Below are 228,242 nucleotides of genomic sequence, written 5' to 3'. Positions count from 1 at the left end.
TGGCCGTCGATTTCGGCGAGCTCGACGGCGAGGTGGCCTGGGCTGCCGGCCATGTCGACGAGGACTGGCAGGCCGAGCAATGGGGCCATGATGCCGAGGCCGTCGCCCGCCGCGCCGCCCGCAAGCGCGACATGATGGCGGCAGTCAGCCTGCTCGAAGCGCTCAAAGGCTGACGGCACCGGCCGCTATTTCGCACTGCACATTAGACCAAAGTCATAATCCCAAAGGCGGTCTGCCTCTGGGCACTGCTTTCTGTCATTTTTTGCACCGGTGGCTGCACTGAGTCTGCGTTCCGAGGAAACGCGGACGATGACGCGCAGCATCGAGGACCGACGGAATCACACGGGAGGATACACTCATGGCAATGGCATCGACCGCCGGCAAAACAAGCCGCGGCATGACGCGCGAGGAGAAGAAGGTCATCTTCGCCTCCTCGCTCGGCACCGTTTTCGAATGGTATGATTTTTATCTCTACGGCTCGTTGACGGCCGCGATCGGCGCGGCATTCTTCGCCTCTTATCCGGAAGCGACGCGCAACATTTTCACGTTGCTGGTTTTCGCCGCTGGCTTCCTCGTACGCCCGTTCGGCGCGCTGGTGTTCGGCCGTATCGGCGATCTCGTCGGCCGCAAATACACGTTCCTTGTCACCATCATGATCATGGGCCTGTCGACTTTCCTGGTCGGCCTGCTTCCGGGTTCGGCGAGCTGGGGCATTGCGGCGCCAGTCATCCTGATTGCGCTGCGCATGCTGCAGGGCCTGGCGCTCGGTGGTGAATATGGCGGCGCGGCGACCTATGTTGCCGAGCATGCTCCCGACGATCGCCGTGGCTTCTATACGTCGTGGATACAGACGACGGCGACGCTCGGTCTTTTCCTGTCACTGATCATCATCCTGATCGTGCAGAATTCGCTGAGCAAGGAGGATTTCGCGGCTTGGGGCTGGCGTATTCCATTCCTGCTTTCAGCCATCCTGCTCGGCATATCGGTCTGGATTCGCCTGTCGCTTGCCGAATCGCCGACCTTCCAGCGCATGAAGGACGAGGGCAAGGGCTCCAAGGCACCCCTGTCCGAAGCCTTCGGACAGTGGAAGAACGCCAAGATCGCACTGCTCGCGCTGCTCGGCCTTACCGCCGGCCAGGCCGTGGTCTGGTACAACGGCCAGTTCTACGCGCTGTTCTTCCTGCAGAACGTGCTCAAGGTCGATCCGCAGTCGGTCAACATCATGATCGCGATTGCGCTGGCGCTTGGCACCATCTTCTTCGTCGTATTCGGCTGGCTCTCCGACAAGATCGGCCGCAAGCCGATCATCATGGCCGGCCTTGCACTGGCGATCGTCACCACCTTCCCGCTTTTCAAGGCGCTGACCTGGGCCGCCAATCCGGCGCTCGCCACCGCGCAGCAGAACACGCGTGCCACGGTGACCGCTGCACCGGGGGACTGCAAGTTCCAGTTCAATCCGACCGGAACACGCAAGCCTCTCACCTCGTGCGATATTGCAACCGACTTCCTTGCCAAGAGCTCCGTGCCCTATGACATCGTCGCGACGGCGGCACCGGGCACCGCGGCCAATGTCAAGATTGGCACCGAAACTGTGACGTCCTATGATGCTGTGGCAGCTGCAGACAAGGCGACTTCAAACGAAGCTGCATTTAAGAAGGCGGTCAACCTCGCCCTTCAGGACGGCGGCTATCCGCTGAAGCGTGCTGCCGCCAAGGTTGCCGACCAAAAGCTCGACGCCTTTGTCACGGCCAATCCCGAACTGAAGCTCGACGCGGCAGCCATTCGTGCCGGTGAAAAGGCCACTGTCCCGCTCGCCCAGGCGGTCAAGGACAAGCTGCTGACGGCCGATGAAGCCGCCGGCGCCACGGATGTGACTGTCTACAGCGTACCGGCGGCCGGTGCGTTCTCGATGTTTGCCGATCCGGCAGGGGTCAACTGGGCAAAGGTCATCGGCATTCTGTTCATCTTGGTTCTCTACGTGACCATGGTTTACGGGCCGATCGCGGCCATCCTGGTCGAGATGTTCCCGACCCGCATCCGCTATACCGGCATGTCGCTGCCCTATCACATCGGCAATGGCTGGTTCGGCGGCTTGCTTCCGGCGATCGTGTTCGCGCTCAGCGCCTACAAGGGCGATATCTACTACGGCCTCTGGTACCCGGTGGCGATCGCGGCGATGTCGCTGATCATCGGCATGATCTTCGTAAGGGATACGCTCGGAACGGACCTGCATACCAAGCAATAGCCGGCCTCTCCCGGTTCAAAGCAAGGCCCGGCGCGAGCGATCGCGCCGGGCTTTGCAATTCATCGGAGGCGACGAGACGGGGAGGCTTAGCTCTTCCGATCCTGTTTCGCTTCCTCGATCGCTGCCTCATGATACCAGGCGCTTCCGAAATCCGTGCGGTTGCGCAAAGAAGCAAGTTCTGCTGCGAACTTAGCCTTTCCGCTTAAATTTGAGGCAGAAGCGCGCGCTGCCACCGGGAACATCAGGATTTTGGCCGACTGAGGAGTGGAAGTGATTTCCATTGTCGGTTTCCTTTCTTCGGCACAACCTTGCCGATTCAACCTTTCCCCAAGATAGGTTTCGCAATCGAATTAGGCAACATGATTATAAAAAGATCAGTAGCTGCACAATATTTATGCAAACTATGCTTGTGAGCGATCCGATCGCACAATTACGACGGCTCAGCAATTTTGCGCCGACACTACATCGCTTTTGCCGCACCCGTCGCCAGCCAAATGGCACACGAATTGCATTTTAACAGTCGGCAGGTCGGCTGCTGGATAGGCCGGCTCGCCCCGGCGCCATCCAGGGTTCGGTGATCAAGCAACGAGAGGCTAGAATGACGAAATACAAGCTCGAGTACATTTGGCTCGATGGATACACCCCGGTTCCCAATCTTCGCGGAAAGACGCAGGTCAAGGACTATGCCGAGTTTCCGACGCTCGACCAGCTTCCGCTGTGGGGCTTCGACGGTTCTTCGACCATGCAGGCCGAGGGCCACAGCTCTGACTGCGTTTTGAAGCCGGTCGCCGTCTATCCGGACCCCGCCCGCACCAATGGCGCGCTCGTCATGTGCGAGGTCATGATGCCGGACGGCGTGACGCCGCATGCATCCAACAAGCGCGCCACCATCCTCGACGACGAGGGTGCCTGGTTCGGCTTCGAGCAGGAGTATTTCTTCTACAAGGACGGCCGCCCGCTCGGCTTCCCCGAGAGTGGCTATCCGGCGCCGCAAGGGCCGTACTACACCGGCGTCGGCTACAGCAATGTCGGTTCTGTCGCCAGGCAGATCGTCGAGGAGCATCTCGACCTTTGCCTCGCCGCCGGCATCAACCATGAAGGCATCAACGCCGAAGTCGCGAAGGGCCAGTGGGAATTCCAGATCTTCGGCAAAGGCTCCAAGAAGGCCGCCGACCAGATGTGGATGGCACGCTATCTGATGCAGCGCCTGACCGAGAAATACGGCATCGACATCGAATACCACTGCAAGCCGCTCGGCGACACCGACTGGAACGGCTCCGGCATGCATGCCAACTTCTCGACCGCCTATATGCGCGAAGTCGGCGGCAAGGGTTATTTCGAGGCGCTGATGGCGGCCTTCGACAAAAACCTGATGGATCACATCGCCGTCTACGGTCCGGACAACGACAAGCGTTTGACCGGCAAGCACGAGACCGCGCCGTGGAACAGGTTCAGCTATGGCATCGCCGACCGCGGCGCCTCGATCCGCGTGCCGCACTCCTTCATCAACAACGGCTACAAGGGCTATCTCGAGGATCGCCGTCCGAACTCGCAGGGCGACCCCTACCAGATCGCCTCGCAGATATTGAAGACGATCGCCTCCGTCCCGACCAGCGCCGAGGTTTCGGCCGCGGCTTGAGCATTCGTCCCGGCGTAGACCTCAGGCCTGCGCCGAGACTTTCTCTCCGATCGCATCGCAATAAAAAAACCCCGGCGTCTCCGCCGGGGTTTTTTGTTGGCTGCAACGATCCGGATCAGACCGAATAGTACATATCGTATTCGACCGGATGCGGGGTCATTTCGAAGCGCATCACCTCGGCCATCTTGAGCTCGATATAGCTGTCGATCTGGTCGTCGTCGAAGACGCCGCCAGCCTTCAGGAAGCCGCGGTCCTTGTCGAGGCTCTGCAGGGCTTCGCGCAGCGAGCCGCAGACGGTCGGGATCTTCTTCAATTCCTTCGGCGGAAGGTCGTAGAGATCCTTGTCCATCGGCTGTCCCGGATGGATCTTGTTCTTGATGCCGTCGAGGCCGGCCATCAGCATGGCGGCAAAGGCAAGATAGGGGTTCGCGCCCGGATCGGGGAAGCGGACCTCGACGCGCTTGGCCTTCGGCGACGAGCCGAACGGAATGCGGCACGAGGCCGAGCGGTTGCGAGCCGAATAGGCGAGCAGCACCGGCGCTTCATAGCCGGGCACCAGGCGCTTGTAGGAGTTGGTCAGCGGGTTGGTGAAGGCGTTGATCGCCTTGGCATGCTTGATGATACCACCGATGTAGAACAGGCAGCTCTCGGACAGGCCGGCATATTCGTTGCCGGCGAAGGTCGGCTTGCCTTCCTTCCAGATCGACTGGTGGACGTGCATGCCAGAGCCATTGTCGCCGAATACCGGCTTCGGCATGAAAGTGGCCGTCTTGCCGTACGCATTGGCGACCTGGTGCACGACATATTTGTAGATCAGCATCTTGTCGGCGTTGCGGACCAGCGTGTCGAACTTGATGCCGAGCTCGTGCTGGGCGGCGGCCACTTCATGGTGGTGCTTTTCGACGCGCACGCCCATCTCGGCGAGCACGGTGAGCATTTCCGAGCGCATGTCCTGTGCCGAATCGATCGGCGGCACCGGGAAATAGCCGCCCTTGATGCGCGGCCGGTGGCCGAGGTTACCGGTCTCGTAATCGGTGTCGTCATTGGACGGCAATTCGGTCGAATCCAGCCGGAAGCCGGTATTGTAGGGGTCGGCCTTGTACTTGACGTCGTCGAACACGAAGAACTCGGCTTCAGGACCGACGAAGATCTGGTCGCCGATGCCTTCCGCCTTCATGTAGGCCTCGGCCTTCTTGGCGGTGCCGCGCGGGTCGCGGTTGTAGGATTCTCCCGAGATCGGATCGAGGATGTCGCACAGGATGACCATGGTCGACTGGGCGAAGAACGGGTCCATATGCACCGTATCGGGATCGGGCATCAGCACCATGTCGGACTCGTTGATCGCTTTCCAGCCGGCGATCGAGGAACCGTCGAACATGACACCATCGGCAAACATGTCTTCCTCGACCTCGACGACATCCATAGTAACGTGCTGCAGTTTGCCCTTCGGATCGGTGAAGCGCAGATCGACGAACTTCACGTCGTTGTCCTTGATCTGCTTCATGATGTCTTTGGCTGTCGTCATGTCCCTGCTTCCCTATGTGATGACGTTTTGAACATGGCCTTTTAACGGGAAAATTCAGACCGCGTCCATGCCGGTTTCGCCGGTGCGGATGCGCACGACTTCCTCGATGTTGGAGACGAAGATCTTGCCGTCGCCGATGCGGCCGGTCTGGGCCGCCTTGCGGATGGCTTCGATCGCGGCTTCGACGGCATCGTCGCCGAGCACGACCTCGATTTTCACCTTCGGCAGGAAGTCGACGACATATTCGGCACCGCGATAAAGCTCGGTATGGCCCTTCTGGCGGCCAAACCCTTTGGCCTCGGTAACGGTGATACCTTGCAGCCCGGCCTCCTGAAGCGCTTCTTTCACTTCGTCTAGCTTGAACGGCTTGATGATCGCTTCGATCTTTTTCATGTAAAAAGTGGCCTCCACTGCCAAAAAAGACGGGTTGTGAGCCCCGCTTGCGCCTCAATCAAGCACGAACTGTGCCAATTGATGGGGCGCCGAGCAGCCTCACATGATTTGGATACCATGCCGCGCAGGAATGTACATTCGCATCATTCGCTGCGTCGGATGCGCCATGAACACCGCGAGCCTACACACCGCCGGTCCTGCCGTCCGCACAAAAATTGGGCAGATCGGATATTTCATGAGCAGCTGCGCGCCGTCGTCCCGAACGAGGTACGCCGCCAACTTTGCTTAGGGACCTTCGTTGTTTGCGTCGGATCAAAAACTGGACAATGCTTGGGGAAATGATGTGCATGTCGCCTGATATTCCATGAGCAACGAACTTTTGTCTCCGTCTGAAATGGCCGAGGCCGATCGGCTGGCGATTGCGGCCGGGCCACTCGATGGCTTCGGCCTCATGCGGCGCGCCGGCGAAGCGGTCGCTGCCGTCGTCCTGGCGCGCTATCCCCAGGCGAGACGCGTCCATGTCCTGTGCGGCCCCGGCAACAATGGCGGCGACGGCTATGTCGTGGCGCGGTTGTTGGCAGAGGCCGGCATGAGCGTTGCCGTATGGGCCGAAGGCAAGCAGAAACCCGGAAGCGATGCCGCGTTGGCCTCTGATGCCTGCAACTTGCCCGTGGAACACATTGGCCATTGCTACCCGGAAGCGGGTGAAGTGGTCGTGGACGCACTCTACGGCGCGGGACTGTCCAAGGACATTTCGATGCATGCGTTGGCCGTCTCAGGCTTGAGCAGCGCTGAGCGCGTCCCGGTGGTCTCGATCGATTTGCCTTCGGGTGTGTCAGGCGAGACCGGCTTGACTAACGCTCACTTCCAGGCCGAGGTCACGGTGACTTTCGTGCGGAAAAAGCCAGGCCATCTGCTGATGCCGGGGCGCGAGCTGTGCGGCGAGATCATCGTCGCCGATATCGGCATTCCGGATGGGATCATCGATCAGCTCAAGGTCACGGCGTTCGAGAACACACCGGAACTTTGGCTGCGATGGTACTACCCGAGAACGGCTGTCGATTCGCATAAATACAAGCGTGGCCATGTTGCTGTCTTTTCCGGCGGACCGAGTGCGACGGGCGCAGCGAGGTTGTCGGCCATGGCCGCGGCTCGCAGTGGGGCAGGGGCAGTAACTGTGCTTTCACCTGGAAACGCCATGCAGGTGAACGCCGCGCATCTGACCTCGATCATGCTGCGCGAGGCCGGCTCGCTCGAAGAGGTGCAGGAATTCCTCGTGGCGCGGCATCCCGAGGCGCTGGTGTTCGGACCGGGGCTCGGGCCGAAACCCAAGGTCGGCGATTTCGCATTGCAGTTGATTGCGGCGATCGCGGATCTGACCCGCGCATCAGCGGCTACGCCTGAAATTCACGCCAGTGCCATCGTTCTGGATGCCGACGCCATCACCTCGTTGGCGCTTCAGCCTCAGGCACTGTTCGACGCAGCGCGTCAGACATGGTCGCCGGCACTGGTGCTGACGCCACATGAGGGTGAATTCGCCAGGCTTTTTCCAGATATCGCTGGGAACAAAAAACAGTCCAAAGTGACCAAGGCGCGCGAAGCAGCAAAGCGCGCCAATGCCATTGTCGTCTACAAGGGTGCCGACACGGTGATCGCGGCGCCCGACGGCAGGGCCGCGATCAATGCCAACGGTGCGCCGTGGCTGGCCACGGCTGGCTCTGGTGACGTTCTGTCGGGGATCGCGGCCGGATTGCTGGCGCAAGGCATGGCGGCCTTCCAGGCTGCCTGCGCGGCGGTCTGGATCCACGCCGAGGCCGGCCGTCGTTTCGGGCCCGGCTTGATCGCCGAGGATCTACCGTCGGCTCTGGTGCCAGTGCTGCGGGAATTGATCGAAAGCCAGCCGGACCTTCGATGAGACGCATTGCACTCCTTTTCACCACGCTCGTCATGGCCGCTTTGGCGACACTGTCGGCGAATGCCGCTGAGCAGCCGGTGACCATCGTCGATGATCCAGCGGTACTTGCTGCTCTCGATGCCAAGGGCTTTGGCTTCGCCGGCATTTTCGGCGTCGACGGCAAGGGCGATTTGAAGACGCTTTATGACAAGGCGCCGGCTTACCACGCGATCGTCGAAACGATTGCAAGCGACGTCGCAGCATTGCGGACCGAGATGAAGGCCGGCGGCCGGCCGCTGTACGAGGTGACCGACGGCAATGTTGGCCGTGTCATGGACATACGCTGGCTGAGGACCGACGCAGCGCGCTTCCGCCTCGTCGGCGTGGTCAACCGGCTCGACCGGCGCGACTTCGCCGCGCTGAAAGGCGACGGGAGTTGCGGCGAAGTGCGCTTCATCTATCGCCTCGCCTACAGCTTCAAGAAGAACGGCAAGGTTTTGGCCTCGCGCCTGCCGTTCAATTTCAGTGCCGTCTACAATGCCACGCCGGATGTCGATGGCGGCTGTGTCGGCGTCGCCGGACGCTGGGCACCACAGCTCGACGAGAGCGTCGATGCCGGCTGGCTGACCGGCGGGCCGCTGGAAAGAGCGGCGCTCACCTTCAAGCAGCTCGAGCTCAATGCGCAAGTGGTCCGCTTCCCCTCCGGCCAGGAGACCGAATTCGGCGGGCAGGCTGCCTATCTCATGCGAATTTTCGGCATCGACGGAACGGCTGTCAGCGAAAAGCCGCTGGAAAACACGCCCGACATGGCACGTCTTGCCGAAGACGCCGCGCTGAAAGCAAGACTTGCCGACTATGTCCGCACCAATGTTGCGGCGGTCGATCTCGGCGTCTACCAAATCCCCGATGAGTTTTTGGCAAGGAAGGTCATTTCGTGGTCGACCTTCGGCAGCGCAAGGCAGGCCAACCACCCGTTCACGCCGCTGTTCCAGCCCGCGGATTTCGAAGGGCTCGATTTCTCTGCGCTGAAGCTGGTGCGCACGCCAGAGGCATTGGTCGAGCGGCTGGACAACGGCGCCTGCCAAGGCTGCCATCAGGCGGGCTCGACCGCCGGTTTCCATTTCATCGGCCTCGATGACAAGACGACCTCGCCGCTCAACCGCATCGAGGTCGGCATCTCGCCGCATCTCCACGCCGACATCCCGCGTCGCGTCGCCTGGCTGCACGCGACTGCCGACGGCAAGGAACCGAACCGCTTCCGCCCGCTGTCCTTCGCGCCGCCGGCGACATGGAGCGATGCTGGACAGATCGCCTATTCGCCGGCCGAGATGGCGATGCCGTGCCTGATGCCGGCGGATGCGGCCCGCTTTGGCGCGACTCGGCAATGCGGCGGCGGCACCGTCTGCACGCCGCTGGCGACCGTGTCCGGCGTGCGCACCAAGCTGGCGCAATGCCTGCTGCCCAAGGACAGCGAAAACATGTTTTCCGGCCATCCATGCCTGACCGGCTCGATCGCCAGCAACCCGGAACAGCCTTTCAATGACCGCTATACCATCACCGGCCAGTTCGCGGCGTTCGCGCCAAGCATTTCGCGTGCCGGCTACACCTGCCGGCCGCCGAAGATCGGTGTGCCGGCGGGGATTGCCTATCGCGGCTGCGACGACCGGGATCGCAGCTTTGCCGCCTTCAAGACGGGCAAACCGATGCCGAACGAGATTTGCGGGTTGGTCGGCGGCAAAAAATTCGACACCTGCGTGGCGACCAATAATTTCGACCAGTGCCTGGGCGGTGCCGTCAATCGCGGCAATCGTCCTGCCTGCTCGGCCGACCATTTCTGCCGCGAGGATTACATGTGCCAGTCGCTGCCACCCGATACGCCCGGTATCGGCAAGGTGAAAGGCATCGGCTTCTGCTCGCCGACCTATTTTATCTTCCAGATGCGCATCGACAATCACGCCACGCCGTGGTCGGGCGCTGCCCGCGCGACGATGGGGGCCGGGTTCGGTGCTGCGGAAGAGGAATAGGCCACCGACTGAGGCATTCGCCGCAGTGGTTCCAGGTGGATAGCTATCGATCGAGGTCGTCGGCGATGTTCGATGTCCATTCGCCGTCGAAATGGCGGACGCGTTCGGCGACGAACGCATCGCTCAGCAGGCTCGACAAGGCAGAAACCAGAATTGGTTCTATCTCTGGAGCCGAGCTAAATCCAAGAGCAATCAGACGTTCGGACCAGGGCGGATGGTCCGCACTTTCGTTATCTCGCGCGTCCCACGCTTTTTGAGCATACTCCTGCAGAATGGGAAGTCTCGACAAGTGAGCGGCGGCCGCCAGGACCCTTTCGAGTGGTGGACGGGGCGGAGCCATGGCGCCAAGCAGTTCACGCTGGAGCGGGCTATAGACTTGATCATCGAAGAACGCACTGGCGGCACCGATCAGAAGCAGGGCGCGGGCCGCATCATGTGCGTCGCCGGACGTCGCTGCATGGCGATCTGCGTCAATTTCCGCTCGTCGCGACAACCGTATTTCTTCGCGCTCCAGAGTGCGCGACAGCGGACCAAGCATCCAGTAGAACAGGCTGCCTGAAACGGTTTTCCCCGGAGGAGCGAAGTCGAAGATTAGATCGAAGCTTTTCTCGAGTTCGGCCAGGTTGAGTCCGCCATTTGTATCTTTGTTTTTCAGATGGGCGTCCTCATGAGCCAAGATCGCCGCAAATGCCTTTTGGTCGGTCGCTGCGAGCAATGGCAGGCCGATGGTGAGAATCGCCCTGCGACCAAGCAAGCCTAGAAACGGCCGCTCTTCACCGACGCTGGCGTTGAGATCGTCGCTCAGGATGATCCTCGTTCGGCTGGCGCGGTGTTTGCCGGCAATACTCTCCCAGACAGCCCACAGCTTCGGGGCTGATTCCCGAGTAATCCCCTTGACCTTGCTGGGTCGAAAACCGGCGAACAATGTTCCGATCAACAGAACGATGGCCAGCATCGCGGCCGGGATTGCAACAGCACCAGTCGCGATGACGGCGAGCGGATGCCAATCGAGGAGCCAGAACCACAGGACTATTGGGCAGAACAGCGGGAGAGCGAAGAGCAGGATGGCAAATCTGCCGAAACGCGCTCCCATGTAGAGGACCAGGCGCGACATCAGCCCCTCACAGCGGGATGTTGTCGTGTTTCTTCCAAGGGTTTTGCATATCCTTGTTGCGCAGCATCCTGAGCGCGCGGGCGATGCGGCGGCGGGTCGAATGCGGCATGATCACCTCGTCGACATAGCCGCGCTCGGCGGCAACGAAGGGCGATAGAAAGCGATCCTCGTAAGCCTTTGTGTGTGCTGCAATTTTCTCCGCGTCGCCGATGTCCTTGCGATAGATGATCTCGACCGCGCCCCTGGCGCCCATCACCGCAATCTGCGCCGTTGGCCAGGCATAGTTCATATCGCCGCGCAGATGTTTTGACGCCATGACATCATAGGCGCCGCCATAGGCCTTTCTGGTGATGACGGTGATCTTTGGCACGGTCGCTTCGGCATAGGCGAACAGAAGCTTGGCGCCGTGCTTGATCAACCCGCCATATTCCTGCGGGGTGCGGGGCTGTAAGCCGGGCACGTCGACGAAGGTGACGATCGGGATCGAGAAGCAGTCGCAGAAGCGCACGAAACGCGCGGCCTTGCGGCTGGCATCCGAATCGAGCACGCCGGCCAGCACCATCGGCTGGTTGGCCACGAAGCCGACTGTGCGGCCTTCGACACGGCCGAAGCCGGTGACGATGTTTTTCGCAAAATTCTGCTGGATCTCGAAGAAGTCACCCTCGTCGGCAATTTTAAGGATCAACTCCTTGATGTCGTAAGGTTTGTTGGCATTGTCGGGAATCAGCCGGTCGAGCGACAGATCGTGATCGGTGACCGATTGGTAGCATTCGATCTCGGGAATTTCCGCCGTGTTGGAGGCGGGCAGCAGATCGACCAGCCGGCGCATCTGCAGCAGCGCCTCGACGTCATTGTCGTAGGCTCCGTCGGCGATCGAGGACTTCGTCGTGTGGACGGAAGCGCCGCCGAGGCTTTCGGCGGTGACCGTCTCGTTGGTGACGGTTTTCACCACATCCGGCCCGGTGACGAACATGTAGGAGGTGTCGCGGACCATGAAGATGAAGTCGGTCATCGCCGGCGAATAGACGTCGCCGCCGGCGCAAGGGCCCATGATCAGTGAAATCTGCGGGATGACGCCGGAGGCCAGAACATTGCGCTGGAAGATCTCGGCATAGCCGCCGAGGGCCGCCACGCCTTCCTGGATGCGGGCGCCGCCGGCGTCGTAGAGGCCGATGATCGGCGCGCGGTTGCGCAGTGCCATCTCCTGCACCTTGACCACCTTTTCGGCATGCGCCTCGGACAGCGAGCCGCCGAACACGGTGAAATCCTTGGCGAAAAGATAGACCGGGCGACCGTTGACGGTGCCCCAGCCGGTGACGACGCCATCTCCGGCGATCTTGGTTTTCTCCATGCCGAAATCGGTCGAGCGGTGCTCGACATACATGTCGAACTCCTCGAACGAACCCTCGTCGAGAAAGACGTCTATGCGTTCGCGGGCAGTCAGCTTGCCCTTCTTGTGCTGGGCGTCGATGCGGGCCTGGCCGCCGCCCATGCGGGCGATCTCGCGGCGGCGCTCGAGTTCCTTCAGCACGTCCTTCATGACCGGTCCCCGAAACGGAAAGCTGGATTGTGGTAATCATGCCCGGGGGAGAGCGCAAGCGCCGCTTCCTAATGGCTTTTGCTGCGCTGCAGCATCAGGCCCCTTGCATTTCGATGCGAACTGGGCCATATGCGGCGGCATAGGCGCTTGGGCCGGGATAATCCGGCCTTCTCGATGAATGAGACTGGTTGCGTCTGTTTTCCCTCTTCCCGACATATCGGCAAGGTGGCGAAAAAGCCCCGTGGCATGATGCCTGCGGGCACGACAGCGCTGCCGTGCGGACGATAACGTCCGCCCGCCTTGTCGTTTCATGACAATTTTCGACGGCAGGTTGCGCCCTGCCGCCATTGATGTTTGCGGCCAGGAGCCGCATGAAAGAAGAATATTTTGACCAATGAAAACACTTTGACCGGTAAGGACGCTGGGGAACTGAACGGTTTCGCCGCACTTGGAATTACCGGCGCACTGCTCAAGGCCACGAATGCCGCCGGCTTTACCGATCCGAAGCCGATCCAGGCCCAGGCGATCCCGCCGCAGCTCGAAGGCCGCGACATTTTTGGCATCGCCCAGACCGGCTCGGGCAAGACCGCGGCGTTCGCGCTGCCGATCCTGTCGAAGATCATCGCACTTGGCACCAAGCGCCGGCCGAAGACAGCCCGCGCACTGATCCTGGCGCCGACGCGCGAACTCGCCGTGCAGATCGAGGAGATGATCAAGCTGCTTGCCAAGGGCGCGCATGTCTCGACAGCGCTGGTGCTTGGCGGCGTCTCGCGCTTCAGCCAGGTGAAGAAGGTTGCGCCCGGCGTCGACATCCTGATCGCAACGCCAGGTCGGCTGACCGACCTGGTGCGTGAAGGCGACCTCGTGCTTGCCGACACCAAATGGCTGGTGCTCGATGAAGGCGACCGCATGCTCGACATGGGCTTCATCAACGACGTCAAGCGCATCGCTAGGGCGACGGCGCCGGACCGTCAGACGGTGCTGTTCTCGGCAACCATGCCGGCCGAAATCGCCGAACTGGCGAAAGGCCTGCTGAAGAACCCGATTCGCGTCGAAGTCGCTCCTCACAGCACCGCGGCCGCCGAGATCGTGCAGGGCGTCGTCTTTGCCCGCACCAAGCAGAAGCGTCAGGTGCTGGCCAACATGCTTGCCGACGAGGCGATGAAGTCCGTCATCATCTTTTCGCGCACCAAGCATGGCGCCGACAGGGTGACAAAGGATCTCGAGCGTGACGGCTTCAAGGCCGCCGTCATCCACGGCAACAAGTCGCAGAACGCTCGCCAGAAGGCACTCAACGATTTCCGCGAGGGTTCGGTGCGCATTCTCGTGGCGACCGACATTGCGGCGCGCGGCATCGACGTGCCGGGCATAAGCCATGTGGTGAATTTCGACCTGCCGGACGAGGCGGAGAGCTATGTCCACCGCATCGGCCGCACCGGCCGTAACGGCATGGACGGCATCGCCATCACGCTCTGCGACCCGTCCGAAAACAGCAAGCTGCGCCAGGTCGAGCGCATCATCCGCACCAAGCTGCCGATCGTTGCCGACCATCTCGGCAGCCCCGATCCACAGCGCAATCCCGCCGAGAAGAACGAGCGTAGTTTCGAACCGGCCAATGATCGCAACGACCACAATGGCCGTCGCGACGGCAGGCGGCCCGGCGGCGCAAACAACGGCTTCGGCAAGAAGCGGTTCGGCGACAAGCCAGCCTTTGCGGGCGAGCGCAAGCCGGAAGGCGCCAAGCCCTTCAAGGGCAACAACAAGCGCCGCTTCGGCGGTAAGCGGCCGGCAGCGCGGGCCGCATAGCCTGACCGTGTTGCGGTCGGCCAAGCTTGGCTTGGTCACTCACGATTGAAAAGGGCGTCCGGAGGGATGCTCCGGTCGCCCTTTTGCTTTGAGGCCTTTGGTTACTTCACCACCGCCTCGACCCACACGACAATCCGCTGCGCCAGGAAAGCCGTGGTCGATGGCGACAGCGCGTCACCCGCAATGACGTGGTTGTCGGGGTCGCCGGTATCGTCGACCGGCACCAATTCATGTGCGGCGCCCCAGCGAGCCGCGATTTCGCGGGTGCGATCTGGTCGTACCACCTTGTCCGAATCCGAAAAGATGAACAGGGCAGGGATGGACGTCTTCTCCACCGGCGCGCCGTAGGCAAGCTCTGTCAGCGCCGCCATCGGCAATGTCGCGGCGATCGGGTAGCGTTAGGTCCAGAACCTTTCATGCAGCGCGTTGCGTGGCACGAAGCTACGCTCCTTGCCGGCGACGAGCTCGACGATCTGTCTGCCCCACGGTAGGGTCAGCAATTCGGCGCCGGAAGCCTTGACGCCGAAATTCGGCGAGATGAATGCGATCGCCGCGACGCTGTTCGATGCGCTTGGCTGCGTCGCGGCCCACGCCGCCAGCGAGCCGCCGGTCGAGGTGGCTATGACGATCACCTTGTCGCCGATCGCTCGGCCGATAGCGAGCGCTTCCTCGTAGTCGTTGATCCAGGCACCGACGCTGCCTTGCGTCATCGCGGCGCCATCCTGTCCATGTCCCCTCAGGCGCGTGTAGAAAAGATTGGCGTCAAGCTGGTCGGCCACCTCGTCGGGCAATGGACGAATCTCGCCCTTCGACGCAGAAAAACCGTGGATGTAAACGATCGCGAATGGCGTCTTGGCATGGACCATCGGGTCGGCCCAGATGATTTCCTTGTCCAGCCCGTCGCGGATGCCGGGCACGGCCGCCTCCTGGCGCGCCAGATAGGCCTGCGGATCGTCGCCGATCACTGAGGGATCGAAACGGATTGTGGTTTCGACGAGGACGCGCGGACCAAGCGCCAAGGCCAGGACAAGGATGAGGACAAGCCCCAGCACCGCAAACATGATCCGTCGGCCCATCACGGATCCTATTCGACCGGTGGCTTGCGGTCGAAATTCAGCGGCCGCGCATTCCAGCGGGTGACCGTGCTGATCACCCATCGGCAGAACGGCCTCGGCAGTATCCTGAGCAGCTTCAGTGTCCAGCTCAGGCGGCGTGGGAAAGTGACTTCGAAGCCACCGCATTCGATGCCTCGCGCGATGCGGCGCGAGGCCAGATTGACCGGCATCAAGCCCGGCATCGGCAGGAAGTTCTTCTCGGTCAGCCGCGTGTCGACAAAGCCTGGATTCATCACCTGGATGCGGACGTTCATCTTGTCGAAATCATATTTCAGCGACTCGGCCAAGATATTGACTGCCGCCTTGGTGCCGCCATAGGCGGCGGTGGTGGGCCAGCCGAAATAGGCGGTGACCGAACCGATCAGCACGACATGGCCGCGCGAGCGCACGCGCATGCGTTCGATGACCGGCAGCAGGCCATTGATGATGCCGAAATAATTCACTTCGAAAGACCGACGGAAATTGCGCGCGACAAGATCCTCGCCCGGCGTTGCGATATAGCTTCCCGCGTTGAACACTGCCAACACGATCGGACCGAGATCTTTCTCGATCGCTGCAACCGTCTTTGCCATGCGTTTTTCGTCGGTCACGTCGCAGGGAAAGGCTACGACACGGCCCGCCATCTGCGCCGTTTCGACGATGAGCGTATCGATCGGATGGTCATCGGGCGCAGTCACTGCGACGACATAGCCCTGAGCGGCAAGATCCTTGGCCAGCGAACGGCCGATACCGCTGCTGCCGCCCGTAATCCAGGCGACGCCATGCTTCGGATTGGCCCGATAGAGTGTCATGCTGCGCCCCGCCGGCTCTTCTTAGCCTGTGCTCTAGCGGTGAAGAAATCGAATGAAAAGAGTGCTTTTCGGTACATGGTTGAAATGAATGCCGGCCGGGCGCTCCTGGCTGCAGCAATTGCAGTGTGCGAAATGCGACTGGACCAGGCAAATTCTTGCCTTGAAACCGAAGCGTCGGGTTTCTAGGGTTTCGCCGCACCCACAAAGGAATCTCCATGCCCCGTTCTGTGATCGACGTGATCGGCAACACGCCCCTGATCCGCCTCAACAAGGCCTCGGAAGCAACCGGCTGCGAGATTCTGGGCAAGGCCGAATTCATGAATCCCGGGCAGTCGGTCAAGGACCGCGCCGGCCTGTTCATAATCCGCGATGCGGAACAGCGCGGGCTGCTGCGGCCCGGCGGCGTCATCGTCGAAGGGACGGCCGGAAATACCGGCATCGGATTGACACTGGTTGCCAAGGCGCTCGGCTACCGCACGGTGATCGTCATTCCCGATACCCAGAGCCAGGAGAAGAAGGATACGATCAAACTGCTCGGCGCCGAGCTGATCGAAGTGCCAGCCGTGCCCTACAAGAACCCGAACAACTACGTGAAGCTGTCGGGCCGGCTGGCCGAGCAAATGGCGAAGACCGAGCCGAACGGCGCGATCTGGGCCAACCAGTTCGACAATGTCGCCAACCGCGACGGCCATATCCGCACCACAGCCGAAGAAATCTGGAACCAGACCGGCGGCAAGGTGGATGGTTTCGTGTCGGCGGTCGGTTCCGGCGGCACGCTGGCAGGCGTTGGCTTCGGGCTGAAGGCCAAGAACAGCCAGGTCAAGATCGCACTGGCCGATCCGCTGGGGGCTGCGCTCTATTCCTTCTACACCAGCGGCGAGTTGAAATCCGAGGGCAGTTCGATCACCGAAGGCATCGGGCAGGGGCGGATCACCGCCAACCTCCAAGGCTTTACACCCGATTTTGCCTTCCAGATCCCCGATGAGGACGCACTGCCGATCGTATTCGACTTGATCCAGGAGGAGGGACTTTGCGTTGGCGGCTCGACCGGCATTAACATTGCCGGCGCCATTCGCCTGGCGCGCGAGCTAGGCCCCGGCCAAACCATCGTGACCATGCTTTGCGACTACGGCACGCGCTATCAGTCGAAGCTGTTCAATCCTGAATTCCTGCGCGAAAAGAAGCTGCCGGTGCCGGGCTGGATGGAGCAACGGAGCACGATTTCGGTGCCGTTCGAAAGGGTCGCGTGATGGCGCACAAGACCGAAGCGCTGTTTCGTGACGACGCCTATCTGGGGACGGCCGACGCCACCGTCGTCGCAGTCAACGATCGCGGCGGCATCATTCTGGACCGGACCGTGTTTTACGCCACATCGGGCGGGCAGCCGGGCGACACTGGCAGCCTCGAACGCGCCGACGGCACCGGCATTGCGATTGCCGCTACGATCACCGGCGAAACCAAGGACGAGATCATCCATGTGCCGGCGCCGGAGCAGGCGGTTCCACGGTTGGGCGAGCGGATGAGGCTCGCCATCGACTGGCCGCGGCGGCAGCTGCTGATGCGGATGCACTCGGCCTGCCATCTGCTTACCGTCGTCTGTCCGTTCCCGATCACCGGTGCCGCGGTTTCCGAGGACGACAGCCGTATCGATTTCGACATCCCGGATGCCGGCTTCACCAAGGAAGACGTGACGGCCAGGCTGATGGAACTGGTGCGGGCCGACCACCCGATCTTCACCCGGCTGATCTCCGACGAGGAGCTGGCATCCAATCCAAGCCTGGTGAAATCCAAGAATGTGCGGCCGCCGGCCGGCACGGGAAAGATCAGGCTGGTCTGCATCGGCGAGAATGCTTCGGTCGACAGCCAGCCTTGCGGCGGTACCCATGTGAGGAGCACCGGCGAAATCGGCGAGATCCATATCGGCAAGATCGAGAAGAAGGGCCGCGAGAACCGGCGCTTCCGCATTCGCTTTGGCCCGATGCCGCCAGCCTGATATAGGACTGGGACAGGCGGGACAGGAGAGAAAAGATGGCCGACGACAGTCCTTTCACCATCGATGCCGATTGGTTGCAGAAGCGGCTCGGCGAGCCTGGGCTGACGATCGTCGACGCGTCCTGGTATCTGCCGGCGCAAAAGCGCGACGCGCGCGCCGAGTATGACGCAGCGCATATTCCAGGCGCCCGCTTCCTCGACCAGGATGCGGTTTCGGACCCCGACGCGGCTCTGCCTCACACGCTGCCGTCGCCGCAGCATTTTGCCCAATATGTCGGCGCGATGGGCATTTCGGCCGACGACACGATTGTTGTCTATGACGGGCCAGGGTTCTTTTCTGCACCGCGCGCCTGGTGGTTGTTTCGCGTTATGGGCGTGTTCCAGGTCTATATACTCGACGGCGGTTTCGATCGTTGGAAAGCCGCCGGACGGCCGGTGACGGCGGAGCCGACGAAGATCGCGCCTTGCGTGTTTTATGCCAACTTCGATGCCGCCCGCGTCGCCAGCCTTGCCGACATGCGCCGGATCGTCGAGACGGGGGAGAGCCAGATCGCCGACGCACGCTCGCCTGGCCGTTTTGCCGGCACCGAGCCGGAGCCGCGCCCCGGCATCCGCTCCGGCCACATGCCGGGCGCGCACAACGTGCCGTTTTCGGCGCTTTCGGAAAACGGCGAATTGCTGCCCAAGGACAGGCTGCGCAAAGTGATCGAGGAGGCCGGCATCGATCTGTCGAAGCCGGTCGTCACCTCCTGCGGTTCGGGGGTCACCGCGGCAGCCATCACGCTGGCCCTGGAGACGCTTGGCCATGCCGAAAACAGGCTTTACGACGGGTCATGGACGGAATGGGGTGGGCTTTCCGACACGCCCGTCGTCACGGGCAAGGACCGACGGTGATGAAAAACGGAGCGCTGGAAGACATCGACGTCACCGTGACGTTTCTCGAAATGCATGTGCCGCCTGCCTATTCGCCGCCGCTGCCGTACAACCGCCAGATCGCGCTGCTCAAGACCAAAGACATTCCGCTGCATTTCTACCGCTATTTGATGGATCGGGTCGGCCGCAAATGGCACTGGGTCAACGTGCTGAGACTGAATGACGAGGAGCTTGCGGCGGGCATCCACCGCGAGGACCGCGACATCAGGGTGCTTTATCTCGACGGCGCGCCGGCCGGCTTCTTCGACCTCAAGCCGCATCTGCCGGAGGAAGTGGAACTCGCTTATTTCGGCATGATGGAGCACGCGACCGGGCAAGGCATTGGCCGCTGGTTCCTCGGTGCGGCAATCGCCGCAGCCTGGGCGCACGGACCCAAGCGGGTGACGGTGCAGACCTGCACCCTTGATCACCCAGCAGCCTTGCCGCTTTATCAAAAACTCGGCTTCACGCCGGTGGCGCAAAAAAAGGAGGTCGTACATCCGATGCCTTTTGCCGAGCGCGCGGCCAGCGTCATGCGGCCCTGATTTTCAGGCTCGTTCATCCAAGCTTCAGCTAGTCTTTGCCATCTTGTCGGCACCAACAATGCGGCCGAGGGCCGAAGGAGAAAAGACATGCTGACCCGACGCACATATGCCGCCGTGCTGGTTGCGGCACTCGCCATGCCGACCCTTGCCGTTGCCCAGGCGACCACGCCTTCGGCCGCCACGATCGAGCGCCAGCTTGAAGCCGCGCCCCGGGTGAAGCTGCGCCCGAATCAGCGCGTCACCATCCGCGAATTCAAGAAGCGGCCGGACTTGCGGCGCATGGCCCGCTCTATCGATATCCAGTCGATCAATTTCGCCTTCGGCTCGGCTGCCATTTCCGAATCGCAATACGCCAAGATCGAAAACATCGCCGATGCACTTCAGCGCATTCTGCGGCGCGATCCGGGTGCCCGCGTGCTGATCGAAGGCCATACCGATGCTGTGGGCTCCTTCCAGTCGAATCAGATTTTGTCCGAACAACGTGCCGCCTCGCTGAAGCGCACCTTGCTGCGTGAATTCGGTGTGCCGGGCTATGCGCTCGAAACCGTCGGCTACGGCGAGGAGTTCCTGCTCGTGCAGACGCAGAATGAGAACTGGCGAAATCGCCGGGTGACGCTGCGCCGCTTCGACGACTTCATCCGTTAAAATGATCTAGCCGTTCAGGGTCTGGATCAATATTCAAAGGCGAGCCCGACTTGAATGAGCCGGGCTCTTTCCATATCGCTGTCGTCTAAAAACCGATGGTGATGGAGGATCGCACGATGGCAATTCGCGTGGTAATGGCCGGCGCGACCGGTTGGGTCGGCAAGGCGCTGGTTCCGGCGATCGGGGCGCAAGGTGACATGGCGCTGGCCGGGGCTGTGTCACGTAGCGGCGCGGGACAGGATTCCGGCCTGCTGGTTGGCATGCCGGCTAATGGTATCTCCGTTTCGGCCTCGCTGGCCGAGGCGCTGGAGGCGCCGTCGGACGTACTGGTCGACTTCACCAAGCCACATGTCGTGAAAGACCATGTGCTGCTCGCCATCGACAAGGGACGGCACGCTGTGATCGGCACATCGGGACTGGGTGCTGCCGACTGTGCCGACATCGACGCCGCGGCGCGCGCCCACGGCGTCGGCGTCGTTGCCGCCGGCAACTTTTCCATCACCGCTACGCTGATGAAGCGGTTTGCACTTATGGCGGCAAAATACGTGCCGGATGTCGAGGTCATCGATTATGCCAGTGCAAAGAAGCCCGACGCGCCCTCCGGTACCGCGCGGGAACTTGCTGAAGCGCTGGCCGACATCCGCAAGGCTTCGACGGCAAAGCCGGTCTCCGAGGTCTCCGGCGTGCCGGCTACACGCGGTGCTGCGGTCGGCGCGGGCGAGGGGGTGCAAGTGCACGCGCTTCGCCTGCCGTCCTACATCCTATCCTGCGAGGCGTTGTTCGGCCTGCCAGACGAGCGGCTGACCATCCGCCACGATGCCGGCTCGTCCGCGGCGCCTTACGTGGCGGGCACGCTGCTCGCCATCAGGCGGGTACAGCAGATCAAAGGCCTGGTGCGTGGTCTCGACGCGTTGATGGACTGATCCATTTGGCAGGAATCGGGTGGGAAGCTCTGTCTTGCGAGCATAATTTCCGGTCAACGACACCGGAGATTTAGCCATGACGCTAAAATTCAAAGCCTTGCCAACCGATGCGGTTCGCGCGCTTCAGCGCGGCGGACCTGATGCTTATGACCTGAAGCCAGAGCGGCAGATTTCGGACGGCGACGGCGTGCCTTGCCGCCACTGCCTGAAGAATGTTGCTGTGGGAGAAGCCTATCTTGTTCTGGCCTATCGGCCTTTTCCTGAGCTGCAGCCTTATGCCGAAACCGGGCCGATCTTTCTGCATGCGGAAGAATGCGAACGCGCCGCCGAGGGGGAAACGCTTCCCGATATACTCGAAAGCAGCGATTACATCGTGCGCGGCTACGGCAAGGACGACCGCATCGTCTATGGCAGCGGCGGCGTCATTCCGACCGATGCCATCGCGGCACGGGCGGAGACGTTGTTCGAGCGCGACGACATTGCTTACGTCCACATCCGCTCTGCACGCAACAATTGCTATCAGTGTCGGATCGACCGCGTGTAATCGGATCGGCTGCACCGGCTTGAGGCTGTCGTACTCCCGTCGCATACCTGCGGTAGAAAGCGACTGTCGATCGATTTGCCGACCGCGGATGAACCGGCGGGAATTCTCGACAACCGAGGAAGCGGGGCTTTGGCTCCGCTTTTTTGTGCCTGCATCGTCCGCAAAGAAAAAACCCGCCGGGATTAACCGGCGGGCTCGAACGATTTGCCTGGAGGGCCTTAGTTGAATTTATACTTCGCACCGATGCGGACGGTATGGAAAGAAGGAGTGGTGGTGAGGACATCGCCCGGCCCTCCAAACTCCTCCAGAATATCCTTCTCGGCAAACTGCGAATAGCGATATTCGAGACCGACAGTTACGTTGTTGGTCACGGCCGCTTCCAAACCACCACCGACCGAGAAGCCGCTAGAGCCCCAATCGATGATGTCGCCGATGGGTGAAGATGCGTTCAGATCGAAATGCTGCCAGCTGTAGCCGCCAAGCACATAGGCGAGGGTCGATTCGTTGACTTTCAAACCGACCCGGCCCAGCACATCGAAGCCATAGTCTGTGTCCAGATTGATGGATCCGCCGGGCACTTCCAGCTCCGTAGTCATGCCGGAGTAGCGAGCATCCACCATGACTCCCGCAACCCAGCTGCCGAAATCATGGTCGTAGCCCGCGTTCAATTCGCCAAATACGCCTTCGCCGCCGATACCGTTGAATTCCAGGTCGCCAAGCGGCGGCACATTGATCTGATGCACCGACGCACCCGCGCCGCCCGCACCACCGATATAGAAGCCGGTCCAGTTGTAGGCAGGCGCTTCAAAAGACGCAACGCCGCCATTCTGGGCGCCAAAGCGATAGTTGGCGGCAACCTGGAACGTATGCCGCGATGTGTCGAGGTTGAGTGCGCCATCTGGTGCGCCGAACTCGGAGAGGAGATCATCGTTGGTGCTGAATTGGGTATAACGATATTCGGTTTTGATGGTCCAGTTGCTGTTAATGGCCGTCTCAACGCCGGCTCCGACGAAATAGCCGTTCTGGTCCCAGTCGAAATCAAAGCCTGCGTTCGTGTCGAATTTGTATTTCTGCCAGGAATAGCCACCAAGCACGTAACCCAAAGTGTTTGGCGTGAAGAGGTAGCCTGCCCGCAAGCCAGCGTCGAAACCATAGGTTTCTTTGACCGACGCATCGAATCCAGCAACGTCGAGCGAGGTTTCGATGTTGCCGGCATGAGCGTCTAGAAGTCCTCCGATCAGGAAGCGCGGCGCCACCATATAGTCGTACCCAACGGTGAGTTCACCGTACACGCCTTCGCCACCAATGCCGTTGAACGACACCCCAGGAATGAAATCGCTGCTCAACTCGTGGACGTTCGCCCCGGCGCCAACGCCAAAGCCGACGTAGAGTCCACTCCAGTTAAAACCCGCCGTCTCAACCACCGGTTCGACCACGTCGGCGGCGTGAGCAACCGACCCAAGCGCCAGAATGGAAACTGCGCCAAGAAGAAGAGATTTAGCGGATTTTCTGCTGATCATTTGCCCTACCCCTAATAAACCCAGCATCTTCTTAGCATCGGGTCATTAGGGCGGCTGTAACAAAAAAGCCACAGAAAGAGCACATTGCATCAAACGGGCACCAGATGCGGGAAAAATCCGCTGTAGACCGTGAAAATTGCCTGTGAACAAGCAAGCCGCCGACGGCATCGGCGACTCATCCGGAAAAAACGGTTGGAAATCAGGCCGCGAGAACGGCCTTTGATTCGACCAGCTCGTAACCGAGTGCTTCGGCCACTGCGCGATTCGTGATCTTGCCCTTGTGGACGTTCAGCCCGTTGCGCAGATGGTGGTCGTCTACCAGCGCCTTGAGGCCCTTGTCGGCGAGTTGCAGGCCATAGTGCAGCGTCGCATTGTTGAGCGCGTGGGCCGATGTGACCGGCACCGCACCCGGCATGTTGGCGACGCAATAGTGGATGACGCCGTCGACCTCATAGGTCGGCTCGGCATGGGTGGTGGCGTGCGAGGTCTCGAAGCAGCCGCCCTGGTCGATGGCGACGTCGACCAGCACGGCGCCTTTCTTCATGCCCGAGAGCATTTCGCGCGTCACCAGCTTGGGCGCGGCTGCCCCCGGGATCAGCACGGCGCCGACGACGATGTCAGCCGAAAAACATTCTTCCTCCAGCGCCTCGACGGTCGAGTAGCGGGTGTGGACGCGGCCTCCAAAGATATCGTCGAGCTGACGCAGGCGCGGGATCGAGCGATCGATGATGGTGACGTCGGCGCCAAGCCCGGCAGCCATCCGTGCAGCATGCAGGCCGACGACGCCGCCACCGAGCACAGTGACCTTGCCGGGCAGCACGCCGGGCACGCCGCCAAGCAGCACACCGCGGCCGCCATTGGCCTTTTGCAGCGCCGTGGCCCCCGCCTGGATCGACAGGCGGCCGGCAACTTCCGACATCGGTGCCAAGAGCGGCAGGCCGCCGCGCTCGTCGGTGACGGTCTCGTAAGCTATTGCGGTGACGCCGGAGGCCAGCAGGCCCTTGGTCTGCTCCGGATCCGGGGCGAGATGCAGATAGGTGTAGAGGATCTGGCCGTCGCGGAGCTGAACCCATTCGTTGGGCTGCGGCTCCTTGACCTTCACGATCATGTCCGACTTGGCAAACACGTCGGCGGCCGTCTTGGCGATCGTGGCGCCGGCGGCGCGGTACGCGTTGTCGTCGGCTCCGATGCCGGCGCCGGCGCCGGTCTCGATCAGCACTTCATGGCCATGCGCGACATATTCGCGGACCGAGCCCGGTGTCAGGCCGATGCGGTATTCATGGTTCTTGATTTCCCGGGGGCAACCGACGCGCATCTTTTTTCTCCTGATCCGGCCCTTTTAGGGCCTGTTCCCTGTCTAGAGATAGTGAACCACGAATCGTTCGGTAAGTGTTTGCGAATGCGCTTGCCTAAGAGACTACTGTTCGATAATCGTTGCGCGAAACAGTAGAATTATCGCAGGAACCCGCAAAAATGCCGCTCGACAGGATTGATATCGCCATTCTCGAGACATTGCAGAAGGATGGGCGGATACCCAATGCAGCGCTCGCCGAAAAGGTCGGCCTGTCGCAGTCGGCCTGTTCGCGGCGGCTGGACAATCTGGAGAAATCCGGAACCATCCGCGGCTATCACGCCCGGCTGTCCAACGCTGCACTTGGGCACCAGATGACGGCGATCGTGCATATATCGCTGTCCGGGCAATTCGAGAAGACGTTGTCGGATTTCGAAGCAGCGATAAAGCGCTGCCCGAACGTCCTGTCCTGCCATCTGATGTCGGGCGAGTATGATTACATCCTGCGCATCGCGGCGAAGGATCTCGTCGACTACGAACGCATCCACAAGGAGTGGCTTTCGGCAATGCCGCATGTGACGAAGATCAATTCGTCCTTTGCCTTGCGCGAAATCGTCGATCGCACGGCCGTTGGAATGAAGCCTGAGCTAGCCTAGGCCCCAAACTCGCCTAAACGTTGAATGACTCGGTCACCACACGGTCCATCGGAATATCGTGCGGCTGCGGGTAGATGGTCACGATGCGCTGCAACTCGTAGCCGACGCCGACGACCAGCGGCTTGAACGGCATCGCGGCAAGCGTGCGATCGAAGAAGCCGCCGCCATAGCCCAGGCGAAAATGTCCGGGATCGATGCCGACGATCGGCGAAATGACGATGTCGGGCAGTACCGGATCGCCCTCGGCCGGTATCGGGATATTCCAGACGCCCTTCTCCAGCCGGTCTCCGTGGGTATAGGCGCGAAAGATAAGCGGCCGGTCTTTCTCCACGACAACGGGCAGCGCCGTGCGGCCACCTCGCGCGTTAACGGTTTCCATCCACGGGCGCAGGTCCGGCTCGCCGCGAAACGGCCAGTAGAGGCTGACCATGCGCCCGGCGATGTCGCCGATCACCGCATCGAGACCATCGGCAATGCGCTGCGACATGGCTGTGCGCATGTCGGCGGAAACGGCAAGGCGGGATGCGATCAACCGCTCGCGCTCGGCCCTGCGCCAGCGCCTGACATCGGTCCATTCGGACAGCGGCGCTTGGAACTCCGGATCGAGCTCGTGCATAAAACAAGGCGGCGAGGCGTACTGCCCCGAGCCTTCATCTTCATCCTTAGCCATGATTCACCTGCAATATACTGTTCCGACCAAGTCCTATCCGGGACGTAGGCTATATCCGGGAATGAGTCTGCAGCATGCGTATTCACGACATCAAGCGACGAGTCCCAGGCAGGTGCAGCGCAGGCATTGCTGCACTGCACAAGGATACTTACATCAGCCTTGGCGAGAGGGATGAGTGAGATGAACACAGCCAACCATCACGTCGTCGTCGTAGGCGCCGGATTCGGCGGCCTCGAATTCACCCGCGCACTTACCGGCGCGCCGGTGCGCATCACCATGATCGATAGGCGCAATCATCACCTCTTTCAGCCGCTACTCTACCAAGTGGCGACGACGGCGCTGGCAACCTCCGAAGTCGCCTGGCCGATCCGCCATCTCCTGCGCAAACGCAAGGACGTGACGACGCTGCTTGCGACCGTGACTGGCATCGACCGCACCGGCAAGCGCGTGCTGCTGCATGATGGCGGAGCGGTCGCCTACGACACGCTGCTGCTGGCCACCGGTGCGCGGCACGCCTATTTCGGCCATGACGAATGGGAGCCGTTCGCGCCGGGCCTGAAGACGCTGGAGGACGCCACCACCATCCGACGGCGTATTCTTTTGGCTTTCGAGCAGGCCGAGCGGGAAACCGATCCCGCCAAGCGCCAGGCACTGCTGACGCTGGCGATCGTCGGCGGCGGGCCGACCGGCGTGGAATTGGCCGGCACGATTGCCGAACTGGCGCATGACACGCTGCGCGGCGAGTTCCGCAACATCGACACGCGCGAGACGCGTGTGGTGCTGATTGAGGCCGGCGACCGCGTTCTTGCCAATTTCGCGCCGGAGCTCTCCGTTTATGCAATGAAGGCGCTCGAACGACTCGGCGTGACCGTCGAACTCGGCCGGGCGGTTACACGCTGCGATGCTGAGGGTGTCGTCTTCGGCGACAGGCATTTGCCGGCCAGGACAATTCTTTGGGCGGCGGGCGTCGCCGCTTCGCCGGCCGCCGAATGGCTCGGCACGGCAGCGGACCGCGCGGGCAGGGTGCTTGTCGAGCCCGACCTCACTGTGCCGGGAAACCCGGAGATTTTCGTCATCGGTGACGCAGCACACGTCCTGCGGCCGGATGGCCGGCTGGTGCCGGGCGTCGCGCCCGCCGCCAAGCAGCAGGGACGGCACGTCGCCGCGACGATCAAGGCCAGGCTCGCCGGCGAAACAACGGTACGTCCGTTCCGCTACAGGCATGACGGCGATTTGGCGACGATCGGCAAGCGCGCCGCGGCCATCGATTTCGGCTGGATCAAGCTCACCGGCCGGCTTGCCTGGTGGCTATGGGGCTTGGCGCATATCTACTTCCTGATCGGCTTCCGTAACCGGCTTGCGGTTTCCCTGAGCTGGCTATGGATCTACTTCACCGGTCAGCGCAGCGCGCGATTGATCACCCAGGGCGACGACGACAAGGGCTGATTGTTCGCTGCCGGACATTCATCAGCGCGTCACCTCCTCTTGATGGAATCGACTTCTGGACTCGGCTGGATTTCGGCGCGAAGCTTTGCTTCGGGCAGGACTTGTCACGTCGTGGAAGAAAGAGAAACGAATGTCCCAATTGCGCCACCTCGTCTCACGCCGCGATTTCCTCGCCGGCGTCGCCACCGGTGGAGCGCTGATCATGCTGCACCCGTTCTCCGCCCGGGCTCAAGCCAATCAGTCGCATCTGAGGATTATGGAGACGACCGACATCCACGTGAACGTGCTGCCTTACGATTACTACGCCGACAAAGCTAACGACACGATGGGGCTGTCGCGAACGGCATCATTGATTGAAGCCGTGCGCAAGGAAGCAACCAACGCGATGCTGATCGACAATGGCGACCTTTTGCAAGGCAACCCGATGGGCGACTACATCGCCTACGAGAGGGGCATGAAGGACGGCGATCTGCATCCGGTGATGAAGGGCATGAACCTGCTCGGCTACGAATGCTCGACGCTCGGCAACCACGAGTTCAACTACGGCCTGTCGTTCATGGACAAGGTGCTGGCCGGTGCCAATTTCCCGTTTGTCTGCGCGAATTTGATCCGCGGCACGGAGCTTGCCGCGAACCCGCGCGACGACAAGCTTTATCTCAAACCTTTCGTCATCCTCGACAGGAAGATCAAAGACGGGTCGGGCGCCGAGCAGCCGATCAGGATCGGCATCATCGGCTTCGTGCCGCCGCAGATCATGGTCTGGGATCTGAAAAATCTCGAGGGCAGCGTCAAGACGCGCGACATCGTCGAGGCGGCCAAGGCGTGGGTGCCGCAGATGAAGGAAGAAGGCGCCGACATCATCATTGCGCTCTCCCATTCTGGCATCGACGTGAAGCAAGGCGACATGATGGAGAATGCCTCCTTCTTCGTTGCCGGCGTCGAAGGTATCGATGCTGTGTTCACCGGCCACCAGCATCTGGTCTTCCCTGGCAAGAAGGACTTTCAGTCGCTGGAAGCCGTCGATACGGCGAAAGGCACGTTGCAAGGTAAGCCCGCCGTCATGGCCGGCTTCTGGGGCTCGCATATGGGGCTGATCGATCTGTTGCTGGAGCGCGACGGATCGACATGGAAAATCGTCTCGGCGACCTCTGAGGCCAGGCCTATCTTTGAGCGGGTCGACAAGACGAACAAGCCGATCGTCGCTGACTACCAGCGCATCGTCGACGCGCTCAAACAGGACCACGAGGCGACGCTTGCCTATGTGCGTCGGCCGGTCGGCAAAACCTCGGCGCCGCTCTATTCCTATTTTGCGCTGGTCGCCGACGATCCATCGGTGCAGATCGTGAGCCAGGCGCAGACCTGGTACTTGAAGGACATCCTGAAGAACACCGAATGGAAGGATATGCCGCTGCTGTCGGCGGCGGCACCATTCAAGGCGGGCGGGCGCAACGGCGCCGACTATTACACCGACGTGCCGGTAGGCGATATCGCCATAAAGAACGTCGCCGACCTCTATCTCTATCCAAACACGGTGCGCGCCGTCGAAATCACGGGGGCAGAGGTGAAGGAATGGCTGGAAATGTCGGCCGGCATCTTCAACCGGATCGAGCCGGGCAAAGCTGACCAGGCGCTCATCAACACCGACTTCCCGTCTTATAATTTCGACGTGATCGACGGCGTCACCTACCGGATCGACCTGTCGCAGCCACTGAAATATGATTCGAAGGGCGGGCTGGTGAACGCCGGCTCGAACCGCATCATTGACTTGATGTTCGACGGCAAACCAATTGATCCCATGCGGAAATTCGTCGTCGCAACCAACAACTACCGGGCCGGCGGCGGCGGCAATTTCCCGGAGATCAATGCCTCGAAGATCATCTACGAAGCGCCCGACACCAACCGCGACGTGATCGTGCGCTATATCGTCAGCAAAGGCACCATCAACCCGTCGGCGGATGCCAACTGGTCGTTTGCGCCGCTGCCGGAAACCAGCGTCGTGTTCGAGACCGGCGCCAAGGCGAGAGAATTTATTGCGCAAGTGAAGTCGCTGAAGATCGAGCCGGCGGGCGAGGGCGAAGCGGGGTTTTCCAAATACCGCATCACTCTTTGAGGCGAGGATTTGAGCGTCGGCTCGAAACTGTCTCAGCGTTAAGATACTGTCCCGATACGGCCGATCCGTTTGAGGCAGGCAGCTTCTTCAGGCAGGTGGTGCGAAACGCCGCTTGACGGCAGGCATGACCAGATCCAGCGCATCCGTCGAAATCCCACCGGAATAATCGTCCGGCAGTTGGTCGATCGAGGCGGGGTCGTCGAGGCCTTGTGAAAAGCCGCCGCCGGAATAGGGACCGAGCAGGTAGACGCGGCTGCCGACGCTGTCCATACGGTCGAGAAAACGGGCGGGCCAGCCCCACATCCACTTTGCGACATTGACGGGGATGAGCAAGGTGCCCTGGCGGCAGGCATCCGGAACGTAGCCACTCCAGCCGAGCGCAGCATAGCGAAGAATGCAGCGCGTCAGGGATGCGCGGCTCAGCGTATGCATGTCCGGCAACGCTGCCTTCACTGCTTCTATAGGCCTGTCGCCGCCATAGACCGTCAGATTGGCGCGCTCGGCCGGCGTCAATATGGCGAGCCAGGCGGCCAGCATCTCGCCTTCCTTGGGATCGTTGCTTTTGATGTTGATATTGAAACGCCGGTTCGGGAAGCGCTGCAAGACTTCATCCAGCGACGGCATGATGCCGACACCCTTGCCGCGAAACGGAAAGGTCTTGCCGCCATCGGCAGTGTAGCCATAACCGATATCGAGCGTCTTCAATTCGGACATCGCATGGCGGCGCGTTTCTCCCTTGCCGTTGGTACGACAATCCAGCGTCCAGTCGTGGAAGACGGCGAACGTGCCGTCCGTAGTGGGATGGACATCGAGTTCGAGCGCGTCCGCACCGAGCGCGAAGGCGGCTTCCATCGAGGGAATCGTGTTTTCGAGGAAGGAATGGCGCGGCGTCAGCATGCGATCGGCCGTGCATGTTTCCGATCCGAGGTTCGTACGGTCGAAATCCTGAGCCAGGCCGCGATGGGCAAGCACCGAAGGGGTGCCGGCCGGCCGGCTCGACAGCAGCGAGGTGTTGTTGAGCCAGATGCCGCCTGCAGCGACAAGAATTGCAACGAGGGAGATCGTCCGTTTGCGCATGGTATGATTCCTGAAGCGGTCGTCGAAGCCGAGCGGGGTTATCTTTCCAAGCCGCCGGCAGCGGTATCGCCAGTTTGGCCAGCAAGCATTGCGGCAGACAGACCAAAGGCCGTTAAAATTCGGGAAGGGTCCCAGCAGGGCCGGAATCACTATGGTTGCAACCACCCATATGCGCTAGTTTTAGCCATGCGTTATGTCATCGTCATCACGGCCGTCACCTTTTTCCTGATCTGGGACGGCATTTACAACCAAGGCCGCTACCTCGACAGGACCATCAGGGAGGTGACGCGCGTCGTGCACTATGTAACCAGTATGGTGTAGTTTCTCTTCTTCGCCACGGTTCGCCGACGCGACATCCTGCCGATTGACGGCACGCTCCCGCTGACACAAAAGAACGCCGGTCCAACGGTCGAGGAGGCTGGGTTGATCCGGCATATCGTTTTCTTCAGCGCGCGGCGTAAAGTGGACGTCGAGGCAGTGCGTACGGGTCTGCTGGCGCTTGGCAAGATACCTCACTCGCGCCGTTTCGAGGTGACGCTCAACACCAAGGTCGATCCGCTCTCGGACGAAATCGATGTGGTCGTCTACGCCGAGTTCGAAGACGAGGCAGCGCTCGCCGCCTACAAGGCGCATCCGCTCTATGCAGAGACCACCAGCCGGGTAAAACCGCTGCGCGAATTGCGTTATTCGGCCGATATCGTCGCAAGTTGACCGCCCCCAAGGCAGATTTCACGTCGCGGAGCGGGGCCGCGCCGCAGCCCGATTCATTCCGTCTGAGCCGCGGAGGTCTCGGTCGGATCGACGCCCGGCCGCTTTGGCGCGTTCCAGATCAGCACGGCGATAACTGCTATCGCAATAACGGCCAGGGCAATGAAAAGGTCTCTTCCCCTGGCAATGAGCTAGGATGATTTTTGACGGCGGCAAGTCGGCTCCTCGCGGCCGGGCACTGCGATCGCCGCCGAGGTGCCGGCTAAGCCCTTGAACCATTTTCAGGAATGAGGCACACCGCGCGGGACATGACCGAGAACACCCCCGCAAGCCCTCATCCGCTCGATCACCTGGTGTTGCCGACCGCGAGCCTCGATGTTGCGCGGGCGCGCTTGACCTTGCTCGGCTTTACCGTTGCGCCGACGGGTATCCATCCCTTCGGAACGGAAAACTGTTGTGTCTTCCTCACCGACGGTACCTATCTCGAGCCGCTCGCGGTCGCCGACCGACAGGCCGTGGCAACGGCGATCGCGAACCGCAATGTCTTTGTCGCGCGGGATCACACCTATCGCGAAAGAAACGGTGATGAAGGATTTTCTGCCGTGGTGCTGGGCACCGAAAGCGCCGTCGCGGACCACGCGCGCTTCATCGAAGCCGGACTGTCGGCGGGAGACATGCTCAGCTTTTCGCGCGCCTTCGCTGATGCGACAGGAAAGAGCGACACCGCATCATTCAAGCTTGCCTTCGCGGCTCTAGGCAAGGCAACGGACGCTTTTCTCTTCGCCTGCGAACGGATCAATGCGCCGAAGGTCGACCGCACCGCTTTGCAGGCCCACGCTAATGGCGCAACCGGCATTGTCGAAGTCGTGGCAGTCAGCCGCGAACCTTCCGAACAAGGCCATGTGATTTCGATCGCAGCCGGGATGGAGGCGCAGAGCGGCACTGTCTATAAGCGGCCGAATGCCGCTGTGACCGTTCTGGATCCTGCAGCCTTTGCGGCACGCTTCGGCATTCCCGCCGGCGCGCCGTCTGAACTCCGCTTTGCTGGGATCGTCTTTTCGATTAGGCACTGCGACACCGTCGCAAAGCTGCTTGCAGCCAATTCCGTCAAACACGACATACGCGGCGGTGATATCATCGTGCCGCCGGCGCCAGGGCAGGGCGCGGCCTTCATTTTCCGGGAGATCGCATGAACAAGCTCAATCCTCTGATGCCAAATTCTCCCGTTGCGATCGGAAAGGTCATTTTCGGCAACAGCGCGCCCCTATCGCTGATCGCCGGTCCATGCCAGCTGGAATCGCGGCAGCACGCTTTCGACATGGCCGGTGCGCTGAAGGAATTGACCGAACGGCTCGGCATCGGGCTCGTCTACAAGACCAGCTACGACAAGGCCAATCGCACCTCGCTTGGCGGCACGCGCGGTGCGGGACTTGAAGCGGCAATGCCGATCTTCGACGATTTGCGCAAGAATTTTTCGCTGCCGATCCTGACCGACGTCCACACTGAGGAACAATGCGCGATCGTCGCGCCGCATGTCGACATTCTGCAGATTCCTGCCTTCCTCAGCCGGCAGACCGATTTGCTGATTGCTGCGGCAAGAACCGGCAAGGTGGTCAATGTAAAGAAGGGCCAATTCCTCGCGCCATGGGACATGAAGAACGTCGTCGCCAAGATCACCGGCTCCGGCAACGCCAATGTCTTGGTGACCGAGCGCGGCGCATCCTTTGGTTACAACACCTTGGTGTCCGACATGAGGGCGCTGCCGATCATGGCCGAGATCGGCGCGCCGGTCATTTTCGATGCCACTCATTCGGTGCAGCAGCCGGGCGGGCAGGGCGGTTCGTCTGGGGGCGACCGGCGCTTTGTCGAGACGCTGGCGCGCGCGGCTGTCGCGGTTGGCGTCGCCGGCGTCTTCATCGAGACGCACCAGGACCCCGACAACGCGCCTTCCGACGGCCCCAACATGGTGCCGCTAAAGGATCTTCCCGCATTGCTTGAACGGCTGATGGCGTTCGATCGCATCGCCAAGAGCGTGGGTTGAACCAGCAGTTGCGCCACAGCAGCGTCGCCAAGAAAACTTTGAAGAATTTCGAACCTGTCTGGAACCTTAGCCCGCGGCCCTCATTGTCAAAATCTAATGTCAACGACGACGAGGAGCACACCATGACGACCCAGACGGGACACACCGAAGCCATTGCCGCTTCGCGGGTTATCGGCACATCGGTCTACAACACGGAAGGCACTCATATCGGCGACATTGAGGACGTCATGCTCGACAAATTGTCGAACGGAATCATGTTCGCCGTGATCGGTTTTGGCGGATTTCTCGGCATTGGCGAGAAATACCACGCCATTCCGTGGGCGAGCCTTGATTATGATGAGAACAGGGGTGGCTATGTCGTGCCGTTCACCAAAGACCAGCTGATGGCCGCTCCTTCCTACTCGATCAACGAGCTGACCGGCGCCGACGGCGAGGCTGCACGTGACGCCTCATACAACTACTACAAGGTCGAGCCTTACTGGCACTGACTAAGTCTCCTGGAATCAAAAAGGCCCCCGGGAAATCGGGGGCCTTTCGATGTGGCGGAATGCTACTGCGCAATTTGCAGGGCCGGCAAAGGCGACGATCCCTGCGGGGGTTGCTGATTGTCGCACGACGTCAGGAACGCAGCCGCAATCAGGAACAAACTCACAATACCGCTCAACTGGGACATGGCGAAACTCCTCCTGTTTCGCCCCGCGCGACAACAGCCATAAACCAGAAACCGGCATGCCGCGCATGACAAATGATGACAGCGCTTTGTGCTTCGTGAATCCCAAGAGCGGCAATGGGCGCACGGGCAATATTTGCAAGTGCCCCGATTGCGTTTTGCAGCGCTTTGGCTAAGAGGTGCGCGACGCTTCAATCGATCAATCGGGGACATCGCAATGACGGCCATCATCGACATTGTCGGGCGTGAAATCCTGGACAGCCGCGGAAATCCGACCGTCGAGGTCGACGTCGTGCTCGAAGACGGCTCAATGGGCCGCGCCGCGGTGCCGTCCGGCGCATCGACCGGCGCGCATGAGGCGGTCGAACTGCGCGACGGCGGCCCCCGCTATCTCGGCAAGGGCGTGCTCAGGGCGGTTGAGGCAGTGAACGGCGAGCTGTTCGAGGCGATCGGCGGCATGGAGGCCGAGAATCAGATCCACATCGACCAAACCATGATCGAGCTCGATGGTACGCCCAACAAGAGCCGGCTCGGCGCCAATGCCATTCTCGGTGTGTCGCTGGCCGTGGCCAAGGCCGCGGCCGAAGCGGCCGGCCTGCCGCTCTACCGTTATGTCGGCGGCACCAAGGCGCATGTGCTGCCGGTGCCGATGATGAACATCATCAACGGCGGTGCGCATGCCGACAACCCGATCGATTTCCAGGAATTCATGATTCTGCCGATCGGCGCGCCGACGCTGCGCGATGGCGTGCGCTGGGGCTCGGAGATATTCCACACGCTGCGGAAGAGGCTGAAGGATGCCGGCCATAACACCAATGTCGGCGACGAGGGCGGCTTTGCCCCCAACCTGAAAAGCGCGCCGGCCGCGCTCGACTTCATTATGGAATCGATCGAGAAGGCCGGCTTCAGGCCAGGCGAGGAGGTCGCACTCGGACTCGACTGCGCGGCGACCGAGTTCTTCAAGGACGGCAACTACGTCTATGAAGGCGAGAAGAAGACCCGCGACCCGAAGGCGCAAGCCAAATATCTGGCCAAGCTCGCTGCCGACTACCCGATCATCACCATCGAGGACGGCCTGGCCGAGGACGACTGGGACGGCTGGAAAATGCTGACCGACCTCATCGGCAAGCAAACGCAGCTGGTTGGCGACGATCTGTTCGTCACCAACACGGCGCGGTTGCGCGACGGCATCCGCATGGGTGTCGCCAATTCGATCCTGGTCAAGGTCAACCAGATCGGCTCGCTTACCGAAACGCTCGACGCCGTCGAGACCGCGCACAAGGCCGGCTATACCGCGGTGATGTCGCACCGCTCGGGCGAGACCGAGGATTCGACCATCGCCGACCTCGCCGTTGCCACCAATTGCGGGCAGATCAAGACTGGCTCGCTGTCACGCTCGGACCGCATGGCCAAGTACAACCAGCTCATCCGCATCGAAGAGGAACTCGGCAAGCAGGCGCGGTATGCCGGCAAGTCGATCGTTAAAAGCTGATTTTCGACAGAAAATCCGAGCGAGCGAGGGCGGGGACATTCCCGCCCTTTTGCTTTCAGGGCTCCGAATCCAGCAATCCGTAACCGTCCATTAAGCACAATCGGGCGACAAAGGCGGCGCAGAGGATTCGGACCATGTGGACACGCCAGCACAAGCAAAGAAACACCGGCCGGCTGATCATCCCCTCGCTCTGCGTGGTGTTCCTGACCTATTTCGGCTTCCATGCCTATCATGGCGAGTTCGGCATCTATTCCAAGTATCGGCTCGAAGCCGAGACTGTCGCATTGCAGGGCAGGCTTGATGCCGTCAAGGCACGTCGGATCGACCTGGAGCGCCGCGTCCAGCTGATGCATGAGGGCACGCTCGAGAAGGACATGCTGGACGAGCAGGCGCGCAAGGCGCTCAATCTGTCCCATGCCGACGAGATCACCATCATGCTGCCGGTCGCAAGATAACGCCATTTCAGTTAATCGGCGATATTTGCAATGATTTTAGGCGCTTAGATGCATGACAGCCATGCGTTTTCGGCATGGCGAAAGCCTTCCCTGCATGTTAGCCTGCCTCAAATCGGTGGGAGAACTGATCTCCCTCGCTGTCCGCCAAGAGACGCCAACAGGGAGTGATGCATGGCCACCGCCGCCAGAAAAGCGCCTGCCAAATCCAAATCCGACGGCAAAACGATGGGCCTTTCCACCCCAAAGCCTGTTGAATTCACCAAAGACCAGGAGCTTGCCGCCTACCGGCACATGCTGCTCATCCGCCGCTTCGAGGAAAAGGCCGGCCAGCTTTACGGCATGGGCTTCATCGGCGGTTTCTGCCATCTCTACATCGGCCAGGAGGCGGTCGTTACCGGCATGAAGATGGCGCTGATCGATGGCGACCAGATGATCACCGCCTATCGCGACCATGGCCATATGCTGGCCATGGAGTTGTCGCCGCGCGGCGTCATGGCCGAACTGACCGGGCGCCGTAGCGGCCTGTCGAGAGGCAAGGGCGGCTCCATGCACATGTTCTCCAAGGAGAAGCATTTTTACGGCGGCCACGGCATCGTCGGCGCGCAAGTGTCGCTCGGCACCGGCATTGCCTTCGCCAACCGCTATCGCGGCAACAACAATATGACGCTGACCTATTTCGGCGATGGCGCCGCGAATCAGGGCCAGGTCTACGAAAGCTTCAATATGGCCTCGCTATGGAAGCTTCCGGTGGTCTACATCATCGAGAACAACCGCTACGCCATGGGCACCTCGGTCTCGCGCTCGTCGGCCGAGACGGATTTTTCGCATCGCGGCGCCTCCTTCAAGATTCCAGGCATCCAGGTCGACGGCATGGATGTGCGCGCCGTCAAGGCCGCCGGCGACCTCGCCGCCGAATGGTGCCGCGCCGGCAACGGGCCGCTCATTCTCGAAATGCAGACCTACCGCTACCGCGGCCATTCGATGTCGGATCCAGCAAAATACCGCTCCAAGGAAGAAGTGCAGAAAATGCGCTCCGAACGTGACCCGATCGAACAGGTCAAGGCACGGTTGCTCGACAAGAAATGGGCAAGCGAGGACGAGCTCAAGGCCATCGACAAGGAAGTCCGCGACGTTGTCGCCGACGCTGCAGAATTTGCCCAGAACGACGCGGAGCCGGATCCGTCCGAGCTCTGGACCGATATCGTACTTTAACGAGAGGGCAAGGACATGCCGATCGAAATTCTCATGCCCGCCCTCTCGCCGACCATGGAAGAGGGTAATGTTTCCAAGTGGTTGAAGAAAGAAGGCGACAAAGTCGCAGCCGGTGACGCCATTGCCGAAATCGAAACCGACAAGGCAACGATGGAAGTCGAAGCCGTCGATGAAGGCACACTTGCCAAGATCGTGGTTCCTGCCGGCACCGAAGGCGTCAAGGTCAACACGCTGATCGCTGTGCTGGCCCTCGATGGCGAAGACATCGACGAGGCGGGCGAAGGCATTGGCGAGGAGGCTGTCGAGTCGCAAGCGGCAGCGCCCGCGGCTGCTCCGGCCCCCGCGGCTGCTCCGGCCCCCGCTGCTGCTCCGGCCAAGAGCGAAGCGGCAACACCTGTTGCCGCCGCGCCCAAGCTGGAAATTGCCGCCGATCCGGACATCCCGGCCGGCACCGAAATGGTCTCGACCACGGTGCGTGAAGCGTTGCGCGACGCAATGGCGGAGGAAATGCGCCGCGACGGCGACGTCTTCGTCATGGGCGAGGAAGTCGCCGAGTACCAGGGCGCCTACAAGATCACACAAGGCCTGTTGCAGGAATTCGGTCCGAGACGCGTGGTCGACACGCCGATCACCGAGCACGGCTTTGCCGGCGTTGGTGTTGGCGCGGCGATGGCCGGCCTGAAGCCGATCGTCGAATTCATGACCTTCAACTTCGCCATGCAGGCGATCGACCAGATCATCAATTCAGCCGCCAAGACGCTCTACATGTCCGGCGGCCAGATGGGCGCCCCGATCGTCTTTCGCGGCCCGAACGGCGCTGCTGCCCGCGTCGCCGCGCAGCATTCGCAGTGCTATGCCGCCTGGTACAGCCATATTCCTGGATTGAAGGTGGTGATGCCTTATACCGCCGCCGACGCCAAGGGTCTGCTCAAGGCGGCGATCCGCGATCCGAACCCGGTCATCTTCCTCGAAAACGAAATCCTTTACGGCCACTCCTTCGACGTGCCGAAGATGGACGATTTCGTGTTGCCGATCGGCAAGGCGCGCATTCACAAATCCGGCAAGGACGTGACCATCGTCTCGTTCGGCATCGGCATGACCTACGCGATCAAGGCGGAGGCGGAGTTGCGCGGCATGGGCATCGATGCCGAGATCATCGACTTGCGCACTATCCGCCCGCTCGACTTCGACACGATCATCGCCTCGGTCAAAAAGACCAATCGCCTGGTGGTGGTCGAGGAAGGCTTTCCGCAGAACTCGGTCGGCGACCATATCGCCAATCAGGTCTCACAGCGCGCCTTCGATTTCCTCGACGCACCGGTCATTACCATTGCCGGCAAGGACGTGCCGATGCCCTATGCGGCGAACCTCGAAAAGCTGGCGCTGCCCAATGTCGGCGAGGTCGTCGAGGCGGTCAAAGCCGTCACGTATCGCTGAGCAGGGCGGGAGGACAAAATGCCGATCAACATCACCATGCCGGCGCTGTCGCCCACGATGGAAGAGGGCAATCTTTCCAAGTGGTTGGTCAAGGAAGGCGACAAGGTTTCGCCGGGCGACGTGATTGCCGAAATCGAGACCGACAAGGCAACGATGGAAGTCGAAGCCGTCGACGAAGGCACGGTTGCCAAGCTGGTGGTTCCGGCCGGCACTGAAGGCGTCAAGGTCAATGCGCTGATCGCGGTGCTGGCGGCGGAGGGCGAGGATGCTGCTTCTGCCGCCAAAAGCGGTGATGGCGCTGCGCCGGCAAAGGCTGAGGCGAAGCAGGAAAAAGCGCCAATCTCCCCACCCGTGGGGGAGATGTCGACGAAGTCGACAGAGGGGGGCGCTGTCCCTCCTGCCGCAGGGAGCGAGGCGCCCCCCTCTGGCCTGCCGGCCATCTCCCCCACACGGGGGGAGATCAGCCAATCCGCGAACGGCCGCATCTTCGCCTCGCCGCTGGCCCGCCGCATCGCCAAGGAAGCCGGTGTCGATGTGTCGGCGGTGACGGGCTCCGGCCCGCATGGTCGCGTGGTCAGGGCCGATGTCGAGGCCGCAATTTCCAGTGGCGGCGCCAAGGCGGCACCAGCAGCAAAAGCAGCGGCCGCCGGTGCTCCGGCACCTGCGGCAGCAGCACCCAAGCCAATGTCCGACGAGCAGGTGCTCAAACTGTTTGCCGAAGGCTCCTACGAGCTGGTCCCCCACGACAATATGCGCAAGACAATTGCGCGGCGGCTGGTCGAGGCCAAGACCACCATCCCGCATTTCTATCTGACGCTCGACTGCGAGCTCGACGCACTTCTGGCCCTGCGCACGCAGATCAATGCGGCCGCCCCGGTGAAGAAGACCGAGAAGGGGGAAACGCCGGCCTATAAGCTTTCCGTCAATGACATGGTCATCAAGGCTCTGGCCATGGCGCTGATGGCGGTGCCGGATGCCAATGCGTCGTGGACAGAAAACGCCATGGTCAAGCACAAGCATGCCGATGTCGGTGTTGCAGTGTCGATCCCCGGCGGCTTGATCACGCCAATCATCCGGCGTGCCGACGAAAAGACGCTGTCCGTTATCTCCAACGAGATGAAGGATCTTGCCGGCCGCGCCCGCAGCCGCAAGCTGAAGCCGGAAGAATATCAGGGCGGCACCACGGCAGTGTCCAATCTCGGCATGTTCGGCATCAAGGATTTTTCTGCCGTCATCAACCCACCGCATGCGACGATCCTGGCGGTCGGCGCCGGAGAGCAACGCGCGGTGGTCAAGAACGGCGAGATCAAGATCGCCACGATCATGTCGGTGACGTTGTCGACCGATCACCGCGCCGTCGACGGTGCGCTCGGCGCCGAGCTGCTCGTCGCCTTCAAACGCATGGTCGAAAACCCGATGGGCATGCTGGTCTAAGAGAAGGGAACAGGGCGGTGCGGAAATTCTTCACCAGCCTTTTTGCCTTCTTTCTTTCCGGTTTGGCCGGCGGATTGGTGGCGCAGTGGCTCGCCGTCGCAACCAATGCCGACGTAGAGTACATCCTTGTGTTTATGATCTCGGCTCTCGTCACCGTCCTCGTGACGGTCGCGTTCTTCATCGCACAATTCATGTCGGACCCACGACGGGCAACAAAGCTGACGGCGACCATAGGGGTAGCGTTTTTTGTGCTCGTTGGAGTTTCCCTGATCGGCTGGACTTTCTCCCAGCCCCCAGGCAAGAGCCAATGGTCGGGCGATCTTCCCATAGTCGCGGGTCTCGTCCTGCCGGGCATCGCTACGGTGCTGGTCCAGTGGCTTTTCGTGCGCTGGCGATTGGCGCGCTCGCAACCAGGTTTCGGCGGGGCAGGCACATGAAGACGGTCCTCTGCTACGGCGATTCGCTTACTTGGGGCTATGACGCGGCAAACCTCGGCCGACATCCGCTGGAAGATCGCTGGCCGAGCGTGCTGCAGGCGGCATTGGGCAGCGGCGTCGAGGTCATCGCCGAAGGCCTGAATGGCCGAACCACCGCCTTCGACGATCACTTGGCCGGAGCGGACCGCAATGGCGCAAGGCTGTTGCCAACGATCCTGACGACTCATGCGCCGATCGATTTGATCGTCATCATGCTCGGCGCCAACGATATGAAGCCGTGGATTCACGGCAATCCGGTCGCGGCCAAACAAGGCGTGCAACGCCTGATCGATATTGTGCGCGGTCATGATTACCCGTTCGATTGGCCGGCGCCGCAGATCCTGATCGTCGCGCCGCCCGTAGTCAGCCGCACGGAAAACGCCGAGTTCAAAGAAATGTTCGCCGGCGGAGATGACGCGTCAAAGCGGCTGGCGCCGCAATATTCCGCCCTTGCCGACGAGGCCGGCTGCGGCTTCTTCAATGCGGGCACGGTGGCCGAAACGACGCCGCTGGACGGCGTCCACCTTGACGCGGAAAACACGCGGAGCATCGGGCAAGCGCTGACGCCGCTCGTGCGCGTCATGCTGGAATTGTGAAGGAGAAAAGCCGTGGCTGAGAACTACGACGTTATCATCATCGGCTCCGGCCCCGGCGGCTATGTCACTGCAGTGCGTTCGGCGCAGCTTGGCTTCAAGACGGCGATTGTCGAGCGCGAGCACTTGGGCGGCATCTGCCTCAACTGGGGCTGCATTCCGACCAAAGCGCTGCTGCGCTCGGCCGAGATCATGCACTATTCGGATCATCTGAAGGATTACGGCCTGAAGATCGACGGCAAGGTCAGCGTCGACACCGCCGCCGTCGTCGATCGCTCGCGAAAGGTCTCGCTGCGGCTCAACGGCGGCGTCGGCTTCCTGATGAAGAAGAACAAGGTCGACGTCATCTGGGGCGAAGCCAAACTGACGAAACCCGGCGAGATCGTCGTGTCGAAATCGTCGAAGAAGCCGATGGAGCCGCAGCCGCCGGCGCCCAAGGGCGTCAAAGGCGAGGGCACCTACACCGCCAAGCACATCATCCTGGCGACCGGAGCCAGGCCGCGCGCATTGCCCGGCATCGAGCCGGACGGCAAGTTGATCTGGACCTATTTCGTGGCGATGGTGCCGAAAGAGATGCCGAAGTCGCTGCTGGTGATGGGCTCGGGCGCCATCGGCATCGAGTTCGCCTCGTTTTACCGCACTATGGGCGCAGAGGTGACGGTGGTTGAACTGCTGCCGGCTGTGATGCCGGTCGAGGACGCCGAAGTGTCGAAGTTTGCGCAAAAGCAGTTCGAGAAGCAGGGCATGAAGATCATCCTCGAGGCCAAGGTGACCAAGGTCGAGAAGGGCGCCAATTCGGTCACCGCGCATGTCGAGATGAAGGACGGCAAGGTCGAGAAGATCACCGCCGACCGCATGATTTCAGCCGTCGGGGTACAGGGCAATATCGAAAATCTCGGCCTCGAGGCGCTCGGCGTGAAGACCGAACGCGGTTGCATCGTCGTCGACGGCTACGGCAAGACCAACGTGCCCGGCATCTATGCCATCGGCGATGTCGCCGGACCGCCGATGCTCGCCCACAAGGCCGAGCATGAGGGCGTGGTGTGTGTGGAAAAGATTGCCAATTTCGCCGGCGTGCATGCCATCGACAAGCTGAAGATCCCGGGCTGCACCTATTGCAATCCGCAAGTCGCCTCGGTCGGACTGACGGAAGCCAAAGCGAAAGCCGATGGCAAGGACATCCGCGTCGGCCGCTTCCAGTTCGCCGCAAACGGCAAGGCGATTGCGCTGGGCGAAGACCAAGGCTTCGTCAAGACCATTTTCGACAAGAAGACCGGCCAGTTGCTGGGTGCCCACATGGTTGGCGCAGAAGTAACCGAACTGATCCAGGGCTTCGTCGTGGCTATGAACCTGGAAACCACCGAGGAAGAGCTGATGCACACAATCTTCCCGCACCCGACGCTGTCGGAGATGATGAAGGAGAGTGTTCTCGACGCCTATGGCCGTGCGCTGAACGCATGATAAATTGGCTGCGCGAGACTCACACATGTATGTCAAGGAACTCGACGGCAAGGTAATTCGTTTCCGGATGCATTCATCACCACAGGAGAGGGCATATGGACGTGAACGGCGTGGGCTGGGTAGCAGCCATCATCATCGGCGGTTTGGCAGGCTGGTTTGCCGAGATGTTCATGAAGAGCAACACCGGCATCTTGATGAACATCATTCTTGGCATCGTCGGCGCGATCGTGCTGAATGCCATCCTGCAGGCACTCAACATCGGCGCCTTCGGCGCCGGCTGGATCGCCTATCTGATCACCGGTTTCATTGGTGCCTGCCTGCTGATCTGGGTAGGACGCATGGTGCGCCGTTAATTGCTGAACTCATGCCATGCGAAAACGGCTGTGGCGGCATGCGCCGCCGCGGCCTTTTTCTTTGCAGCGAAAAGTCCTAGATGACTTGGGAAAGCGAACGTCGGACAGGCGATCGCGAATGAACCGGATTTCATATGGTCACCGTCCTCGACACGATCGCCAATGCGCCGCGCCTGCGGCATCCCGAAAAGGCGCACAAGCCCGACCAGGATGTGCTGCGCAAGCCCGACTGGATCCGCGTCAAGGCGCCGATGTCGAAAGGCTATGCCGAGACGCGCGAGATCGTGAAGTCGCATAAGCTGGTGACGGTGTGCGAAGAGGCCGGTTGCCCCAACATCGGCGAGTGCTGGGAAAAGAAGCACGCCACCTTCATGATCATGGGCGAGATCTGCACGCGCGCCTGCGCGTTCTGCAACGTGGCTACCGGTATACCGACCGCACTCGATCCCGACGAGCCGGCGCGCGTCGCACACGCCGTCAAGCAAATGGGCCTAAGCCATGTCGTCATCACCTCAGTCGACCGCGACGATCTCGCCGATGGCGGAGCTCAGCACTTTGCCGAGGTCATCCGCGCCATCCGGGCGGCAACGCCTCTGACGACGATCGAAATCCTGACGCCCGACTTCCTGCGCAAGGACGGTGCACTGGAGATCGTCGTGGCGGCCAAGCCGGACGTTTTCAACCATAATCTCGAGACCGTGCCGTCGAACTATCTGACGGTTCGGCCGGGTGCGCGCTATTTCCACTCGATCAGGCTCTTGCAGCGAGTCAAGGAACTCGACCCCTCGATCTTCACCAAGTCCGGCATCATGGTTGGCCTTGGCGAGGAGCGGAACGAAATCCTGCAACTGATGGACGATCTGCGTTCGGCCAATGTCGACTTCATGACCATCGGCCAATATCTTCAGCCGTCGAAGAAGCACCATCCGGTGATCCGCTTTGTCACACCGGAGGAGTTCAAGTCTTTCGAGACGATCGGCCGGACCAAGGGCTTCCTGCTGGTGGCGTCGAGCCCGCTGACGCGCTCGTCGCATCATGCCGGCGACGATTTCGCCAGGTTGCGCGCGGCGCGCGAAGCGTTTCTCAGGAAGTCCGCCTAACAAACTGGTTTCATGCCACAATTCGAAGCCCATCGCCGCGTCGCGCATACGCCTGAACAGATGTTCGCTCTGGTCGCGGATATCGAATCCTATCCGCAATTCCTGCCGCTTTGCGAGGCACTTACGGTTCGTTCGCGCAAGGAACGCGACGGACGCACGCTGCTCATCGCCGACATGAGCATTGGCTACAAGGCGATCCGCGAGACTTTCACCACGCAGGTGCTGCTGAAGCCTGACGAGAACGCCATCGACGTCAAATATATCGACGGCCCGTTCAAATATCTGAGCAATGTCTGGCGCTTCGACCCGGCGGACGGCGGTGGTTGCAACGTCTGCTTCTTTATCGACTATGAGTTCAAGAGCCGCATTTTGGGTGCGCTCATGGGAACCATGTTCGACCGCGCCTTCCGCATGTTCTCCGAGGCGTTCGAGAAACGCGCCGAAATCATCTACGGCACGCCATCGGCGGCCTGATCCGCAGCGAGCGCGCGCAGACCCAGTTCAAGCGCATGCCGGACCGTCTCCCGGCGGATGAAATCACGGCCCTTGTCGCCGAACAGCTGGCATTCGCTGACCACCGGTCGGCCAGCCACGGCAACGCCGAACCAGACCAGGCCGACAGGTTTTTCCGCTGAGCCACCGCCCGGACCGGCGATGCCGGTCACCGCGAGCGCAAGACCGGCGCGCGAATGGGCCAAGGCGCCGGCCGCCATCTCCACCGCAGTCTCGCGCGAGACTGCGCCGTTCGCCTCGAGTGTAGCGGCCGAGACGCCGAGCATCTCGGTCTTGGCCTGGTTGGAATAGGTGATGAAGCCGCGATCGACCACAGTGGAAGAGCCGGCAATGTCGGTCAGCGTGGCGATGATCATGCCGCCGGTGCAGCTCTCGGCCGTCGCCAGCATGATGCCGCGCTGCTGGCAGGCCTGAAGCAGGGCATCTGCGAGATCGCTATTGCTCATTCGGGGACATCCCCTGGAAACACAACGCTGGCGGTCGCGATGGCCGCTATGCCTTCCTCACGGCCGACGAAGCCGAGCTTCTCATTGGTTGTCGCCTTGATCGAGATGCGGTCGCGCGAAATTCGCAACATTGCGGAAAGCGTTTCGGTCATGGCCTCGCGATGCGGGCCGACGCGCGGCGCCTCGCAAACCAATGTGATGTCGGCGTTGGCGATGCGCCCGCCGCGCTCGCGCACCAGCTTCGCTGCGTGTTCGACGAAGATGCGTGAAGCGGCCCCTTTCCACTGCGGGTCGGAGGGCGGGAAATGCGTGCCGATGTCACCGGCGCCGCAGGTGGCGAGCAGCGCGTCGGTCAACGCATGCAGGCCGACATCGGCATCCGAATGGCCGGACAATTTCCTGTCGTGCGGAATAGCGACACCGCACAGGGTGACATGGTCGCCGGGCTCGAAGGCATGGACGTCGTAGCCGTTGCCGGTTCGGATGTCCGGAAAACGTGAGGCGCTGGAAAGCCGCTGATCCGCCATCGCAATATCCCGTGCCCAGGTCAGTTTGACATTGTCCGGCGAGCCGGGAACGATCTTCACCGGAATATGCGCCCATTCGGCGATTGCCGCATCGTCGGTGAAATCCGCCTTGCCCAATTGATGAGCCTTTTCGTGCGCGGCCAGGATCGGCCAGAACGGAAAGCCTTGTGGTGTCTGTGCGGCATGGAGCCCGGCCCTGGACACTGTTTCGCCGCTCATGCCTTCGGCCGTTTCGCGCTTCAGCGTATCGGCAACGGGCAAAGCAGGCAGCGCTCCCTGGCGCTCTTCAATGGCGGCGATCGTGCGATCTATCAGTTCCGCATCGACAAACGGCCGAGCCGCATCATGGATCAGGACCCGGCCCGGCGCATGGCTTCTCAACGCCAGCAGTCCAAGCCGGACGGACTCCTGCCGTGACGTACCGCCGATCAGAGCGACGACACGGTCGGCGTTCGCGCCGGCGGCGCGGCGGAAAAGCGCGCCGTCTTCGGCATGGATAGCAACGACGACAGGTCCAATTTTCGGATGCGTCAGAAAGGCGTCGAGCGTGCGTGCGATAACGGCGCCGCCGCCAATCTGCTGGTACTGCTTCGGCCCATTGGCCTGCCCCGCGCGCGCGCCGCGCCCGGCAGCAACGATGACCACGGCGACCTTGTCGTCGGCAGCTGGCTTTTCGCTGACATGTCTCATGCCGAGACGCTTAGCGCATGATCCTGAAAAGTGGTATCGCTTTCACAAGACCTAGGATTGATGCCGTCCGGCGATCCATATTTTTCCCAAATGCGCCTTAATGTCACGACATTGCGCGTTGCACATTGCCGTCGTTCTGGCTAGAGAATGTGCAGCAATCGAAGGTGCTTGGTTTTTGTGCATGCCTGATGTGACCAAATTGGCTTCGCCGCTGGAGGTGGGTGGCGTGAGAATCCGCAACCGCGTGTTTCTCGCGCCGATGTCGGGCATTACCGACGAACCGTTCCGGCAGCGCGCCCATGCGCATGGCGCCGGGCTGGTTGTATCGGAAATGGTGGCGAGCGGCGAGCTTGCAAAGGGCAGGGCTGGCTCGGGCCTGCGCATCCGTCATTCCGGGCTGCCTGTCCACATGGTCCAGCTTGCCGGCCGCGACGCGGTGCACATGGCCGAGGGCGCACGAATCGCAGCCGGCGAAGGCGCCGACATCATCGACATCAACATGGGCTGTCCGGCCAAGAAGGTGACGGGCGGCTATGCCGGTTCGGCACTGATGCGAGACCTCGACCACGCGCTGTCGCTGATCGAAGCGGTAGTCGGCGCGGTCGACGTGCCGGTCACGGTCAAGATGCGGCTTGGCTGGGACGAGAGCGCGCTCAACGCGCCGATGCTGGCGCGACGCGCCGAGCAGGCCGGCGTCAGGATGGTGACGGTGCACGGCCGCACACGTTGCCAGTTCTATCAGGGCACGGCCGACTGGCGTGCCATCGCACGCGTCAAGCAGGCCGTCTCCATCCCTGTGGTTGCCAATGGCGATGTCGGCTCGCCGGCAGAGGCAGCCTTGATCCTCGACCAGTCCGGCGCCGACGCGGTGATGATCGGCCGTGCGCACTATGGCGCGCCGTGGACTGCCGGCAGCATTGTAGCGGCCGCGCTGGCCGAGCCAGTATCCGGCATGCCGGACAGCCCGCAAGCGCTGACCGACTACGTCATTGCCCATTACGAAGACATGCTGACGCTCTATGGCGCCGAAAGCGGATTGCGCCAGGCGCGCAAGCATCTCGGCTGGTATCTCGACCGCCATGCCGTCACAAGCGATGACTGGCGCAAGGCCATCCTCACGTCTTTCGAGCCTGGGCGGGTCATTGCCTTGCTGCGCGACATGTTTTCAAGCGCTCCCGAAGCGCCGAATCTGCGGAGTGCGGCATGAACGCCACCGTCACACAGAGCACGGACATGGCGGACGCCGCGCATATTGTGCTCAACACAATTCGTCGGCCGGTGATCATGGTCGATCCGCAAGGCTTCATCACCTTCGCCAATGCCGATGCCGAGGATTTTTTCCGCTCGAGCGCCACGATGCTCGCCCGCAACACGCTGCACAAGCTCATTCCTTTCGGCAGTCCGCTGCTGACGCTTGTCGACCAGGTGCGCGAGCGCCGTGCACCGGTGAACGAATACCGGGTGGACGTGTCGTCGCCGCGTCTCGGCATCGAGAAGGTGGTCGACCTCTACGTCGCGCCGGTGACGGAATTTCCAGGCTCCGTCGTGGTGATGTTCCAGGAACGCTCAATGGCCGACAAGATCGACCGGCAGATGACGCATCGCGGTGCGGCGCGCTCGGTCACCGGCCTTGCCGCCATGCTTGCCCATGAGATCAAGAACCCGCTGTCCGGCATTCGTGGCGCCGCGCAGCTGCTTGAGCTGTCGGCGTCCGACGAGGATCGCGCGCTGACGCGTTTGATCACCGACGAGACCGACCGCATTGTCTCGCTGGTCGACCGCATGGAGGTGTTTTCGGACGAGCGGCCGATCGACCGCTACCCCGTCAACATCCATGTCGTGCTCGACCATGTCAAAGCAATCGCCAAGAACGGTTTTGCCAAGCGGATCAAGATATTAGAGGACTATGATCCATCATTGCCTCCGGTTTTTGCCAATCGCGACCAGCTCATCCAGGTGTTCCTCAATCTGGTAAAAAATGCCGCCGAGGCGATCGGCAGCGATCCGCAGGGCGAGATCACGCTGTCGACTGCCTTCCGCCCGGGCATCCGTGTTTCCGTGCCCGGAACGCAGGACCGGGTGTCGCTGCCATTGGAATTCTGCGTGCGCGACAACGGTTCGGGTGTCTCCGAGGATATCCTGCCGATCCTGTTCGATCCCTTCATCACCACCAAGCCGAACGGCTCCGGTCTCGGTCTGGCGCTGGTCGCAAAGATCGTCGGCGAGCATGGCGGCATCATTGAATGCGAATCGACGCCGCGCGGGACCACCTTCCGCATCCTGATGCCGGCGTGGAAAGAAACCCAGTTTGGCACCGACGACGACGGTGAAGGAGACCGCAAATGACCATTCGCGGCAATATTCTCGTCGCCGACGACGATGCGGCCATCCGCACTGTCCTCAACCAAGCGCTTTCGCGCGTCGGTCACGACGTGCGCGTCACCTCCAATGCCTCGACGCTGTGGCGCTGGGTGGCCGCGGGCGAGGGGGATCTGGTCATCACCGACGTTGTCATGCCTGACGAGAACGCCTTCGACATGCTACCGCGCATCAAGAAGGCGCGACCGGAACTGCCGGTCATCGTCATGAGTGCGCAGAACACGTTCATGACGGCGATCCGGGCCTCCGAAACCGGAGCCTATGAATATCTGCCAAAACCGTTCGACCTAACGGAGCTGCTCAACATCGTCAATCGGGCGCTTTCCGAGCCGCGGCGGCCCAAGATCGATACGCGTGCCGACGAGCCGCCTGAAACGATGCCGCTGGTCGGCCGCTCGGCGGCCATGCAGGACATCTACCGCATGCTGGCGCGGATGATGCAGACCGACCTGACGGTGATGATCTCAGGCGAATCGGGTACTGGCAAGGAACTGGTGGCGCGCGCGCTGCATGAATATGGCCGTCGTCGTGGTGGCCCCTTCGTCGCGATCAACATGGCGGCGATCCCGCGCGACCTGATCGAATCGGAACTATTCGGGCACGAGAAGGGCGCCTTTACCGGCGCACAGAGCCGCTCCACTGGCCGTTTCGAGCAGGCCGAAGGCGGCACGCTGTTCCTCGACGAGATCGGCGATATGCCGATGGAAGCGCAGACGCGGCTTCTGCGTGTGTTGCAGCAGGGCGAATACACCACGGTCGGCGGCCGCACGCCGATCAAGACCGACGTGCGCATCGTCGCTGCCACCAACAAGGACCTGCGCACGCTGATCAATCAGGGGCTTTTCCGCGAGGACCTGTTCTACCGCTTGAACGTTGTGCCGCTCAGGCTGCCGGCGCTGCGCGAGCGATCGGAGGACATTCCGGACCTCGTCCGGCACTTCTTCAAGCTCGGCGCCAGTGAAGGCCTGCAGACCAAGCGCATTTCCACCGGCGGCATCGAGCTGATGAAGCGCTACCCATGGCCTGGCAACGTGCGCGAACTCGAAAACCTCATCCGCAGGCTGGCTGCACTGTATTCGCAGGACGAGATATCCGCCGAGATCATCGAGGCGGAGTTGAAGACTGGCGAAAGGCCTGTCGTTCCAGGTGGCGGCAACCTCATTCCCGACGACCTTTCCATCGGCCAGGCGGTGGAGCATTTCCTGCAACGCTATTTTGCCTCGTTTGCCGGCGACTTGCCGCCGGCCGGCCTCTATCAGCGAATCCTCTCCGAGGTCGAGTATCCACTGGTCCTCGCCTCTATGACTGCAACGCGCGGCAACCAGATCAAGGCCGCCGAACTGCTAGGACTCAACCGCAACACGCTGCGCAAGAAGATTCGCGAACTCGGCGTCAACGTCTACAAGTCCTCCAGGCAGGTCTAGACGAACCCCTTACGAGCGCTTTCCAGGGGATCGATCGCCGAAAGATTTCCGTCTCGGCCACACTTGTTGCATAATCGCCACAATGCGTTGCATACATCCGACGCAATCACTGGCTCTAGACGGCGACATGGCTCTGCACGCACCGACACTGAGCAAACCGCTTTTCAGCACTTCCGGCGCGCGAGACGGTCGCCGGCTGCTTGCGCTGCCCGGCGTGGTCGCCATTGCCGGTGCGCTGGTGACAGCGGCGATCTCCTTCGCCATTCTGGTTGGCGCCACGCCGATCACGCCCGACGCGCGGACGACGCTGGCGCTGATCGCGCTTAACGCCGCGTTCGTGCTGTTTCTGATCTTGCTGGTCGGCCGCGAAGTGCATCGCATCCTGATGGCACGCCGGCACGGCAAGGCTGCGTCGCGCCTGCATGTGCGCATCGTGGCGATGTTTGCGCTGGTCGCCGCCATCCCCGCGATCATGGTGGCGATCATCGCGTCGATCACGCTCGACATCGGCCTCGACCGCTGGTTCGAGATCCGCACCAAGACGATCGTCAATTCGTCGTTGTCGATCGCCGACGCCTATGTGCAGGAAAACGCACGAAATCTTCAGGGCACGACGTTGTCGATGGCTTACGACCTCGACGCTTCGCGCACGCTTTACGGCCTCGATCGGACCGGCTTCCTTGACCTCATGAACAAGGAGGCGGTTGGACGCTCCCTGGCACACGCAGCACTCATCAAGCCCGATGGTTCCTTCGTCATGAGCGCCAAGACCGACGCGGACTTTGCCATGCCGGAGCCGCCGGAGGGCGCTGTGGCAAGCGCTGCCAACGGCAAGCCGGTGCTGATCGAGCCGCGCACCCGTAACATCATGGGGGCCATCGTCAAGCTGCGCGAGATCGACGGGCTCTATCTCTACACCATTCGCCTCGTCGATCCCGAGGTGATCAAGGCACGGCAGATCGTCAAATCCAACACCGCAGAATATCGCGGTCTCGAAGACAATCGCCGCACCTCGCAAGTGGCTTTCGCGCTTCCCTATCTGTCGCTGACGCTGATCATTATCCTGTCCGCCATCTGGACCGGCATTGCGGTGGCCGACCGCCTGGTGCGGCCGATTCGTCAGCTCATCGGCGCGGCCGACGAGGTCGCTACCGGCAATCTCGATGTGGCCGTGCCAGTCCGCCCCTCCGACGGCGACGTCGCCTCGCTCGGCGACACCTTCAACAAGATGCTGATGGAGTTGAAATCGCAGCGCAACGAGATCCTGTCGGCCAAGGATCTGATCGACGAGCGGCGGCGCTTTTCGGAGGCTGTGCTTGCCGGCGTCACCGCCGGGGTCATCGGCGTCGATCCATATGGCATCGTCACCATCGTCAACCGTTCGGCCGAAACGATGCTGGCCATATCCGCCACCGCGGCGCTTGGGGAGAACCTTTCCGCCGTGCTACCGCATGTCGGCCGCGTCTTCGAGATCGGCCGCAAGTCGGGCAAGCCGGTCTATCGCGAACAGGTCACCTTCTATCGTGCCGGCACCGAACGGACCTTCAACGTGCAGATCACGATTGAAGCCGGCGACGACGGTTCGGAGGATAAATCCTATGTCGTGACAGTCGACGACATTACCGATCTGGTCCAGGCACAGCGTTCCTCTGCATGGGCCGACGTGGCGCGGCGCATCGCCCACGAGATCAAGAACCCGCTGACGCCGATCCAGCTTTCGGCCGAGCGTATCAAGCGCCGTTACGGCAAGGTCATCACCGAGGACCGTGAGGTTTTCGATCAATGCACCGACACCATCATCCGGCAAGTGGAGGACATCGGCCGCATGGTCGACGAGTTCTCAGCGTTCGCCCGCATGCCGAAACCAGAAATGAAGGCCATCGATCTGCGCGATTCGTTGCGCGAGGCCTCGTTCCTGGTCGAAGTGAGCCGGGCCGACATCACCTTCGAGCGCGTCTTCGGCAATGAGCCGCTCAAAGGCACGTTCGACAGCCGCCTGATGGCGCAGGCTTTCGGCAACGTCATCAAGAATGCTGCCGAAGCTATCGACGGACTTGATGCAGAGGATCGTCCGCACGGCATAATCCGGATTCAAGCCGGGCGTCAGAATGGCGCGATTCGAATCGACGTCATCGACAACGGCAGGGGCTTGCCGCGCGAAAACCGGCAGCGCTTGCTCGAGCCTTACATGACGACACGCGAGAAAGGCACCGGGCTTGGCCTCGCTATCGTCAAGAAGATCGTGGAGGACCATGGCGGGCGACTCGAATTGCACGATGCACCAGCGGAATTCCACGATGGGCGGGGTGCGATGATCAGCATCATCCTGCCGGTTGCCGCCACCGTTCCGATACGCGGCGAAAGCAAGACGGAACACGAAAAAGAAACTGAAAAGGTCGGTAATGGCGTCTGATATTCTCATCGTCGACGACGAGGAAGACATCCGCGAACTCGTCGCCGGTATCCTGAGCGACGAAGGTCACGAAACCCGCACGGCGTTTGACGCCGACAGCGCGCTGGCGGTGGTTGCCGACCGGGCACCCAGGCTGATCTTCCTCGACATCTGGCTGCAGGGTTCGCGGCTCGATGGCCTCGCTTTGCTGGACGAGATCAAGACGATGCACCCGAACCTGCCGGTGGTGATGATCTCGGGCCACGGCAATATCGAAACGGCAGTCTCGGCCATCCGCCGCGGCGCCTATGATTTTATCGAAAAGCCGTTCAAGGCCGACAGGCTGATCCTTATTGCCGAACGGGCGCTTGAAACGTCCAAATTGAGACGCGAGGTTTCGGATCTCAAGCTGCGCAGCGGCGAGACTTTCGACCTCATCGGCATGTCGTCGGCAATGAGCCAATTGCGCCAGACCATCGAGCGCGTCGCGCCGACCAACAGCCGCGTCATGATTATCGGCCCCTCCGGCTCGGGCAAGGAACTGGCGGCGCGCGCCATCCACGCACTGTCGGCGCGCAAGAGTGCACCGTTTGTGACGCTGAGTGCCGCCAACATCACGCCTGAGCGTATGGAGATCGAGTTGTTCGGCACCGAATCGAACGGCGTCGAACGCAAGGTCGGTGCGCTGGAGGAGGCCCATCGCGGCATTCTCTACATCGATGAAGTGGCCGACATGCCGCGTGAGACGCAAAACAAGATCCTGCGCGTGCTGGTCGAACAGCAGTTCGAGCGGGTAGGGGGCACCAAGCGGGTCAAGGTCGACGTACGCATCATCTCGTCGACCTCGCAGAACCTGGAAGCCATGATCGCCGACGGCCGTTTCCGTGAGGACCTTTATCATCGCCTGGCCGTGGTTCCGGTCATGGTGCCGGGACTGGCCGAGCGTCGCGAGGACATTCCTTATCTGGTCGACAATTTCATGAAGCAGATCGCTCGCCAGGCCGGCATCAAGCCGCGCCGCATCGGCGACGACGCGCTGGCGGTGCTGCAGGCGCACAACTGGCCGGGCAACGTTCGGCAGTTGCGCAACAATGTCGAGCGCCTGATGATCCTGGCGCGCGGCGACGATGTCGATGCGCCGATCACCGCCGACCTCCTGCCAGCCGAGATCGGCGACGTCATGCCGCGCACTCCAACCAAGTCCGATCAGCACATAATGGCACTGCCGCTGCGTGAAGCACGCGAACAATTCGAGAAGGACTATCTGATCGCCCAGATCAACCGTTTTGGCGGCAACATCTCGAAGACGGCAGAGTTTATCGGCATGGAACGCTCTGCACTGCACCGCAAGCTGAAGTCGCTGGGCGTCTGAGAGCCAAACCAGCCGTGGCCCACGCAATTACCGGTTACGGCGGTCGTGGAATCGCATAAGAGCACTGCAGCGCCGCGCGTCTTTGGGACGCACAAAGGAGGCTGTAGCATTTTGATTTTTGCGCATGATCCTTTCCGAAATCGATTCCGATTTTCGGGCTCATGCGCTGACTTCTCCAGGGGTTATCCATGCCGCGCATTGCCTATGTGAACGGACGCTATGTCGCTCACGCCGAAGCTTCCGTGCACATCGAGGACCGTGGCTATCAATTCGCCGACGGCGTCTACGAGGTCTGCGAGGTGGCGCGGGGCTTCATCGTCGACATGCCGCGCCATCTCGCCCGATTGAACCGCTCGCTCACCGAACTCTCGATCGACTGGCCGATCACGCGCGGCGTGCTGCCGCTCGTCATGGGCGAGGTGGTGCGCCGCAACCATGTCGTCGACGGCCTGGTCTATGTCCAGGTGACACGCGGTGTCGCCAGCCGTGAGTTTTTCTTCCCGCCGGCGGGCACGAAGCCGTCGCTGGTGGTGACCGCCAAAAAAGCCGATCCTGCAGCTGCCGCGAAGCGGGCCGAGAGCGGGATCCGGGTTATCACGGTGCCGGAGAACCGGTGGGATCGGGTCGATATCAAGTCGGTCGGCCTGTTGCCGAACGTGCTGGCCAAACAGAAAGCCAAGGAAGCAGGCGCCCAGGAGGCGTGGTTCGTCGATGTTGACGGCACCGTCAAGGAAGGTGGATCGTCGAACGCCTGGATCATCACCAGGGGCGGCGTGCTGGTGACGCGGCCGGCCGAGCATGGCATCCTGCGCGGTATCACCCGCACGACACTGTTCGATGTCGCCGCCAAGCTCGGCCTGAAGATCGAGGAGCGCGGCTTTTCGGTTGCCGAGGCCAAGGCCGCGCGCGAGGTTTTCATCAGCTCCGCGACCACGATCGCCATGCCGGTGGTGGCAATCGATGGCGCTCCCGTCGCCAACGGCCACCCGGGCTCGATAACAGTTTCACTACGGCGGGCCTTTTTTGACGTTGCGGAAAAAAGTCCAGCCTGATAACCGCACAGATGGAATGAACATCAATATATCTCGTTCTGCTTGTCGTTACTGACGGCAAGATGGTGTTTGCGTGCTTGACATGTGCCAGCTAATTTGGCGCATTGGCTTGCAAACCGAAGGGGATCGGCGAAAGACAAGAACAATGGCGGAACGATCGCAAAATCTTCAGGACCTGTTCCTGAATTCAGTTCGCAAGAGCAAAAACCCACTCACCATCTTTCTCATCAACGGCGTGAAGCTGACCGGCGTGGTCACTTCGTTCGACAATTTCTGCGTTCTGCTGCGTCGCGACGGCCATTCCCAGCTCGTCTACAAGCACGCCATTTCCACGATCATGCCGAGCCAGCCGGTTCAGATGTTCGATGGTGAGGAAAGCCAGGGCGCCTGATTGGCACGTGAGAAAGACGCGGACCGCAGCGTTCGCGGAAAACCAGCACATCAGACCGGGACAGAGGCCAACGGTCCGACCCGGGCGGTGGTCATCGTGCCGGTGCTTACCCGGCAGCCGCGTGGCAACGACGACACCAATCGCCCGCGCCTGACCCGTTCCGCCGAGGCCCGTCGCGACGAGGCGGTCGGCCTCGCCAGCGCCATCGACCTTGACCTGGTCCACACGGCAGTGGTGACCGTCAACGATCCACGCCCGGCGACGTTGCTCGGCAGCGGCAAGGTCGCGGAGTTCGCCGAGATCGTCAAAGAGGGGCACGCGGAAGTGGTCATTGTCGATCATCCGCTGACACCGGTACAGCAGCGCAATCTCGAAAAAGAGTTGAACGCCAAGGTGCTCGACCGCACCGGGCTGATCCTGGAGATTTTCGGCGAGCGCGCCCGCACCAAGGAAGGCACGCTGCAGGTCGACCTTGCCCATCTCAACTACCAGAAGGGCCGCCTTGTGCGGAGCTGGACCCACCTTGAGCGCCAGCGCGGCGGCGCCGGCTTTCTCGGCGGCCCTGGCGAGACGCAGATCGAGTCGGATCGGCGTGTGTTGCAGGACAAGATCACCAAGCTGAAGCATGAGCTCGAAACGGTGCGCCGCACCCGCGACCTGCACCGCGCCAAGCGCAAGAAGGTGCCGTTTCCGGTGGTGGCGATCGTCGGCTACACCAATGCCGGCAAGTCGACGCTGTTCAACCGGCTGACCGGAGCAGGGGTGCTGGCGGAAGACATGCTGTTTGCCACGCTCGACCCGACGCTGCGCCGCGTGCGCCTGCGGCACGGAACGCCGGTCATCCTTTCCGATACGGTCGGCTTCATTTCCGACCTGCCAACGCATCTGGTCGCGGCCTTCAGGGCGACACTGGAGGAAGTGGTCGAGGCAGACCTCGTCATTCATCTGCGCGATATCTCCGACCCCGATACGGCCGCACAGGCCGAAGATGTCGAGCGCATCCTTGCCGATCTCGGCGTTGATGCCCGCGATAGCAAGCGCGTCATCGAAGTGTGGAACAAGATCGACCGGCTCGACGAGGGCAACCGCGCGCGGCTGCTTGCCGATGGTGCTGACGGCAGGAAGGCGCCGCCTATCGCCATATCGGCGGTTACCGGCGAAGGCATCGATGCGCTGAAGGCGATCATCGAGACGATGATGTCGGGCGAACTGGAGACGTTCACGGTCACGCTCAAGGCCGACCAACTCGGCGTCGTCGACTGGCTTTACCGCAACGGCGACATCGTCTCGCGTGATGACAATGAGGATGGCAGCGTGACCATCGCGCTCAAGGCCACACACAGTGCTCGACAAGAGATAGAAAGCCGATTGCGACGTCAAAACAATGGGTAGGGCGTTTATTTCGCGCTTTTTGCCTGCTGCCAGAGCGCTTCCATCTCGTCCAGCGTCGCCTCTTCGAGGTTGTTTCCCGACGCTTGCAGCGCCTGCTCGACATGGTGGAAGCGCGACCGGAATTTTTCGTTGGTGCCGCTGAGTGCCGCTTCGGAATCGATTTTGAGGTGCCGGCCGAGATTGACGATCGCAAACAGCATGTCGCCGAACTCGTCCTTGATCGGTGCGCTGTCGCCTTTGGCCAGCGCTTCGCGTAATTCGCCGATCTCCTCCTCGATCTTTTCGAGGATCGGTGCCGCCTCGCTCCAGTCGAAGCCGACGCGGGCGGCCTTTTCCTGCAGTTTGAGGGCCCGGGTCAGCGCGGCCAGGGCGACCGGCACGCTGTCGAGAAAGCCCTTGCCATGGTCCTCGGGGTCGAGCCCTCGGACGAGGCGGGCGCTGCGCTTCTCCGCTTTTTCCTCCGCTTTGATCTTTTCCCACATGCCCTTCGCCATGCCGGCGCTGCGCGCCTTTTCGTCGCCGAAAACATGCGGGTGGCGGCGGATCATTTTTGTGGTGATGGCCTCGACCACATCGCCGAATGAGAATTCGCCGGCCTCCTCGGCCATTTGCGCGTGGTAGACCACTTGCAACAGGAGATCGCCGAGTTCATCGCGCAGATCGTCCAGGTCGCCCCGCGCGATGGCGTCCGCCACTTCGTAGGCTTCCTCTACCGTGTATGGCGCGATTGTCGAAAAGTCCTGCTCGATATCCCACGGGCAGCCGGTTTCCGGCGCCCGCAGCGCTGCCATGATCTCGATCAGCCGGGAAATGTCTTTCGAGGGTTTCATCTGGGAAACGCTATCCTGTACACGGCTGTGCGGCCAACGGCTTCAGCCGGTGAGGGCGCCTTGTCCACAGATCGGCGGCCAGACCATGATCGTGGAAGCCGGTTTTCGGAAAAGATCATGGTCAAGCAAAAAGTATCAGTCGAACACGGAGACAATCGCCTTGGCGAGCGCGTCCATGCCGTCCTCGGGCAGGCCGGCAACGTTGATGCGGCTGTCGCCGACCATGTAGATGCCATGCTCGGCGCGCAGCCGCTCGACTTGCGCTTCCGACAGGCCAAGCCGGGAAAACATGCCGCGATGGCTGGCGACGAAATCGAAACGGTCGGAGTTGGACTGCCGCCGCAGCGCTTCGGCGAACTGGACGCGCAGCCGCAGCATGCGCAGGCGCATCTCTTCAAGCTCTGCTTCCCAGTCGGCCCGCAACGTAGCGTCCTCGAGCACCATGCGCACCGCAGCCGCGCCATGGTCCGGCGGCATCGAATACATGGCGCGCGCCGCCGACAGCATCTGGCCCATCGCCATATCCGCCTGCGCACCGTCTTTCGCCATGATCAGCGCTGCACCAACGCGGTCGCGATAGACGGCAAAGTTCTTCGAGCAGCTCGAGGCAACGACCATTTCCGGAACTTTCGCCGCCAGCAGGCGCAAGCCGGCGGCATCCGCATCAAGCCCCTCGCCAAAGCCTTGATAGGCGATGTCGACAAAGGGCAGCAGACCACGCTCAACGACGAGATCGGCAACGGCAGCCCATTGCGAGATGTCTAGATTGGCGCCCGTCGGGTTATGGCAACAGCCATGCAACAGCACGACGTCGCCGGGATTCGCGGTTCTCAACGCATCCAGCATGTCGTCGAAGCGAACCGCACCAGAAGCAACGTCGAAATAGGGGTACTCGCGTATCTGCAGGCCAGCGGCGCGCATCACCGGCATGTGGTTCGGCCATGTCGGATCCGATAGCCAGACCGTCGCGTCGGCGCGGGTCCTTTTCAGCAGCTCTGCCACCAGCCGCAGCGCGCCGGAGCCGCCGGGCGCCTGTGCCGCACGAATGCGCGTCATGTCGGCGGTTGGGCCGAACACCAACCTAGCCATTGCCGCGTTGAAGGCGGTATCGCCGGCAAGGCCGAGATAGGTCTTGGTGTCCTGGCCTCGCAGCAGCCGCTTTTCGGCTTCGCGCACCGCGCGCATCACCGGCGTCTTGCCGTCGCGATCCTTATAGACGCCGACCCCAAGATCGACCTTGTCGGGACGCGGGTCGGCGCGATAGAGCCCGATCAAGGCAAGGATCTTGTCGGCGGGCGCGGGCTGGAGATTTTCGAACATCGATAAGGTTCCGTTGGCGGCGGAGTGATACGCAAACCGGCCGTGCTTTGCCAGCGGTTTCATATGCGCCAACTCGGCGCCGGTTTGCCTCGAGGGCGGCCGATACTATCTGCCGGGCGAGGGCAGGCCCGAGATCTCCCAGGACGAGAGCGCGGCGAGCCGAAAAAATTCGGGGAGAGCGGGATTAAAACCCCGACCTGCTCCGTAAACAGGACATGAAACGGCCGATGCCACGCTTCGATATTCTGGGACAGCTCGGTTCGCTGCGCCGCTACGCACGCTCGCTGACGCGCGACAGCGCCGATGCAGAGGATCTGGTGCATGATGCGCTGGTGCGTGCCTATGAGCGACGCGGCAGCTTCCGCTCAGGCGGAAATCTTCGCGTATGGCTGCTGTCAATCGTCCACAATGCGTTCATCGACGGCTTGCGATCCCGCAAATCCGAAGCGGTGCGCATCGAACAGGCCGGCCATCTCACCGAGGCCAGCGTCCAGGCTCCGCAGGAACATTCCGTCCGGCTGGCACAGGTGCGCGACGCTTTTTTCACATTGCCGGAAGAGCAACGTTGCGCGCTGCATCTCGTCGCCATCGAGGGGCTTAGCTACAGCGAGGCGGCCGAGGTTAGCGGCGTGCCGCTTGGCACACTGATGTCGCGCATCGGCAGGGCGCGTGCGGCACTCCGCGAGATGGAGGACGCGGCACCGGCACGCACGAAAAGCCATCTGAAGATCGTCGGAGGTGGATCATGAACCAACTGCGCGATCCCGTCACCGACACCGATCTCGACGCCTATGTCGACGATCAGCTGGACGTTGCTCGTCGCATCGAGGTCGAGGCGTTCCTTTCGGCTCGCCCGGAAGCGGCCGCGCGGGTGATGACTGATCTGAGGACGCGTGACGAGCTGCGCGTGGCGCTTGCCGGATCGAAAGGCATGGCGCGGCCGGCGACGGCTGATGCGGCACGGCGGCTGGAGGGGGGGTTAGCGCGCGGCCGTGTCCTTGGTGCTTTGCAGCGCGCGGCGGCTGTCGCTGTTTTCGTCGCCGCCGGCTGGCTTGCGAACGGGCTCATCGGACCGATATCGGTGACGGAAGTCGTCGCTTCGACCCATCCGCCCGCCTATGTGGAGGACGCAGTCCGGGCGCATCGGACGACGCTCGTGCGCGAGGCGATGTCGTCACAACTCGAGGCGCCCGGCTACAATGCCGACGAAATCCGCGCCGCCACGGCGATCGTCATGCCATCGCTGCCAACGGACTGGACGGTCCGTGACGTGCAGATCTACCCATCGCAGTTCGGCCCGAGCGTCGAGATGGCTGTCGAGACAAAAGAGATGGGGCTGCTCTCGCTGTTCGCCATCCGGCCCGGAACATTCGACGTCGTCAAGCCGACTGTCGTTCCGTCGGGCGAGGTTTCCTCGGCCTATTTCCAGATCGGCGAGGTCGCCTACGCAGTCGTCGCACGTAGCGATGTCCGCGGCCTCGATCGCACGGCCGAAGCGCTCGCCAAAACACTCTACTGATCGACTACCTCTAAGAAGGAGAACCAAATGAACAATCTGGGATACATTGGGACCAGAGCCCGAGCCGGAGCCGTCTACGACGAAGGCCTGCGCCGGCACATGCTGCGCGTCTATAACTACATGGGCCTTGGCCTCGTCGTTACGGGCGTGATCGCCCTCGTGGTGGCCTCCACGCCCGCCCTTTACGTGCCGATCTTCTCCACCCCGCTGAAATGGGTGGTGATGCTGGCGCCGCTGGCCTTTGTGCTGCTGTTCTCGTTCCGTATGCAGACGATGTCGGCGGCCGGGGCCCAGGCAATGTTCTGGGCGTTCTGCGCGGTCATGGGTCTGTCGCTGGCTTCCGTGTTCCTGGTCTTTACCGGCACCAGCATCGCCCGCACCTTCTTCATCGCCGCCACCATGTTCGGCGCCACCAGCCTTTATGGCTATACGACCAGTCGCGACCTGACGCAGTTCTCGTCCTTCCTGATCATGGGCCTGATCGGCGTGGTGATCGCCAGCATCGTCAATATCTTCCTGGGTTCGACAGCGCTGCAGTTTGCGATCTCGGTGATCGGCATCGCCGTCTTCGTCGGGCTCACGGCCTGGGACACGCAGACGATCAAGGAGCAGTACGCCGAAAACTTCGGCGCCGAAACACAGCAAAAGCTCGCCGTTTTTGGTGCATTCTCGCTCTATCTGAACTTCGTCAACATCTTCCAGCTGTTGCTGAACTTCACCGGCGAGCGCGAATAGCCGCGTCGGACCGAGACCGGAATAGTACATCATGGACAGAAACGACCAGCAGGCGATCGGACAGCTCTTCGAGAAGCTCGCAAATGTCGAGCGCCAGGCGCCGCCGCGCGATGCCGAAGCGGAACGCTTGATCCAGGACCAGATCACCCAGCAGCCTGGGGCGCCATACTACATGGCACAGACGATCGTGGTGCAGGAGCAGGCCCTGAACGCAGCGCAGGCGCGCATCGAAGAGCTGGAGGAGCAGGCGCGGCAGCCTGCCGGCGGTGGACCGCTCAGTGGCTTCTTCGGCCGCAGCGGCGGCAGGCGCTCAGGCTCGGTTCCGCGGGTAGGGCGCACCGCCTCTGCTGCCGCGGAGGAGCCACAAGACCAGTCACAGCGGGCCGGCGGCGGGTTCCTTGCCGGCGCCGCGCAGACCGCGATGGGGGTGGCAGGCGGCGTGCTGCTCGGCAATGCGATCGCCGGCATGTTTGGCGGCAGCGAAGCGCAGGCAGCCGAACGGCCGGCACCGCAGCCGGACGAAGCCGACCAGGCAGACGATGCCAGCTCCGATAATGGCGGTGACTTCGGGGATATGGAATTCTGACGAGCGACCCAGCCTGTGCCGGCGCTCGTGACGATTGCCGGTCACCGGGTAGGCGGGGCAGCATCCGGCAAGTGAGCCCTCGCCGGCGGCTAATAGCCCAAGCGCTTCAATTCAGCCTTGACCGCCCTGATCGTCTTGAAACGGAAACGCTTCGTCGTGCCGTCGCGCCATCCGCAGTCGCAGGTGGCGTCGAACTTTTGGCTCACTTTCAATTGCGTCAGCGCCTTCTGGCCCGGTTTGGGGGCGTCGAAGATGCGAACTTCGTAGAGCGTCCCCGAAACGTCGTAGTGCGAAACAGGCCAGGCAAGTATGACAGTCAGTTCCTTTGCCGGATCGTGATCGGCGTTGACGAAGCCGAGCGCTGTAATCTCTGGCGTGCCGCCTTCGTGTTCGCCAAGCGTGACCTGGATTGTACGGTACCCGTCGGGTTGCTGCTGTAGTGCGACGAGTGGGCGTTCCGGATATTCCTCAGTGGTCTGGTAATCGACGAACAGTGTCTGGAGGCCGTTCCAGGTCACGGCTGTGGTGTGCGGATCAGCGTTGTCCGCGAACCCAACCACACGTTTCGCGAAAGCCAGGTCATTCTCGCCTGGCGCACGATCAAAGTCCTGCGCTCGCGCGTCAGTGAATGCGCAGGCGAGGGTGAGGGCAAGACTTGCAAGCAGTGTGTTCATGATTCGCAACCCTAGCACGCCGTTGCCCCACAAATGCTGTCTCGCTGCCAACGGACGCTACAGGCTTCAGTGGACGCTACAGGCTTCAGTCGCATAAGATAGATTATGGAACTGACATGGCCGATAGGACGTGGCGAAGATAGCATAAGCGAGCCGCTGGGCGGTTTGGAGCGAACTCTGTAACCCAGCTATGAAAACCTTGGTCCTTTACGCTGATTTGTAAGGGATTTCGATCGTCATGCCGTCATAGGCAGGCTCGACGTTGGCCGGCGTCTCGGCCATTACCGTGGCGTAGTCGAGCGGCACATGCATATGCGTCAGCACCGCGTTCTTCGGCGCCAGTCTTTCGATCCAGCCGAGCGCCTGGCCAAGCGACAGATGGCTCGGATGGAAGGTGTATTGCAGCGCGTCGATGACCAGCATGTCCAGCCCGCGCATACGCTCGGCTGTCGCTCCCGGAAAGTCGCTGATGTCAGGGCAATAAGCGAGATTGCCGATACGAAAACCCAGCGAGATGATGTCGCCGTGGATTTGCGGCAGCGGTTCGAGGGTGAGGGCGCCGCCCTCGCCTTCGATCACCACCGGCCTGTTGTGGTCGATGATATGGGCGTTGACGATCGGCGGATACGAACTGCCTTTCGGTGTTTCGAAACAGTAGCGGAACGCTTCCCTCAGCCGCAGCATGGTAACCTGATCGGCATGGATGTCGATCAGGTGGCGCTGCTCGAGCACGAAGCCGCGCAAATCGTCGATGCCGTGGATGTGGTCGGCATGCGGATGCGTATAGACGACCGCATCGATGCGCCTGACCGATGCCAGCAGCATCTGCTCGCGAAAATCCGGGCCGGTGTCGATGACGACCGTGGTCCTGGCGCCATTCGCCGCGATCCGCTCGACGAGCGCTGCGGTGCGCATGCGCCGGTTCTTTGGGTTGGTCGGATCACAATTGCCCCAGTCGCCGGTGATGCGTGGCGTGCCCGGCGATGAGCCGCAGCCGAGGACGGTAAGCCGCAACCGATCGCTCATGCGTCAAGCGCCCGGCGCGCTCGGGCGCGGCATTTTCCTGAACAACCGGAAGAAATTGTCGGTGGTGATAGCAGCGATCTCGGCCTCGCTGACGCCGATCGTGTCGGCCAGCACCTTGGCTGTATGCGCGACATAGGCAGGCTCGTTGCGCTTGCCGCGAAACGGGATCGGCGCAAGGTATGGCGCGTCGGTTTCGACCAGCAGACGGTCGCGCGGCACATCGGCGGCGACGGCGCGCAGCTCGGCGGAGTTCTTGAAAGTCAGGATGCCGGAAAACGAAACGTAGCCGCCGAGCGCCACGCCGATCTCGGCCAGCCGGCGCCCCGATGAAAAACAGTGCAAGATGAAGGGGAAGGCGCCCTTCCCTGTTTCTTCTTCGAGGATATCAGCCATGTTGTCGTCGGCGTCGCGTGAATGGATAACCAGCGGCAGACCGGTCTCACGAGCCGCGGCGATGTGGGTGCGAAAGCCCTGCGCCTGTGCATCGCGCGGCGCATGATCGTAGAAATAATCGAGCCCGGCCTCGCCGATCGCCACCACCTTGTGCTGATCGGACAGCCGCACCAGATCCTCGACAGTCACATCAAGCTCTTCGGCCGCATTGTGCGGATGGGTACCGACCGAGCAATAGACCTCATCGAAAGTCTCCGCAATCTCAAGCACTTGTTGAAACCGCTTCACCCGCGTCGAGATCGTCACCATGCGGCCGACACCGGCCGCAAGGGCGCGGGCGACGATGGCCGCCCGCTCCTCGGCGAAATCCGGAAAGTCGAGATGGCAGTGACTGTCGACCAGCATCAGGCGCTTGTATCCGTTTGCTCGACATAGCGTGGAAATACCGGTTCCGGCGCCGGCAGTGCCGTGCCGGATACCAGCGCGTGAGCCTCGGCGACATTCGCGAAATCGCGGCTGTCCGCCGGCACCGCCAAAAGGTCGAGCAGCTTTGCCGCCGACTCCGGAATGAAGGGCTGGCACAGCAGCCCGACACGCCGGATTACTTCAGCCGTCGTCCAAAGCACCGTTTCCATGCGTGCCGGATCGGTCTTCTTCAGCGCCCATGGCTCCTGGCCGGCGAAATAGCGGTTGGCTTCCGCCACCACGCCAAAGATCGCCGCCAGCGCCAGATGGATGCCCTGGTCGGCCATCGTCCTGCGCGCCGTGACAAGGGCGGCATTGGCCTGATCGAGGATCGCCTTGTCGGCATTGCTCAATTCGCCGCGCTTAGGCACCACGCCGCCGCAGTTCTTGGCGATCATCGACAGCGAGCGCTGCGCCAGATTGCCGAGATCGTTGGCAAGATCGGCATTGGTGCGGTTGACGATGGCATCGTGACTGTAGCTGCCGTCCTGGCCAAACGGCACTTCGCGCATGAAGAAATAGCGCACCTGGTCAAGGCCGTAGTGCTCGATCATCGCGAACGGATCGACGACATTGCCGACCGACTTCGACATTTTCTCGCCACGGTTGAACAGAAAACCATGCGCGAACACGCGCTTCGGCAATTCGATGCCCGCCGACATCAGGAATGCCGGCCAGTAGACCGCGTGGAAGCGGATGATGTCCTTGCCGATGACGTGGGCGTTTGCCGGCCAGAAAGACCATCTCTCATTGGCCGGATCCGGATAGCCGGCGGCGGTGATGTAGTTGGTTAGTGCATCGACCCAGACATACATCACATGCTTCTCATCGCCGGGCACCGGCACGCCCCATTTGAATGTGGTGCGCGAGATCGACAGATCCTTCAGGCCGGATTTGACAAAGCTGATGATTTCGTTGCGCCGCTCCGCCGGTCCGACGAATTCGGGGCTGTTCTCGTAGAGCGCAAGCAGTCTGTCCTGATAGGCGGAAAGGCGGAAGAAATAGCTCTCTTCCTCGGTCCATTCGACGGGCGAGCCGAGTGGTTCGCGGCGCACGCCGTCGTCACCGACCTTGGTTTCGGCCTCGTCGAAATAGGCTTCCTGGCGCACCGAATACCAGCCGCTGTAGCGGTCGAGGTAGATGTCGCCATTCTCAGCCATGCGCGTCCAGATCGCCTGGCAGGCCTTGTAATGACGCTCCTCGGTGGTGCGGATGAAAACGTCGTTCGAGCAACCGGTCGCTTCGAGCATCGAGCGGAAGATCGCCGAGTTGCGATCGGCAAGCGCTTTCGGCGCTAAGCCTTCGGCGTCCGCCGTCTGCTGCATCTTCAAACCGTGCTCGTCGGTTCCCGAGACGAAGAAGACGTCCTTGCCGTCGAGCCGCTGGAAGCGGGCCAGCGTGTCGCTGGCGATGACATTGTAGGCATGGCCGATATGCGGCTTGCCGTTCGGATAGAAAATCGGCGTCGTGACGTAGTATTTTTCGCGTGCCATGGATGAGCCGTCATGAATGTCTGAATGAAAGATGTCGCGGTGAGATATCGCATCGAAACGGCAATTGCCATCCGACGCCAATGTGGTGGCTTCGAAGTTCCTGCGATTGATTGGGATCAAAACTCAGGGGCTTCAAAGCCACGCCAGCGGCCGTCACATTCGCATTGCAGAATTCAGGCGGTCGATCATGGTCAGGGCGTGCTGCTTCTTGTCGAGATTGTAGGTCTCGGTTTCAGATATAGCGTTCAAAGCCTCGTGCCAAGTATCCGACAGCGTTTTGGCCCGCGCCAGATCGCCGGCCAGCGCGGCCTGGCTGGCGCCGGCCGACAGAAGATCAAGTGCGCGGCGATTGAATATCTCGAACGGGATCGCCTGGTCGCGGCCGGCGACCGCCTCGGCAAGACGGTAGGCGCCGGCGACATCTGTCTTTTTGGCCATCACCAGGGCGTCGAGGGTGGCGGCGAGTTCCAGCCCGCCATATTGCGTCAGCAGGATCGCATTGCGGGCGCTGCCCCCTGCCCGTTCCGCCAGCGCCGCGCGCGCCGCAGGATCCTCCGGTGGCGGTGGCTCGATGCCCTCCAGAACCGTCATCAAGCTCTCGGCATCGAGCGGCGTCAACCGCACCATCTGGCAGCGCGACCGGATCGTCGGCAGCAGGCTGCCCGGCGCATGGACGATGAGGATGAACAAGGTGCGCGCCGGTGGTTCTTCAAGATTCTTCAGCAAGGCATTGGCAGCATTGGTGTTCATGTCGTCGGCGGGATCGACGATAACCACCCGGTAGCTGCCGTCATGCGAGGTCAGCGACAGAAAGCGGCTGACCTTGCGGATCTCGTCGACGGTGACCACGGTCTTGAAGCTCTTGGTCTTGTCGTTTGCGGGGCGCGTAAGATGCAGCACCGAAGGATGCGCGCCGGTGGCGATCTGACGAAACAGCGACGATGCCGGATCGGGAACGGCAAGGCTTTCCGGCGCCTGCCCGAAGGCCGGGTGCTTCAACAGGTGATGCGCCAGGTGAAAGGCCAGCGTCGCCTTGCCGATGCCGACCGGCCCGGCAAAGATCAGCGCGTGCGGCAGCTTTCCCGAGCGATAGGCGGCGGCAAGCATATCGGCGGCCTGAAGATGTCCGACGAGACGCGGCGTCTCGGATGGCTCCGGCACCCCGTCCAGCGTATCGTGCTGTTCGGGTGCGATGCGTTCGAAAATCATGCCGGCGCCGCCTGTCTGCTTTGCGCCGGCATCATCTTCTCGAGAGCCGCGAAGACGGTGGCGGTAACGACATCCTCCACCGTGTCCGGGTCGGCTGATGCATCGACGACGACGCAGCGTTCGGGTTCAGCCGCGGCGATCGTCAGAAACGCCTCGCGGCGGCGCTGGTGGATGGCCAATGTTTCCTTCTCGAAGCGGTCCGGGCCGTCACTGCTGCCCCGTCGGGCGGTAGCGCGCCTCAGTCCCTCGGCGGGGTCGATGTCGAAGATCAGCGTCATGTCCGGCACCATGCCGTTGATGGCGACCTTCTCCAACGCGTCCATGAATGCCGGGTCGAGGCCTCCGGTGACGCCCTGGTAGACGCGAGAGGAATCCATGAAGCGGTCGCAAAGCACGACCGAGCCGCGCTCGACTGCCGGCCGGATGACCTGTTCGACATGGTCGGAACGCGCGGCGGCGAAAAGCAGCGCTTCCATCTTGGGGCCGAACGGCTCGGCTGCGCCTGAAAGCAGGACATGCCTGACCGCCTCCGCGCCCGGCGAGCCACCCGGCTCACGCGTCACCAGTACATCGTATTTCTTGGCGCGCATCTTCTTTGCCAGCCGCCCGATCTGCGTCGACTTGCCTGCTCCTTCGCCGCCTTCAAAAGTGATGAAAAATCCGCGCGCCAAAGCCTTTGTCCATACTTCGGGGACCGTATAGTCCCGGCGGGAAAAAAGGTCCACCGCGACGGTGCTAACGCAGCCAGCCGACGGCCAGTTCCTTGGCGGCATCGAGCGCGCGTTGCGGCAACGAACCGACACCGATCGACTCGGCGGCAAAAAGCGGCGTCTCCTGGCTCAGCGTATCGCCGATCCAGACGCGCAGCGTACCCACCGGCTGCCCCTCCTCCACCGGCGCTGCCACCGGTCCGTCATAGACAATCCTGGCGGTGAGCTTGTCGCGGTTGGCGATCGGTAGGAAGATCTCCACGGGTCCATTAGCCTTTAACGCGACGCCGGATTTGGAGCCGCCAAAGACCTGGGCTTCGCCAACCACTTCGTCCTTGGCGAATATCTCCGTCTTCTCGAACGAGCGAACGCCCCAGTCGAGCAGCTTTCGCGCTTCCTCGGCGCGCTCGCGGTCGTTTGCCAGTCCGCTCATTGCCGCAATCATCCTTGTTCCATTGTGGCTGACCGAGCCGACTATGCCGAATCCGGATTGCTCGCTGGCGCCGACTGCAAGGCCGTCGGCGCCTATATCCATGGCCAGCAACGGGTTGCGGTTCCTCTGGGAAATCTTGTTCCAGCTAAAATCCTTCTGGCCATAATAGCGGTAGAGATCCGGGTAGTTGCGCCAGATATGCAGGGCCAGAAGCGCAAGCTCGCGAACGCTCGTTTGCTGCCCGTCGGCCGGCAGACCGGTGGAATTGACGAAGGTCGATTTCTGCAAGCCGATCTGGCGGGCGCGCTCGGTCATCTGCGCCGCGAAATTCGCTTCGGACCCGGCCATTCCTTCAGCGATGACGATACAGCCGTCATTGGCCGCCTGCACGGTCACGCCCTGGATCAGTTCCTCCAGCCGGATCGTCGACTTGAGTTTCGCGAACATGGTCGATGTCCCCGAAGGAGCGCCGCCCTTGCGCCAGGCGTTCTCGCTGACCACGAAAGTGTCGTCGAGCGTCATGCGCCCTGATTTGATGGCGTCGAAGACCACTTCCATCGTCATCAGCTTGGCCAGCGAGGCCGGCGGGATCAACCTGTCCGCATCCTTGGAAAACAGCACGGTGCCGGTTTCGGCGTCGATCATGAAGGCCTGCGCGGCCTTGGTCTCGAAAAGCTGTGCTGAGACCGGCACAAGCGAGAGCAGCAGCAGGCCGAGCGTCATGAGCCCGGTGGAAGGACGGAAAAATTTCATCGGGTTCGACCAGTCAGCCGGCGCTCTTTTGCAAGTTGGCCGAAGCTAGCAGGCTTTTCCACGGCGGATCAATCGCGCACGAGAAAGCCAGGCGACCCGCCATCAGTTGCGTACGGCAAGCGCATCCGGCGCACCATGCGACCACGCGGCCTGCAGCATCTCGTCCAGGCTGCCATGGCCGTCGGCATAGAGGTTGACCGAGTACCAGCCTTTGCCGTCGAGTTCGGAGCGCTGGATCTCGGTCTTGCCGAAGCTGGAAAGTTTGGCCGCCACCCGCTCGGCTTCGGCGGCATCCTCGAACGAACCCGCCGCGACATAGTCCGTGGGCGACCCGGCTGGAGGAGCTTGCCGTTTCCAGGATTGAAGAATCTCGGCGGGCGACATGCCGACGCCATCCAGCGCGGCGAAGGCGTTGGAGGCGCGCTGCACGCGCTCATTGGCATAGGACAGCGACGCCACAGTGAATGGCGATTGCGCCGGCAGGTTGATTTCCGGACGCTCCGGCACGATCGGTCCAAATTCGGGCAGCGTCACATCGCCGGAGGCCGGTGCCTGCGTCGCAACGACAGCTTCCGATGCCTGCCCGGAATTCGTCAGCTGACCGGGAAACGGCACCACCGCGGCGCTTACCGGCAGGCTCGGCGACGGCCCATTCATGGCGACCATGACACCGCTGGGCAGACCGTCCGATGGATCCGGTGCCCTGTTGCCGGGATGGTACGAGGCCATCAGATATTGACCGTCATTGCCTTCGAGCGGCGCACGGCCGACATATTCGACCTTCACCTCGGCCGTACCGATATTGGCATAATCGAGCATTTCAGCAGCGCGCTTAGACACATCGATGATGCGTCCATCATGATAGGGTCCGCGATCGTTGACGCGCACGATCACCGAGCTGCCGGTCTTCATGTTGGTGACACGCGCATAGCTCGGCAGCGGCATGGTCGGATGCGCCGCCGTCAGATCTGCCATGTCGTAGACTTCGCCGTTGGCGGTCAACCGGCCGTGGAAGGCCTCACCATACCAGGATGCGAGGCCAACCTTGGCGTAACGCTTGTCTTCCTTTGGATAGTACCACTTGCCGCGCACCTGATAGGGTCTGCCGAGCTGATCGCGTCCGCGAGACGTCTTGAACATCACGCGCGGGCTGGCTTTCACACCGTATTCGGCTTCGGAAAAATATTCCTTGGAGCGTGGTTTCTTGTTGACCATCGCCTTTTGCTGCGGCCCGGCACATGCCGCAAGAAAGGCTGCCGACAAGGCAAACAGCGCGAAAGCGGAAGCGCGACGAAGACGCGGGCGCGCCGTAGTCTGCATTTTCGATTGTCCCCTACAGTCTCGACGAAGGCACCGCAGCTTTAACGTTGGCGGTGCCAAAGCACCCACTCCAGAAACGCCGGCGACTCCCAACCCCAATCCTTTTGTGCGCAGGAATTGTTTATCACCGTATTAACCGATTGTGGTCGGAACCGGGCGAGATTGTGGCACGACCGTCTCGCCGATCGGCATGAAAATCATCGCGTATCGATCACCAGCGCCATTCGTGCCCGCACGCTTTGCTGCCCGGCGTTGGCATGTCTCCGAGCGCAGATTCAGGGACCGAATATCACAAGCTCGGTGAACGTCAGATCTCCAAGTGCGGGTGGTCTGGGGCCCTTGAAGTATTTCAGCCCCTTGTTGGCGCGGTACCACCCCAACAAACCTGGAATCGGCTCCTTGGCGTCGACAAAGCACACCAGGATTCCCCTTCGCAAGAGAAAGCGCCCCACGGCACCGGCGCACCGGCTTAAATCCGCGAGCGAGCGGCAATAGATGATCTGATGGCATCGGATAAGACCGTGCAACATTCGGCGCGGCATCAACACCAAGGGAAACGCTGCTCCGTCGCAAATGCAGATAAACGACAGGCAGCCCAGCGTGGAGTGTTCAGAGAGTATGTATCTCTCACTCTCGGACAGCATCGCCAATTCCGGAAGATCGGGACGCGCTTCGAGCACGCGACATGACCGCTGCGCCGAACTTAAAGCCGGCACGAAGGTAAATTGTCCGCTGGAGAAGAGCCGAAAGCCGAGCGCCCGGTTGGCTTTCAATGTCGCTTGTGCCGGCGAAATGTTCGTGTAGGTCACATCCCTTCGCTTGAGAACCGCCGCAACCAACATGGCGCCGTAGGGACGGAATTCTGCGTCGACTGACCAGCTTGAAAGATTGCAGCGGATTTCGTCGCCCTCCGACCCCTGGTAGCGAGCATAAAGGGTGAGCACAACGCCGACGATCCGACCGGCATGCTCCAAAACAAAGCCATATTGTGGGAACTCGGCAACTGCGGGCCGCTGCGACAAACGGGTCAGAGCCTGTATCCAGTAACTCCGGTTACGCGCCGGAAAGCCCCTGCACAGACAGTCGACCACTCCCTCCCAGTCGGTTTCTCGAATTGGTCTACAGCGAAGACCGGGCGGGAGAGCGCCAAGTACGGCCAAAATCAACTCCGGAATACGATTTACTTACATGTGTTTAATGCGCCCAACATATCGGCGCACAACGATTAATAGTCTGTACGGGTTTTAAAAACGATTTTCCACACTCAGCACAAAACACAGGTCGCCATGCCGGGCTGCTCACCGTCCTGAATCGCGCCCAAAGGTGCGGTCGCCATGGTTGACTTGGTGTTGAATGCGGCTTTACAGGAATGAAGCGCGAACCGGTCGGGGAACGTCCTGGTGCCAATCCGGTACCGACTGCTCGAACCCGCCCTCTCGCGATATCCTAAGTGATTGAAAAATCACCTTGGAGGGATGGCCGAGCGGTTTAAGGCACCGGTCTTGAAAACCGGCGTGGGTGCAAGCCCACCGTGGGTTCGAATCCCACTCCCTCCGCCATTTGAAGCCTTGTCCCGAAAGCAATCTCCTGGGCTTGCGTCGAGATGACCGGGAAGTGACCCCCGATCGGGTTGATTTCTCCGTCCGAATATGATGCTTCTCCCGCCTATGAATAAACTATTTTCTGCGGTTTTCGCATGGACGATAGTGGCTTGGCCGGCCACCGCGATGGACAGCGCATTGCGCGCCGGCCTGCTTAAACTCGACCCGCAAACCCGGCTGGAGCAGCGATGCGACGCCGAAATTCTCGACCGGATTACCCGCGACGACCACAAATACAGAGCCGATCGCGTCGTCGCTTACGCCTTTGCGACGCCCGAAATGGGCGCCGATGCGATCAGGAGCCCGGGCGCTGCGTTTCGCAGCAAGGGACAATGGTACCGGCTGAAATTTAAATGCGAGACAGCGCCGGACCATATGGAGGTCCTGCAGCTCCGCTACCGGATTGGCGACGAAATTCCCGAAAGCGACTGGCCCAAATACAATCTCTACAACTAGGCATTCGCGACCTCTGGCCGCATTTTCGCCGGTGTTTCGGGCCGATCGTCGCAAACTCTGTATGTTGCCGCCGTGACGAGCGGTTTGCCGACCTTGTTCCAACCAGTCCCTTGACGCGCGGGAACCATACACGTTAGGGCCTCCAGGCATTCGACGCGAACGGCCGGCCAACCAGCAAGGGAACTCCCAGTCGATGGAAATTTTCACCGCCGCGGGCTTCTCTGCCCTGCTCCAGGTCATCGCCATCGATCTCGTGCTTGCAGGCGATAACGCCATTGTCATCGGCCTTGCCGCTGCCGGCCTGCCGGTCGAGCAGCGCAAGAGAGCGATCCTTATCGGCGTGGTGGCGGCGACGGTGCTGCGCATCGGTTTTGCAGCTATCACTGTCACTCTGCTCCAGATTGTCGGCCTGCTGCTGGCCGGCGGCATCCTGCTGCTGTGGGTGTGCTGGAAGATGTATCGCGAACTGCGCACCTCCCATGCCGACGAAGTGGAGGCGACCGAGGCGTTGTCCAATTCCGATATCAACAGCGATAATATGGTGGCCGGGAAGGCGCGTAAGAAGACCCTGGGTCAGGCTGCATTGCAGATCGTCATCGCCGACGTCTCTATGTCGCTCGACAACGTGCTGGCAGTCGCCGGCGCAGCGCGCGATCACTTCCAGGTGCTGGTGATCGGCCTGGTCCTGTCGATCGCGCTGATGGGCCTTGCCGCGAGCTTCATCGCCAAGCTGCTGCACCGCCATCGCTGGATCGCCTATATCGGCCTTTTGATCATCTTCTATGTCGCACTCGATATGATCTATCGAGGCGCGGTGGAAGTCTTGCCGCATGTCAGCAGTGCGGTGAGCTGACGCATCGACTCGAATTCGCATCGGCCGGCACTTCGACTTCGGCCAGCCTTCGGGGGCGCTTGCGTTTCGCTGCAGCCGCTGCCCATACCAATGCGGCAACAACTGTGGTACTGCGCCGCCAATCCTGAAAATCCGGAAAAGCTTTGATGTCCGCCCCTCGTGTCAGCTTCGTCAGTCTTGGATGCCCGAAAGCCCTTGTGGATTCGGAACGCATCATCACGCGCCTGCGCGCCGAAGGCTACGAGATCGCCCGCAAGCACGACGGCGCCGACCTGGTCGTCGTCAACACCTGTGGCTTCCTCGATTCGGCCCGCGACGAATCGCTCAACGCCATCGGCTCGGCACTTTCGGAGAATGGCAAGGTCATCGTCACCGGCTGCCTCGGCGCCGAACCGGACGTCATCCGTGAAAGACATCCCAACGTCCTCGCCATCACCGGCCCGCAAGCTTATGAAAGCGTGATGGCGGCAGTGCATGAGGCCGCTCCCCCGAGCCACGATCCCTATATCGACCTTTTGCCGCCGCAGGGCGTCAAGCTCACGCCGCGCCACTATGCCTATCTCAAGATTTCGGAAGGCTGCAACAACCGCTGCACCTTCTGCATCATCCCGGCGCTGCGCGGCGATCTCGTATCGCGGCCGGCCGCCGACGTGTTGCGCGAAGCCGAGAAGCTGGCCAAGGCCGGGGTCAAGGAGATCCTCGTCATCTCGCAGGACACCAGCGCCTACGGCATCGACATCAAATACCAGACCAGCATGTTCGGCGATCGCGAAGTGCGGGCGAAATTCCTCGATCTGTCGGAAGAGCTGGGTAAGCTCGGTGTCTGGGTGCGCATGCACTATGTCTATCCCTATCCGCATGTCGCCGACGTCATCCCGCTGATGGCCGAAGGCACTATCCTTCCCTATCTCGACATCCCGTTCCAGCACGCCTCGCCGCAGGTGCTGAAGAACATGCGCCGGCCCGCCCATGGCGAAAAGACGCTCGAGCGCATTCGCGGCTGGCGCGAGGTTTGTCCGGATCTCGCCATCCGCTCCACCTTCATCGTCGGTTTCCCCGGCGAGACGGACGACGATTTCGAGATGCTGCTCGACTGGCTGGACGAGGCCAGGATCGATCGTGCCGGCTGCTTCAAATACGAGCCGGTCAGAGGCGCCCGTGCCAACGAGCTCGGCCTCGAGCAAGTGCCGCAGGAGGTCAAGGAAGCCCGCTGGCACCGCTTCATGCAGCGCCAGCAGAAGATCTCGGCAACGCAACTCACCAAGAAAATCGGCAAGCGCCTGCCGGTCCTGATCGACGAAGCACATGGCAATTCGGCCAAGGGCCGGACCAAATACGATGCGCCCGAAATCGACGGTTCGGTCCATATCCAGTCGCGGCGGCCGTTGCGCGCCGGCGACATCGTCACCGTCAAGATCGATCGTGCCGACGCTTACGACCTCTACGGCTCGGCGGTCTGATATCATTCAATCCAAAACAAAAAGGGCGCCGCGTGGCGCCCTTTCGTTCGATGTGTTTCCGGTTGCTTACTGTGGCAGCTTGTCGTCGACGCCCTTCACGTAGAAATTCATCCCAAGCAGCGTGCCGTCGTCAGCGACCTCGCCGTCCTTCAGCCATGGTGTGCCGTCCTGCTTGGCGATCGGCCCGGTGAAGGGATTCCAGCCGTCGGCTATCTTCTTGGTGGTGGCCTCGGCCATCGCCTTGACGTCGTCGGGCATATTGGTGAACGGCGCCAGCTTGACGGCGCCGTCCTTGATGCCGAGCCAGACATTGTCGGGCTTCCAGGTGCCGTCGAGCGCCGCCTGGACCCGGCTGATGTAGTACGGGCCCCACTCGTCGGTCAGCGAGGTCAGCTGCGCGTGCGGCGCGAACTTGATCATGTCGGAGGACTGGCCGAAGCCGTGCAGCTTGCGCTCCTCCGCCACCTGCAAAGCAGCGGTCGAGTCGGTGTGCTGGACGATGATGTCGGCGCCTTGGTCGAACAATGCCTTGGCTGCGTCGGCTTCCTTGCCCGGATCGAACCAGGAGTTCACCCAGACGATCTTCGCCTTGAAGTTCGGGTTGATCGACTGCGCGCCGAGCATGAAGGAATTTATGCCCATCACCACTTCCGGGATCGGGAAGGAAACGATGTAGCCGGCGACGCCCGACTTCGATTGCTTGGCGGCGATCTGGCCAAGCACGTAGCGGCCTTCATAGAAACGCGCATTGTAGATGCCGAGATTTTCGGCCGTCTTGTAGCCGGTGGCGTGCTCGAACATCACCTTGGGGAATTTCTTGGCGATCTTCACTTCCGGGTCCATGAAACCGAAGGACGTGCCGAAAATGATCTTGCAACCTTCGCGTGCCAGGCGTTCGAAGGCGCGATCGGCGTCGGGGCCTTCGGAGACGTTCTCGAGATAGGCGGTCTCGACCTTGTCGCCGAGTGCCTTTTCCACCTCGAGGCGGCCTTGGTCGTGCTGGTAGGAGTAACCGAAATCGCCTATCGGGCCGGTATAGACCCAGCAGGCCTTCAACTTGTCCGCCGCCTCGGCTGACGCCGCCAGTGACAATGCGGCCGTCGTCGCCATCAGGGCAATAAGCAGTTTTTTCATTGTGTTACCTCTCTGAGTTAAGCCTTGGAGCTTCCGTCTTTTTGTTGTCAACGATCCGGAACGAAGGGCTGGCCCAGGGAAGCCGGCGTGTTCATCATCGTCAGACGCTTGTTACGCGAGATTAGAACGAGAACCACGACGGTTGCCAGATAGGGCAGCGAAGAAAGCAGTTGCGAGGGGACCGGAATGCCAAATGCCTGTGCATGAAGCTGGCCGATCCAGACCGCGCCGAAAATATAGGCGCCGGCTAACACCCGCCATGGCCGCCAGGAGGCGAAGACGACCAGAGCCAGCGCGATCCACCCGCGGCCGGCGGTCATGTTCTCCACCCATTGCGGTGTATAGACCAGCGACAGGTGGCCGCCGGCAAGGCCTGCACAAGCGCCGCCGAAAATCACCGAAAGATAGCGGTAACGGATGACGTGGATGCCAAGCGCATGGGCGGATGCATGGCTGTCGCCGATCGAACGCAGAGTGAGCCCGGTGCGGGTCTTGAACAGGAACCACATGACGGCGGCGGTCAGCGCGATCGAGATGTAGAAGATCGGATCCTGACCGAACAGCAGCCTGCCGACGATGGGGATTGCGGTCAGGCCGGGAATATCGAGGTTGGGCAATCTCTCACCGGGCTGGCCGACAAAATTCGTCCCCATCATGCCGGAAAGGCCGAGGCCAAGCAGCGTCAGCGACAGGCCGGTGGCCACCTGATTGGTGGCCAGCGACAGGGTCATGAGGGCGAACAGAAGCGAGAACACTGCCCCCATGGCAATTGCCGCCAACAGCCCTATCCACGGCGAGCCGGTCAGATAGCCGGCGCCGAAGCCGCCGACCGCACCCATGATCATCATTCCTTCGACGCCGAGATTGAGCACGCCGGAACGTTCGACCACCAGTTCGCCGATCGCCGCTATCAGCAGCGGCGTCGCCGCCGTCGCGATGGTCAAGAGGATGTTGACGGTGATGTCCATCAGCGGGCTTCCTCCAGCTTCGGTGCTGCCTCGAGTTTCGGCGCGGAAAGGCCGGTCAGGCGGATGCGATAGTGAATGAGCGTGTCGCAGCCGAGCACGAAGAACAAAAGCATCCCCTGGAACACGCGCGCCACCTTGTCGGAGATGCCGAGCGCGCTTTGCACCGCCTCGCCGCCGAGATAGGTCAGCGCCAGCACAAGGCCGGCGGCAACGATGCCCAGCGGATTGAGCCGGCCGAGGAATGCCACGATGATGGCGGTAAATCCGTAGCCGGGCGAGATCACCGGCTGCAGCTGGCCGATGGCGCCAGAGACCTCCGAAATGCCGGCAAGTCCGGCCAGCGCGCCCGACAGCAGAAAGGCAAAGAAAACCATGCGGCTCAGGCCGAAACCGGCGAAGCGCCCTGCCCTCGGGCTCGAGCCGAGCACGCGGACCTCAAAGCCTTTCAGCATCCGGCTCATCAGGATCCAGATCAGTACTGCCGCGATCAGCGCGAAGACAAATCCCCAGTTCGCCCTGCCGGATTCCGGGAGGAGTTCCGGAAGGATAGCCGAGTCGTTGAACTGGATGGTCTGCGGGAAACCATGACCCTGCGGATCGCGCCACGGCCCGCGCACCAGCCAATCGAGGAAGAGCTGGGCGACATAGACCAGCATCAGGCTGGTCAGGATCTCGTTGGTGTTGAAGCGCGTCTTCAGCAGTGCCGGGATTGCGGCATAGGCGGCCCCACCGATCATGCCAAAAAGAAGCATCAACGGCAGCACCAATGGGCCTTCGAACTGCGGAAACAGCACGGGAATGATCGAGCCGACAATGCCGCCCAGGATGAACTGGCCTTCGGCGCCGATGTTCCAGATGTTTGCCTTGTAGCAGACCGACAGCCCGATCGCGATCAGGATCAGGGGGGCGGCCTTGATCGCCAGTTCATGCAACTGCCAGACTTGGCTGATCGGTTCAATGAAGTAGATGCGGAACGCCGTCAACGGGTTGACGCCGAGCAGCGCGAACATGATAGCACCAGCAATGATCGTCAAAACGAAAGCGATGAACGGCGAGAGTGCCGAAAACAGCATCGAGCGCTGCGGGCGTTTTACAAGTTCGAGGCGCATCAAGCCGTCTCCAACGTATGTTCGGCATGCCCGGGTTCTGAGCCGCCCATCAGCAGCCCGATCTTCTCGAATGTCGCTTCAGCTATCGGCAGCGGCCTCGACAGTTCGCCATTGTGCATGACCGTGATCGCATCGGAAATCTCGAACAGCTCGTCGAGGTCCTGGCTGATCACCAGCACCGCCGAGCCGCTGCGCGCTAGCTCGATCAGCGCCTGGCGGATGCGGGCCGCCGCACCCGCGTCGACCCCCCAGGTCGGCTGATTGACCACCAGGACGCTTGGCCGGCGGTCGAGTTCGCGGCCGACGATGAATTTCTGCAGATTGCCGCCCGAAAGAGCCGCAGCCTCCGGATCCGGCGCGCTCTTGCGCACGTCCATCGCCTTTATGATGCGCTGGGCAGCGGAATAGATTGCATCGCTCTTGACCGTTCCACCGGCGCCGACAAACATCTTGCCATCGGTGGCGTGGCGCGACAGAAGCAGGTTCTCCGAAAGCTTCATGCGCGGTGCTGCGCCATGGCCGAGCCGCTCTTCCGGGACGAAGGCAGCGCCCATCAGGCGCCTGCCGGTGATGGTGAGGCCTCCGGCATCCTTGCCACGGATGCGGACCGAGCCGGCATCCTGCTGCAGCACCTCGCCGGAAACGGATTCGAAGAATTCGCCCTGGCCGTTGCCGGCCACACCGGCAATGCCGATCACCTCGCCGGCGCGGACCTCGAGATTGATGTTCCTGAGCGGGATCGAGAACGGGGTCGCCGGCTTGCGGGTGAGTTCGCGGATTTGAAGCAGCACCGGCGCGGTCTCGATATCTTCGGCCGGCGCCCGCACCACAGCCTGAACCTCGTTGCCCACCATCATCCGCGCCAACGAAGACGCGGTTTCCTGGCGCGGATTGCAATGGCCGACCACCTTGCCGTGACGCAGCACGGTGGCGCGGTCGCAAATGCGTTTGACCTCTTCCAGCCGGTGCGAAATGTAGAGGATGGATTTTCCTTCCGAACGCAGCCGCTCGAGCGTCTCGAACAGCTTATCGGCTTCCTGCGGCGTCAGCACCGAAGTCGGCTCGTCCAGGATGATGAGTTGCGGCGTCTGCAGCAGGCAGCGGATGATTTCGATACGCTGACGCTCGCCGACCGACAGATCACCGACCAGCGATAGCGGATCGAGAGGCAGGCCATAACTGTAGGAGAGCGCCCTCGCCTTGGCCGCGATCGTGCTGATCGGCGAGCCGTCATCCAGCGACAGCGCGATGTTCTCCGCTGCCGTCAGCGCTTCAAACAGCGAAAAATGCTGGAAAACCATGCCGATGCCGAGCTTTTTTGCGGCGCCGGGGCTGGTGATCCTGACCGCCTGGCCATTCCAGAAAATCTCACCTGAATTCGGTTCCAGCGATCCGAACAGCATTTTCACCAGCGTCGACTTGCCGGCGCCGTTCTCGCCAAGCAACGCGTGGATCTCGCCCTTGGCGATGTTGAGATCGACATGGTCGCACGCCGTCAGCGTGCCGAATATCTTGGTGAGGCCGCGAACCTCCAGCAGGTTTGCGCCGTCTTGATCTGCACTCACAGTGCCTCCATCTGGTTTGCCAGATATGTTCTGTGTTCCCGCAAACATCGTATGCGCGCCCTGCTCTCGACGGTAAGCGCCTCACGACTTGAAAGAGCTTCAAGAATTTCAGCGGAAACTCAAGCGGTAAAGCGCAGTTCGCAAGAACCGCGGCGTCGGCGGGCCGAAACTGCGGGCGCTCAGGGGATAAGTATCGTTGTCCCGGTCGTCCTGCGCCCTTCGAGATCGGAATGCGCCTTGCCGGCATCGCTGAGCGCGTAACGCTGATTGATCTTGATCTTGACGGCACCGCTGAGCACGACATCGAACAAGGCGCCGGCGGAAGCCTCGAGGTCCTCGCGCTTGGCATTATAGACGAACAGCGTCGGCCGCGTTGCGAACAACGAGCCCTTCTGCGCCAGCAATGAGATGCTGAAGGGCGGGATCGGCCCAGACGATTGACCGAAGCTGACGAACGTGCCGAGCGGCCGCAGGCAATCGAGCGAGGCCGGGAACGTATCGTTGCCGACCGAATCGTAGACAACGTCGCATTTCTTGCCACCGGTGATGGCGGCAACACCGGCGACGAAATCCTGCTCGCGATAGTTGATCACGTGGTCGAAGCCGTGCGCCTTGGCGAGCTCGATCTTGTCGGTCGAACTTGCGGTGCCGATCACCGTCGCGCCGAGATGCTTGGCCCATTGGCCGAGGATCAGCCCGACACCGCCGGCCGCCGCGTGAAACAGGATCGTATCGCCCGCCTTCACTTTGAACGTACGGCGCAACAGGTACTCGGCGGTCATGCCCTTCAGCATCATAGCCGCAGCCTGTTCGTCGCTGATGCCGTCAGGCACCTTCACCACGCGGTCGGCGGCGATCACGCGCTGCCCGGCATAGGCGCCGGTGGTCACCGCATAGGCGACGCGATCCCCGGGCGTCAGCCAGTCGACATCTGTGCCGACCTCCAAAACCACGCCGGCCGCCTCACCGCCGGGGATCAGCGGAAATCCGCCCTGCGGCGGATAAAGGCCCGAGCGGTAATAGACGTCGATGAAATTGAGACCGATCGCGGTGTGCCTGACCAGAATCTGCCCCGAGCCCGGCCGCCCGGGATCGGTATCCTCATAGGTCAGGACCTCCGGACCGCCATTGGCGTGGATGCGGATCGCTTTGGACATTTTCCGGCTCTCTTGGGATCAGGCTTTCTTGTCCGGCTTGGCGCCGAGATTTGGAAAGAACTGCATGATAGCGCCGATGCAAGCGAGGTAAAGCCCGGTGACCGTAATTCCGATCTTGATGAAATCGCTGACCTGCTCGCCCAGCACGCCGATCTGGTCATAGAAGGAGGCAAGCGCGGCCTGCGCCAGCGCCAGCGCGCCGAAAGCACACCAAAGCAGCGTCATGCCGAGATTGACTGGCCGCAGCCGCTTCACCCGCACCGGATGGATGAAATGGATCGGCACGAAGGTGAGAATGCCGGCCACCACGACCACGGCGAAGGAAACCGATTGTCCGGGTTCGATGACGAACAGCGTGAACACCACCATGTTCCAGACGACTGGAAAGCCCTTGAAGAAATTCTCCTTCGTCTTCATGCCGGTATCGGCATAGTAGATTGCGCTCGACACCACGATGATCGCCGCCGACAGGAACGACAGGCGCTCGCCCATGAAGCCGCGCTGATAGAGCGCGAAGGCCGGAATCAGCACGTAGGTCACGTAGTCGATGATGTTGTCGAGGAGTTCGCCCGACCATGTCGGTAGGATTTCCTTGACGTCGAGCTTCCTGGCGATCGGCCCGTCGATGCCGTCGACGAACAGCGCCAGCCCTAGCCACCAGAACATCGCCGTCCAGCGCTGCTCGCTTGCTGCGACCAGCGACAGAAACGCCAGGAATGAGCCCGACGCGGTCAAGAGATGGACCGAGAACGCCCGCGCCTGCGGCCATGTGACTTTCTTCTTCGGCCGCGGAATCCGGTCGGCGATTTTCCTGGCCGTCGTCTTCTTGCTCACGGTCCCCGCCAGTCCAGCTTGCAGATTTCGGCCGAGCGGCCGGCAAAGTTCCAGTTGCGGCCAAAGGCCCGCATTTTGCTCCTGTCGGATTTGGCGACGATGATCTCCGGCGCGATCCAGTATTCCGAATTGGTGATGACCGTATCCTTGTCGCGATCCTTGCCGGTGATCGGCGTCACCGCGCCATCGATGATCTTCGGTATCTGAAAGATGCGCGTTTTCTCACGCGTCTCGTAGGTGATCGGCACCTGCTCGGCGCCGAGGAACTGTCCGACCAGGATCGAGAGCAGCGATGTGGTTCCGCCGGCCTTGCCGGTGAATATCTTCGTCAGTGCCTTCACAGCGTAGACCGAGGCGCGCTTGTCGATGAACAGGCCGGCAGTCCAGTTGCCGCGGCTCATATAGCCGGGGATTTCCATGATCAGCCCAAGATTGAGACCAGACAGGTCGACCTCGCCGAAATGGCCGGCATCGATGCGGAATCCGGCCCAGGTCTGGCAATAGCCTTCCGTCGGCGGATGATTGCCGAGCGACAGCACGCAAGGGCAAAAAACCGTGCAATTGCAGGAGAGGACGAGCTCTCCCTTCATTGCCCAGTTTTGGTCTGTCATCGAATTCTCCCCCTCATGTCGAGACTACTAGCAGCGTGGCTGCCCAGACAAGCAGTATCGCGCCGGCCAGCCGCGTCGGCAGATTGCCTGCCGCCTGTTTTTCGACCAGGCTAAACAGGCCGATGAGCGCCATCCAGAACACGTTCATCACGCCGACGGCAAACATTACCAGCATCAGCGCCCAGCAGCATCCAAGGCACCACAGGCCCTGCTCCATGCCGAGCCGGAAAATGCGAATGGGCCTGGCGCTCCAGTTGGCGAACAGGACCGAGAACGGATTTCTGCACTTCTCCAGACAGGCTTCCTTCAGCCAGCTGAACTGATAGAGACCAGCGATCGACAGCGCGGCTGCTCCGGCAATTCCAACCGCCGGATCGAGCATCTGCCCGGGTGACGCGAATGCATCGACTGCTAGCGTCAGGGCTGCGAACATTGCCGAGGCGGCAAGCCAGACGCTTAAATATCCAGCGACGAGGACCAACGGATGGGCGACCGGCTCCCTCTTGATCCTGGCGGTATCTGCGATCTCGCAAAAGGTCCGGATCATCGGCGCCGCGGAGGGCAGCATGGTCGCGATGGCCATCAACAGCCACATCGCGGTGAGTGCCCCGCCTTGCGCGCCTAGGCTTGCGTGAAGCGGCGCCGGCGCAAGGCAAAGGGCGAAGAAACGCGCAAGGAAATCCGGCAGCGGCAGTTGCGGCAGATATCTCAGCATAGTGTCACCGGGTGCATCGGTGCCCGGGAGCCGGCTTACGGCACCACGAACTGCAATTGCGCCGAGAAGGAGCCATGCAAGGGCGATGCCCATGCCAGCAACAACGCTCACCGTCAGTCGAGGGCTGCGCGCAACGCTCGCCATCGCACGGCCGATACCGTCCAGGTGGCTGAAATCGTCTTGTTGGCCGGTCATGGCAACCGAATGGGCCGAATCGCCGCGTTGATCAAGCGACATCACCTGACCTATATGGACCGGCAGGTCGGATAGGCCTCACCTCGCAATCGGGAAGCCGAATTTGGATCATCGGGAAACAGCACGGATACTCGTTGCCGGCAGCGGCCCCGCAGGGCTGATCGCGGCGCTTGGCTTTGCCGAGACCGGCTTTCCGGTGACGCTCGTCGGACCCGAGGCAGCCGGCCCCGATGCCCGGACGACAGCCTTGATGAACCCTGCCCTGAAGATGTTAGAACGGCTCGGGATCCTGGATAGAATCAGGCCGCACGCAGCGCCGCTCAAGGTGATGCGCATCGTCGATGCAACAAGCCGGCTGATCCGCGGCCCGACAGTGACCTTTCGCGCCAGCGAGATCGACGAAGAGCAATTCGGACTGAACGTGCCCAACAGCGTTCTCAACCGCGCGCTAGCCGAGGCTGTCGGCGCGCATGCGGGCATCGAGTGGCGAAAGTCGATGGTGGAGGCATGGCGCCTCGATGCCGACCATGCCCATGCCGTTCTCGCCGACGGCAGCGAGATTGAGGCGTCGTTGGCGGTTGCCGCCGATGGCCGTCAGTCGCCGGCCCGCGAGGCAGCCGGCATCCGGACATCGGTCCGATCCTATCCGCAGGCGGCGCTGGTGCTCAATTTCGGTCACCGCAGCGACCATGCCTTTACTTCGACCGAATTCCACACCGAGACCGGTCCGTTCACACAGGTTCCCCTGCCCGGCAACCGGTCCAGCCTTGTCTGGGTGCTCGAGCCCGATACCGCCAGGGACCTTGCAGCACTTGACGACGCCGAGCTTTCGACGCGGGTCGAACAGCGGATGCAATCGATGCTGGGCCGCGTGTCGGTTGAGCCCGGCCGACAGGTCTACCCCCTTTCAGCGGTGAGCCCGTGGCGGTTTGCGCAGCACCGCGTGGCGCTTGTCGGCGAAGCCGCCCATGTGTTTCCCCCAATCGGCGCGCAAGGCCTTAATCTCGGCATCAGGGACATCGACGACCTGATTGGTACCGCAAGCAGAAATCGCTCGGACCCGGGCGCCGCCAAGGCGCTTGCGACCTATGATTTTAAGCGGCGGCCGGACATCCTGGCGCGCAGCAGCGCGGTCAACCTGCTCAACATGTCGTTGCTTTCCGACATGCTGCCGGCCCAGTTGGCGCGCAGCGCTGGTCTTGGCGTGCTTGAAGGGTTTGCGCCGTTGCGGGCGTTTTTTATGCGCGAGGGTCTGCGACCCGGCAGCGGTTTTGCGGCATTTTTTGGTGGATTGCGAAAACGGCTGAGCGATAGCGATGTGGGCACCGCCCTTGCTCCGCATCTTGCGAACTCAACCCGGCATCACGCGCATCGGGATTGAATTGACGCAGAGTCTGCGCCAAATAACGAACATGTCGACGGCAAGGTCTGGGCCAATCTTTGCCGGACCGATGCGTAAGAGTCTAAAGTCTTGGAGCGTTCCTTGCGTGTTCCAGGATGCGTGGCGTCCAAGAAGTTCAAGTGGTGAGTGCGATGAAGACAGCCAAATTCTCGATCGGACAGGTGGTTCGCCACCGGCTGTTTCCGTTCCGCGGCGTCATTTTCGATGTCGACCCGCAATTCGCCAACACCGACGAATGGTACGAGGCGATCCCCGCTGACGTGCGGCCGCGCAAGGACCAGCCCTTTTATCATCTGCTCGCCGAGAATTCGGAAACGGAATACATCGCCTACGTGTCCGAGCAGAATTTGCTCGAGGACCGGTCGGGCGAACCGGTCCGGCATCCACAGATAGGTGAGATGTTCGAGAAGAGGCCGGACGGGCGCTACGAACCGAAGCACCAATCGAGACATTGATGACTTAGCTAGGACTTGGCCGGCTTGAGACATGGCTGGACCCGACAATCAGCCGGTTCAGCAAAAAAAGCGGGGCATGAACCCCGCTTTTTGTTTGTTCGAAAACCCGTCGATCAGTTGGCGGCAGTCGATCAGTTGGCGGCCTTCGCCTTTTCCTGCTCTTCCTTGAGCTTCTTGGCAAAATCCTGGTTGTTCTTGGCGACGAACTCCTGGAGCTTCTTCTGCCGGTCCTCGATGTCCGACTGCTGCAGCGGCGGGCCGTCGAAGGCGCCGCTGAAGCCGGTCAGCGCAATCTTGATCGGATTCGGCTGGTTCTGGAAATTGATCGAGGTCAGTGTCAGCGCCGATCCCTTCTTGAAGGATGCGACGAGCTGATCGGTCAGCGGCACTTCCGCCACGCAGCGGTCCGGGAAGCAGATCACATAGTCGAGCTTCTGCGCCTTGCCGCCGTCGATCTGGAGGCCGATGCCGGGAGGAACCAGCCGGCCGGTCGGAACCGTCACCTGGAACACCTTGCGGTTCACCTTGCCCTTCAATTCGATCAGGCTGACGCCGGTGATGAGCTGGCCGTTGCCGGCGGTGGTGATGTTCTGGACATTGCAGATGTCGACGTCTTCCTGCTTGGTGCAGGCCTTGAACCAGCCTTGCGGAATCTGCTGTTGCTGCTGCGCGGAAGCAGCGGGAATCCCGGCGCCGAGAATGCCGACCACGCCAGCGGCCATGACCGACAGGCGGTACGCGTTGCTGTTCAGGCTGGTCATGTCGTGCATTCCTCTCAAATGATCCCGGAACCGGCTTTTTCGCGCCGTGTGGTCCAGCTACCTGTTGCCGAAATGAGGCAACAGAATGACTTCGGACGGCGTGTTACACTGCAAGCGATGCCGAATCCAGCCCGAGCCTCGCGAATCTTGGCCGAAGGATTGGCTCAGGGGGTTGGCCGGTGCACGACCGGCTCATGTATGCTGCGCATCGAATCGGGAAGGAGACGGTCATGGGCCGCGTTGTCATTTGGCTGATCGCCACAATGTTGTTTGTCGGCCTTTCCCTGCAACCGGCCCTGTCGGAACCGAAGCACGCGCTTGCCATGCAGGGCGAGCCGGCGCTGCCGGCCGACTCCAAGCATTTCAACTACGTCAACCCCGACGCGCCGAAGGGCGGCAGCATTACCTATATCGTCGTCGGCAGCTTCGACAATCTGAATCCATTCATCCTGAAAAGCCTGCGCACGACGGCGCGCGGCATGATGGATCAAGCCTTTGGCAATCTCGTCTTCGAGCCGTTGATGCAGCGCAACTACGACGAGGCCTTCAGTCTCTACGGCCTGCTAGCCGATACCGCCGACATGGATCCCGAGCGCAAGGGCATCGAATTCCACCTCGATCCCAGGGCCAAATGGTCGGACGGCGAACCGGTGACGCCGGAAGACGTGTTGTTCACCTATGACGTCTTCACCGAGAAGGGCCGGCCACCTTACAGCCAGCGGATGAAAGCGATTGCCAAGCTCGAAAAGACCGGCGACCGCAGCGTGCGCTTCACCTTCAACGACAAGGCCGACCGCGAATTTCCGCTGATCATTGCGCTGACGCCGATCATCCCGAAACACGCTTTCAACAAGGACACATTCGACAGGACCACGCTGAAGCCGGTGGTCGGCAGCGGCCCTTACACGGTGGCGCAAGTCGTGCCCGGCCAGCGCATCGTGTTCAAGCGCAATCCGGACTATTGGGGCAAGGACGTTTCGTCCAAGCGCGGCTTCGACAATTACGACCAGATCACCATCGAATATTTCCTCAACGCCAACGCCAAGCAGGAAGCGTTCAAGAAAGGCATCTGCGCCATCGACGACGACAGCGACCCGGTCAAACGCGAGCGCGATCTCGACTTTCCGGCCTTCCACCGGGGCGAGGTCATCGCCGAAACTTTCGACACCGGCATTCCGCCGGTGGTCAACGGTTTTCTGTTCAACACGCGGCTGCCGAAATTTTCCAATCCGGTCGTGCGGCGTGCGCTCGGCATGCTCTACGATTTCGAATGGGCCAACAAGAATCTATTCGGCGGCAAATACACGCGAACGATGAGCTTTTGGCAGAATTCCGAACTCTCCGCGCTCGGCCACCCGGCCAGCGAAAAGGAAAAGGCCCTGCTGGCCCCCTACCCCGGCCGCGTGCCTGGAGATGTCATGGACGGCACCTACAGGCCGTCTGTCACCGACGGCTCTGGCCAGGACCGCAAGGTGCTGAAGGCCGCATTCGAGCTGCTGAAGAGCGCAGGCTATACGGTGCAGGACGGCGCGATGCTCGATCCCGAGGGAAAGCCGTTCGGTTTCGAGATCCTGACCGCCTCGCAGGACGAAGAGCGACTTGCCGCTATCTATCAGCGCACGCTTGAGAAGCTCGGCATCGATGTCGGTATCCGCAGCCTCGACGGTGATCAGATCCAGTCGCGCAAGCAGCGTTTCGATTTCGAGGTGCTGGTCGGCTCGACCGGTTTCAACAACTCGCTGTCGCCCGGTATCGAGCAAACCGGGCGCTGGGGATCCGCTGCCGCCAAGGCCGAAGGCTCGTTCAACCTCGCCGGCGTCGCCGATCCGGCGGTGGACGCGGCGATCGAGGCGATGTTGAGAGCTCGCTCGAAGGAGGACTATGTCGCCGCCGTCCGCGTCCTCGACCGGCTGTTGATCTCCGGTAACTACATGGTGCCGACGCAGCACAACAACCGGCAATGGCTCGCTTATTGGAACTATCTGGAACATCCGCAAAAGACGCCCATATACGGTTATCAGTTGCCGACCTGGTGGCGCAAACCGAAGTGACCTCTTCAGAACAGGAGATCAAGATGAACGACGAGAACTCGATTACCGTCGATGTGGTCTCCGACGTCGTCTGCCCCTGGTGCTTTATCGGCCAGAAACGGCTCGACAAGGCGATTGCCGCCGTCGATATCGACGTTCACATACGCTGGCGGCCCTTCCAGCTCGACCCGACGATTCCGCCCGAAGGCAAGAACCGCCGCGACTACATGGTGGCGAAATTCGGCAGCGAGCAACGCATCCGCGAAATCCATGCCCGGATCGAGCCGTTGGGCGAGGCTGAAGGGATTTCCTTTGCCTTCGACGCCATCAAGGTCGCGCCCAATACGCTGGATGCGCACCGGCTCATTCGCTGGGCCGGGACGGCCGGCGAGGCCATTCAGAACCGGCTGGTGCGCCGGCTGTTCCAACTGAATTTCGAGGAAGGCGCCAATCTCGGCGATCATGCCGTGCTGATCGAAGCGGCCCGCGAGGCCGGCATGGATGCCTCCGTGGTCGAAACGCTGCTGCCGACCGACGCTGATGTCGAGGCGGTGCGCACCGAAATCGCCACCGCTTCGCGCATGGGCATATCGGGCGTGCCGTGCTTTCTGCTTGAGGGCAAATATGCCGTAATGGGAGCCCAGGACGCCGATACGCTTGCCGATGCGATCCGCCAGGTTGCAGCGGCCAAGGCGCGCGGCGAGCTGGAAACGGCGAACTGAGCCGAACTATTTCACCGTCACCTTGGCCTTGCTGACGAAAAAGCCATGGCCATGCTTGCCGGTGCAGGTCAATCTCTTGGTGGATGACTGGCAGGAAAACGGCCCCTTGCTCCAGCTATTGCCGTAGGCCAGCTTGGTGACGTCGCCGCAGCAGCCTTGCTCGCCCGGATACTTGATCAGCGTCGCCGGGCCTTTCGGCCCGAGGATGATGGTGACGTAGCTGGGCTCGACACGCGAACAGCTCAGCTCCGGTCCGCCATCCTGCGGCTCGTAGGTGCTGGTGCCGCCCTTCGGCGTATAGATGCAGCCGATATTGCCGGACGGAGTGTTGAACTCGACCTGCCCCTCGGCGTTTGCAGGAACGGTCTGGCTGCCGGCATATGTTTGCGGCAGCCAGGCAAATGTTGCGAGCATCGCGGCAAAAAAAGTCCGTGCAAGCATGAAGAACTCCCCCCGGTTCAAACGTGGATGCGCCCCGGCAGGTTCGATCCGTAGCGCATCATTGTCAAACGCAGTTTTGTTCGCGCTCTAAAAAAGCATGGTCTAATGGATGTTGGTCCGCATCCTAGACTGTGCCGGAGAAGTCATTGCTTGGCTGATTACGGGTTCGTGACAAGGCGGCTTCAACCACGAATCATACGGTCACGTTCTGGCCACCGACGAGGTCGGACCTGACCGTAAAGGCGGGCTGAAGATCGGTTCAGCTTGTGAAAATCGACTGCTGGACGGCGCTTCTATGTTCACAAAGCTGTGTGAAGACCTTCCCTAGGGGAAGGTGTCTACCTGCTCTGGGGCGGGCAAGTAACTGTTTGAAATTGCGTTGATATTCCGCCCCTCGAAACGTGACAGCTTAGCGCCGTGAGCATTCATTCTGTTGCTCCACTGCAACGGCCGGCCAGCCAATCCACCTGCGGTTGGAGAAAAGCTAATGGAAAATGATCAATTGGTGTTACTGTCCGTAACAAAAGAAAAACCGTTTGGGCGGGATTAGTGATTCGGGTCGATAGACCAACGCGACATTCAATATCGGAAAAATGGCTCCGCGGTGCCGCAAGGCAGTCGCCCCTGACGCCCGTATCGTCGATGCGCAGCTTCTGGGGACTGATGCGGGCCTACTGGTTCTCAGACCGTTGGGTGGAAGCCTGGACGCTGACACTGGTGATCGCCCTGCTCACCGCGCTCTCCAGCAAGGCAGGCGTATGGTTTGCCGTAGCATCCGGAGAGCTGGTCAACTCGATCGCCTTTTTCCACGATGCCGCAAACACCACGCCGCTTCAGACATTGCTGACCAATGCCGGGATACTTGTCCTCCTGGTCGTGCTCAAAGATGCGGGTTTTACCGGTATCCGCAGCCTGGTATCCGCAACGTTGCATCGCAAATGGCGAGGCTGGCTCGACAGCCAGTTCAACGAAGCCCTGCTTGATTCCAATCACACGCATTTCCACGCTCAGCATGGTTCGTCAGGCGCCGCCGCTCCCGACAATATCGACCAGCGCATCCAGGAATCGATCAAGGATATGACGGGCGGAGCCATCGGCCTCGCCATGGGGGTCCTGGCCGTTGCTACTTCATTGTATTTCGTCGGCCAGCAACTGCTTGCACACTCGGCGGAGGTCAAAGGGTTGGAGTTCCTCGGCAGCTATGGCAGCGCCGTCCTCGCGTTTCTGGCAGTCGCCACCTACGTGCCGTTGAACACCTGGATCGCGGTCAAGCTGGGCAGGCTGCTGGAACGGCTCAATGTCAGAATGCAGCAGGCCGAAGGCAGCTATCGCGGCGAGCTGATCACGTTCCTACGCCGCAGTTTTCATGTCGCCGCATCGCAAGGCGAGAACGTGCAGAAGACGGTGCACAGCCAGCGCTATGTCGACATCGACCGCACCTGGGCGCGGCTGAACATCGTCAACACAGGCTACAATTCGTTCGAGCTGATCTACAATTTCATCGGCGCCCGCATTGTGGCCTACGGGCCTGGGCTAGTGCCGTTCATCCACAACGGGTTCGATCTCAAGGGTTACATAACTGGCTCTGAAATGGTCAATTCACTGATCAGCCAGTGTTCATGGTTCATCCACGTCATGCCTGCGATCGCCGCGGTGCGGGCCAACAGCCAGCGAGTCACCGAACTCGCAAATGCGATCGAAAACGTCCAGCACCCGCAGGAATTCTACGGGCTGACCGGCCGCTCCGATTTTCGTTACGACCGCCAGAACCCGGTGTTCGGCCTGACCATCCAGAAGCTCGAATTGGCGCATCAGGGCGAGGACGCCACCCCGTTCCTGAGCGCTGCAAACTTGCGCTTCCGGCGTGGCGAGTGGACGTTCCTGAAGGGCGAATCCGGATGCGGCAAAACCTCGCTGATCAAGGCGATCAACGGCCTGTGGCCTTATGGCCGCGGCACCATTGTCTTCCCTGAAGGGGTCAGGAGTTTCTACGCCGCCCAGGAGGTGAAGCTGCAGCAGGTCTCGCTGAAGCAGCTTGTCTGCCTGCCCGGTTCCGAGCACGATTACGCCGACCGGCAGGTCGCATCCGCCCTGCACAAGGCCGGCCTCGGCGACTTCATCGAGCATCTGGCCGATGAGAGCCGTGAAGGAAAGATCTGGGATCAGGTTCTTTCGGGTGGGCAGAAACAGAAGCTGATCGTCGCCCGCATCGTGCTGCAGCAGCCCGGACTGCTGTTCCTCGATGAAGCCACCGGCGCGCTCGATCCTGATGGAAAGATCGCCTTCCATCAGGCGATCAAGGACAATTGCCCCGACGCAACCGTGATCTCGATCATGCATGAGGCGACGCCGCCGAGATCGGTCGCGGGAACCGAATTCTACCACAGCGTGGTTGCGATCGCCGACGGCGTCGCGACCAAGAAGCCGCTGGTTCCGAGCTTGCCGGTCGAGCTCACCACCATCCTCACGCAGCCGACGCGGCCGGCCGAGGACAAATGGCTGCGCTTTCCCCGCCGGCTGAAGCAGAGATAGCCGCGGCACCACTGCCGGCATCCAGCCAGCCTGCCACGCAGCCCGATCACAGTCTCGCGATCCAGTCGGTTTGCCGCCGTTTTGACCCGCTCTCGCGATTGACTCGGCAAGGCGCGCTCCTATGTTGCGCCGGCTCGCAGAGATCCCAACCCGAACCCGCGAGCAGAAAGGTCACCGCGCCATGCCTGGCGACAGTCACAGTCGAACGCAACCGCCGTCCGCTTGACGTGACCTGACCGGCTCACGTCCTGCCGGACGGCAAGGAGTGAGCCATGAACGAGTTTTCCCCTGTCGCGGGCGGCGATGCTATCGCCATCGCCCGCGTGCTTGCCAACGAACACATCGCCGATATCGTCGAGGCCTTGAATCAGGAGCCCCGCGAGACAGCATCGGATCTGCTCTGCGAAGTGCCGTTCGAGCGGCTGGTCGAGATCTTCGACCAGCCTGAACTCGACGGCGCGTCCGAACTGGTCGAGGCGCTGCCCCGCAGCAGGGCAGGCAGGCTGCTTGCGGCCATGTCGGTCGACCGCGCCGCCGACATACTGCGCGATCTGAACGAACCGGCTCGTTCCGAACTGCTCGGCGGCCTGGCGCCGCCGCTGCGCGCGACGCTGCTTGCCATTCTAGGCTACCCCGAGGGCAGCGCCGCCTCGCTCATGACGACCGAATATGTCAGCGTGCCGCCGGACTGGAGCGTGGCCCGCACGCTGGATTACATCCGCAAGGTGGAGCGGACACGCGAAACCGTCTACGCGATCTACATCGTCGATCCGAAAACGCATGTCCTGTTGCGCTCGACCAGCTTGCGCCGGCTGATTGCCGGTGAGCCGGATGAGCTGATCATGGCGGTTGCGCCGGATCGCGCGCCTATTACCGTGTCGCCGCTGACCGATAGCGAGAAGGTCACACAGCTGATCTCGAAATACGATCTGCTCGCCGTCCCGGTCGTGGACAACGGCAAACTCCTCGGCATTGTCACCATCGACGACATCATCGACACGATGATCGAGGAAACGACCGAGGACGTGCATCGCTTCGGCGGCATGGAAGCTCTGGATGAGCCCTACATGAAGATGAGCTTTCTGGCGATGATCCAGAAGCGCGCCGGTTGGCTATGCGCGCTGTTCGTCAGTGAGATGCTGACAGCCAACGCGATGCAGAGCTACGAGGGCGAGCTGGAAAAGGCGATCGTGCTGACGCTATTCATTCCATTGATCATGAGCTCCGGCGGCAATTCCGGCTCGCAGGCGACCTCGCTGGTCATCCGGGCGCTGGCGCTGCGCGAAATCGGCCTTGGCGACTGGTGGCGGGTGGCCCTGCGCGAGCTGCCGACTGGTCTGGTGCTTGGCTCGATCCTTGGCGTAGTCGGCGTTTGCCGCATCGCGCTCTGGCAGTATCTCGGCTTCTACGACTACGGCCCCCACTGGCCGCTGATCGCAATGACGATCGGCGCCACGCTGGTTGGCATCGTCACCTTCGGCTCGCTGTCTGGATCGATGCTGCCGTTCGCCCTGAAGCGCATCGGCTTCGATCCGGCCAGCGCATCGGCTCCGTTCGTCGCCACGCTGGTCGACGTCACCGGGTTGGTGATTTATTTTTCTGTGGCGCTGGTGATCCTGCGCGGAACGCTGCTGTAAAAAAACTCACGCACTTCCATCGCGGCAATCCCGTTGCCGCGATGGGTTCTTGTCGCGTCAGACGCGCTCACCATCTCTCACCCGGTAAGTCGGCTTGTACATGGTGACGAGTTCTTCCGCCGCGGTCGGATGCACCGCCATGGTACGATCGAAATCATCCTTGGTCAGCCCGGCCTTCAGCGGTATGCCGAGAAGCTGCGCCATTTCGCCGGCATCCGGCCCGAGGATGTGGGCGCCGAGGACTCTTTTCGAGGCGCCGTCGACGACCAGCTTCATCAGCATCTTTTCATCGCGGCCGGAAAGCGTGTGCCGCATTGGCCGGAAGGTGGCGCGGTAGATTTCGAGATCCGAAAAGCGTTTTGCCGCCTCATCCTCCGACAGACCGACCGTGCCGATCTCGGGCTGGGAAAAGACCGCGGTCGCGATCGTGTCGTGGTCGGGCGCCGTCGGCTTGTCCTTGAAGGCGGTCTCGACGAAGCACATCGCCTCGTGGATTGCCACCGGCGTCAATTGCACGCGGTGGGTGACGTCACCGATCGCCCAGATGTTGTCGATATTGGTGCGGGAGTATCCGTCGACCTGGATTGCCCCGGTCTTGGTCATCTCGATGCCGACGCCTTCCAGGCCCATGTTCTCGGTATTGGGAATGCGGCCGATGGCGAGCATGACCTGATCGACCGTCAGCACCGTGCCGCCGGTGACAAGCGCGTCGAGCCGGCCGTCAGGCCGCTTCCTGACCCACTCTGACACGGCGTGGCAGAGGATTCTTATCCCCTTCTTTTCCATCGTCTCGTGCAGCATGCGTCGGAGGTCCATGTCGAAACGGCTGAGGATCTCCTTGCCGCGGTAGACCAGCGTCGTGTCGACGCCAAGCCCGTGAAAGATATTGGCGAATTCGACGGCGATATAGCCGCCGCCCTCGATCATGATTGCCTTCGGCAGCTCCTTGAGGTCGAAGGCCTCGTTGGAGAAGATGCAGTGCTCATGGCCGGGCAATGCCGGGTGCGGTGCCGGACGCCCGCCGGTAGCGATCAGGATCTGGTCGGCGGTAACGGTGCGATCCTCACCGAGAAGATGCACCACATGCGGATCGACCAGCACGGCGCGTGAGTGAAAGACTTCGCCGCCGGCACCCTGCACATTGTTCTGGTAGATGGCCTCCAGCCGGCTGATTTCGCGGTCCTTGTTGGCGACCAGCGTCGGCCAGTCGAAATGCGCCTCAGGCACCGTCCAGCCATAGCCGGCGGCGTCGGCGAAATGTTCGGGGAACTGCGAGGCATAGACATAGAGCTTTTTCGGCACACAGCCGCGGATCACGCAGGTGCCGCCATAGCGGTATTCCTCGGCGATGCCGACCCGCTTGCCGAGTGCTGCCGCGACGCGCGCCGCCCTCACCCCGCCGGAGCCGCCGCCGATGACGAAAAGATCGTAGTCGTAACCGGCCATGGCTGAACTCCTTGCCCCTCAAACACCGAGACAGGTAGGCTGCCGACCATCAAAAGAAAAGCCCGGACTTGCCGGGCTTTCTGGTCCAGTGGCGGTCAGGCCGCTCGGAAGTCCGCGATCAATTCGGTGTGGCGTCCGCGGGAGCAGCGCCATCGGCCGGGGCGGCACCGTCGGCAGGTGCGGCACCGTCGGCAGGTGCGGCCGGCGCCTTGGCATTCGCCGCTGCACCCAGGGTCTCGCCTACCTGCTGGGCGAGATCGCGAGCCAGGCCGTTCTGCCAGATGTCGGCAGCCTTCACCAGCTCGCGCGTCACGATCGAGCCGTTGTCGAGCAGCTTCTTGCCGGTATCGGAATTGTAGAAGGCGGCGATTTCAGTGAGTTCCTTTTCTGAGAACACTTTTGCATAGGCAAGCGCTGCTTCCTTTTCCAGGTCGGCGCGGCGCGATGCCAGGGCCATCGCCTTCTCGTTGATCGTCTTGGCGATCAGTTCCTGCATGTCCGGGTTCTTCTGGATCAGCTGCTGCTCGAGCGCCGCGGCAGCTTGCGGCAGGATGTTGTCGAACGTATCCGTCGCATGGATCGCCGCGACCGCGGCGCGCGCCGCCTTCAAATGCGCATCAGTGACATCCTGCGAAAACGCCGGCGACGAAAACGCGAAAACGGCCGAGGCCGCCAGAATGGCAAAAAAGCGGCCAACCCGGTTATGCAACATCATGATCGGTAAAACTCCCTGGTTTTCGGGCGGCATGGACGGTTTGGATGCCGTCGCCACCGGCTATGATGGCCGTTGATGCCAGCCCGATGAAAAGACCATGCTCGACCACGCCCGGAATGGCGTGGAGAGCATTCGAAAGCGCTCTTGTATCCGGAATGCGGCCAAAAGATGCATCGAGGATAAAATGGCCGCCGTCCGTAACAAATGGCTGGCTCCCCGTCATCCTCAGTGTAACAGGGCCGGAAAGGCCAAGGTTTGCAGCCACTGCGCCAACTGCAATTTCGGTGGCGCGCAGGCCAAATCGGTTGACTTCGATGGGCAGCGGAAAACGGCCGATCATCTCGACCATCTTGGAGCTGTCGGCGATGACGATCATGCGGGCGGAGGCCGCCGCGACGATCTTTTCGCGCAGCAGCGCGCCGCCGCCGCCCTTGACCAGTGTCAGCGCCGGATCGATCTCGTCGGCGCCGTCGATGGTGAGGTCGAGCTCGGGCGTTTCCTCGAGGGTCGACAGCGGCACACCAAGCTCGGTGCAAAGGACGGCGGTGCGCTCCGAGGTCGGCACGCCGATGACAGTCAGGCCGGTGGCGACCTTGTCGGCGAGCAGCCGCACGAACTCATCCGCTGTCGTGCCGGTGCCGATGCCGAGCCGCATGCCGTCCGTGACATGGGCAAGCGCTGCCCGCGCAGCCTCAACCTTCAATTGCCTCGCATCCATGCCGGGTCCCGAGATTTGTTTCGGCGCTCGTAGCATTTTTGCCGGGCTGGTCAAAGGACCTTGCCCGCGATGCATAAGCCGGCTTGCCTGAACGGGCCGCAGCGGTTATCGCCTGCCGGCAATCAAATCGTCACAGGACAGGCCATGACCCGACCGATCATCGTGTTCGACCTCGACGGGACGCTGATCGACACGGCGCCGGATCTGCTCGACAGCCTCAACCACAGCCTTGCCGCCAGCCAGCTCACGGCCGTCGACGAAGCCGGCTTCAAGCGCTTCGTCGGCCATGGCGGCCGGGTGATGATAGAGCGCGCCCATGCAGCGCAGCACAGGTCGCTGGCAGTGGAGGAGCACGACCGCCTGCTAAAGCTGTTTCTGGACCATTACACCGTTAACATTCCCGGCAAATCGCGCCCCTACCCGGGCGTACCGGAGGCGATCGCGCGGTTCGAGGCGGCCGGGTACCTGCTGGCCATCTGCACCAACAAATACGAGGCCAATTCGGTGGCACTGATCGAGGCGCTCGGCATGACCAGGCATTTCGCGGCGATCTGCGGCCAGGACAGTTTTCCGTTCCGCAAGCCAGACCCGCGCCATCTCACGCAGACCATCGCGCGTGCCGGCGGCGACCCGCACCGTGCACTGATGGTCGGTGATTCGCAGACCGACATCGACACGGCAAAGGCCGCCGGCATTCCGGTGGTGGCAGTCGATTTCGGCTACACCGACCGTCATGTGCGGGAGTTTGAACCGTCGGCGGTGATCTCGCATTTCGATTCGCTGACGCTCGATATGGTACAAGGGCTGATGGCCGCGGCAGAGGGCTGAAGCCGGCCATAGTCCGGACCGCCAGATGCCGACCGACAAGTGGTTGACTTCGCGGGCCGGCCTCCCTTATATCGCGGCGCGCTTGGCCTTCGGGCAACGAGCGGGCGATTAGCTCAGCGGGAGAGCACACCCTTCACACGGGTGGGGTCGCAGGTTCAATCCCTGCATCGCCCACCATCTGCTTTCCTGAATCAATTCCAAGTCAGAGCGGCTAGTTGTCAAAATCTGACGCTTGGTGCCGAAGCAGTAGGCCCGCTCTGGGTAAACCTGCCTTTCGCTCCGGCTGCTGAAGCGGCTTTATCGCGCCCACTGCAAGCATATCGCCCATTCGGCAAACTCGCGCGTCGAGGCCTTTTTCAGCGGCGCGAAGCAATCCCCGCCGCCTGGGAGCGGCTGGAGCGCCCGTCGCGGTCATCAAGCGGGTCGCTCGCTACGCTCCCGCTACGGACTCGATGTCACCCATTGTGAGGCCGCAGCCCGATCACGGTCCGCGCTAAACCCAACCCGAACCAAAGTGTCCACAGGGACATCACCAGTGATGCCACGACCCAGACGAAGCTGCCCAGGGTGACTCCGAGCCACATGCCCAGGGGCCAACCGAGGAAGGCTCCAATTCCGGCCACGACTGCGATGTACGATGCCCAGACCGGCGTGGCTCGGTGAGTGGTCTGCGCCTCGTTGCCAGCGATCACGGCAACGGCCAACGCCAAAAACATGAAGCCGTTGGCCTTTCCTTCGGAAAATGCCCACCAGGCCTCGAAAGTTGCCGTGTCCCCGGCGGCAGCAGCGGCGGAGACCACGGTGGCCTCGGCCACCGCGGTCGTCATGGTCCAGAGGGCGCCGACAGTCAGCACACCCCAGGCAGACAACGTCCACCACGCCTCGGTGAGGCGCGATCTGGCCGCCAGCACGATCAGACCTGTCAGGACGAACAGTGATAGCGCTACCGCGGAAACCCAATGGATGATCGCCCATCGGACAGGGTCGTCGGTGATGACTCCCATCTGGCGACCCATATCGGGATCGATCGGCCCATGGCCGACCAGCGCGCCTGCCAGCAGGATAGAGGCGATCGCAAGCCAAACTCCTGCTACGCGCGTTCCTTCTTCTGTGTTTGCCATAGAGACCTCGCGCAGTAATGGTCCCATGTCCCATCTAGCGCCAGATTTCAAAGGGTTGCAAGATGGCCAATGATCGGAACGGGTCAACTGACGCCGTAACATTGCCACATCTGTACGACCGGAAAGGGTCGGAACAGATAATCCGCATTGGGCACCAAGCGTCAGATTTTTACCACTAGCAGCTGCAGGTCGCCCCCTCGCCCCCAAAATTCTTTTGGGCGAAATTCAAGGCGCTGCTGTAGCTCGTGTAGCTCTGGAACTGGCAAACGTTGGAGCCGGCCCGCACCTTCATCTGCTCGATATCCCAGAACGAAACTTCGATACGGTCGTCGGCGCAATAGACCGTATAGCGTTCAGGTTCCAGCGCCTCGGCTTTCTGCACAGGCATCGAAACGGACGGGATGGAAAGTATGGAAAGTACAAATATGATGGCATGACGCATTTGCATGTAGACCCCCGAGTGACCGTCGGCACTGTTATGGCCGCGATGTTGAGGCGACGCATCATGATTTTAAGCAGTCGCCTTGTTCTTTCGGCGGCCATAGATCAGGTACGGACGGCGCCTCGTTGTAGCGCAACGCTCCGCGATCCCGGAACAAACCTGTATGGAAACGAGTTTCTGGTGATCGAGATGTGAGGGAAAGCCATGTCCAGACTTGTTTTGGCGGCCGCCGTGCTGCTTGTCGGCGGATCGGCCTTTGCGGCTGACGAAAATCCGGTGCCGGCGCAGAATGCCAAGAAGCTGTCGGAAATCATTGCCAAAGTCGAGCAGCGCGACGACTTCCGCTACATCAAGGAAATCGATTGGGACAGCGGCGCCTACACCGTCATTTATTACACGAACGACAAGGCCAAAGTCGAAATCACCTATGATCCGGTGACAGCCGCGCCGAAATGAAGCTGTCCCGCAAACGGTCCAGATTCTAAAAAATGGCGCGCCTCGAAGGCCCCCGGCCTTCGACACACCCTTGCGCAGATATGACTTTGATGGCTGACTGAGTGCTATCATTGCGCGCGGGGGTGGGCATGGCGACGGTAAAGCACGTATTGAAACGCTTTCTGATGATGCTCGCGGGTTATTTCATAGCGGTACTGGTTGGGCTGATCGCGGTGGCGGCGATCTATGGCGGGCTGAGCTCGCTGCCAAATGCGCCGAATTATTTCGACGTCATGGGTGTCACCCCCGTTGCGGTGCTGCTGTTGCCGCCGCTCGGCATGTTCATCTATTTTCTGACGATCGTGCTGACTGCCTTGCAGACGCTGATCTTCGCACTGATTGCCGAGTTTTTCTCGCTGCGCAGTTTTTGGCTGCATATGATCTTCGGCGCCGCGGCTGCGGTTGGCGGCTTCGCCCTGATCTGGCCCAGTGTACCAGACGACACGAACCCGGAGCGCTGGGCCGATATCGGTATCATTGCCGCAGCAGGCGTTGTCGCTGGCCTGGTGTATTGGCTGATCGCCGGGCGCGACGCCGGCTTCCGGCGTCCGCTCTTTCAGCGCTAGACCCGCATTCCTCAGCTTGCCGGCGAACGCACCGCTTCCGTGCTGTCGAGCGCCTGCTGCAGCCTTGTGTCGCGGCCGTAGACGTCGTTGAAATATTCGACATTGCCGGACAGGTCCGGCCATGCGGTGAAATAGGCGACATAGACCGGGATCTTGCGTGTCACGTCTTCGGTCGAATGTCCGAGCTTCAGTCTGTCCTCGATGTAGTCGACCGAGGTGCCGAGCACGGCAGCCGCCATACCGCGCGGATCCTGCAAGCGCACGCAGCCATGGCTGAGCGCGCGCATGTCGCGCTGGAAAAACGACTTCTGCGGCGTGTCATGCATGTAGATGGCGTGCTTGTTGGGGAACAATATCTTCAACTCGCCCAGCGCATTGGCCTCGCTCGGCAGCTGGCGCACGCCGTAGGGTATCTTCGCGCCATAGGCGCCCCAATTGACCGAGGAGGAGGGAATGCGCTTACCGCGCGCATTGACCACCTCATAGCCCGCGCGGTCGAGATAGCCCGGATCCCGGCGCAGCCGCGGCAGCATCTCATTGACCAGGATCGACTGCGGCACGCCCCAATAGGGGTGGAAGTCGACCTGCTCGATCTGGTCATAGAAGAAAGCAGTCTGGTTGGTGGGCCTGCCGACGACGGCGCGGGTCTTCAGCTTCTCCTCGCCATCGTCGATATAGCTCGCGGTGAAAGCCGGCTGGTTGATGAAGACACGCGGGCTGCCGAGGTCGGAAGGCAGCCAGCGCAACTCTTCGAGCGCGACCCGAACCTTCTGAACCTTGTCGGCCTTGGACGTTCCGGCCAACGATGCAACGGTACGTGGGCCGATGACGCCGTCGCCTTTCATGCCGGCCCGTTTCTGCACCGCCTTGATCACCGGCACCAGCTCCGGATCGTAGACCTCGCTGGTGGCGAGCCTCGCCAGGACCTCGCCATAGGCGCCGCCCATCTCGTCATCGAGATTGCGCGCGATCTTTGTCAAAAGCTTCGGCAGTTCAGGGCTGGTCTGCCCCGGCTTCAGCAGCAGATTGGGATCGATGGTGATTTCGTCTTCGGCGCTGGCCTGGAGCGCTTCCAGTTCGACGCGCAGCGCCTGATACTCGGCGTTCTGTGGGTGCCGCGATTCGAGGTAGGTGCGAGCTTGCTGGGTATGGGCCAGCGTCTTCAGCACCCCTTCCATGTCGAGCGGCTTCGGCGGAAAATCGTAGTAGCCGGTCATGCGGTTGGGATCGACGCGGCCGCTTTGTGCGTCACGGGCGTAGCGCAGGACGCGTGCCGACAGCGCCATCTCGAAGCGGACCAGCTCTTTCAGGCGTTCATCGGCATCGCCCGCCGATGTGCCTGCTGCCGGAATTTCGACGGTGTAGTCGGCGGGCGTCAGGCCGTAGCTCGCGGCTTCGCCAAGCACCCGCACCGCATCCTGCGCACGGCTGCTGGGACTGGTTCCCGTCACCCAGATGAAATCCGGATTGGCTGAGTAGTAGGCGATCAGCGCCTTGGCGATGTCCTTCTCGGCATAGAGGTCATAGCCGTCGAGCCCGGCAATGGCTTCGCGGAATGCAGCCCCGGTGGCCGCCGGCTCGAACGCAGCATCCTGCGGCGTTGCCGGTTCAGGCGCTGCCGACAGTGCCGAAAAATCGACGCGCACCAGCGGATCGCTCTTGTAGGTGTAATAGGACGGGCTGCTGATTTGCGCACCACCACCGCCACCACCGGAAGCGGCCGGCGCCTTGGGCCTCGGCTTGTATTTTGACGGTGGCGGGGGAAAGTTACCTTTCGGCGGTGCGTGTTTGACGCCGCCGCCGAAAAGCATGTCGAAGAACCCTTGTGCTTCAGCCTGCGGCGCGCCGAAGGCCAGCATTGCCACGGCCACCGCAAACGGCAGCACGGTGGCTTTGTTTCCAAGGAGTTTCATGGATCACCCGCTCCGGTTGAACCCGGATCCCGTTCCGCACCGCTTTCACGGTCTCGCCCACCGCATGGCGGATGTAAGGCGTGACTATACTGATTCATACTGATTTCGTTAAGCTTCCATAAATTTCGGAACGTCTGTTGCAGAACGGTTTCACAACATCGTGACGGGTGGAGCGAATCCGCCGTCGCTCCCGACCAAATGGTTGCGCCCGTGAGCCAAGCCTCAGGCGTTGGCGCCGCCGTCGATGGTCAATGCTGCGCCTGTCACGAAGCGCCCTTCGGGGCCGGCAAGCCAGGCGACCATGCCGGCGATCTCGTCGGCCGTGCCGAAGCGAGGCGTCGCCATCTTCTGGCGCTGATGCTCGGCGTGCGGGCCGCCTGCTGGATTCATGTCGGTATCCGTCGACCCCGGATGGACGACATTGGCGGTGATGCCGCGCGGACCGAGATCGCGTGCAAAGGCCTTGGTCAGGCCAACCAAGGCAGCCTTGCTGGCCGAATAGGCGCTCAGGCCGGCATCGGTGGCACGCTCGGCCAGGTTGCTGCCGATCGAGATGATCCGGCCACCCTCGCCCATATGCGCCGCTGCTGCCTTGGCCGCGACGAACGGGGCTCTGAGGTTGACCTCCATCGTCTCATCGAAGTCGGCAAGCGACAGGGCATCGATCGGCGCAGCGCGCCAGATGCCGGCGCTGTTGACGAGGATGTCGAGCCGTCCGAAGGCTCTTACCGCCTCATTGACTGCCGCCTCGATCGCGGCAGCATCGCGATTGTCGGCCTTGATGGCGAAGGCCCGACCGCCGGCCGCCTCGATTTCCCCGACCACCGTACGCGCCCGTTCCTCGCCATTCACATAGGTGATCGCCACGCCCGCGCCGTCGGCCGCGAGCCTTCGTGCGATCGCCGCACCAATGCCGCGGCTGCCGCCGGTGACGAAGGCGGCCTTGCCGTTCAAGCTCGTGGATGACATTTGCTTCTCCATTTTGTAGTGATTGATACATAAATACCTGCCAGCCTTGCTGAACCACGTCAACTGAATTATGTATCGATCAACACAGAAAGCACACCATGCCGGAACGAGGCCGCCCCCGCACCTTCGATCGAACCGCCGCCTTGCGGCGGGCAATGGAAGTGTTTTGGGCCAAGGGTTATGAGGGCGCGTCGATAAGCGACCTGACCGCTGCAATGGGCATCAACTCACCCAGCCTCTACGCAGCCTTTGGCAGCAAGGAAGCGCTGTTCCTCGAGGCGACCGAGCTTTACACGCAGGTGGAAGGCACCGATATCTGGTCTGCGCTGGAAAAGGCGCCGACCGCACGCCAGGCGGTCGAGCGATTCCTGCGCCAGACGGCCAGGGCCTATTCGCAGACCGGCCGTCCGCAAGGCTGCCTTATCGCGCTCGGCGCATTGCACCAGGACTCGAGCCGCGGCGCCATCTGCGATGATCTGCGCCGTCGCCGTGCCGAAAACCGCGAAGCCTTGCTGAGACGCCTCGAGCGTGGCGTGGCTGAGGGGGAGTTGCCGGCCGATTTCGACTGCGGTACGGCCGCGACCTTCTATGCGACCGTACAGCACGGCATGTCGATCCAGGCGCGCGACGGCGCGTCGCGCTCGGCTCTTCTGGAGACGGTGGCCGGGGCAATGGCGGCTTGGATAGCGATGGCCAGCACCGGGGCGGCGTGACGGTCGAACCCGGCAGACAAGAACAGACATTCAGGTCACTGCAGAGACGGCTCCAGCCTGCCGGCAACGAAGCCAACGGCGCGCTCCACCACACCCTTGTCCGCGAGAATGCGGCGGTGGCCGAGCCCGTCGGCCCAGTACAGCCGCACATGGTCGCCGGCACGCGCGTAGAGCCTTGCATGATCGGCGGACACTTCGCGGTCGTCCGGCGCGTGGATCACCAGCGTCGGCAGCGGCGCGCTTGCCAGTTGGCGGTCACCGGTGAATTCGTGCAGCGGCCGGCCGGCGATGCGCTCGACCCGGTCGGCCATGGCGACCTGCGAGCGCGAGCCGACATTCAGCATGCGGCTGAAATCTGCAAAGATCGCAGGAAGCGAGCTCGGCGCAGCGATTAGCACCAGCCGCCCGGCCGTCAACGGCGGGATATTTCTGATTGAACCGGCGACGGCATTGGCGGCGACGGCACCACCAAAGGAATGGCCGGCGATGGCGGCAAATGGGCCGAACCATTCGCCGGCAACCCGTGCTGCATCGACCGCACTGACAAGGGTCAGCCGGCGGCCCTGCGACTGGCCGTGGCCCGGCAAATCGAGCGAGACCACCTTGTAGCCGGCATCGCGATAGGCTTCGATCAATGTGCGCATGTATTCGGTACGCGAACGCCAGCCATGGATGACGAGCACGGTGCCTGCAGCCGCCCTGCCCGGCTCGGGCCGGAATTCATGCACCATGACGCAGCCGGTTCTGGTCTTTAGCCGGTGATGGCGCGCTTCGGTCATGAAATCGGCGGCGCGATCGATTGCGCGGCGCTCACCATGGCTCAAGCTCTTTTCGTGCGGCGTGCGGCAGAACAGCTCGAATGCAGCGCGCCCGGTGAGTCGCGGCGCCACATGCTCGGCCACGCCGAACGTGCCGCGGATGACCTTCAGTCCAAATGATGCCATAGTGGCGATCCATCCATTGGTTCAAGCATGAACATAATAGTTCAAACATGAACATTAAGCAAGACCTGCCCTGGGACAACCCGCGTTTTCGCAACTGGGTTGCGGTGGCGCGCGCCTGCCACGTGGTGGAACGCACCTTGGCGGTGAAGCTGGCGCCGCTCGACCTGAAGCCGGCGCAGCTCGACGTGCTGATGAACCTCTACCGCCATCCCGGCATGTCGCAGCACGACCTCGCTCGCCGCCTGCTGGTCGGCCGCTCCAACATCACCATGCTTTTGCCGCAGCTGGAAACCCGCGACCTGCTGCGCCGCGAGAGCGACGAGAAGGACAAGCGCGTGCTGCGGCTGACGTTGACTGAGGCAGGCGAAGCACTGCTGATGCAGGCCCTGAAGGTCCACATGACGCTGATCGAAAAGGCGATGAGCCAGTCGACGCCGGAACAATGCGACATGATCGGCGAACAGATGCGCAAGATTGCCGAGGTGTTGAAGACCGCCTGACGGCCCAGTGCTTCACCACCAAATTCCCTCACCACCAAATTTCTTCACCACATCGATTTTTTCGCGCGCTCCGGCCATTCTCTGTCGTAGACCTCGCCGTCGATGTTCTTGCGGCTGGTGATTTCCAGGATTTGGCCGGCGGTCGGCAGCGATCTTGGGTCGACATGCCTTGCCGGATTCCACAGTTCCGATCGGTGAATGGCGCGGGCGCACTGGAAATAGACCGCATCGACCTCGACGACCGTCACCGAGCGCGCCGGCTTGCCCTCGACTGCGGACGAGGCGCAGAGCGCGGGATCGGTGGTGATGCGGGCGCGGCCATTGACGCGCAGCGTCGTGCCGGAACCCGGCACCAGGAACAGAAGCGCGACGCGCGGATCGCGAAGGATGTTCCTTAGCGAATCGGCACGGTTGTTACCGCGCCGGTCCGGCATCATCAGCGTTTTCGGATCGTGGATGCGGACGAAGCCGGCGAGATCGCCGCGCGGCGAGCAGTCCAGCCCTTCAGGCCCGCAGGTTGCGAGCGCAGCAAACGGCGAAGCTTCGATGAAAGCAGCGTATTCAGGAATCAGCTGGTCGAGTTCCTTGACCACCGACGCCTCGCCGGGCAGGCCATAGAGCGCTTCGAGCTGTTCGACGCTGGTGATCATGGACATGTTTTCGTCTCCAACCTTTGCCGGCGCTACTCCAGACGCATGACATTTTCACGACACGATGCCCGTTTGTCCGTCATCAGGAAACGGGTGTCGAGGGACCGCGAACAAGCGCAAACCGCTTTCGTGCTGACAGAAACGGAGGTCAAAAATGGAGAAACCGCTCGGCCGGCGACGCACCGCCATGGAACTTATTGAAAACATGTTCAATGTTGAAATGCGTTTCCTGCAATCAGGCTCGGAGAGCCTCGATATGCTTGCCAGCGCATTTCATGTCGAGATTGTCGTGCATGAGCCTCGCTCCCTGCCCTATGCCGGTGACTGGAACGACCTCGACGGCGTTGGCGCCCTTTTCCGCAAGATGCGGGAAATCTGGAGCGACGTGGCGGTGGAGGACCTCCAGGTCGCCCAAAACGATGACATGGTGTTCATGAGCTGCACGCTTTCTCTGACATCGCGGGCCAATGGTGCAACCATCAAGCAGCCGTTTGCCGAAGTCTTGCGCTTCAAGGATGACCGGCTGATCGAAGGCACGCCGTTTTATCACGACACCAGCGAGATACTGGCGATGCTGCGTTGACCGGAGCGTCCCGCGAAATCAGTCAGCGGTCGCGGCTCAGCCCCTTCTCTTCCAGCTCGGCGAGATAGGCGGCCCAGCGTGCATCCTTCTCATGACCCAGCGTATGCAGGTAATTCCAGGTGAAGATGCCGGTGTCGTGGAAATCGTCGAAGGTGATGCGCACGGCATAGTTGCCGACCGGCTCGATCTTAAGGATCGCTACATTGCGCTTGCCGGGAACGGTGACGCGCTGTTCGGGCGAATGGCCCTGCACCTCGGCCGACGGCGAGGCAACACGCAGCAGCTCGGCTGGCAATTCGAACGGCTGATGGCCCGGAAAGGTGACGGAAAGCAGCTTGCGGTCCTTCGAGACCCTGAGTTCCTTTGGCGCTGTCATGCTGGTGGATCCTGCGGAAGACAGCCTTCCCTACGCCGCTTCGCGTTGAGGGAAAAGGCCGTTTCAGAACTTCCGACATGATCTGTCGGCGTCGGGATGTTACCGCAGATCGCGAGCTTCTATCTTGAATGGCAAGTTGGCTCGCATCACATAGCCATATATAACGAAGCCGTTCACGGCCACGGGAAGCGCATAAGCATGGATATGATCGATCCTTTCGGTCGCACGATCACCTACCTGCGCGTGTCGGTCACCGACCGCTGCGATTTCCGCTGCACCTATTGCATGGCCGAGGACATGACGTTCCTGCCCAAGAAGGACCTGCTGTCGCTGGAAGAGCTCGACCGGCTTTGCACGGTCTTCATCGAAAAGGGCGTGCGCAAGCTCCGCCTCACCGGCGGTGAGCCGCTGGTGCGCAAGAACATCATGCATCTGGTGCGCCAGCTTTCGCGGCATCTCGAGAGCGGTGCGCTGGAAGAGCTGACGCTGACCACCAACGGATCGCAGCTTTCACGCTTTGCCGCCGAGCTCGCCGACTGCGGCGTCAAACGCATCAACGTCTCGCTCGACACCCTCGATGCCGACAAATTCCGCCAGATCACCCGCTGGGGCAATCTGGATAAGGTCATGGACGGCATCGACGCGGCGCAGGCGGCGGGGCTGAAGGTAAAACTCAATGCGGTGGCCTTGAAGGACTTCAATGATGCCGAATTGCCGGAAATGCTGCGCTGGGCGCATGGCCGCGGCATGGATCTGACGGTCATCGAAACAATGCCGATGGGCGAGATCGACGCCGACCGCACCGACCAGTATTTGCCGCTGTCACTGCTGCGCGCAGCACTCGAGCGCCAGTTCACGCTGAGCGATATTCCCTATAAGACCGGTGGCCCGGCCCGCTATGTCCACGTCGCCGAGACCGGCGGGCGGCTCGGCTTCATCACGCCGATGACGCATAATTTCTGCGAAAGCTGCAACCGGGTCCGGCTGACCTGCACCGGCACGCTTTACATGTGCCTCGGCCAGGAAGATGCAGCCGACCTGCGCGCACCACTGCGTGCGTCCGAAGGCAACGAGCTGGTCGCCGACGCCATCGACGAAGCAATCGGCCGCAAGCCGAAAGGCCACGACTTCATCATTGATCGCCGCACCAACCGCCCATCGGTGTCGCGGCATATGAGCGTCACCGGCGGCTGATTTGTCACCGATTTCGTGCAAGAATAATCGCCTTGGCATCGGCTTCGAGGCAAGGCTCATGCAGCGGCTTTTTGCAATCCCGACGTTTTTCGGAGTGATGGCGGGGACCATGGCAGTTGCCGCGCCACTCACCTATACGAACGAGCGCTTCGGTACCGTCTGCACCTTTCCGGGTGAGATCTTCACTCTTCGCCAGCCTGAGCCGGACAATGGCGATGGACAACAATGGCTCACGGCTGATGGCGCCAGCCTGATCTGTTCAGGCATCCTCAATATCGATGATGAAACTCCGACAGCCTTCGTCTCCGCCCAGAGGGGCAGCAAGGAACCTGGCTACAAGATTACCTACAGCAAGACCGGCAAGGACTGGGCGGTGCTGTCGGGCATCAAAGGCGAGAACATCTTCTACGAACGCCGCCTGTTCGGAAAAGACGGTGTCATCCGTACGGTCTGGATCGACTATCCGCCAGCCTTGAAATCGAAATACGACCCGCTTATCGGAGCGATCGCCGGCAGCCTCAGGGGACCGTGAGCATCCGGCGACCTCGGAACATATTCGCAACCCGTTGTTTTTGCTAACGAGTCACGGTTGACGCGTGTAGTCGTATCGTACGGCAAGCCATTTCTTGCCGCTGCCATTGGCCTGAAGGAAATGCTGCTCGGCCACTTCGTGATTGTCGCCGTCCCTGGAAATGACGAAATCGGAGGCAGTGAACCGCCCTTCGACCTCGGGCCCGAAGCCGACGAAACCAAGCGGCTCGAAAAGCAGCGAAATCTTGCCGTCCTCCTCGCCACCAAAACTCCAGGCGGGCATGATCCCTGCCGGGAAACGGGTATCCATCGAGACATACTTCCAGCGGCCCTCCACGCGGTCATAGCTCAAATAGGCTATCCGCTGGAAGTCTGGGATTTTCGACCCGGGCGCCGGTCGCATCACCTCCTGCATGAAGGGGCCGATCATCGTACGCTCGGCCACCAGCCCGGTCATCACAATCGGCTGGGCGCCGGGCGTTGGCCAGATCGTGTTGACGACGGACCATTTCCCGACGCGGCGAGCGAGTTCATCCGCTTCGTGACCCGGCGTGGACATCCGTTCGACTGCCGACGCCGAAGCGCCGTTCTCGGCGAAGGCAGGCGCCATCGCCATGAGGATAACCGCCAGTGCAGAAGAGAACCGGGAAGCCGACGAAACGTGCCGCCTGCTGCCTGTGCCAAGCATGTCCGCATTGCCTCGTGCATTCATCATGGACCACCTCCCCAGACAAGATCAGAAGCCTACAATGACCAATTTGGTGAATCTTGCCGAGCAAATTTGATCTCGTCGAAAAATTTTCCTCGAGCCGCAGTGTGATCGATTTGCCCTCCGAACCCATCCTTTGGAACGGCACATTTCGGGATCACACCCAGAAAAGGTCTTGTCCGCAAACGGTTACCGGATTTACCGCAAGCCCGTTCGGGCCTAGCCTCTGCTCTGGAGCGGTTCTTCGCCCAGGGGGGGAATACGATATGCACAAACTCATTCTTTCTGTTGCATTGCTCAGCTTCGCGGCCCTGCCCGCGGCGGCCCAGTCGATCGGCGGCACCTATGCCGTGGCCGGCACCAACTTCGATGGATCGTCCTATGGTGGCGACGCGACGATCACGCTGACCAGCGAGACTACCTGCACGATCCATTGGGAGACAGGCGGCTCGTCCTCGGACGGCATCTGCATGCGCAACGACGATGCCTTCTCCGCCGGCTATGTCATGGGCAAGGCGGTTGGCCTTGTCGTCTACAAGGTGCAGGAAGACGGCTCGCTGCATGGCCTGTGGACGATTGCCGGCAAGGAAGGCAACGGCACCGAGGTGCTGACGCGCAAATAAGCCTGCCGCTCTTGCGAGGTAGATGTCACGGGCCACAGAAAGGCTGTGGCCCAGCCCTTTGACGTTGCTGTTTTGCGGGTGCCTGCTAGACGCTTGCTGCAGGACTCACCCGGTAATCGCCTTGCCTCTTTCGCCAAATCTGCGCGGCGCGTTGTTCATGATGGTGGCCATGATTGGCTTCACCCTCAACGATGCAATCACCAAATTCTCGTCGGAATCGATGAACATGGCGCAGGTCATGCTGATCCGCGGCGCCTTCGCTTCGCTTTTCGTTGCCCTGCTTGCGTGGCAACGCGGCGCGCTTGCCCGGCCTGGCTCGATGCTGCAGCCGACAGTTGCGCTGCGCGTCGCCAGCGAGGCCGGCGCCACGGTGTCGTTCCTGGTTGCTCTGGCACATCTTCCGATCGCCAATGTGTCCGCCGTGCTGCAGGCGCTGCCGCTGGCTGTGACGATGGGCGCCGCGCTTGTGTTCAACGAGGGCGTCGGCTGGCGGCGCTGGCTGGCCATTGCCGTCGGTTTTGCCGGCGTGCTGATCATTGTGCGGCCGGGCTTCGAAGGGTTCAGCATGTTTTCTCTGCTGGCACTGGCTAGCGTGGCATGCTGCGCGGTGCGCGACCTCGCCACCAAGCGGATTCCGCAGGCAATTCCGACATTGCTGGTGTCGACCGCCACCGCTCTTGCCATGACCGTTCTGGGCGCAGCATTGCTTTCGCCGATGGGCGGTTGGACGCCGATGACGGGAAAAAGCACGGCATTCCTGGCGCTGGCGGCGGTGCTCGTGCTCATTGGCTACCAGTTCATCATCATGGCGATGCGGGTGGGCGATATCTCCTTCATCGCGCCGTTCCGCTACACCGCCCTGCTCTGGTCGATCCTGCTTGGCTTCACGATCTTCGGCGATGTCCCCGATCTGCCGATGATCGTCGGTGCCACGATCATCATCGCCTCAGGCCTCTATGCGCTCTACCGCGAACGGATCGTCGGCCGGCGAAAGACAGCTGCCGAAAGCGCTGGACCGGACATGGCGCCGGACGGCATATAGGCGCGACCGTTGACGACCGTCTGATTTGAAAACTTGATTTTGGTCATAGGGTCTAGCAGCAAACGATGGGCCGAGATATCGCAGGGATCATTCTGGCCGGCGGCCGGTCGAGCCGGATGGGCGGCGGCGACAAGACGCTGCTTGCGCTTGGCGATGGGACCCTGCTCGACCGTGTCGTTTCGCGCCTTGGCCCGCAGGTCGGCCCGCTGGCGCTCAACGCCAATGGCGATCCGGCACGGTTTGCCGCGACGGGGCTTCCCGTGCTTGCCGACACCGTCAAGGGTTATGCCGGGCCGCTTGCCGGGATCCTGACCGGCCTCGAATGGGCTTCCGACACCACTTGCCAGGCGCTGGTCACGGCTGCAGGCGATACGCCTTTCCTGCCCAAGGATATGGTCGAGCGGCTGCTCGCGGCAGCCTATGCACGCCCGGGCTCGATCGCCGTTGCCTGTTCCGGCGGCAAACGGCATCCGACGTTTGCGCTCTGGCCGCTGGGGCTCGACCAGGCCTTGCGCCAATTTCTCGTCGAGGAAGACAACCGGCGCGTTTCGGCGTTCATCGACCGGCACGGTTTTGTCGAAGTGGATTTTCCCATCCTGAAATCCAGAGGGGCCGAGATCGATCCCTTCTTCAACATCAACACTCCCGACGACCTTGCCCGGGCCGCGCATCTGTTGCAGAGCATCGAGCCATGAACAGACGTATCTTCGGCATCACTGGCTGGAAGAACTCCGGCAAGACGACATTGACCGAAAAGCTGGTAGCCGAACTCGTCCGGCGCAGCTGGAAAGTGTCGACTGTAAAACACGCCCATCATGATTTCGACATCGACAAACCTGGAGCGGATAGCTTTCGCCACCGCCAGGCGGGAGCGATGGAGGTGGCGATCGTGTCGGGCAGGCGCTGGGCGCTGATGCACGAATTGCGTGGCGAGGACGAGCCGACGCTGGAGGCGATCCTGTCACGGCTGGCACCCTCCGACATCGTGCTGGTCGAGGGCTACAAGCGCGAGGCGCACAAGAAAATCGAGACGCGACGGCTCGAGGCCAAGGACCGGACACCGCTCTCGGCAGGCGATCCACACATTATCGCCGTCGCCTCCGACTTTCCCATTGTCGGCGAAGACTTGCCGGTCTTCGATCTCGACGACACGAATTCGATAGCCGACTTCATCGAACGCGCCACCGGCCTGACGCGCTGAGATTGCGGCCGCGGGGAGCTTCCCGCCACTTTCTCTCCATTTAGGCGTTTGACCCAGCGTCACCGTTTTCTGAACATGACCTTCCCTCAAGCGGCGGTTTTGCAGTTGCTTTTTCTTGGGAAAGAATGGGAGTATCGCGCCAGCGGGCGGTCAAAAGCACCGCCCACAGAGCCGTTCGGGAACGACGGCCGGGACCAACAGAGAGGACCATTATGCGTATTGCACTGCGTATCGCGCTCGCCGCATCGGCTGCGCTGCTGACGCTTGGCGTTGCCCAGGCCCAGGAAAAAACCTTGAGGATCGGCACCGAAGGAGCGTATCCGCCATTCAACAACCTCACCGCCGACGGCCAGCTCGTGGGCTTCGATATCGATATCGCCAAGGCACTGTGCGACGAGATGAAGGTGAAGTGCACTTTTGTCGCGCAGGACTGGGACGGCATCATTCCAGCCCTTCAGGCAGGCAAGTTCGACGCCATTGTCGCGTCTATGTCGATCACCCCGGAACGCGCCGAGAAGGTCGACTTCACCCACAAATATTACAATACGCCGCCGGCAATCGCCGCGCCTAAGGACACTGATATCAAGGGTGTCACCAAGGAAGATTTGGCCGGCAAGACGATCGGCGTGCAGGCATCCACCACGCATTTCAACTATTCGACCAAGACTTACACCGACAGCACCGTCAAGCCGTATCCGACCGCGCAGGAATACCAGCTCGATCTGGCCAATGGCCGGCTCGATGCCGCCAATGACGACATCGTCGTGCTGCAGCAATGGCTGGATTCGCCGGACGGCGCCTGCTGCAAGCTGGTCGGCACAATCAAGCCCGTCATCGAAATCCACGGTCCGGGCGCCGGCATTGCCGTGCGCAAAGGCGAGACCGACCTGGTCAACCAGTTCAATGCGGCGATCGACGCGATCCGCGCAAACGGAAAGTACAAGGAAATCAACGACAAATACTTCAAATATGACGTTTACGGCGGCGAGTCCTGATCGACCGACATAGGACAACGTGAACGGCGGGAGATTCCCGCCGTTCTTATAAGGATGCCGCGCACGAGGGGTGATGCGGTACGGGTCTCAACGAGCCTTAAGGAGAACAGGCAGGCGGATGCAGAGCGCACTGACGCTTCTCAGTTGGGGACCCGAAGGCTGGCTCGACGACATCGCCGCGGGTGTGTTTGTCACAGTATGTCTTGCGCTGGCCACGCTGCCCTTCGGGCTGACGCTCGGCTTTTTCGTGGCGCTGGCCAAACAGTCGGAAGAGCCGTCGCTGAGACTGGCCGGGAACATCTACACCACGATCTTTCGCGGAATACCCGAGCTGCTCACGCTGTTTCTGATCTTCTTCGGCATCCCATTAATCCTGCAATACATTGTCCGGCTGGTGAGCCCCGGGACATCGGCCGACGTCAACAGCTTCGTCGCCGGGATGATCGCGCTGTGCTTCATCTTCTCCTCTTATTCCAGCGAGGTGTTTTTATCCGCCTTCCGCGCGATTCCAAAAGGGCAATATGAGGGAGGCTATTCGGTTGGCCTGTCCAGCGGCCAGACGATGCGGCTGATCGTACTGCCGCAGTTAATCCGCATCGCATTGCCCGGACTTGCCAATCTTTGGCTGATCCTGCTCAAGGACACCGCGCTCGTCTCGGCCGTCGGCCTCAACGAGATCCTCCGGCAGAGCGGGGTTGCCGCTCGCGTCACCAAGCACGCCTTCCTGTTTTACGGTTTTGCCGGCCTGATCTATCTCCTGCTAGCGATCGTCTCCTCCTTCGGCATCAATGCGATCGAACGAGCGGTTGGCGGCAGCGAGGTCAAGAGATGAGCCTGGCCACCGACACGCTGAAGGTTGACCGGCCGCCGCCGCCCGCACGCGGCTGGTCGCGCCAACGCATCCTCGGCCATGTCCTGGTCGGCCTGTGGATCGCTCTCGGCATTGGCGTGGTCGTCTACCTGGTCACTGCGTGGAACCCGGAGTTCTTCCAGAAATATGCACCCGGCTACATATCCGGCCTTGGCATCACCCTGCTGCTGGTTGCCATCTCGATTGTGCTTGGTGCGATCCTGTCGGTGCCGATCGCCTATGCACGTATGTCGAACAATCCGATCCTTTCGGGGTTCGCCTATGCCTATGTCTATTTCTTTCGCGGCACGCCGCTGTTGGCGCAGACCTTCCTGGTCTACTACGGGGTCGGCTCCTTCCGACCGGAGCTCGAGATGGTCGGCCTGTGGGGCTTCTTCCGCGAAGCGTTCAACTGCGCGATCTTCGCCTTTTCGCTGAATACGGCCGCCTACCAGGCCGAGATTTTGCGTGGCGCGATCGAGAGCGTGCCAAGGGGCCAATGGGAAGGTGCCGCCTCGCTCGGCCTGCACAAACTGCAGACGATGTGGAAAATCATCCTGCCGCAGGCGCTGATTGTGGCGCTGCGCCCTTATGGCAACGAGATCATCCTGATGATCAAGGGCTCGGCAATCGTCGCCATCATCACGGTCTACGATTTGATGGGCATCACCCGGCTCACTTATGCGCGCACCTTCGACTTTCAGTCGTATATCTGGGCGGCGATCATCTATCTGGTCATCGTCGAAACATTGCGCCACGGCGTCGAGTGGATCGAACGGCGTATCACCATCCATCTGCACCGCTGACTCCCATCCCCTTGCCTGATCCGATAAGAAGGCCGCAAAGCAGGTTTCTAAGGGATTCGAAAACATGGCTTCGGTGGCATTTCTCGGTCTTGGCGTCATGGGTTATCCGATGGCCGGGCATCTCAAGAACAAGGGCGGTCACGACGTCACTGTCTACAACCGCACCAGGGCCAAGGCCGAGCAGTGGGTTGCCCAGCATGGCGGCAGCTTCGCCGTGACGCCGGCAGAGGCGGCCGAGGGCAAGGACTTCGTTTTTTCCTGCGTCGGCAATGACGACGATCTGCGCTCGGTGACGACCGGCGCCGGAGGCGCCTTCAATTCAGTGAAGAAGGGCGCCATCTTCGTCGACAACACCACGGCATCGGCCGAGGTCGCGCGCGAACTGGCGCAGCAGGCGCAAGCGCTCGGGTTTTCGTCCCTCGACGCTCCGGTCTCCGGCGGTCAGGCAGGCGCTGAGAACGGCGTGCTGACCGTGATGGTCGGCGGCGAGCCAGACGCCTTCGACAGGGCCAAGCCGGTCATAGATGCTTATGCCCGCATGGTCGGGTTGATGGGACCGGCAGGGGCTGGCCAGCTCACCAAGATGATCAACCAGATCTGCATCGCCGGCCTCGTTCAGGGACTGGCCGAAGGTATCCATTTCGGCAAGCAGGCCGGGCTCGACATCGAAAAGGTGATCGAGGTGATTTCCAAGGGCGCGGCCGGTTCCTGGCAGATGGAGAACCGCCACAAGACGATGAATGCCGGCAAATATGATTTCGGCTTCGCCGTCGACTGGATGCGCAAGGATCTTGGCATCTGCCTCGCCGAGGCCGACCGCAACGGCGCCAAACTGCCGGTGACGGCACTTGTCGACCAGTTTTACAAGGACGTGCAGGCGATGGGCGGCAAGCGCTGGGACACGTCCTCGCTGCTGGCGCGGCTGGAGAAATAGGATTTCACCGTGGCCGAGCTTTCGCCTCAATCCAGCGCCGACGAAATCGTCGCTCATCTGCGCTCGATCGCCTCGGAGGAAAATCGCCTTGGCATGCTGCGCTACGGCATCAAGATCGAACGTGCGCTCGGTATCTCGCATGGCGTGCAGCGGCAGATTGCCAAGAAGATCAAGCGCAACCATGACCGTGCCTTCGAGCTTTGGCAGACAGGCATCATGGAGGCGCAGTTCATCGCCTCCGTGACCGCCGATCCAGAGCGGTTCTCCGCCGCGGATGCAAGACGATGGGCGGCGACTTTCGACTCGTGGGATATCGTCGACGGGGTCTCCGATCTCTTTGTCGATACGGATTGCTGGAGGGAACTGATCGCCGAATTCGCGGTCGACGAACGGGAATTCGTTCGGCGCACGGCGTTTGCGATGATGGCTTGGTCGGTGGTCCACCGGAAGAAGGAACCCGAGGCGACCTTCCTCGAATTCCTGTCGATCATCGAAGCGCATGCGACCGACGGCCGCAATTTTGTGAAGAAGGCGGTGAACTGGGCGCTTCGTTCGATCGGCAAACGATCGATGAATTTGCACGGCCCTGCCCTTGCCCTGGCGCAAAAACTAGCGGCCTCGACAGACAGGACTGCGCGCTGGATCGGCAAGGACGCCGTGAAGGAACTTTCCGATGCCAAGACGCTCGAACGGCTCGCCGCCAGAAAAGCTTGACCTGAGCAAAGTGCGCTTCACGGAGGTGACGCAATCGACGCGCGCTGATTTCGAAAACCTGTTCGAGCAACCCGGCGGGCCGAAATATTGCTGGTGCATGGCCTGGCGCAACCTCGACCGCCGCGAGCATGTCGAGAACGACAAGAAGAAACGCGCGATGATGGCGCTGATCGAGGCTGGCACGCCGGTCGGCATTGTCGCCCAGATCGATGGCCGGACCGTCGGCTGGTGCTCGGTCGCGCCGCGCGAGACCTACCGCAGGCTGTCGCGGCAGCAGGACGATAGCGAGATGGGCATCTGGTCGATCGTCTGCTTCTATGTACCGAGAGCGCTGCGCGGTGGCGGGCTGGCAAGCGCATTGCTCGACGCGGCCATCGATCACGCCGTTGCCAAAGGCGCCAGGATGATCGAAGCCTATCCGGTCGACGATGCTTCGCCGAGCTACAGCTTCATGGGGTTTCGCGGCATGTTCGTCGCCCGTGGCTTTCGCGAGATTGGCATAGCCGGCTCGCGCCGGCATGTGATGCGGCTTGAGCGTTGACCAGTGGACAGCGGCAGCTTTACTTGATGTCCGCAGATCAAGGCTCAACAGCGGAGCAGCGATGAGCAACCGTTTTAAATCAGGCGCGGTCTTGGCGACTGCCTTGTTGGCGTCCGCCATCGCGGCAAGCGCTTCCGCTGGGACCATGCACATTTTCTGGAAGGATCTGCGCCCAGCGACCCAGGCAGCCGCCGAAAGCGTCGGACTGCCAATGATCGCGGCCAAAATGCCGGATCATGGCGAAACGCTCTCTCACGATTTGCAGGACCAGACCGTGCAGCTCGCGGGCTACGCACTGCCGGTCGATCGCGACGGTGATCTCGTCTATCAATTCCTGCTGGTGCCCTGGACAGGGGCCTGCAGCCATATGCCGACGCCGCCGCCCAACCAGATCGTCCTCGTTACGCCTGCGCAACCCTACCGGATGTCCGAGGCCTACCAGCCGGTTTCGATAACTGGCGCACTAGAGCCAGGCATGGAGAAGAGCCAGCTTTTCATCCTTGACGGCGTCAGTGTCATCCAGTCGGGCTACACTGTGCGCAAGGCCGAGGTGGTCAACGTCGACACCGTGCCGGACACGATCACGCTGCCGGTCAACTCGCCCTGGACTTTCCTCAACAAAAAGAAGAACTAAGCAGAAGAATGTCAAGCGGCGTTGGCGCCGGACTCCTTGTCGAGCACCATGTAATCCAGCGGCATCTCGGTGGTGTATTTGATCTGCTCCATGGCGAAGGAAGACGACACGTCGCGGATCTCGATCTTGGCGATCAGCCGCTTGTAGAAGGCGTCGTAGGCGGCGATGTCGGGCACCACGACGCGCAAGAGATAGTCGACATCGCCGCTCATGCGGTAGAATTCGACCACTTCGGGAAATTCCTGGATGACCTCCGAAAAGCGCCGCAGCCATTCATGGCTGTGCGAATTGGTGCGGATCGACACAAACACCGTGACCCGCACATTGACCTTTTCATGGTCGAGGATGGCGACGCGCCGCTTGATGACGCCCTCTTCCTCGAGCTTCTGGATGCGCCGCCAGCACGGCGTCGTCGACAGGCCGACCTTCTTGGCGACGTCGGCGACCGCAAGCGTCGCATCCTCCTGCAGGAGGCGGAGGATTTTTCTATCGAGGCGGTCCATTGGGTGCTCCCCCTGATGCAAGTCGTCCAAAGTGCGCAGCGGCTTTGGCACAACGATATGCATAAAAACAAGAATTTAAAGCGCGTCCCCTCATGCGCTGCGCGCTTCGCGGAATAGATTACCATATTCCCTCTTGTCATGGCCTTTTACAAGAAAGAAATTCTGTCGGATAGCGCGAAAGCGAGTGATTTCTTGCTGAATGCCTAGCCGATGCGATAGCGGATTTCCGATCTTAGAAATGGCAGCAAATCCATTTCAAACCATGGATTGCGCTTCAGCCAGCCGGTGTTGCGCCAGGACGGGTGCGGCAGCGGCAGGACTTTCGGGTCAGTCGGTGCCGCCCAGATGGCGCGCCAGTCCAAGACTGTTTCTGTCAGCGAGGGACGGCGCGCCGCGCCCATATGCCAGCTTTGCGCGTAGATGCCGATCGTCAGCACCAGATCGACTTGCGGCATCAGCGCCATCAGCGATACGCGCCAGGCCGGCGCACATTCGCGGCGCGGCGGCAGGTCGGCGCCCTTGGCGTCCTGACCCGGAAAGCAAAAGCCCATCGGCACAATGGCAAACTTGTCCGTGTCATAGAATTCCTCGCTGCCGACGCCGAGCCAGCTTCGCAGCCGGTCGCCGGAGGCGTCGGTGAACGGCATGCCTGACACGTGGACCTTGGTACCCGGCGCCTGGCTGGCGATCAGGATGCGGGCGCTCGAAGATGGCCTGAGCACCGGACGCGGCTGGTGCGGCAATGGCCTGCCGGCCGGCTTATCGACGCAGATGCGGCAGGCGCGTACCCTCGCTGCCAAGGCTTCCAACTCTTCGCTCATTCGGAACTCATTGTCAGGCGGCGGCACTCGGCCGGCTTGAGATTGCCCGATACCAGCGCAGCACGTTGGTGCACTCTTCGGGTACCTTGATGCGAGCCGGCTTCATGAAGTCGATGGCGACCAGCCCGGTGATGTCGGCGATCGAATGGGTATCGCCGGCGACGAATTCCCTGCCGGCGAGCTCAGTGTCCAGAAATCTCAGGAATTCGATCGCCTTCGGCTTGTTGGCCTCGCCCCATTCGGGGATTTGCGGGATCTCCCATTCCCTCATTGCGGGATGGATATGCCGGAACGCCGCGGAGACGCAGCCGAACAGATTGAACTCCACGCGCCTTTGCCACATCTCGACGATTGCCTTGCCCAGCGCACCACGCCCGAACAAAGCCGGCTCGGGGTGCAGTTCCTCGAAGTAACGGCAGATTGCGACGGACTCGGTGATGATGGTGCCATCGTCGAGTTCGAGCACCGGCAGACGCTTCAGCGGATTGCGCGAGCTGACCGGCTGCTCTTTGTGCTCCAGCGCACCCATGTCGACCGGCACCAGCGGAACTTCAACTCCCTTTTCAGCCAGGAAAATCCGAACCCGACGTGGATTGGGCGCGCGCCCGCCGTCGAACAGCTTCATCTCTATCCTCCTCGTCCGTACGACGAATTATAGGCGCAGCTCACCAGAAGCGAAAAATCTCCCGCAGGGCGTCGCCGATCGACGCCAAGGTCCCGTGTTTTCTTTCGACCAGCTCGTGCCCGTGGCTCTCGCGCCAGTTCTTCGGCTCGTCGAAAGTTCCGGCCCAGATGCCGGCCTTGCCTGCGCGCGCAGCGGCTTCCTCGGTCTCGAAATCGCCAAAGGCGACCGCCCAGCCGGCCTCGACCTGAGCGCGGTTGAGATCCTTGCCGCCAGCCTTGCAATCGCCGAGCAGCCTGCCGTAACGGTCGCGCTGCCAGCCGCTGCAGGAAACCGCTTTGCCGGCAATCAACCGCACCAGGGACTGCCGCGCGAGCTTGCCGCAGGGATAGTCGGCACCGTCCTTGCGGCAGATCTGCGAATATTCCGGCGCGTCGATGCCGCGCATGCGGACACGCTCGCTGCCGAGGGTGATGCTATCGCCGTCATTGACGAGCGCGGCGCCCTCCGCCTTGCGCGTCTCCACCCGGTCGAGGCGCGCCGCCAGGAGGATCAGCAGGCCAAGCACGATGAGCGTCAGCCCATAGTCCATCAGCCTGCGCCACCGGCTTCGCGGGCGCGGCGCATAGTATCGCTGGCGCGGCCATCGCGACCACGAACGGCTCATATGGCAAACCGTTGGTTAATCATTCGAACGTAGCTTAACGATTTGAAATTGCTGCCCGCGTAAATTGAAGACTTCATGCCCCTGCAACGCTCGACCACGGCGGACAAGTTTATTGTGGACCGCAGGAAACGCCATCGCAACAGCGATGTCGCGCGCGCGGTCCGCAAGACGCGCGACCGTCTTTCGCAGCAAGCCGGAAATCCCGACTTCGACCGCGAGCTGTTGAAGCTCCACGCGCTGTCGATGACCGGCGGCGTGATCGTCGTCCCGCTGCTCGTTCTGGCAACTGCCGCCGCAGGCTTGCTCGCGGGCGTCGGCAAGGAGATCGGCGTCTGGGCGCTGTTCACATTCATCTGCTACACCATCGTTGCATTCATGGCGAGACGCGTCACTCAGGCGTCCGAGCTCAACCCGCTGGAAACGCATAGGGATTTCCTGATCGGCCATTTTCTTTGCGGGCTTGGCTGGGCCTGGTTCGCATGGCTCGGCTGCGAAACTTGCCAAATCGATCAGTTCCAGGTCGCCAAGGCGGTGGTGCTGCTGCTCGCCATGTCGGCAACCGCGATCCTGGCATCGTCCCTGCGCGGTGCGCTGTTGGCGACCTTCGCCCTCCCGGTCGCCATCTATGCCTATGCCAGTGCGAAACTATGGCTGCCCGTCGAGGTGATCATGGCAGGTTTGCTGATCGCTTCGCTGCCTTTCTTCGCCTATGTGGCGCGCCAGCTCAACCGTTCCTCGCTGATGCTGCTGTCGTTCCGCTCCGAAAAGGACGCGCTGATCGCCGAACTGGAGACGGCGAAATCGATGTCGGACGAGGCACGGCGGCGGGCGGAAGACGCAAATCTGGCGAAATCACGTTTCCTGGCCTCGATGAGTCACGAACTGCGCACGCCGCTCAACGCCATTCTCGGCTTTTCCGAAGTGATGGCCAACGAGGTGCTCGGCCCGATGAGCAACCCGACCTATCGCGACTATGCCCGCGACGTGCATGACTCCGGACAGCATCTGCTCGACCTGATCAACGAAATCCTCGACTTGTCGCGCATCGAAGCGGGTCGCTACCAGCTCAATGAGGAGCCGATGATGCTGCTCTCCGTCGTCGAGGATTGCTGCCACATGATGGAGCTGAAGGCGCGCAACAAGGACATCCGCATCGTCCAGGATTTCGAAAACGCCTTGCCGCGCCTGTTCGCCGACGAACGCGCGGTGCGGCAGATTGCGCTCAACCTCTTGTCCAATGCCATCAAGTTCACCGCCACCGGCGGCGAAATCCGCGTGCGCGTCGGCTGGACGGCGGGCGGCGGGCAATATCTCTCCGTCAAGGACAATGGGCCGGGCATACCGGAAGACGAGATCCCGATCGTACTCTCGGCCTTCGGCCAGGGCTCGATCGCCATCAAGAGCGCCGAACAGGGCACCGGGCTTGGCCTGCCGATCGTGCAGGGCCTGCTGGCCATGCATGGCGGCGAATTCCAGCTCCATTCCAGGCTACGCGAAGGCACCGAGGCGATCGCCATCTTCCCGCTGAGCCGGGTGATGGAGGAACTGCCGGCGCTGCCGACCAAGGCGGTTGCTTCGCGCCGGCGCTGAATGCTTAACCGCGGACCGCGGCTGCCATGCCGGAGCTGGTCAGCGCGGCCGCCTTGACCAGTCCAGCGGCAAGAGCCGCCCCTACCCCCTCGCCCTGGCTGACGCCCAGATCGAGCAGCGCGCGAAGGCCGAGGCGCTCGGCGGCCTTGGCATGGCCCGGCTCCGGCGATAGGCTTGCGAGGAGACAATGATCGAGCGCGGCGGGGTTGGCGGCATATAGGGCGGCAGCGGCCGCGGTCACCGCAAACCCATCGAGCAGCACCGGGATCTTCTGCATCCGCGCCGCCAGAATGGCGCCGCAGATCGCTGCGAATTCCCGTCCACCGACCCGGCGAAGCGCTTCCAGCGGATCCTTGAGGCTCGCGCCGTGAAACGCCATCGCGGCATCGACCACCTCCGCCTTGCGCCTCTGCATCGCTGCGTTGGCCCCCGATCCAGGGCCGACCCAGTCGGCGCCGGTGCCGCCGAACAGCGCCGCGCAAAGAGCCGCGGCGACAGTCGAATTGCCGACGCCGAGGTCGCCAAGGCAAAGCAGGTCGGTGCCGCCGGCAATCGCTTCCATGCCGAAGGCCATGGTGGCGGCGCAACCGCGCTCGTCCAGTGCCGCGTCCTCGGTGATGTCGGCTGTTGGAATGTGCAGAGCCAGATCGAACACCTTCAAGCCGAGATCGTTGGCGATGCAGATCTGGTTGATCGCTGCACCGCCGGCGGCGCAGAGCTCGACCGCATTTGCCGTGGCGGCGGCGGGGCGCGGCGAAATGCCGTGGCGGGTGACGCCATGATTGCCGGCAAAGAGCGCCACCAATGGCCGCGTCACCGCCGGTGGCGCGCGGCCGCTCCAGCCGGCGAGCCAGGCGGCGACGTCCTCGATGCGGCCGAGCGAGCCTTTGGGCTTGTCTGCCTTGGCAAACAACTGGCGCACGCGGGCGTTGGCCGCCATATCTGCCGGCGGCAGGCTCACCAGAAGGTCGCGAAAATCGTCGAAAGGCAGCGCGCTGGTCATGTCGATGGCGATCGTCCCTGTGAATTGGTGAGCGGCATAGCCGCCTTGGCCAGCCGGCACAACCTCGGCGTAACTTGGCGGTATTGACGCGAAAGCACTTGTTGGCGGCGCACCCCGGAGGGCTTGCATTGACTTTGTCGTTGCACCATGTGGAGGCTAGCCAAGGAAATCCTCATGACGGCCATTGAATCCCCGTGCATCCTGGTCTGCTCGATCGACATGAAAACCGGTTTCTGTTTCGGTTGCGGGCGCACGCGCGAGGAAATCGCCGCCTGGATCGACATGACCCCGCAAACCCGCCGCAGCGTCATGGCCGAGCTGCCGGCAAGGCTGGAAACGGTCGAGCGACGCCCCCGCCGGGAAACCCGTCGCAGCCGCATGGCACGCGAACGCGACGCCCTCTCGTGAACCGGCCGCAGAGATGAACCGACTGTTGTGGATTCTGATCGTCGCGATCGGGGCGGGTGTGCTCCTGCTCATGCTCAACGATTCCGCCGGCAGCACGTTCGGCATTGAGAATTACGATTTCAGCCAGCTGATCTGGCTTGGCGCTTTAGCGGCGCTCGTGGGCGCCGGCCTGCTCAGATCGGGCAGGCCGTTAGGCACCATGGCCCGCAGCCTCGGCGCCTGGGGTGCCATCGTGCTGGCGCTGATCGCCGGCTATCAGTACCGCTATGAGTTGCAGGATTTCGCCAGCCGCGTCACCGCCGGCTTTGTTCCCGGCAGTCCGCTGGCACTGGGCGTGGACGAAGGCCATGCCACCGTCACCCTGGACAAGGCCGGCAACGGCCATTTCGAAGCGCGTGTCACGATCAACGGGACGCCGATCCTGACGGTTGTCGATACCGGCGCGACCAGCACCGTGCTGACCGCCGAGGACGCACTGGCGGTCGGGTTCAATTCGGCGGCTCTCCGCTTCACCATACCGATCTCTACCGCCAACGGCATGACACGCGCCGCCGCCGTAAAAACCGATGAGCTGTCGATCGGCGGCATCGTGCGCAAGGACATGCCCATCATGATCGCCGCACCCGGCACGCTCGGCCAGAGCCTGCTCGGCATGAATTTCATCGGCTCGCTATCGGGCTTCGACGTCCGTGGCGATCGCATGATTTTGCGGGATTAACTTCTTTCCTCAGGCCGCCTCTGCGGTCCTGCCGAAATCGACTTCTGCGAAAGCCGCCTTGAGCACCTGCGGTCCGGCACCCGGCTTTGTCGCCTCGGTGGAAAGGATCTGCCGATAGCGGCGTGCACCGGGCAGGCCGTGAAACAGCCCGACCATGTGCCGGGTGACATGCCCGAGGCGTCCACCCTGCTCGATATGGCGTGCCGCGTAATCCGCCATGGCATCGATCAGCGCGGCAAAATCGAACGGCTCAGCCGTGCCGCCGTAAAACGCGGCATCGATGCCGGTCAGTATCCCGGGCGTGTGATAGGCGGCGCGGCCGAGCATAGCGCCATCGACATGGTCGAGATGCCTCAGCGCCTCTGCAAGAGATTGAATGCCGCCATTGATGCCGATGAATTTGTTTTGTTTTCTGGCTTTCAGCCGATATACGCGGCCATAGTCGAGCGGTGGGACGTCGCGATTTTCTTTTGGGCTCAGACCTTCCAGCCAGGCCTTGCGGGCGTGCACCCACAGCGCGTCGGCGCCGGCCGCGAAAACACCGTCGGCCAAGGCATCGAGTGCCGGTTCCGGATCCTGCTCGTCGACGCCGATGCGGCACTTGACGGTAACCGGTATTTTCACCGCCGCCTTCATCGCAGCGACGCAATCCGCGACGAGCACCGGCGTCTTCATCAGGCAGGCGCCGAACGTGCCCGACTGGACGCGGTCGGACGGACAGCCGACATTGAGGTTGATTTCATCATAGCCGAAGGCTTCGCCGATGCGCGCCGCCTCGGCCAGCTTTCCCGGATCGGCGCCGCCGAGCTGCAGCGCCACCGGATGTTCGCTGTCGTCGAAGCCGAGCAGCCGCTCGCGTGCGCCGTGGATGACCGCATCTGCCACCACCATCTCAGTGTAGAGCAGCGCCTCGCGCGTCAATTGGTGATGGAAGAACCGGCAGTGCCGGTCCGTCCAGTCCATCATAGGTGCAACGGCAACTTTGTGTCCTAACATACTAATTTTATTATCTTTTTTATGCGTCAGTCCGTCCAATACCCTGTTGGAACGACTGAGCAATTTGGAAAGAAGCGCGTAGCCAAACGTAACCGAATTTACGACTATGCTGGCGCAAACTGAAGGCCATTTAGCACATCACGCCGCTCACTGCACACGTGGTGCACACGAAATCTTCCGTCATCCCACCGGCCCGACCATCGATCAGATGACCATCAATAGCTTCGCTTGGCTGAACAAGGCCTTGACACGCAACTGGCATGCACACTGCCTCAACCACTTTAGTGACAGCATCGGGCTGTATCGACTTCAAAGGCGTTGCCTGCGGCTTATCGGCGAACTGAATTTGCTCTCCGCTAGTCTGAGCAATGTTATGCGTCAGCCCGAGGCCAGCCTGACCGGTTGGCTGTTCGGCTGCCGCGCGGAAAGCAGGGCCGCGAACTGGTCCACAGCCTGTCCGGCCCGCGCCAGGACTAGCGGATCCACGAGCTTGCCATCGGCAAAGTCGCTGTCGCTGCCGTAGACGGCGCTCGGCACGGTCAGTGCGGAGTAAAAGCCGAACAACGGGCGAAGCTGATGCTCGACCACCAGAGCGTGGCGCTGGCCGCCGCCTGTCGCGCCGATCAGCACCGGCCGGTCGACAAGCGCCAGCGGATCGATGAGGTCGAACAGATGCTTGAAGAGGCCGGCATAGGAGCCGTTGTAGACCGGCGTCGTCACGATCAGCGCGTCGGCCTGTTCGACAGCCTCCACCACATTCAGCGCCTCCGGCGTCAATTCCTTTCGCGTGAACGCAGCACCCAGACCACGGCCGGCATCGACAAGATCGAGGAAATTCACCGTGGCGGATAATCTTTCGCGCAGTGCCTCACCCAGATGATGCGCCAGCGTCCGTGATTTCGATGGCCTATGGGTGTTGCCTGACAAAACGACGATGCTCTGGCGCAGCCGTTCGACATGGAAATTCATGGGCTCTCTCATCTGTCCGAAACGATTGGAGACTCTGGCGGGCCGCCGGCCCCGCCAGTCCACAGCTGACCGTCAGGCGGCGCGCAGAGGCCGCGTCAGCGGGATCGGTGCGGCCGGCTCGGAACGCGGCACGCGGCCTTCGACCGGATGGCTCGGATCGTTGAATCGGTGCGTCGAGGCATGGCCGGCTGTGACGAGGCGGTCGACAAAGGCCTCGTCTTCAGCGGTCAGCCTGAAGTCCAGCGCCTTAGCGTAGCTGTCCCACTGTTCCTCGGTGCGCGGGCCGGCGATCGCCGCCGTGACCAGCCGGTTGTTCAGAACCCAGGCCAGCGCAAAATCGGCGGCGGAGACGCCGCGTGATTTTGCGTGCGCCGCGATCTGCCTGGCGATCTCAATCGATTCCGGGCGCCACTCGGTCTCGGCGATACGCTTGTCGCCACGGCCGGCCCGCGTGTCGGCAGCTGGCGCCTGGTTCGGCTCGTATTTGCCGGTCAGCACGCCGCGCGCCAGCGGGCTGTAGGAGACGACGCCAAGACCAAAATAGGCGGCGGCCGGCAGTTGCTCAGCTTCGGCGGTGCGGTTGACGATGTTGTAGAGCGGCTGGCTGGCCACCGGCCGGTCGATGCCGAGTTCATCGGCGAGATGCGCGACTTCGGCAATGCGCCAGCCACGGAAGTTCGACACGCCGAAATAGCGCAGCTTGCCTTGGCGGATGAGGTCTGCAATCGCCCGTACCGGCTCCTCCAGCGGCGCATCGAAGACGGCACGGTGGAAGTAGAACAGGTCGATGTAATCCGTCCCGAGGCGGCGCAGGCTGTTCTCGACGGTCTGGATTACCCATTTGCGCGAATGGCCGCCAAGATTGGGACCCTTGTCATGCGAGTTGACGAATTTGGTCGCTACAACCCAATGATCGCGCGTCGCCTTGATGCCGCGGCCAACGATTTCTTCGGACTTGCCGTTGTGGTAGACGTCGGCGGTATCGATGAAATTGATGCCTTGCTCGCGCGCCTTGTCGATGATGCGGTGTGCGACATTTTCCTCGGTCGGCCCGCCAAACATCATCGTGCCGAGGCTGAGCGGCGAAACCTTCAAGGCGCTGCGGCCAAGATAGCGGTAATCGGACATTTTTCTGCTCCGTTGAACTTTCAGTTGAGGGTTGGTTCGGCGTAGTGGCAGGCGACGTGGTGTCCCGCCGCGATCGCCCGGAATGCCGGCTCCTGCGAACGGCAAAGATCGGTCGCCAGCGGGCAGCGCGTGTGAAAGCGGCAGCCGCTCGGGATGTTCTGCGGGCTCGGCAGGTCGCCATGGATCGGCGCGGCCTGACGCCGGCGCGACGGGTCCGGCACGGCGTCCATCAGCGCGCGCGTGTAGGGGTGCTTGGGCGAGGTCCACAGCGTCGCATTGTCGGCGCTTTCGACGATGCGGCCGAGATACATGACCAGCACCCGGTCGGCAAAATAGCGGACCACCGACAGATCGTGCGAGATGAAGAGGTAGGACAGGCCGAGCTGCCGCTTCATGTCGACTAGCAGGTTGAGGATCTGCGCCTGGATCGAGAGGTCGAGTGCCGACACCGGCTCGTCGCAGACGACCAGTTCCGGATTGAGGATCAGCGCCCGTGCTATGCCTATGCGCTGACGCTGACCGCCGGAAAATTCATGCGGGTAGCGACCGAGCGAATCCTTCGGCAGACCGACACGCTCGATAATGTCCTCGACGATGCCGCGCCGCTCGGCCTTGTTGCCGATGCCATGGACTTTCAGCGGCGCGGTCAGGATGTCGCCGATCGTGTGGCGTGGGTTGAGCGATGCGAACGGATCCTGAAAAATCATCTGGATATTGCGGCGCGCCGCCTTCAGCCGGCTGGCGTCGAGAACGGTGATGTCGGTGCCGTTGAACTCGATCTTGCCGCCGGTCGGATCGACCAGCCGCATGATCGTCTTGCCGAGTGTCGATTTTCCGCAGCCGCTTTCGCCGACGAGACCAACCGTTTCGCCGCGCCCGACCTCGAGGGAAACGCCGTCGACAGCGCGCAGCGCACCGCCCTGGGCGTGGAAATGCGTCGAGAGGTCAGAGACCGAGAGCAACGCCATGCGCAACCTCCGGAATGAAGCTGTAGGGACAGGCAACGAGGCGATCCTCGCTCACCTCGACGAGGTCGGGTACGAAATGGGCACAGCTGTCGCGCGCCACCGCGCAACGCGGCCGGAACGGACACCCTCTCTCGCCGGCAGCCGAGACGATGCTGCCGGGAATCTCCGTCAGTCTGGCGTCGCGGTAGTGGAGATTGGTCTTCAGCCGCGGCGACGCAGCCAGCAGGCCGCGCGTGTAGGGATGAAGCGGTGTTCTGAACAGCGCGCCCGGCAACGCCTGCTCGACCTTGCGGCCGGCATACATGACGACGACCTTGTCGGCCCATTGCGCGACGACACCGAGATCGTGGGTGATCAGCACGACCGCCATCGACAGTTCGCGGCGCAGCGTATCGAGCAGGTCGAGCACCTGCGCCTGGATGGTGACATCCAGCGCCGTCGTCGGCTCGTCGGCAATCAGCAGGCGCGGCCGGCAGGCAACGGCGATGGCAATCATGACGCGCTGGCGCATGCCGCCGGAAAGCTGGTGCGGATAGTCGTCGATGCGCCGCTGCGGATCGGGAATGCGCACAAGCGAGAGCAATTCGATCGCCCGCGCCCGCGCTGCCTTGCCGCGTATGCCCTCGTGCAGCGTCAGCACCTCGGTGATCTGCCGGCCGATGGTCAGCACCGGGTTGAGCGAGGTCATCGGCTCCTGGAAGATCATCGCGATCTCGCGCCCGCGCAAGTTCCGCATCGCCTTCTGGTCGAGACCGAGCAGATCCCTGCCGGCGAACTCGATCCTGCCATTGGGGATCTTCGCCGAGCGCGGCAGAAGCTGCATCAGGGCAAGTGCTGTCAGCGATTTGCCGGAGCCCGATTCGCCGACGATCGCCAGCGTCTCGCCTTCGCCAACCTCGAAACTCAGCCGGCTGACCGGCTCGGTGGTCGGGAAGCGAACCGTCAGATTGTCGACCCTGAGCAAGGGAGTGGCCATCTCTAGCGCTCCTGCGAGAAGCGCGGATTGAGCGCGTCGTTGAGGCCGTCGCCGATCAGGTTCAGCGCCAGCACGGTAAAGACGATCGCTAATCCCGGCAGTGCCGTCAGATACCAGGCGGTTCGGATCAGCTCTCGACCGGCTCCGATCATCGAGCCCCAGCTGACGACATTGGGATCGCCGAGGCCCATGAAGGACAGCGCCGATTCCATCAGGATCGCGGTTGCCACCATCACCGACGAGGTCACGATCAAAGGTGGCAGCGCGTTGGGCAATATCTCGCGGAAGATGATGCGGGCATGGCCGTAGCCGAGGCTGCGGGCAGCCATGACGAAATCCTTCTCGCGGATGGCCCGGAATTCGGCACGCGTCAACCGCGCCACCGTTGGCCAGGTGATGACGGCGATCGCCACCGTCACCACAGGTGCCGTCGGCTGCGCGATCGCCACCATGACCACCAGAAGCACGAAGCTCGGTATGGTCTGAAAGATTTCGACCAGGCGTACCAGCAGGTCGTCGATCCAGCCGCCGAAATAGCCGGCGGTAGCGCCGACGAGGATGCCGAAGCTGAGACCGAGCGCGGTCGCCATCAGCCCGACGAACAGCGAAATCCGCGCGCCATGCAGAATGCCGGAAAGCACGTCGCGGCCCATCGAATCCGTGCCCAGCGGGAAGGCCGGATTCTGCCCCGGCCACAGGAAGGGCCGTGCTACCATCGACAGAGGATCGGCCGGATAGAGGACGGGCGCCAGCAAGGCTGCCAGCACGACAAGCGACAGGAACACCACGCCGAACATGGCGTTGGGATTGCGCAGGAAAACCTTCAGCGCCCGGCCACCGGCCGCAATCGGTACCGACGCCGCAGAGGCGGAGCGCGCGTCGGGCGCGTGAAGATTGCTCCAGCTCTTCGCCTCGGGTTCAGCCGGCACCGCAGGCTCGCGGGTATCGGCATAGAGGCGGCGGGAGCGGGCATCGCCGGCGGCGAATTCGGTGGAAGCCATCAGCGTACTCCGATGCGGGGATCGAGCCAGGCGTGCAGCAGATCGACGGTCGCATTGGCGACAATGACCAGCAGCGACGACAGCAGCAAGATGCCGAGCAGCACCGTGAAATCACGGCCCATGACCGCCTCGAAGGCGAGACGCCCGAGGCCAGGCCAGGAATAGACGGTCTCGACGACCACGGCGCCGCCGAGCATGCCGCCAACATGCATGCCGGCCATGGTGGTGATGGGGATCAGTGCGTTGCGCAGGACATGCCGGATGGTGATGACGGTCGGCGACAGGCCCTTGGCGGCGGCGGTGCGCACATAGTCCTGCGACTGGACTTCCAGCATCGCCGCCCGGGTCAGCCGCGCATAGATCGCCACGTAGAACAGTGCCAGCGACAGCGCCGGCAAGATCATGTAGCGCACCTTGTCCCAGAGGCCGGCAAGGCCGGTCAGGTTGCTGCCGATGGTTCCCGAACCGCCGCTCGGCAGCCAGCCGAGCTTGACCGAGAACAGGACGATCAGCATCAACCCGATCCAGAAGCCCGGGATCGAATAGAACAGCAGCGAAACGACCGAAAGCAGACGATCCGGCAGGCGTCCCGAAAACACCGCCATCAACGATCCGAGGACGAGACCGAGTGCGATGGCGATGGTCAGCGCCACCGCCATCAGCAACAGCGTTCCCGGCAGCCGCTGGCCGATCAGGTCGGCGACCGGCATGCCGTAGCGCGGCGAAAAGCCAAGACTGAAATGCGCCAGATTGTAGAGATAGTTGAACAGCTGGACGAGCAGTGGATTGTCGAGTCCGAAGCGCTGGCGCAACGCCGCCATGGTTTCCACCGTGGCCGAACCGGCCTCGCCGGCCATGACGTCGGCGGCATCGCCCGGCGCAAGCTGGAGCAGGAAGAAGTTCAGGATCACGATGCCCAGAACCGTTGGCACCGCCTGGATGGCCGTGCGCCGAAAGGTTCTGCCAATGCGCGTCAGGGTCGACATCGTTTTCGCTATCCCGGCTGTGGCTGACGATGCGGGTTTGCTGTTTCCCGGAAAGTTCCGTGCTTTTTAGTTGACAAGATTTATAGACATTGTCAAACCTGATTTAAGAAATTTTGTTCTGAAAATGGCAATGTTTCAGAATAGAATTTTATTTCATGCTACAAAAATAGCCGTTTGAAGTATGAAATCTTAAGTGCGGGAGCGAAGCGGCCAAATCTTTTCACAAACGGGCCGGCTCTTGGAACGATGGATTTTTCACCCGGCTGCCGACGACCGGCCGATTGATGCCGGCAGCAAAAAAGGACCAAGGCGCCATGTCTCATTTCCTCACCCCGAACCGCCGTAGGTTTCTCGGCCTTTCGGCAACAGCGCTCGGAGCCACCCTATTGCCCGCATCGCGCGGCGCCTACGCAGCCGAGCCGAAACAAGGTGGAACGGCGACGCTGCTGCTCTCGGCCGAGCCGCCGGTGCTGACGACGATCGCCCACACGGCGTTCAATTCCGTCTACGTCTCGGCAAAGACCACCGAGGGCCTGCTGACCTACGATTTCGATCTCACGCCGCGCCCGTCACTGGCCAGGCAATGGTCGCTCAGCGACGATGGCCTGCAATACACTTTCAAGCTGCGCGAAGGCGTGAAGTGGCATGATGGCCAGCCATTCACCGCCGCCGACGTCGCCTATTCGATCGCCACGATCAAGGATGTTCACCCTCGTGGCCGCAACACCTTCCTCAATCTTATCGACATCCAGACACCGGATCCGCTGACCGTCACGCTGGTGCTGTCAAAGCCGGCGCCTTACCTGATCACGGCGCTGGCCGCGGCCGAAACGCCGATCGTGCCCAAGCATCTCTATGACGGCGGCAAGGCAGCCGAAAATCCGGTCAACGTCGCGCCGGTCGGCACCGGCCCGTTCGTCTTCAAGGAATGGGTCCGCGGCAGCCACATCGTCTATGAACGCAACCCTGATTATTGGGACGCGCCGCGCCCCTATCTCGACCGGCTGATCGTGCGTTTCATCCCGGACGCTTCGGCGCGTGCCTTGGCGCTGGAAACCGGCGAGATCGACCTGGCGCCGGCAACGCCGATCCCGTACAGCGACTTGCAGCGCTTCGAGACGCTGCCGCATATCGGCTTCGAGAAACAGGGCTATCAGTATTCCAACGGTGTCAGCCGGGTCGAGTTCAACCTGGAGAAACCCTATTTCCAGGATGTTCGGGTCCGCCGCGCCTTCGCCCATGTCATCGACCGCAACGTCATCCGCGAGACGATCAACTATGGCTATGGCGAGACCATGCCCGGTCCGATCAACCCCAATCTGAAAAAATGGTTCGTCGCCGACCTGAAGACCTATCCGGTCGACACTGCCGCCGCCGAGAAACTGCTCGACGAAGCAGGCTTGCAACGCGGTGCCGACGGCACCCGCCTCAAGCTTGTCCACGACTATGTGCCGAGCGGCGAGACCTACAAGCGCGGCGCCGACTACATCAAGCAGGCACTGGCCGCGGTCGGGATCGAGGTCACCGTGCGCAGCCAGGATTTCGCCACCTACACCAAGCGCATCTACACCGACCGCGATTTCGACTTCACCTTCAACGGCATGAGCAATCTGTTCGATCCGACGGTCGGCGTGCAGCGGCTCTACTGGTCGAAGAATTTCAAACCGGGCGTGCCGTTCTCCAACGGGTCGAAATACAGCAATCCCAAGGTCGATGAACTTCTTGAAGCTGCCGCCGTCGAGGTCGATCACGAAAAGCGCTTCGAGCAATGGGCCGCGATCCAGCAGATCCTTGTCGAGGACCTGCCCGACATCGGCATCGTCAGCCAGCCGGAAATCACCCTCTACAACAAGCGCATCGCCGATCACACAGTGGGCGCCGAGGGCAATGCCGGCAGCCTCGCATCAACCCATATCGTCGCCTGATCCGCCGCCCCATGCGCGGTCTTTCGCGCATGGCATCTCTTTCTCCTTCCCCGAGAGATTCCCCCATGACGCTCGCCCACAAGCCTGGTTCCATCGTCGGCACGCCCTTCTTCAAGGCGCCGACCGACTATCCGGACAGCCCGCTATCGAAAGCGCTTCAGCAGCCGGTGCTGCTCGGACTGTTCCTGCCGATCCAGGCCGGCGGCTGGACCAACTCGACCCTGCCGCGCTCGACCGACTGGCGCTTCGATTACAATCGCGACCTGACGCTCAAGGCCGAGGAGCTTGGCTTCGACCTCGTCTTTGCGCTCAGCCAGTGGCTGCCCAAGGGCGGCTATGGCGGGGTCTTCAACGGCCAGGCGCTGGACAGTTTCGTCTCCATTGCAGCCATGGCCGCGATCACCAAGAAGATCATGCTGATCTCGACCATGCATGTTCTCTACGGCCCGTGGCATCCGCTGCACCTGGCCAAATTCGGCGCCACGCTCGATCACATTTCTGGCGGCCGCTGGGGCATCAACGTGGTCACCGGTCATCGCGCCGTCGAACACGAGATGTTCGGCTGGAACCGCATCGAGCACGACCGTCGCTACGAACTCGCGGCCGAGTTCGTCGAAGTGCTGCAGCGGCTGTGGCAGGACGACGAGAATTTCTCCTTCTCTGGAGAATCGAGCTGGAAGCTTAATGGCGGCTTCGTCACGCCGAAGCCGAATTACGGTCGGCCGATCCTGGTCAATGCCACCGGCTCCGATGCCGGCATTTCCTTTGCCGGCCGTTATTCCGACATCGTCTTCGTCACCAGCCCGGCCGGCTCCGACATCGCCAGCGCGCTGGAGGCGCTGCCGGCGCATACGAAGAAGGTGAAGGACGCCGCCCTCGGTGTCGGCCGCACCGTGCGCACGCTGCTCAATCCGCTGGTCATCAGCCGTCCCACTGAGAAGGAAGCCTGGGCCGTCGCCGACCAGATCGTCGCCCGTGCCGACAGCCGTACGCCGAAAGGGTTCCAGACCTTCAACAGCGACGCCCAGGCCTGGAAGGGCCGCGAAGGCCGCGACGATCCCTACGCCAAGGTCGGCGGCAACATTTATCTCATCGGCACGCCCGAGCAGATCGTCGACCAGTTCGTCAAGCTCAAGGACGCCGGCATCGATGGCCTGCAATTGTCCTTCTTCGACTTCAAGCCGGACCTCGAATTCTTCGGCGAGAACATCCTGCCGCTGATGAAGCAGGCCGGCCTGCGCAACGCCTGAGGAGCACTCATGACCACGACTGCGATCTCCGAAATCTGGTACACACGCTGCCCGGTGCCGACGCCTGTCGGGCTTGCGGCGCAGCTCGGACTTCTCGACGAAACCTTTCGCAAGGAGGGGATCGAATTGAAGTCGATCATCGATTCACCCAACCGCGACATCCGCCAGAGCCATTTCAACCACACACTCGACTGGTCGTTCCGCCACGGCGGCAACGTGCCGCCGATCCGTGCGCGGTCCGAAGGGCGCAAGACGCGTCTCGTCGGCATCACCTGGACCGACGAATTCCAGGCGATCATCACCTTGCCCGGCACCGGCATCAGAACAACCCAGGACCTGAAAGGCCGCCGCTTCGGCATCGCCCGGCGTCCGGAAGGCATCGTCGACTTCATGCGGGCGACGGCGCTGAAAGGGCTGGTCTCGGCGCTCTCGCTTGAAGGCCTCAGCCATGCCGACGTCGAGATCGTCGACATCGCGCTGACCGACAGCGTGCTCGACAGCCAGGAAGGGCCGTCGCTGTTCGGCCTCAAGCGCAAACAGGCCTATGGCGAGGAGGCAGCCGCGCTGATCCGTGGCGAGGTCGACGCCATCTATGTCAAAGGCACGGCCGGCATCAATGTCGCCAATCTGATCGGCGCCATCCAGGTCGCCGAATTCGGCTTTCATCCCGACCCGAACATCCGCATCAACTCCGGTTCGCCGCGTGTGCTGACCGTCGACGATTTGCTGGCCGAAGAGCGCCCTGATCTGGTCACGCGCCTGATCGAGACGATCCTGCGCGCCAGCGCCTGGGCTAAGGCGCATCCGGAAGAGACGCGGCGCTTCGTCGCCCGCGAATCCGGCGCCACCGAAGAACAGGTGCTGGCCGCCAACGGTCCGGATGTCCACAACCATCTCGGCCTCGGACTGCAGCCTGAGCTCGTCGCGGCGATTTCCCACTACAAGGATTTCCTGCGCGACTGGGGTTTCCTTGCCAGCGATTTCGACGTCGAGGCCTGGGTCGATCGCCGGCCGCTCGATCAGGTGACCATCCGCGCCGCCGCCTGAGAGGAAGCCAGCATATGACCTCGACGATCCCCGAGTTCCCACAACTCCTCGACACGGTAGCGAGCCTGGCCGACGACTTCGCGCTGACCGCCGCACATCACGACGCGACCGGAGAATTTCCGTTTGCCAATTTCGGCCGGGTTCACCAGGCCGGTCTGCTTGGCCTGGTCACAGCGCGCGAGCATGGCGGCCTCGGCGGCGGGCTGACGGAAGCCCAGGCGGTGATCGCCGAGATCGGCCGCGGCGAGCCGTCGACGGCGCTTGTGCTGGCCATGCATTACAACAGCCAGTATGCGCTGCGGAAATCCGGAAAATGGCCGCGCCATCTGGTGCAGCGGATTGTCGAGGCCGGCCGTCTTGGCCCTGCCTTGATCAATGCCGCCCAGGCCGAGCCGGGGATCGGCTCGCCCGCCCATGGCAAGCCGCCCGAAACTATTGCCCGGCGCGACGGCAATGTCTGGCGGATATCCGGCCACAAGAACTACGTCACCGGCATTCCCATCCTGAAATGGGTGAACTTGCTGGCATTGACCGACGAGCCGCAACCGCGCCTCGCCTCGTTCCTGGTGCCGACCAATGCGCCGGGATTGCGCGTCGAAAAGACATGGAACGCCGCCGGCATGCGGGCCACCGCCAGCGACGACGTCATTCTGGATAATGTCGCCGTGCCTGCCGAGGACATCACCGAGGCGCAGCCGGCGTCCGAGCCGCTGCGGCGGGAGGAAGGTGCGACGGCGTTCTTCTTTTCGCTGATCGGCGCTGTCTACCACGGTGCCGCCCGCGCTGCCCGTGACCGGCTGGTCTCCTTCGTCACCACGCATGCGCCGGCGAGCCTCGGCGCGCCGCTGTCGACCGTGCCGCACATCCAGGCAGGGCTGGGCGAGATCGAGGTCAGGCTCGCAACCAGCACGCGGCTGCTGCGCTCGCTCGCTGATGACGTCGACGCCGGCCGACCGGTCGGCACCGACGGCATGACCGTCAGGCATGTCGTCATCGACAATGCCGTGGCAGTTACCTCGCTGGCGCTGGAGCTTGCCGGCAATCCCGGTCTTAACAGAGACTTCCAGCTCGAGCGTCACCACCGCGATACGCTGACTGCCCGCTCGCACGCACCGCAGAACCATATGATCCGCACGATCGCCGCCAAGGCGGCGCTCAGCCGCCACGCTGCCAGCCAAGTGGCCGAGCCGCCGGCTGTTGCCGCTGTCAAACCCAGGCTCAAGGCGGTCGGGTGAGCGACGCCATGATCTCCGAACATGTCGAAGTCGCTATCATCGGCGGAGGCCCCGGTGGCCTGACATTGGCGCAAGGCCTGAAGAAGAACGGCATCAGCGTCGCGGTCTTCGAGAAGGATCGCGCCCGCAATGACTACGTCCAGGGTTTTCGGCTGCGCATCCGCCAGCGTGGCATCGATTCGCTGATCGCCAACTTGCCGCCGGAACTCTACGAGGCCTTTGTCGCCACGCTCGGCCGAGCGCCGGACCGCAACATCCTGCTCGACGAAAATTTCGAGACCTTGGGCGAGGACGCCTGGGGTGGCGGCAACGCACTCGGCGAGGCCGACGACACGCATATCGAAAAGTCGGTGAGCCGCATCACGTTGCGCCAGGTGCTGCTTTCCGGCCTCGACGGCGTCGTGCGCTACGGCAAGGTCTATTCCCGCTACGAAGAGCAGCCGGACGGTTCGGTGATCGCGCATTTCGAGGACGGCTCGACAATCCATGCCGATGTGTTGGTCGGTGCCGACGGCGCCCGCTCGCGCGTGCGCCAGCAGCTGGTGCCGCATGCGCGAAGCTTCGACACCGGCGTCAGGCGCCTGGCCGGCAAGATGACGCTGCATGCGGCTGCCCTTCACCAGATCTCGCCGCTGCTGCTCGACTACAATGTCGGCGTCAGGCCGACGGAAGGTCACGGGCTGACGGTCACCAGCCATCGGGTCAATGTCGAGGCATTTCGGAAGCATGGGCTGATCGGGCTGGACGACGACACCCACAAGGACATTGCCGGTTTCCATTTCAACAACACCACCAGCTATGTCTGGTGGAACACCGCCTATGAAAATGACGAACTCGCTACGGACGAAGCGCTGGCAAAGTTCTCCGGCTCGGAGTTGCTCGGCCTCTTGATCTCGAAGATCGGCCACTGGCATCCGGAGATCCTCAACCTCATTCGCTACACCGACCCGTCGACGGTGGCGCTGCTGCATGTCCACAGCTCAGAGCCTGTCGATCCGTGGCCGACGAAACAGGTGACACTGCTCGGCGATGCCATCCATGCCATGACCTATTTTCGCGCGCTCGGCGGCAACACCGCGATCTATGACGCCGGGCTGCTGGTGCCTGAACTGGTGGCCGCTAAACGCGGCGACAAGCCGCTGCTTGAAGCCCTGTCAGACTATGAGGCGAAGATGCTGAAGCACAGCGCCAATGCGGTGCGGTCTTCGCTGACGGCGATGCAGAAGAATGTCCTTTCAGGCCGCCGCCGTCAAAAGGAAGCCGCCGAATAGCTGCCTCCAAAAATCGCCCGACAGCTCCTGCCCTACGCCGCTTCCACCAGGCTGGCCGACTGGAAGTCATGCTGGAGGATGGCGATCTCGTAGCCACGGCGCTGCAGCCAGTGCGCCGTCGTCGCCGCGCGGACACCGAGCAGATCGTCGATCAGCACGACACGGGCGCCACGCACGGCAATGGTTCGATAGGCGACGCCGAGCAACTGCCCGCCCTCCGACGCGATCGAGCCCGGAATGTGGCTTGCCGCGAATTCCTCCGGCGTGCGCACATCGAGCTGGTAGGTCGTGCGCCTCTCGTCCTTCGCCCAGGCTGCGGCCGTCGCCGCATCGATGCGCGGGAAGCTGTCGCCTTCGGCAAGTTTTGCGATGCGCTCCTCGGCGAATCGCTTCGCGTCCTCGCTCGCCGAACCATAGGCAGCAGTCCTGCCGGTTTCGAGCGCAAGGCCGGCCTCGCGCCACGCCTTGGTGCCATCGTGCAGATAAGCAACTTTGTTGGGCACGCCGGCATCGATCAGCGTCTGCGCGCCGATGTGGCGCGCGGCAGGCCGGCGCAGGAGACGATCACCTGCGTGTCCGGCGACGGCACCAGGTCGGCGAAGCGCAGCACCAGCTCAGCACCCGGAACGCTGATGGCGCCCGGTACATGGTCCTTGTCGAATTCCGCCACCGTCCGGCTGTCGAGCACGACCACGTCGGCTTTCTTGGCCTTGAGCGCCGCAAGCTTTGCAACGGTAATGACCGGCGTCCCCTTCTCGTCGCGGATCGCCAGCGAAAAATCGACGCCCGGCGTGTCGAAGGTCGGCAAGCCTTCCACATCGTCCTTCGTCCATTCCGGAATTCCGCCGGCCAGTGCGAACACCTGGCTGCGGCCGCGCTCGGCAAATCGCTCAGCAAGCCGCTCGGCGACGCCGCTGCCGTCATCCGCCAGCACGGTGCGCACCGCCTTGCGCGGGATGAAGCGGTCGATCTCCGCCTCGACCTGTGCTGCGGGCAGATTGGTGGCGAACAGCGGCGAGGCATATCCGACAATCGCGCTGTCTCGGATATCCAGCACCGCAAGTTCCTCGCCATCGGCCAGCCATTGGCGAAACGTCTCCGAATCGATCGTGCTCGCGCTCATGATGCTTTCCTTTCCTGGTGTTCGGTGGCGCCGCGGACCGGACGCGCAAGGCCGAGATTCTCGCGCAACGTCCCGCCCTCGTAAGCGGTCCGGAACAGGCCGCGCCGCTGCAGTTCCGGAATGACGAGATCGACGAAATCGGTGAGGCCCGTCGGCAGGATCGGCGGCATGACGTTGAATCCGTCCGCCGCGCCGCCGACGAACCATTCCTCCATCATGTCGGCCACGTCTCTTGGCGTGCCGACGATCTGGAAATGGCCGCGCGCGCCGGCAACGGCGAGATACAATTGCCGGATGGTCAGGTTCCGGCTCGAGGCCAATTCGGAGACGACTTTCAGGCGGCTCTTCACCGCATCGGAACTGCCCAGTTCCGGCAACGGTCCGTCGAGCGGATGGCCGGAAAGATCGACGCCGCCGAGCAATCCGGAAACCAGGGCGACGCCGACCACGGGATCGACCAGGCGTTGGATGGCGTCGAACCTGTCCTCGGCTTGCGCGCGCGTCGGCGCGACGACCGGGAAGACACCGGGCATGATTTTCAGGGAATCGGCAGAGCGGCCAAACGACGCCAGCCGGCCTTTCAGCTCGGCATAAAAACCGCGCGCCGATTGGATGGTCGGATGGGCGGTGAAGACCACTTCCGCCGTCCGCGCCGCCAGATGCTGGCCGGCATCGGAAGAACCCGCCTGGACGATGACGGGATGGCCTTGCGGCGGGCGGGCGACGTTGAGCGGCCCTTTGACCCGGAAATGCCGGCCGGCATGGTCAGGGGCATGGATGCCATGCCGGTCGATGGCGATGCCCGAAGCCTTGTCGGCGACGAAAGCATCGTCGTCCCAGCTGTCCCACAGCTTCTGCGCCACGGCGACGAACTCCTCGGCGCGGTCATAGCGGTCGGCATGAACGGGATGCTGGTCGCGGCTGAAATTCGCCGCCGCCGGCGCATCGGCCGAGGTGACGACATTCCAGCCTGTCCTGCCGCCGCTCAGGTGGTCGATCGAGGCAAACAGCCGCGCCAGGTGGAAAGGTTCCCAATAGGTGGTCGAAGCGGTGGCCACCAGCCCGATCCGTTGCGTGATGGTCGAGAGCGCCGACAGCAGCGTCAGCGGCTCGAAATGCACGACATGGCCGGTGCGCTCGAAAGTCTCGATCGGCTGCTCGCCATTGCGCGCACTGAGGCTGTCGGCAAGGAAGACCATGTCGAAGAGACCGCGCTCGGCGGTGCGCGCGGCCTCTGCGTAGTGCTGAAAGCTCAGGCCCGGATTGGCGGGGACATCAGGATGGCGCCAGGCAGCGACATGATGTCCAGGGCCGCGGATGAAGGCTCCAAGCTTTATCTTTCGATCTTCAGTCATTGGGGCTCTTCGGGGGCGTTTCTCGGGCTGGTCGCAAAGGCCTTTCATCTCTAACGCCTGCCAGACCCGCTGAGCGAAAGAATGCCTTTCGCCAGCTGGCAATTATTGTTTTTTGACATCGGGTTATGGGACAGCACGATGGTCGCTGCCGGGGTGATGGGCTAGAGCCACGGACCGCCGGCGTCGTAAGGGTCCTTGATGCTTCATACTTCTTCCTCCCCGCGTTCGATCCCTCGTTCAATCATCATTGTAGGCGGCGGCTTTGCCGGCGCGGTTACCGCGATCAAGCTGCTTGACCGTTCGACCGAACCACTGGCGATCACCATCATCGAGCGCCGGGCGGAGCTCGGTCGCGGCGTTGCCTACAGCACCGTCGATCCACAACATCTGGTCAACGGCGCGGCGCGCATCTTCTCGCTGCATCCGGACGATTCCGATCACCTCGTTCGCTGGCTCGTGGCGAATGGGCCTGAGCATGGCTGGACGCCGCCCGAAGATGTCCCGGACTCCAGCCCGCCGCGTTGGCTATTCGGCAGCTATGTCCAGTCCGAACTGACGAGAGCCGTCAGAGAAGCGGACGGGCGTTCCTCGCTGCGCCACGTCAAGGCGTCCGCCATCGACATGCTGACCGGTCCATCGGGTGTCTGCGTCGGCACCAGCGATGGCCAGCAATTGCCGGCCGACGAGGCGGTGCTGGCAACCGGAGTGTTCCAGAGCGAGCCATCCGCCACGGAAGCAGCCATCGTCAGCGATCCCCGCTATGTCGCCAATCCCTGGGATCCGGCGGCACTCGACCGGCTAGCCGGCAGCAAGGAACTGCTGCTGATCGGGTCCAGCCTGAGCATGGTCGACGTCGTCGCCAGCATGGAAGCGCGCGGCTTCGAGGGCAGCTACCGTGTCGTGTCGCGGCGGGGACAGATTGTCGAGCCACGGCGCAACACCGAGGCATGGCGCGACTTTCTCGCCGAGCGTCCGTTGCCGAAAACCACCAGGGCGCTTCTCGTACTGGTCAAGGCCGAACGCCGGGCAATCGAAGCCACCGGCCTGGACTGGCAAGGACTGCCGCTGACGATCCGGCCATGGATCCTGGCTCTGTGGCAAGGCGCTACCGACAGGGAGCGTCTAAAGTTCACACGCCATCTGCGCGCCTTCTGGGACGTCACCGCGCACCGGGCGGCGCCGCCGAGCTTTGAGCGCGTTGCGCTGGCGCGAAGCCAAGGCCGATGGGTGGGTGGAGCTGGACGGGTGCTGGCACTCCATCCGCAGGCCGACGGCATTGCCGCTGAGATCCGCTGGCGCGATAGCGGCGCGGTCGAACGGCTGCGTTTCGATGGTGTCGTCAACTGCCGCGGCCATCAGGAGCATGACTGGCGGCGGGTCGCCGATCCATTCGTCCAAAGCCTGCTGGATAACGGCATCGTCAGGCCGCATGCGACCGGCTTCGGCATCGACGCGACGCATGGCGGCCAAGTGATTGCCGGTAACGGCAAGACCCACGGCAATCTGTTTGCCGTCGGCCATCCGCTGCGCGGCGTTGCCTGGGAATCGAGTTCCATCAGTGAACAGCTGGCGCAGGCCATCGCCCTGGCTGGCCTTCTGGTCGGCGCCAGCCCAAGGCTGCGTGCTCTGGCCTGAGATTGCAGCCCCACAAATGACAGAAACGAAAAAGGGCCGCATCGACATGCGGCCCTTTTCTTTTCGGTCATCCGCTGGTTCAGGCGTTCGGATCGATATAGGCGTCGGCGAAACTGGCCGACAGGCCTTCCGCACCCGGCGCGTAGTTCTTGACGGTTTTGCGGGCGATGATGATGGTCGGCGGTGCGATCAAATTGATGATCGGCAACTCGTCGGCGATGATCTCCTGGAACCTGAAGAACAGCTGCTTGCGTTTGGCTTCGTCGAGCTCGACGGAAGCGGCTTCCAGCAGTCGGTCGACCTCAGGGTTCTCGTAGTGCGCGCCGTTCGAGAACGGCAGCCCGATCTTGATGTTCTTCGACCAGTAGAGCCGCTGTGCGCCGGCGCTCGGGTCAAAGATGTTGCCGCAGGATTCCGTCGACAGGTCCCAGGTCCGGTCGGTGTAGATGGTTTTGACATAGGTGCCGAAGTCGAATTTCTGGATCTCGGCGTCGATGCCGATCTTCGCCAACGCCTGTTTGAGGAAGTCGGCATAGCCCCACGGGTTATACGGGTTGTTGGTGAGCCTGAGCTTGAAGCGGATGCCGTCCGCTCCCCGCTTGAAGCCCGCCTCGTCGAGCAGTTTTTCCGACAGCGCCGTATCGACGGTCGCGGCCTTCACATCGGGATCGAAATACTTCTTGTTGACGACACTGATCGGCGTCGGCGACACCTGCCCATAGCCGTAGAACACGACGGCATTCACCGCGTCGAGGTCGATCGCGTGCGCGATTGCCTGACGGACTTTCTTCTCCTTCAGGATCGGGTTTTCGAGGTTGATGATCAGCTGGTGCAGCGGGCCGCTATAGGCGAAGACCGTGCTGTCGACGACGAATTGCGGCAGCGCCTTGAAACGCTCCAGATCGGCGAACGCCACCGGGTTCGGCCCGATGTCGACCTCGCCCGTCTCCAGCGCTGCGGCACGCGCGCCGGGATCGGTGATGAAGCGGAAGATGATCCGGTCGAGATAGGGTTTGGGCGCATCCCAATAGGTCGGATTCTTTTCGACGATGATGTGGCTGCCCTTCACCCATTCCTTCAGCACGAACGGTCCGCTGCCGATGATCTGCTCGAAAGACGGATCGTCGGCCGGCTTCAGCTTCTCGTAGATGTGCTTGGGCACGACAGGCGATTCCGTCGCGGCCAGGCCAGAGATCAGCGCGGCGGACGGTTTCGACAATTTGATCTTCACGACATGCGGGTCCGACGTGTCGATGTCGGTGACATTCTGGAAGGTGATGCGCCCGCGCGGATGGGCTTCGCGCAGCCGCGAGATCGAAAAGGCCACGTCCTGCGATGTCAGGTCGTGGCCATCGCTGAATTTCACCCCCTCGCGCAGCTTGAAGACATATTCGAGCCCGTCGTCGCTGATCGACCATTCGGTGGCCAGTTGCGGCCTTGGATTGAGGTCGTAGTCGTAAGCGAGTAGGCCGTCGAAAATCTTCGGGCCGATGGTGGCCGGCCCGCCGGCGCTGGTGTTGATGGAAACGATCTGGTTGGGCTCGGGATAGTAGACGAAGTTGAGCGTGCCGCCGGCCACCGGCTTTGCGTCTTGCGCGAAGGCCCCGGCGGGAAGCGCGGTACTCGCGCCGGCCAGCAGCAGGAACTGATTGAATAGGCGTCGGTTGATGGTCATGGTCGGTACTCCGCGTTTGCGCGATTTGTCTTTCATGGAGAAAAGTCGGATCGGCGGCTTCACGCGCCAATCCCAGAAAAAGGAGATCCAAATGCTTATGCGTTTGGCGCGAGCCAGATCTGCGCGAAGCTGTTGTTGATGCCCTGGGCGCCGGGCGCGAAATCCCGGACCTTCTTGTTGGCGACGATCTGGGCGCCGGCGGCGACGAGATCGACCGACACCACGTCGTCATGGATGATGTGCTGGAATTTGTACCAGAGCTCGCGCCGCTTGGTCTCGTCAGGCTCGATCGCGGCGGCTTCAAGGATCTGGTCGACCTCGGGGTTTGCATAGTGGCTGGCGTTGGAGAAAACGAGGCCGATCTTGAAGTTCTTCGACCAGTAGGCGCGCTGCACGCCGAGCGTCGGATCGAAGGTGTTCGACAGCGATTCGATGACCAAATCCCAGGCGCGGTCGGTGTAAACCGTCTTCAGGAACGTCGACAGATCGAGCTTCAGTATCTCGGCATCGATACCGACCGCTGCCAGCGACTGCTTGATGAAGTCGGCATAGGACGCCGGCAGGAACGCGTTGTAGGCGAGCCGGAGCTTGAAGCGCTTGCCGTCTGCGCCGCGCTTATAGCCGGCATCGTCGAGCAGTTTCTCCGCTAGTTTGGGGTCGGGCTCACGCGCCTTGATGCTCGGGTCGTACCATTTGGGCAGTGCGGTGCTGATTGGGCTTGGCGATACCTGGGCGTAGCCGTAGAGCGCGATGTCGACCAGCTTCTGCAGGTCGATCGCATGGGCAATGGCCAGGCGCACCTCGCGCTTGGTCAGGATTTCATTTTCATAGTTGAAGAACAATTGCTGCTGCGGGCCAGAATAGGCGTAGGTGTTGGTGTCGACGACCAGAGCGGGGTTTGCCTTCAGCCGCTCGATATCGGCCAGCGGCACGGGATTGGCGCCGATGTCGATCTCACCGGTTTCAAGAGCCGCCGAGCGCGCAGCCGGATCGAGGATGACATGCAGGACGACACGGTCGAGATAGGGCCTCGGCGCGTCCCAATAGTCTGGGTTGCGATCGAAGATCAGATGGCTGCCGGGCACCCATTCCTTGAGCACGAAGGGACCGGTGCCGATCGTCTGCTCCAGCTTGGGCTGTTCCGCCGGCTTGAACGTTTCGTAGACATGCTTCGGCACGATCGGCGATTCCGAACTGCTCAGCGCCGTGATCAGATAGGGCGCCGGTTTCGACAGCACGATGATGGCGGTGTGCGGATCGGGCGTCTCAACCGCCGTGACATTCTGGTAGGTGATGCGGCCGCGCGGATGCGCCTCCTTCAGCCGCAAGATGGTGAAGGCAACATCTTGTGAGGTGAAGTCCTTGCCGTCATGCCATCTGACGCCCTGGCGCAGCTTGAAGGTGTAGCGCAGGCCGTCATCGCTGATCGACCACTCGGTCGCCAGCAGCGGTTTCGGGCTGAGGTCATAGGCGAAATCAAGCAGGCCTTCATTGACCTTGGGACCGATGGCCTGGCCGGTGCCTGAAGAGGTGTTGATGGCAATCAGCGACGTGGGGTCGGGATAGTAGGCCCAGTTGAGCGTGCCGCCCTGGACCGGCGTGCCTTCGGCGGCAAAGGAAAGACCGGGCAATGCGAAGCTCGCACCGCCAAGCAGCAACAGCTGGTTGAAATGACGACGATTGACAGACATGGTCTTGGGCTCCGGAAAACGGATTGCATCCGGCGGCCGAACGCATTTCGGCGCCTCGACGCAATGATCCCCGTGGCGCCGCAAAACCGGAAGAATGATTTTCTATCGTCTGCCGAAAGCGCCGCTTCGCACGACGGTTTCATTCCAGGACCCGGCTTTGGATCCGGCGAGGCTCGTCGCCGCCCAAATCAGCATCCCGACCTTATTCTACAAGAATAGTAGACATTGCGATTTCTTAGATTTCCGTTCCTGCTGGCGCGACGCTGCGGCAAACGAAATTTTCCCCTGCGTGCTTTGGCGCAAAGCCCGCCCTCGTCGCGCCGGGCCTGAAAGTGTTGAATGCGCCTCATGGTTGATTTCATTCGTGCGAAAACAAGGAAGCTGCGACCGACGCTGGCGAGACTTCCGCCGCTGACCTCGCTTCGCGCTTTTGTCGCAACCGCCCGCCATTTGAGCTTTACGCGGGCGGCGGAAGAGCTCCACGTCACGCCCGCCGCTATCGGCCAGCAGATCCGCCTGCTCGAGGATCACCTCGGGCAACCACTGTTCCAGCGCAACCGCGGCGAGCTTCTGCTGACTTCGGCCGGCCAGGCGCTGATGCCTGGTCTCACCGAGGCTTTCGACGTCGTTGTCGAATCGGTCGCACGCATTTCCGGCGACGAGGAAGATGCACCGATCAAGGTGTCGGTCGCGCCCTCTTTTGCCAGCAAATGGCTGATCCCGCGCCTCGACGCGCTGCGCGATGCGGTGCCCGGCCTCGAAGTGCTGGTCGATGCATCGACCAGGCTTGCCGATTTTGCCAGCGAAGACGTCGACTGTGTCATCCGCTACGGCTCGGGCGCCTATAGCGGCCTCGTCACCGAACGGCTGTTTTCGGAAGCGGTGCTGCCTGTCTGCAGCCCGGAATTTGCCCGTACGCACGGCCTCTACCGCGGGCCGGAGGGGCTGCGTAACGCGCCGATCCTGCATGAGGAAGGACCAGAACGCGATCCTAGCTGCCCGGACTGGAAGGGCTGGCTGCGATCCAATGGCCTGTCTGGCCGGCTTGTCGAAGGTGGCATACGGCTTAGCCAGTCGTCGCTGGTGCTCGATGCCGCTGTGGCCGGCAAGGGCATCGGTCTCGGCAAATTCCGACTGGCCGAGCCTGACCTTGCCGCAGGGCGGCTGGTCAGTCCGTTCGGCTCGCCGCAGCCGGTCGAGTTTTCCTATTATTTCGCGACCACGCCGCACAAGGCGAAGCTGGCGACGGTCGAGCGCTTCCATGGTTGGCTGAAGGCCGAGGCGCGGCGGCTTGGGGCTCTCGACTTCACGCCGCCAGTGCCGCTGCCGGCCCGCATCGCCATCGTCGCTGCGGAATAGTCTCACCTCGGTCTCGCGAGCAGGCGCGCGCGCCTATTTTAGCTTGAAGCCCAGCGCTTTGAGCACTTCGCCCAGGCGATCACGGCCTTTCAGCGCCGCCGTGCTGCCGATGCGGTTCGACATCAGCTCGGTCCAGTCGACCTCAGGCATCGACTGCTCCTGCTGGAAGGTGCGAAGCGTCTGGTTGTAGGCTGCGAGATCGTCCGGATGCGGAGCTGACTGGTAGCGCTCACGGTGCAGAACCACTGTCTGTGGCAGTCTGGGCTTGATGTCAGTCGCGGCCAGGAGATCGGGACAGCCGACGGTCAAGCCGAACATCGCGACGGTTTCCGGCGGCAGGCCGAGTTCGCGCGCCACCTCCTGCGGATGATTGCGCATGGCGCCGATGTAGCAGGAGCCGAGCCCGAGCGCATCGATCGCCACCACGGCATTTTGTGCTGCAAGTGCGGCGTCTATCACGGCCAGCAGAAAACTCTCCTGATAGTCGAGCCCCTCGCCCGCCCGGCCATTTGCCTTGGCAATGGTACGCAGCCGCGACAGATCGGCCAGCCAGACCAGCAGCAGCGGCGCCTGCTCGATATGGCGATTGATCGCCGCCAGTCCGGCAAGCCGCGCCTTGCGCGCCGGATCCTCGACGGCGACGACACTCCACGCCTGGAGATTGGAAGAAGTTGGCGCCGACTGGGCGGCAGCGACGATCAGTTCCAGCGTGCCTTCAGGCAGCGGCCTGGCCAGATAGTTGCGGACCGAGCGATGCGAAAGGATCGCCTCGAGGGCTTCGTTCCAGTTTCCGGTATGCGCGCTTTGCGGCGCTCGATAACGCCGCCGTAGCGCCGCTTCACCGCGTAGGTCAGCGTCGGAAGGGCGGATGCTGAAGGCGGCCGGCTGTGACATCGTCTTCCCTATTTGCCAATCTGGCTTATTCGGCTACCCGGCACGTGGCATGCCGATTGATTGAAGCGGCACCGGTCACATCAGAATGGCATTGGATGCGCCCTGTACGCCTCGCCGATCCGTGCCAGTATGTCCGGCGACAGTGCGACCGAGGCTGCATCGAGCGCATGGTCCAGTTGTTCCACGCTGGTCGCCCCGACGATGGGGACAACGGGAAATGGGCGAGACCGGACGAAAGCGACTGCCATCGTCACAGGGTGGATGCCGGCCTCCCGGGCAATCGAAATATAGGCGTCGACCGCCGGCCACACCCTCGGCGTGCAACGGCCGCCGAGATCGCCATTGAGCGCGCGACGCGATCCTTCGGGCGAGTAGTCGGGCCGGTATTTGCCGCTGAGCAGACCCGCTCCCGCAGGCGAATAGGCAAGCAGCGTTACCCCCTCGTTCACGGCAAGCTCCGCGAGGTCCGTATCGTAGTAGCGGCAGAGCAGCGAATATTCGTTCTGGATCGTCAGCGGGCGAGGACCGACATCGTCATCGGCCAAGCGCAGCCACTGCGCGATGCCCCATGTCGTTTCGTTCGACAGCCCGAAATGCCTGATCTTGCCTTCATTGCGAAGCGCGGCGAGCGTTTCCAGGCATTCGGCCATGCCGGCCACAGTCTCAGCCTTCACCTGTCCGGACGGATCGAAGCTCCAGACCCGGCGAAAATGGTAGTGACTTCGGTTGGGTACGTGGAGTTGGTACAGATCGATGTAGTCCGTCCTCAACCGGCGCAGTGAATTTTCAACCGCGGTCCGCAGCGTCTCGGCGTTGATCTTCGCGCCGCCGCGCACGACGTCCTGGCCGAGACCCGACACTTTGGTGGCAATTACCAAATCGTCACGGCGGCTTTTCGGCGCGAGCCAGCTTCCAATGTAGCTTTCGGTTCGACCGACCGAGTCTTCTCGAACCGGATTGACAGGATAGACCTCTGCTGTGTCGATGAAATTCACGCCACGCTCGACCGCACGATCAAGCTGTGCGTGCGCCTCGGCCTCGGTGTTCTGACGACCCCAGGTCATTGATCCCAGGCAGATCGAACTCACATGCGGGCCTTCCGGACCCAAAATCGTTCTCTTCATCCAAACCGTTCCCTGCACACGCTTCACTCGCCGGCACTTGCCGGTTCAAGAAGCGCGGCTTGGGCCCCATTGCGCAAAAGCGGAAGCAACTGATCGCCCTGCCGCTTGATCTCGGAAAGATACGGTGTGTCCGAGAGCACGAAGTGCGTGATGCCCAGATCCCGGTACCTGCCGAGCGCGCGGGCGACGTCGGCGGCCGAGCCGACCAGCCAGGTGGTGCCGGCGCCGCCGCCGCCGTATTTGCCCGGCGCAGTGTAGAGGTTGTCGTCCAGGACCTCGCCGCGCGCGTGCAGATCGAGCAGACGCCGCTGGCCCACCGCTACCGCCCGACCGTGATCGTTCCAGCCGGCGCCCTTGCCCTTGGCCATCTCGTCAACCTTCGCCTCGGCGTCCGCCCAGGCCTGCTCAGTGGTGTCGCGGACCAGCGTGGTAACCCGCAACCCGAATTCCAGAGGCGGGAGGTCTCGGTCGAGTTCCCTGCTCAAGGCTTTGAGCCGCTCGATCCGCTCCCGGACGCCGTCGAGCGGCTCTCCCCAGAAGAGCTGCACATCCGCCTCCCTGGCCGACACCCGCTCGGCCGCCTCCGACGCACCGCCGAAGTAGAGCTTGGGATGGCGACGATCGCAACGGACAGGGATGCGGGGCATGACGGTAGACCCTGTGACCTGGAAGTGCTCGCCGGCAAAGGTCACGTTCTCTCCGGACCAAAGTTTGCGAACCAGCCGCATGAACTCTCTGGTGCGGGCATAGCGATGTATCTGGTCGCCTTCGCTGTCGCCATACGCAGCGAGGTTGTCCTTGCCCGACACTATGTTGATACGCACGCGACCGGCAGTCAGCTGATCGAGCGTGGCTACGGCTGATGCGAAGTGCGCCGGCCGCCAGTAACCCGGGCGGATCGCGATGAGCGGCTCGAAGGAGGTGGTTCGGGCGGCGAGTGCGGCCGCGACGGTAAACGTGTCGGGCCGACCCCAGCCGGTACCGATCAGCGCGCCCTTCCAGCCGTGGTCCTCAAGCGCCTTCGCGTGGCTGGTCAGTGTGTCCAGGCTGTTGTGGTCCACGGCGGCCGGCTCGCCACGGTGACCGGGATCGACCTGGTTCGGTATGTACCAGAGAAATTCGGGATCAGCGCTCATTGTCAGGCCTGTATTTTTGTCGGGCATGGAGGTCGATGACAGGACTTTCAGCTCCGTTGTCGTTTGATGATCGTTCAATGGGTGGCCCCGAGCAACCCTGGCGCCTTGTGCGGCTGCGGCGCAAAACGACTTTCGGGCCGGACAAGGCCGAGATGGTCTCGCAGCGTGCGCCCTTCATAGTCCGTGCGGAACAGGCCTCGCCGGCGCAGGATCGGCACCACCGTATCGACAAAGACCTCCAGTCCGGTCGGCAGCACGTCCGGCATCAGGTTGAAGCCGTCGACGGCGCCGGCGACAAACCATCTTTCGATATCGTCGGCGATCTGCTCCGGCGTGCCGACGATGGTGCGGTGGCCGGTGCTGCCGTTCAGCGCCCGGATCAGCTGGCGAACCGTGAAATCGTTGCTGCGCGCGAGCGCGAGTGTGGCCTTGAAGAAGGTGTGGCCGCCATTGGGGGGCAGTTGAATCCCTTCTGGCAGCTTCTCGTCGAGCTTCAGCCGCTCGCGATCGATGCCGAGCACGCCGGACAGCCGCCCAAGGCTGTAGTCGAGCGGGATGCGATCCCACAGCTCTTCTTGCCGCCGCTCCGCTTCCCCCTCGGTGCTGCCGATGATGGTGGCCAGGCCGGCAAGGTTGAGCGGCACGCCGCCGGTGCGGCCGTAAATCTGGGCGCGTGTCTTCAGCTCTTGTGCATAGGAAAGCGCTTCTTCGAGGGATTGAGAGGCCGAGAAGACGGCTTCGGCGTGGCGTGCGGCGAGCTCCTTGCCGTCATCGGAACCGCCGGCCTGGATGACCACCGGATGCCCTTGCGGCGAACGCGGCACATTGTGCGGCCCATGCACCGAAAAATGCGCGCCCTTGTGCTCGATGGCATGAACCTTGGCGGCATCGACGAAGCGCCCGCCGGCCACGTCGCCGATGAAGGCATCGTCCTCCCAGCTGTCCCACAATGCCTTGACGATCTCGGCGCATTCGGCCGCCCGCTCGTAGCGCCGGCCGTGATCGATCGCACCGGTGAGGCCGAAATTGCGACCCGAGGCGGGATCGGCCGTGGTCACGATGTTCCAGCCGATGCGCCCGCCGCTGACATGGTCGAGCGTCGCGAAGCGTCTGGCGATGTTGTACGGCTCGTTGAAACTGGTTGAAGCGGTGGCGATCAGGCCGATGCGCTCTGTTGCGGCGGCCATCGTCGCCAGCACGATGGTCGGCTCCAGCGACGTGATCGGACGATAGTCGATGCGATCCGAGATCGCCGCCTGGTCGGCAAGGAATACGGCGTCGAGCTTGGCGCGTTCGGCGATCTTCGCCACCTGCACATAGTGGTCGACGGTGAAGGCGGCATAGGGGTCGACGCCGTCCATCCGCCATGCTGCCGGCGAAAAGCCGGCGTGCAGGATGTTGACGTTGAGATGGAGCTGCCGGCTGCTCATCGAAACACGCCGGGCTCGGGGTAAGCGCCGGTCAGATACCAGGTGCCGACGGTGCGGGTCTTGTATTCGGCGGGGTTGTGCAAGGTGTGGATGCGCGCGTTGCGCCAAAAACGGTCGAAGCCGTATTTGCGCACCGCCGAGCGCGCGCCCATCACCTCGAAAATCTCGGTCGTGACCTCCAGCGCGACATCCCCCGCCAGCACATTGGCCGCAGCGACGGCAACGGCCGCTTCGCCGCGCTCTTCCTCGGTCAGCGCCTTGCCGCGGGCGATCGCATGATCGATCGCCGCAGCCGCGCGATCGGCCAGCACCGTCGCCGCCTGCGTCTTGACCCAGAGCTCGCCATATTGCCGCTTGATCCACGGATCGTCGATATGGCGCTCGACGCCGGAATACATCCACGGCCGCGAACTGTTGAGCGTGTAGTCCCGCGCCGCCAGCAGCGCGCCCTGGGCCGTGCCGATGAAGACATTGAGCAACACGCTTTGCTGCTGCAGCGGGCCGATGGTGCGGATCGGCAGCGAGGCGTCGACCCAGCCGCGCACCAGTTCGCTGTCGTGGATCCTGACATCCTTGTAGGCGACCTTGCCGCTGCCGGTCTGCGTCTGGCCGATGCCGTCCCAGTCGTCGAGAATGCTGATGCCGTCGCGATCCGCGGGGATTGCCGCGAATTTCCTCTCGCCGCTGATCTCGTCTTCCCACGAGGTCGAAAGATAATCGGCCACATGCGAGCCGGAGGCGAAGGGTTTGAAACCATTGACGATCGTCCACTCGCCATCCTTGCGACCGAACAGCGTTTTGGAAAAGCTGTTGCCGGTGTTGCCCCAGAACCAGTCGCCGGCAGCCGAACGCCGCAGCAGATCGGCCGAACGCGGCTCGTCCGAATTGAGCCTGGCGGCGATCAATGCGCTGAAATGGTAGCCGTAGATGTGGCCGATCGAGCCGTCGACCTTGGCGAACTCGCGGCCGATCTTCAGCGCCGTCGAATAGGGTTCGCCGGCGCCGCCGAATTCCTTGGGGATGACGATTGTGAGCAGGCCGCTCTCCTTGAGCAGGCGTATCTGTTCGCTCGGCCTGCCACCAAGCTGGTCGCGCTCGACCGCGTCGCGGGCAAAGATGTCGCGCAGCTCGACCGCCTTGGCGATCCATGGATTGGAGGTATCGGGATCGAAGGTCATGCTGTCACTCATGCAGATGCGGGAAGCCGTGGCGCTCGGCCAGAAGCGCAAGAATGCATTTGGTGTCGTCGGCGAAGGCCTGGCCCTTGGCCGTCGGCAGGTCGGTGGGCGGATCGCCGCCGATGACGAGCACCGGCAGGGACTGATGCCGCTCGCCGAGCGCGTCGATCACCTTGTCCCTCGGCCTCGCGAACGGCACGCGCTCGACGTCCAGTCTGGCGGCGAGATCGGGAAAGGCGGCGAGCATCCCTTCGACCTGGTTGCAATAGGGACAGACGAATGTCCGGCCTGGATGTTTCGGGTCGGAGAAACCCGGCTGAATGAGAAAGAGCTTGTCGCGCGCCATGGTCTGCCTATTCCGCGGCTGCCGCGGCGGACCGCGAAAACCGATTTGCCGGCCGCTTCAGGCCGAGATTGTCGCGCAAGGTCCTGCCCTCATACTCCTGACGGAACAGGCCGCGGCGGCGCAGTTCCGGCACCACCAGTTCGATGAAATCCTTCAAGCCGCCAGGCATGATCGGCGCCATGATGTTGAAGCCGTCGGCGCCGTAATTCTCGAACCGCTCTTCCATGGTGTCGGCGATCTGTTGCGGCGTGCCGACCACCTGCCAGTGGCCACGGGCGCCGGCGATGCGCAGATAGAGCTGCCGAATGGTCAGATTCTCGCGCCGTGCCAGGTCGATCACCAGAGCCTGCCGGCTCTTGCCGGCGTTGGTCTCGGGCAAATCCGGCACGGGCCCGTCGAGCGGGTATTGCTGAGATCGAAGCCGCCAGCCAGCGCCGACACCAGGCCGAGGCCGACTTCCGGCTGGATCAGGTCCTGCAGCTGTTCGAACTTCTCCTGCGCCTCGGCTTCGGTCCGGCCGACGACCGGGAAGATGCCAGGCAGCACCTTCAGGTCATCTTCCGAGCGGCCATAGTTGCCGAGCCTGCCCTTGACGTCGGCATAGAATGCGGTGGCTTCGTCGAGCGTGATCTGCGCGGCGAAAATCGCTTCCGCGGTACGAGCCGCCAGCTCCTTGCCCGGACCGGACGCCCCGGCCTGGACCACAACCGGATGACCTTGCGGCATTCGCGGCGTGTTCAGCGGACCGCGCACCTTGAAGTGCTGGCCCTTGTGGTTCAGCACGTGCAGCTTGTCCTTGTCGAAATAGCGCCCACTCGCTTTGTCGCGCGAGAAGGCATCGTCTTCCCAGCTGTCCCAGAGGCCGAGCACCACATCGACGAATTCTTCAGCCCGGTCGTAGCGGTCGCCGTGCTGGATATGCGCCTCGTGGCCGAAATTGAACGCCGCTTCCGGATCGGAAGAGGTGACCAGGTTCCAGCCGGCACGGCCGCCGCTCAAATGATCGAGCGAAGCGAACTGGCGGGCCAGATTGTAGGGATCGGAATAGCTGGTCGAAGCCGTGGCGATCAGGCCGATGTTCCTGGTCGCCGCCGAAAGCGCCGACAGCAGCGTGATCGGCTCGAACGGATAGACGCCGCTATGCGCCTTGCGGCTGGCGACCTCCAGATCCTTCAGCCGCGCCGCGACGCCGTCGGCGAAGAAGATCGTGTCGAACTTGGCCGCTTCCGCCAACCTGGCAAGTTCAATGTAGTCGCTGAGGCTGGTTCCCTCGCCCGCCGCCGGATGACGCCAAGCGGCGACATGGTGGCCGGTGAAGAGCAGAAACGCTCCAAGCTTGAGCTTGTCCTTGCGCCTGGCCATGTCTCCCGCCTCCTCAGCGATACAATCCGCCGACCGGGAATTCCCCGGTCAGCAACCAGGTGCCAATGGTGCGCTTCTTGTACTCGGCCGGATTGTGCAGCGTGTGCGTTCGCACGTTGCGCCAGAACCTGTCGAAGCCGTTGGCCTTGGTGGCCGAGCGGGCGCCCATCACCTCGAAAACCTCGCTCGAGGCATCGAGGCCGATTTGCCCGGCATAGACATTGGCGGTGGCGAGATCGATCGCCGTCTGCCCGCGCTGCTCCAGGGTCAAGGCCTCGCCTTGGCTATAGGCGGCATCGACGCTTTTCGCCGCCACATCGGCGAGTTCGGCCGCGGCGAGCGTTCGGATATAGAGATCGCCATATTTGCGCTGCACGAACGGGTCGTCCGTGTGCTTCTCGTAGCCGGAATAGATCCAGGGGCGCGATTGCGAGACCGTATAGTCGCGCCCTTCGCTCAGTGCTCCCTGCGCACTGCCGACGAACAGGTTGAGCAGGACCGCCTGCTGGAAAAGTGACGTCAGCGTCTGGAACGGCGTTAGCGGCGCCGCGGGTGAGCCGATCAGTTCGTCGTCGCAGACATGCACATCCTTGAAGGTCACCTTGCCGGAACCCGTCTGGCGCTGGCCGACACCATCCCAGTCGTCCTCGATGACGATGCCTTCGCGATCGGCCGGGATCGCCGCTGCCAGCCGGTCCTGACCGTCCTCCCAGGCGACCTGGATATAGTCGGCGATATGCGAACCGGAAGAAAAAGGCCGAAAGCCGCTGAGGATCCAGCCCTTGCCGTTGCGCTTGGCCGTCGAGGTCTTTGACATGGCGTTGCCGGAATTGCCCCAGACCCAGTTTTCCCGGGCTGAGCGCGTTAGCAGCTGATCCTTTTGCGCCTGCGTGCCGCGAAACAACACGCCGTTAAGCGGCAGATGATGGTAGCCGTAGAGATGGGCGAGCGAACCATCGGTGCGGGCGAATTCGCGCACCACGCGAAGCACCGACAGCCAGGATGCGCCCTTGCCGCCATAGCGCTTGGGAATCTGCGCCGACGGCAAGCCGCTCTCCTTCAGCAGCCGGATCTGTTCGACCGGCCGTCCGCCGGCCTTGTCACGCGCCACCGCATCCCGATCGAAGATCTCGCGCAACTCAACCGCCGTGGCGACGAACGGGTCGGAAAGGTCAGGGCTGAAGGTCATCGGCACTTGTCCATTGAAATGCGTCTATTCCGCCGCGATGGTCTGCGCCGGCCGCCAAACGGCAGAGGCATAGGCCTCTTCGCCGAATTCGGCCGGATGGCTGCCGGTTATGCGGCCCTCATGGCTGTCGAGATCGGCGAGGAAGAGATCGCGGCTGATGCGGGCAACCACGGCGGGCACATCGCGCCTGATCGACGGGATATCGCCGATCGGCAGGCCGAAGCTGACGAAGCCGCCGGGATTGAAGACATGGACATCCTTCAGGAACGGCGCCTCGCCCGGCGCCTTCTCAAGGAATTCATGACCGAGACCGAGATAGGGATGGGCGCCGAAGAATTTATCGCGTTCTGCTTTGGGCGGCGCGTACTGGTCGCGCCACAGGCGGATAGAGGCGGCGAAATCGGCGAATTCGGGCTTGCGTGTCGGGTCGGCGAAATAGCCGGTACCGGCGATGACGAAGTCGAAGGCAAACGTCTCACCGGCGATCTCGGTGACGACCTTACCGCTGTCGACACCGGCCTTCGTCCATGGGGCGCCGAGGTGCAGGTGGAAATTCTGGTGCCGCACCACCCGCTCCACCGCATCGGGTGGCGGCGTCGAACCGGCATCGCGAAACCGCAGCGCCTGGCGCCAGCGCACCGCATCCGGCAGCAGCGGATAGTTGTCATAGGCACCGGGATAGCCGCGGACGCGATTGATCGGCACGCTGGCAATGCTGTTGCGGCGGGCAAAGAGACGCACCGATTTTGCCCCGGCCTCAAGGGCCGTCCCGGCTGCATCGAATGCCGAAGCCGCGGAACCGACGACAGCGATCGCCTTGCCCTTGAGCGAGGCAAAATCGATTGCCGCCGAACTGTGCGCGACGATACCCGGGGGAAGAGCTGCGAACACATCCGGTATCACCGCACCGCCGCTGCCGCCAAAGCCATTGGCCAGGATGATCTTGCGCGCTGTTTCGACCGATCGTTTGCCTTCCGCTTCGAGATCGAGGCGGAAATGCCCGGCAGCCGGCTCGATGCGCAGGAGACGCGTGCCGTAGCGGATGCCGATACCGAGGAACTCTCGATACCATTTCAGGTAACTCGCCCAATCCGTCCGCGCGATGCGGTCGAAACCGGCATACGCTTCCGCACCGTGGCGGGCTTCATACCATGACTGAAAGCTCAAGCCTGGCAGACCGAGTTCTGGTCCCGGCAGGCCTTTCGGCGTCCGCAGCCGGTTCATCCGCGCATGGGTAAGCCAGATGCCGGCCTTGCCTTCGTCCGATGCGGCGTCGATGACCGTGAGCTTGCCGATGCCGGCGCGCCTCAGCGCGAAGGCGAAGGTCGCGCCCGTCTGCCCGCCACCGACGATGAAGACATTGTGGTCGATGCCCTCCCGATCCGGCACCCAGTTCTGCGGATCGGGACCGATCAGTCGAAGTGTTTCGCGGGCGTCGTGATCTGGATCGGACGGTAAGGCCATTTCGGTCCCGGCTGAAGTTCAAGCGTTGCGCCAAACTCCGCCTCGCTCGACAAACAGTCCAGAAATGTCTGCTTTGATTGCCCGGTAGTTTTTTTCACTTGCATTGCAACGACGCGCTTTCACCGCCGACCGAATGGGCGGTGGGTGTGGCCTCCCTGAAGCCGGAGCATCTTTTGATATTGCAGCGAGCGCAGGCACTGTTACGGCTCCCGCACAATACGCATGCGTAGCCGGGCATTGGTGTCGAGGACATCAGCAGCGCCGCGTGGCATCAGCTTTGTGTGACGTCCGCCATCTGGCAGACGGCAGATCGCGGATACACTGGCGACGGCCCTCGCGAGATAAGTCAGCGCAGCTATTCAAAAGGCGTCCTAAGAGTGCGGTCGGATACTCCGTCGCAAGAACGGATATGGACGAGAAGGAGAACTTTCGTGTGCAGTTGTTGCACACAAATCCTCATAAACATTTGATTTTATTTATCTATCTTCCCCATCCATCATCGGCGCCACCGCAAGTCTGTGGCGTAACATATTCATTTCATTATCTTCTTAATGTCTCTGTCAGACCAATTTGGCGAGGATGCCCACCCAAACGTAACCGAATTTACGATTTTGCCGCAGCAACTGAAAGCCTCTCAGCTACATCAAACTTTTCGCTGCACACGTAGGGCGCATGAAACGGGTGAGCAACGTCCGCTCCGCCACTGCGCATCGCGCTGCCACGCTGGTCTTGTCTGACGATCGAACGCGCCGTGCCTCAGGTGGATTGGCGGATCACCAGTTCCGGATCGATCAGCGTCACGATCGGCGTCGGTAACGGCTTGCCGATCATCGACAGGATCCGCTCAACCGCATGGCTGCTGACCTCGGCGGCGGCATAGTTGATCGATGTGATCGGCACCGAGCTGAAGTCCGCCGCTTCGGTGTTGTCATAGCCGACGATCGCCAGTTCGCCGGGCACGGAGACGCCCTGCTCGCGACACCAGCGCAACGCTCCGATGGCGAGCGAATCGGTCGTGGCAAACAGCGCCGTCGGCCGCTGCTTCGGCTTCATTGCCTCGCCGATCGCCTGAAAACCGTCGGTCGCCGAATGGCCGCCGGGCTTGACCACGACGAGCGCATCGGTGGGAAGCCCTGCCTCGGTCACGGCGCGAAACGCGCCGTCATGCTTTTCGCTGTTGCCGAGCAGCTGCGCCGCGTCGAGCATGGCGATGCGACGATGGCCGCGCTCGATCAGGTGCCGGACCGCCTTGTAGCCGCCGCTGCGGTCGTCGATCGCCACCACGTCGAGGCCGGCAACCGGAATATCGGCAAGCACCAGTGCGGGATATCCGACCTGACGCACCGCGCGGATGTGGTCGAGCCGGTCGTGGTTGGTCGGATAGATGAGGATGCCGTCGACCTGCCGCGAGCGGAACACGTTCAGCGCACTCCACTCCTTGGCGGAATCGTGGTCGCTGGCGGCCAGCATCAGGGAATAACCACGCTGGGCGAGCTCCCTCTCGAGGAAACGCGACACCAGCGTCAGCGTCGGGTTCATGATGTCGGTGAGCACCAGCCCGATCGTCCGCGTCTCGCGGCTGACCAGCGCCTGCGCGATGGTGTTCGGAAAATAGTTCAGGCTCTGCGCGGCCGACTGGATACGGTCGCGCGTTTCCTCCGGAATTCGCAGACTGCCGCGCAGCGCCAGCGAAACGGTGTTCGCCGAGTAGCCGGTGGCCACCGCGATGTCCTTCAGTCGGGTACGGGTTCTCTGCAAGATCTCGTCACATTGGCCATGTTGCCTGAGAGGACTTAAGCCGGCAGCAATCCCTCTTCGCGCAACCGTTTCAGACCCTTGTACTGAAGGCAATCGGCGTGCATCTCCATCAGCTCGATGCGATTGCCGTCAGGATCCTCGATCCAGGCCTGGCGGTTGCCGTCGAGCCCGTCCTTGATCTGTGCGGTCAGCTTGATGCCGTTGGCCTCGATCGCCGGGCAGAAGCTGTCAAGATTATCGATCGTCAGGCACATGTGATTGACGCCGTTGGCGTTCCAGCCGGGAGCGCGATCGTTTTCCGCGCCGGGAAATATCTCCAAGAACACCTCTTCCGTGATCCTGAGATACACCAGCCAAGTGCTGCCGTCCTTATTGTGAAGGCGCAGCATCTCGGGAAAGCCGAGCTTGTCCCTATAGAAGGCGAGGCTGGCGTCCAGGTCCTTCACCTTGATGGCGGCGTGGCCGAAGCCGGTGATCCCTTTCATGACGTTTTCCTCCCGATAGGTCGAATTTCGTATGAGCGTTAATATCGCCTTTGCTCCCCGCCGCGCGCTTTGTCAATATGAATTCTCACCCGCCAAAGCGCGGGTTTGCTGCGCTGCAGCGTCGTTTTCTCGAATGCCCGGTGCCATTTGATCCCGATTTGCTTGTCACTGTTGACAGAGCGATATCGTCATGATTGGTTTAACGCTAATATGAAAATTGCCAGAGCCGCGATCGGCTAAGGCAGGCCTTCGAGGGAGGAACCCGAATGGCGCTCAGGTGGAGCAAGGTCTCGCCGCAGCTTGCGCTGATTCCTGCGCTCACTGTCACCCTGGTGGCCTTCGCCGGCGCCATCGGATGGACGATCTGGATGTCGTTCACGCGTTCGCGTCGTTTCCCTGACTACGCGATCGACCCCGCAGTTTGGGCGCGCCAGTATGACCGGCTTTTCAGCGACGGCGTCTGGATGACCTCGCTCCGGAACGTCGTCGTCCTGGCGATCGGCAGCGCGCTCGCCATCGTGCTGGGTTTCATCCTGGCCGCGATGATCGAGAAGGAAAAGCGCGGCGAAGGCTTCTTCCGGACGATTTTTCTCTATCCGCTCGCGGTGTCGCTGATCGTCACCGGCATCGTCTGGCGCTGGATGTTCAACCCGGCCCTCGGTGTCCAGAACTTCCTGCACCAGCTGGGCTGGGAAAGCGCCAATTTCAACTGGCTGGCCGATCCTGCCACGGCAATCTACGGCATCATTCTCGCCTCGATCTGGCACGGGCTCGGCTTCTACATGGCGCTGATGCTGGCCGGCCTGAAGTCGATCAACACGGAAATCTGGAGCGCCGCCAAGCTCGACGGCGTGAGCTTCTGGCGGCTCTACGTCGAGATCATCATTCCGATGCTGAAGTTCACGTTCCTGACCTGCGCGATCCTGCTGTCGCTCGGCGTGGTCAAGACCTACGACATCGTGCTCGCCATGACCAATGGCGGACCCGGTACGTCAACCTGGACGCCGGCCTATTTCGTCATCAACGCCTATTCGACCCGTTCCAACATCGGTTACGCGTCCGCCTCAGCAGTCATCATGCTGTTGATCACGGCTGCCGTCTTCCTGCCGCTGATGCTGGTCACCGCCTGGCAAGTCCGCCGTCGCCAGGCCGCCGCCGTATGAATGCCGTGTCCGCTTACGAGACATCAGCGGCCGCGCGCATCGGCGGGCGCGTCTACCCCCGTAGGCGCCGCCGCATCAAGGGAGCGTCGATCGCCGTCCTCGTGTTCCTCGCCATGTGCGCGGCCTTCATTTCGATCCCGCTCTACGTGGTGATCGTCACCTCTTTCAAGACAATGGACCAGATCGCGCTCGGCGAGGTCTTTTCGCTGCCGACCACCTGGACATTCGAAGGCTGGTGGAAGGCCTGGGCAGAAGTCTGCTCGGGCATGACGTGCGAGGGTGTCAGGCACGGATTCTTCATCTCGCTCGCCATTCTGTTCCCGAGCCTGTTCCTGTCGATCGCCCTGGCGTCGGTCACCGGCTACGCGCTGGCTCTGTGGAACGTCCGCTGGGCTGGCCCCTTTCTGTTCGTATTGTTCATGTGCGCCTTTGTGCCGTTCCAGATCATCATGATCCCGTTGGTCGCCCTGACCGCCTCGCTCGGCATCTACGGCACCATTTGGGCGATCGCCGTCATCCACGCCGTGCTGGCGATGCCGCTGCTGACGTTGATCTTCCGCAATTTCTACAAGGACGTGCCGCCCGAGATCATCAACGCGGCGATCATGGATTCCGGTAGCTTCTGGCGCATCTTCGCCGAGATCATCCTGCCGATGTCCGGCAACATCATGATCGTCGTGCTGATCCTGATGATCACCAGCGTCTGGAACGACTTCCTGATCGGGCTCACCTTTGGCGGCATGGGCGCCCAACCGATGACCGTCATCCTGGCCAACACCGTCATCACGGAGCGCGGCGAGGTCCACTACAATGTCGACATGGCCGCAGCTTTGCTGACGGCCATCCCGCCGCTGGTGGTCTATTTCGGGCTCGGCAAATTCTTCGTCCAGGGCATCACCGCCGGAGCCATCAAGGGATAGCCGTGCCGAAGGTCGAATTCAAAAATATCGTCAAGCAGTTCGGGCGCGTCACCGTGCTCGAGGATCTCGACCTCACCGTCAATGACGGCGAGTTCCTGGTGCTGCTCGGCCCGTCCGGCTGCGGCAAGACCACATTGCTTAACCTGCTTGCCGGCCTGCAGGAGGTGACCGCAGGCTCGATCACCATCGGCGGCCGCGATGTCACCGATCTCGATCCCAAGGACCGCGGCCTGGCCATGGTGTTCCAGTCCTATGCGCTCTATCCGACAAAAACGGTGCGCGGCAACCTGAAGTTCGGCCTCTCGGCGCAACGGCTCGACCGCGGCGAGATAGAGCGGCGTGTCGCCTGGGCCGCACAGCTGTTGCGTATCGAACCGCTGCTCGACCGCCGTCCGGCGCAACTGTCCGGCGGCCAGCGCCAGCGCGTCGCCATCGGCCGCGCGCTGGTGAAGAATGTCGACGTGTTCCTGTTCGACGAGCCGTTGTCCAACCTCGACGCCAAGCTGCGCACCGAGATGCGTCTGGAGATCAAGAAGCTCCACCACGACCTCAAGAAGACGGTCGTCTACGTTACCCATGACCAGGTCGAAGCGATGACTATGGCGACGCGGATCGCTGTAATGGACGGCGGCGTCATCCAGCAGATCGGCACGCCGGACGAGATCTACGAGCGGCCGGCCAACCTCTTCGTCGCTCGTTTTGTCGGCTCGCAGCCGATGAACGTCTTCGAGACGACGATCGATCTCACCGGCAACCGCGTCGTCGCGACCCACCGGTCGACCGGCGTCGAGATGGACCTGTCCGACTATTCCTTCATCAGGCAGCCGGCCACGGGCATGAAGGTGCTGGTCGGCTTGCGGCCGGAGCATTTCTCGATCGGCAGGCCGAATGGCGGCAAACCGGCCGCCATCTTCGACCTGCCGCTGCGCTACAGCGAAAAGACCGGTAGCGACGGTACCGCCTTCTTGGCGGCCGCCGACGAGCTGCTGGCTGTGCATGTAGACCATTCGCAGATCGGCGCGCTGCGGGACGGCGCCAGCGTCAGAGCGATCTTTCCGGCCGACCGGTTCAATCTTTTCGACGCCGAAACTCGGAGTCGGATTTAACATCAATAGGGAGGAAACGATGTCCAGAAGACTGACGTCCAAGAGACTGCTGGGCGCATTTGGACTGGCGCTGGCGATCGGCGCCGCGCCGTTCGCCAGCGCCGCCGCCACCGAGCTCAAACTGTTCCATACATGGTCGAATGAGAGCGAGATCGGCGCGCTCAACGCGATCGTCAAGGCGTTCGAAGCGAAAGGTAATAAGATTACCGAGATGGCCGTGCCGCACGAGCAGGCCGGCTCCAGCCCGCTGGTCAGCCTGATCGTCGCCGGCACACCACCCAATTTGTTCATCAACTCCGAGCCTGGCCTTTATCGCGATCTGACCAAACGCGGACTGGGCGAGCCGCTCGACGCCTATTTCGACAAGATCGGGGCGACGCCGAATTTTCCCGAAACGGTTTTGAAGTCAATCAAGGTCGACGGCGAGATCCGCAAAATCCCGACCGGCGTCCATATCGACGGGATGATCTACTACAACAAGAAGGTCGCCGCCGAGGCCGGCGTCGACCCGACCAAATGGGCCTCGCTCGACGATATGTTCGCCGACATGAAAAAGGTCCAGCAGGCCGGCTTCACCTTCATCGGAGTGGGCGGCAACACGTTTCAGGCCGGCTATCTCTTTCATGCCCTGGTCGCTGCCGTCGCCGGCCCGGACATATACAACCGCTTCTATGGTGAAACGCCTGACAAGACTGTGTTCGACGAGAAAGGCCTGCGCGACGCGATCGACATGTTCCGCAAGATCACCAGCCAGGCCGACGCGGGCTGGGTGAACCGGCAATGGAACGAGACGACCAGCACGGTCATTTCGGGCAAGACGCTCATGCAGATCCATGGCGACTGGATGAAGGGTCAGTGGAAGGCCAACAAGAAGGTGCTCGGCGAGGATTTCGGCTGCATCAACATTCCCGGCACCAAGGCGCTATCGGTGACGGTGGATGCGTTCGGCATCCTCGGCGGCCAGCCCGATGACGTGCTCAAGGCAGAGCTCGACTTCGCCGGTACCGTCGTCGACCCCAAGATCAACGCCGAGTTCGCTTCCATCAAGGGATCGAGCCCGGTGCGCCTGGACGTTCCGACCGACAAGCTCGACGCCTGCAACCAGCTCGTCCTCGACTCGCTGAAAAAGCCCGGCTTCAGCGTCCAGAATCCTTTCAACATATCCGACACCGACTGGCTGAACTCGGTGTGGAATACGATGTACACATTCCAGGGCGACCCCGACATGACGGTCGACGACGTCATCGGGGATTTCCGCAGCGAATACGCGGCGGTCTTCCCGTAATATTGGTTGAGTCCGCGCCGCCCACCTGCCTCGCGAGTTCGTCGAAGGACGATACCCTCTCCCGTGAACGGGTAGAGGTTGATCGATCATTTGGCCAACTCAACGCGCCGCCACTAACCCACGGGAAAACATTTTGCGCAACAGACGGCGGGGGCAACTCCTGCATCCATTGACAGTCGTCATGCTCGGCTGGAGAATGAAGAAGGTCAACGGCGATAGCCATGCGGGAAGGCAATGGTCCAACCGCCAGATACCGGACACCGTCCTGGCAGCGTCGTCGCGGTCATCGTCATTTGTTTGATCATCGTCGCTTTGTTCTTCATAGGCTTCAGATACTCAAGGCCAGGCCAAGGTACCCTCGTTATTCCTGGCGGTACGCTGCAGCAACCGTGAATCCGACCCCTTGGCGCTGATGCGGAGCCGTTCTCGGGCTACCAAAAGTGCCCCGGCGGGACTGGGGACGACAGCAAGAACCGTCCGGCGCTTCGCGGCCGGTCTTTTGCATCCCGCCGCGGCCTTCCTTTCCCACCTAAACAACCAAGCCTGGCCGGTGTGAGGTCGACATACTGGGAGACGACGAGCCCCATCCACCAGGCACTAGACGGCCCTGATCAGCCGGAGCAGAGAAAGCGCCTCGAAAAAGGTCCCCTTGCGAAAGGCGAGATAGGTCGGCTCTTCGACACCGTGGAACCGGCGCTTGAAGGCCGCCTGCCCCTGCAGGTTGAAGCGGGTGCGATTGACCCACGGCGATTCATAGGCGCGCTGGAAAGCGCACCGCCAGAAATCGCTTTCGACAAACCCGCTGGGTCCGATTTCGACCAGCGGCGACAGGCCGAGGGTAACGACGGAAACACCTTCGTTGCGAAAGCGGTCGACCGCAAATTTGGTCAGGCCGATCTCGGCATGCGCCGAGGCATCGATGTGCTTGCGCTTGAACGAGGTGGTGTAGCCGATGACCTTGCCGTCACTGAACAGCGGATCGAAATCCAGCAAGGCCACGAGCTCTCCATCCGGACCGTGCAGGACGAAGCGGCGCATGTCGATGCCAAGGTGATCGGCAAAGGGCCTGTTGAGAAACCTCATCTCCCAGCGCTTGACGATGCGGTCTGCCCGCCAGTTCTGGGAGAGCCTGGCAATCTCGTCGAGGAAGACGGTCCCGTTGTCCTCCGCAAAGGAAAACCCCTTCCTCAAGAGCCAACGTTCGGAATAGCGCACTGTCTCATTGCGCCTTCCGGAAAAGTCGTGGCCGGGCAGGACAAGCCTGGTGTCGACGCCAAGGCGGTTGACCTGATAGCCAAGCCCGGCAAGCACGCGCGCCGTCTGTTCGCCGATCTGCACGAACCACGGGCTGCCTGCAACCTCGACGAAACGTTTGATATAGTCGCGCCGATCGGCCGGGGCAGCCATTGGGTCACCGAGCGCGAAATGATGTCGCGTTTTGCTGCCGTAAGCGATGTAGCCCTGGGCATCGCCGAAGTAATGAAGCCCCTTCTGCACGGCGGCCGAATAGGCAAGGGAAAAATCACCATGGCGACGGACCAGCGCCAGGCGCTCGACATGGTTCAGCTGCAGCCGCGGTATTTTAGGCCCGCGGTTTTCCAAAAAACGATCGAGGCGTCTTCGCAATGACGGCATGGTCGACTTTCGCGTGCCGGCTAGGCCGATGAAAGAGCTGACGGACCCCAGACCGATCATATTGCCGCGAGCTGATCCTTACCTGGTGCGGCATCTTATCCGGCCGGAACCGCCAGATTTAGGCACAATCCGCCCCCGGTCCCGCCCCAAGGCGGCACCACGCATTGTTGTCGACGCCCAGCGTCTGACGGCTGGTTGCTGCGCTCTTCGCGACACGAAATCGATTCCACTTCGGAAGCGCTCACCTGCCAAACACGATGGCGCTTATCGAACTGCGCTCTGAGAAGATTGTGCTTGATCTGAAGCCAGGAATTCGTCGCGTTCTGCTATCCACAAATCGGCATAGTCGACATTCTGCCACTCGGCAAACCACGGGCCGCCGCTCGTATAGTGGACCGCCTTAGGTGTGCCGACAGCAGGCTTTTCGTTCCAGCCTTCGAGCCAATTCCACTCTACCGGCAATGAGCCCAGATCTTCGTCGGCAACCCACTGCATTCGGTGAAGATAGGCGCCACTTTCCTGGTTCACGACCTCTGGCGTGAGCGATTTGACCGAGGGATGCGCGCAATTGAACAGCATCAACGACGACCAGTTTTTCCGAGGATAGGATGTCTGGACCACGCCATCCATCTTGGTCGTGGCCTTCGGCGTATAGTCATGCTGGACGCAATAGACCGCCTTTTCCGAGTCCGTATATTTCAGCAGGCCTGCGACGTCACCGAGCCACAGGAAATCGCAATCGCAAAACAGGGCCCAACCCGTGTAGCCGGCGAGAAAGGGCGTCAGAAAGCGCGTGTAGGTGAACTCCGTTGAGGCGAGCGGGTCTTTTTCCCGCCAGTACAGCCCGCGGCTACGCATCTCGTCCTGCTTGATCGGAATGACGGAGACAGGCGCCGACGCATGTTTGAGCAGCGAGTGGCGCGCGACGTCGTACGCGATCGGCTCACGGCTGTCCCATCCGATAAATACCCTAAACGCATCAGTCATATTCACTACCCTGGCTTTCGATTTAAACGGTCGTACACTAACTAGTTGGCGATGGCTCGGCAACAATGGCGGTCGCCCAAGCCGGTTTCTCACAGATTTGTCCTGGCCTCGGTCTTGCTGGTTCGGGTGGAATTGGCCTCGCTCCCCAATGCCACACGCGCCCATTTCTGATAGGTGTAGCTGGCGGAATAAGCGGCAACCATCGCCCCAGTGGAACCGTCCAGAAATCCCAGCCGGAAAACATAGCTGCGCATATAAGCCCAGACAGAGCGCAAAACCGCCTTGCCTATCGAGCTTTTTTTGCCCTCGGCAAGCAGCCGCGCGGCGGACGCTTCGGCGTACCGGCCAATCTTGTCGTGGGCATCCGCCAGGTCGGCGATGGAGTCGTGCTCGATCGGCTGGGACAATCGCCCGACCTTCCCGTTCACCACTACTTTCTCGTGCACGGTATCGTCGCTGAAGCGCCCGGAGCGGTGACGAAATAGCCTGAGCACCAGATCGGGTGACCAGCCGCCATGGCGGACAATATGCCCGCAAAAGCGCGATCTTCTCGGTATTTCGAAGCCGTCATAGCCTTTTGGGTCGGCGATTGCGGCCCTGATTTCCGCACCGAGCGGCGCCTCCACCCACTCATCGGCATCCAGCGAAAGGATCCAATCCCCCGTTGCCGCGGCAAGCGCACGGTTTTTTTGCGCGCCGAAACCGGGCCAATCAAGGGTCATCAAAACCTTGGCTCCGAGATCACCGGCAATGTCCCTGGTTCTGTCGCTGCTGTCATTGTCTAGAACGACGATTTCGTCGGCAAAATCCACCGAACGAAGGCAGCGCGCGATGGACGCCTCCTCATTGCGGGTGATGATAACGACCGAGAGCACCGGCACGGTCAGAAGGTTCCGGCATCAAAGCTGCCGCTGTCATTCGAATGTATCTGCAGCATCGGCTCCCGGCCTGTTAGCGCACTGAGGGTACTAACCTAATCCAACAAAGTCGAAAATCATTTCAGATCAAGGCTTTCATACAGCGCCATCATTCGCTTTATCATGAGGTTGAAATCATAATGCTCGGCCGCCGCTCTCACCCGGGTCGCGGTCTCAAATCGTGACGACAACTGCAGCGCGTGCGCGAGCCCTGCAGCGAGGTCGCTTTCGCTGGCCGCGTCGCAAACAAGCGTCGGCTCGAACCGCTCGACAAGCTCGCGCGCTCCGCAGCCGGTGCTTACCACAGCGGGCAAGCCGCTGGCCATGGCCTCGATCACCACTGTGCCGAAAGGATCATAGATGGAAGGCAGCACGGCAATATCGGCCGCGCCGTACCACGGCAACATGTCCTTTTGCGGCCCCAGCATCTTGAGCCTTGCGCCGAGACCCAGCCTGTCACCAGTCTGCCTGAAGGCGTTGGCGCGCGAATCGTGGCCGACGACCCACAATTCCGGCTCGCCATCGAGCCTGGCGACAGCCCTCATCAGTGCAAGAAGCCCCTTTCGCGCAAAGCCCGAGCCGACAAACAGGACGACCGACCTGTTATCGTCGACGTCGAGCCGCGCGCGGACCGCGGTCCGATGCTGTTGGCGCAGTTGCGGATTGAAGCGGTGGAGGTCCACGCCGTTGGGGATATGGTGCACATTTTCCGCCGGATAATCGTAGTGACGGACAATGTCGTCTGCGACCATTTTCGAAATCGCAATGACAGCTTTGAGCCGTGGGCTGGCATAGGTTGCGCGCTCGAGGCGCAGCGTCTGGCGGTGAAAAGGGCTCAGCGCCATTGCCGCCCTGCCAAGCCGCGTCTGGAAACGCCGCCGCTCGGCAAGATAGGCGGCATGAACGCCCTCCCCGGCCCGGAAGACATCGCAGCACGGGAGGCGATCGTTGCTCTGCACCAGCGCCCGTGGCATCTCGGCGATCTTGCGGCAGGCGGCTTGAGCAAAGGACGTCGCCCGCAGCGAACGCGGAAAGCGGCGGCCGGCGCAATGAATGAACTCTATCCCTTCATTACGCGGCCAGTCGCCGGAGAGCACGGCCACCGGCCGCTGACGCGCCGCGAACGCGGCCATGATGTTTTCCAGCATGATCTCGCCTCCACCGAAAGGCGCATAACGCTGGCGCACGAACAGGATCGGCACTGTCGGTTCGGCTTGGACCTGCCGATCATGCTGAGACAGAGCCATTTGACCTCGCTACGCCGTGAAGATTTGCACATGATCGACTGGAGTGTCGTTTTCCTGAGGTAGACTGTGCGCCGCCGAGCAGAAGCCGCGCATTGCCGTCAGTAGCCGAAAGCCTCAAAATCCTCGGCATAGAGGCTAGAGACGATCCCGCGCGATCTCTTATCATAGTAATCGTCGGCCTTGCTCGTCGCATCCGTTCGGCTTTGGCTGCGGTGGATGGTGTTGCTGATTTGCCTGCCGCCACTGATCCGATCCCACACCTTTTGGAAGTCCTCGGCGAAATTTTCGACACGACCGATAAAATCAAACTCGGACGTGGGCATGACAAGCGACGATGTCTGCGGAGCCCAATGGAGGTCCGCATACAGCCAGCCATCTTCCAGGAGATCACAAAATTCACAGAAAGTCGGGATATTGCCGCGCTTACCGATGTTTTTCTTTCCCGTCGCGACCTTATCCAAATAGGCCGACAGCACGCGGCTGTAGGGATTCCGCACAAACGTGAACGCGAACACGTTCGAAATCGAATCAACCTGATCGACGGTCAATTGCGACGGACGCAACAGGGTGTCGCTCTGCAGCAATTGTTTCTTCGCGCCGGCGAGCTGGAACTTTTCGCGAAATTTAAGCTGGGCCAAGTTTATTGTGACCGTAGAGTTGGCCGACTTCGCAATGCGATTGTAGAAAAATCCGTGATCGGGATCAAACAATCCTTGCCGATCGGCGGTCAGTATCGTCAATTTGCCGCCATACGGGTATCGCTTGTAAAACGGAGAAGCCGGTATGGTCCTTTTGGCGACCGTTCGGCCAACCTTTGTTTTGATTTTCCGAAATCGTTTCAGCACATTCGAGCTCGATCCGTGAGTGGTTTCGTCCCCCGTTTACCGTGCCCACCGCGGCGTATAGCGTAAGTCAGTCGACGCTGCCAAGTTAGAGATTGAATGTAAAAAATTTGGCGGAACATTTGCGTTGTCTAACGCCTTCCCACCCCCGGAAAAACATCGCAGCACAAAAGGCGATCATTGTCCTGCACCAGGGCCGGAAGCGTTGGTCGTGCTGTGACAAGCCCGTGCGACGCGCGATGCCTCTATCCACCTCAATTGAGCTTTCGAACTTGGCGGGAGTTTCTTCGCAGTCTATTAAGCGCCGTAAGCCAGCCTTGGATAGGGCAATGCGGTAAAGCCAGTCTGCCTGCTTACAGGCCTATGCCACGACAGGTAGACTGATTTCAAGGCGAGGGTTTTTGCCGATGACGACCAGCCATGTTTCGCCCGATAATGTCGTGCCGGGCAAACCCCAGCTCGGCGCATTCCGTCGCCTCGAGCGCTCGTTGCGGCCACGGATGCAAAGCCTTCGCGACGTAGTCAGGGAGCCGTTTCTTGCCTGGGCGCATCCGGAAGCCCTCGCCTTCTACCGCAGGGCCGTGGCAACCGCATACCTGCCGGACGACCTGATCGACGTGGTCCCGCAACTCAAGATCCTGTACCTGGCAACGCCGAAGGCGGCCAGCAGCCGCATTCGAAGCAACCTTGCAGCCATGATCGGCAACGACACCGTGTCGGGGTGGCGCAGCGACCAGAACTGGAAGGTCCACAACCGAAAGGCGTCACGGTTGCAGGCGCCTCGCCATGGCATCGTGCAGTTCCACCACATGGCGACAAGTGCTGAAGCCTTGCGATTTACCTTCGTTCGCAATCCCTACACCAGGCTGTTGTCGTGCTGGGCCGACCAATATCGCGACCGTCCCCTTGTGCCTGGCTATGGCAGGGTCGAGGTCTATCTGGCCCACCGCGAACGGGCCGATCCGGCGCTGCCTGTCGGCGCTGACAAGAGCCTGTCCTTTGCAGATTTCGTCGCCTTTGCCTGCAAGACGTCCACATGGCGCATCGACAAACATTGGCAGAGGCAAAGCGACATTGTCGAAGTTCCAGGAGTTGCGTTCGACCTCATCGGCAAGACCGAGACTTTCGCAAAGGATTTCGAACGGGTTCTCGATCATGTCGGTGCAGGCGACGATATGCGGCGCGCGGCGATGCCGCCCCTGCACACCTCCTCGCGTCGCAGGCTTGCCGACTACTTCACGCCAGAACTGGCGGATTCCATCTATCGCGCATATGAGCGCGACTTCGATCAGTTTGGCTATCCGCGCGCGCTTCCAGAGTGAAAATATCGGGCGTATCGCTCAAAGGTACCCGAAAGCCTGCATCAGGGGCTTCCCACGGCCCTCGGTAAGCTCCGCCAATTCCTGCTGACCAAGGTCGGTCTTCCATCGTCCGCGCCCGTCATAGATCGGCTGATTGACCTGCTGGTTGCGGAGTGCAGTATGTTGCTTCTCAAGTTCGACTTCGGCCGGCTTGAACCATTGCTGCGGCTTCCTGTGATAGTCGAGCAGGTCCGGGCTGAAGGGCAGGTTGAGAAAGCCGCAGATGCGCTCGACGATCTTGGCCGGATCCTCGACCAGATCCTCGTAGCGATAGATCAGTACATCCGGCTGTCCTTGTTCGGCGAGAACGAGCGCATTGTCGCCGATCCAGCGGTCGAGCGCCTCCCTTGGATCGCCAAGACGCTTGGCCAATGACGCCACGACGTCGCGCCCGTCCCGCACCGGCATCACGAAACGCGCCCCGGGCACGAGGCGGCGAATACGGCCGACGCGACGGATATGCCGCGGCGTTTTTTCAAGCAGCAAGGTCTTTCCGGCACCGCGCGCCGCGCGCTTCAGCTTCCAATAGCGAAACATCGCCAGCGGCGTCCATTTGAAGAAGACATTGGTTTCCTGGAACGGCAGGTAGACGTCGGGATGGGCTGCGAGGATCGTCGCGATCAACGTCGTGCCGCTATGACCGCAGCCGCATATGAATCCGGTCCGCATCACCATGTCGGCAGTGCTCCCATGGCCCGACCCCGCTCCGTCACGGCGAAAAAGAAATGCTGGCAGCCTTGAGGGTGGCTATGCGGAGGCATTCGAAAACTTGGCGCCTTTCAGGAAACCGGACAATACCGCCTCCTGATAGCTTTCCTCGGATTGCGAAGCCACGGCCGTTCGCTTCCAGCTTTGTGGAAGACCAAATCCCTGCTTCTTACGTTTGAGCGTGCTTGCCGGCAAAACATTGCGATATGCGTATTTAAGCCCGCCCTTAAGCTGGCCATCCTTGTAAAGAAACGACTCCGGCAGGCTGAACGCATATTCGATCATCGTTCGCGACAGGAACGGGATACGCGCTTCGAGCGAAACCGACATGCTCAACCGATCGACCTTGGTCAGGATATTGTTGGGCAGACTGGTATGAAAATCGAGATATTGCAGGCTGCGCAACGGTCCGAGTTCCGGCTTCCACCACGCCCTGAGATGGGCGAGTTCATCATAGTCAGCAGCGATGGCAAGGCGTTCGCGATAGACGTCGCGCTGCCATCTCGTTCTGCCGGAGCCAATGGCGATGGAGAGCTCGACCGGGTCACGCGTGGTGATCAGGCGCAAATTGCGGTCCTTCAGGCGCCACCCGCTCTGTGAACCGAACGGGACGAAACGTTGCTTCCTGCGAATGCCGCTAAACCGCTTGTATGAGCGATAGCCGCCGAAAAGCTCGTCCCCGCCATCGCCCGTCAGCACGACGGTCCTGTCGCGGCTGGCAAATTCGCAGACACGAAACGCCGGGATGGCGGCCTTGTCGGAAAGCGGCTCGTCATACCATTCCCGCGTGCGGTGGAAGACGTCATCGAGCTCTGTCGGCTGCAGGATCCGGATCGCGTGTTCGGCGCCGAACAGCGCCGCGACCTTGGCCGCCTGCGCGCTCTCGTCAAATCTTGGATCTTCGAAGCCGATCGAAAACGCCTTTGCCGTGGGGTTCACCGCAACGGCATGCGACAGGACAACCGCCGAGTCTATGCCGCCACTCAGAAAATAGCCGACCGGCACATCGCTCACCATGTGAGCGGCGACGCTCGCCTGCATGCGGCCCCGCAGCCCGTCGGCCAGGCGGTCGTCATTGTCCGAGCGGAGTTCGGTAGGCATGGTCCAGTAACGCCCGACATCGACGCGGCCGGTTTCCAGATCGAATGTCAGCCGACTTGCGGCCGGAAGTTTGAAGATATTGCGGTAAAGGCTTTTGGGCGCTGGAATATAGCGGCATGCGAGATAGTCCAGGACAGCCGTCTCGTCGATCGGCGGCAGATCGTCGCCGAGCCAGGTCTGCAGCGCTTTGAGTTCCGACGCCCAGGCAAATCGGCGTCCCGAATGGAAGTAGAAGAACGGCTTCATGCCCGGCCGGTCGCGGATCGCATGCAGCTTGCGGCGTTCCCCGTCATGGATCACGGCCGCATACATGCCGTCCAGCTTCTCGCAGAGCCCTTCGAGCCCCCACACCCGATAGCCATGCAGCACAACTTCGGAATCGGACTGCGAGGTGAATACGCAGCCTTTGGCAATCAGATCGGCGCGGAGCTCGCGATAGTTGTAGATCTCACCATTGACCGTGATCGCGAACTTCCCGTCGGCGCTGACCATGGGCTGATTGCCTGCCGCCGAGAGGTCGATAATGCTGAGGCGCCGAAACCCGTGATAGAGATCGCTGGTGACACGTGCGCCGCCATAATTCGGGCCGCGGTGCACAAGCGTGTCGCGGGCCTGGTCGGCACGATGGATATCGTCGGGCGAAAAGCCCTCGGCACGATAGACGCCGAACAATCCGCACATCATTGGCTCCGCAGGAAGATCTTCGGTTCGAAAGCTTTTTGCCGGCTCCGCCAGCCGGGCCAGACCAGTATAGGAAACTGCCTGGATGCTCAACCGCCCTGCTGATTTGTACGGTCAGGCTCGAGCGGCCTCGAGCAGGCGCCTCATGTTCTTCTCCGCCTCGTCCATCACCTCGGCCCAGGGCCGTAGGCGGCCGTGATCTGGGGATCGGCCCGGGCCGAGCGCGCGGGCCGATAGAACTCGCATGATGGATCGCTGTGGCCAGCCAGACCTGCTTCTCGGCCTTCTCGAACCGGAGAGCAGAACCTAGATGGCAAAAAAGGCATCGGCATATGAGGCAAAATCGTAGCTATCGGCGTCGTGCCGCTATGTCCGCATCCGCAGACAAACCGATGCATCGGATCAATTCACACCTGCCCCTGTCGCCGATATAAGATATGCCATGCCGCAGGAAGGCCTCATCGAGCCGCTTCCAGTAATCGAGCCGCGCAAGTACATTGTCGCAGAAGGCTACATCATCTACGCTGAGGTAGTCCAAATAACCACCGACCTTACCTTTTCGAACCTTGAAACTTTCCGGGTCGTCAGGATTGCGTGGTCGCAATTTTCCGCCATAGCGCGCACCCAGTTCTCCTGAGATTTCAGATTGCTGCATTCGTTTGAACGACCTACTGACGACCACATCAGCAAGGTTGGACTCGTCGAAGGACTTTCCCACAAAGTTTCCGACACTGCGCAAAGCGTCGTTTGTATCCCGCTGCATATCTTCATAGCGCAGAAACGCAATTTTTCGCATGTAACTTGCGGCTGCGAACCACTGCAGATTGAAAAGGGCAATCTTCTCGACGCCGTGTTTGGGGCTCCTTACACATTCGCCTATCGGACCTGCTCCCAGCTGATGGCGTTTGCAAACCTGAAAATATCCAGACACCACAGTGTCGCGGGGGTCTCGCGTCAGAAATAGGATCCGCTGCCGTTTGTAGCGTGATTTGTCGGTGCTGATCTGTGCAATGTCACGCAGCTCCTTGTGGTCGGAACCATCATGCGTGTAAGCCGCATTGACGCCCAGATCGTCAAGCATTACGCGCAGCCACGTCCGCCCGGACTTGGGAAACGAGACGACAAGGAGTGGCGGCCTTTTTGCAAAGAAGTTGGACAACAATCTCAACTTAGGCCTCCGATTGCGAGCACTTTGATTGCGCAAAATCAGCGGTTGTAAATATCGATCAAAGCATTGGCGATCCGTTGCGAAGCTGGCATCTTTGGATCAATCGACAGATTGGCATTGAGGAAGTCCCGGCTTTGCTCAAAATAGGTCGGTCTTGACCTGACCGCAGCAAGGATATCGTCGACGAGTTGATGCTCCGACCATGTTGGTTTGAAAGCGCCCATAGGACTGTCGAACTCGACCATCGGCGAAACCAGCGGAAAGAGCACCACCGGAATGCCGCAGGCGATCGCTTCGTAAACAGTGGTGCTTGGGCGAGTTACTAGCGCCAGGGCGTCCGGGAGCAGTTGTGCGAAGTCTACGGGCGATTTGTTCGGCATGTCGACTTTTGCGAACATCGTGGGATGGACACTAACGACATGGGCAAGGCCGAGTTTCGCACATGCGGCTGCCACCGCTTCAATCGATTGGCGGTCTGCGAGGTCTTCGATATCCCCCTTGAAGTTCACCAGCACGAAAAGCCCTTCATCGTGCCTGGCGCCCGCGTTTTCGACAGCACGCTCAATTACCGGGGAGCCGACAATGTAGGTCGGTTGTCGTCGTTGCTGCAGCGCTGCCGGTCCCATCGACAGGATGTAGTCAGCTCTCACAAATCGATGCGGCTGCAGCAGTCTCGCACCTCCGATGAGGCCGACCACACGGACCATTCCGAAGTTGATAGAATCTATGAACCGCCTAAAAAATTGCGGTGCATAGTCATTTCCAGTCACCAGCATGTCGCAGGGTCTGATCGTCCGCTTGAGCTCAGCAAAGCTGATATGCGACATTCCCCGGGTGTTTAGTTCAGGGCGTGCGACGCCGCCGCGTTTCAATCCGTCAATATGCGCGAATACGCATTGAATGCCGCCGTCGACCAGAAGTTGAGCCGCATCAGCCAGCAGACGAACATTGTTGCGATTGTGTGGGACGAAGTAGACCGTCCTCGTCTCTGCCCTGCCGCGAGCGTAGATACGCCCCCGCCTGAACAGGTTTCCTGGATGCACAAGCCTGTACACCGCGAGGAGCCGCTGCACAAAGTCTTCGCTGATAAGAGAAGCCGACTTGTTCCCCGACCTACCCAAAGATATGCATCGCCCTCCAAGTCTTGAACCAGCCGCCAGCCGGCAGTTTACAGCGTTCTCGCCGTAAAAAAAGGCCCTTGACCACTTGGCTGCTGTGGCCTTCCTAGTGCGTTCGCGATGCCAGGCGTGGCGGAGTCAACTAGAGGCGATGAGTGAGCACATGTGGTGTCGCGCCTCGTCCATCACCTCGGCCCAGGGCCGTTCGCGCTTTGAGACCAGCACGGCCGAAGGATAGTAGGGCGTGCGGTCGCCCTCCACTGGCCACGAACGTTTGAAGCCGTCACCAAGGATGAAGACCGACGGGACGCCGAGGGCGCCCGCCAGGTGGGCCCCGGTGTTGCTGATGGTTACGACGGCGTCCATCGCTGCAACCTGCGCGGCGAACATGTCCATGTCGACAAGCTGATCCACGGTAGGGTCGTGCAACACACGTGTCGGGTCGCCATCGGTCAAGATTTTCAGGTCTGACTCGGTCCGGCCATATTGCAGCGAAACGAACCGAAGGTCCTGTCGGCCAAGCAGGGGACGCCACGCCGCCAGCGGCGGCAGGTCCTTGCCGGGATTGGAGCTGCCCCATGCGACGCCGACCAGCGGCCGGCCGTCCTCGCTGTAGCGGGCGCGAAGTTCAGCGACCCGCGCCGGATCCGGTTTAAGCGGGACGAAATGCTCCCGGATCGTCGCCTCATTGGTTTCGAACACAGCAGTCAGATGCTGGACGCCGGCAAAGGCCTGCGCCTCGGCGTAGGCGGCCTTGTTCCCGGGACCGACAGCCCGCACATCGGCAATGGGAAATGTCCGCTGAAACAACGGCACCAACCGATGCTCGACGAGCACGATCAATCGTGCGGCGCGGGCGAGCGCGCGGCCGACGGAACTCGCATGATGGATCGCGGTGGCCAGCCCCTGCTTCTCGGTCTCCATCAGGTCGACGAGCAGTACCTGGCCCGAGACATCCTGGCCGAGCCACTCACGCTCGACACGGCCTTCAACGATATGGCGCCGGGCGATCTTGAGTTCGGCCGCCGGGCCGTAAGCGCCCATCCGCATCAGCGCCTTGCCGAGCTCGTCGAGCAGATGTACCTCGCCCCTCGACTTCGCGATCGATGCTAGCGCCAGGGCTTTCGGCAGCGCGGCCGACCAATCGCGCGCCTCGATGCTTCGCCGATAATCCGCCATCTGATCGGCAATATCGCCGTCACGCCAGCGAAGGAAAAGCTGCCGCCGATGACTGCGGAACCAAACCTTGTATTTGTAGCCGGCAAGCGCGATAGCGCGGCGGAACCGGAGAAGAAATCGGCTATCGGCCATCAGCAACTCCACTGATGATTTGCCTGATCCGTCCACCTGCTTCCTGCATTGCGGACGCCCATGCCTGGCCGCCTTTTCTGACCAGTCGAACGCTTGGATATGTGGCCACGGTCTCGCCGAAGGCGGGCCACGACAGCCGAAACCCGTCGTCGAGCATGACGACCGTTGGGACGCCAAGCGCCCCCGCCAGATTGGCGCCGGTATTGCTGATCGTCACCACGGCATCGAGCGCAGCGATTTGCGCGGCAAAGCGGTCCATATCCGACAACTGGTCGACGGAAGCGTCATGGATGATGCGTCCCGGCGCCCAGTGCTCGAACTCGGAGAGCGCCGGCCCGACATCGCCATATTGCAGGCTGACGAAACGTCCCGGCAGGCTGCCGAGCAACGCCCGCCAATCGTCCAGGGCCGGCAGGTCCTTGGCCTTGTTCAGGCTTCCCCAGGCAAAGCCGATCAGAGGACCGGGGCCGCGATCGAGGTAAGTGCTGCGCAACTCGGCGACCAATCGGCGGTCCGGCTCCAACGGGACGAAGGGCGCGCGTGCTGCCGGTTCATCCGGCCAGAAGTGCTTCGCCAGTGTCTCGAAGCAGGCGAAGACATCGGCGTCCACCGCCGCCACCTCCCCCTGTTCCTCCAGCCTGAGATCGAGCGCAGGATATGTTCGGCGATAGAGTGGCACCAGTCGCGGCTCGACCGAGACGATGCATCGCTCGGCAGCCGCGATCACCGGGCCGAGCAACGACGCGAACTGAAGGAAAATCGCAAGATCGCCTTCGCGGCGCTCGACGGCAAGCCTGCGACCCGCAAGATCACTGCCATCCCATTCGGGCCTGCCTGGCATTTGCTTGCTCGACGCAATCAACTGCCAGGCACGGTTCCCGCCGCCGAGACGTCTGAGGCCACGCCCGGCTTTCTTGACAAGCCCGCGATCGCCAAGCTGCTCACCCAGCAGGCCGAGTGCCAGCGCATGGTCCCGGGCCGCCTTCCAGTCGCTTCGCTCGACGCTCTCCGCCATCAGCCTCATATGCCGTTCGACGCTTTCGTCGGCATGACGCGAGGGCCGTTTAAGAAGTTCCTTTGCTCGATCAAAAAGTGTCTGTAGCCGCTTGGCCGCGCCTGCTTGCGGGCGCAGGTCCGCAGCTTTTGCTTTTTGAAGGACGGATCGTCTGTTCGGCACGGCGATCCTCAACAGGCAGCGTCGGAATGCGTCGTCAAGATCGACGAGAGTCTTTGACCAACCTCGTCGAGCACCACCGACCACGCGCGCCCTTCCTTACGAATGACGACGCCCTTCGGATACCAAGGCGTTCGATCGCCGATGACTGGCCACGCCGTCTGAAAATTGTCGTCGATCAGGAAAATAGTCGGAATACCAAGTGCTCCGGATAGATGAGCCGCCGTGTTGCTGATCGTCACGACGGCATCGAGCGCTGCGACCTGTGCAGCGAACCGGTCCATATCGACCATCTGGTCAACGCTGTCGTCATAGATAAGACGCGCGTCATTGCCATTGCGCAGGCGCCGCAGCGCCGGCTTGATCTGTCCGTACTGAAGCGAAACGAATGTCGCTTGTGTCTGGGCGATGAACCGTGCCCATTCGGGGAAGTCAGGCACGTCCTTGGTGTGGGATTTGCTACCCCAGGAGAGGCCGACCAGCGGCAGATCCGTGATCGAGCGATAATGCTTGCGGAATGTCTCGACGAGCCCAGGATCTGCTCGCAGCGGCACGAAGTCGGCGGCAAGTTTCTCGGCATCGCGTCCGAACACCCAGGCGAGATGTTCGAAGGTCGCACGTTTGTCGCCGATCACATCCTGCTGCGCCGGGACCACGGTCGCCTTCGGGAACGTTCGCTGCAGAATTGATATGAGCCGCGGCTCTGCCCGAATTGTTGCACTTTGCGCATAGGCAGCGGCGGCGCCGGCCAGTCGCGCGTGGCGGATAACCCGGCCAAGGCTGCGCGGGTCATCCTCCACAAGATCGATCAGCAGTGTATCCGAACCGAGGTTCTCCCCGGTCCACTCGTTGGCATTTTTCCCCTTCCGCAGCCGGCGAGCGGTAAGCCGAAGCTCGGCCGCCCGGGCGAAGTTGCCCAGCCGTTCGAAGGCCTGTCCTGCCTTCTGCATCAGCTCGGGGTTGCGGGAACGGTCAGCCATGATGGCCATTTCATTGATACTTGCTTCAAGGCCTGTCCAGTCCCTGCGCGCGATCAGCGCGTCGGCCTTGGCCTGCAGCTCAAGAACGGAATGAGGCTTGGAGCCGGCAAACAATGTCCGCGCGGCCTTTGTGTATCGGCGCAATCGCAGGCCTATCCCAGCAATCACATACCTGACATAGGAACCGTGATAAAAACTGGTCATCGCCGTCAGCGCAAAACGCTTTGCCGCAGCTGCTTGCTGCCCTCGACGATCGGGCCGGACGCCTCCAGGTGAAAGATCGAGCGATAAATTTCGCTGCGCCTGGCAAGCTCGTCATGAGTCCCGGCGTCCGCCAGAATGCCAGCGTCAAACACCAGGATGCGATCGGCTGCCTTGATGGTTGAAAGCCTGTGCGCAATGCAGATCACCGTGCGCTCGAATGCATCGTCGAAAGCAGCCTCCATGACCGCCCGTTCGTTTTCGCCGTCAAGCGCGGACGTTGCTTCATCATAGACGATTACCGGAGCATTCTTGAGCAGCGCGCGCGCGATGGCGACGCGTTGTTTCTGCCCGCCCGACAGGTTGGTGCCACTCGGCCCGACAAGAGTGTCGAGCCCGTTTTCAAGGCTGGAGGAAAAGCTGGTGACCCGGGCGAGGTCCGCCGCGGACTCGATTTCCTGATCGGTGGCGCCCGGGCGTCCGTCGCGGATGTTGTCGCGGATCGAGCCTTCGAACAGGAAGACATCCTGTGACACCAGTGCGATATTGTCGCGAACGTCGGCGAGGCCGATCTTGGAAATGTCCTTTCCGTCGATGAGGATCCGGCCCTTGTCCGGCTCAATGAGGCGCAGGATCAGATTGACGATGGTGGTCTTGCCGGCGCCGGAGCGGCCGACGATCGCCAGCTTCTCACGGGGCCGTACCTCGAAGGAAACGCCGTGCAGCGCCGGGCTGTTGCCTTCGTAGGAGAAGGCCACATCTTCAAAACGGATACCGCCCTCGACATCGGTGAGGCGCTCGCCGGCGGTTGCGAGTTGTCGCTGCTCGGGCGTATCGATCAAATCATACATCTGCTCAACCGCCACCATCTGCTTCTGGATATCGACATTGACGCGGGCCAGCCGCTTGGCGGGCTCATAGGCAAGCAGAAAGGCGGTTATGAAGGCCATGAACTCGCCCGGGGTCTTGCCGTTGCCGAGGGTCTGCCAACTGGCATAAATGACGAACAGCCCGATGATCACGCCGCCGCCGGTCTCCATCAACGGACTCATCAACGCTGACGTCCGGTTTATCTGGATGCCGCGCCTTTCCATCTTGCCGACGGCCTTTGCGAAGCTGGCGACCGCCTTGTCTTCGAGCTGAAAGGACTTGATGGTCCGGATACCTTCGACGGCTTCCGTGCCGATCGACTGGACCAGTGCAGCCAACTCCGTCTCGCCCCTTGCCAGCGCCTTGAGCTTCCTGGTTATGGCGCCCACCGACAGGAACAGCAGCGGCAGAACCGCCACGGATATCAGCGACATCATCGGATCCTGCTTGACCATGACGCTTGCCAGGCCAATCAGCGTCAGCACATCGGAGACGGTGCTGCTCGTGAGCGTCAGAATAACGGATGACCCGGCGCGCGCGTTGAACATGATCTTGGAGACGAATTTCGCCGGATGCTGATTGGCGAAACGACCGATGTCGAAACGCACCATTCGAGAAAACTGGCGGTTTTGCAGGTCCGAGACGATAGCCCGGCGAATCTTTCCCGTCGTGATGGTCTGGCAATAGGCGGCTATGCCCTTAACCAGGAAAATGCCGATGATTACGGCGCTGATACCCCATGCGGCGGCAGCGTTGCGTTCCACATAGATGCTATTGACCATGGTGCTCATGATCCAAGCCGACGCGGCGGTCGTCGCCGCAACGGCGATCGAACACAGCAAACCGGCGAGATACAGCGTTTTGTGCGGCGGCAGGTTCTCGATGATCAGACGCTTAACCAGCGGGTATGCCAGCACCGCCGAAATTCGTCTCTTTGCGCTCATTCCATTTCCCGATGCGATGTGCGTTGGTACCGGAGGGCCTCTGCTCTCTGCCGACCCGCACGATTTCGGGACGCCGCTTGAGCATCCGCGATAGTTCATATCCTATTCCATGTCTGTGGCTTCGTTCGGAGCCGCAGTCAATGCCGAACCCGACTCATTGAATGGCGACCGTCAAGGCTGCCGCACGGGCTCAATCGGCTCGGTGATATGCCGCGTCCTTGACAAGCTTTGTTCCTTCGGCTCAATCGTTTGCCAATAGCTTGGGTGCATTCTCGTGGTGGGCGAAAATAGTGTCTGACATTCACAACGTGCCCTCCAAGAGGGCTGCGACCAATGGTTGGTTTTCCGACTTGGTGTGTGCATCGACGTTCTTTGGGGTGGTATTTCCCGTCGGATTTGCACGCCGGTTGGTCAGAGTGATCTGCCGACGGCTCCAAAGAACGCATTCCAATGATACATTTTGGATTGAACGAAGAACCAAGAACGATTTGAACTCGATGACCAATCAGTTTTGAAGACAATATTATGACCAATATATTGGGCATATCGGCTTTCTACCACGACAGCGCGGCCTCCCTCGTCGTCGACGGCGCCATCATTTCGGCGGCCCAGGAGGAGCGGTTCACCCGTCGAAAAGCCGACGAACGCTTCCCCTCAAACGCCATTCGGTCCGTTTTGCAGACCGGCGGTGTCTTGCTGAAGGATGTGGACTACGTCGTATTCTATGAAAAGCCGCTGCTAAAATTTTCGCGTCTGCTTGAAACCTATCTCGACGCCGCTCCTAGCGGATTCGATTCATTCCGAAAGGCGATGCCCGCTTGGCTGACGGGAAAATTATTTCAGAAGAGGATCATTTTCGACGAACTCCGCAGAATCGACCGCGGCTTCAAGGATCCATCCCGGATCCTTTTTTCCGAACACCACGTGAGCCACGCGGCCAGCGCGTTTTTCCCGTCGCCCTTTAACGAAGCTGTGGTTTTGACTCTCGACGGCGTTGGCGAGAAAGCAACCACGACAGTTGCGATCGGCAGGGGCGCAACTCTCGATGTCGTGCGGGAATTGCGGTTTCCGCATTCGCTCGGGCTTCTATACGCAGCGTTCTGTTATTATCTCGGCTTCAAGATAAACAGTGGCGAATACAAGGTGATGGGGCTGGCCCCCTATGGTGTGCCTCGGTTCAAATCGCTGATCCTGGAAAAGCTGGTCGACCTGAAGGAGGACGGAACCTTCCGTCTCGACCAAAGCTATTTCGCGTATGCCACTGGACTGAAAATGACGAACGCACGGTTCGCCAGCCTCTTCGGACAGCCGGTAAGGCGCCCTGATACCGATCCGTTAACTGATTTTCACATGGACGTTGCCGCGTCCATCCAAGCCGTCGCCGATGAGATCGTTCTTCGGCTGACCCGCAGCTTGGCACGAGATTTTGCAATTCCCAATCTGTGCATGGCCGGCGGTGTGGCGCTTAACTGCGTGGCGAACGGCAAAGTGCTCAGAGATGGTGCCTTCAAGAGAATCTGGGTTCAGCCCGCAGCCGGCGACGCAGGAGGCTCGCTTGGGGCAGCACTCGCCGCCTGGCATCTTAAACTCGGCGGTGAGCGGGTTATAGCCAAGCAAGATTCCATGAAAGGGAGTTATCTCGGTCCGGAATTCGGTCAGAGCGAGATCGAAGCGCAACTCAGCCGAGCCAAAGCCGTTTTCGAAGTCATGCCAACCGACCAACTGATCGATGCCACGGCTGCGGCGCTGGCCGACGGCAAGGCGGTGGGGTGGTTCCAGGGCAGGATGGAATTCGGACCACGGGCGCTTGGCAACAGATCCATCCTTGCAGATCCGCGGTCGGACCATATGCAGAAGACGCTCAATCTCAAGGTCAAGTTTCGCGAGAGTTTTCGTCCGTTCGCCCCCTCAGTCCTGTCGGCACATGTGTCGGACTGGTTCGATCTGGAGGGTGAATCGCCTTATATGCTCCTCGTTGCTCCGGTTAAGCAGAGCCGTCACCGCGCGATGACTGCATCCGAGGCCGCTATGTTCGGAATAGACAAGCTGAACGTCCGTCGGTCCGAGATTCCTGCCGTCACGCATGTCGACTATTCGGCCAGGATTCAGACGGTGCACGTCGAGACCAACCCGCTATACCACGCGTTGATCACCCGGTTTGAAGCGCTTACCGGCTGTCCTGTCTTGGTGAACACCAGTTTCAATGTGCGCAGCGAGCCGATCGTATGTTCCCCGACGGATGCTTTTCGCTGCTTCATGGGAACGGATCTGGACGTGCTGGTGGCTGGTAACTGCGTTCTCCATAAGCCGAAGCAGGATTCCGCCCTCGCAATGGACTACCGCGGTGAGTTTGAGCCCGATTGAGCACGCGCACGAAAGGCGTTGCTACATGGTGTCGAGATGAACGTGGTTAAAAAGCAACTTTGGAGAGCGCGGCGCACTTTGCGCAAAGGCCTCATTATGCTTCTAGGCGATAGGGCGCTGCTCCAGATCGGTTTCCCAGGCTTGATTGCCAAATGGGCTGGTTGCCCGACACCTTTGGTTCGGCCAAACCCCTATACCCTATATGAGCTGAATCCTGTGTGGCACTCGGGCAACGGCAGATCGAGACACAATAGCCTGGGCTTCCGGGGCCCGGAAACCGCCATGCCGAAGCCGGAGCAATGTCTAAGAGTTGTCTGTATGGGAGAATCGTCTACTTATTGTACCGGAATAGAAGACGATAGCCGTACTTATCCGCACCGGCTGGGCGAATACCTGAGGGATCTGAAACCGGGAGTCGAAATTGACATCGTCAACGCGGGAGTTGGCGGATATACCTCGGTCGAGAACGTTTTGAGACTTCTTTTCCACGTAGCACCATTGTCACCTAATCTTATCATATACTACTATACCCACAATGATGTTCATCCTCGGCGACTGGAAGGACTGTCTCGAGACTACAACCAGTATTCCTGCTCCTGGTTCGAGCCACCGTCAGGTGGCGGGCTTTCGGGTTGGTTCAAAAGACGGCAAAATCTGGCGACCGCGTATGTCGGGAACATTGTTCGACGTCGAGGCGATGGACGTCGAAATTCGAAGCACATTGCGCACAATCCACCAGACGCGTTTCGTGCGAACTTTAGTGCACTGGTCGTCCTCGCAAAGGCAGCCGGAGCCTCGGTTCTCTTCGTAAACCCCAATTATCGGCAGGAAGACCCAAACGATCCCGCTGCAAACGCGGTTTGGGAACACAGACGCATTGTGGAAGACATAGCCAAGCGAACCGGCGCCTCGGTCGTTGATCTCCATGGATCGTTGCCTTACCTTTGCCAACGCAGCGAGACTTTGGATAGAAATTATTACGACGAGGTGCATTTCACCGAGAAGGGAGCGGATTCCGCTGCCAGGATTGTTGCCAACGCGATTATGGAACAGGGTCTTCTGAACTTTTCCAAAGAGAAACCTCTAATATACTGACGTATACGAGAGAAAAACTATGAATGTTTTCCATGAATAGTATATTTTTTTGGACATCCGCTGCTTTGCTGGTTGTAGCCGCAATAGCATTGGTGCGGATGGTCATAAAAAAACGAGGAAAAGCTGACGAGGAAGCTGAGCCGGAGGACAATTACCCTCTCTGGTAGGCCCTAATCCCTCGGTCTGCCTTGGGTTACGCCAGACGTGCGCGAGAGAGATCCCCCGGTCCCAAGGGCGCGGCTCATGTTGCGTTGCCGATCCACCAAAGGCGATTTCTGCACAACTGTCGGGGTCAGCGGACAGCCCGACAGACGCCTCAATGAAGCGTGAAGCGGAACCAGACTGCGCCGCGACAACATGCGCCAAAAGAACCGCATCTGAGGTCTGACGTCGTTCGAATAGTCAATCTTGAATCCTTCTGATTGCAGCTAGCCGGGAAGCGGACTACATGTCCGGCATTGCGGTTGGGGCCAGCTGTGACCACTATGGAGCGACTGTGCCATTTCTGGAGCGAGTTAAACGAAGGTACCTTCGGATACGCAATCGACTCGGATACGCCAAACCTGTCCGTCTGATGGCGTCGGATAAATTGAACGCGAAGTATGGCGACTTTGTAAGCTCTGGCGCCATTACTATACGCAAGACCCCCGTATTAACTTCTGACGATATATTCTTCACGATGGGGAGTTGCTTTGCGCAGGAAATTCGACGCGCGTTGACAAACAGACGCATCGCATGCGTCCCGTCCTACGGAAATATCAGCTTCGACCCCGCGGAGGCCATTGTAGATGAGCTGCCTCGGCAGGAACATATGAACTTCTACAACACTTTCACTGTTCGCCTCCAGCTCGAGCAAATGCTTGGCGTGTGGGATCAGGCAGACGACGACTGGTGGCAGGTCAAGAAACGCGTCCCTTGGGGCTCGGCCAGCTTTCAGGACCCGTATCGGCGCGGTATTTTCGCCAAATCTCCGGAAGTTCTCAAAGAGGTGATCGGGAGCGTAAACCGGGAAATGCGGGCTGGCTTCGATGCCGCCACGGCATTCATATTCACCTTTGGAATGACCGAGGTCTTCATCAACAAGGCCAGTGGCAAAGCAGCAGCGCAGAAGCCGCTCTATCTCGGCGGCGGCGGAATGCAGGAAACAACGCTTCACGTCAGCAGCTTTCAGGAAAACTACGCCAACGTGATGGCTGCCGTGGACATGGTCCGTGAACGCAAACCCGATGCGCCGATAATTCTCACGGTCTCACCGGTTGCATTGGCGCGCACATTTCAGGACGCGGATGTCGTCACCGCGAGCACTGAAGGCAAGTCCGTTCTTCGCGCCGTGCTTGGTCAAGTCTGCCGGGAACGGGACAATGTCCATTATCTTCCCTCGTTCGAGCTTGTCACCTATGGGGGCCTTGCTCGTAGCTACAGAGAGGACTTGCGGCACGTAAAGAACTCAGTCGTCGACGAGATCGTTGAGCAGTTCTTCAATGCCTATTTTGCTCCGTCTCAGGTGCCATCAAGCGAGAATTGATACCCCTGCCCTGCCGATTTCCATCATGGCTTTCGGCGACGTCCTCGCTTCATCCGATGGAGAGCCGCCGCAACCATTCAGGACTAGCTTGCCTTTACGACAATCGCCTGCCCCGTTGGAAGTTCGATAATGCCTTCCGGGCGGTTTTCGAAGAATTGGTCAAAGGCCTTTCGGGCTCCAGGACAGAGCGCGGAGCCGTAGTCATCGCATATGATGATGCCATGTGCGCACACCCGATCGTAGAAGAAGGCAAGCGCGTCACGCGTCGGCTCGTATAGATCGACGTCAATATGGACCAGGGCGAAACGCCGGTCGGCTACGCTGGGAAAAGTTTCCGGTATCCATCCCACATGAAAAGTTGTGTTGCCGAAGTCCGAAATATTCTCTCTGGCTACCCTCTCGTCAGTGCTGAGATCGCCGGACTTCCACGGCGTTTGGCCGTTTCGCTTGCGATCCTCTGCGGTCGGTTCCGAGAGGCCGGCGAACGAGTCGAAAAGGTGATAGTGCCGTGGCCGAAGATCGCTCATCAGCATGAATATCGTCGACCGGCCTTGCCTTACGCCGCATTCGGCCACATCGCCGTCGATCCGCTCGATCGATCGTAGGCAGCTTTGCAGGACAAAAGCTCGCGGATCTGGAATCCCGCGGATGTTTTTGACCCGCTGCAGTGCCTTGCGGAAAAATGGCTGGTCCTTCCAGACCATATGGCTGGAATAGACATAGAAGCCGTATCTGTCCGCCTTCTTCTGTGCGATCTTATACCAAGCCACGCCTCGGCGTTTGTTTGAAAAAACAGCAAGTGCCGCGTCTCTCAATTTCACCTGTATCCTCCAGCATTCGGTATGTGTTCTGATGACGGCAGAGAGAAACTCTGCCGTCATCAGACGCGAAATGACGTCGAGTTCCGACTGAAGGACATGGCCTTATCCCGCAACGAAGCGCTTCCGGTGCACGTAATAAGCCAAGATCGGGAATGGAACTCCCATGCACTGCGACTCAAGATCACGGTCACGTACCAGGCCGGTCCGGAAATTGGTCGATTGCCAGCGGAAGTTAGCACACTGCCCGGCTTAATCTGCGCGCCGCAACGATGGCGCGGCACCTCCTCATCACATATTTGCGCACAGCAGGGCAATGCCCGCAGCAGATGTGCGTCGAAAGTGTCAGGCGCCCTCGTCGCGCCTGGAGCGTCAGAGAGCCCAACTCGGCGACCAGGGAGATCAGGCCGTCGCGATCGCGGATCAGTCTCGCCGCGCTCGCCTTGGTCAGTCCCCTGCCCTCGAGATCCTGGAACGCTACGGTAGCCCTGGGCCGACAAACGGGAGCATAAATAGTTCCCCTGTCGGCAAGGCGAGCCATGTTTGTTCTTGCTTTGTGCCGGCAGCTATGCTACTAATTTGCTTATGGTGCTGATTTGCGCCAACGACCGCCTTGCCCGCGACATGCGGTTTTTCAGCCAGGCTCGACAAAGCTCGCCCGCATTGCGGGCCTTTGGCCAATCACGGTCGAGTGCCAGCCTTTTCGGCAGCTTCCGAGAAGGGAAATCGGAATAGCAGCTTCCGGTTCTCGTCGCAGATTTCGAAGGAAAGACCTGTCAGGACCGGGCTGCCGCTGAGCAGGCCCTCGGCCAGAATTTCCTTGGCCGAAGCCATGGCGTTATCCTGAGCCGCGGACAAACCGTCCAACTCCTGACCCTCGAAATCTTCCGTCAAGCGGCCGTCATTGTTTCGGAAGTGAAAAAAATATCTCGGCATGCCGGTTCCGGTTGGTCGGTTTATCTAATTTTAGCCTTCATGCGTCAGGTCGATCGAACAGCACCCCCAGCCCATGTTCGAACGCACATGCCGCAATCATGTCGTCCAAGGCTTTTCCGGAGACCGGGCAATTCGGCATGACAGCCCTGATGGCGATCTCAGCCGCTGCGGTAGAAACCTCATCGTGGCGCCTCTTCCTGGTCTCGATATATTGCTCGATCAGAATTTTCAGGCGCCGCGCTGCAATCTCGTCAACGACCATGGTTCTCCCTCGATTCGGCACAATGTCCGTCTTCCGGGGTCCGTCTTGCGGGTGAACGGTCCGCCGCCATTGGGTAGCAGCGGACCACTCGGCTGGGTGAGCCAACGGCCCGAGGCGGGGGTGTCTCGGACCGCCACCACAATAGCTTCGAGAGGCCACACGTTCCACAGGACGCTGCCGTTGGTAATTTTCGTACACTGAACATTGCCGCGGGCAGTCCGGGACTGTGGGATTTTTTGGGCTAAGCCGCCGTCGCCGGATGCCGGATCAGCTCCGGCTTTGATAGCTGTAGATGCCGGCGCCGATCGCGACCGCTCCTACGGTTATCAGGATCGATGGCAGCCCCATCGACGTGGCGATGATCCCCCAGACGATGGCGACGGCAATTGCGCCGGCCGTTCCCAACACCAGTCTAAGCCGTTTCGACATTATCTGTTTCCCCCGAAAAGCGCATCTTTGGTCTTTTTCTGATCGAAATACCGCAATGCGGCACCATTGTCTGCGCTTTGTCCAACGTTTTTACGCCGCCCCTGAGCCCGACCGCTGAGGCGTAAGCGATCCGTATGCGGCCTTGTTGCAAACACCCGCTCGACAATGAGGAAGCTTGGGCGAAAGCCCGAGAAGCGAGGCGTCAGAAAGCGAGGTATCTATGCAAAATTTTCGGAATTTACTCCGGTTCACAATCATGGGCATGGCGGCCACGACAACCGCAATAGTCATCACAGGCCTTACCCCCGAGACAACCGAAGCGACTTTGATTTGCCATAGGGTGGTCTGCCAGAAGGCGAGCAATGAACGCAGTGCTTTCGGCACCAAATATCAGCGCAAGTGCACCTGCGAAAATGTAAGCGAGGGCGCTAACAACCATCCCTCCCCGCGCAACGTCAACAAGGGGCCCATCGGCGGTTCGAGCGGCACCAGCAGTTCAGGCGGCAGTAGTGGTTCGAGCGGCACCAGCAGCTCAAGCGGCAGCAGTGGTTCGAGTGGCAGCAGTGGTTCGAGTGGCACCAGCGGCTCGAGCGGCACCAGTGGTTCAAGCGGCAGCGGTGGTTCAAGCGGCAGCAGCGGCTCGAGCGGCACCAGTGGTTCAAGCGGCAGCAGCGGTTCGAGTGGCAGCAGTGGTTCAAGCGGCGGCAATGACGGAACAAGCAGCGGCGGATCCAACGGCAGCGGTGGAGTGTAGCAGCTGCTCAAGTGGCTCCAGCGGCGGCGGGTGGGCACACCACGTGACCCGTGCCGGCCGCCCACGACGATCAAACCCTCACGACAACGGGAGTAGTAGCTTGACGCTCCAACCGAAATCCGCGACCGCGCCCCTCACCGGCCTTGCAGGACTGCTTGGTCTTGCGCTGGCCGTCGGGGTGCTCGTCGACAGAAGCTGGCCTGTGCATTTGCAGGCCATGACTGTCATTGCAGCTACCGCGGCAGCGATGATCGCGGTCGACACGGCCTATTTCCAGACGTTTCGAAGGCGTTCAACGGGATTGCAGGCAAAGCCGATGCGAGCGCTTGAAGTCGAGCGCGTCATGCGCAAACTCATCGGCTTCATCGTCACGCTCACGACGAGCGCCGCAGTCTACTGGATTGCCGGAATACCGGCGTGAGTTTTACGCCCCCTACTGGGCAGCTCTCTACGACACCTTGCCGGCGCTGCTCGTCGCCGCGCCGTTTTATGTTGCTTATGTCGATCGCCGGCAAACCGATCCGGAAGATTCATATGCCGAAATCGGTGCATTCGTCCTCGGCGGCGCCGTGCCGCAAAGGACTGAGCAGATACGCCAGCATGTGCGGGGCTGGATCGTCAAAGGCTTCTTCCTGCCGCTGATGTTCGTCTATCTGTGCTCCGCGCTAGGTTCGATCCTGGCCGGACTGGAACAACCGTATCAATTCGACATCATGCGCTGGCACGCTTTTGCAATCGATCTCCTGTTCATGGTGGATGTCCTTGTCGCGGTCGTCGGCTACATTTTCACGCTGCGCGTCCTCGACAACCATATCCGCACCGTCGAGCCCACTGTGTTCGGCTGGCTGGTTTGTCTTGCCTGTTATGAACCCATGAATGCCGCCACCCGTGCCTACCTGAATTACGAAACGGGCGCCAACTGGACGGCGGTGATGCCCACACCGGCGCTCCAGGTTTTCTGGGGATCGGCGATCGTCTTCTGCGTCTTGATTTTTGTCTGGTCCACCGTGAGCTTTGGCCTGAGATTTTCCAATCTCACCAACCGCGGAATCATCACCTGCGGACCGTATCGCTGGATCAAGCACCCCGCCTATGTTTCGAAAAACCTCTCCTGGTGGCTGGTCTCCGTCCCTTTCCTCACCGCTACGGGACCCGCTGAAGCGCTGCGGCACTCCGCCATCCTGCTCGGGCTCAACGCCGTCTATGCACTTCGCGCCATCACCGAGGAACGCCATCTGTCACGCGACCCCGATTACGCCGCCTATTGCGATTACATCGCCGAGAACGGTGCTGTAGCCCAGTTCAAACGACTGTTCGCGAAAGCGAGTCGGTCGCCGATCGGGCGTTCCGGCTGAATGATATCTTGTTTTGAGGGTTAGCGACAGCTGGCGCTATCGTCGCAGCGCATCCGCGCGATGCCGATCCTCGCCGCTCACCGGCAACGGCCGATCGCCCTCGAGCAGGCGGGTGATCCGGGCGAAGCCGGCAAAAGCCTTTCTCGCTTCCTCGGCCGACATCCGGCCGGCCATGGCCGCAGCACAGCAATTCACCGCACATTGGTAAACCGGCCCGCGCCGCCCGGCCGGCCATTTTCGCAGGAATGCCATCGCTTCGGCAACGCTGTCGATCTCCTCCACAGGCTGTCCCTGTCCGCGCAAAATCCGCACGGGCGAAAAGAATTGCAAGCGGTCCATCGTTTCCTCCCCGTCGACCGGATGCGTACGATCGAACCCCACTAAACTCGCGAACTGGCCCTTTGGTTCCCGGCAAAAGAGGCTTGCCATGAAAAATGTTGGCTGGACGGCAAGCTCCGGCAGTCCCAATTGCGCGACATCTTGCCGTTGTACGGGAACGTTAGCGCGACTGATGCATTTCGATCCCACGAGCAGTCTTTTTGAGGGAAATGCCAAAACATGAGAATAGCCCATGTGGCGCCGCTCCATGAATCCGTGCCACCCCGGTTCTATGGAGGGACGGAGCGCATCGTCTCCTATCTGACCGAAGGATTGGTCGAGCTTGGCCATGACGTGACCCTGTTCGCCAGCGGCGATACCAAAACGTCGGCGAAATTGGTGGCGTGTCGCGAGCGTGCGCTGCGTCTCGATCCGCGCCCCCACAAATCCGAAACCGCGGCACATCTCTCTATGCTTGCCGAGGTGAGGAACCGTGCGCAGCAGTTCGACGTCATCCACTTCCATCTCAGCCACTTCCTGCATTTTCCTTTCTTCGAACACATGCCCGACCGGACGGTGACAACACCGCATGGCAGGCTCGACTATGTCGATCTGGCGCCGGCCTACGAACGTTTTCCGCGCTTTCCGATGATCTCGATTTCCCGCAGCCAGAGAGCCGGGCTCGCCAAGGCCAATTGGCTGGCGACCATCCATCACGGGCTGCCGATCGATATCTACGAGCCGACTTTCGAGACGGATGCGGACGAGCCGTATCTGGCGTTCCTGGGCCGGCTGTCGCGCGACAAGCGCCCCGATCGTGCCATCGAGATCGCCTTGCGCTCCGGGCTGAAACTGAAGCTTGCCGCAAAGATCGGCGATGACGACCGCGCGTTTTTCCACGACACTGTCGAGCCGCTGATCGACGGCGACCGTGTCGACTATATCGGTGAGATCGAAGAGGACGGAAAGGCGGAATTCCTCGGCAAGGCGGCCGGCCTGCTGTTTCCGATCGATTGGCCGGAGCCGTTCGGCCTTGCCGCGATAGAGGCGATGGCCTGCGGCACGCCGGTAATCGCCTGGAATTGCGGTGCCCTGCCGGAGATCATCGACCACGGCGTGACCGGTTTCCTTGTCGATACAGTCGACGCTGCGGTCGCCTCGATACCGGAATTGCTACGCCTCGACAGGCGTCAGGTGAGAGCCGTATTCGAGAACCGTTTTTCTGCCACGAGAATGGCCCACGACTATGTGGCAGCCTATGCGCGCCTGATCGGCGCTCCCGGTGAAGCGAGAGCGTCCTGATCGGCGTCATTGTGGAAGTTGAGAACGAAACGACAGAGTTTGTGACGAATGAATCAACTCGACGAGCGTAAGCTTGATCCCGCCGTAGCCCTTGCCTCTCTCGACGAGGTCGCGCCTCGGGAGCCGCACCGGCTGTTCGCCCTCAAGCAAGGCGACTGCTTCGCGGTGGCCGACGCCTATGGCGACATCCGCGGCGCCGGCGACGGCTTTTTCCGAGACGACACGCGTGTGCTTTCGGAATTTCGGTTGACGGTCGGTGGCCGGCAAATGTCGCTGCTCGGCGCATCGCTCAGCCAGGACAATGTCCTTTTCACCTCGAACCTGACCAATCTGCCGATTCAGAGTGTCGGTGGCCGGGATATTCCGCAGGGCGCGATCCACATAGAACGCGTCAGGCTGCTTTGGCAGGACCGGCTGTTCGAGCGCATCACCCTTTCCAACTACAGCCAGGAATCGTCGGCCATTCGGGTTTCCTTGCATTTCGCAGCAGATTTCCGTGACATGTTCGAGGTGCGCGGCTCGACCCGGCCCAAGCGCGGGATAGCCCATGCCGCCGAGACCAGTCCGACGTCCGTGGTGCTTCGATATGACGGGCTGGACCAGCTTGTGCGCCTGTCGGCGATCTCGTTCTCGCAAGCCCCGGACAATTTGACCACCAACCGTGCGGATTTCCTGATTGCGGTGACTAAGCGCAGCAGCGAGGTCCTCTATATCGAAGTCGGCCCGGAAGTGGCGGAGATACCCGACCGCGACCGTTTTCGGGCTGCCGCCGCCCGCGCTCGCTTCGGCATGCGCGCCAAACGCCGCCACGGCGCGACGGTGCACAGCTCTGGCCGCGTCTTCAACGACTGGATCGAGCGCGCGCGCGCGGACGTGGCGTTGCTGACCACCGAGCTTGCAACCGGACCTTACCCCTATGCCGGCATACCCTGGTTCTCGACGGCGTTTGGCCGCGACGGGGTGATCTCCGCACTGCAGATGCTGTGGTTGAATCCCGGGCTGGCGCGCGGCGTGCTCGCCTTCCTCGCCCAGCATCAGGCAACCGAAACGTCGCCGTTCAGCGATTCGCAGCCGGGCAAGATCATGCACGAGACCCGCAAGGGCGAGATGGCGGCACTGCGGGAGCTCCCGTTTGGCCGCTATTACGGCGGTGTCGACACCACGCCGCTCTACATTCATCTCGCTTGTGCCTATGCGGATCGTACCGGCGACATGGCGTTCCTCGACAGCCTGTGGCCATCGCTCTGTGCTGCGGCCGAATGGACCGAAGAGATAAGCCGCGCGACCGGCTTCGTTACCTATCAGCGCGGCGCCGAGTCCGGCCTCGCCAACCAGGGCTGGAAAGACAGCTTCGATTCGGTCTTCCATGCCGACGGTCGCATGCCCAAGGGGCCGATCGCCCTGGTGGAGGTGCAAGGCTATGTCTTTGCTGCGTTCCGTGGTCTGGCAGCGCTCGCCCGCCGCCGTGGCGAGGACGACAAGGCCGATCATTGGGACGAACGCGCCGAAACCATGCGCACCGCGGTCGAACGCCATTTCTGGATGGACGATCTCAATTTCTACGCCATGGCGATCGACGGTGCCGGCGAGGTCTGCAAGGTACGGACGTCGAATGCCGGCCATCTCCTCTATGTCGGGCTGCCCGAGCCGGAACGGGCGCAGTTGGTCGCCGATCAGCTGCTCTCGGCGTCGTTCCACTCGGGTTGGGGCGTCAGGACGCTGGCCGACGATGCGATATTCTTCAATCCCATGTCTTACCACAACGGTTCGATCTGGCCGCACGACACTGCCATGTGCGGTGCCGGCCTGGCACGTTATGGCGTACGCGACAGCGTGGTGCGGCTGATGAGCGGCACGTTCGAGTCGGCTGTCCATTTCAACATGCGGCTGCCGGAACTGTTCTGCGGTTTTACCAGGTCGCCGGGCGAAGCGCCGATCGCCTATCCCGTCGCGTGCCTGCCGCAGGCCTGGTCGGCGGGATCGGCCTTCATGTTGATGCAGGCCTGCCTTGGCCTGGAAATCGATGGCTGGGACGGTGAAATCCGGGTCACCCGCCCGAGGCTGCCGATCGGCATCGACACGCTGACACTGCGGCATCTGGGTGTCGGCTCGGCGGTGGTCGACCTCACATTCCAGCGTGTCGGCGATCGGGTCGTCGCCTTTCTCGCCGATCGGTATGAGGGGATGGTACCGCTCATCGTGCGCACCTGACGCCGCCTCGCAGCGCCGCATCGAAAACGACGCGCGGCACCGCAATCGTCCGGAACCGATAGCCTCTTTGTGCGTTGCAAAAATGGGCGGCGTAGGAACTGTTGTTGTCGCACGGCAGCGAACCAGAAAAACCAATAAAAACGGCTATCGGCGGCCGGAGGCGAGATCACATTCCATGTCAGATTATACTGTAGACCTGCTCTGGGTTTTGCTGATTGCAAGTTTTGGCTTTTCCGCTTTTGCCATTCTCCTATCGATATCCCGCCAGCGCCGCGGCCGCGCGACGGCGGCCGCATACACGCCGAGCGAGGATGTCGCATCGGAAGCGGCACGCAAGGTGCTGCGCGAGTTCGAAAAGAACGGCCAGTCGGCCGACGCGGCGCTGGTCACATGGTCGCCCGACACATTGCGTAAGATCCTGGCCGACGACCTGCCGGACGCACAGGTCATCGTCGTGTCCAACCGCGAACCTTACATCCACAACATCAAGGATGACGGGGTCCAACTTCTGGTGCCGGCCAGCGGGCTGGTTTCGGCACTCGAGCCCATCACTCGCGCCTGTGCCGGAACCTGGATCGCCTATGGCGGCGGAACGGCAGACCGTCTCACGGTCGACAAGGACGACCGGGTGCAAGTGCCGCCAGGCAATCCGTCCTACACGCTGCGCAGGGTTTGGCTGACGGAGGAGGAATATCAGGGCTATTATCTGGGCTTCGCCAATGAGGGCCTATGGCCGCTTTGCCATATCGCTTTCACCCGCCCGATCTTTCGCGCCTCGGACTGGGACGCCTACGAGGCCGTCAACCGCAAGTTCGCCGATACGGTGGTTGCCGAAGCACGCAACGAGCGGCCGATCGTGCTGGTGCAGGACTACCACTTCGCGTTGCTGCCGCGCATGATCCGCCAGCGCCTGCCGGACGCCATCATCATCACCTTCTGGCACATCCCGTGGCCCAATTCGGAAGTGTTCAGCATCTGTCCGTGGCGTGAGCGGATCCTGGAGGGATTGCTCGGCAGTTCGATCATCGGCTTTCATACCCAGTTCCATGCCAACAACTTCACCGAAAGTGTCGACCGCTTTCTGGAGAGCCGCATAGAACGGGCCGACGCGGCGATCTCCTATGGCGGACAGACCACGTTGGTCCACGCCTATCCCATTTCCATAGAATGGCCGGCCCAATTGCTGGCAAGTTTGCCGTCTGTCGAGGAGTGCCGCGCCCGTGTCCGCGATAGATTCGGCCTGTCTGCGGAGACCAAACTATGCGTTGGCGTCGAGCGCCTCGACTACACGAAAGGCATTCTCGATCGCTTCCATGCCTTGGACGAATTGTTCACCAGATATCCCGAATGGATAGGCAAGGTGGTTTTCCTGCAGATCGCGGCGCCGAGCCGGGGGACATTGCCGGCCTACCAGCAACTCCATGACGAATGCCGCCGCTGTGCCGAGGAGCTCAACCGGCGCTATGGCAGCGAGACATACAGCCCTATCCTGATGGTCGCCGAACATCATCGGCAGGAGCAGGTCTACGAGGTCTATCGCGCCGCCGACATCTGCATGGTCACCAGCCTGCATGACGGCATGAACCTTGTCGCCAAGGAATTCGTCGCGGCGCGCGACGACGAACAGGGCGTGCTTTTGCTCAGCACCTTCGCCGGCGCCTCGCGCGAATTGCTGGAGGCACTGATCGTCAACCCCTACGATGCAGCCATGATGAGCGAGGCGCTGTTGCAGGCGCTGACGATGACGCCGGAAGAGCAGCGCGAGCGTTTGCGGCCGATGCGCGAGATGGTCCGCGACAATAATGTCTACCGCTGGGCCGGCAGCATGTTGCTGGATGCCGCGCGCCTGCGCAAACGCGGCGATCTCGACAGGGTGACCGGAACTGGCGAGCGCCCGCCGTCGAACACCAACAACGTCATCTCGATGTTCGAGCGGGCACGGAAGGCAGCGTCGTGAAAAGCTTTGAACAACCGCCGGCGCCGGACCTGCCGGAAGGGCAATGGGCGCTCTTCCTTGACATCGACGGAACCCTGCTGGAACACGCTGCCCATCCCGACGCGGTGTCGGTCGGCGAGGAATTGCGCAATCTGCTTGGGCACATCGAGCAGCGGCTGGATGGTGCGGTCGCCTTCATCACCGGCCGCTCGATCCCCGCTGTGGACAAGCTGTTCCACCCGCTGAAGCTGAGGATCGCCGGCCTCTATGGGCTGGAGCACCGGCTGACGCCGACGGGTCCGATCGATGCCGCCGACGCGCCTGCCGACATCGCCGCCCTTGCCGACGAGATCGAGGCCGAACTGGGCAGCGGCAAGGTCTATGTCGAGCGCAAGGGTCCGGTCCTTGCCGTCCATACAAGAGCAGCGCCGCAACTGCTTGCGCCGGCAATCCAGTTGATCGAACAGGCATTGGCCCGGCTTCCGAAGGGTTATCGGGTGCTTCCCGGAAACGCCGGCGTCGAGCTCATGCCTCTGGAAGCCGTCAAAGGTGCTGCCATCCGGCGTTTCATGGACATTCCGCCCTTTGTCGGCCGGCGGCCGATATTCCTCGGAGACGACACATCGGACGAACACGGTTTCGAGGCCATCAACGAAATTGGCGGCATCTCGATCCGCGTGAAGCCGAACGGACCGACGGCCGCAACCTATGTCCTCGATGGCGTGACCGGCGCAATAGCCTGGCTCGGGGCCAATTTCGAAGTCTCGCCGGTCTCCGGTGCTCGACCGGCCGACAACAAGGCAGAGACCGAATCAAGGGCGAAGCTCAATATCGCAGCCACGGCAGCGTCCGGTCGATAAGCGCGTTTCTCATTGAATATCTTTAAGCCCAAAGCCGGCAGATCGTCTGCTTGCCGGTTCCCCTGCGTCAGGCTTAACCTGCGTGCCACGCGTGGAGGCGCGTGCGGTAACAAGGGGAGGACATCTCTATGACCATACAAGGCGCATCACCGGACCTGTACAATGAGGATCTCGCTCCGGCGAAGGTTCGAAACTGGGGACCGTTCTCGATCTTCAACGTCTGGACGTCGGACGTCCACAGCCTGTGGGGCTACTATCTCGCTGCCAGCCTGTTCCTGTTCTGCGGCGGCTTCGTCAACTTCATCATCGCCATCGGTATTGGTTCGCTGATCATCTATGCGTTGATGAACATGGTCGGCTATGCCGGCGTGAAGACCGGGGTGCCCTACCCGGTCCTGGCGCGCGCCTCCTTCGGCATCTGGGGCGCCAACATACCGGCGCTGGTGCGTGCCATCGTCGCCTGCTTCTGGTACGGCGCGCAGACGGCGGCGGCCTCCGGCGCGATCGTAGCCCTGCTGATCCGCTCGCAATGGTTCGCCGACTTCAACCAGAGCACACATTTCCTCGGCCACTCCGGGCTCGAGGTGATCTGCTTCGCCGTCATCTGGGCGCTGCAGCTCCTGATCATCCAGAGGGGCATGGAAACGGTGCGCCGCTTCCAGGATTGGGCCGGACCGGCGGTGTGGGTGATGATGCTGATCCTGGCGATCTATCTTTGCATCAAGGCAGGCACCTTCGCCTTCACCAGCGACATCCCGATGGATGTGCTGCTGGAAAAGACCAAGGACGCGGGCGTGCCGGGCACGCCGGGCTCCTGGACCTCGCTGTTTGCTGTGGCGGCGATCTGGGTGACCTATTTCTCAGCGCTCTACCTCAACTTCTGCGATTTCGCCCGTTATGCGCCGGACAAGGCATCGCTGCGCAAGGGCAACATCTGGGGCCTGCCGGTCAATCTCATCCTGTTCTCGCTGGTCGCCGGCGTCACCACGATCGCCGCCTTCGACGTCTATGGCGAGGTGCTGCTGCATCCTGACCAGATCTCGGCGAAATTCGACAGCTGGTTCCTGGCGGCGCTCGCGGCCCTGACCTTTGCCGTAGCGACGCTTGGCATCAATGTGGTGGCAAACTTCGTGTCGCCGGCCTTCGACTTCTCCAACGTCTTTCCACGTCAGATCGACTTCAAGAAGGGCGGCTACATCGCGGCGCTGATCGCGCTAGTGCTCTATCCCTTCGCGCCCTGGGAAGGCAGTGCCGCCTCCTTCGTCAACATCATTGGCGCGACGATGGGGCCGATCTTCGGCGTGATGATGGTCGACTACTACCTGATCCGGAAGGGCGAGGTCGATGTCGAGGCGCTCTACAGGGAGAATGGCGAATTCCGCTTCCAGGGCGGCTGGCATGTCAATGCCTTCATCGCCGCCGGTATTGGCGCGGTCTTCTCGTCGATCCTGCCCAACTTCACCGGCCTGCTGCCGTCCTGGTGGGGCGTCTATGGCTGGTTTTTCGGCGTGGCAATTGCCGGCGTCATCTATTACGTGCTGCGTACGATGGCACTCGGCGCCTGGGCCAAGATGGCCAAGGCCTAAACGGATTCGGGGCGGCGCAAGCCGCCCCGTTCATTCTGCGACCATCTCGGCCAGGCGGCGCACGGTGTTCCAGTTGCGCGACGTGCCGATGCCGAGGCGTTTGTGGCTCACCGCCGCAAGCAGCCGCGAACTCGGCGTCTCGCGCGAAAAGACGATCCAGATGTCGCCGCCGACCGCCTGCAGCTTTTCATTCCTGCCGATATAGGCCTGCAGCGCAGAGACCGCATCGGGGGAAACAGGCGCCCGCATCACGCGCACCGCCACCTGGTCCGCGGCTTTAGCCGATTCGGCTGGGAAACGGATTGCCGGCCGCCAGCCTCAGCCAGCCGTCGGCGCGGCGCACGATGATGTCGACATGGCGGCCAAAAGTCTTTGCGAACGCCGCCTCCAGCCGCTGCTCCAACGCCGCGAGTTCTGTCTCCTGCGCCTCGAAGACCAGATTGCCGGTCGCCACCAGTGTGCGCGGGTTGTTCAGGCCCAGGCCTTCGGCCATCGCCTTGAGATCGGACATGACGACCCGCCGCCCCTCGCCCAGGATGATGCTGTAGAGCAGCGCGACGTAAGTTCGCATCGGCGGCTAATCTAGACCAGCCGCGACTGCTCTACCGCCGCCTCGATGAAGCTGGCAAACAGCGGGTGCGGATCGAGCGGCCGGCTTTTCAACTCGGGATGATACTGCACGCCGATGAACCAGGGATGGTCGGGATATTCGACCGTTTCCGGCAGCACGCCATCCGGCGACATGCCGGCAAACACCAGGCCGCAATCCTCGAGCCGCTCCTTGTAGTCGACATTGACCTCATAGCGGTGGCGATGGCGTTCGGAAATCTGCGTATCGCCATAGATCTCGGCGATCTTCGATCCCTTGGCGAGGTCGGCCTGGTAGGCACCGAGCCGCATGGTGCCGCCGAGGTCGCCGGTTTCCCTGCGCTTTTCCAGCATGTTGCCCTTCAGCCATTCGGTCATCAAGCCGACGACCGGCTCCTCGGTTGGACCGAACTCGGTCGATGATGCGTGCTCGACGCCGGCCAGCGAACGAGCCGCCTCGATGCAGGCCATCTGCATGCCGAAGCAGATGCCGAAATACGGCACCTTGCGCTCGCGCGCGAACTTCGCCGCCAGGATCTTGCCCTCCGAGCCGCGCTCGCCAAAACCGCCGGGGACGAGAATGCCATGGACCTTTTCCAGCCACGGCGCCGGGTCTTCCTTCTCGAATATCTCGCTTTCGATCCAGTCGAGCTTGACCTTGACCCGGTTGGCGAGGCCGCCATGCGACAGCGCCTCGATCAGCGATTTGTAGGCATCCTTGAGGCCGGTATATTTTCCGACGACGGCGATAGTCACCTCGCCTTCCGGATTGTGGATGCGGTTGGACACCGCTTGCCATCGTTCCATGCGCGGCTTCGGCGCCGGATCGATGCCGAAGGCGGCCAGCACTTCCGAATCCAGCCCTTCATTGTGATAGGCCATCGGCACGTCGTAGATATGCGGCACGTCGAGCGCCTGGATGACGGCGCTTTCTCGCACGTTGCAGAACAGCGACAGTTTTCTGCGCTCTTCCTTGGGGATCGGCCGGTCGGCGCGGACCAGCAGGATATCAGGCGCAATGCCGATGCCGCGCAACTCCTTGACCGAATGCTGTGTCGGCTTGGTCTTCAGTTCGCCCGCCGTCGGAATGTAAGGCATCAAGGTCAGGTGGACGTAGACGGCGTTGTTGCGCGGCAGGTCGTTACCGAGCTGGCGGATCGCCTCCAGGAACGGCATCGCCTCGATGTCGCCGACGGTGCCACCGATCTCGCACAGAACGAAATCGTAGTCGTCATTGCCGTTGAGGACGAAGTTCTTGATCTCGTCGGTGACGTGCGGAATGACCTGCACGGTGGCGCCGAGATAGTCGCCGCGCCGCTCACGCTCGATGATGTTCTTGTAGATGCGGCCGGTGGTGATGTTGTCCTGCTGGTTGGCCGAGCGGCCGGTGAAGCGTTCATAGTGGCCAAGATCGAGATCGGTCTCGGCCCCATCATCGGTCACGAAGACTTCGCCGTGCTGGTAGGGCGACATCGTGCCGGGATCGACATTGAGATAGGGATCGAGCTTTTTGATGCGTGCGCGATAGCCTCGCGCCTGCAAGAGAGCCCCAAGAGCCGCTGCAGCAATGCCTTTTCCAAGTGAGGAAACCACGCCGCCTGTGATGAATACATATCGCGCCATGGGAGTCATCGCTTAACGCGGCCGAATTGATTCCGCCAGAGAAAAAACCGCCGCGAAGGCTTTTTCCCAAGAAGGCGCTCTGGTCATGGACGTATCAAAACAAAAGGGCCGGCGAGGCCGGCCCTTTTGGCACGATCTGTAAAGCGTCAGATGATGACTACCTTGGTGCCTACTTTCACCCGGCGGTAGAGGTCCATGACGTGCTCGTTGATCATGCGGAAGCAGCCATTGGAGGCGCTGGTTCCGATCGACTGCGGTGCAATGGTACCGTGGATGCGCAGATGGGTATCCTTCTTGCCATCGTAGAGATAGATGGCGCGCGCACCGAGCGGATTGTCGCCGCCGCCGGGCATACCGTCCTTGTACTGCCCATAATGCTTGGGTTCGCGCTTTTGCATATCCAGCGTCGGAATCCAGCGCGGCCATTCCTGCTTGTCGCCGACGGCAACCGTCCCCTTGAACTGCAGGCCTTCGCGGCCGACCGCAATGGCATAACGGCGGGCGGTTGACGATGATTCGACGAGGTAGAGACGGCGGGCGCTGGTATCGATGACGATGGTGCCGGGGTTGTAGCCGGTGAATTCGACCTCCTGCGGCACGAATTCCGGCTTGACCTTGAACTGGCGCTTGGCCTGCTTCCTTTCGAGCGCGGCGTCGAGCGCGCGCGTCTCAGGAAGCAGCGACATCGATGAAGAGGATGTGCCGCCGAACAGTCCCGCGAACAGCCCGACGCTCTGCGGCTTCTGCCCGACCGGTTCGCTGCGCAATTCGCCATTGTTGCCGGTCAGCGCAACGTTCATGGCCTCGGCCGGGATCGGCTCGGCCGACTGGATCGGCGCGATGGGTGCGATCGGTTCGATGATGTTGACGGTCTTCTTCTTGGCCGGCTTGGCATCAGCCACCTTGACCGCCGCGACCGGCTGGCTCTCCTTGGCAAGGAATGCCTGCCGTTCCGCATCGGCCTTGGCTTTCGCCGCCTCGCGCATCGCCAGCTTCCTGGCTTCGAGTGCCTTGGCGCGAGCGGCTTCCTTATCGGCTGCGATCTTGGCTTCGATCTTGCGGATCTGCGCAAGGTCGTCCGGCGTCGGATCTTTCTTCTTCTTGAGAAGCTTCAATTGCGCCGCATCGGTTTTGGCAGCGACGTTGACGACGTCAGTTGTTGTCGCGGCTTTATGAGCCGAATTTGCCGTCGGCATAGCCGCGTAAGCGGGCGCACCTAGGCTGAGCACGGCACAAAGGCCGGCAAAAATGAAGCTGCGAAGCTGCATGGGGAAGATCCGATCGTTCAATGCTTGTTGCCCACGGCGTCGCCCGGCGCCCCCCAAGGACGCCGAAAATGCCGCGCGCAATGTATAATCGATTAGCCGGAAGCGCCTCAAGCGTAGGGCGCGGTCGAATCTTCGTGATTGTGCGGCATTTGCCGCGACTGTGTTCAAACGACAACAGATCGCGGCATCAGATGCCCGATTACTGGTTGGGGACCTGCGGCGTGGCCGGCGCGGTGGCGCCGTTTGTCGCTGGCGGCGTCGCCGGGGCTGTTGTCGGAGGCGTCGTTGCCGCGCCATTGCCGGACGGCGGGGTCGGCGCCGTGTTGCCTGAAGGCGGCGTCGTGGTGCCGGGCAATTGGTTGAGTACGCCCTTGCCTGCCCCGTCCGAGCTCGCCGGGACGCGATCGAGAATGTCGATCGGCTTCTCGCCATAGCGCGCGACGATCGACAGTGTCAGCGAAGTGACGAAGAAAGCCGCGGCCAGGATCGCTGTCGCCCGCGTCAGCGCATTGGCGGCGCCACGCGCGGTCATGAAGCCCGATCCGCCGCCGATGCCGAGACCGCCGCCTTCGGAGCGCTGCAGCAGCACCACGCCGACAAGCGCGAGCACGACCATGAGGTGGACGACGATCAGTACGGTTTCCATAATTTATCCTGGCAAGGCCTTGCGCGGCCGCTGATTTGGAGGCGGCTCAATACAATGCTTTGACGGCATTTCCAAGCCCGTGGCCGGAATATGGGAAGCAATGCGTCCTTTGCAACGATTCTGGCGCCGGCCGTCCGCTCAAATCCGGCAAGCAGTCCCGGTATCAAGCGATGTTTCGATAGGCTTCCGCGATGCCGAGGAAGTCCGCTGCCTTCAGGCTGGCGCCGCCGACCAGCGCGCCGTCGACATTCCTGACGCCGAGCAACTCGACGGCGTTGGACGGCTTGACCGAGCCGCCGTAGAGAATGCGCATCTTGGCCGCCGTATTGCCAAGCTTCCGCGCCAGTTCTTCACGGATATGCGCATGCGCCTCGGCGACGTCGGCGGCGGTCGGGGTCAAGCCGGTGCCGATCGCCCATACCGGCTCATAGGCAATGACGCTGTTGGACGCCGTGGCGTTTGGCGGTACCGAGCCCGCAACCTGGCGCGACAGCACGTCAAGCGTGGCTCCTGCTTCGCGTTCGGCTCTTGTCTCACCAATGCAGATGATAGCCACCAGCCCGGCGCGCCATGCGGCGGAGGCCTTGGCCTGCACTATGGCATCGTTCTCCTTGCGATCAGCACGGCATTCGGAATGGCCGACGATGACATGGCTGGCGCCTGCATCCTTCAGCATCTCCGCCGAAATACAGCCGGTATAGGCGCCGCTTTCCTCGGTGTGGCAATCCTCACCACCGGCCCGGACCGGCGTGCGCGACAGAATCTCGGCGGCGTGCGCAAGCAAGGTCGCCGGCACGCAGACCACGGCTTCGGTCTCGGCGTCGAGCCCGCTCATGAAGCCGTTGCCGATCATCCTGAGCTCGTTGAGCGAGGCGCTGGTCCCGTTCATTTTCCAGTTGCCGGCGACGAGCGGGCGGATTCCAGGCGTCATGGGATTTGTTTCTCCGGGCAATTTCCAGCTGGCTCTCACTATCAAAATCAGGCCACAAAGCAATCGACAGTGAGCAGGAAGGGCGCTATTGCGCTTGTTTCAGACTCGGCGCATGCGAAATGCGCAAAAATCGGAAGTACTCATGCTTGGTATGTTGAGAAGCGCGGCGGGGACCTGGGTCGCGAAACTGCTGCTGTCATTGTTGGTGTTGAGCTTCGCCGTCTGGGGCATCTCGGGGCGGCTGATGGGCGGTCTTGCCGGCCATGACGCCGTGATTACGGCCGGAGGCACCAAGGTCTCGATCAACGAATACCGCCTCGCCTACGATCGCCAGCTCAGCGTAATGTCGCAGCAATTCGGCCAGCGCATCAGCCGTGAGCAGGCGACGGCGCTCGGCATCGACAACCAGGTGCTGGCGCAACTCGTCTCGGGCGCCGTCCTCGACGAGCAGGCCCGCAAGCTCGGCCTTGGCCTGTCCAAGGACCGGCTGGCCGAACTGACCCGCGAAGACCCGGCGTTCAAAGGGCCTGGCGGAACCTTCGACAGGCGAACCTTCGAGTACCTGCTCCGGCAGATCGGCATGCGGCCGGAGGACTATCTGAAAAACCGCGCCCAGGTGGCGGTCCGCCAGCAGATCGTCGAGGCGGTTTCGGATGGCCTCAAAGCCCCGGATACATTCTTCAAGGCGGTCGCGCTCTATCGCGGCGAAGATCGCACAATCGACTACCTGACCTTGCCGAAATCGCTGGTCGAACCGATAGAAGCGCCGTCCGACAGCGTGCTTTCGGCCTATTTCGGGGAGAACAAGAAAACCTACGCCGCGCCCGAATACCGTAAGTTCTCCTATGTCAGGCTCGAACCGGAAGACATCATGGATTTGAGCGCAGTGACCGATCAACAGGTCAGCGACGACTACAACAAGAACAAGGCGCGCTACACCACGCCCGAGATGCGCACCATCGAGCAGCTTGTGTTCAAGACGCCTGATGCTGCCAAGGCGGCGCTCGATTCGCTCAGGACCGGCGCGACCTTCGACAAGATCGTCGCCGCCGAAGGCAAGACGCCGGCCGACACCCTGCTCGGCACGCTGGCCAAGGACAAGATCGCCGACAAGGCGGTTGCCGATGCTGCCTTCAAGCTCAACGCCAATGAAGTCAGCCCGGTCGTACAGGGCGCCTTTGGCCCCGTTCTGCTGCGCGTCACCGAGATCAAGCCCGAAGTGGTGAAGCCGCTGGCCGAAGTGTCCGAGCAGATCCGCAAGGATCTGGCACTGGGCGAGGCAAGTCGCATCTTGCTGGACGTGCACGACAATTACGAGGATACTCGCGCCTCCGGCAGTTCGCTCGCTGAGGCAGCTGCCAAATTGAAGCTGAAGGTCGTTACCATCGACGCCATCGACCGCACCGGCCGAAGGCCGGATGAAAGCATCGTCAAAGACCTGCCGGAATCGCCGGCGCTCATCAAGGCGGTGTTCGAATCCGAACCCGGAACCGACAATGAAGGCCTCACCACCGCCGATAACGGCTTCGTCTTCTACGACGTGAGCGCGATCACGCCGGCCCGCGACCGCACGCTGGACGAAGTCCGCCAGAAGGTCGTGGCCGACTGGACCGCGGCGGAGACCACCAAACGGCTTACCGCAAAGGCACAAGAGCTCGAGAAGCGTCTCAAGGCCGGCGCCACGCTCGAGGTGATCGCCGGTGAGCTCAAGCTCGAAAAGCAGACCAAGCGCGGTGTCAAGCGCGATGCTGACGACGTCGATTTCGGCAAGGAAGGGGCCGCCGCGATGTTCGGCGTCGGCGAAGGCGGCACCGGGCTAATCCCCTCGCCCACAGGCGACGGACAGATCCTGTTCAAGGTTGCCGAGGTATTCGAGCCCGCCGGGGCCGACGCCAACTCAGTACCCCAGGACGCGCAGAAATCCTTCACCTCCGGTATGTCCGACGACCTGCTCGACCAGTTGGTGGCGCAGTTGCAGACGCAATATGACGTCCGCATCGATCAGACGGCCGTAACCCAAGCCCTGGCCAGATGAGCGCGCTGAAGATCCACATCGCCAAGGTCGCCGCCGGTAGCGCTCTTTCCTTCGAGGAGGCGCGCGAGGCCTTCGACATCATCATGTCCGGTGACGCCACCCCCGGCCAGATCGGCGGCTTCCTGATGGCATTGCGGGTGCGCGGTGAGACCGTCAGCGAGATCGCCGGCGCCGTCGCCACCATGCGCGCCAAGATGCTGCGCGTCGAAGCCCCCGAGGGCGCCATCGACATTGTCGGCACCGGCGGCGACAATTCGCACAGCGTCAACATTTCGACCGCATCCGCCTTCGTCATCGCCGGCAGCGGCGTGCCCGTCGCCAAGCACGGCAATCGCGGACTGTCCTCGCTGACCGGCGCCGCCGATGTTCTGATCGCGTTGGGCGTCAAGATCGACATCCCTCCGGAGACGATCGGCCGCTGCATCCACGAGGCCGGAGTTGGCTTCATGTTCGCGCCGGCGCACCACCCGGCGATGAAGCATGTCGGCCCGACCCGGGTCGAGCTCGGCACCCGCACCATCTTCAACCTGCTGGGTCCGCTTTCCAATCCGGCCAGTGTCAGACGGCAGATGGTCGGCGTGTTCCTGCCCGAATGGATCATGCCGGTGGCAGAAACGTTGAAGGAGCTTGGTGCCGACCATGCCTGGGTCGTCCATGGCGACGGTTATGACGAGATCACCACCACCGGCGAGACGCAGGTCGCCGAATTGGCCGGCGGCGAGATCCGCAGCTTTGTGCTGACCCCGGAAGCGGTCGGGCTGAAGCGTCACACCAAGGACGAGTTGCGCGGCGGCGACGCCGCCCACAATGCCCAGGCACTGCGCGACATGCTGGGCGGCGCCGCCGGCGCCTTTCGCGACACGGTGCTGATGAATGCCGGCGCCGGGCTGGTGGTGGCCGGCAAGGCGACGACACTTGCCGACGGCATGGTGACGGCGGCGCAGGCCATCGACAGCGGCCGCGCGCTGAAAGTGCTCGACAGGCTGGTCGAGATTTCGAACGGTTAGAACTATGTCCGACATCCTGCGCAAGATCGAGGCTTACAAGCGCGACGAGATCGCGGCGGCCAAGGCGCAAGTGCCGTTTGCCGAGATCAAGGCACGGGCAACGGACGCCGAAGCGCCGCGCGGCTTTCTTTCCGCCCTTGAAGCAAAGCGCCAATCCGGCAGGTTCGCGCTGATTGCCGAAATCAAGAAGGCTAGCCCATCCAAAGGCCTGATCCGCGCCGATTTCGATCCGCCGGCGCTGGCCAGGGCCTATGCGGAAGGCGGTGCCGCCTGTCTTTCGGTGCTGACCGACGCACCCTCTTTCCAGGGGGCGCCCGCGTTCCTCAGCGATGCGCGCGCTGCCGTCGAGTTGCCTGCCTTGCGCAAGGATTTCCTGTTCGATCCCTATCAGGTCTACGAGGCCAGGGCATGGGGCGCCGATGCCATACTGATCATCATGGCCAGCGTCGACGACGCGTTGGCAAGAGAACTCGAAGCGACAGCTTTCGGGCTCGGCATGGACGCGCTGGTCGAAGTGCATGACGAGGCTGAGATGGAACGCGCGCTGCAGCTGTCGTCGCGGCTGATCGGTATCAACAACCGCAATCTCCGGACCTTCGAAACCAGCCTCGAGACCTCGGAACGGCTGGTCGCGATGGTGCCCGCCGACCGCCTTCTGGTCAGCGAGAGCGGTATCTTTTCGCATGACGATTGCCGCCGGCTGGAGCGGAGCGGCATCGCCACTTTTCTGGTCGGTGAGAGCCTGATGCGTCAACAGGACGTGGCCGCTGCAACGCGCCTGCTTTTGACGGGCAAGGCGCCGGCAGAGGCGATCTGAGGATGGCGGCCGCCCTCACCCATCTTGGCGCGCGCGGCGAAGCCAACATGGTCGATGTCGGCGACAAGGCTGAGACGGTGCGCACGGCAGTCGCGGAGGGCTTCGTGTCGATGCGGCCCGAGACGCTGGACATGATCCTCGCCGGCGATGCCAAGAAGGGCGACGTGCTCGGTACCGCGCGTATCGCCGGCATCATGGCGGCCAAGAAGACGCATGAACTGATCCCGCTCTGCCATCCACTGCTGCTGACCAGGATATCTGTCGATATCGAGCCGGACGCAGCTTTGCCCGGCCTGAAGGTCACAGCATTGACCCGCGTCACCGGCAAAACCGGCGTTGAGATGGAGGCCCTGAGCGCCGTCTCGGTCGCTTGCCTGACCATCTACGACATGGCCAAGGCGGTCGACCGCGCCATGGTCATCTCCGGCATCAGGCTGGTTGAAAAGACCGGCGGCAAATCCGGCGACTACAAGATCACCGAAGATGGGGTCACCGAGGCAGGCCGCTGATGGCGCTGGTCCCAGTTGCTGAGGCGCTCGAGCGCCTGTTGGACGGCGCAGCTGCACTGCAGGGCGAACGCGTCGCGCTGCTGGATGCCGCCGACCGCGTGCTGGCGGAGCCGGTTGTGGCGCTCCGCACCCAGCCGCCGTTCAACGCCTCCGCCATGGACGGCTATGCCGTGCGGGCGGCTGATATCGCGTCCTTACCAGCAAAGCTTTCGGTGGTCGGCATGGCGCCGGCCGGAAGCGGCTTTGCCGGGACGGTGCAGCAGGGGCAGGCCGTCCGTATCTTCACCGGCGCGCCGCTTCCCGAAGGCGCCGACACCATCGTCATCCAGGAGAACGTCCGCGATCTCGGCCGCGGTGTCGTCGAAGTGACGGAGCCGACGGCGCAGGGGCGAAACATCCGCCGCCTCGGGCTCGATTTCGCCAAAGGCGACGTCCTGCTGCACAAAGGCCGCCTGCTCGACCCGGCGGCCTTGTCGCTGGCGGCATCGGCCAACCACCCCGAGGTCGGCGTGGTCAAAAGGCCGTTGGTCGCCATCATCGCCACCGGCGACGAATTGCTGCCGCCGGGCAGCGAGCTTGGCCCCGACCAGATCATCTCCTCCAACGCCTATGGTGTCGCCGCCGCCGCACAGTCGGTCGGTGCGCGAGTGCTCGACCTTGGCATCGCGCCGGACCGCAGGGAGGCGATCGCTGCGCTGGTGGAAAAGGCCGTGAAGGCTGGCGCGAACGTCATCGTCACGCTGGGCGGTGCCTCGGTCGGTGACCACGATTTCGTCCATGACGTGCTGACCGGGCAAGGCATGACTCTCGATTTCTGGAAGATCGCCATGCGGCCGGGCAAGCCGCTGATGTTCGGGCGGCTGGGCGACATTCGCTGCATCGGCTTGCCCGGCAATCCGGTGGCGAGCCTGGTCTGCACCCAGCTCTTCCTGAAGCCGCTGCTGGCGCGGCTCGGCGGCCGCGCCTTTCAGCAGGATATGCGTGAGGCACGGCTCGGCGCTGCCATGCCGGCCAACGATCTCAGGCAAGATTATGTGCGGGCTGTTGTCACAGACGACGCCGGTACGCTCGTGGCGACGCCGTTCGGCATCCAGGACTCCTCGATGCTGAAAATGCTGGCCGATGCCAACGGGCTGATCGTCCGTGCGCCGTTCACGCCCGCCGCGGCGGCGGGCGCCGCCTGCGACGTGCTGATGCTACGCTGAACCTGCCTCACTCCGAGATCAAGGTCCGGGTCAGCGGATGGTCTGGATCGGCCAAACCGTCGATGATGTTGAAATGATGCCGGTCAGGCTCGACCACCGAACTGGTCGCGGCACCCAGGCCGATCCAGATATTGGCCAGCAACGCGCTCTGGCGCAGGAATTCGGCGCGCTCGCCGCCGCCGGCCCAGCAGGTCAGGCGGGCCTTGTCCATCGGGCGCAGCAGCACCGGGCTTTCGGCCTGCGCCTCGGCCTCATCGATCGCCAGCGTCTCGTTCATGCCGGTGCGCATGATCGGGCGCAAATCGTGCACACCCGAGATCGATACGACATGGCGAATGCGCCGGACAATTTCGGGCGCCAGCGGCGTCGTCGTCGTAACCATTCGGCTAACAAGATGGCCACCGGCCGAGTGTCCGGTCAGCATCAGCGGCCCTGCGACCATCCCCGCCGCCTTGCCGATCGCCGCGCCGACTTCCTTGACGATGCCGCCAATGCGCATCTGCGGACAGAGCGTGTAGGACGGCATCGCCACGGCATAGCCGCGATCAACAGCGCCAGCGGCAAGATGCGACCAGAAACTCTTGTCGAATGCCATCCAGTAGCCGCCATGGACGAACACCACGAGCCCCTTGGGCTTGGTGGCCGGCAGGAAAAGATCGAGCCGGTTGCGTGGGCCATCGCCATAGGCCATGTCGAGCCGCGCCCGGCCCTCGGTCGAAAGCACGTCGCGAAAAACCCGCGCGGGCTCGACCCAGGCCGCCGGCCAGCGATCGCTGCCGGCTATGTTGGCGCCGTTGGCATAGGCGTTGTCCCAATCGGCAATGTGACGTTCGAACACCCTGCGCCCTCCCCTGGCAATATGGCCTTGCAACGACCGTGAGCATCGCGCGGCGCGTCGTCGCCAGCCTCACGATTCCAGCTCTCGCATCAATCTCAAGTGACAGCCGCCTTGATGGCGAAGCGCGCATCCTTCCACGCACCGGTGCGCAGGATGTCCTCAAGCACTTCGACGGCCTGCCAGACATCGGCATAGCCGACATAGAGCGGGGTGAAGCCGAAGCGCATGGTCGATGGGGCGCGAAAATCGCCGATCACGCCACGTTCGATCAGCGCGCGCATGATCTGGTAGCCATGCTCGTGCATGAATGAAATCTGGCTGCCGCGTTTTTCCCCGTCGCGCGTGCTTTCGAGCGTTAGCCCGTAAGTGCCGCACTTTGCCTCGACAAGCTCGATGAACAGATCGGCCAGCGCGATGCTCTTCTTGCGCACCGCCGTCATGTCGACATCGTTCCAGATGTCGAGCGCGCCCTTCAGCGTGCGCATAGACAGGACCGGCTGGGTGCCGCACAGAAACCGGCGGATGCCGGTGCCGGCCGCATAGCCTGGCTCGAAGGCGAAGGGCCGTGCATGGCCCCACCAGCCGGTGAGCGGCTGCTGGATGTCGGCAAGATGCCGCTCAGCCGCATAGATGAAGGCAGGCGCGCCCGGTCCGCCATTCAGATATTTGTAGGTGCAGCCAACGGCAAAATCGGCGTTTGCCGTGTCGAGCTCGACTGGCATCGCACCGGCGGTGTGGCAGAGATCCCAGACGATCATCGCCCCGGCTTCCTGGGCCCTGCGCGTCAGCGCCGGCATGTCGCGCAGTTCGCCCGACTTGTAGTTGACGTGGTTGACCAGCACCACGGCGGTGCGTTCGTCGATCAGCTCTTCGATGCTCGGCGCGTCGACCCCCGAGAGGCGCAGCAGCGTATCTTTTCGCGTCGAAACCACACCCTCAGCCATGTAGAGGTCTGTCGGAAAACTGTCGCCCTCGGCGACGATGACCTGCCGCTCCGGCCGCATGGCCATGGCGGCGTGCAGCAGCTTGTAGATGTTGACCGATGTCGTGTCGCAGACCACCGTCTGGCCGGCCGCGGCACCGATCAGGCGCCCGAGCTGGTCGCCAAGTTCGAGCGGCATGTTGAACCAGCCGGCCGTGTTCCAGGCGCGGATGAGATCATGCGCCCATTCTTCGGTCACTGCCTTGCTCAATTCATCGAAAGCGGCACGCGAAGCGGCCCCTAGCGAATTGCCGTCGAGATAGATCACTCCTTGCGGCAGCACAAAGCGGTCGCGCATCGCGCGCAGCGGATCTGCAGCATCCATCGCCCTTATGGCCACGAGATCGGGAATTCCTGTCATGATTTGTCTGCTCCCCAAGATTCACCGCAACGCCGGACACGCATCGACGGCATCCATCGGTCACGAGCGGTTCTCCATTACCTGGTATCGCGCAGCAAGGCTCCACCGGCGACAAGTTGCCTGACCACGCGGTGGAAACCAGGAGCCAAGCCAACCCAACGTTGGCGTTTTGAGTTCGTTTCGTTCACGGTGCATTGACCAAACCGCACAGTCGATACGGCTTCAATTCCGTGCCCCTTTGCCGGCTGACGGCCGATACCAGTGCCGCCTTCTGGAAACCCAGAGGCCGCAAACGAAAGCAGAATCAAGGCGATGAGGCCCGCGGCGGTGAAAATGCAGCGTCCCGGTTTGGCGAGTGGTATCGTTACCCGAGCCCTAACACATTCATTAAACTTTAAACAGTTGCGGAACACAACTGGAACAGATAGTGTTTGTTCTGGGTTTGTTTTTCTGATTCTGTTGGGGGTCGCTATGCTGACACGCAAACAACACGAACTGCTTATGTTCATCCACGAAAGGCTGAAGGAAAGCGGTATCCCGCCCTCCTTCGACGAGATGAAGGAAGCGCTCGACCTGGCTTCCAAATCGGGAATCCACCGGCTGATTACGGCGCTGGAGGAGCGCGGCTTCATTCGCCGTTTGCCCAACAGGGCCCGTGCGCTGGAGGTGCTGCGCCTGCCCGATTCGATCGCCCCCGGCCTCAATGCGGCACGCAAGTTCTCGCCGAGTGTCATCCAGGGCAGTCTTGGGCAAGGTCCTCGGCAAGGCAAGCCGACATCGTCGCGCGTCCCTGCAGCCGGCAATGACGACGATATCGTCGCCGCCGTGTCTATCCCGGTGATGGGCCGCATCGCCGCTGGTGTGCCGATCGATGCCATCCAGCACCAGACGCATTCGATCTCGGTGCCGCCGGACATGATCATGGGCGGCGAGCATTATGCGCTCGAGGTCAAAGGCGATTCGATGATCGAGGCTGGCATTTTCGACGGCGACACGGTGATCATCCGCAATGCCGATACGGCGAGCCCCGGTGAGATCGTGGTGGCACTGGTCGACGAGGAAGAAGCGACGCTGAAGCGGTTCCGCCGCAAGGGCGCCTCGATCGCCCTGGAAGCCGCCAATCCGGCCTACGAGACGCGCATCTTCGGACCAGACAGGGTCAAGGTGCAGGGCAAGCTCGTTGGGCTGATCCGCCGCTACTGAGCTGCGCCCTTGGCGCCGGCTTTTGGCTTGTCGGCTCTGCGGTATGGCGGCATGCCCCGCGCCGCGCGTGAAAATTTCCGCTGCACGTGCCAGGGCCGGTATGATTTTTCGACGGCGAAGCGGATTTCGGCGCGTGTTGCCGCTTGTGGATCGAAATAGACGGCCGCACTTCCCGCGCGCGCCAGTTGCCGTTTGGTGACGACGAGGACCAGCCGATCGTAGTAGCAGGGATTATGGGCGGTGGCGTCGTCGATGACGATCAAGCTGGCAAAGGCGCAGGCTGGCCGTGCAGTATCGCGGTCATTGGCTAGCGCGATGATCGCGCCGGATGGATGCCTGGCAAGGCAGAGACCGTCCGTGCAAATGAACGGCATGCCCGGCGGTAAGTCGGCCGGATCGGCAATGTCGAATTGCGGATCGTTCTTTCCAGGTGTTTCCGGCGCGACGATAGCCTCTGATGTGAGCGCGCGTTTCCAGTTGTCGATGGTGAACTCATTCGGGCGTGCCCGGTTGACCGCGAGTTCACCGCTGCCGATCGGCAGCGCGACGAGCCGTGCGTCCTCCGAGATCAATACATCGGGTACGCGCGTCTGCGTTGTCGTTAGCAAGCCGGCGAGCGCAAAAGGAAGGGCCACGAGCCGCAACCAGGTCGTCGCCATGCTGGCAATGACGAGGGCGATCGTCACCAAAAGGACAGATCTCAGCGAAATCAGCCCGACCGCATCGATCGGCGAGCGCTCGGAGATCCACCCGGACAGGGCGATCATCGCCGTCAGCCCCTTGCCCATCACGTAGAGGAAAGGCCCATCCGCGCCGAACGGCATCGCCAGCGCACTGAGGACGGCGAAGGGCATGACGACCAGTGAGACGATAGGCATGATGGCCAGATTGGCGAACAGGCTGAGCGGCGCCACGCGCTGGAAATGCCATATGGCGAAAAGCGCCGTGGCGCTCCCTGCAATGATCGAGGTCATCGCCAGGCCGCCCATGCCCAGCAGTACCTTTCTAGTGGCAAAGCGTAGCGGCGACCGCCGGGGCGGCGGCGTGGTGGCCCCGCCGGCGCGGTAATCGGACCAGCCTGCATAGGCGCCGACAAGGGCCGCCGTCGCGGCGAAGGACATCTGGAAGCTCGGACCGACCACCTCGTGCGGCGACACCAGAATGACCGCGATGGCCGAGATCGCCAGGTTGCGCATGGTGAGCGCGGCCCGGTCGAACAGCACGGCGATAAGCATCACCGCCAACATGATGAAGCTGCGTTCGGCCGCCACCACAATGCCGGAAAAGACGAGGTAGGCCGCAATCGAAAAAAGCGCGGCGGCCGCCGCGTATTTCTTGACCGGCCGTCGCGATGAGAAATCGGGAAACAGCGCAAAGGCGCCGCGCAGCAGCGCCATAATGGTGCCGGCGACCAACGCCATATGCAGCCCCGAGATGGAGATGATGTGGTAGATGCCGGTACGCCGCATCGCTTCGTTGATCTCCTCGGGAATGCCGGCGCGCACGCCGACGATCAGCGCAGCAGCAATCTCGCCCTCGGCGCCGCCGATGCGGCTGCGGATATGGTCGGCGATGGATTCGCGCGCGTCTTCGATCGCGGAAGAAAGCCGCGCGGCAAACGGCATGCTGCCCGACGACACGACTTTCGGATTGCCGAGAAAAAAGCCGCTGCCGCCGATACCGGCAAAATAGCTGTCGAAGGAGAAATCATAGCTGTCGGGCCGCACCGGCCCGGTCGGCGGCAGCAGCCGCACATAGCCGGCGATCTCGGAACCGGCGGTCAGCTCAGCCGGTATTTTCATCGCCGAAACGCGGACCCGTTCCGGCATGTAGCGCAGTGTCGGCCTGGCGGTTGAGATCACATCGATCGTCAGCCTGATGCGGCCGCTCGCCATGGGCTCGAACGATACGACGCGACCCGTGAGGCGCGTCGAGATTTCGGAACCGAGCATATGCGTTCCGACACGCCAGGTCTCGACCTTGGCGGCAAGCACGCCAAGCGCGCAGAGCAACGCCGCCATGAAGCACAGGCGGGTTCTGGGCCACGACCGCGAGGCGACGGCACAGAGGGCTGCCAAGGCGACGATTGCGATCGGCTGTGGAAAGGCCGGCTCCACCGCCAGCGCAAAATATACGATCACCCCGCATGCGAGGAACACCGGCACCAGCAGGAAGGCGACCCCACGGTCGAGCTCCAGGCCGACCGCCGAGGTTACGCCGTTGCGGATACGGGACGGTGACGGGAGGCGGAAACGCCGGCGTAGGCGCACGATGGGCTCGGCCGCGGGCACGAGAACCGTTGCTGGGTCGCTCGCCGGCAGCGACGGGGCATCAAAGCGTGGAACCGGCAGCAATGCCGGTGCCGGCAGGACAGGCACGGGCGCGGCAAACAGCAAGCGTTCGCTGACGCCGCTGCCAACGTCCTCGCCCTCGCCCGCACCACGGCCTCGCACAGCCATCGGGTCTGCCCCTTGCGCCCTCGACCTCCTATGCTACATGAACGCGCAACGCGCGAAAGTCCGCAAACCCACTTCCTTCGCCTGCCTGAGAGTTCCATGCCCGACAAGGTCGTCACCCGTTTTGCCCCCTCGCCCACCGGCTATCTGCATATTGGCGGGGCGCGCACGGCGCTGTTCAACTGGCTGTATGCCAAGCACACAGCCGGCACGATGCTGCTGCGCATCGAGGACACCGACCGCGAGCGTTCCACCGATGCGGCAACCGCGGCCATCCTCGACGGGCTTTCCTGGCTTGGCCTGACATGGGACGGTGAGCCGGTGTCGCAGTTCGAGCGTGCGCCGCGCCATCGCGAGGTGGCCGAGGAACTCGTTCGCATGGGCAAGGCCTATTATTGTTACGCGACGCCTGCCGAGTTGGAGGCAATGCGCGAGAGCGCACGAGCCAAGGGGCTGCCTCCCCGCTATGACGGCCGCTGGCGCGACCGCGACCCCTCCGAGGCGCCGGCCGGCGCCAAGGGGGCGATCCGCATCAAGGCGCCGACAGACGGCGAGACGGTTGTGCATGACCGCGTCCAGGGCGACGTGCGCTTTCCCAACAAGGATCTCGACGATTTCATTATTCTGCGCTCGGACGGCAACCCGACCTACATGCATGCCGTCGTCGTCGACGATCACGACATGGGCGTCACCCACATCATCCGCGGCGACGACCATTTGACCAACGCCGCCCGCCAGACGGTGATCTACCATGCCATGGGGTGGGAGGTGCCGTCGATGTCGCATATCCCGCTGATCCACGGTGCCGACGGCGCCAAGCTGTCGAAACGGCACGGTGCGCTCGGCGTCGAGGCCTATCGCGCCATGGGCTACCTGCCGGAGGCGCTGCTCAATTATCTGGCGAGGCTTGGCTGGAGCCACGGCGACGATGAGATCATGTCGATCGCCAACATGATCGCATGGTTCGACATTGGCGACGTCAACAAGGGCGCCGCCCGTTTCGACTTCGCCAAGCTCGAGGCGCTGAACGGCGTGCACATGCGCCGCATGAACGACGCGGCGCTGCTCGACATCTTCATCGCCACTCTGCCCTATCTCGACGGCGGTCCGGCGATCGCAGCTAGCCTCGACGACAGACGCAAGGCGCAATTGCTTGCCGCTTTGCCAGGCCTGAAGGAGCGCGCCAAGACGCTGGTCGAACTTGTTGAAGGGGCTGCATTCCTGTTCGTCGAGCGGCCGATGCCGGTCGACGAGAAGGCGGCGGCGCTGCTCAGCGGTGAGGCGCGCGCGATCCTGCGGGGCGCTCATGCGGCACTGGCCACGATTTCGGACTGGTCTGCCGCCTCGGCGGAAGCCGCGATCCGCGACTATGCGCAGGCCGGCGGCCACAAACTCGGCGCCGTGGCCCAACCTCTGCGCGCCGCGCTCACCGGCAAAAGCACCTCGCCCGGTGTCTTCGATGTGCTGGCCGTGCTTGGCCGCGAGGAAGGCCTGGCGCGGATTGCCGATCAAATCGATTAGGAAACTGGCCCAAGAAGATTGGCATTGAAAGGTGTGTTTCGCAGTGCAACATTGGGTCTTGGCCTAATCTGGCGCGCAGATTCAATTGCGGGCGCAAATGTGCGTATTCCGATGCTTTTGACGTGTTGGGTTCAATGTTTTGCCGTTGCCGGCCTGAGGAAACAAAAAGGAGTTTGCTATGACCGAACCTGCGACAAAGATGGAATTTGGCGGCAAAACCCAGGCGTCGACGGCAAAACTGGAACTCGACGGCAAAACCCATGAATTCAAGATACGAAGTGGTTCGGTAGGACCTGATGTCATCGACATCGGTTCGCTCTACAGCACCACCGGCGTATTTACCTACGATCCCGGTTTTACGTCGACGGCGAGCTGCGAATCGGAAATCACCTTCATCGATGGCGATGCCGGTATTCTCTTGCACCGCGGCTACCCGATCGACCAGCTGGCCGAGCACGGCGACTTCCTCGAAGTCTGCTATCTCTTGCTCTACGGAGAACTACCGACCAAGGCGCAGAAGGACGATTTCGACTACCGGGTGACGCGCCACACCATGGTGCATGAGCAGATGTCGCGCTTCTTCACCGGCTTCCGCCGCGATGCGCATCCGATGGCGGTGATGTGCGGCGTGGTCGGCGCGCTGTCCGCCTTCTATCACGATTCCACCGATATCTCGGACCCTTATCAGCGCATGGTCGCCTCGATGCGGCTGATCGCCAAGATGCCGACGATCGCGGCGATGGCGTATAAATACCACATCGGCCAGCCGTTCATTTATCCGAAGAACGAACTGAATTTCGCAGCCAACTTCCTGCATATGTGCTTCGCCGTGCCTTGCGAGGAATACAAGATCAATCCGGTGCTGGCGCGCGCGATGGAGCGCATCTTCATCCTGCACGCCGACCACGAGCAGAACGCCTCGACCTCGACCGTCCGCCTCGCCGGCTCGTCGGGCGCCAATCCCTTTGCCTGTATCGCTGCCGGCATCGCCTGCCTGTGGGGTCCTGCACATGGCGGAGCCAACGAGGCAGCCCTGAACATGTTGGGCGAGATCGGCCATGTCGATCACATCCCGGAATTCATTGCGCGCGCCAAGGATAAGAACGATCCGTTCCGATTGATGGGCTTTGGCCACCGCGTTTATAAGAACTACGATCCGCGCGCCAAGATCATGCAGAAGACCGCGCACGAAGTCCTGGGCGAGCTCGGCATCAAGGACGATCCGCTGCTCGACATCGCCATGGAGCTGGAAAAGATCGCGCTGACCGATTCCTATTTCATCGAGAAGAAGCTCTACCCCAACGTCGATTTCTATTCCGGCATCACGCTGAAGGCGCTGGGCTTCCCCACTACCATGTTCACCGTGCTGTTCGCGGTTGCCCGCACCGTCGGCTGGATCGCGCAGTGGAAAGAGATGATCGAGGACCCGCACCAGAAGATCGGCCGTCCGCGCCAGCTTTATACCGGTGCGCCGGAACGGGATTACGTGCCGATCGCGAAGCGGTGAAGGTAGCGAGTAGCGAGTAGCGAGTAGCGAGTAGCGAGTAGTAGCTGAAGCAGCTTGGCTGTTACGGCCAGCACCATTTCCTATTCGCTACTCACTACTCGCTCACTTCCTCACCATGCCCATCACCACCCCCGCCGCCATCTCGCCTGACGGCTTGTCGGTTGCCATACGCCCGGCGATGTCGGCAAAACCGTCCTTCTGCCAGGCGCGGTAGGCGGTATCGGAGAATAGCGCCTCCAGCTGGCGCGCCAGATAATGCGGACGCACATATTGGTTGTAGTGTTCCGGCACGACCGGCCGGTCGGCGATGAGATTGGGCAAGGCTGCGCTCCAAACTTTGATCAGTCCCTGCGCCATGCGCATGACCGGATCGAGCCGGTAGCAGGAGATCATCGGCACGCCCGCCAGTGCCAGTTCCAGCGATACCGTCCCCGACGCGATCAGCGCCGCATCGGCCTTGCCGAAGGTCTGCCATTTGCGTTCGGCATCAAGGATGATCTCCGGCTTCTCGTTCCAGCTCGCGACCGAGGTCCTGACCAGGTCGGCGACGTGCGGCACCGTCGGCAACAGCAAGCGCAAGCGGTGCCCGCGCGCCCGCAGGATCGATACCGTTTCGCCGAACGGCCCGACCAGGCGCCGCACCTCGCCGCGACGCGAACCGGGCAATACAAGCAACGTTTTCACACGGTCGGCGGAGAGGTCACGCGGCTGCGCCTGCGCCCTGGCGGCACTGACTATGCCCGGATCGTGTGCAAGGCGATGCCCGACATAGGTGCCGGGCGGCCCGCCCAGGCGAGCGAGTTCCTTCACCTCGAACGGCAGGATACAAAGAATGTGATCGACATATGGCTTCATCGCCGCCGCCCTGCCCGGCCGCCAAGCCCATACGCTCGGGCAGACATAGTGGACGATCGGGATCGTCGGATCGGCGGCGCGCACCTTCTTGGCGACGCGCAGCGAGAAATCCGGACTGTCGATGGTGATAAGGCAGTCGGGCTTTTCATCGACAATCGCGTTTGCCGTCTGGCCGATCCGCCGCATCAGGCGCGGCAGGTCGCGCAGGATAGCGCTAAGCCCCATCAGCGCGATCTCGCTGCCGTCGAACAATGGCGCCAAACCGAGCGCCTGCAAATGGCGGCCGCCGATGCCTACGAGCCGAACTTCGCGCCCGGTCATGCGCTTTAACGCCTGCACGAGGTCGGCGCCAAGCAGGTCGCCGGACTCCTCGCCGGCGACGACGGCTATCTTCAACGGCTGCTCATTCGCCATGCGCCGGCTCCGCAGCAGGCAGGCCGATCACGAACAGGCCGAGTGCATTGGCACGCCCGATGGTGGCAGGACCTTCGAGCACCAGCGAGCGGCCGGCTTCGACGGCAATGCCGGCCAGTCCGGCGGCATGCGCCGCCTCGACGGTCAGCGGGCCAATGGAGGGCAGATCGGCACGCAGTTCCTGACCGGGCTTGGCGCATTTGACCAAAACACCACGGCTCCTGCCAGCCAGCCTGCCGTGCCCGCGCAATTGTTTTGTCCGCTCGAGCAGCCCGTCTGTGCCCTCGACGCCTTCCAGCGCGATGGCGCGGCCACCAACCGCAACAGCCGCCTGGCCAATATCCAGCGCGCCGATAGCTTTTGCTGCAGCGTGCGCCGCCTCGATGTCGCGCCAGTCGGATTTGCGTGGCGCCATCTTGGTCAGCGGGCCTTCAGCGGCGACCAGTTCCGGCACGATCTCGTGAGCGCCGACAACCTTGATGCCGCTGCGCTCGATCCTGCGCACGAACAGTTTCAGCACCGTATCGTCCCCCCGGGTTACACCGACGAGAAGGCTGGGTAGCCAGGCGAGCAGGCCCAAATTGAGGCGCATGGCGCTCAGCCTGGGGCGGCGCGTAATATGTCCCGCGGTCACCAGATGCGTAACGTGATGCCGCTTGAGCATCGGCAGCAGCGAGCCGACGTCCTCCAGCCTCAAGCTTGCCTGCTCATAGGGCTCGAAATCGACTATGCGGTCGACCTCGCCCGCCGCCATGACGACGAAGGGAGGTTTGCCTTGCCGGGCGAGCGCTCGGGCAATTTCGACCGGGAGACTGCCGCCGCCGGCGATGATGCCGACCTTGGCATCTGGCGCGAGATCAAGGCCCTTTCCGGCAGCCTCAATCTTCGTCATCTGCCCTCAGTCTTCATCATCGGTATCGTCGCCGTCGCCACCTTTGAGCGACGGCACGGCATAGTGCCGCTTGCCGCGGCCAGCGATGAAATCGACGATCTTCATGGCCGTCGGCGACGAGGCGAATTCCGCCTTGGCGAACTCGATGTTTTCGCCGACGGTCCGAGAGCGATCGAAGATCGTGTTGTAGGCTTTGCGCAGCAAGTGGATCTCGGAACGCGGCAGGCCGGCGCGCTTCAGGCCAATGATGTTGAGGCCGCGAAGGCTGGCACGGTTGCCAACGGCGATGGCGTAGGGAATGACGTCGCCGACGATCGCCGAGCAACCGCCGAGAAAGGCGTTATCGCCGATGCGGACAAACTGATGAACCGCGGTAAGGCCGCCGATGTAGACATTGTCACCGACTTCGCAATGCCCGCCTAACGTCGCTTGATTGGCGAAGGTGGCGTTCCTGCCGACCACGCAGTCATGTGCAATGTGGGCATAGGCGAGGAAATTGCCGTTGTCGCCGATCGTCGTTTCGCCGCGGCTGGAATCGGTGCCGAGATGCATGGTGACGCCTTCGCGGATCGCGCAGTTCTCGCCGATCACCAGCGTGGTACGGCCGCCCTTGTGCTTGGTGTTCTGCGGCGGCCCGCCCAGTATCGCCATCGGATAGACCTTGGTCGATGCACCGATGGTGGTCGCGCCCATCACCGACACATGGCTGACCAGTTCGACACGGTCGCCGATCACGGCGTCGGGGCCGACGTAGCAGAAGGGTCCGATGCGGGCGCCTTCGCCGATTTGGGCGCCTGCCTCGATGACCGACGATGGATGGATGACTGTCTGGATTTTCATTAGCATTCGTTTGTCAGCCGCTTGCGACCATCATTGCCGAGATCTCGGCTTCCGCCGCCTTGGTGCCATCGACGAGGGCCTCGCAGGCGAATTTGAGAAGATTGCCGCGTTTCTTGATTTTCTTCACATGAATTTTCAATTGGTCGCCTGGAACGACCGGCTTGCGGAACTTGGCGTTGTCGATGGTCAGGAAATAAACCAGCGACGGCTTTTCCGTACCGAGGCTGCGGATGCAGATGGCGCCGGCCGTCTGCGCCATCGCCTCGATGATGAGCACGCCGGGCATGACCGGCTGGTCGGGGAAATGACCTTGGAAATGCGGCTCGTTTATGGTGACGTTCTTGATGCCGATGGCGGATTCGTCGCCATCTATGTCGACAATGCGGTCGATCATCAAGAACGGATAGCGGTGCGGCAGGAGCTTCATCAGCCGCATTATGTCAACCGCTTCGAGCGTCGCCGCTGCGATCTCAGCCATTTCCCCCCTCACCCTGTTTGCGCGTCCGTGCAAGTCTGCGCAAGGCCGCTATCTCGCGCATGGCTTCCGCCATCGGCTGCGCCGGATATCCTCCCCAAATCTCACCTGCAGGCACATTGCTCATAAACCCGCTTCTTGCGGCAAGCTTGGCCCCGGACCCGATGGTCAAATGATCCGCAAGGCCGACGCCGCCACCCATGGTGACGTTGTCGCCTACCGTCACGGAACCGGAAATACCCGAAAGCCCGGCTATAATGCAATTGCGGCCGATGCGAACGTTGTGGGCGATCTGCACCAGATTGTCGATCTTGGTGCCCTGGCCGATGATCGTGTCGGACATGGCGCCGCGATCGACGGTCGTATTCGAGCCGATCTCGACGTCGTCCTGAATGATGACGCGGCCGATCTGCGGAACCCGCTCCGGACCCTTGGCGCCGGCAACGAAACCGAAGCCATCCTGGCCGATCCTGGCACCGCCATGGATGATGACGCGATTGCCGATCAACGCATATTGCACGCTTGCACCTGGACCGACATAGCCGTCGCGGCCGATCTGAGAGGAAGGACCGATAACCGCATGCGGGGCAATGACGGTTCCGCTGCCGATGGCAGCGCGCGGCCCGATGACCGCGCCTGCTTCGATGATCGCACCGGCCTCGACATGGGCGGTCGGATCGACATGGGCGTGCGGCGAGATACCGGTTTCGCCGGTCATCGGTCCAGGCGTTGCAGCCGCCGGGAAAAGCAGGCGCCCGACCATTGCGAAAGCCTGCTGCGGGCGCGGATGCACCAGCACCGCAATGCCCGCCGGCGCCTTGCCGGCAAATTCGGCGGGGCAGAGAACCGCTGCCGCCCGCAGTGACTGCATCAGCGCGAAATTGCGCCTCCCATCGACGAAGACAAGCGCGTTCTCGCCGCCTTCGTTGGCGGGCGCCAGAGCCTCGATCGATACATCGGAGAGACCGGAATCGACAAGCGTCGAGCCGGTCAGATTCGCGACTTCGCCGGCCGTATACCGGCGTGAGGGCGCGAAGAACACCGGATCGGTCATTCCAGAAGCAATATCCAGCTAGCGCATGACCCCGGAAATCGGAAGTCGATCCTCGGAAAGGATCATGCGCAAAAACAAAGTGCTACAACATCCTTTGCGTGTCCAATAGGACGCGCTGCGCTGTAGTGTCGGGTCACCGCCCATCCGGATCCAAACGAGCCGGAAGCATCGTTACCCGCACATCAGAAGCGGGTCGATATACCGAAGTTGAATTCCTGCACGTCGTCGGTCTTTTCCTTCTTGACCGGGATCGCATAGTCGATGCGGATCGGACCGAAGGGCGATGCCCACATCAGGCCGACACCGACAGAAGCGCGCCATTCCATTCCGGTTGTCGACTGATCGACGAGGCCACTTGCAATCTTGCTGCCGTAGAGCGTTGCCGCATCGGCAAACACTGCCCCGCGGAGGCCGAAGCTTTCCGGGATAACCGGCAGCGGGAACTGGGCTTCGGCCGAGGCGTTGAAATAAGTGGTTCCGCCGAGATGGTCGTTGCGGTTGTCCAAGGCAACCGGACCGATGCCACCATATTCGAAGCCGCGGATCATACGGTCGCTGCTCTGGAAATGGTCGAAGACACGTAGATCGCCGCCGCCATATCCCTGGACATGGCCGGCGCCGCCGGAAATGAGGCCTACCAGATCCAATTGTTCGGACAACGTCTGATAGATGCTGCCGCGCGCCGTGACCTTGATGAACTTGGCGTCGCCGCCGACGCCGGCCACTTCGGTGTTGACATTGGCATAAAGCCCGTCATGCGGGTTCTTCATGTCGTCGATGGTGTTGTAGATCAGGCCGAGGCTGACCGACGACTTGAGCCATGGGCTCTCGTTAACTCCGTTTTGGATCGCCTGGGAGACGTTGCAACCGGCCATTGGGTCGCAGTCTTCGTCGAACTCGTACTTCTCTTGCGCGATATTGTACGCGAGCTGCGTCGTGATGTTGTCGGTGATCGGCAGACCGAAACGCACTGTCGCGCCCGTCGTATCGCTGTCGTAATGGTCGTAGTTTCGGCTCTGCTTGTAGATGTCGAAGCCGGCCGCGATGCGCCGCCCAAGGAAATAAGGTTCGGTGAAAGAGAAGCTGTAGTCGCGCGAGTTCTTGCCGCCGCCCGCCGCCACCTTGATGAATTGGCCGCGACCGAGGAAATTGCGCTCACTGATAGAACCTTCGACGGACGGACCTGACGTTTCGCCACCAGTCGAATAGCCGGCACCGATCGAGAATTCACCGGTCGACTTCTCGACTACGTCGACCACCAACACGACCTGGTCCGGCTCAGAGCCCGGAACGGTGGAAATCTCGACTTTCTCAAAATAATCGAGCGCTTCCAGCCGCCTCTTCGCGCGCTGGATGAGAACCTGGTTGAACGCATCGCCTTCGCTGACATCGAATTCGCGGCGAATGACGTAGTCGCGCGTTCGATCGTTTCCGCGGATCTCGATGCGCTCGATATAGGCCTTGGTGCCCTGGTCGATTGTATACACAACCGAGATCGTGTGGTTTTCGAAGTTGCGATCGCCGCGCGGCGTCACCTGGGCGAAGGCATAGCCCGAACCGGCGACTTTCTCGGTCAGCGCGATGATCGTGTCCTCGACGTCCTTGGCGTTATAGACATCGCCCTTGTGGGTCTGGACTACCGATTCAAGCGACTTGCTGTCGACCTCGGGGATTGTGCTTTCGACACTGACATCGCCGAACGTATAACGCTCGCCCTCCTGCACCGTGATGGTGACGGTGTATTTGTTGGTGGTGTCGTCGAGTTCGCCGACAGCCGAGACGACCTGGAAGTCGGCATAGCCGTGATTGTAATAGAAGCGGCGCAACAGCTCTTGGTCGGCCCGCAGCTTGTCCTCGTCATAGACGTCGTCGCGCAGCACGAAGGAAAGGAAGGACGAGCGCTTGGTGGAGATGATGTCCGACAGACGGCGGCTCGAATAGGCGCTGTTGCCGACGAAATTGATCGCTGCGATCTGGGTGCGGCCGCCTTCGTTGATGTTGAAGACCACGTTCACGCGGTTGTCGCCGAGATCCATGATCTGGGTGGTCACGGCGGCGTCGTCGCGGCCGATACGCCTGTAAGCGGCCTTGACCGCCTCAACGTCGGTGTCGAGTTGCTGTTGCGAGAAGGTGCTGCGCGGCTTCAATTGCACCGCAGCTTCAAGCGCGTTGTCCTTGAGCTTCTTGTTGCCCTGGAACAGCACCTGGTTGACGACCTGGTATTCGGAAACCTTGATGACCAGCGTCGATCCGACTTGGTTGATCTGCACGTCCGAAAACAGCCCGGTGCCGAACAGCGCCTTGACCGCATCGTCGATGTCGGAGCTGGAAAACGCCTTGCCCGGCTTGATCGTCACGTAATTGCGGATGGTGTCCGCGTCGACACGCTGATTGCCGGTGACTTCGACTCTGGAGACGACAGCCGCCTCGGCGGCCGATGTGGCAACGAACTGCACTGCGAGCGCGCCTGGTACAACCAGAGCGGCGGACATAGCCACCGCGGACGCGGCGCTCAGAAACTTGGATGCTGCCTTCATCGGGCTTTTGTACCTTTTCTCGAAGTCCCCACGGCGAGAAAACCGGACGTGCGGTAATTTCCCCTACCGTATTAACCGGATTTTCCCTACACGCAAGGCTTCTGGTTAATTTGTATTTACTTAACCCTGTGGCGTGGCTTTCGCGTCACGCATATCCCCACGCATGGTAAACGGCGTCTCAACATTGCTCGTGCCGAAGCCAAATTCCTTCATGATTTCAGCACCCAAACAGATCGTTCCAGAAAACAAAGCCCATGAAGCCGAGCACCAATATGAGGCCGCTTCGGTAAGCCATTTCCATCATCCGTTCGGACACCGGCCGCCGGATGACAGCCTCCACGCCGTAGAACAGAAGATGCCCTCCGTCGAGGGGGGGAATCGGCAAAAGGTTGAGAATCCCGATCCCGACTGACAGGAATGCAACAAGCTGTACGAGCCATTCAAAGCCGAGCTTTGCCGCCTGACCCGACATCTTGGCGATCTTGATAGGGCCGCCCAGCTGGCACTTGTCCTCGCGACCGACAACGAAACGTTGCAGGAACTGGCCGGTGCGCTGAATGACGTGTCCGGTTTCCTGGACCGCTGCCCCGACCGCCCCGGCCGGACTGTAGGTGATCAGCCGTGGCTGGCCGAGTTCCTTGTTGTTGACGACGCCGATCACGGCCACCTGGACCTTGTTGCCCAGTGCGTCCTGTTGTTCCATCAAGCGCGGCGTCGCCGTGACGGTGATTTCCTTGCCGCCGCGTAGCATGACGAAGGTGATGCTGTCGCCGGCACGGCCGGAGACCAGACGCTGGACGTCGGCAAAGGTCTCGACCTTGCTGCCGTCGACGCTGACGAATCGGTCGCCGGGCATGATGCCGGCCGCCGCCGCCGGACTGCCGACGGTAACCTCAGCCACCATCGGCTCCAGCACGGGACGGCCATGGACAGAAAAAAGCACGGAAAAGACAGCGATCGTCAGCAGGAAGTTGAACAGCGGCCCCGCCACCACTGTCGCCGCGCGCTTCCAGATCGGCTGCGTGTGGAAGGCGACCTTGCGTTCTTCGTCGCTCAGCGCCTCGATCTCCTCCGAGCTGGGCTGGCTCGACGTCGCGTTCATGTCGCCGACGAACTTGACGTAGCCGCCGAGCGGTATAGCGCAAAGCTTCCAGCGCGTGCCGCGGCTGTCGTTGAAGCCGATGATTTCAGGACCAAAACCGATCGAAAAGGCCTTTGCGCCGATACCGCACCAGCGGCCGACGAGGTAGTGGCCCATTTCGTGGACGAAAACGACCACGGTCAGCACGAACAGGAAAGGCACCAGCGTGCCGAGGACAAAGCCCTCTGTGCTGAAAACCGCGTGAAGAATCTCGTTCAATTCATGCCCTCAAATTCATCCACGGCGCAGGTCACGCCGCGACTGTGACATCAATCCAGGCGAATCCATGGCGCAACCCGCGCCAGCCCGCCGTCGGATGCCGCTCAAACCGGGAACAGTCCCTGTGCGGGATGGTCGGCGGTCGCGGAAATCCAGCCGATGACGTATAGGGCGAAAGCCGCCGCGACAAGCCCGTCGACCCGGTCCATGATGCCGCCATGGCCGGGTATTAGCGCGCCGGAGTCCTTACGGCCGTGGCGTCGCTTGACCCATGATTCGAACAGGTCGCCGGCTTGCGCGACGATCGAAAGCACCAGTGCGATCACGCCAAGCACGACAACGTTGCCCGTTCCGGCTATGGCGGCCAGAAGCAGCCCGGCCACCACGCCGCCGATCGCCCCGCCGAGCGCCCCGCTCCGCGTCTTGCCCGGCGAGATCGACGGCGCCAGCCTTGGACCACCGACGGAGCGGCCGACGAAATATGCAAAAATATCGGTCGCCCAAACCACGGCGAACAGAAAGAGGATGGCCAGCAGCCCGGAACGGTCGCCGTCGCGCAAGAAGGCCAGCGACAGGCCGGAAACCGCCGCATAGGCAAGGCCGGATGCTTCCCACGGTCCTGCCTTGCGCATCGACGCCGCGATGGCAGCGACAGCAACCAGAGCCGCGACGAGCGGCAGCAGCAAAGACGCAGGCAGGCCGGCGATGAGGGCACCGATAAAGACCACGATCAGCGCCTCGGGCAGAAAGCGGAAACCTGCCGTAGCATTAGCACCTGCCGGCGCAACGGGGCGGCTCATCCGCGTCCACTCGTAGAAGATCACCGCCGCCATGGCAGCGCAAAGCAACCGGAAGGGCAGTCCGCCAAGCCAGGTCAGGCCGAGCGTAACGATGGCAAGCACGACGGCCGAAATGACGCGGAGCTGAAGGTTGCTCATCCCTCAGCCCGAGGCGACGTCTTGGGCGGCAAGTCCGCCGAAGCGGCGCTCGCGGCCGGCGAAATCGCGCAGTGCATCGGACAGGTGCTCGCGACTGAAGTCGGGCCAGTAGCAAGGCAAAAAAACAAGTTCGCTGTAGGCGGCCTGCCATAACAGGAAATTCGACAGCCGAAGCTCGCCGCTGGTGCGGATAACCAGTTCCGGGTCCGGAATGCCCTCTGTATCGAGCGAGTTGGCGAAGGACTCTGCCGTGATCGCTTCGCTGTCGATCTCGCCACGCGCCACCGCCGCGGCGAGCTTGCGCGCTGTGCGGACGATCTCGTCGCGCCCGCCATAATTGAAGGCGATGACCAGCGTCAGCGCCTCGTTGCGGAGAGTGAGCGTTTCGGCTTCCTCGAGCAGGCCTCTTATGTCGGGCTGCAGCCCTGCCCTGTCACCGATGACCCTGATTCGGACGCCGCTCTGGTGCAACTCGGCGAGATCGCGTCGGATGAAAAGCTTCAGCAGGCCCATGAGGTCGCTGACTTCGGATTTCGGCCGTGACCAGTTTTCCGACGAGAAAGCGTAGACGGTCAGGAAGGAGATGCCCAGGTTAGGGGCGGCGCGCACCGTCTTGCGCAGCGCTTCGACGCCGGCGCGGTGACCGGCGAGCCGCGGCAAGCCGCGCGCCTTGGCCCAGCGTCCGTTTCCGTCCATGATGATCGCGACATGCGCGGGCGTTGCCATGTTCTCGCTTCCGGGCCAGCCGTGGCCAGACCCTAGACCTGCATGATTTCCGCTTCCTTGTCGGAAAGCAGGTGGTCGATGGTGCTGATTGTCTCGTCGGTTAGTTTCTGAACCTGGTCGGCCCGTTTGCGGTGGTCGTCCTCGCTGATGTCGCCGTCCTTTTCCGCCTTTTTCAGAAAGTCCATGCCGTCCCGGCGAACGTGACGCACAGCGACGCGGGCATTCTCGGCATAGCCGTGCGAGATCTTGACAAGCTCCTTGCGGCGCTGCTCGTTGAGTTCAGGCAACGGGATCCTGAGATTGGTGCCGTCTACGATTGGATTGAAGCCGAGATTGGATTCACGGATGGCGCGGTCGACGGCACTGACCATCGACTTGTCCCAGACCGAAACCGAGATCATGCGCGGCTCCGGCACCGACACGGTTGCCACCTGGTTGATCGGCATGGCGGTGCCGTAGGCCTGCACCTGGATGGCGTCGAGCAGGCTGCTCGACGCGCGGCCGGTGCGCAGCGAAGCCAGATCATGCTTGAACGCGGCGATCGCCCCGTCCATGCGCCGTTTGAGATCGTCGTATTCGCCACTCATCATCGTCTCCTCGACCCGTTTAGCCCGGGTTCACTGCCTTGAGGGTAAAACCCTGTTCGAGCCTCAATCCGCGAACTGGTCCCTCTTTCGGGTTCACGGTCCGGATTAATCGTCGGCGACAACCGTGCAACGGCCGCCGCCACGCAGGATATCACCGAAACCACCCTTCTCGTGGATCGAATAGACGATTATCGGAATGTTGTTTTCGCGCGCAAGTGCAATCGCCGCGGTATCCATGATCGAAAGCCCGCGTTTTATGACGTCGCTATGGCTGATGCGCTCGAAGCGTGTCGCGTTCGGGTCCTTCTTGGGATCAGCCGAATAGACGCCATCGACCTGAGTGCCCTTGAACAAAGCATCGGCGCCGATCTCGGCGGCGCGAAGGGCTGCAGCCGAATCGGTAGTGAAAAACGGATTGCCGGTGCCACCGGCGAAGATGACGACCTTGCCCTGGTTCATGTAGGCGGTTGCCTGACGCTGCGAAAAACTTTCGCACAGCTCGGGCATGGCGATCGCCGACAACACCACGGCGTCGACGCCGATCTTGTTGAGCGAGGTGCGTAGCGCCAGCGAATTGATGACCGTGGCAAGCATGCCCATATGGTCGCCGGTGACGCGGTCTCCGCCTTTTGATGCAACCGCGACGCCGCGAAAGATGTTGCCGCCGCCGATGACGACACCGACCTCGATGCCCAGTGCGCGGGCCTCGGCAATGTCGGCGGCGATGCGGTCGACCACCGATACGTCGATGCCGAAATGCTGTTCGCCCATCAACGCTTCGCCCGACGCTTTCAGCAAGACACGTCGGTAGAGGGGCTTCACCGTCATCTGGTCCTCGTCATCATGCGTGTGACGCGCTTCGGTGGCGCCCCGAAACACTGGGCGTTCCGATACACGAAGGGCGCCCCCCGGTAACCCCGCGCCCCCGCCCCGAAATTGAGAAAGTGGGACGGGAGATCCCGCAACAAAACCCCGCAAAAAAGCCAAGCAAGTGACCCTGAAATATAAAAAAAAACGCCCCCCCC

Annotated in this window: 210 protein-coding genes, 2 tRNA genes and 5 pseudogenes (1 of these 217 running past the window's edge); 107 read left to right on the top strand and 110 right to left on the bottom strand. The window is 61.8% G+C overall.

Annotated elements, in window-relative coordinates; translation table 11 throughout:
- Both NKH63_RS16110 and NKH63_RS16105 read left to right on the top strand, forming a co-directional pair.
- Window positions 1-173, top strand: the final stretch of a protein-coding gene (locus NKH63_RS16110) for an ATP12 family chaperone protein (protein ID WP_352482512.1). The gene continues 619 nt to the left of window position 1, outside the view; 173 of the gene's 792 nt are visible here — the last part of the coding sequence; its start codon lies beyond the left edge, outside the window; the stop codon is at window positions 171-173.
- A 185-nt stretch (window positions 174-358) separates the two neighbouring features.
- Window positions 359-2,245, top strand: a complete 1,887-nt coding sequence (locus tag NKH63_RS16105) for an MFS transporter (protein ID WP_352482513.1) — start codon at window positions 359-361, stop codon at window positions 2,243-2,245.
- Window positions 2,246-2,331: 86 nt separating this feature from the next.
- On the opposite strand, the gene NKH63_RS16100 is transcribed toward NKH63_RS16105, so the two are convergent.
- Entirely contained in the window at window positions 2,332-2,526 is a 195-nt protein-coding gene (locus NKH63_RS16100; RefSeq protein WP_352482514.1) for a DUF2735 domain-containing protein, read from the bottom strand.
- A 317-nt stretch (window positions 2,527-2,843) separates the two neighbouring features.
- Here NKH63_RS16100 and NKH63_RS16095 point away from each other — a divergent pair, with 317 nt between their 5' ends.
- A complete protein-coding gene (locus tag NKH63_RS16095; RefSeq protein ID WP_352451031.1) occupies window positions 2,844-3,884 on the top strand; it encodes a glutamine synthetase beta-grasp domain-containing protein in 1,041 nt (346 codons plus the stop codon).
- Window positions 3,885-3,999: 115 nt separating this feature from the next.
- Here the strand turns inward: NKH63_RS16095 and glnA are convergent, their stop codons facing one another.
- A complete protein-coding gene (glnA, locus tag NKH63_RS16090) occupies window positions 4,000-5,409 on the bottom strand; it encodes a type I glutamate--ammonia ligase (protein WP_023717536.1) in 1,410 nt (469 codons plus the stop codon).
- A gap of 54 nt (window positions 5,410-5,463) precedes the next feature.
- Window positions 5,464-5,802: a P-II family nitrogen regulator gene (locus tag NKH63_RS16085; protein ID WP_019857988.1), complete on the bottom strand. Its 339-nt coding sequence runs from the start codon at window positions 5,800-5,802 to the stop codon at window positions 5,464-5,466.
- Window positions 5,803-6,166: 364 nt separating this feature from the next.
- Here NKH63_RS16085 and NKH63_RS16080 point away from each other — a divergent pair, with 364 nt between their 5' ends.
- Together NKH63_RS16080 and NKH63_RS16075 are read left to right on the top strand one after the other, a co-directional pair.
- The gene (locus NKH63_RS16080; protein WP_352482516.1) at window positions 6,167-7,717 is read left to right on the top strand and encodes an NAD(P)H-hydrate dehydratase; all 1,551 of its coding nucleotides are present in this window, start codon (window positions 6,167-6,169) and stop codon (window positions 7,715-7,717) included.
- Complete coding sequence (locus NKH63_RS16075) at window positions 7,714-9,720, top strand: hypothetical protein (RefSeq protein WP_352918099.1); 2,007 nt, start codon at window positions 7,714-7,716, stop codon at window positions 9,718-9,720. The genes NKH63_RS16080 and NKH63_RS16075 overlap by 4 nt, the downstream gene beginning before the upstream one ends.
- A 43-nt stretch (window positions 9,721-9,763) precedes the next feature.
- Here the strand turns inward: NKH63_RS16075 and NKH63_RS16070 are convergent, their stop codons facing one another.
- Both NKH63_RS16070 and NKH63_RS16065 read right to left on the bottom strand, forming a co-directional pair.
- Entirely contained in the window at window positions 9,764-10,834 is a 1,071-nt protein-coding gene (locus NKH63_RS16070) for a M48 family metallopeptidase (protein WP_352482518.1), read from the bottom strand.
- Window positions 10,835-10,841: 7 nt separating this feature from the next.
- Window positions 10,842-12,374, bottom strand: a complete 1,533-nt coding sequence (locus tag NKH63_RS16065) for an acyl-CoA carboxylase subunit beta (protein WP_352918097.1) — start codon at window positions 12,372-12,374, stop codon at window positions 10,842-10,844.
- 387 nt (window positions 12,375-12,761) lie between these two features.
- Here NKH63_RS16065 and NKH63_RS16060 point away from each other — a divergent pair, with 387 nt between their 5' ends.
- Window positions 12,762-14,180, top strand: coding sequence for a DEAD/DEAH box helicase (locus NKH63_RS16060; RefSeq protein ID WP_023717542.1), 1,419 nt, complete (start codon window positions 12,762-12,764; stop codon window positions 14,178-14,180).
- Window positions 14,181-14,281: 101 nt separating this feature from the next.
- Here the strand turns inward: NKH63_RS16060 and NKH63_RS16055 are convergent.
- Both NKH63_RS16055 and NKH63_RS16050 read right to left on the bottom strand, forming a co-directional pair.
- Window positions 14,282-15,256, bottom strand: a pseudogene (locus tag NKH63_RS16055) (alpha/beta hydrolase).
- 8 nt (window positions 15,257-15,264) lie between these two features.
- Complete coding sequence (locus NKH63_RS16050) at window positions 15,265-16,086, bottom strand: SDR family oxidoreductase (protein WP_352482520.1); 822 nt, start codon at window positions 16,084-16,086, stop codon at window positions 15,265-15,267.
- Window positions 16,087-16,301: 215 nt separating this feature from the next.
- Here NKH63_RS16050 and NKH63_RS16045 point away from each other — a divergent pair, with 215 nt between their 5' ends.
- From NKH63_RS16045 to NKH63_RS16015, 7 genes are all read left to right on the top strand, one after another.
- On the top strand, window positions 16,302-17,336 hold the full coding sequence (locus NKH63_RS16045) for a cysteine synthase A (RefSeq protein WP_023717544.1): 1,035 nt from the start codon (window positions 16,302-16,304) through the stop codon (window positions 17,334-17,336).
- Window positions 17,336-18,079: an alanyl-tRNA editing protein gene (locus NKH63_RS16040; protein ID WP_023717545.1), complete on the top strand. Its 744-nt coding sequence runs from the start codon at window positions 17,336-17,338 to the stop codon at window positions 18,077-18,079. Before NKH63_RS16045 ends, NKH63_RS16040 begins: the two co-directional genes overlap by 1 nt.
- 35 nt (window positions 18,080-18,114) lie before the next feature.
- Window positions 18,115-18,972 (top strand): 3-mercaptopyruvate sulfurtransferase, encoded by an 858-nt coding sequence (sseA, locus tag NKH63_RS16035; protein WP_023717546.1) that lies wholly within the window; start codon window positions 18,115-18,117, stop codon window positions 18,970-18,972.
- Window positions 18,972-19,535 (top strand): GNAT family N-acetyltransferase, encoded by a 564-nt coding sequence (locus NKH63_RS16030; protein WP_023717547.1) that lies wholly within the window; start codon window positions 18,972-18,974, stop codon window positions 19,533-19,535. Before sseA ends, NKH63_RS16030 begins: the two co-directional genes overlap by 1 nt.
- An 87-nt stretch (window positions 19,536-19,622) precedes the next feature.
- Entirely contained in the window at window positions 19,623-20,180 is a 558-nt protein-coding gene (locus NKH63_RS16025; protein ID WP_352482522.1) for an OmpA family protein, read from the top strand.
- 116 nt (window positions 20,181-20,296) lie between these two features.
- Window positions 20,297-21,103 (top strand): 4-hydroxy-tetrahydrodipicolinate reductase, encoded by an 807-nt coding sequence (dapB, locus tag NKH63_RS16020; protein ID WP_352482523.1) that lies wholly within the window; start codon window positions 20,297-20,299, stop codon window positions 21,101-21,103.
- Between the two features lie 76 nt (window positions 21,104-21,179).
- Complete coding sequence (locus NKH63_RS16015; protein WP_352482525.1) at window positions 21,180-21,647, top strand: DUF1203 domain-containing protein; 468 nt, start codon at window positions 21,180-21,182, stop codon at window positions 21,645-21,647.
- Window positions 21,648-21,865: 218 nt separating this feature from the next.
- Here the strand turns inward: NKH63_RS16015 and NKH63_RS16010 are convergent, their stop codons facing one another.
- Window positions 21,866-23,167, bottom strand: a complete 1,302-nt coding sequence (locus NKH63_RS16010; RefSeq protein ID WP_352482526.1) for an outer membrane protein — start codon at window positions 23,165-23,167, stop codon at window positions 21,866-21,868.
- 199 nt (window positions 23,168-23,366) lie between these two features.
- Complete coding sequence (ald, locus tag NKH63_RS16005) at window positions 23,367-24,482, bottom strand: alanine dehydrogenase (protein ID WP_352482527.1); 1,116 nt, start codon at window positions 24,480-24,482, stop codon at window positions 23,367-23,369.
- Between the two features lie 158 nt (window positions 24,483-24,640).
- On the opposite strand from ald, the gene NKH63_RS16000 reads away from it, so the two are divergent.
- Complete coding sequence (locus NKH63_RS16000) at window positions 24,641-25,114, top strand: Lrp/AsnC family transcriptional regulator (protein WP_023675099.1); 474 nt, start codon at window positions 24,641-24,643, stop codon at window positions 25,112-25,114.
- Window positions 25,115-25,127: 13 nt separating this feature from the next.
- Here the strand turns inward: NKH63_RS16000 and NKH63_RS15995 are convergent, their stop codons facing one another.
- Window positions 25,128-25,784 (bottom strand): 5-formyltetrahydrofolate cyclo-ligase, encoded by a 657-nt coding sequence (locus NKH63_RS15995; RefSeq protein ID WP_023717552.1) that lies wholly within the window; start codon window positions 25,782-25,784, stop codon window positions 25,128-25,130.
- Between the two features lie 180 nt (window positions 25,785-25,964).
- Between NKH63_RS15995 and NKH63_RS15990 the strand changes: the two genes are divergently transcribed.
- Window positions 25,965-27,230 carry an NAD(P)/FAD-dependent oxidoreductase gene (locus tag NKH63_RS15990; protein ID WP_352482528.1) on the top strand — a complete coding sequence of 422 codons (1,266 nt, stop codon included), beginning with the start codon at window positions 25,965-25,967 and terminating at the stop codon, window positions 27,228-27,230.
- A gap of 130 nt (window positions 27,231-27,360) precedes the next feature.
- Window positions 27,361-29,340: a bifunctional 2',3'-cyclic-nucleotide 2'-phosphodiesterase/3'-nucleotidase gene (locus tag NKH63_RS15985; protein WP_023717554.1), complete on the top strand. Its 1,980-nt coding sequence runs from the start codon at window positions 27,361-27,363 to the stop codon at window positions 29,338-29,340.
- 87 nt (window positions 29,341-29,427) lie between these two features.
- Here NKH63_RS15985 and NKH63_RS15980 read toward each other — a convergent pair whose 3' ends face one another.
- Window positions 29,428-30,417 (bottom strand): glycerophosphodiester phosphodiesterase family protein, encoded by a 990-nt coding sequence (locus tag NKH63_RS15980; protein WP_352482530.1) that lies wholly within the window; start codon window positions 30,415-30,417, stop codon window positions 29,428-29,430.
- 186 nt (window positions 30,418-30,603) lie between these two features.
- On the opposite strand from NKH63_RS15980, the gene NKH63_RS15975 reads away from it, so the two are divergent.
- From NKH63_RS15975 to NKH63_RS15900, 16 genes are all read left to right on the top strand, one after another.
- The gene (locus tag NKH63_RS15975) at window positions 30,604-30,738 is read left to right on the top strand and encodes a hypothetical protein (RefSeq protein ID WP_352482532.1); all 135 of its coding nucleotides are present in this window, start codon (window positions 30,604-30,606) and stop codon (window positions 30,736-30,738) included.
- Window positions 30,739-30,840: 102 nt separating this feature from the next.
- Window positions 30,841-31,128 (top strand): Dabb family protein, encoded by a 288-nt coding sequence (locus NKH63_RS15970; protein WP_023717556.1) that lies wholly within the window; start codon window positions 30,841-30,843, stop codon window positions 31,126-31,128.
- Between the two features lie 305 nt (window positions 31,129-31,433).
- Window positions 31,434-32,318, top strand: coding sequence for a VOC family protein (locus NKH63_RS15965; protein WP_352482533.1), 885 nt, complete (start codon window positions 31,434-31,436; stop codon window positions 32,316-32,318).
- A complete protein-coding gene (gene kdsA / locus NKH63_RS15960; RefSeq protein WP_352482534.1) occupies window positions 32,315-33,166 on the top strand; it encodes a 3-deoxy-8-phosphooctulonate synthase in 852 nt (283 codons plus the stop codon). The genes NKH63_RS15965 and kdsA overlap by 4 nt, the downstream gene beginning before the upstream one ends.
- Window positions 33,167-33,288: 122 nt before the next feature.
- Window positions 33,289-33,654, top strand: a complete 366-nt coding sequence (locus NKH63_RS15955; protein ID WP_023717559.1) for a PRC-barrel domain-containing protein — start codon at window positions 33,289-33,291, stop codon at window positions 33,652-33,654.
- A gap of 399 nt (window positions 33,655-34,053) precedes the next feature.
- A complete protein-coding gene (gene eno, locus NKH63_RS15950; RefSeq protein WP_023717560.1) occupies window positions 34,054-35,328 on the top strand; it encodes a phosphopyruvate hydratase in 1,275 nt (424 codons plus the stop codon).
- A gap of 134 nt (window positions 35,329-35,462) precedes the next feature.
- Window positions 35,463-35,783, top strand: a complete 321-nt coding sequence (locus tag NKH63_RS15945; protein WP_352482536.1) for an FtsB family cell division protein — start codon at window positions 35,463-35,465, stop codon at window positions 35,781-35,783.
- Between the two features lie 171 nt (window positions 35,784-35,954).
- On the top strand, window positions 35,955-36,995 hold the full coding sequence (pdhA, locus tag NKH63_RS15940; RefSeq protein WP_502895946.1) for a pyruvate dehydrogenase (acetyl-transferring) E1 component subunit alpha: 1,041 nt from the start codon (window positions 35,955-35,957) through the stop codon (window positions 36,993-36,995).
- A 15-nt stretch (window positions 36,996-37,010) separates the two neighbouring features.
- The gene (locus tag NKH63_RS15935) at window positions 37,011-38,432 is read left to right on the top strand and encodes a pyruvate dehydrogenase complex E1 component subunit beta (RefSeq protein ID WP_352482537.1); all 1,422 of its coding nucleotides are present in this window, start codon (window positions 37,011-37,013) and stop codon (window positions 38,430-38,432) included.
- An 18-nt stretch (window positions 38,433-38,450) separates the two neighbouring features.
- A complete protein-coding gene (locus tag NKH63_RS15930; RefSeq protein WP_023717564.1) occupies window positions 38,451-39,866 on the top strand; it encodes a pyruvate dehydrogenase complex dihydrolipoamide acetyltransferase in 1,416 nt (471 codons plus the stop codon).
- Between the two features lie 17 nt (window positions 39,867-39,883).
- A complete protein-coding gene (locus NKH63_RS15925; protein ID WP_023717565.1) occupies window positions 39,884-40,303 on the top strand; it encodes a hypothetical protein in 420 nt (139 codons plus the stop codon).
- Window positions 40,300-40,938 carry an SGNH/GDSL hydrolase family protein gene (locus tag NKH63_RS15920; RefSeq protein WP_023717566.1) on the top strand — a complete coding sequence of 213 codons (639 nt, stop codon included), beginning with the start codon at window positions 40,300-40,302 and terminating at the stop codon, window positions 40,936-40,938. The genes NKH63_RS15925 and NKH63_RS15920 overlap by 4 nt, the downstream gene beginning before the upstream one ends.
- A gap of 12 nt (window positions 40,939-40,950) precedes the next feature.
- Window positions 40,951-42,396, top strand: a complete 1,446-nt coding sequence (gene lpdA / locus NKH63_RS15915; RefSeq protein ID WP_352918096.1) for a dihydrolipoyl dehydrogenase — start codon at window positions 40,951-40,953, stop codon at window positions 42,394-42,396.
- A 95-nt stretch (window positions 42,397-42,491) separates the two neighbouring features.
- A complete protein-coding gene (locus NKH63_RS15910; protein ID WP_023717568.1) occupies window positions 42,492-42,749 on the top strand; it encodes a GlsB/YeaQ/YmgE family stress response membrane protein in 258 nt (85 codons plus the stop codon).
- Between the two features lie 134 nt (window positions 42,750-42,883).
- Complete coding sequence (lipA, locus tag NKH63_RS15905; protein ID WP_023717570.1) at window positions 42,884-43,849, top strand: lipoyl synthase; 966 nt, start codon at window positions 42,884-42,886, stop codon at window positions 43,847-43,849.
- A gap of 12 nt (window positions 43,850-43,861) precedes the next feature.
- Complete coding sequence (locus tag NKH63_RS15900; RefSeq protein ID WP_023717571.1) at window positions 43,862-44,323, top strand: type II toxin-antitoxin system RatA family toxin; 462 nt, start codon at window positions 43,862-43,864, stop codon at window positions 44,321-44,323.
- On the opposite strand, the gene NKH63_RS15895 is transcribed toward NKH63_RS15900, so the two are convergent.
- Both NKH63_RS15895 and NKH63_RS15890 read right to left on the bottom strand, forming a co-directional pair.
- On the bottom strand, window positions 44,299-44,808 hold the full coding sequence (locus NKH63_RS15895) for a CinA family protein (protein WP_023717572.1): 510 nt from the start codon (window positions 44,806-44,808) through the stop codon (window positions 44,299-44,301). The genes NKH63_RS15900 and NKH63_RS15895 overlap by 25 nt on opposite strands.
- Window positions 44,805-46,025, bottom strand: a complete 1,221-nt coding sequence (locus tag NKH63_RS15890) for a bifunctional 2-C-methyl-D-erythritol 4-phosphate cytidylyltransferase/2-C-methyl-D-erythritol 2,4-cyclodiphosphate synthase (protein ID WP_352482539.1) — start codon at window positions 46,023-46,025, stop codon at window positions 44,805-44,807. Before NKH63_RS15890 ends, NKH63_RS15895 begins: the two co-directional genes overlap by 4 nt.
- 181 nt (window positions 46,026-46,206) lie before the next feature.
- Here NKH63_RS15890 and dusB point away from each other — a divergent pair, with 181 nt between their 5' ends.
- The 8 genes from dusB (at window position 46,207) to hflX (ending at window position 56,427) form a co-directional block, all read left to right on the top strand.
- Entirely contained in the window at window positions 46,207-47,232 is a 1,026-nt protein-coding gene (gene dusB, locus NKH63_RS15885; protein ID WP_023717574.1) for a tRNA dihydrouridine synthase DusB, read from the top strand.
- Window positions 47,229-48,371 carry a two-component system sensor histidine kinase NtrB gene (locus tag NKH63_RS15880; RefSeq protein WP_352482541.1) on the top strand — a complete coding sequence of 381 codons (1,143 nt, stop codon included), beginning with the start codon at window positions 47,229-47,231 and terminating at the stop codon, window positions 48,369-48,371. The genes dusB and NKH63_RS15880 overlap by 4 nt, the downstream gene beginning before the upstream one ends.
- A complete protein-coding gene (gene ntrC, locus NKH63_RS15875) occupies window positions 48,368-49,828 on the top strand; it encodes a nitrogen regulation protein NR(I) (RefSeq protein ID WP_023717576.1) in 1,461 nt (486 codons plus the stop codon). The genes NKH63_RS15880 and ntrC overlap by 4 nt, the downstream gene beginning before the upstream one ends.
- A 127-nt stretch (window positions 49,829-49,955) precedes the next feature.
- Window positions 49,956-52,241 carry a sensor histidine kinase NtrY-like gene (locus NKH63_RS15870; RefSeq protein ID WP_352918095.1) on the top strand — a complete coding sequence of 762 codons (2,286 nt, stop codon included), beginning with the start codon at window positions 49,956-49,958 and terminating at the stop codon, window positions 52,239-52,241.
- Window positions 52,231-53,592, top strand: coding sequence for a nitrogen assimilation response regulator NtrX (gene ntrX / locus NKH63_RS15865; protein ID WP_352482545.1), 1,362 nt, complete (start codon window positions 52,231-52,233; stop codon window positions 53,590-53,592). The genes NKH63_RS15870 and ntrX overlap by 11 nt, the downstream gene beginning before the upstream one ends.
- A 188-nt stretch (window positions 53,593-53,780) precedes the next feature.
- Window positions 53,781-54,644, top strand: a complete 864-nt coding sequence (locus tag NKH63_RS15860; RefSeq protein WP_352918093.1) for a D-amino-acid transaminase — start codon at window positions 53,781-53,783, stop codon at window positions 54,642-54,644.
- A gap of 145 nt (window positions 54,645-54,789) precedes the next feature.
- Complete coding sequence (hfq, locus tag NKH63_RS15855) at window positions 54,790-55,035, top strand: RNA chaperone Hfq (RefSeq protein ID WP_006202172.1); 246 nt, start codon at window positions 54,790-54,792, stop codon at window positions 55,033-55,035.
- Window positions 55,036-56,427, top strand: coding sequence for a GTPase HflX (hflX, locus tag NKH63_RS15850; RefSeq protein WP_023717580.1), 1,392 nt, complete (start codon window positions 55,036-55,038; stop codon window positions 56,425-56,427).
- 5 nt (window positions 56,428-56,432) lie between these two features.
- Here hflX and mazG read toward each other — a convergent pair whose 3' ends face one another.
- Both mazG and NKH63_RS15840 read right to left on the bottom strand, forming a co-directional pair.
- On the bottom strand, window positions 56,433-57,257 hold the full coding sequence (gene mazG, locus NKH63_RS15845; protein WP_352482546.1) for a nucleoside triphosphate pyrophosphohydrolase: 825 nt from the start codon (window positions 57,255-57,257) through the stop codon (window positions 56,433-56,435).
- A gap of 135 nt (window positions 57,258-57,392) precedes the next feature.
- Window positions 57,393-58,577 carry an amino acid aminotransferase gene (locus NKH63_RS15840; protein ID WP_352482547.1) on the bottom strand — a complete coding sequence of 395 codons (1,185 nt, stop codon included), beginning with the start codon at window positions 58,575-58,577 and terminating at the stop codon, window positions 57,393-57,395.
- A gap of 215 nt (window positions 58,578-58,792) precedes the next feature.
- Between NKH63_RS15840 and NKH63_RS15835 the strand changes: the two genes are divergently transcribed.
- Genes NKH63_RS15835 through NKH63_RS15820 form a run of 4 tightly spaced genes read left to right on the top strand, consistent with a single transcriptional unit; the run spans window position 58,793 to window position 61,417 of the window.
- Window positions 58,793-59,326: a sigma-70 family RNA polymerase sigma factor gene (locus NKH63_RS15835; protein WP_023717583.1), complete on the top strand. Its 534-nt coding sequence runs from the start codon at window positions 58,793-58,795 to the stop codon at window positions 59,324-59,326.
- Window positions 59,323-60,096 carry an anti-sigma factor family protein gene (locus NKH63_RS15830; RefSeq protein ID WP_352482549.1) on the top strand — a complete coding sequence of 258 codons (774 nt, stop codon included), beginning with the start codon at window positions 59,323-59,325 and terminating at the stop codon, window positions 60,094-60,096. The genes NKH63_RS15835 and NKH63_RS15830 overlap by 4 nt, the downstream gene beginning before the upstream one ends.
- A 27-nt stretch (window positions 60,097-60,123) precedes the next feature.
- The gene (locus tag NKH63_RS15825) at window positions 60,124-60,831 is read left to right on the top strand and encodes a Bax inhibitor-1/YccA family protein (RefSeq protein WP_023717585.1); all 708 of its coding nucleotides are present in this window, start codon (window positions 60,124-60,126) and stop codon (window positions 60,829-60,831) included.
- A 31-nt stretch (window positions 60,832-60,862) separates the two neighbouring features.
- Window positions 60,863-61,417 carry a DUF2076 domain-containing protein gene (locus NKH63_RS15820; protein ID WP_352482550.1) on the top strand — a complete coding sequence of 185 codons (555 nt, stop codon included), beginning with the start codon at window positions 60,863-60,865 and terminating at the stop codon, window positions 61,415-61,417.
- An 89-nt stretch (window positions 61,418-61,506) separates the two neighbouring features.
- Here NKH63_RS15820 and NKH63_RS15815 read toward each other — a convergent pair whose 3' ends face one another.
- The 9 genes from NKH63_RS15815 to NKH63_RS15775 form a co-directional block, all read right to left on the bottom strand.
- Window positions 61,507-62,091: a hypothetical protein gene (locus tag NKH63_RS15815; RefSeq protein WP_352482551.1), complete on the bottom strand. Its 585-nt coding sequence runs from the start codon at window positions 62,089-62,091 to the stop codon at window positions 61,507-61,509.
- A gap of 207 nt (window positions 62,092-62,298) precedes the next feature.
- Window positions 62,299-63,117, bottom strand: a complete 819-nt coding sequence (locus NKH63_RS15810; RefSeq protein ID WP_352482553.1) for an MBL fold metallo-hydrolase — start codon at window positions 63,115-63,117, stop codon at window positions 62,299-62,301.
- 3 nt (window positions 63,118-63,120) lie between these two features.
- On the bottom strand, window positions 63,121-63,915 hold the full coding sequence (locus NKH63_RS15805; protein WP_352482554.1) for a TatD family hydrolase: 795 nt from the start codon (window positions 63,913-63,915) through the stop codon (window positions 63,121-63,123).
- Complete coding sequence (metG, locus tag NKH63_RS15800) at window positions 63,915-65,501, bottom strand: methionine--tRNA ligase (RefSeq protein WP_352482677.1); 1,587 nt, start codon at window positions 65,499-65,501, stop codon at window positions 63,915-63,917. The genes NKH63_RS15805 and metG overlap by 1 nt, the downstream gene beginning before the upstream one ends.
- 120 nt (window positions 65,502-65,621) lie before the next feature.
- Entirely contained in the window at window positions 65,622-66,677 is a 1,056-nt protein-coding gene (locus NKH63_RS15795; protein ID WP_352918092.1) for a DNA polymerase III subunit delta', read from the bottom strand.
- A complete protein-coding gene (gene tmk / locus NKH63_RS15790; protein WP_352482558.1) occupies window positions 66,674-67,348 on the bottom strand; it encodes a dTMP kinase in 675 nt (224 codons plus the stop codon). The genes NKH63_RS15795 and tmk overlap by 4 nt, the downstream gene beginning before the upstream one ends.
- 64 nt (window positions 67,349-67,412) lie before the next feature.
- Window positions 67,413-68,543, bottom strand: coding sequence for a D-alanyl-D-alanine carboxypeptidase family protein (locus NKH63_RS15785; RefSeq protein ID WP_352482678.1), 1,131 nt, complete (start codon window positions 68,541-68,543; stop codon window positions 67,413-67,415).
- A 132-nt stretch (window positions 68,544-68,675) separates the two neighbouring features.
- A complete protein-coding gene (locus tag NKH63_RS15780; RefSeq protein ID WP_023717591.1) occupies window positions 68,676-69,893 on the bottom strand; it encodes a septal ring lytic transglycosylase RlpA family protein in 1,218 nt (405 codons plus the stop codon).
- 275 nt (window positions 69,894-70,168) lie between these two features.
- Entirely contained in the window at window positions 70,169-70,915 is a 747-nt protein-coding gene (locus tag NKH63_RS15775) for a hypothetical protein (protein WP_352482560.1), read from the bottom strand.
- A gap of 447 nt (window positions 70,916-71,362) precedes the next feature.
- On the opposite strand from NKH63_RS15775, the gene NKH63_RS15770 reads away from it, so the two are divergent.
- From NKH63_RS15770 to rimO, 4 genes are all read left to right on the top strand, one after another.
- A tRNA-Ser gene (locus NKH63_RS15770) sits at window positions 71,363-71,452 on the top strand.
- A 90-nt stretch (window positions 71,453-71,542) separates the two neighbouring features.
- Window positions 71,543-71,950, top strand: coding sequence for a DUF930 domain-containing protein (locus NKH63_RS15765; RefSeq protein WP_352482561.1), 408 nt, complete (start codon window positions 71,543-71,545; stop codon window positions 71,948-71,950).
- 193 nt (window positions 71,951-72,143) lie between these two features.
- Window positions 72,144-72,803, top strand: a complete 660-nt coding sequence (locus NKH63_RS15760) for a TerC family protein (protein ID WP_023717595.1) — start codon at window positions 72,144-72,146, stop codon at window positions 72,801-72,803.
- A gap of 146 nt (window positions 72,804-72,949) precedes the next feature.
- Window positions 72,950-74,263, top strand: a complete 1,314-nt coding sequence (gene rimO / locus NKH63_RS15755; RefSeq protein WP_352482563.1) for a 30S ribosomal protein S12 methylthiotransferase RimO — start codon at window positions 72,950-72,952, stop codon at window positions 74,261-74,263.
- Between the two features lie 66 nt (window positions 74,264-74,329).
- Here rimO and NKH63_RS15750 read toward each other — a convergent pair whose 3' ends face one another.
- The 8 genes from NKH63_RS15750 to NKH63_RS15715 all read right to left on the bottom strand — a co-directional run bounded on the left by NKH63_RS15750 (window position 74,330) and on the right by NKH63_RS15715 (window position 82,593).
- Window positions 74,330-75,397: a BMP family ABC transporter substrate-binding protein gene (locus tag NKH63_RS15750; RefSeq protein ID WP_352482565.1), complete on the bottom strand. Its 1,068-nt coding sequence runs from the start codon at window positions 75,395-75,397 to the stop codon at window positions 74,330-74,332.
- A 47-nt stretch (window positions 75,398-75,444) separates the two neighbouring features.
- Window positions 75,445-76,365, bottom strand: coding sequence for an ABC transporter permease (locus NKH63_RS15745; protein WP_352482567.1), 921 nt, complete (start codon window positions 76,363-76,365; stop codon window positions 75,445-75,447).
- On the bottom strand, window positions 76,365-77,477 hold the full coding sequence (locus NKH63_RS15740; protein ID WP_352482568.1) for an ABC transporter permease: 1,113 nt from the start codon (window positions 77,475-77,477) through the stop codon (window positions 76,365-76,367). Before NKH63_RS15740 ends, NKH63_RS15745 begins: the two co-directional genes overlap by 1 nt.
- On the bottom strand, window positions 77,474-79,039 hold the full coding sequence (locus NKH63_RS15735; RefSeq protein WP_352482570.1) for an ABC transporter ATP-binding protein: 1,566 nt from the start codon (window positions 79,037-79,039) through the stop codon (window positions 77,474-77,476). The genes NKH63_RS15740 and NKH63_RS15735 overlap by 4 nt, the downstream gene beginning before the upstream one ends.
- A 179-nt stretch (window positions 79,040-79,218) precedes the next feature.
- Window positions 79,219-80,196 (bottom strand): quinone oxidoreductase family protein, encoded by a 978-nt coding sequence (locus tag NKH63_RS15730; protein WP_352482572.1) that lies wholly within the window; start codon window positions 80,194-80,196, stop codon window positions 79,219-79,221.
- A gap of 18 nt (window positions 80,197-80,214) precedes the next feature.
- A complete protein-coding gene (gene pcsA, locus NKH63_RS15725; protein ID WP_352482573.1) occupies window positions 80,215-81,030 on the bottom strand; it encodes a phosphatidylcholine synthase in 816 nt (271 codons plus the stop codon).
- Window positions 81,027-81,641: a DUF1326 domain-containing protein gene (locus tag NKH63_RS15720; protein WP_023717603.1), complete on the bottom strand. Its 615-nt coding sequence runs from the start codon at window positions 81,639-81,641 to the stop codon at window positions 81,027-81,029. The genes pcsA and NKH63_RS15720 overlap by 4 nt, the downstream gene beginning before the upstream one ends.
- Before the next feature lie 13 nt (window positions 81,642-81,654).
- On the bottom strand, window positions 81,655-82,593 hold the full coding sequence (locus NKH63_RS15715; protein ID WP_352918089.1) for a DUF2182 domain-containing protein: 939 nt from the start codon (window positions 82,591-82,593) through the stop codon (window positions 81,655-81,657).
- Between the two features lie 61 nt (window positions 82,594-82,654).
- Between NKH63_RS15715 and NKH63_RS15710 the strand changes: the two genes are divergently transcribed.
- Both NKH63_RS15710 and hspQ read left to right on the top strand, forming a co-directional pair.
- The gene (locus NKH63_RS15710; protein WP_352482576.1) at window positions 82,655-83,932 is read left to right on the top strand and encodes a UbiH/UbiF family hydroxylase; all 1,278 of its coding nucleotides are present in this window, start codon (window positions 82,655-82,657) and stop codon (window positions 83,930-83,932) included.
- Between the two features lie 152 nt (window positions 83,933-84,084).
- Window positions 84,085-84,408: a heat shock protein HspQ gene (gene hspQ / locus NKH63_RS15705; protein WP_352482577.1), complete on the top strand. Its 324-nt coding sequence runs from the start codon at window positions 84,085-84,087 to the stop codon at window positions 84,406-84,408.
- Window positions 84,409-84,539: 131 nt separating this feature from the next.
- On the opposite strand, the gene NKH63_RS15700 is transcribed toward hspQ, so the two are convergent.
- Window positions 84,540-85,169: an invasion associated locus B family protein gene (locus NKH63_RS15700; protein ID WP_023717607.1), complete on the bottom strand. Its 630-nt coding sequence runs from the start codon at window positions 85,167-85,169 to the stop codon at window positions 84,540-84,542.
- 230 nt (window positions 85,170-85,399) lie between these two features.
- Between NKH63_RS15700 and NKH63_RS15695 the strand changes: the two genes are divergently transcribed.
- Both NKH63_RS15695 and NKH63_RS15690 read left to right on the top strand, forming a co-directional pair.
- Window positions 85,400-87,220, top strand: a complete 1,821-nt coding sequence (locus NKH63_RS15695) for an extracellular solute-binding protein (RefSeq protein WP_352918087.1) — start codon at window positions 85,400-85,402, stop codon at window positions 87,218-87,220.
- A gap of 23 nt (window positions 87,221-87,243) precedes the next feature.
- Complete coding sequence (locus tag NKH63_RS15690) at window positions 87,244-87,921, top strand: DsbA family oxidoreductase (protein ID WP_352482580.1); 678 nt, start codon at window positions 87,244-87,246, stop codon at window positions 87,919-87,921.
- A 6-nt stretch (window positions 87,922-87,927) separates the two neighbouring features.
- Here the strand turns inward: NKH63_RS15690 and NKH63_RS15685 are convergent, their stop codons facing one another.
- Window positions 87,928-88,362 carry a hypothetical protein gene (locus tag NKH63_RS15685; RefSeq protein WP_352482581.1) on the bottom strand — a complete coding sequence of 145 codons (435 nt, stop codon included), beginning with the start codon at window positions 88,360-88,362 and terminating at the stop codon, window positions 87,928-87,930.
- 642 nt (window positions 88,363-89,004) lie between these two features.
- On the opposite strand from NKH63_RS15685, the gene NKH63_RS15680 reads away from it, so the two are divergent.
- Together NKH63_RS15680 and mgtE are read left to right on the top strand one after the other, a co-directional pair.
- A complete protein-coding gene (locus NKH63_RS15680; protein WP_352482582.1) occupies window positions 89,005-90,894 on the top strand; it encodes an ABC transporter ATP-binding protein/permease in 1,890 nt (629 codons plus the stop codon).
- Window positions 90,895-91,166: 272 nt separating this feature from the next.
- Entirely contained in the window at window positions 91,167-92,531 is a 1,365-nt protein-coding gene (gene mgtE / locus NKH63_RS15675) for a magnesium transporter (RefSeq protein WP_352482583.1), read from the top strand.
- 57 nt (window positions 92,532-92,588) lie between these two features.
- Here mgtE and gor read toward each other — a convergent pair whose 3' ends face one another.
- From gor to rpiA, 3 genes are all read right to left on the bottom strand, one after another.
- Window positions 92,589-93,977: a glutathione-disulfide reductase gene (gor, locus tag NKH63_RS15670; protein WP_352482584.1), complete on the bottom strand. Its 1,389-nt coding sequence runs from the start codon at window positions 93,975-93,977 to the stop codon at window positions 92,589-92,591.
- Between the two features lie 118 nt (window positions 93,978-94,095).
- The gene (locus NKH63_RS15665; protein ID WP_023717614.1) at window positions 94,096-94,692 is read right to left on the bottom strand and encodes a DUF2059 domain-containing protein; all 597 of its coding nucleotides are present in this window, start codon (window positions 94,690-94,692) and stop codon (window positions 94,096-94,098) included.
- Window positions 94,679-95,410, bottom strand: coding sequence for a ribose-5-phosphate isomerase RpiA (gene rpiA, locus NKH63_RS15660; protein ID WP_023717615.1), 732 nt, complete (start codon window positions 95,408-95,410; stop codon window positions 94,679-94,681). The genes NKH63_RS15665 and rpiA overlap by 14 nt, the downstream gene beginning before the upstream one ends.
- Before the next feature lie 144 nt (window positions 95,411-95,554).
- On the opposite strand from rpiA, the gene NKH63_RS15655 reads away from it, so the two are divergent.
- Window positions 95,555-96,238 carry a phosphoglycolate phosphatase gene (locus NKH63_RS15655; RefSeq protein WP_352482587.1) on the top strand — a complete coding sequence of 228 codons (684 nt, stop codon included), beginning with the start codon at window positions 95,555-95,557 and terminating at the stop codon, window positions 96,236-96,238.
- Window positions 96,239-96,340: 102 nt separating this feature from the next.
- A tRNA-Val gene (locus NKH63_RS15650) sits at window positions 96,341-96,415 on the top strand.
- Window positions 96,416-96,693: 278 nt separating this feature from the next.
- Here NKH63_RS15650 and NKH63_RS15645 read toward each other — a convergent pair.
- Both NKH63_RS15645 and NKH63_RS15640 read right to left on the bottom strand, forming a co-directional pair.
- Complete coding sequence (locus NKH63_RS15645) at window positions 96,694-97,359, bottom strand: hypothetical protein (RefSeq protein ID WP_156948025.1); 666 nt, start codon at window positions 97,357-97,359, stop codon at window positions 96,694-96,696.
- A gap of 175 nt (window positions 97,360-97,534) precedes the next feature.
- On the bottom strand, window positions 97,535-97,801 hold the full coding sequence (locus NKH63_RS15640) for a hypothetical protein (RefSeq protein WP_352883420.1): 267 nt from the start codon (window positions 97,799-97,801) through the stop codon (window positions 97,535-97,537).
- 204 nt (window positions 97,802-98,005) lie between these two features.
- Between NKH63_RS15640 and NKH63_RS15635 the strand changes: the two genes are divergently transcribed.
- Together NKH63_RS15635 and NKH63_RS15630 are read left to right on the top strand one after the other, a co-directional pair.
- The gene (locus NKH63_RS15635) at window positions 98,006-98,257 is read left to right on the top strand and encodes a PepSY domain-containing protein (RefSeq protein WP_023717619.1); all 252 of its coding nucleotides are present in this window, start codon (window positions 98,006-98,008) and stop codon (window positions 98,255-98,257) included.
- 128 nt (window positions 98,258-98,385) lie between these two features.
- Window positions 98,386-98,862: a hypothetical protein gene (locus tag NKH63_RS15630; RefSeq protein WP_352482589.1), complete on the top strand. Its 477-nt coding sequence runs from the start codon at window positions 98,386-98,388 to the stop codon at window positions 98,860-98,862.
- 11 nt (window positions 98,863-98,873) lie between these two features.
- Here NKH63_RS15630 and NKH63_RS15625 read toward each other — a convergent pair whose 3' ends face one another.
- On the bottom strand, window positions 98,874-100,775 hold the full coding sequence (locus tag NKH63_RS15625; protein WP_023717621.1) for a L,D-transpeptidase family protein: 1,902 nt from the start codon (window positions 100,773-100,775) through the stop codon (window positions 98,874-98,876).
- A gap of 222 nt (window positions 100,776-100,997) precedes the next feature.
- Window positions 100,998-101,744 carry a 3-oxoacyl-ACP reductase family protein gene (locus tag NKH63_RS15620; RefSeq protein WP_352482591.1) on the bottom strand — a complete coding sequence of 249 codons (747 nt, stop codon included), beginning with the start codon at window positions 101,742-101,744 and terminating at the stop codon, window positions 100,998-101,000.
- Window positions 101,745-101,842: 98 nt separating this feature from the next.
- On the opposite strand from NKH63_RS15620, the gene NKH63_RS15615 reads away from it, so the two are divergent.
- Window positions 101,843-102,457: a TetR/AcrR family transcriptional regulator gene (locus tag NKH63_RS15615; protein WP_023717623.1), complete on the top strand. Its 615-nt coding sequence runs from the start codon at window positions 101,843-101,845 to the stop codon at window positions 102,455-102,457.
- A 35-nt stretch (window positions 102,458-102,492) separates the two neighbouring features.
- Here NKH63_RS15615 and NKH63_RS15610 read toward each other — a convergent pair whose 3' ends face one another.
- Window positions 102,493-103,401: an alpha/beta hydrolase gene (locus NKH63_RS15610; RefSeq protein WP_352482593.1), complete on the bottom strand. Its 909-nt coding sequence runs from the start codon at window positions 103,399-103,401 to the stop codon at window positions 102,493-102,495.
- Window positions 103,402-103,448: 47 nt separating this feature from the next.
- On the opposite strand from NKH63_RS15610, the gene NKH63_RS15605 reads away from it, so the two are divergent.
- Window positions 103,449-103,901 carry a MarR family winged helix-turn-helix transcriptional regulator gene (locus tag NKH63_RS15605; RefSeq protein WP_352482594.1) on the top strand — a complete coding sequence of 151 codons (453 nt, stop codon included), beginning with the start codon at window positions 103,449-103,451 and terminating at the stop codon, window positions 103,899-103,901.
- 44 nt (window positions 103,902-103,945) lie between these two features.
- Here NKH63_RS15605 and NKH63_RS15600 read toward each other — a convergent pair whose 3' ends face one another.
- Window positions 103,946-104,557 carry a pyridoxamine 5'-phosphate oxidase family protein gene (locus tag NKH63_RS15600; protein WP_352482595.1) on the bottom strand — a complete coding sequence of 204 codons (612 nt, stop codon included), beginning with the start codon at window positions 104,555-104,557 and terminating at the stop codon, window positions 103,946-103,948.
- A gap of 148 nt (window positions 104,558-104,705) precedes the next feature.
- Between NKH63_RS15600 and NKH63_RS15595 the strand changes: the two genes are divergently transcribed.
- Window positions 104,706-105,134, top strand: coding sequence for a nuclear transport factor 2 family protein (locus NKH63_RS15595; protein WP_352482596.1), 429 nt, complete (start codon window positions 104,706-104,708; stop codon window positions 105,132-105,134).
- 22 nt (window positions 105,135-105,156) lie between these two features.
- Here the strand turns inward: NKH63_RS15595 and NKH63_RS15590 are convergent, their stop codons facing one another.
- Window positions 105,157-105,510 carry a gamma-butyrobetaine hydroxylase family protein gene (locus NKH63_RS15590; RefSeq protein WP_023717628.1) on the bottom strand — a complete coding sequence of 118 codons (354 nt, stop codon included), beginning with the start codon at window positions 105,508-105,510 and terminating at the stop codon, window positions 105,157-105,159.
- A 198-nt stretch (window positions 105,511-105,708) separates the two neighbouring features.
- Here NKH63_RS15590 and moaA point away from each other — a divergent pair, with 198 nt between their 5' ends.
- On the top strand, window positions 105,709-106,704 hold the full coding sequence (moaA, locus tag NKH63_RS15585; RefSeq protein ID WP_352482597.1) for a GTP 3',8-cyclase MoaA: 996 nt from the start codon (window positions 105,709-105,711) through the stop codon (window positions 106,702-106,704).
- Between the two features lie 58 nt (window positions 106,705-106,762).
- Entirely contained in the window at window positions 106,763-107,236 is a 474-nt protein-coding gene (locus NKH63_RS15580; protein WP_352482598.1) for a hypothetical protein, read from the top strand.
- Between the two features lie 51 nt (window positions 107,237-107,287).
- Here the strand turns inward: NKH63_RS15580 and NKH63_RS15575 are convergent, their stop codons facing one another.
- On the bottom strand, window positions 107,288-107,950 hold the full coding sequence (locus NKH63_RS15575; protein ID WP_031193573.1) for a DUF1579 family protein: 663 nt from the start codon (window positions 107,948-107,950) through the stop codon (window positions 107,288-107,290).
- Window positions 107,951-108,210: 260 nt separating this feature from the next.
- Here NKH63_RS15575 and NKH63_RS15570 point away from each other — a divergent pair, with 260 nt between their 5' ends.
- From NKH63_RS15570 to NKH63_RS15520, 11 genes are all read left to right on the top strand, one after another.
- On the top strand, window positions 108,211-108,567 hold the full coding sequence (locus NKH63_RS15570) for a hypothetical protein (RefSeq protein ID WP_023717633.1): 357 nt from the start codon (window positions 108,211-108,213) through the stop codon (window positions 108,565-108,567).
- Window positions 108,568-108,688: 121 nt separating this feature from the next.
- Window positions 108,689-109,609 (top strand): DMT family transporter, encoded by a 921-nt coding sequence (locus NKH63_RS15565; RefSeq protein WP_023717634.1) that lies wholly within the window; start codon window positions 108,689-108,691, stop codon window positions 109,607-109,609.
- 65 nt (window positions 109,610-109,674) lie between these two features.
- A complete protein-coding gene (mobA, locus tag NKH63_RS15560) occupies window positions 109,675-110,304 on the top strand; it encodes a molybdenum cofactor guanylyltransferase MobA (protein WP_352482600.1) in 630 nt (209 codons plus the stop codon).
- Window positions 110,301-110,810, top strand: a complete 510-nt coding sequence (mobB, locus tag NKH63_RS15555) for a molybdopterin-guanine dinucleotide biosynthesis protein B (protein ID WP_023717636.1) — start codon at window positions 110,301-110,303, stop codon at window positions 110,808-110,810. Before mobA ends, mobB begins: the two co-directional genes overlap by 4 nt.
- Window positions 110,811-111,022: 212 nt before the next feature.
- On the top strand, window positions 111,023-111,805 hold the full coding sequence (locus NKH63_RS15550; protein ID WP_023717637.1) for an ABC transporter substrate-binding protein: 783 nt from the start codon (window positions 111,023-111,025) through the stop codon (window positions 111,803-111,805).
- 118 nt (window positions 111,806-111,923) lie between these two features.
- On the top strand, window positions 111,924-112,637 hold the full coding sequence (locus tag NKH63_RS15545; RefSeq protein ID WP_023675013.1) for an ABC transporter permease: 714 nt from the start codon (window positions 111,924-111,926) through the stop codon (window positions 112,635-112,637).
- Window positions 112,634-113,461 (top strand): ABC transporter permease, encoded by an 828-nt coding sequence (locus tag NKH63_RS15540; RefSeq protein ID WP_023717639.1) that lies wholly within the window; start codon window positions 112,634-112,636, stop codon window positions 113,459-113,461. Before NKH63_RS15545 ends, NKH63_RS15540 begins: the two co-directional genes overlap by 4 nt.
- A 64-nt stretch (window positions 113,462-113,525) precedes the next feature.
- The gene (locus tag NKH63_RS15535) at window positions 113,526-114,395 is read left to right on the top strand and encodes an NAD(P)-dependent oxidoreductase (RefSeq protein ID WP_023717640.1); all 870 of its coding nucleotides are present in this window, start codon (window positions 113,526-113,528) and stop codon (window positions 114,393-114,395) included.
- A 9-nt stretch (window positions 114,396-114,404) separates the two neighbouring features.
- The gene (locus NKH63_RS15530) at window positions 114,405-115,109 is read left to right on the top strand and encodes a DNA alkylation repair protein (protein ID WP_023717641.1); all 705 of its coding nucleotides are present in this window, start codon (window positions 114,405-114,407) and stop codon (window positions 115,107-115,109) included.
- The gene (locus NKH63_RS15525) at window positions 115,069-115,650 is read left to right on the top strand and encodes a GNAT family N-acetyltransferase (RefSeq protein ID WP_352918084.1); all 582 of its coding nucleotides are present in this window, start codon (window positions 115,069-115,071) and stop codon (window positions 115,648-115,650) included. The genes NKH63_RS15530 and NKH63_RS15525 overlap by 41 nt, the downstream gene beginning before the upstream one ends.
- Window positions 115,651-115,711: 61 nt before the next feature.
- A complete protein-coding gene (locus tag NKH63_RS15520; RefSeq protein ID WP_023717643.1) occupies window positions 115,712-116,284 on the top strand; it encodes a DUF3299 domain-containing protein in 573 nt (190 codons plus the stop codon).
- Window positions 116,285-116,295: 11 nt separating this feature from the next.
- Here the strand turns inward: NKH63_RS15520 and NKH63_RS15515 are convergent, their stop codons facing one another.
- The 4 genes and pseudogenes from NKH63_RS15515 to NKH63_RS15500 form a co-directional block, all read right to left on the bottom strand.
- The gene (locus tag NKH63_RS15515) at window positions 116,296-116,787 is read right to left on the bottom strand and encodes an Lrp/AsnC family transcriptional regulator (RefSeq protein ID WP_006333679.1); all 492 of its coding nucleotides are present in this window, start codon (window positions 116,785-116,787) and stop codon (window positions 116,296-116,298) included.
- A gap of 203 nt (window positions 116,788-116,990) precedes the next feature.
- A pseudogene (locus NKH63_RS15510) lies at window positions 116,991-117,682 on the bottom strand (uracil-DNA glycosylase family protein).
- Window positions 117,622-118,233 (bottom strand): glutathione S-transferase, encoded by a 612-nt coding sequence (locus NKH63_RS15505; protein WP_352482602.1) that lies wholly within the window; start codon window positions 118,231-118,233, stop codon window positions 117,622-117,624. Before NKH63_RS15505 ends, NKH63_RS15510 begins: the two are co-directional and overlap by 61 nt.
- 40 nt (window positions 118,234-118,273) lie before the next feature.
- Window positions 118,274-118,897, bottom strand: a complete 624-nt coding sequence (locus NKH63_RS15500) for a thermonuclease family protein (protein ID WP_352482603.1) — start codon at window positions 118,895-118,897, stop codon at window positions 118,274-118,276.
- A gap of 75 nt (window positions 118,898-118,972) precedes the next feature.
- Here NKH63_RS15500 and NKH63_RS15495 point away from each other — a divergent pair, with 75 nt between their 5' ends.
- The gene (locus NKH63_RS15495) at window positions 118,973-120,487 is read left to right on the top strand and encodes a sensor histidine kinase (RefSeq protein ID WP_023717647.1); all 1,515 of its coding nucleotides are present in this window, start codon (window positions 118,973-118,975) and stop codon (window positions 120,485-120,487) included.
- A gap of 4 nt (window positions 120,488-120,491) precedes the next feature.
- On the opposite strand, the gene NKH63_RS15490 is transcribed toward NKH63_RS15495, so the two are convergent.
- Window positions 120,492-121,490 (bottom strand): nicotinate-nucleotide--dimethylbenzimidazole phosphoribosyltransferase, encoded by a 999-nt coding sequence (locus NKH63_RS15490; RefSeq protein ID WP_352482679.1) that lies wholly within the window; start codon window positions 121,488-121,490, stop codon window positions 120,492-120,494.
- 174 nt (window positions 121,491-121,664) lie between these two features.
- On the opposite strand from NKH63_RS15490, the gene NKH63_RS15485 reads away from it, so the two are divergent.
- Entirely contained in the window at window positions 121,665-121,898 is a 234-nt protein-coding gene (locus NKH63_RS15485; RefSeq protein ID WP_031193575.1) for a DUF1289 domain-containing protein, read from the top strand.
- Window positions 121,899-121,911: 13 nt separating this feature from the next.
- Window positions 121,912-122,616, top strand: coding sequence for a TIGR02281 family clan AA aspartic protease (locus NKH63_RS15480; protein ID WP_352482604.1), 705 nt, complete (start codon window positions 121,912-121,914; stop codon window positions 122,614-122,616).
- 9 nt (window positions 122,617-122,625) lie between these two features.
- On the opposite strand, the gene dusA is transcribed toward NKH63_RS15480, so the two are convergent.
- The 7 genes from dusA to NKH63_RS15445 form a co-directional block, all read right to left on the bottom strand.
- Window positions 122,626-123,612: a tRNA dihydrouridine(20/20a) synthase DusA gene (dusA, locus tag NKH63_RS15475; RefSeq protein WP_352482605.1), complete on the bottom strand. Its 987-nt coding sequence runs from the start codon at window positions 123,610-123,612 to the stop codon at window positions 122,626-122,628.
- 378 nt (window positions 123,613-123,990) lie between these two features.
- A complete protein-coding gene (gene msuE, locus NKH63_RS15470; RefSeq protein ID WP_031193577.1) occupies window positions 123,991-124,581 on the bottom strand; it encodes an FMN reductase in 591 nt (196 codons plus the stop codon).
- 72 nt (window positions 124,582-124,653) lie between these two features.
- Window positions 124,654-125,709 carry an aldo/keto reductase gene (locus NKH63_RS15465; RefSeq protein WP_023717652.1) on the bottom strand — a complete coding sequence of 352 codons (1,056 nt, stop codon included), beginning with the start codon at window positions 125,707-125,709 and terminating at the stop codon, window positions 124,654-124,656.
- A 20-nt stretch (window positions 125,710-125,729) separates the two neighbouring features.
- Window positions 125,730-126,677, bottom strand: coding sequence for an ABC transporter ATP-binding protein (locus NKH63_RS15460; protein WP_352482606.1), 948 nt, complete (start codon window positions 126,675-126,677; stop codon window positions 125,730-125,732).
- Complete coding sequence (locus tag NKH63_RS15455) at window positions 126,655-127,653, bottom strand: ABC transporter ATP-binding protein (protein WP_352482607.1); 999 nt, start codon at window positions 127,651-127,653, stop codon at window positions 126,655-126,657. The genes NKH63_RS15460 and NKH63_RS15455 overlap by 23 nt, the downstream gene beginning before the upstream one ends.
- A 2-nt stretch (window positions 127,654-127,655) precedes the next feature.
- Window positions 127,656-128,654 carry an ABC transporter permease gene (locus NKH63_RS15450; protein WP_352482608.1) on the bottom strand — a complete coding sequence of 333 codons (999 nt, stop codon included), beginning with the start codon at window positions 128,652-128,654 and terminating at the stop codon, window positions 127,656-127,658.
- Window positions 128,654-129,640 carry an ABC transporter permease gene (locus NKH63_RS15445; protein ID WP_023717656.1) on the bottom strand — a complete coding sequence of 329 codons (987 nt, stop codon included), beginning with the start codon at window positions 129,638-129,640 and terminating at the stop codon, window positions 128,654-128,656. Before NKH63_RS15445 ends, NKH63_RS15450 begins: the two co-directional genes overlap by 1 nt.
- A gap of 314 nt (window positions 129,641-129,954) precedes the next feature.
- Between NKH63_RS15445 and NKH63_RS15440 the strand changes: the two genes are divergently transcribed.
- The 5 genes from NKH63_RS15440 (at window position 129,955) to NKH63_RS15420 (ending at window position 136,368) form a co-directional block, all read left to right on the top strand.
- Window positions 129,955-131,565: an ABC transporter substrate-binding protein gene (locus tag NKH63_RS15440; RefSeq protein WP_023717657.1), complete on the top strand. Its 1,611-nt coding sequence runs from the start codon at window positions 129,955-129,957 to the stop codon at window positions 131,563-131,565.
- A 65-nt stretch (window positions 131,566-131,630) separates the two neighbouring features.
- Entirely contained in the window at window positions 131,631-132,815 is a 1,185-nt protein-coding gene (locus NKH63_RS15435) for an LLM class flavin-dependent oxidoreductase (protein WP_023717658.1), read from the top strand.
- 9 nt (window positions 132,816-132,824) lie between these two features.
- Window positions 132,825-133,862: an ABC transporter substrate-binding protein gene (locus tag NKH63_RS15430; RefSeq protein WP_352482609.1), complete on the top strand. Its 1,038-nt coding sequence runs from the start codon at window positions 132,825-132,827 to the stop codon at window positions 133,860-133,862.
- A 14-nt stretch (window positions 133,863-133,876) separates the two neighbouring features.
- Window positions 133,877-135,097 carry an acyl-CoA dehydrogenase family protein gene (locus NKH63_RS15425; RefSeq protein ID WP_352482611.1) on the top strand — a complete coding sequence of 407 codons (1,221 nt, stop codon included), beginning with the start codon at window positions 133,877-133,879 and terminating at the stop codon, window positions 135,095-135,097.
- Window positions 135,098-135,105: 8 nt separating this feature from the next.
- Complete coding sequence (locus NKH63_RS15420; RefSeq protein ID WP_352918104.1) at window positions 135,106-136,368, top strand: FAD-dependent oxidoreductase; 1,263 nt, start codon at window positions 135,106-135,108, stop codon at window positions 136,366-136,368.
- A 32-nt stretch (window positions 136,369-136,400) separates the two neighbouring features.
- Here NKH63_RS15420 and NKH63_RS15415 read toward each other — a convergent pair.
- A pseudogene (locus NKH63_RS15415) lies at window positions 136,401-137,491 on the bottom strand (rhodanese-like domain-containing protein).
- Window positions 137,488-138,846, bottom strand: a complete 1,359-nt coding sequence (locus tag NKH63_RS15410; RefSeq protein WP_352918081.1) for an LLM class flavin-dependent oxidoreductase — start codon at window positions 138,844-138,846, stop codon at window positions 137,488-137,490. Before NKH63_RS15410 ends, NKH63_RS15415 begins: the two are co-directional and overlap by 4 nt.
- A gap of 198 nt (window positions 138,847-139,044) precedes the next feature.
- On the opposite strand from NKH63_RS15410, the gene NKH63_RS15405 reads away from it, so the two are divergent.
- The gene (locus NKH63_RS15405) at window positions 139,045-140,481 is read left to right on the top strand and encodes an FAD/NAD(P)-binding protein (RefSeq protein ID WP_051409613.1); all 1,437 of its coding nucleotides are present in this window, start codon (window positions 139,045-139,047) and stop codon (window positions 140,479-140,481) included.
- Window positions 140,482-140,560: 79 nt separating this feature from the next.
- On the opposite strand, the gene NKH63_RS15400 is transcribed toward NKH63_RS15405, so the two are convergent.
- Together NKH63_RS15400 and NKH63_RS15395 are read right to left on the bottom strand one after the other, a co-directional pair.
- A complete protein-coding gene (locus tag NKH63_RS15400; protein WP_352482615.1) occupies window positions 140,561-142,156 on the bottom strand; it encodes an ABC transporter substrate-binding protein in 1,596 nt (531 codons plus the stop codon).
- A gap of 95 nt (window positions 142,157-142,251) precedes the next feature.
- Window positions 142,252-143,847: an ABC transporter substrate-binding protein gene (locus tag NKH63_RS15395; RefSeq protein ID WP_023717665.1), complete on the bottom strand. Its 1,596-nt coding sequence runs from the start codon at window positions 143,845-143,847 to the stop codon at window positions 142,252-142,254.
- 348 nt (window positions 143,848-144,195) lie between these two features.
- On the opposite strand from NKH63_RS15395, the gene gcvA reads away from it, so the two are divergent.
- Window positions 144,196-145,206, top strand: a complete 1,011-nt coding sequence (gene gcvA / locus NKH63_RS15390; protein WP_352482616.1) for a transcriptional regulator GcvA — start codon at window positions 144,196-144,198, stop codon at window positions 145,204-145,206.
- A gap of 33 nt (window positions 145,207-145,239) precedes the next feature.
- Here the strand turns inward: gcvA and NKH63_RS15385 are convergent, their stop codons facing one another.
- From NKH63_RS15385 to NKH63_RS15335, 11 genes and pseudogenes are all read right to left on the bottom strand, one after another.
- A complete protein-coding gene (locus NKH63_RS15385) occupies window positions 145,240-146,100 on the bottom strand; it encodes an NADPH-dependent oxidoreductase (protein ID WP_023717666.1) in 861 nt (286 codons plus the stop codon).
- 80 nt (window positions 146,101-146,180) lie between these two features.
- Window positions 146,181-147,224, bottom strand: coding sequence for an aldo/keto reductase (locus NKH63_RS15380; protein ID WP_023717667.1), 1,044 nt, complete (start codon window positions 147,222-147,224; stop codon window positions 146,181-146,183).
- 23 nt (window positions 147,225-147,247) lie between these two features.
- Window positions 147,248-148,360, bottom strand: coding sequence for an LLM class flavin-dependent oxidoreductase (locus NKH63_RS15375; RefSeq protein WP_023717668.1), 1,113 nt, complete (start codon window positions 148,358-148,360; stop codon window positions 147,248-147,250).
- 74 nt (window positions 148,361-148,434) lie between these two features.
- Window positions 148,435-149,790 (bottom strand): LLM class flavin-dependent oxidoreductase, encoded by a 1,356-nt coding sequence (locus NKH63_RS15370; RefSeq protein WP_352482618.1) that lies wholly within the window; start codon window positions 149,788-149,790, stop codon window positions 148,435-148,437.
- Complete coding sequence (locus NKH63_RS15365; protein WP_352482619.1) at window positions 149,787-150,968, bottom strand: acyl-CoA dehydrogenase family protein; 1,182 nt, start codon at window positions 150,966-150,968, stop codon at window positions 149,787-149,789. Before NKH63_RS15365 ends, NKH63_RS15370 begins: the two co-directional genes overlap by 4 nt.
- A 4-nt stretch (window positions 150,969-150,972) precedes the next feature.
- Window positions 150,973-151,314, bottom strand: coding sequence for a DUF3088 domain-containing protein (locus NKH63_RS15360; RefSeq protein WP_023717671.1), 342 nt, complete (start codon window positions 151,312-151,314; stop codon window positions 150,973-150,975).
- Window positions 151,315-151,321: 7 nt separating this feature from the next.
- A pseudogene (locus NKH63_RS15355) lies at window positions 151,322-152,676 on the bottom strand (LLM class flavin-dependent oxidoreductase).
- Between the two features lie 13 nt (window positions 152,677-152,689).
- Entirely contained in the window at window positions 152,690-153,865 is a 1,176-nt protein-coding gene (locus NKH63_RS15350) for an acyl-CoA dehydrogenase family protein (RefSeq protein WP_352482620.1), read from the bottom strand.
- 24 nt (window positions 153,866-153,889) lie between these two features.
- Entirely contained in the window at window positions 153,890-155,329 is a 1,440-nt protein-coding gene (locus tag NKH63_RS15345; protein WP_352482622.1) for an NAD(P)-binding domain-containing protein, read from the bottom strand.
- Between the two features lie 756 nt (window positions 155,330-156,085).
- Window positions 156,086-157,087, bottom strand: a complete 1,002-nt coding sequence (locus tag NKH63_RS15340; RefSeq protein ID WP_352482624.1) for a LacI family DNA-binding transcriptional regulator — start codon at window positions 157,085-157,087, stop codon at window positions 156,086-156,088.
- 35 nt (window positions 157,088-157,122) lie between these two features.
- Window positions 157,123-157,572 (bottom strand): VOC family protein, encoded by a 450-nt coding sequence (locus NKH63_RS15335; RefSeq protein ID WP_023717674.1) that lies wholly within the window; start codon window positions 157,570-157,572, stop codon window positions 157,123-157,125.
- 266 nt (window positions 157,573-157,838) lie between these two features.
- Between NKH63_RS15335 and NKH63_RS15330 the strand changes: the two genes are divergently transcribed.
- Genes NKH63_RS15330 through NKH63_RS15315 form a run of 4 tightly spaced genes read left to right on the top strand, consistent with a single transcriptional unit; the run spans window position 157,839 to window position 162,046 of the window.
- Complete coding sequence (locus NKH63_RS15330) at window positions 157,839-158,735, top strand: carbohydrate ABC transporter permease (RefSeq protein ID WP_352482625.1); 897 nt, start codon at window positions 157,839-157,841, stop codon at window positions 158,733-158,735.
- Window positions 158,732-159,655 carry a carbohydrate ABC transporter permease gene (locus tag NKH63_RS15325; protein ID WP_023717676.1) on the top strand — a complete coding sequence of 308 codons (924 nt, stop codon included), beginning with the start codon at window positions 158,732-158,734 and terminating at the stop codon, window positions 159,653-159,655. The genes NKH63_RS15330 and NKH63_RS15325 overlap by 4 nt, the downstream gene beginning before the upstream one ends.
- Window positions 159,656-159,657: 2 nt before the next feature.
- Window positions 159,658-160,761 (top strand): ABC transporter ATP-binding protein, encoded by a 1,104-nt coding sequence (locus NKH63_RS15320; RefSeq protein WP_352482627.1) that lies wholly within the window; start codon window positions 159,658-159,660, stop codon window positions 160,759-160,761.
- Between the two features lie 19 nt (window positions 160,762-160,780).
- Window positions 160,781-162,046 carry an ABC transporter substrate-binding protein gene (locus tag NKH63_RS15315; RefSeq protein WP_023717677.1) on the top strand — a complete coding sequence of 422 codons (1,266 nt, stop codon included), beginning with the start codon at window positions 160,781-160,783 and terminating at the stop codon, window positions 162,044-162,046.
- Between the two features lie 597 nt (window positions 162,047-162,643).
- Here NKH63_RS15315 and NKH63_RS15310 read toward each other — a convergent pair.
- From NKH63_RS15310 to NKH63_RS15290, 5 genes are all read right to left on the bottom strand, one after another.
- Window positions 162,644-163,681, bottom strand: a complete 1,038-nt coding sequence (locus NKH63_RS15310) for a phosphatidylglycerol lysyltransferase domain-containing protein (protein ID WP_023717678.1) — start codon at window positions 163,679-163,681, stop codon at window positions 162,644-162,646.
- A 264-nt stretch (window positions 163,682-163,945) separates the two neighbouring features.
- A complete protein-coding gene (locus NKH63_RS15305; protein ID WP_023717679.1) occupies window positions 163,946-164,668 on the bottom strand; it encodes an LPS glycosyltransferase in 723 nt (240 codons plus the stop codon).
- Window positions 164,669-164,757: 89 nt separating this feature from the next.
- Window positions 164,758-165,549 carry a glycosyltransferase family 2 protein gene (locus NKH63_RS15300; protein WP_352482628.1) on the bottom strand — a complete coding sequence of 264 codons (792 nt, stop codon included), beginning with the start codon at window positions 165,547-165,549 and terminating at the stop codon, window positions 164,758-164,760.
- A gap of 113 nt (window positions 165,550-165,662) precedes the next feature.
- Window positions 165,663-166,832: a glycosyltransferase family 4 protein gene (locus NKH63_RS15295; protein WP_352482629.1), complete on the bottom strand. Its 1,170-nt coding sequence runs from the start codon at window positions 166,830-166,832 to the stop codon at window positions 165,663-165,665.
- A gap of 98 nt (window positions 166,833-166,930) precedes the next feature.
- On the bottom strand, window positions 166,931-167,572 hold the full coding sequence (locus NKH63_RS15290; protein WP_023717682.1) for a sulfotransferase family protein: 642 nt from the start codon (window positions 167,570-167,572) through the stop codon (window positions 166,931-166,933).
- 509 nt (window positions 167,573-168,081) lie between these two features.
- On the opposite strand from NKH63_RS15290, the gene NKH63_RS15285 reads away from it, so the two are divergent.
- Entirely contained in the window at window positions 168,082-168,996 is a 915-nt protein-coding gene (locus NKH63_RS15285; protein ID WP_352482630.1) for a sulfotransferase family protein, read from the top strand.
- Between the two features lie 18 nt (window positions 168,997-169,014).
- Here NKH63_RS15285 and NKH63_RS15280 read toward each other — a convergent pair whose 3' ends face one another.
- From NKH63_RS15280 to NKH63_RS15245, 8 genes are all read right to left on the bottom strand, one after another.
- Entirely contained in the window at window positions 169,015-169,710 is a 696-nt protein-coding gene (locus tag NKH63_RS15280; protein ID WP_023717684.1) for a sulfotransferase family protein, read from the bottom strand.
- A gap of 72 nt (window positions 169,711-169,782) precedes the next feature.
- On the bottom strand, window positions 169,783-171,525 hold the full coding sequence (gene asnB, locus NKH63_RS15275; RefSeq protein ID WP_352482632.1) for an asparagine synthase (glutamine-hydrolyzing): 1,743 nt from the start codon (window positions 171,523-171,525) through the stop codon (window positions 169,783-169,785).
- 349 nt (window positions 171,526-171,874) lie between these two features.
- A complete protein-coding gene (locus NKH63_RS15270; RefSeq protein ID WP_352482634.1) occupies window positions 171,875-172,606 on the bottom strand; it encodes a sulfotransferase domain-containing protein in 732 nt (243 codons plus the stop codon).
- Window positions 172,607-172,731: 125 nt separating this feature from the next.
- Window positions 172,732-173,766, bottom strand: coding sequence for a hypothetical protein (locus NKH63_RS15265; RefSeq protein ID WP_352918079.1), 1,035 nt, complete (start codon window positions 173,764-173,766; stop codon window positions 172,732-172,734).
- 183 nt (window positions 173,767-173,949) lie between these two features.
- On the bottom strand, window positions 173,950-175,122 hold the full coding sequence (locus tag NKH63_RS15260) for a glycosyltransferase family 9 protein (RefSeq protein ID WP_352482637.1): 1,173 nt from the start codon (window positions 175,120-175,122) through the stop codon (window positions 173,950-173,952).
- Window positions 175,112-176,137: a glycosyltransferase family 9 protein gene (locus tag NKH63_RS15255; protein ID WP_352918076.1), complete on the bottom strand. Its 1,026-nt coding sequence runs from the start codon at window positions 176,135-176,137 to the stop codon at window positions 175,112-175,114. Before NKH63_RS15255 ends, NKH63_RS15260 begins: the two co-directional genes overlap by 11 nt.
- A 170-nt stretch (window positions 176,138-176,307) precedes the next feature.
- Window positions 176,308-177,420 carry a hypothetical protein gene (locus NKH63_RS15250; RefSeq protein ID WP_352482640.1) on the bottom strand — a complete coding sequence of 371 codons (1,113 nt, stop codon included), beginning with the start codon at window positions 177,418-177,420 and terminating at the stop codon, window positions 176,308-176,310.
- Window positions 177,421-177,485: 65 nt separating this feature from the next.
- Window positions 177,486-179,291 (bottom strand): ABC transporter ATP-binding protein, encoded by a 1,806-nt coding sequence (locus NKH63_RS15245; RefSeq protein ID WP_051409617.1) that lies wholly within the window; start codon window positions 179,289-179,291, stop codon window positions 177,486-177,488.
- Window positions 179,292-179,816: 525 nt separating this feature from the next.
- On the opposite strand from NKH63_RS15245, the gene NKH63_RS15240 reads away from it, so the two are divergent.
- The 3 genes from NKH63_RS15240 (at window position 179,817) to NKH63_RS15230 (ending at window position 184,275) form a co-directional block, all read left to right on the top strand.
- Complete coding sequence (locus NKH63_RS15240) at window positions 179,817-181,655, top strand: carbamoyltransferase family protein (protein ID WP_031193594.1); 1,839 nt, start codon at window positions 179,817-179,819, stop codon at window positions 181,653-181,655.
- Window positions 181,656-181,937: 282 nt separating this feature from the next.
- Window positions 181,938-182,750 carry an SGNH/GDSL hydrolase family protein gene (locus NKH63_RS15235; RefSeq protein WP_352482642.1) on the top strand — a complete coding sequence of 271 codons (813 nt, stop codon included), beginning with the start codon at window positions 181,938-181,940 and terminating at the stop codon, window positions 182,748-182,750.
- Window positions 182,751-183,198: 448 nt separating this feature from the next.
- Complete coding sequence (locus tag NKH63_RS15230) at window positions 183,199-184,275, top strand: GSCFA domain-containing protein (RefSeq protein ID WP_084642470.1); 1,077 nt, start codon at window positions 183,199-183,201, stop codon at window positions 184,273-184,275.
- Between the two features lie 83 nt (window positions 184,276-184,358).
- Here NKH63_RS15230 and NKH63_RS15225 read toward each other — a convergent pair whose 3' ends face one another.
- From NKH63_RS15225 to NKH63_RS15205, 5 genes are all read right to left on the bottom strand, one after another.
- Entirely contained in the window at window positions 184,359-185,096 is a 738-nt protein-coding gene (locus NKH63_RS15225; RefSeq protein ID WP_051409619.1) for a TylF/MycF/NovP-related O-methyltransferase, read from the bottom strand.
- Between the two features lie 678 nt (window positions 185,097-185,774).
- Window positions 185,775-186,029, bottom strand: a complete 255-nt coding sequence (locus NKH63_RS31350; protein ID WP_023717696.1) for a DUF6894 family protein — start codon at window positions 186,027-186,029, stop codon at window positions 185,775-185,777.
- A 37-nt stretch (window positions 186,030-186,066) separates the two neighbouring features.
- Complete coding sequence (locus NKH63_RS15215) at window positions 186,067-186,291, bottom strand: hypothetical protein (RefSeq protein ID WP_023717697.1); 225 nt, start codon at window positions 186,289-186,291, stop codon at window positions 186,067-186,069.
- A 267-nt stretch (window positions 186,292-186,558) separates the two neighbouring features.
- A complete protein-coding gene (locus NKH63_RS15210; protein WP_023717698.1) occupies window positions 186,559-186,720 on the bottom strand; it encodes a hypothetical protein in 162 nt (53 codons plus the stop codon).
- A 390-nt stretch (window positions 186,721-187,110) separates the two neighbouring features.
- A complete protein-coding gene (locus NKH63_RS15205; protein WP_352482644.1) occupies window positions 187,111-187,485 on the bottom strand; it encodes a hypothetical protein in 375 nt (124 codons plus the stop codon).
- An 89-nt stretch (window positions 187,486-187,574) separates the two neighbouring features.
- On the opposite strand from NKH63_RS15205, the gene NKH63_RS15200 reads away from it, so the two are divergent.
- Entirely contained in the window at window positions 187,575-187,895 is a 321-nt protein-coding gene (locus NKH63_RS15200; RefSeq protein WP_352482645.1) for a hypothetical protein, read from the top strand.
- Window positions 187,876-188,829, top strand: a complete 954-nt coding sequence (locus NKH63_RS15195) for a methyltransferase family protein (RefSeq protein WP_352482647.1) — start codon at window positions 187,876-187,878, stop codon at window positions 188,827-188,829. The genes NKH63_RS15200 and NKH63_RS15195 overlap by 20 nt, the downstream gene beginning before the upstream one ends.
- Window positions 188,830-188,865: 36 nt before the next feature.
- Here NKH63_RS15195 and NKH63_RS31345 read toward each other — a convergent pair whose 3' ends face one another.
- Complete coding sequence (locus NKH63_RS31345; RefSeq protein WP_502896333.1) at window positions 188,866-189,402, bottom strand: DUF982 domain-containing protein; 537 nt, start codon at window positions 189,400-189,402, stop codon at window positions 188,866-188,868.
- Between NKH63_RS31345 and NKH63_RS15185 the strand changes: the two genes are divergently transcribed.
- From NKH63_RS15185 to NKH63_RS15165, 5 genes are all read left to right on the top strand, one after another.
- Window positions 189,388-190,449 (top strand): glycosyltransferase family 4 protein, encoded by a 1,062-nt coding sequence (locus NKH63_RS15185; RefSeq protein WP_352482649.1) that lies wholly within the window; start codon window positions 189,388-189,390, stop codon window positions 190,447-190,449. The genes NKH63_RS31345 and NKH63_RS15185 overlap by 15 nt on opposite strands.
- 48 nt (window positions 190,450-190,497) lie before the next feature.
- On the top strand, window positions 190,498-192,660 hold the full coding sequence (locus NKH63_RS15180; protein ID WP_352482651.1) for an amylo-alpha-1,6-glucosidase: 2,163 nt from the start codon (window positions 190,498-190,500) through the stop codon (window positions 192,658-192,660).
- Window positions 192,661-192,835: 175 nt separating this feature from the next.
- The gene (locus NKH63_RS15175; RefSeq protein ID WP_352482652.1) at window positions 192,836-194,617 is read left to right on the top strand and encodes an alpha,alpha-trehalose-phosphate synthase (UDP-forming); all 1,782 of its coding nucleotides are present in this window, start codon (window positions 192,836-192,838) and stop codon (window positions 194,615-194,617) included.
- Window positions 194,614-195,456 carry a trehalose-phosphatase gene (otsB, locus tag NKH63_RS15170; protein ID WP_023717704.1) on the top strand — a complete coding sequence of 281 codons (843 nt, stop codon included), beginning with the start codon at window positions 194,614-194,616 and terminating at the stop codon, window positions 195,454-195,456. The genes NKH63_RS15175 and otsB overlap by 4 nt, the downstream gene beginning before the upstream one ends.
- Before the next feature lie 128 nt (window positions 195,457-195,584).
- Window positions 195,585-197,042 (top strand): NCS1 family nucleobase:cation symporter-1, encoded by a 1,458-nt coding sequence (locus NKH63_RS15165; protein WP_352482653.1) that lies wholly within the window; start codon window positions 195,585-195,587, stop codon window positions 197,040-197,042.
- A gap of 30 nt (window positions 197,043-197,072) precedes the next feature.
- On the opposite strand, the pseudogene NKH63_RS15160 reads toward NKH63_RS15165, so the two are convergent.
- The 5 genes and pseudogenes from NKH63_RS15160 to tpiA all read right to left on the bottom strand — a co-directional run bounded on the left by NKH63_RS15160 (window position 197,073) and on the right by tpiA (window position 202,098).
- Window positions 197,073-197,613: pseudogene (locus NKH63_RS15160) on the bottom strand (DUF1697 domain-containing protein).
- 11 nt (window positions 197,614-197,624) lie between these two features.
- Window positions 197,625-199,253: a CTP synthase gene (pyrG, locus tag NKH63_RS15155; protein WP_352448839.1), complete on the bottom strand. Its 1,629-nt coding sequence runs from the start codon at window positions 199,251-199,253 to the stop codon at window positions 197,625-197,627.
- Window positions 199,254-199,399: 146 nt separating this feature from the next.
- Window positions 199,400-200,521, bottom strand: a complete 1,122-nt coding sequence (locus NKH63_RS15150) for a L,D-transpeptidase (protein ID WP_352482655.1) — start codon at window positions 200,519-200,521, stop codon at window positions 199,400-199,402.
- Between the two features lie 199 nt (window positions 200,522-200,720).
- A complete protein-coding gene (gene secG / locus NKH63_RS15145) occupies window positions 200,721-201,167 on the bottom strand; it encodes a preprotein translocase subunit SecG (RefSeq protein WP_352482656.1) in 447 nt (148 codons plus the stop codon).
- Window positions 201,168-201,330: 163 nt separating this feature from the next.
- Window positions 201,331-202,098 carry a triose-phosphate isomerase gene (tpiA, locus tag NKH63_RS15140; protein WP_023717708.1) on the bottom strand — a complete coding sequence of 256 codons (768 nt, stop codon included), beginning with the start codon at window positions 202,096-202,098 and terminating at the stop codon, window positions 201,331-201,333.
- 142 nt (window positions 202,099-202,240) lie between these two features.
- Between tpiA and NKH63_RS15135 the strand changes: the two genes are divergently transcribed.
- Genes NKH63_RS15135 through NKH63_RS15115 form a run of 5 tightly spaced genes read left to right on the top strand, consistent with a single transcriptional unit; the run spans window position 202,241 to window position 207,671 of the window.
- Entirely contained in the window at window positions 202,241-204,133 is a 1,893-nt protein-coding gene (locus NKH63_RS15135) for a SurA N-terminal domain-containing protein (protein ID WP_023717709.1), read from the top strand.
- A complete protein-coding gene (gene trpD, locus NKH63_RS15130) occupies window positions 204,130-205,140 on the top strand; it encodes an anthranilate phosphoribosyltransferase (protein WP_352482657.1) in 1,011 nt (336 codons plus the stop codon). The genes NKH63_RS15135 and trpD overlap by 4 nt, the downstream gene beginning before the upstream one ends.
- A 4-nt stretch (window positions 205,141-205,144) precedes the next feature.
- Window positions 205,145-205,957 carry an indole-3-glycerol phosphate synthase TrpC gene (trpC, locus tag NKH63_RS15125; RefSeq protein WP_352482658.1) on the top strand — a complete coding sequence of 271 codons (813 nt, stop codon included), beginning with the start codon at window positions 205,145-205,147 and terminating at the stop codon, window positions 205,955-205,957.
- Between the two features lie 2 nt (window positions 205,958-205,959).
- Window positions 205,960-206,466 carry a cyclic pyranopterin monophosphate synthase MoaC gene (moaC, locus tag NKH63_RS15120; RefSeq protein WP_023717712.1) on the top strand — a complete coding sequence of 169 codons (507 nt, stop codon included), beginning with the start codon at window positions 205,960-205,962 and terminating at the stop codon, window positions 206,464-206,466.
- Complete coding sequence (locus tag NKH63_RS15115; protein ID WP_352482661.1) at window positions 206,466-207,671, top strand: molybdopterin molybdotransferase MoeA; 1,206 nt, start codon at window positions 206,466-206,468, stop codon at window positions 207,669-207,671. Before moaC ends, NKH63_RS15115 begins: the two co-directional genes overlap by 1 nt.
- A 7-nt stretch (window positions 207,672-207,678) precedes the next feature.
- Here the strand turns inward: NKH63_RS15115 and NKH63_RS15110 are convergent, their stop codons facing one another.
- Together NKH63_RS15110 and kynU are read right to left on the bottom strand one after the other, a co-directional pair.
- On the bottom strand, window positions 207,679-208,509 hold the full coding sequence (locus tag NKH63_RS15110; protein WP_352482663.1) for a hormone-sensitive lipase: 831 nt from the start codon (window positions 208,507-208,509) through the stop codon (window positions 207,679-207,681).
- Window positions 208,510-208,604: 95 nt separating this feature from the next.
- Window positions 208,605-209,852 carry a kynureninase gene (kynU, locus tag NKH63_RS15105; RefSeq protein WP_023717715.1) on the bottom strand — a complete coding sequence of 416 codons (1,248 nt, stop codon included), beginning with the start codon at window positions 209,850-209,852 and terminating at the stop codon, window positions 208,605-208,607.
- A gap of 471 nt (window positions 209,853-210,323) precedes the next feature.
- On the opposite strand from kynU, the gene lexA reads away from it, so the two are divergent.
- The gene (gene lexA, locus NKH63_RS15100; protein WP_352482665.1) at window positions 210,324-211,055 is read left to right on the top strand and encodes a transcriptional repressor LexA; all 732 of its coding nucleotides are present in this window, start codon (window positions 210,324-210,326) and stop codon (window positions 211,053-211,055) included.
- On the opposite strand, the gene NKH63_RS15095 is transcribed toward lexA, so the two are convergent.
- Complete coding sequence (locus NKH63_RS15095) at window positions 211,049-213,514, bottom strand: ComEC/Rec2 family competence protein (RefSeq protein ID WP_352482667.1); 2,466 nt, start codon at window positions 213,512-213,514, stop codon at window positions 211,049-211,051. The genes lexA and NKH63_RS15095 overlap by 7 nt on opposite strands.
- Before the next feature lie 96 nt (window positions 213,515-213,610).
- Here NKH63_RS15095 and gltX point away from each other — a divergent pair, with 96 nt between their 5' ends.
- Entirely contained in the window at window positions 213,611-215,032 is a 1,422-nt protein-coding gene (gene gltX, locus NKH63_RS15090) for a glutamate--tRNA ligase (protein ID WP_023717717.1), read from the top strand.
- 178 nt (window positions 215,033-215,210) lie between these two features.
- Window positions 215,211-216,539 carry a citrate synthase gene (gene gltA / locus NKH63_RS15085; protein ID WP_023717718.1) on the top strand — a complete coding sequence of 443 codons (1,329 nt, stop codon included), beginning with the start codon at window positions 215,211-215,213 and terminating at the stop codon, window positions 216,537-216,539.
- 102 nt (window positions 216,540-216,641) lie between these two features.
- Here gltA and lpxB read toward each other — a convergent pair whose 3' ends face one another.
- The 11 genes from lpxB to pyrH form a co-directional block, all read right to left on the bottom strand.
- A complete protein-coding gene (gene lpxB / locus NKH63_RS15080; RefSeq protein WP_023717719.1) occupies window positions 216,642-217,808 on the bottom strand; it encodes a lipid-A-disaccharide synthase in 1,167 nt (388 codons plus the stop codon).
- Window positions 217,798-218,700 (bottom strand): LpxI family protein, encoded by a 903-nt coding sequence (locus NKH63_RS15075; RefSeq protein WP_023717720.1) that lies wholly within the window; start codon window positions 218,698-218,700, stop codon window positions 217,798-217,800. The genes lpxB and NKH63_RS15075 overlap by 11 nt, the downstream gene beginning before the upstream one ends.
- Before the next feature lie 6 nt (window positions 218,701-218,706).
- Window positions 218,707-219,540, bottom strand: coding sequence for an acyl-ACP--UDP-N-acetylglucosamine O-acyltransferase (gene lpxA / locus NKH63_RS15070; RefSeq protein ID WP_023717721.1), 834 nt, complete (start codon window positions 219,538-219,540; stop codon window positions 218,707-218,709).
- Between the two features lie 13 nt (window positions 219,541-219,553).
- The gene (fabZ, locus tag NKH63_RS15065) at window positions 219,554-220,018 is read right to left on the bottom strand and encodes a 3-hydroxyacyl-ACP dehydratase FabZ (protein WP_023717722.1); all 465 of its coding nucleotides are present in this window, start codon (window positions 220,016-220,018) and stop codon (window positions 219,554-219,556) included.
- Window positions 220,011-221,069: a UDP-3-O-(3-hydroxymyristoyl)glucosamine N-acyltransferase gene (lpxD, locus tag NKH63_RS15060; RefSeq protein ID WP_352482670.1), complete on the bottom strand. Its 1,059-nt coding sequence runs from the start codon at window positions 221,067-221,069 to the stop codon at window positions 220,011-220,013. The genes fabZ and lpxD overlap by 8 nt, the downstream gene beginning before the upstream one ends.
- 182 nt (window positions 221,070-221,251) lie before the next feature.
- A complete protein-coding gene (bamA, locus tag NKH63_RS15055; protein ID WP_352482671.1) occupies window positions 221,252-223,606 on the bottom strand; it encodes an outer membrane protein assembly factor BamA in 2,355 nt (784 codons plus the stop codon).
- Between the two features lie 217 nt (window positions 223,607-223,823).
- Entirely contained in the window at window positions 223,824-224,966 is a 1,143-nt protein-coding gene (rseP, locus tag NKH63_RS15050; RefSeq protein WP_352482672.1) for an RIP metalloprotease RseP, read from the bottom strand.
- A 104-nt stretch (window positions 224,967-225,070) separates the two neighbouring features.
- Window positions 225,071-225,904, bottom strand: coding sequence for a phosphatidate cytidylyltransferase (locus tag NKH63_RS15045; RefSeq protein WP_023717726.1), 834 nt, complete (start codon window positions 225,902-225,904; stop codon window positions 225,071-225,073).
- Between the two features lie 3 nt (window positions 225,905-225,907).
- A complete protein-coding gene (locus NKH63_RS15040) occupies window positions 225,908-226,630 on the bottom strand; it encodes an isoprenyl transferase (protein ID WP_023717727.1) in 723 nt (240 codons plus the stop codon).
- Between the two features lie 32 nt (window positions 226,631-226,662).
- Window positions 226,663-227,217, bottom strand: a complete 555-nt coding sequence (frr, locus tag NKH63_RS15035; RefSeq protein ID WP_084642476.1) for a ribosome recycling factor — start codon at window positions 227,215-227,217, stop codon at window positions 226,663-226,665.
- A gap of 105 nt (window positions 227,218-227,322) precedes the next feature.
- Complete coding sequence (gene pyrH, locus NKH63_RS15030; RefSeq protein ID WP_023717729.1) at window positions 227,323-228,045, bottom strand: UMP kinase; 723 nt, start codon at window positions 228,043-228,045, stop codon at window positions 227,323-227,325.
- Window positions 228,046-228,242 lie beyond the last annotated feature (197 nt).

This window comes from Mesorhizobium sp. M0960, assembly GCF_040319055.1.
Taxonomy (GTDB): domain Bacteria; phylum Pseudomonadota; class Alphaproteobacteria; order Rhizobiales; family Rhizobiaceae; genus Mesorhizobium.
This window is presented reverse-complemented; position numbering and strand designations above follow the sequence as displayed.

Coding starts and splice junctions, on each gene's coding strand:
- kynU (WP_023717715.1), bottom strand. CDS start 209,852: ATGACAGGAATTCCCGATCTCGTGGCCATAAGGGCGATGGATGCTGCA.
- NKH63_RS15910 (WP_023717568.1), top strand. CDS start 42,492: ATGGACGTGAACGGCGTGGGCTGGGTAGCAGCCATCATCATCGGCGGT.
- moaA (WP_352482597.1), top strand. CDS start 105,709: ATGGATATGATCGATCCTTTCGGTCGCACGATCACCTACCTGCGCGTG.
- ald (WP_352482527.1), bottom strand. CDS start 24,482: ATGCGCGTCGGTTGCCCCCGGGAAATCAAGAACCATGAATACCGCATC.
- NKH63_RS15525 (WP_352918084.1), top strand. CDS start 115,069: ATGCCAAGACGCTCGAACGGCTCGCCGCCAGAAAAGCTTGACCTGAGC.
- NKH63_RS15550 (WP_023717637.1), top strand. CDS start 111,023: ATGCGTATTGCACTGCGTATCGCGCTCGCCGCATCGGCTGCGCTGCTG.
- NKH63_RS15430 (WP_352482609.1), top strand. CDS start 132,825: ATGACCACGACTGCGATCTCCGAAATCTGGTACACACGCTGCCCGGTG.
- NKH63_RS16015 (WP_352482525.1), top strand. CDS start 21,180: ATGACGCTAAAATTCAAAGCCTTGCCAACCGATGCGGTTCGCGCGCTT.
- NKH63_RS15640 (WP_352883420.1), bottom strand. CDS start 97,801: ATGCGTCATGCCATCATATTTGTACTTTCCATACTTTCCATCCCGTCC.
- secG (WP_352482656.1), bottom strand. CDS start 201,167: ATGGAAACCGTACTGATCGTCGTCCACCTCATGGTCGTGCTCGCGCTT.
- NKH63_RS16070 (WP_352482518.1), bottom strand. CDS start 10,834: ATGTCGCGCCTGGTCCTCTACATGGGAGCGCGTTTCGGCAGATTTGCC.
- NKH63_RS15620 (WP_352482591.1), bottom strand. CDS start 101,744: ATGTCATCCACGAGCTTGAACGGCAAGGCCGCCTTCGTCACCGGCGGC.
- NKH63_RS15215 (WP_023717697.1), bottom strand. CDS start 186,291: ATGGTCGTTGACGAGATTGCAGCGCGGCGCCTGAAAATTCTGATCGAG.
- NKH63_RS15345 (WP_352482622.1), bottom strand. CDS start 155,329: ATGGCCTTACCGTCCGATCCAGATCACGACGCCCGCGAAACACTTCGA.
- NKH63_RS15630 (WP_352482589.1), top strand. CDS start 98,386: ATGGCGACGGTAAAGCACGTATTGAAACGCTTTCTGATGATGCTCGCG.
- NKH63_RS15135 (WP_023717709.1), top strand. CDS start 202,241: ATGCTTGGTATGTTGAGAAGCGCGGCGGGGACCTGGGTCGCGAAACTG.
- gltX (WP_023717717.1), top strand. CDS start 213,611: ATGCCCGACAAGGTCGTCACCCGTTTTGCCCCCTCGCCCACCGGCTAT.
- NKH63_RS15040 (WP_023717727.1), bottom strand. CDS start 226,630: ATGGCAACGCCCGCGCATGTCGCGATCATCATGGACGGAAACGGACGC.
- NKH63_RS15830 (WP_352482549.1), top strand. CDS start 59,323: ATGAACCAACTGCGCGATCCCGTCACCGACACCGATCTCGACGCCTAT.
- NKH63_RS15520 (WP_023717643.1), top strand. CDS start 115,712: ATGAGCAACCGTTTTAAATCAGGCGCGGTCTTGGCGACTGCCTTGTTG.
- NKH63_RS15625 (WP_023717621.1), bottom strand. CDS start 100,775: ATGAAACTCCTTGGAAACAAAGCCACCGTGCTGCCGTTTGCGGTGGCC.
- NKH63_RS15820 (WP_352482550.1), top strand. CDS start 60,863: ATGGACAGAAACGACCAGCAGGCGATCGGACAGCTCTTCGAGAAGCTC.
- NKH63_RS15810 (WP_352482553.1), bottom strand. CDS start 63,117: ATGAGCGATCGGTTGCGGCTTACCGTCCTCGGCTGCGGCTCATCGCCG.
- NKH63_RS16105 (WP_352482513.1), top strand. CDS start 359: ATGGCAATGGCATCGACCGCCGGCAAAACAAGCCGCGGCATGACGCGC.
- NKH63_RS15880 (WP_352482541.1), top strand. CDS start 47,229: ATGAACGCCACCGTCACACAGAGCACGGACATGGCGGACGCCGCGCAT.
- NKH63_RS15505 (WP_352482602.1), bottom strand. CDS start 118,233: ATGAAGCTGTTCGACGGCGGGCGCGCGCCCAATCCACGTCGGGTTCGG.
- NKH63_RS15495 (WP_023717647.1), top strand. CDS start 118,973: ATGCCCCTGCAACGCTCGACCACGGCGGACAAGTTTATTGTGGACCGC.
- NKH63_RS15575 (WP_031193573.1), bottom strand. CDS start 107,950: ATGATGAATGCACGAGGCAATGCGGACATGCTTGGCACAGGCAGCAGG.
- NKH63_RS15760 (WP_023717595.1), top strand. CDS start 72,144: ATGGAAATTTTCACCGCCGCGGGCTTCTCTGCCCTGCTCCAGGTCATC.
- gor (WP_352482584.1), bottom strand. CDS start 93,977: ATGGCCGGTTACGACTACGATCTTTTCGTCATCGGCGGCGGCTCCGGC.
- NKH63_RS16040 (WP_023717545.1), top strand. CDS start 17,336: ATGGCGCACAAGACCGAAGCGCTGTTTCGTGACGACGCCTATCTGGGG.
- NKH63_RS15990 (WP_352482528.1), top strand. CDS start 25,965: ATGAACACAGCCAACCATCACGTCGTCGTCGTAGGCGCCGGATTCGGC.
- eno (WP_023717560.1), top strand. CDS start 34,054: ATGACGGCCATCATCGACATTGTCGGGCGTGAAATCCTGGACAGCCGC.
- NKH63_RS31345 (WP_502896333.1), bottom strand. CDS start 189,402: ATGGGCTATTCTCATGTTTTGGCATTTCCCTCAAAAAGACTGCTCGTG.
- NKH63_RS15610 (WP_352482593.1), bottom strand. CDS start 103,401: ATGGCATCATTTGGACTGAAGGTCATCCGCGGCACGTTCGGCGTGGCC.
- NKH63_RS15545 (WP_023675013.1), top strand. CDS start 111,924: ATGCAGAGCGCACTGACGCTTCTCAGTTGGGGACCCGAAGGCTGGCTC.
- hspQ (WP_352482577.1), top strand. CDS start 84,085: ATGAAGACAGCCAAATTCTCGATCGGACAGGTGGTTCGCCACCGGCTG.
- lpxB (WP_023717719.1), bottom strand. CDS start 217,808: ATGGCGAATGAGCAGCCGTTGAAGATAGCCGTCGTCGCCGGCGAGGAG.
- NKH63_RS15165 (WP_352482653.1), top strand. CDS start 195,585: ATGACCATACAAGGCGCATCACCGGACCTGTACAATGAGGATCTCGCT.
- NKH63_RS15890 (WP_352482539.1), bottom strand. CDS start 46,025: ATGAGACATGTCAGCGAAAAGCCAGCTGCCGACGACAAGGTCGCCGTG.
- NKH63_RS15230 (WP_084642470.1), top strand. CDS start 183,199: ATGTCCGGCATTGCGGTTGGGGCCAGCTGTGACCACTATGGAGCGACT.
- NKH63_RS15480 (WP_352482604.1), top strand. CDS start 121,912: ATGAACCGACTGTTGTGGATTCTGATCGTCGCGATCGGGGCGGGTGTG.
- NKH63_RS15870 (WP_352918095.1), top strand. CDS start 49,956: ATGGCTCTGCACGCACCGACACTGAGCAAACCGCTTTTCAGCACTTCC.
- NKH63_RS15515 (WP_006333679.1), bottom strand. CDS start 116,787: ATGGACCGCCTCGATAGAAAAATCCTCCGCCTCCTGCAGGAGGATGCG.
- NKH63_RS15785 (WP_352482678.1), bottom strand. CDS start 68,543: ATGACGCTCGGCCTGCTGCTGCTCTCGCTTGTGCCGGTCTCAGCACAG.
- NKH63_RS15330 (WP_352482625.1), top strand. CDS start 157,839: ATGGCGCTCAGGTGGAGCAAGGTCTCGCCGCAGCTTGCGCTGATTCCT.
- NKH63_RS15305 (WP_023717679.1), bottom strand. CDS start 164,668: ATGACTGATGCGTTTAGGGTATTTATCGGATGGGACAGCCGTGAGCCG.
- mobA (WP_352482600.1), top strand. CDS start 109,675: ATGGGCCGAGATATCGCAGGGATCATTCTGGCCGGCGGCCGGTCGAGC.
- NKH63_RS15815 (WP_352482551.1), bottom strand. CDS start 62,091: ATGAACACACTGCTTGCAAGTCTTGCCCTCACCCTCGCCTGCGCATTC.
- NKH63_RS15780 (WP_023717591.1), bottom strand. CDS start 69,893: ATGCAGACTACGGCGCGCCCGCGTCTTCGTCGCGCTTCCGCTTTCGCG.
- mazG (WP_352482546.1), bottom strand. CDS start 57,257: ATGAAACCCTCGAAAGACATTTCCCGGCTGATCGAGATCATGGCAGCG.
- NKH63_RS15500 (WP_352482603.1), bottom strand. CDS start 118,897: ATGAGCCGTTCGTGGTCGCGATGGCCGCGCCAGCGATACTATGCGCCG.
- NKH63_RS15425 (WP_352482611.1), top strand. CDS start 133,877: ATGACCTCGACGATCCCCGAGTTCCCACAACTCCTCGACACGGTAGCG.
- trpD (WP_352482657.1), top strand. CDS start 204,130: ATGAGCGCGCTGAAGATCCACATCGCCAAGGTCGCCGCCGGTAGCGCT.
- trpC (WP_352482658.1), top strand. CDS start 205,145: ATGTCCGACATCCTGCGCAAGATCGAGGCTTACAAGCGCGACGAGATC.
- NKH63_RS15285 (WP_352482630.1), top strand. CDS start 168,082: ATGACGACCAGCCATGTTTCGCCCGATAATGTCGTGCCGGGCAAACCC.
- NKH63_RS15945 (WP_352482536.1), top strand. CDS start 35,463: ATGTGGACACGCCAGCACAAGCAAAGAAACACCGGCCGGCTGATCATC.
- lipA (WP_023717570.1), top strand. CDS start 42,884: ATGGTCACCGTCCTCGACACGATCGCCAATGCGCCGCGCCTGCGGCAT.
- NKH63_RS15965 (WP_352482533.1), top strand. CDS start 31,434: ATGACCGAGAACACCCCCGCAAGCCCTCATCCGCTCGATCACCTGGTG.
- NKH63_RS15245 (WP_051409617.1), bottom strand. CDS start 179,291: ATGAGCGCAAAGAGACGAATTTCGGCGGTGCTGGCATACCCGCTGGTT.
- NKH63_RS15295 (WP_352482629.1), bottom strand. CDS start 166,832: ATGGCTCTGTCTCAGCATGATCGGCAGGTCCAAGCCGAACCGACAGTG.
- NKH63_RS15720 (WP_023717603.1), bottom strand. CDS start 81,641: ATGACAGACCAAAACTGGGCAATGAAGGGAGAGCTCGTCCTCTCCTGC.
- NKH63_RS15375 (WP_023717668.1), bottom strand. CDS start 148,360: ATGAGCGCTGATCCCGAATTTCTCTGGTACATACCGAACCAGGTCGAT.
- NKH63_RS16085 (WP_019857988.1), bottom strand. CDS start 5,802: ATGAAAAAGATCGAAGCGATCATCAAGCCGTTCAAGCTAGACGAAGTG.
- NKH63_RS16025 (WP_352482522.1), top strand. CDS start 19,623: ATGCTGACCCGACGCACATATGCCGCCGTGCTGGTTGCGGCACTCGCC.
- ntrX (WP_352482545.1), top strand. CDS start 52,231: ATGGCGTCTGATATTCTCATCGTCGACGACGAGGAAGACATCCGCGAA.
- NKH63_RS15580 (WP_352482598.1), top strand. CDS start 106,763: ATGCAGCGGCTTTTTGCAATCCCGACGTTTTTCGGAGTGATGGCGGGG.
- NKH63_RS15400 (WP_352482615.1), bottom strand. CDS start 142,156: ATGACCATCAACCGACGCCTATTCAATCAGTTCCTGCTGCTGGCCGGC.
- NKH63_RS15240 (WP_031193594.1), top strand. CDS start 179,817: ATGACCAATATATTGGGCATATCGGCTTTCTACCACGACAGCGCGGCC.
- NKH63_RS15600 (WP_352482595.1), bottom strand. CDS start 104,557: ATGTCCATGATCACCAGCGTCGAACAGCTCGAAGCGCTCTATGGCCTG.
- NKH63_RS15395 (WP_023717665.1), bottom strand. CDS start 143,847: ATGTCTGTCAATCGTCGTCATTTCAACCAGCTGTTGCTGCTTGGCGGT.
- NKH63_RS15685 (WP_352482581.1), bottom strand. CDS start 88,362: ATGCTTGCACGGACTTTTTTTGCCGCGATGCTCGCAACATTTGCCTGG.
- NKH63_RS15440 (WP_023717657.1), top strand. CDS start 129,955: ATGTCTCATTTCCTCACCCCGAACCGCCGTAGGTTTCTCGGCCTTTCG.
- NKH63_RS15655 (WP_352482587.1), top strand. CDS start 95,555: ATGACCCGACCGATCATCGTGTTCGACCTCGACGGGACGCTGATCGAC.
- NKH63_RS15700 (WP_023717607.1), bottom strand. CDS start 85,169: ATGACCAGCCTGAACAGCAACGCGTACCGCCTGTCGGTCATGGCCGCT.
- rpiA (WP_023717615.1), bottom strand. CDS start 95,410: ATGGATGCGAGGCAATTGAAGGTTGAGGCTGCGCGGGCAGCGCTTGCC.
- NKH63_RS15995 (WP_023717552.1), bottom strand. CDS start 25,784: ATGGCTAAGGATGAAGATGAAGGCTCGGGGCAGTACGCCTCGCCGCCT.
- NKH63_RS15490 (WP_352482679.1), bottom strand. CDS start 121,490: ATGACCAGCGCGCTGCCTTTCGACGATTTTCGCGACCTTCTGGTGAGC.
- NKH63_RS16030 (WP_023717547.1), top strand. CDS start 18,972: ATGAAAAACGGAGCGCTGGAAGACATCGACGTCACCGTGACGTTTCTC.
- sseA (WP_023717546.1), top strand. CDS start 18,115: ATGGCCGACGACAGTCCTTTCACCATCGATGCCGATTGGTTGCAGAAG.
- NKH63_RS15185 (WP_352482649.1), top strand. CDS start 189,388: ATGAGAATAGCCCATGTGGCGCCGCTCCATGAATCCGTGCCACCCCGG.
- NKH63_RS16075 (WP_352918099.1), top strand. CDS start 7,714: ATGAGACGCATTGCACTCCTTTTCACCACGCTCGTCATGGCCGCTTTG.
- NKH63_RS16095 (WP_352451031.1), top strand. CDS start 2,844: ATGACGAAATACAAGCTCGAGTACATTTGGCTCGATGGATACACCCCG.
- rimO (WP_352482563.1), top strand. CDS start 72,950: ATGTCCGCCCCTCGTGTCAGCTTCGTCAGTCTTGGATGCCCGAAAGCC.
- NKH63_RS15095 (WP_352482667.1), bottom strand. CDS start 213,514: ATGGCTGTGCGAGGCCGTGGTGCGGGCGAGGGCGAGGACGTTGGCAGC.
- NKH63_RS15075 (WP_023717720.1), bottom strand. CDS start 218,700: ATGACGAAGATTGAGGCTGCCGGAAAGGGCCTTGATCTCGCGCCAGAT.
- glnA (WP_023717536.1), bottom strand. CDS start 5,409: ATGACGACAGCCAAAGACATCATGAAGCAGATCAAGGACAACGACGTG.
- NKH63_RS15485 (WP_031193575.1), top strand. CDS start 121,665: ATGACGGCCATTGAATCCCCGTGCATCCTGGTCTGCTCGATCGACATG.
- NKH63_RS15235 (WP_352482642.1), top strand. CDS start 181,938: ATGCCGAAGCCGGAGCAATGTCTAAGAGTTGTCTGTATGGGAGAATCG.
- NKH63_RS15450 (WP_352482608.1), bottom strand. CDS start 128,654: ATGGCTTCCACCGAATTCGCCGCCGGCGATGCCCGCTCCCGCCGCCTC.
- NKH63_RS15405 (WP_051409613.1), top strand. CDS start 139,045: ATGCTTCATACTTCTTCCTCCCCGCGTTCGATCCCTCGTTCAATCATC.
- NKH63_RS15730 (WP_352482572.1), bottom strand. CDS start 80,196: ATGTCCAAAGCGATCCGCATCCACGCCAATGGCGGTCCGGAGGTCCTG.
- NKH63_RS15840 (WP_352482547.1), bottom strand. CDS start 58,577: ATGTTCGAAAATCTCCAGCCCGCGCCCGCCGACAAGATCCTTGCCTTG.
- pyrH (WP_023717729.1), bottom strand. CDS start 228,045: ATGACGGTGAAGCCCCTCTACCGACGTGTCTTGCTGAAAGCGTCGGGC.
- lpxD (WP_352482670.1), bottom strand. CDS start 221,069: ATGACCGATCCGGTGTTCTTCGCGCCCTCACGCCGGTATACGGCCGGC.
- fabZ (WP_023717722.1), bottom strand. CDS start 220,018: ATGGCTGAGATCGCAGCGGCGACGCTCGAAGCGGTTGACATAATGCGG.
- mobB (WP_023717636.1), top strand. CDS start 110,301: ATGAACAGACGTATCTTCGGCATCACTGGCTGGAAGAACTCCGGCAAG.
- NKH63_RS15460 (WP_352482606.1), bottom strand. CDS start 126,677: ATGGCGTTGCTCTCGGTCTCTGACCTCTCGACGCATTTCCACGCCCAG.
- mgtE (WP_352482583.1), top strand. CDS start 91,167: ATGAACGAGTTTTCCCCTGTCGCGGGCGGCGATGCTATCGCCATCGCC.
- NKH63_RS15765 (WP_352482561.1), top strand. CDS start 71,543: ATGATGCTTCTCCCGCCTATGAATAAACTATTTTCTGCGGTTTTCGCA.
- NKH63_RS15385 (WP_023717666.1), bottom strand. CDS start 146,100: ATGTCACAGCCGGCCGCCTTCAGCATCCGCCCTTCCGACGCTGACCTA.
- NKH63_RS15370 (WP_352482618.1), bottom strand. CDS start 149,790: ATGAGCAGCCGGCAGCTCCATCTCAACGTCAACATCCTGCACGCCGGC.
- NKH63_RS15900 (WP_023717571.1), top strand. CDS start 43,862: ATGCCACAATTCGAAGCCCATCGCCGCGTCGCGCATACGCCTGAACAG.
- NKH63_RS15570 (WP_023717633.1), top strand. CDS start 108,211: ATGCACAAACTCATTCTTTCTGTTGCATTGCTCAGCTTCGCGGCCCTG.
- NKH63_RS15360 (WP_023717671.1), bottom strand. CDS start 151,314: ATGGCGCGCGACAAGCTCTTTCTCATTCAGCCGGGTTTCTCCGACCCG.
- NKH63_RS15805 (WP_352482554.1), bottom strand. CDS start 63,915: ATGCTGGTCGACAGTCACTGCCATCTCGACTTTCCGGATTTCGCCGAG.
- ntrC (WP_023717576.1), top strand. CDS start 48,368: ATGACCATTCGCGGCAATATTCTCGTCGCCGACGACGATGCGGCCATC.
- NKH63_RS15270 (WP_352482634.1), bottom strand. CDS start 172,606: ATGCTTGACGATCTGGGCGTCAATGCGGCTTACACGCATGATGGTTCC.
- asnB (WP_352482632.1), bottom strand. CDS start 171,525: ATGTGCGGATTGTTCGGCGTCTATCGTGCCGAGGGCTTTTCGCCCGAC.
- NKH63_RS16010 (WP_352482526.1), bottom strand. CDS start 23,167: ATGATCAGCAGAAAATCCGCTAAATCTCTTCTTCTTGGCGCAGTTTCC.
- NKH63_RS15715 (WP_352918089.1), bottom strand. CDS start 82,593: ATGTCGCTTGATCAACGCGGCGATTCGGCCCATTCGGTTGCCATGACC.
- NKH63_RS15955 (WP_023717559.1), top strand. CDS start 33,289: ATGACGACCCAGACGGGACACACCGAAGCCATTGCCGCTTCGCGGGTT.
- NKH63_RS15260 (WP_352482637.1), bottom strand. CDS start 175,122: ATGGCCGATAGCCGATTTCTTCTCCGGTTCCGCCGCGCTATCGCGCTT.
- NKH63_RS15860 (WP_352918093.1), top strand. CDS start 53,781: ATGCCGCGCATTGCCTATGTGAACGGACGCTATGTCGCTCACGCCGAA.
- NKH63_RS15465 (WP_023717652.1), bottom strand. CDS start 125,709: ATGTCCGATTACCGCTATCTTGGCCGCAGCGCCTTGAAGGTTTCGCCG.
- lexA (WP_352482665.1), top strand. CDS start 210,324: ATGCTGACACGCAAACAACACGAACTGCTTATGTTCATCCACGAAAGG.
- NKH63_RS15380 (WP_023717667.1), bottom strand. CDS start 147,224: ATGAAGAGAACGATTTTGGGTCCGGAAGGCCCGCATGTGAGTTCGATC.
- NKH63_RS15695 (WP_352918087.1), top strand. CDS start 85,400: ATGGGCCGCGTTGTCATTTGGCTGATCGCCACAATGTTGTTTGTCGGC.
- gcvA (WP_352482616.1), top strand. CDS start 144,196: ATGGTTGATTTCATTCGTGCGAAAACAAGGAAGCTGCGACCGACGCTG.
- NKH63_RS15680 (WP_352482582.1), top strand. CDS start 89,005: ATGCGCAGCTTCTGGGGACTGATGCGGGCCTACTGGTTCTCAGACCGT.
- gltA (WP_023717718.1), top strand. CDS start 215,211: ATGACCGAACCTGCGACAAAGATGGAATTTGGCGGCAAAACCCAGGCG.
- NKH63_RS15175 (WP_352482652.1), top strand. CDS start 192,836: ATGTCAGATTATACTGTAGACCTGCTCTGGGTTTTGCTGATTGCAAGT.
- lpxA (WP_023717721.1), bottom strand. CDS start 219,540: ATGAAAATCCAGACAGTCATCCATCCATCGTCGGTCATCGAGGCAGGC.
- tpiA (WP_023717708.1), bottom strand. CDS start 202,098: ATGACGCCTGGAATCCGCCCGCTCGTCGCCGGCAACTGGAAAATGAAC.
- NKH63_RS16045 (WP_023717544.1), top strand. CDS start 16,302: ATGCCCCGTTCTGTGATCGACGTGATCGGCAACACGCCCCTGATCCGC.
- NKH63_RS16100 (WP_352482514.1), bottom strand. CDS start 2,526: ATGGAAATCACTTCCACTCCTCAGTCGGCCAAAATCCTGATGTTCCCG.
- NKH63_RS15975 (WP_352482532.1), top strand. CDS start 30,604: ATGCGTTATGTCATCGTCATCACGGCCGTCACCTTTTTCCTGATCTGG.
- NKH63_RS16080 (WP_352482516.1), top strand. CDS start 6,167: ATGAGCAACGAACTTTTGTCTCCGTCTGAAATGGCCGAGGCCGATCGG.
- NKH63_RS15115 (WP_352482661.1), top strand. CDS start 206,466: ATGGCGCTGGTCCCAGTTGCTGAGGCGCTCGAGCGCCTGTTGGACGGC.
- NKH63_RS15980 (WP_352482530.1), bottom strand. CDS start 30,417: ATGCGCAAACGGACGATCTCCCTCGTTGCAATTCTTGTCGCTGCAGGC.
- NKH63_RS15540 (WP_023717639.1), top strand. CDS start 112,634: ATGAGCCTGGCCACCGACACGCTGAAGGTTGACCGGCCGCCGCCGCCC.
- NKH63_RS31350 (WP_023717696.1), bottom strand. CDS start 186,029: ATGCCGAGATATTTTTTTCACTTCCGAAACAATGACGGCCGCTTGACG.
- NKH63_RS15335 (WP_023717674.1), bottom strand. CDS start 157,572: ATGAAAGGGATCACCGGCTTCGGCCACGCCGCCATCAAGGTGAAGGAC.
- NKH63_RS15615 (WP_023717623.1), top strand. CDS start 101,843: ATGCCGGAACGAGGCCGCCCCCGCACCTTCGATCGAACCGCCGCCTTG.
- NKH63_RS15985 (WP_023717554.1), top strand. CDS start 27,361: ATGTCCCAATTGCGCCACCTCGTCTCACGCCGCGATTTCCTCGCCGGC.
- NKH63_RS15420 (WP_352918104.1), top strand. CDS start 135,106: ATGATCTCCGAACATGTCGAAGTCGCTATCATCGGCGGAGGCCCCGGT.
- NKH63_RS15315 (WP_023717677.1), top strand. CDS start 160,781: ATGTCCAGAAGACTGACGTCCAAGAGACTGCTGGGCGCATTTGGACTG.
- NKH63_RS15825 (WP_023717585.1), top strand. CDS start 60,124: ATGAACAATCTGGGATACATTGGGACCAGAGCCCGAGCCGGAGCCGTC.
- NKH63_RS15325 (WP_023717676.1), top strand. CDS start 158,732: ATGAATGCCGTGTCCGCTTACGAGACATCAGCGGCCGCGCGCATCGGC.
- NKH63_RS15210 (WP_023717698.1), bottom strand. CDS start 186,720: ATGTCGAAACGGCTTAGACTGGTGTTGGGAACGGCCGGCGCAATTGCC.
- NKH63_RS15410 (WP_352918081.1), bottom strand. CDS start 138,846: ATGACTGAAGATCGAAAGATAAAGCTTGGAGCCTTCATCCGCGGCCCT.
- NKH63_RS15435 (WP_023717658.1), top strand. CDS start 131,631: ATGACGCTCGCCCACAAGCCTGGTTCCATCGTCGGCACGCCCTTCTTC.
- NKH63_RS16000 (WP_023675099.1), top strand. CDS start 24,641: ATGCCGCTCGACAGGATTGATATCGCCATTCTCGAGACATTGCAGAAG.
- bamA (WP_352482671.1), bottom strand. CDS start 223,606: ATGAAGGCAGCATCCAAGTTTCTGAGCGCCGCGTCCGCGGTGGCTATG.
- NKH63_RS15455 (WP_352482607.1), bottom strand. CDS start 127,653: ATGGCCACTCCCTTGCTCAGGGTCGACAATCTGACGGTTCGCTTCCCG.
- NKH63_RS15590 (WP_023717628.1), bottom strand. CDS start 105,510: ATGACAGCGCCAAAGGAACTCAGGGTCTCGAAGGACCGCAAGCTGCTT.
- pyrG (WP_352448839.1), bottom strand. CDS start 199,253: ATGGCGCGATATGTATTCATCACAGGCGGCGTGGTTTCCTCACTTGGA.
- NKH63_RS15445 (WP_023717656.1), bottom strand. CDS start 129,640: ATGTCGACCCTGACGCGCATTGGCAGAACCTTTCGGCGCACGGCCATC.
- NKH63_RS15935 (WP_352482537.1), top strand. CDS start 37,011: ATGCCGATCGAAATTCTCATGCCCGCCCTCTCGCCGACCATGGAAGAG.
- dusB (WP_023717574.1), top strand. CDS start 46,207: ATGCCTGATGTGACCAAATTGGCTTCGCCGCTGGAGGTGGGTGGCGTG.
- NKH63_RS15605 (WP_352482594.1), top strand. CDS start 103,449: ATGAACATTAAGCAAGACCTGCCCTGGGACAACCCGCGTTTTCGCAAC.
- NKH63_RS15365 (WP_352482619.1), bottom strand. CDS start 150,968: ATGACCTTCGATCCCGATACCTCCAATCCATGGATCGCCAAGGCGGTC.
- NKH63_RS15310 (WP_023717678.1), bottom strand. CDS start 163,681: ATGCCGTCATTGCGAAGACGCCTCGATCGTTTTTTGGAAAACCGCGGG.
- NKH63_RS15665 (WP_023717614.1), bottom strand. CDS start 94,692: ATGATGTTGCATAACCGGGTTGGCCGCTTTTTTGCCATTCTGGCGGCC.
- NKH63_RS15635 (WP_023717619.1), top strand. CDS start 98,006: ATGTCCAGACTTGTTTTGGCGGCCGCCGTGCTGCTTGTCGGCGGATCG.
- NKH63_RS15255 (WP_352918076.1), bottom strand. CDS start 176,137: ATGGCGGAGAGCGTCGAGCGAAGCGACTGGAAGGCGGCCCGGGACCAT.
- frr (WP_084642476.1), bottom strand. CDS start 227,217: ATGAGTGGCGAATACGACGATCTCAAACGGCGCATGGACGGGGCGATC.
- NKH63_RS16065 (WP_352918097.1), bottom strand. CDS start 12,374: ATGAAGGACGTGCTGAAGGAACTCGAGCGCCGCCGCGAGATCGCCCGC.
- NKH63_RS15745 (WP_352482567.1), bottom strand. CDS start 76,365: ATGGACATCACCGTCAACATCCTCTTGACCATCGCGACGGCGGCGACG.
- NKH63_RS15750 (WP_352482565.1), bottom strand. CDS start 75,397: ATGAAAAAACTGCTTATTGCCCTGATGGCGACGACGGCCGCATTGTCA.
- NKH63_RS15535 (WP_023717640.1), top strand. CDS start 113,526: ATGGCTTCGGTGGCATTTCTCGGTCTTGGCGTCATGGGTTATCCGATG.
- hfq (WP_006202172.1), top strand. CDS start 54,790: ATGGCGGAACGATCGCAAAATCTTCAGGACCTGTTCCTGAATTCAGTT.
- NKH63_RS15835 (WP_023717583.1), top strand. CDS start 58,793: ATGAAACGGCCGATGCCACGCTTCGATATTCTGGGACAGCTCGGTTCG.
- NKH63_RS15595 (WP_352482596.1), top strand. CDS start 104,706: ATGGAGAAACCGCTCGGCCGGCGACGCACCGCCATGGAACTTATTGAA.
- kdsA (WP_352482534.1), top strand. CDS start 32,315: ATGAACAAGCTCAATCCTCTGATGCCAAATTCTCCCGTTGCGATCGGA.
- NKH63_RS15045 (WP_023717726.1), bottom strand. CDS start 225,904: ATGAGCAACCTTCAGCTCCGCGTCATTTCGGCCGTCGTGCTTGCCATC.
- moaC (WP_023717712.1), top strand. CDS start 205,960: ATGGCGGCCGCCCTCACCCATCTTGGCGCGCGCGGCGAAGCCAACATG.
- NKH63_RS15150 (WP_352482655.1), bottom strand. CDS start 200,521: ATGCAGCTTCGCAGCTTCATTTTTGCCGGCCTTTGTGCCGTGCTCAGC.
- NKH63_RS15930 (WP_023717564.1), top strand. CDS start 38,451: ATGCCGATCAACATCACCATGCCGGCGCTGTCGCCCACGATGGAAGAG.
- dapB (WP_352482523.1), top strand. CDS start 20,297: ATGGCAATTCGCGTGGTAATGGCCGGCGCGACCGGTTGGGTCGGCAAG.
- NKH63_RS15795 (WP_352918092.1), bottom strand. CDS start 66,677: ATGATTTTCGAACGCATCGCACCCGAACAGCACGATACGCTGGACGGG.
- NKH63_RS15895 (WP_023717572.1), bottom strand. CDS start 44,808: ATGAGCAATAGCGATCTCGCAGATGCCCTGCTTCAGGCCTGCCAGCAG.
- dusA (WP_352482605.1), bottom strand. CDS start 123,612: ATGTTAGGACACAAAGTTGCCGTTGCACCTATGATGGACTGGACGGAC.
- NKH63_RS15280 (WP_023717684.1), bottom strand. CDS start 169,710: ATGGTGATGCGGACCGGATTCATATGCGGCTGCGGTCATAGCGGCACG.
- NKH63_RS15690 (WP_352482580.1), top strand. CDS start 87,244: ATGAACGACGAGAACTCGATTACCGTCGATGTGGTCTCCGACGTCGTC.
- NKH63_RS16050 (WP_352482520.1), bottom strand. CDS start 16,086: ATGACACTCTATCGGGCCAATCCGAAGCATGGCGTCGCCTGGATTACG.
- NKH63_RS15180 (WP_352482651.1), top strand. CDS start 190,498: ATGAATCAACTCGACGAGCGTAAGCTTGATCCCGCCGTAGCCCTTGCC.
- pdhA (WP_502895946.1), top strand. CDS start 35,955: ATGGCCACCGCCGCCAGAAAAGCGCCTGCCAAATCCAAATCCGACGGC.
- msuE (WP_031193577.1), bottom strand. CDS start 124,581: ATGAATTTCCATGTCGAACGGCTGCGCCAGAGCATCGTCGTTTTGTCA.
- NKH63_RS15920 (WP_023717566.1), top strand. CDS start 40,300: ATGAAGACGGTCCTCTGCTACGGCGATTCGCTTACTTGGGGCTATGAC.
- NKH63_RS15350 (WP_352482620.1), bottom strand. CDS start 153,865: ATGACCTTCAGCCCTGACCTTTCCGACCCGTTCGTCGCCACGGCGGTT.
- NKH63_RS15645 (WP_156948025.1), bottom strand. CDS start 97,359: ATGGCAAACACAGAAGAAGGAACGCGCGTAGCAGGAGTTTGGCTTGCG.